Source organism: Cupriavidus basilensis OR16, assembly GCF_000243095.1.
Classification (GTDB): domain Bacteria; phylum Pseudomonadota; class Gammaproteobacteria; order Burkholderiales; family Burkholderiaceae; genus Cupriavidus; species Cupriavidus basilensis_D.
Genome location: NZ_AHJE01000044.1, coordinates 1 through 230686, shown reverse-complemented (window position 1 = coordinate 230686; position 230686 = coordinate 1). Strand labels below are relative to the sequence as shown.

189 protein-coding genes and 20 pseudogenes (1 of these 209 cut by a window edge) are annotated in these 230686 nt (G+C 66.3%); 111 read left to right on the top strand and 98 right to left on the bottom strand.

Features of this window, described 5'->3' with window-relative positions:
• A protein-coding gene (locus OR16_RS17280; protein WP_043420035.1) for a tripartite tricarboxylate transporter substrate binding protein crosses the window boundary here: on the bottom strand, positions 1 to 204 show its start. 798 nt of this gene lie to the left of the window's left edge; only the first 204 of its 1002 coding nucleotides appear in the window; its start codon is at positions 202 to 204; the stop codon falls past the left edge of the window.
• 53 nt (positions 205 to 257) lie between these two features.
• On the bottom strand, positions 258 to 1250 hold the full coding sequence (locus tag OR16_RS17275; RefSeq protein WP_006159231.1) for a Bug family tripartite tricarboxylate transporter substrate binding protein: 993 nt from the start codon (positions 1248 to 1250) through the stop codon (positions 258 to 260).
• A 193-nt stretch (positions 1251 to 1443) separates the two neighbouring features.
• Here OR16_RS17275 and OR16_RS17270 point away from each other — a divergent pair.
• The 3 genes and pseudogenes from OR16_RS17270 (at position 1444) to OR16_RS17260 (ending at position 3045) form a co-directional block, all read left to right on the top strand.
• Positions 1444 to 2347 (top strand): annotated as a pseudogene (locus tag OR16_RS17270) (LysR family transcriptional regulator).
• Between the two features lie 102 nt (positions 2348 to 2449).
• Positions 2450 to 2728 carry a type II toxin-antitoxin system Phd/YefM family antitoxin gene (locus OR16_RS17265; protein WP_043420032.1) on the top strand — a complete coding sequence of 93 codons (279 nt, stop codon included), beginning with the start codon at positions 2450 to 2452 and terminating at the stop codon, positions 2726 to 2728.
• Positions 2725 to 3045 carry a type II toxin-antitoxin system RelE/ParE family toxin gene (locus OR16_RS17260; protein ID WP_006159228.1) on the top strand — a complete coding sequence of 107 codons (321 nt, stop codon included), beginning with the start codon at positions 2725 to 2727 and terminating at the stop codon, positions 3043 to 3045. The genes OR16_RS17265 and OR16_RS17260 overlap by 4 nt, the downstream gene beginning before the upstream one ends.
• 82 nt (positions 3046 to 3127) lie before the next feature.
• Here the strand turns inward: OR16_RS17260 and OR16_RS17255 are convergent, their stop codons facing one another.
• The 3 genes from OR16_RS17255 to OR16_RS17245 all read right to left on the bottom strand — a co-directional run bounded on the left by OR16_RS17255 (position 3128) and on the right by OR16_RS17245 (position 7035).
• Entirely contained in the window at positions 3128 to 4456 is a 1329-nt protein-coding gene (locus OR16_RS17255) for a metallopeptidase TldD-related protein (RefSeq protein ID WP_006159227.1), read from the bottom strand.
• The gene (locus tag OR16_RS17250) at positions 4456 to 5889 is read right to left on the bottom strand and encodes a TldD/PmbA family protein (RefSeq protein ID WP_006159226.1); all 1434 of its coding nucleotides are present in this window, start codon (positions 5887 to 5889) and stop codon (positions 4456 to 4458) included. The genes OR16_RS17255 and OR16_RS17250 overlap by 1 nt, the downstream gene beginning before the upstream one ends.
• Before the next feature lie 144 nt (positions 5890 to 6033).
• Positions 6034 to 7035, bottom strand: a complete 1002-nt coding sequence (locus OR16_RS17245; RefSeq protein ID WP_043420130.1) for a tripartite tricarboxylate transporter substrate-binding protein — start codon at positions 7033 to 7035, stop codon at positions 6034 to 6036.
• Between the two features lie 405 nt (positions 7036 to 7440).
• On the opposite strand from OR16_RS17245, the gene OR16_RS17240 reads away from it, so the two are divergent.
• The 7 genes and pseudogenes from OR16_RS17240 to OR16_RS17210 all read left to right on the top strand — a co-directional run bounded on the left by OR16_RS17240 (position 7441) and on the right by OR16_RS17210 (position 14420).
• Complete coding sequence (locus tag OR16_RS17240; RefSeq protein ID WP_006159224.1) at positions 7441 to 8610, top strand: acyl-CoA dehydrogenase family protein; 1170 nt, start codon at positions 7441 to 7443, stop codon at positions 8608 to 8610.
• 11 nt (positions 8611 to 8621) lie between these two features.
• A complete protein-coding gene (locus OR16_RS17235) occupies positions 8622 to 9821 on the top strand; it encodes a CaiB/BaiF CoA transferase family protein (protein ID WP_006159223.1) in 1200 nt (399 codons plus the stop codon).
• Positions 9822 to 9865: 44 nt separating this feature from the next.
• On the top strand, positions 9866 to 11245 hold the full coding sequence (locus tag OR16_RS17230) for an MmgE/PrpD family protein (RefSeq protein WP_006159222.1): 1380 nt from the start codon (positions 9866 to 9868) through the stop codon (positions 11243 to 11245).
• Positions 11246 to 11276: 31 nt separating this feature from the next.
• Positions 11277 to 11913 (top strand): annotated as a pseudogene (locus OR16_RS17225) (HpcH/HpaI aldolase/citrate lyase family protein).
• A gap of 40 nt (positions 11914 to 11953) precedes the next feature.
• The gene (locus OR16_RS17220; protein ID WP_006159220.1) at positions 11954 to 12820 is read left to right on the top strand and encodes an FAS1-like dehydratase domain-containing protein; all 867 of its coding nucleotides are present in this window, start codon (positions 11954 to 11956) and stop codon (positions 12818 to 12820) included.
• Positions 12821 to 12892: 72 nt separating this feature from the next.
• Entirely contained in the window at positions 12893 to 13867 is a 975-nt protein-coding gene (locus OR16_RS17215; RefSeq protein ID WP_006159219.1) for a tripartite tricarboxylate transporter substrate binding protein, read from the top strand.
• Positions 13868 to 13901: 34 nt separating this feature from the next.
• Positions 13902 to 14420, top strand: a complete 519-nt coding sequence (locus tag OR16_RS17210) for a MaoC family dehydratase (RefSeq protein ID WP_006159218.1) — start codon at positions 13902 to 13904, stop codon at positions 14418 to 14420.
• A 122-nt stretch (positions 14421 to 14542) separates the two neighbouring features.
• Here the strand turns inward: OR16_RS17210 and OR16_RS17205 are convergent, their stop codons facing one another.
• The 3 genes from OR16_RS17205 to OR16_RS17195 all read right to left on the bottom strand — a co-directional run bounded on the left by OR16_RS17205 (position 14543) and on the right by OR16_RS17195 (position 18225).
• The gene (locus tag OR16_RS17205; RefSeq protein WP_006159217.1) at positions 14543 to 15505 is read right to left on the bottom strand and encodes a Bug family tripartite tricarboxylate transporter substrate binding protein; all 963 of its coding nucleotides are present in this window, start codon (positions 15503 to 15505) and stop codon (positions 14543 to 14545) included.
• Between the two features lie 125 nt (positions 15506 to 15630).
• A complete protein-coding gene (locus OR16_RS17200; protein ID WP_006159216.1) occupies positions 15631 to 17178 on the bottom strand; it encodes a class I adenylate-forming enzyme family protein in 1548 nt (515 codons plus the stop codon).
• A 66-nt stretch (positions 17179 to 17244) separates the two neighbouring features.
• Complete coding sequence (locus OR16_RS17195; protein ID WP_006159215.1) at positions 17245 to 18225, bottom strand: tripartite tricarboxylate transporter substrate binding protein; 981 nt, start codon at positions 18223 to 18225, stop codon at positions 17245 to 17247.
• 278 nt (positions 18226 to 18503) lie between these two features.
• Here OR16_RS17195 and OR16_RS17190 point away from each other — a divergent pair, with 278 nt between their 5' ends.
• Both OR16_RS17190 and OR16_RS17185 read left to right on the top strand, forming a co-directional pair.
• The gene (locus OR16_RS17190) at positions 18504 to 19712 is read left to right on the top strand and encodes an acyl-CoA dehydrogenase family protein (RefSeq protein WP_006159214.1); all 1209 of its coding nucleotides are present in this window, start codon (positions 18504 to 18506) and stop codon (positions 19710 to 19712) included.
• Positions 19713 to 19737: 25 nt separating this feature from the next.
• Positions 19738 to 20865, top strand: coding sequence for an acyl-CoA dehydrogenase family protein (locus tag OR16_RS17185; protein WP_006159213.1), 1128 nt, complete (start codon positions 19738 to 19740; stop codon positions 20863 to 20865).
• Between the two features lie 362 nt (positions 20866 to 21227).
• Here OR16_RS17185 and OR16_RS17180 read toward each other — a convergent pair.
• The 5 genes and pseudogenes from OR16_RS17180 to OR16_RS17160 form a co-directional block, all read right to left on the bottom strand.
• Positions 21228 to 22764: pseudogene (locus OR16_RS17180) on the bottom strand (acetolactate synthase large subunit).
• Between the two features lie 121 nt (positions 22765 to 22885).
• A complete protein-coding gene (locus OR16_RS17175) occupies positions 22886 to 23698 on the bottom strand; it encodes a GntR family transcriptional regulator (protein WP_006159211.1) in 813 nt (270 codons plus the stop codon).
• 206 nt (positions 23699 to 23904) lie between these two features.
• A complete protein-coding gene (locus tag OR16_RS17170; RefSeq protein ID WP_081488801.1) occupies positions 23905 to 24918 on the bottom strand; it encodes a VirK/YbjX family protein in 1014 nt (337 codons plus the stop codon).
• Positions 24919 to 25300: 382 nt separating this feature from the next.
• Positions 25301 to 26278: an MFS transporter gene (locus OR16_RS17165; protein ID WP_237717090.1), complete on the bottom strand. Its 978-nt coding sequence runs from the start codon at positions 26276 to 26278 to the stop codon at positions 25301 to 25303.
• Positions 26279 to 26395: 117 nt separating this feature from the next.
• Complete coding sequence (locus OR16_RS17160; RefSeq protein WP_006159208.1) at positions 26396 to 27874, bottom strand: SLC13 family permease; 1479 nt, start codon at positions 27872 to 27874, stop codon at positions 26396 to 26398.
• Positions 27875 to 28019: 145 nt separating this feature from the next.
• Between OR16_RS17160 and OR16_RS45890 the strand changes: the two genes are divergently transcribed.
• The 5 genes from OR16_RS45890 to OR16_RS41385 are packed head-to-tail and all read left to right on the top strand — an operon-like array spanning position 28020 to position 31210.
• Positions 28020 to 28415 (top strand): AraC family ligand binding domain-containing protein, encoded by a 396-nt coding sequence (locus OR16_RS45890; protein WP_237717089.1) that lies wholly within the window; start codon positions 28020 to 28022, stop codon positions 28413 to 28415.
• Positions 28381 to 28818 (top strand): helix-turn-helix domain-containing protein, encoded by a 438-nt coding sequence (locus OR16_RS45885; RefSeq protein WP_237717088.1) that lies wholly within the window; start codon positions 28381 to 28383, stop codon positions 28816 to 28818. The genes OR16_RS45890 and OR16_RS45885 overlap by 35 nt, the downstream gene beginning before the upstream one ends.
• Entirely contained in the window at positions 28815 to 29879 is a 1065-nt protein-coding gene (locus OR16_RS17150) for an FUSC family protein (RefSeq protein WP_006159207.1), read from the top strand. The genes OR16_RS45885 and OR16_RS17150 overlap by 4 nt, the downstream gene beginning before the upstream one ends.
• Positions 29880 to 29906: 27 nt before the next feature.
• Complete coding sequence (locus OR16_RS17145) at positions 29907 to 30422, top strand: MarR family winged helix-turn-helix transcriptional regulator (protein ID WP_006159206.1); 516 nt, start codon at positions 29907 to 29909, stop codon at positions 30420 to 30422.
• Positions 30419 to 31210 (top strand): DNA alkylation repair protein, encoded by a 792-nt coding sequence (locus OR16_RS41385; RefSeq protein ID WP_081488804.1) that lies wholly within the window; start codon positions 30419 to 30421, stop codon positions 31208 to 31210. Before OR16_RS17145 ends, OR16_RS41385 begins: the two co-directional genes overlap by 4 nt.
• A gap of 114 nt (positions 31211 to 31324) precedes the next feature.
• Here the strand turns inward: OR16_RS41385 and OR16_RS17140 are convergent.
• From OR16_RS17140 to OR16_RS17130, 3 genes and pseudogenes are all read right to left on the bottom strand, one after another.
• Positions 31325 to 34339: pseudogene (locus OR16_RS17140) on the bottom strand (efflux RND transporter permease subunit); the annotation flags it as partial.
• A gap of 13 nt (positions 34340 to 34352) precedes the next feature.
• A complete protein-coding gene (locus OR16_RS17135; RefSeq protein ID WP_006159204.1) occupies positions 34353 to 35564 on the bottom strand; it encodes an efflux RND transporter periplasmic adaptor subunit in 1212 nt (403 codons plus the stop codon).
• 49 nt (positions 35565 to 35613) lie between these two features.
• Positions 35614 to 36876, bottom strand: a complete 1263-nt coding sequence (locus OR16_RS17130) for a TolC family protein (RefSeq protein WP_006159203.1) — start codon at positions 36874 to 36876, stop codon at positions 35614 to 35616.
• 516 nt (positions 36877 to 37392) lie between these two features.
• Between OR16_RS17130 and OR16_RS41380 the strand changes: the two are divergent.
• Positions 37393 to 37671 (top strand): annotated as a pseudogene (locus tag OR16_RS41380) (TSUP family transporter); the annotation flags it as partial.
• Here the strand turns inward: OR16_RS41380 and OR16_RS17125 are convergent.
• Positions 37669 to 38082, bottom strand: a pseudogene (locus OR16_RS17125) (GFA family protein); the annotation flags it as partial. The pseudogenes OR16_RS41380 and OR16_RS17125 sit on opposite strands and share 3 nt — an antisense overlap.
• Positions 38083 to 38395: 313 nt before the next feature.
• Between OR16_RS17125 and OR16_RS17120 the strand changes: the two are divergent.
• The 4 genes from OR16_RS17120 to OR16_RS17105 all read left to right on the top strand — a co-directional run bounded on the left by OR16_RS17120 (position 38396) and on the right by OR16_RS17105 (position 41521).
• A complete protein-coding gene (locus OR16_RS17120; protein WP_006159201.1) occupies positions 38396 to 38584 on the top strand; it encodes a hypothetical protein in 189 nt (62 codons plus the stop codon).
• A 258-nt stretch (positions 38585 to 38842) separates the two neighbouring features.
• Positions 38843 to 39715: a hypothetical protein gene (locus OR16_RS17115; RefSeq protein WP_006159200.1), complete on the top strand. Its 873-nt coding sequence runs from the start codon at positions 38843 to 38845 to the stop codon at positions 39713 to 39715.
• Positions 39716 to 39904: 189 nt separating this feature from the next.
• Positions 39905 to 40525, top strand: coding sequence for a hypothetical protein (locus OR16_RS17110; protein ID WP_006159199.1), 621 nt, complete (start codon positions 39905 to 39907; stop codon positions 40523 to 40525).
• Between the two features lie 234 nt (positions 40526 to 40759).
• Entirely contained in the window at positions 40760 to 41521 is a 762-nt protein-coding gene (locus OR16_RS17105) for an HAD domain-containing protein (RefSeq protein WP_006159198.1), read from the top strand.
• Here OR16_RS17105 and OR16_RS17100 read toward each other — a convergent pair.
• From OR16_RS17100 to OR16_RS17080, 6 genes and pseudogenes are all read right to left on the bottom strand, one after another.
• A complete protein-coding gene (locus tag OR16_RS17100) occupies positions 41496 to 42362 on the bottom strand; it encodes a DMT family transporter (protein WP_006159197.1) in 867 nt (288 codons plus the stop codon). The genes OR16_RS17105 and OR16_RS17100 overlap by 26 nt on opposite strands.
• 434 nt (positions 42363 to 42796) lie before the next feature.
• The gene (locus OR16_RS17095; RefSeq protein ID WP_006159196.1) at positions 42797 to 43411 is read right to left on the bottom strand and encodes a hypothetical protein; all 615 of its coding nucleotides are present in this window, start codon (positions 43409 to 43411) and stop codon (positions 42797 to 42799) included.
• Positions 43408 to 44043 (bottom strand): SCO family protein, encoded by a 636-nt coding sequence (locus tag OR16_RS17090; RefSeq protein ID WP_100227903.1) that lies wholly within the window; start codon positions 44041 to 44043, stop codon positions 43408 to 43410. The genes OR16_RS17095 and OR16_RS17090 overlap by 4 nt, the downstream gene beginning before the upstream one ends.
• Positions 44040 to 44645 carry a c-type cytochrome gene (locus tag OR16_RS41375; RefSeq protein WP_081488803.1) on the bottom strand — a complete coding sequence of 202 codons (606 nt, stop codon included), beginning with the start codon at positions 44643 to 44645 and terminating at the stop codon, positions 44040 to 44042. Before OR16_RS41375 ends, OR16_RS17090 begins: the two co-directional genes overlap by 4 nt.
• Positions 44646 to 44819: 174 nt before the next feature.
• Positions 44820 to 45401, bottom strand: a pseudogene (locus tag OR16_RS17085) (cbb3-type cytochrome c oxidase subunit II); the annotation flags it as partial.
• 2 nt (positions 45402 to 45403) lie between these two features.
• Positions 45404 to 47050 (bottom strand): cbb3-type cytochrome c oxidase subunit I, encoded by a 1647-nt coding sequence (locus OR16_RS17080; RefSeq protein ID WP_006159193.1) that lies wholly within the window; start codon positions 47048 to 47050, stop codon positions 45404 to 45406.
• Between the two features lie 251 nt (positions 47051 to 47301).
• Between OR16_RS17080 and OR16_RS17075 the strand changes: the two genes are divergently transcribed.
• Positions 47302 to 48756 (top strand): PLP-dependent aminotransferase family protein, encoded by a 1455-nt coding sequence (locus OR16_RS17075; RefSeq protein ID WP_006159192.1) that lies wholly within the window; start codon positions 47302 to 47304, stop codon positions 48754 to 48756.
• Positions 48757 to 48810: 54 nt separating this feature from the next.
• Here the strand turns inward: OR16_RS17075 and OR16_RS17070 are convergent, their stop codons facing one another.
• Complete coding sequence (locus OR16_RS17070) at positions 48811 to 49791, bottom strand: fimbrial protein (protein ID WP_237717087.1); 981 nt, start codon at positions 49789 to 49791, stop codon at positions 48811 to 48813.
• A 181-nt stretch (positions 49792 to 49972) separates the two neighbouring features.
• Positions 49973 to 50989 (bottom strand): fimbrial protein, encoded by a 1017-nt coding sequence (locus OR16_RS17065; RefSeq protein ID WP_100227901.1) that lies wholly within the window; start codon positions 50987 to 50989, stop codon positions 49973 to 49975.
• 385 nt (positions 50990 to 51374) lie between these two features.
• Between OR16_RS17065 and OR16_RS17060 the strand changes: the two genes are divergently transcribed.
• The 3 genes from OR16_RS17060 to OR16_RS43535 all read left to right on the top strand — a co-directional run bounded on the left by OR16_RS17060 (position 51375) and on the right by OR16_RS43535 (position 52962).
• On the top strand, positions 51375 to 51578 hold the full coding sequence (locus tag OR16_RS17060) for a SlyX family protein (RefSeq protein ID WP_006159189.1): 204 nt from the start codon (positions 51375 to 51377) through the stop codon (positions 51576 to 51578).
• 109 nt (positions 51579 to 51687) lie between these two features.
• Positions 51688 to 52284, top strand: coding sequence for a DUF1439 domain-containing protein (locus OR16_RS17055; RefSeq protein ID WP_006159188.1), 597 nt, complete (start codon positions 51688 to 51690; stop codon positions 52282 to 52284).
• A gap of 264 nt (positions 52285 to 52548) precedes the next feature.
• A complete protein-coding gene (locus OR16_RS43535; protein ID WP_423739662.1) occupies positions 52549 to 52962 on the top strand; it encodes a fumarate hydratase in 414 nt (137 codons plus the stop codon).
• A gap of 381 nt (positions 52963 to 53343) precedes the next feature.
• Here the strand turns inward: OR16_RS43535 and OR16_RS17045 are convergent, their stop codons facing one another.
• Together OR16_RS17045 and OR16_RS17040 are read right to left on the bottom strand one after the other, a co-directional pair.
• Complete coding sequence (locus tag OR16_RS17045) at positions 53344 to 53961, bottom strand: DUF938 domain-containing protein (RefSeq protein ID WP_006159186.1); 618 nt, start codon at positions 53959 to 53961, stop codon at positions 53344 to 53346.
• Between the two features lie 269 nt (positions 53962 to 54230).
• Positions 54231 to 56222, bottom strand: coding sequence for a PhoX family protein (locus tag OR16_RS17040; protein ID WP_006159185.1), 1992 nt, complete (start codon positions 56220 to 56222; stop codon positions 54231 to 54233).
• A gap of 264 nt (positions 56223 to 56486) precedes the next feature.
• Between OR16_RS17040 and OR16_RS17035 the strand changes: the two genes are divergently transcribed.
• Positions 56487 to 57137: an IMPACT family protein gene (locus tag OR16_RS17035; protein ID WP_006159184.1), complete on the top strand. Its 651-nt coding sequence runs from the start codon at positions 56487 to 56489 to the stop codon at positions 57135 to 57137.
• Complete coding sequence (locus tag OR16_RS17030) at positions 57134 to 57439, top strand: 2Fe-2S iron-sulfur cluster-binding protein (protein WP_006159183.1); 306 nt, start codon at positions 57134 to 57136, stop codon at positions 57437 to 57439. The genes OR16_RS17035 and OR16_RS17030 overlap by 4 nt, the downstream gene beginning before the upstream one ends.
• Here the strand turns inward: OR16_RS17030 and OR16_RS17025 are convergent.
• From OR16_RS17025 to OR16_RS17010, 4 genes are all read right to left on the bottom strand, one after another.
• The gene (locus tag OR16_RS17025; RefSeq protein ID WP_006159182.1) at positions 57436 to 58599 is read right to left on the bottom strand and encodes an alpha/beta hydrolase family esterase; all 1164 of its coding nucleotides are present in this window, start codon (positions 58597 to 58599) and stop codon (positions 57436 to 57438) included. The two genes, OR16_RS17030 and OR16_RS17025, sit on opposite strands and share 4 nt — an antisense overlap.
• Positions 58600 to 58774: 175 nt before the next feature.
• Positions 58775 to 59533: a sulfite exporter TauE/SafE family protein gene (locus OR16_RS17020; protein WP_006159181.1), complete on the bottom strand. Its 759-nt coding sequence runs from the start codon at positions 59531 to 59533 to the stop codon at positions 58775 to 58777.
• Positions 59534 to 59540: 7 nt separating this feature from the next.
• Positions 59541 to 59900: an antibiotic biosynthesis monooxygenase family protein gene (locus OR16_RS17015; RefSeq protein ID WP_006159180.1), complete on the bottom strand. Its 360-nt coding sequence runs from the start codon at positions 59898 to 59900 to the stop codon at positions 59541 to 59543.
• A 23-nt stretch (positions 59901 to 59923) separates the two neighbouring features.
• Positions 59924 to 61048 (bottom strand): cytochrome P450, encoded by a 1125-nt coding sequence (locus OR16_RS17010; RefSeq protein ID WP_043420029.1) that lies wholly within the window; start codon positions 61046 to 61048, stop codon positions 59924 to 59926.
• A gap of 174 nt (positions 61049 to 61222) precedes the next feature.
• On the opposite strand from OR16_RS17010, the pseudogene OR16_RS17005 reads away from it, so the two are divergent.
• The 3 genes and pseudogenes from OR16_RS17005 to OR16_RS16995 all read left to right on the top strand — a co-directional run.
• Positions 61223 to 61603: pseudogene (locus OR16_RS17005) on the top strand (DUF692 family multinuclear iron-containing protein); the annotation flags it as partial.
• The gene (locus OR16_RS17000; protein ID WP_006159177.1) at positions 61596 to 62390 is read left to right on the top strand and encodes a DNA-binding domain-containing protein; all 795 of its coding nucleotides are present in this window, start codon (positions 61596 to 61598) and stop codon (positions 62388 to 62390) included. The pseudogene OR16_RS17005 and the gene OR16_RS17000, both read left to right, overlap by 8 nt.
• Complete coding sequence (locus tag OR16_RS16995) at positions 62387 to 62881, top strand: DoxX family protein (RefSeq protein WP_043420026.1); 495 nt, start codon at positions 62387 to 62389, stop codon at positions 62879 to 62881. The genes OR16_RS17000 and OR16_RS16995 overlap by 4 nt, the downstream gene beginning before the upstream one ends.
• A 64-nt stretch (positions 62882 to 62945) precedes the next feature.
• On the opposite strand, the gene OR16_RS16990 is transcribed toward OR16_RS16995, so the two are convergent.
• A complete protein-coding gene (locus OR16_RS16990) occupies positions 62946 to 63350 on the bottom strand; it encodes a MerR family transcriptional regulator (RefSeq protein WP_006159175.1) in 405 nt (134 codons plus the stop codon).
• Positions 63351 to 63413: 63 nt separating this feature from the next.
• Between OR16_RS16990 and OR16_RS16985 the strand changes: the two genes are divergently transcribed.
• The 4 genes from OR16_RS16985 to OR16_RS16975 all read left to right on the top strand — a co-directional run bounded on the left by OR16_RS16985 (position 63414) and on the right by OR16_RS16975 (position 64979).
• Positions 63414 to 63764 (top strand): mercuric transporter MerT family protein, encoded by a 351-nt coding sequence (locus OR16_RS16985; protein ID WP_043420025.1) that lies wholly within the window; start codon positions 63414 to 63416, stop codon positions 63762 to 63764.
• A gap of 17 nt (positions 63765 to 63781) precedes the next feature.
• A complete protein-coding gene (gene merP, locus OR16_RS16980; RefSeq protein ID WP_006159173.1) occupies positions 63782 to 64069 on the top strand; it encodes a mercury resistance system periplasmic binding protein MerP in 288 nt (95 codons plus the stop codon).
• Positions 64069 to 64290 carry a GDCCVxC domain-containing (seleno)protein gene (locus OR16_RS45880; protein WP_006159172.1) on the top strand — a complete coding sequence of 74 codons (222 nt, stop codon included), beginning with the start codon at positions 64069 to 64071 and terminating at the stop codon, positions 64288 to 64290. Before merP ends, OR16_RS45880 begins: the two co-directional genes overlap by 1 nt.
• Positions 64291 to 64385: 95 nt before the next feature.
• On the top strand, positions 64386 to 64979 hold the full coding sequence (locus tag OR16_RS16975) for a hypothetical protein (RefSeq protein ID WP_006159171.1): 594 nt from the start codon (positions 64386 to 64388) through the stop codon (positions 64977 to 64979).
• A 159-nt stretch (positions 64980 to 65138) separates the two neighbouring features.
• Here OR16_RS16975 and OR16_RS16970 read toward each other — a convergent pair whose 3' ends face one another.
• Both OR16_RS16970 and OR16_RS16965 read right to left on the bottom strand, forming a co-directional pair.
• Positions 65139 to 66491 carry an ATP-binding protein gene (locus tag OR16_RS16970; protein WP_043420023.1) on the bottom strand — a complete coding sequence of 451 codons (1353 nt, stop codon included), beginning with the start codon at positions 66489 to 66491 and terminating at the stop codon, positions 65139 to 65141.
• Positions 66467 to 67129: a response regulator transcription factor gene (locus OR16_RS16965; protein ID WP_006159169.1), complete on the bottom strand. Its 663-nt coding sequence runs from the start codon at positions 67127 to 67129 to the stop codon at positions 66467 to 66469. Before OR16_RS16965 ends, OR16_RS16970 begins: the two co-directional genes overlap by 25 nt.
• A gap of 241 nt (positions 67130 to 67370) precedes the next feature.
• Here OR16_RS16965 and OR16_RS41365 point away from each other — a divergent pair, with 241 nt between their 5' ends.
• The 7 genes from OR16_RS41365 (at position 67371) to OR16_RS16925 (ending at position 76211) form a co-directional block, all read left to right on the top strand.
• The gene (locus OR16_RS41365; protein WP_081488799.1) at positions 67371 to 69854 is read left to right on the top strand and encodes a TolC family protein; all 2484 of its coding nucleotides are present in this window, start codon (positions 67371 to 67373) and stop codon (positions 69852 to 69854) included.
• 6 nt (positions 69855 to 69860) lie between these two features.
• The gene (locus OR16_RS16950) at positions 69861 to 72965 is read left to right on the top strand and encodes an efflux RND transporter permease subunit (protein ID WP_006159167.1); all 3105 of its coding nucleotides are present in this window, start codon (positions 69861 to 69863) and stop codon (positions 72963 to 72965) included.
• A gap of 443 nt (positions 72966 to 73408) precedes the next feature.
• Positions 73409 to 73729 carry a hypothetical protein gene (locus tag OR16_RS16945; RefSeq protein ID WP_006159166.1) on the top strand — a complete coding sequence of 107 codons (321 nt, stop codon included), beginning with the start codon at positions 73409 to 73411 and terminating at the stop codon, positions 73727 to 73729.
• Between the two features lie 89 nt (positions 73730 to 73818).
• Positions 73819 to 74085 carry a PepSY domain-containing protein gene (locus OR16_RS16940; protein ID WP_006159165.1) on the top strand — a complete coding sequence of 89 codons (267 nt, stop codon included), beginning with the start codon at positions 73819 to 73821 and terminating at the stop codon, positions 74083 to 74085.
• Between the two features lie 21 nt (positions 74086 to 74106).
• Positions 74107 to 74658, top strand: a complete 552-nt coding sequence (locus OR16_RS16935) for a cytochrome b/b6 domain-containing protein (protein WP_006159164.1) — start codon at positions 74107 to 74109, stop codon at positions 74656 to 74658.
• Between the two features lie 273 nt (positions 74659 to 74931).
• Entirely contained in the window at positions 74932 to 75621 is a 690-nt protein-coding gene (locus tag OR16_RS16930) for an ArsR/SmtB family transcription factor (RefSeq protein WP_006159163.1), read from the top strand.
• An 80-nt stretch (positions 75622 to 75701) separates the two neighbouring features.
• Positions 75702 to 76211 carry a DUF6630 family protein gene (locus OR16_RS16925; RefSeq protein ID WP_006159162.1) on the top strand — a complete coding sequence of 170 codons (510 nt, stop codon included), beginning with the start codon at positions 75702 to 75704 and terminating at the stop codon, positions 76209 to 76211.
• A gap of 15 nt (positions 76212 to 76226) precedes the next feature.
• On the opposite strand, the gene OR16_RS16920 is transcribed toward OR16_RS16925, so the two are convergent.
• Positions 76227 to 77162, bottom strand: a complete 936-nt coding sequence (locus tag OR16_RS16920) for a LysR family transcriptional regulator (RefSeq protein ID WP_006159161.1) — start codon at positions 77160 to 77162, stop codon at positions 76227 to 76229.
• Between the two features lie 227 nt (positions 77163 to 77389).
• On the opposite strand from OR16_RS16920, the gene OR16_RS16915 reads away from it, so the two are divergent.
• On the top strand, positions 77390 to 78103 hold the full coding sequence (locus tag OR16_RS16915) for a TetR/AcrR family transcriptional regulator (protein WP_006159160.1): 714 nt from the start codon (positions 77390 to 77392) through the stop codon (positions 78101 to 78103).
• A gap of 241 nt (positions 78104 to 78344) precedes the next feature.
• Positions 78345 to 78917, top strand: a complete 573-nt coding sequence (locus tag OR16_RS16910; protein WP_043420020.1) for a hypothetical protein — start codon at positions 78345 to 78347, stop codon at positions 78915 to 78917.
• Between the two features lie 131 nt (positions 78918 to 79048).
• Here the strand turns inward: OR16_RS16910 and OR16_RS16905 are convergent, their stop codons facing one another.
• On the bottom strand, positions 79049 to 82015 hold the full coding sequence (locus OR16_RS16905; RefSeq protein WP_006159158.1) for an ATP-binding protein: 2967 nt from the start codon (positions 82013 to 82015) through the stop codon (positions 79049 to 79051).
• Positions 82016 to 82112: 97 nt separating this feature from the next.
• Entirely contained in the window at positions 82113 to 82778 is a 666-nt protein-coding gene (locus OR16_RS16900) for a response regulator (protein WP_006159157.1), read from the bottom strand.
• Positions 82779 to 83423: 645 nt separating this feature from the next.
• On the opposite strand from OR16_RS16900, the gene OR16_RS16895 reads away from it, so the two are divergent.
• The 12 genes and pseudogenes from OR16_RS16895 (at position 83424) to OR16_RS41360 (ending at position 98053) form a co-directional block, all read left to right on the top strand.
• Positions 83424 to 84365: an EAL domain-containing protein gene (locus OR16_RS16895; protein WP_158001365.1), complete on the top strand. Its 942-nt coding sequence runs from the start codon at positions 83424 to 83426 to the stop codon at positions 84363 to 84365.
• Between the two features lie 435 nt (positions 84366 to 84800).
• On the top strand, positions 84801 to 85448 hold the full coding sequence (locus OR16_RS40465; RefSeq protein WP_043420018.1) for a response regulator transcription factor: 648 nt from the start codon (positions 84801 to 84803) through the stop codon (positions 85446 to 85448).
• A gap of 212 nt (positions 85449 to 85660) precedes the next feature.
• Positions 85661 to 86212, top strand: a complete 552-nt coding sequence (locus tag OR16_RS16885) for a fimbrial protein (protein ID WP_006159154.1) — start codon at positions 85661 to 85663, stop codon at positions 86210 to 86212.
• Positions 86213 to 86325: 113 nt separating this feature from the next.
• Positions 86326 to 87087 carry a fimbria/pilus periplasmic chaperone gene (locus tag OR16_RS16880; RefSeq protein ID WP_006159153.1) on the top strand — a complete coding sequence of 254 codons (762 nt, stop codon included), beginning with the start codon at positions 86326 to 86328 and terminating at the stop codon, positions 87085 to 87087.
• 177 nt (positions 87088 to 87264) lie between these two features.
• Positions 87265 to 89619 (top strand): annotated as a pseudogene (locus OR16_RS16875) (fimbria/pilus outer membrane usher protein); the annotation flags it as partial.
• Between the two features lie 30 nt (positions 89620 to 89649).
• Positions 89650 to 90633: a fimbrial protein gene (locus OR16_RS45875; RefSeq protein WP_337459844.1), complete on the top strand. Its 984-nt coding sequence runs from the start codon at positions 89650 to 89652 to the stop codon at positions 90631 to 90633.
• Between the two features lie 64 nt (positions 90634 to 90697).
• Positions 90698 to 91729, top strand: coding sequence for a fimbrial protein (locus tag OR16_RS16870; RefSeq protein ID WP_100227900.1), 1032 nt, complete (start codon positions 90698 to 90700; stop codon positions 91727 to 91729).
• A 101-nt stretch (positions 91730 to 91830) separates the two neighbouring features.
• The gene (locus tag OR16_RS43530; protein ID WP_085961299.1) at positions 91831 to 92154 is read left to right on the top strand and encodes a hypothetical protein; all 324 of its coding nucleotides are present in this window, start codon (positions 91831 to 91833) and stop codon (positions 92152 to 92154) included.
• A 189-nt stretch (positions 92155 to 92343) separates the two neighbouring features.
• A complete protein-coding gene (locus tag OR16_RS16865; protein ID WP_063709594.1) occupies positions 92344 to 93345 on the top strand; it encodes a fimbrial protein in 1002 nt (333 codons plus the stop codon).
• Positions 93346 to 93724: 379 nt separating this feature from the next.
• A complete protein-coding gene (locus tag OR16_RS16860; protein WP_043420086.1) occupies positions 93725 to 95410 on the top strand; it encodes a ShlB/FhaC/HecB family hemolysin secretion/activation protein in 1686 nt (561 codons plus the stop codon).
• Between the two features lie 188 nt (positions 95411 to 95598).
• Complete coding sequence (locus OR16_RS39800) at positions 95599 to 97521, top strand: filamentous hemagglutinin N-terminal domain-containing protein (RefSeq protein ID WP_158001364.1); 1923 nt, start codon at positions 95599 to 95601, stop codon at positions 97519 to 97521.
• Positions 97522 to 97660: 139 nt separating this feature from the next.
• A complete protein-coding gene (locus OR16_RS41360) occupies positions 97661 to 98053 on the top strand; it encodes a DMP19 family protein (RefSeq protein WP_006159147.1) in 393 nt (130 codons plus the stop codon).
• 222 nt (positions 98054 to 98275) lie between these two features.
• Here the strand turns inward: OR16_RS41360 and OR16_RS16845 are convergent, their stop codons facing one another.
• From OR16_RS16845 to OR16_RS45870, 7 genes are all read right to left on the bottom strand, one after another.
• Complete coding sequence (locus OR16_RS16845; protein WP_043420082.1) at positions 98276 to 99040, bottom strand: hypothetical protein; 765 nt, start codon at positions 99038 to 99040, stop codon at positions 98276 to 98278.
• A 32-nt stretch (positions 99041 to 99072) separates the two neighbouring features.
• Positions 99073 to 99903: a hypothetical protein gene (locus tag OR16_RS16840; RefSeq protein ID WP_043420015.1), complete on the bottom strand. Its 831-nt coding sequence runs from the start codon at positions 99901 to 99903 to the stop codon at positions 99073 to 99075.
• A 215-nt stretch (positions 99904 to 100118) separates the two neighbouring features.
• Positions 100119 to 101330, bottom strand: a complete 1212-nt coding sequence (locus OR16_RS16835; protein WP_006159144.1) for a cytochrome-c peroxidase — start codon at positions 101328 to 101330, stop codon at positions 100119 to 100121.
• On the bottom strand, positions 101327 to 102631 hold the full coding sequence (locus OR16_RS16830) for an alkaline phosphatase family protein (RefSeq protein ID WP_006159143.1): 1305 nt from the start codon (positions 102629 to 102631) through the stop codon (positions 101327 to 101329). Before OR16_RS16830 ends, OR16_RS16835 begins: the two co-directional genes overlap by 4 nt.
• A 455-nt stretch (positions 102632 to 103086) precedes the next feature.
• A complete protein-coding gene (locus OR16_RS16820) occupies positions 103087 to 103827 on the bottom strand; it encodes a hypothetical protein (protein WP_006159141.1) in 741 nt (246 codons plus the stop codon).
• A 708-nt stretch (positions 103828 to 104535) separates the two neighbouring features.
• The gene (locus tag OR16_RS16815) at positions 104536 to 105621 is read right to left on the bottom strand and encodes a Zn-dependent alcohol dehydrogenase (protein ID WP_006159140.1); all 1086 of its coding nucleotides are present in this window, start codon (positions 105619 to 105621) and stop codon (positions 104536 to 104538) included.
• Positions 105622 to 105768: 147 nt separating this feature from the next.
• Entirely contained in the window at positions 105769 to 106059 is a 291-nt protein-coding gene (locus OR16_RS45870; protein ID WP_006159139.1) for a hypothetical protein, read from the bottom strand.
• A 7-nt stretch (positions 106060 to 106066) separates the two neighbouring features.
• Between OR16_RS45870 and OR16_RS45865 the strand changes: the two genes are divergently transcribed.
• The 8 genes and pseudogenes from OR16_RS45865 to trhA all read left to right on the top strand — a co-directional run bounded on the left by OR16_RS45865 (position 106067) and on the right by trhA (position 117698).
• Complete coding sequence (locus tag OR16_RS45865; RefSeq protein WP_006159138.1) at positions 106067 to 106417, top strand: hypothetical protein; 351 nt, start codon at positions 106067 to 106069, stop codon at positions 106415 to 106417.
• A gap of 294 nt (positions 106418 to 106711) precedes the next feature.
• Positions 106712 to 108244: an amino acid permease gene (locus OR16_RS16805; protein ID WP_050983002.1), complete on the top strand. Its 1533-nt coding sequence runs from the start codon at positions 106712 to 106714 to the stop codon at positions 108242 to 108244.
• Between the two features lie 82 nt (positions 108245 to 108326).
• Positions 108327 to 109997 (top strand): amidohydrolase, encoded by a 1671-nt coding sequence (locus tag OR16_RS16800; RefSeq protein WP_006159136.1) that lies wholly within the window; start codon positions 108327 to 108329, stop codon positions 109995 to 109997.
• 643 nt (positions 109998 to 110640) lie between these two features.
• Positions 110641 to 111978 (top strand): HlyD family secretion protein, encoded by a 1338-nt coding sequence (locus tag OR16_RS16795; protein WP_006159135.1) that lies wholly within the window; start codon positions 110641 to 110643, stop codon positions 111976 to 111978.
• A gap of 34 nt (positions 111979 to 112012) precedes the next feature.
• Positions 112013 to 113383, top strand: coding sequence for a hypothetical protein (locus OR16_RS16790; protein ID WP_006159134.1), 1371 nt, complete (start codon positions 112013 to 112015; stop codon positions 113381 to 113383).
• 2 nt (positions 113384 to 113385) lie between these two features.
• Positions 113386 to 115371, top strand: a complete 1986-nt coding sequence (locus tag OR16_RS16785; protein WP_006159133.1) for a glycosyltransferase family 2 protein — start codon at positions 113386 to 113388, stop codon at positions 115369 to 115371.
• A 5-nt stretch (positions 115372 to 115376) separates the two neighbouring features.
• The gene (locus tag OR16_RS16780; protein ID WP_006159132.1) at positions 115377 to 116933 is read left to right on the top strand and encodes an efflux transporter outer membrane subunit; all 1557 of its coding nucleotides are present in this window, start codon (positions 115377 to 115379) and stop codon (positions 116931 to 116933) included.
• Positions 116934 to 117127: 194 nt separating this feature from the next.
• Positions 117128 to 117698 (top strand): annotated as a pseudogene (trhA, locus tag OR16_RS16775) (PAQR family membrane homeostasis protein TrhA).
• On the opposite strand, the gene OR16_RS16770 reads toward trhA, so the two are convergent.
• From OR16_RS16770 to OR16_RS16760, 3 genes are all read right to left on the bottom strand, one after another.
• On the bottom strand, positions 117695 to 118174 hold the full coding sequence (locus tag OR16_RS16770) for a GNAT family N-acetyltransferase (RefSeq protein WP_006159130.1): 480 nt from the start codon (positions 118172 to 118174) through the stop codon (positions 117695 to 117697). The pseudogene trhA and the gene OR16_RS16770 overlap by 4 nt on opposite strands.
• Positions 118175 to 118281: 107 nt before the next feature.
• The gene (locus tag OR16_RS16765) at positions 118282 to 118899 is read right to left on the bottom strand and encodes an enoyl-CoA hydratase/isomerase family protein (RefSeq protein ID WP_006159129.1); all 618 of its coding nucleotides are present in this window, start codon (positions 118897 to 118899) and stop codon (positions 118282 to 118284) included.
• Between the two features lie 128 nt (positions 118900 to 119027).
• The gene (locus OR16_RS16760) at positions 119028 to 121478 is read right to left on the bottom strand and encodes a penicillin acylase family protein (RefSeq protein ID WP_006159128.1); all 2451 of its coding nucleotides are present in this window, start codon (positions 121476 to 121478) and stop codon (positions 119028 to 119030) included.
• 311 nt (positions 121479 to 121789) lie between these two features.
• Here OR16_RS16760 and OR16_RS16755 point away from each other — a divergent pair, with 311 nt between their 5' ends.
• The 7 genes and pseudogenes from OR16_RS16755 (at position 121790) to OR16_RS16725 (ending at position 129682) form a co-directional block, all read left to right on the top strand.
• A complete protein-coding gene (locus OR16_RS16755; protein ID WP_006159127.1) occupies positions 121790 to 122659 on the top strand; it encodes an IclR family transcriptional regulator in 870 nt (289 codons plus the stop codon).
• 15 nt (positions 122660 to 122674) lie between these two features.
• A complete protein-coding gene (locus tag OR16_RS16750) occupies positions 122675 to 123730 on the top strand; it encodes a cyclase family protein (RefSeq protein ID WP_006159126.1) in 1056 nt (351 codons plus the stop codon).
• A 49-nt stretch (positions 123731 to 123779) separates the two neighbouring features.
• Positions 123780 to 125030 carry an ABC transporter substrate-binding protein gene (locus OR16_RS16745; protein ID WP_006159125.1) on the top strand — a complete coding sequence of 417 codons (1251 nt, stop codon included), beginning with the start codon at positions 123780 to 123782 and terminating at the stop codon, positions 125028 to 125030.
• A gap of 27 nt (positions 125031 to 125057) precedes the next feature.
• Positions 125058 to 126200, top strand: a complete 1143-nt coding sequence (locus OR16_RS16740) for a thiolase family protein (protein WP_006159124.1) — start codon at positions 125058 to 125060, stop codon at positions 126198 to 126200.
• Positions 126197 to 126556 (top strand): Zn-ribbon domain-containing OB-fold protein, encoded by a 360-nt coding sequence (locus OR16_RS16735; RefSeq protein WP_006159123.1) that lies wholly within the window; start codon positions 126197 to 126199, stop codon positions 126554 to 126556. The genes OR16_RS16740 and OR16_RS16735 overlap by 4 nt, the downstream gene beginning before the upstream one ends.
• A gap of 57 nt (positions 126557 to 126613) precedes the next feature.
• The gene (locus tag OR16_RS16730) at positions 126614 to 127612 is read left to right on the top strand and encodes a tripartite tricarboxylate transporter substrate binding protein (protein ID WP_006159122.1); all 999 of its coding nucleotides are present in this window, start codon (positions 126614 to 126616) and stop codon (positions 127610 to 127612) included.
• A gap of 61 nt (positions 127613 to 127673) precedes the next feature.
• Positions 127674 to 129682 (top strand): annotated as a pseudogene (locus OR16_RS16725) (acetate--CoA ligase family protein).
• Positions 129683 to 129691: 9 nt separating this feature from the next.
• Here the strand turns inward: OR16_RS16725 and OR16_RS16720 are convergent.
• The 5 genes and pseudogenes from OR16_RS16720 to OR16_RS16700 all read right to left on the bottom strand — a co-directional run bounded on the left by OR16_RS16720 (position 129692) and on the right by OR16_RS16700 (position 134518).
• Positions 129692 to 131196 (bottom strand): annotated as a pseudogene (locus OR16_RS16720) (sulfite reductase subunit alpha).
• 119 nt (positions 131197 to 131315) lie between these two features.
• A complete protein-coding gene (locus OR16_RS16715) occupies positions 131316 to 132323 on the bottom strand; it encodes an FAD:protein FMN transferase (protein WP_006159121.1) in 1008 nt (335 codons plus the stop codon).
• Between the two features lie 146 nt (positions 132324 to 132469).
• Positions 132470 to 133234, bottom strand: a complete 765-nt coding sequence (locus OR16_RS16710; RefSeq protein ID WP_006159120.1) for a DUF4198 domain-containing protein — start codon at positions 133232 to 133234, stop codon at positions 132470 to 132472.
• Between the two features lie 80 nt (positions 133235 to 133314).
• On the bottom strand, positions 133315 to 133839 hold the full coding sequence (locus tag OR16_RS16705; protein ID WP_006159119.1) for a DUF2271 domain-containing protein: 525 nt from the start codon (positions 133837 to 133839) through the stop codon (positions 133315 to 133317).
• Between the two features lie 43 nt (positions 133840 to 133882).
• Positions 133883 to 134518: a PepSY-associated TM helix domain-containing protein gene (locus OR16_RS16700; protein WP_006159118.1), complete on the bottom strand. Its 636-nt coding sequence runs from the start codon at positions 134516 to 134518 to the stop codon at positions 133883 to 133885.
• A 389-nt stretch (positions 134519 to 134907) separates the two neighbouring features.
• Here OR16_RS16700 and OR16_RS16695 point away from each other — a divergent pair, with 389 nt between their 5' ends.
• Positions 134908 to 136383: a methyl-accepting chemotaxis protein gene (locus tag OR16_RS16695; protein WP_006159117.1), complete on the top strand. Its 1476-nt coding sequence runs from the start codon at positions 134908 to 134910 to the stop codon at positions 136381 to 136383.
• A 19-nt stretch (positions 136384 to 136402) separates the two neighbouring features.
• On the opposite strand, the gene OR16_RS16690 is transcribed toward OR16_RS16695, so the two are convergent.
• Entirely contained in the window at positions 136403 to 136612 is a 210-nt protein-coding gene (locus tag OR16_RS16690) for a hypothetical protein (protein ID WP_006159116.1), read from the bottom strand.
• 433 nt (positions 136613 to 137045) lie between these two features.
• Here OR16_RS16690 and fur point away from each other — a divergent pair, with 433 nt between their 5' ends.
• A complete protein-coding gene (gene fur, locus OR16_RS16685; RefSeq protein ID WP_006159115.1) occupies positions 137046 to 137492 on the top strand; it encodes a ferric iron uptake transcriptional regulator in 447 nt (148 codons plus the stop codon).
• A gap of 93 nt (positions 137493 to 137585) precedes the next feature.
• Positions 137586 to 137864, top strand: a complete 279-nt coding sequence (locus OR16_RS16680; RefSeq protein WP_006159114.1) for a hypothetical protein — start codon at positions 137586 to 137588, stop codon at positions 137862 to 137864.
• Between the two features lie 90 nt (positions 137865 to 137954).
• Here OR16_RS16680 and OR16_RS47300 read toward each other — a convergent pair whose 3' ends face one another.
• From OR16_RS47300 to OR16_RS16660, 5 genes and pseudogenes are all read right to left on the bottom strand, one after another.
• A complete protein-coding gene (locus OR16_RS47300) occupies positions 137955 to 138326 on the bottom strand; it encodes a LysR substrate-binding domain-containing protein (RefSeq protein WP_050983001.1) in 372 nt (123 codons plus the stop codon).
• Between the two features lie 124 nt (positions 138327 to 138450).
• Positions 138451 to 138981 (bottom strand): annotated as a pseudogene (locus OR16_RS47295) (LysR family transcriptional regulator); the annotation flags it as partial.
• Positions 138982 to 139110: 129 nt separating this feature from the next.
• Entirely contained in the window at positions 139111 to 141018 is a 1908-nt protein-coding gene (locus tag OR16_RS16670; RefSeq protein ID WP_202801084.1) for an amidase, read from the bottom strand.
• Positions 141019 to 141152: 134 nt separating this feature from the next.
• Positions 141153 to 142231: pseudogene (locus tag OR16_RS16665) on the bottom strand (N-acyl-D-amino-acid deacylase family protein).
• Between the two features lie 20 nt (positions 142232 to 142251).
• Complete coding sequence (locus OR16_RS16660) at positions 142252 to 143232, bottom strand: Bug family tripartite tricarboxylate transporter substrate binding protein (protein WP_006159112.1); 981 nt, start codon at positions 143230 to 143232, stop codon at positions 142252 to 142254.
• A gap of 234 nt (positions 143233 to 143466) precedes the next feature.
• Between OR16_RS16660 and OR16_RS42905 the strand changes: the two are divergent.
• Both OR16_RS42905 and OR16_RS41340 read left to right on the top strand, forming a co-directional pair.
• Positions 143467 to 143595, top strand: a pseudogene (locus tag OR16_RS42905) (IS5/IS1182 family transposase); the annotation flags it as partial.
• A 134-nt stretch (positions 143596 to 143729) separates the two neighbouring features.
• Positions 143730 to 144251, top strand: a pseudogene (locus tag OR16_RS41340) (MipA/OmpV family protein); the annotation flags it as partial.
• On the opposite strand, the gene OR16_RS16655 reads toward OR16_RS41340, so the two are convergent.
• A complete protein-coding gene (locus tag OR16_RS16655) occupies positions 144241 to 145164 on the bottom strand; it encodes a DMT family transporter (protein ID WP_006159110.1) in 924 nt (307 codons plus the stop codon). The pseudogene OR16_RS41340 and the gene OR16_RS16655 overlap by 11 nt on opposite strands.
• A 352-nt stretch (positions 145165 to 145516) precedes the next feature.
• Here OR16_RS16655 and OR16_RS16650 point away from each other — a divergent pair, with 352 nt between their 5' ends.
• Positions 145517 to 145834 (top strand): PadR family transcriptional regulator, encoded by a 318-nt coding sequence (locus OR16_RS16650; protein ID WP_006159109.1) that lies wholly within the window; start codon positions 145517 to 145519, stop codon positions 145832 to 145834.
• 298 nt (positions 145835 to 146132) lie between these two features.
• Here the strand turns inward: OR16_RS16650 and OR16_RS16645 are convergent, their stop codons facing one another.
• From OR16_RS16645 to OR16_RS16630, 4 genes are all read right to left on the bottom strand, one after another.
• Positions 146133 to 147152, bottom strand: a complete 1020-nt coding sequence (locus tag OR16_RS16645) for a putative 2-aminoethylphosphonate ABC transporter substrate-binding protein (protein WP_006159108.1) — start codon at positions 147150 to 147152, stop codon at positions 146133 to 146135.
• A gap of 106 nt (positions 147153 to 147258) precedes the next feature.
• Positions 147259 to 149010 carry a putative 2-aminoethylphosphonate ABC transporter permease subunit gene (locus OR16_RS16640; protein WP_006159107.1) on the bottom strand — a complete coding sequence of 584 codons (1752 nt, stop codon included), beginning with the start codon at positions 149008 to 149010 and terminating at the stop codon, positions 147259 to 147261.
• Positions 149007 to 150107, bottom strand: coding sequence for a putative 2-aminoethylphosphonate ABC transporter ATP-binding protein (locus OR16_RS16635; protein ID WP_043420064.1), 1101 nt, complete (start codon positions 150105 to 150107; stop codon positions 149007 to 149009). The genes OR16_RS16640 and OR16_RS16635 overlap by 4 nt, the downstream gene beginning before the upstream one ends.
• Positions 150108 to 150222: 115 nt before the next feature.
• Positions 150223 to 153255 (bottom strand): bifunctional diguanylate cyclase/phosphodiesterase, encoded by a 3033-nt coding sequence (locus tag OR16_RS16630; RefSeq protein WP_100227898.1) that lies wholly within the window; start codon positions 153253 to 153255, stop codon positions 150223 to 150225.
• A 369-nt stretch (positions 153256 to 153624) separates the two neighbouring features.
• On the opposite strand from OR16_RS16630, the gene OR16_RS16625 reads away from it, so the two are divergent.
• Positions 153625 to 155577, top strand: a complete 1953-nt coding sequence (locus tag OR16_RS16625; protein ID WP_006159104.1) for a sensor domain-containing diguanylate cyclase — start codon at positions 153625 to 153627, stop codon at positions 155575 to 155577.
• Between the two features lie 19 nt (positions 155578 to 155596).
• On the opposite strand, the gene OR16_RS16620 is transcribed toward OR16_RS16625, so the two are convergent.
• From OR16_RS16620 to OR16_RS16580, 9 genes and pseudogenes are all read right to left on the bottom strand, one after another.
• The gene (locus tag OR16_RS16620) at positions 155597 to 155929 is read right to left on the bottom strand and encodes a hypothetical protein (protein ID WP_043420061.1); all 333 of its coding nucleotides are present in this window, start codon (positions 155927 to 155929) and stop codon (positions 155597 to 155599) included.
• Between the two features lie 65 nt (positions 155930 to 155994).
• A complete protein-coding gene (locus OR16_RS16615; protein WP_006159102.1) occupies positions 155995 to 160446 on the bottom strand; it encodes a cellulose synthase subunit BcsC-related outer membrane protein in 4452 nt (1483 codons plus the stop codon).
• Positions 160419 to 161659: pseudogene (gene bcsZ / locus OR16_RS16610) on the bottom strand (cellulose synthase complex periplasmic endoglucanase BcsZ). Before bcsZ ends, OR16_RS16615 begins: the two are co-directional and overlap by 28 nt.
• A complete protein-coding gene (bcsB, locus tag OR16_RS16605) occupies positions 161656 to 163920 on the bottom strand; it encodes a cellulose biosynthesis cyclic di-GMP-binding regulatory protein BcsB (RefSeq protein WP_006159101.1) in 2265 nt (754 codons plus the stop codon). Before bcsB ends, bcsZ begins: the two are co-directional and overlap by 4 nt.
• Before the next feature lie 187 nt (positions 163921 to 164107).
• Positions 164108 to 166306, bottom strand: a complete 2199-nt coding sequence (bcsA, locus tag OR16_RS16600) for a UDP-forming cellulose synthase catalytic subunit (protein ID WP_043420059.1) — start codon at positions 166304 to 166306, stop codon at positions 164108 to 164110.
• 59 nt (positions 166307 to 166365) lie between these two features.
• Positions 166366 to 167139 carry a cellulose biosynthesis protein BcsQ gene (gene bcsQ, locus OR16_RS16595; RefSeq protein WP_006159099.1) on the bottom strand — a complete coding sequence of 258 codons (774 nt, stop codon included), beginning with the start codon at positions 167137 to 167139 and terminating at the stop codon, positions 166366 to 166368.
• Positions 167136 to 167798, bottom strand: a complete 663-nt coding sequence (bcsP, locus tag OR16_RS16590; protein ID WP_006159098.1) for a cellulose biosynthesis protein BcsP — start codon at positions 167796 to 167798, stop codon at positions 167136 to 167138. The genes bcsQ and bcsP overlap by 4 nt, the downstream gene beginning before the upstream one ends.
• A 61-nt stretch (positions 167799 to 167859) precedes the next feature.
• Positions 167860 to 168315: a cellulose biosynthesis protein BcsD gene (gene bcsD / locus OR16_RS16585; protein ID WP_006159097.1), complete on the bottom strand. Its 456-nt coding sequence runs from the start codon at positions 168313 to 168315 to the stop codon at positions 167860 to 167862.
• A 510-nt stretch (positions 168316 to 168825) separates the two neighbouring features.
• Positions 168826 to 169631, bottom strand: a pseudogene (locus tag OR16_RS16580) (LysR substrate-binding domain-containing protein).
• Between the two features lie 180 nt (positions 169632 to 169811).
• On the opposite strand from OR16_RS16580, the gene OR16_RS16575 reads away from it, so the two are divergent.
• Positions 169812 to 171218, top strand: coding sequence for a class II fumarate hydratase (locus OR16_RS16575; protein ID WP_006159096.1), 1407 nt, complete (start codon positions 169812 to 169814; stop codon positions 171216 to 171218).
• A gap of 15 nt (positions 171219 to 171233) precedes the next feature.
• On the opposite strand, the gene OR16_RS16570 is transcribed toward OR16_RS16575, so the two are convergent.
• The gene (locus OR16_RS16570; protein WP_006159095.1) at positions 171234 to 171470 is read right to left on the bottom strand and encodes a hypothetical protein; all 237 of its coding nucleotides are present in this window, start codon (positions 171468 to 171470) and stop codon (positions 171234 to 171236) included.
• Between the two features lie 70 nt (positions 171471 to 171540).
• The gene (locus OR16_RS16565) at positions 171541 to 171930 is read right to left on the bottom strand and encodes a DUF5329 domain-containing protein (RefSeq protein WP_043420058.1); all 390 of its coding nucleotides are present in this window, start codon (positions 171928 to 171930) and stop codon (positions 171541 to 171543) included.
• 284 nt (positions 171931 to 172214) lie between these two features.
• Here OR16_RS16565 and OR16_RS16560 point away from each other — a divergent pair, with 284 nt between their 5' ends.
• Positions 172215 to 173162 carry a 2-hydroxyacid dehydrogenase gene (locus tag OR16_RS16560; protein WP_006159093.1) on the top strand — a complete coding sequence of 316 codons (948 nt, stop codon included), beginning with the start codon at positions 172215 to 172217 and terminating at the stop codon, positions 173160 to 173162.
• A gap of 20 nt (positions 173163 to 173182) precedes the next feature.
• On the opposite strand, the gene OR16_RS16555 is transcribed toward OR16_RS16560, so the two are convergent.
• The 6 genes from OR16_RS16555 to OR16_RS16530 form a co-directional block, all read right to left on the bottom strand.
• Positions 173183 to 174556, bottom strand: coding sequence for a sensor histidine kinase (locus OR16_RS16555; RefSeq protein ID WP_006159092.1), 1374 nt, complete (start codon positions 174554 to 174556; stop codon positions 173183 to 173185).
• A complete protein-coding gene (locus OR16_RS16550; protein WP_043420012.1) occupies positions 174556 to 175254 on the bottom strand; it encodes a response regulator transcription factor in 699 nt (232 codons plus the stop codon). The genes OR16_RS16555 and OR16_RS16550 overlap by 1 nt, the downstream gene beginning before the upstream one ends.
• A gap of 13 nt (positions 175255 to 175267) precedes the next feature.
• On the bottom strand, positions 175268 to 176299 hold the full coding sequence (glk, locus tag OR16_RS16545; RefSeq protein ID WP_006159090.1) for a glucokinase: 1032 nt from the start codon (positions 176297 to 176299) through the stop codon (positions 175268 to 175270).
• Between the two features lie 4 nt (positions 176300 to 176303).
• Positions 176304 to 176984, bottom strand: a complete 681-nt coding sequence (gene pgl / locus OR16_RS16540) for a 6-phosphogluconolactonase (protein ID WP_006159089.1) — start codon at positions 176982 to 176984, stop codon at positions 176304 to 176306.
• 74 nt (positions 176985 to 177058) lie between these two features.
• Positions 177059 to 178507 (bottom strand): glucose-6-phosphate dehydrogenase, encoded by a 1449-nt coding sequence (gene zwf / locus OR16_RS16535; RefSeq protein ID WP_043420010.1) that lies wholly within the window; start codon positions 178505 to 178507, stop codon positions 177059 to 177061.
• 215 nt (positions 178508 to 178722) lie between these two features.
• Positions 178723 to 179523 (bottom strand): PaaX family transcriptional regulator C-terminal domain-containing protein, encoded by an 801-nt coding sequence (locus OR16_RS16530; protein WP_006159087.1) that lies wholly within the window; start codon positions 179521 to 179523, stop codon positions 178723 to 178725.
• 210 nt (positions 179524 to 179733) lie between these two features.
• On the opposite strand from OR16_RS16530, the gene OR16_RS16525 reads away from it, so the two are divergent.
• Positions 179734 to 180525: a crotonase/enoyl-CoA hydratase family protein gene (locus OR16_RS16525; protein ID WP_006159086.1), complete on the top strand. Its 792-nt coding sequence runs from the start codon at positions 179734 to 179736 to the stop codon at positions 180523 to 180525.
• 111 nt (positions 180526 to 180636) lie between these two features.
• Positions 180637 to 182196, top strand: coding sequence for a class I adenylate-forming enzyme family protein (locus OR16_RS16520; protein ID WP_006159085.1), 1560 nt, complete (start codon positions 180637 to 180639; stop codon positions 182194 to 182196).
• A gap of 128 nt (positions 182197 to 182324) precedes the next feature.
• Here the strand turns inward: OR16_RS16520 and OR16_RS16515 are convergent, their stop codons facing one another.
• Positions 182325 to 183176: an inositol monophosphatase family protein gene (locus OR16_RS16515; RefSeq protein ID WP_006159084.1), complete on the bottom strand. Its 852-nt coding sequence runs from the start codon at positions 183174 to 183176 to the stop codon at positions 182325 to 182327.
• A gap of 101 nt (positions 183177 to 183277) precedes the next feature.
• On the opposite strand from OR16_RS16515, the gene OR16_RS16510 reads away from it, so the two are divergent.
• Complete coding sequence (locus tag OR16_RS16510) at positions 183278 to 184015, top strand: helix-turn-helix domain-containing protein (RefSeq protein WP_006159083.1); 738 nt, start codon at positions 183278 to 183280, stop codon at positions 184013 to 184015.
• A 112-nt stretch (positions 184016 to 184127) separates the two neighbouring features.
• Here OR16_RS16510 and OR16_RS44095 read toward each other — a convergent pair whose 3' ends face one another.
• Entirely contained in the window at positions 184128 to 184547 is a 420-nt protein-coding gene (locus OR16_RS44095; protein WP_158001363.1) for a hypothetical protein, read from the bottom strand.
• Between OR16_RS44095 and OR16_RS16500 the strand changes: the two genes are divergently transcribed.
• Positions 184546 to 185250, top strand: a complete 705-nt coding sequence (locus OR16_RS16500; RefSeq protein WP_006159081.1) for a glutathione binding-like protein — start codon at positions 184546 to 184548, stop codon at positions 185248 to 185250. The two genes, OR16_RS44095 and OR16_RS16500, sit on opposite strands and share 2 nt — an antisense overlap.
• A gap of 25 nt (positions 185251 to 185275) precedes the next feature.
• A complete protein-coding gene (locus OR16_RS16495; RefSeq protein WP_006159080.1) occupies positions 185276 to 185572 on the top strand; it encodes a cupin domain-containing protein in 297 nt (98 codons plus the stop codon).
• 83 nt (positions 185573 to 185655) lie between these two features.
• Here the strand turns inward: OR16_RS16495 and fusA are convergent, their stop codons facing one another.
• Complete coding sequence (gene fusA, locus OR16_RS16490) at positions 185656 to 187713, bottom strand: elongation factor G (RefSeq protein ID WP_043420008.1); 2058 nt, start codon at positions 187711 to 187713, stop codon at positions 185656 to 185658.
• Between the two features lie 633 nt (positions 187714 to 188346).
• Here fusA and edd point away from each other — a divergent pair.
• Positions 188347 to 190173, top strand: a complete 1827-nt coding sequence (edd, locus tag OR16_RS16485; protein WP_006159078.1) for a phosphogluconate dehydratase — start codon at positions 188347 to 188349, stop codon at positions 190171 to 190173.
• Positions 190174 to 190195: 22 nt separating this feature from the next.
• Here the strand turns inward: edd and OR16_RS16480 are convergent, their stop codons facing one another.
• From OR16_RS16480 to OR16_RS16465, 5 genes are all read right to left on the bottom strand, one after another.
• A complete protein-coding gene (locus OR16_RS16480) occupies positions 190196 to 191335 on the bottom strand; it encodes a porin (protein ID WP_141639880.1) in 1140 nt (379 codons plus the stop codon).
• Between the two features lie 190 nt (positions 191336 to 191525).
• The gene (locus OR16_RS16475) at positions 191526 to 192410 is read right to left on the bottom strand and encodes a mechanosensitive ion channel family protein (RefSeq protein ID WP_043420054.1); all 885 of its coding nucleotides are present in this window, start codon (positions 192408 to 192410) and stop codon (positions 191526 to 191528) included.
• A gap of 46 nt (positions 192411 to 192456) precedes the next feature.
• Positions 192457 to 192834 carry a cellulase M and s gene (locus OR16_RS16470; RefSeq protein ID WP_006159075.1) on the bottom strand — a complete coding sequence of 126 codons (378 nt, stop codon included), beginning with the start codon at positions 192832 to 192834 and terminating at the stop codon, positions 192457 to 192459.
• Between the two features lie 10 nt (positions 192835 to 192844).
• The gene (locus tag OR16_RS42900) at positions 192845 to 193141 is read right to left on the bottom strand and encodes a hypothetical protein (protein ID WP_100227897.1); all 297 of its coding nucleotides are present in this window, start codon (positions 193139 to 193141) and stop codon (positions 192845 to 192847) included.
• A 417-nt stretch (positions 193142 to 193558) separates the two neighbouring features.
• Positions 193559 to 194812, bottom strand: coding sequence for an MFS transporter (locus tag OR16_RS16465; RefSeq protein WP_006159074.1), 1254 nt, complete (start codon positions 194810 to 194812; stop codon positions 193559 to 193561).
• Between the two features lie 243 nt (positions 194813 to 195055).
• Here OR16_RS16465 and OR16_RS16460 point away from each other — a divergent pair, with 243 nt between their 5' ends.
• A complete protein-coding gene (locus OR16_RS16460) occupies positions 195056 to 195376 on the top strand; it encodes a hypothetical protein (RefSeq protein WP_006159073.1) in 321 nt (106 codons plus the stop codon).
• Here the strand turns inward: OR16_RS16460 and OR16_RS16455 are convergent.
• On the bottom strand, positions 195370 to 196281 hold the full coding sequence (locus OR16_RS16455) for a LysR family transcriptional regulator (RefSeq protein WP_006159072.1): 912 nt from the start codon (positions 196279 to 196281) through the stop codon (positions 195370 to 195372). The two genes, OR16_RS16460 and OR16_RS16455, sit on opposite strands and share 7 nt — an antisense overlap.
• Positions 196282 to 196493: 212 nt before the next feature.
• Here OR16_RS16455 and OR16_RS16450 point away from each other — a divergent pair, with 212 nt between their 5' ends.
• A complete protein-coding gene (locus tag OR16_RS16450; RefSeq protein WP_006159071.1) occupies positions 196494 to 197276 on the top strand; it encodes a sulfite exporter TauE/SafE family protein in 783 nt (260 codons plus the stop codon).
• A 54-nt stretch (positions 197277 to 197330) separates the two neighbouring features.
• On the opposite strand, the gene OR16_RS16445 is transcribed toward OR16_RS16450, so the two are convergent.
• The 3 genes from OR16_RS16445 to OR16_RS41335 all read right to left on the bottom strand — a co-directional run bounded on the left by OR16_RS16445 (position 197331) and on the right by OR16_RS41335 (position 200253).
• Positions 197331 to 198905, bottom strand: a complete 1575-nt coding sequence (locus tag OR16_RS16445) for a peptide chain release factor 3 (protein WP_006159070.1) — start codon at positions 198903 to 198905, stop codon at positions 197331 to 197333.
• Between the two features lie 135 nt (positions 198906 to 199040).
• Positions 199041 to 200006: a YihY/virulence factor BrkB family protein gene (locus tag OR16_RS16440; protein ID WP_006159069.1), complete on the bottom strand. Its 966-nt coding sequence runs from the start codon at positions 200004 to 200006 to the stop codon at positions 199041 to 199043.
• 79 nt (positions 200007 to 200085) lie between these two features.
• The gene (locus OR16_RS41335) at positions 200086 to 200253 is read right to left on the bottom strand and encodes a DUF1328 domain-containing protein (protein WP_006159068.1); all 168 of its coding nucleotides are present in this window, start codon (positions 200251 to 200253) and stop codon (positions 200086 to 200088) included.
• A gap of 271 nt (positions 200254 to 200524) precedes the next feature.
• On the opposite strand from OR16_RS41335, the gene OR16_RS16430 reads away from it, so the two are divergent.
• From OR16_RS16430 to OR16_RS16400, 7 genes are all read left to right on the top strand, one after another.
• The gene (locus OR16_RS16430) at positions 200525 to 200710 is read left to right on the top strand and encodes a hypothetical protein (protein WP_006159067.1); all 186 of its coding nucleotides are present in this window, start codon (positions 200525 to 200527) and stop codon (positions 200708 to 200710) included.
• A 480-nt stretch (positions 200711 to 201190) separates the two neighbouring features.
• Positions 201191 to 201739 (top strand): hypothetical protein, encoded by a 549-nt coding sequence (locus OR16_RS39775; protein ID WP_006159066.1) that lies wholly within the window; start codon positions 201191 to 201193, stop codon positions 201737 to 201739.
• Complete coding sequence (locus OR16_RS16420) at positions 201736 to 202347, top strand: hypothetical protein (protein ID WP_006159065.1); 612 nt, start codon at positions 201736 to 201738, stop codon at positions 202345 to 202347. Before OR16_RS39775 ends, OR16_RS16420 begins: the two co-directional genes overlap by 4 nt.
• A gap of 18 nt (positions 202348 to 202365) precedes the next feature.
• Complete coding sequence (locus OR16_RS16415; RefSeq protein ID WP_006159064.1) at positions 202366 to 203157, top strand: hypothetical protein; 792 nt, start codon at positions 202366 to 202368, stop codon at positions 203155 to 203157.
• An 82-nt stretch (positions 203158 to 203239) separates the two neighbouring features.
• Positions 203240 to 203968 carry a C39 family peptidase gene (locus tag OR16_RS16410; protein ID WP_006159063.1) on the top strand — a complete coding sequence of 243 codons (729 nt, stop codon included), beginning with the start codon at positions 203240 to 203242 and terminating at the stop codon, positions 203966 to 203968.
• Positions 203944 to 204648, top strand: a complete 705-nt coding sequence (locus tag OR16_RS16405; RefSeq protein WP_006159062.1) for a hypothetical protein — start codon at positions 203944 to 203946, stop codon at positions 204646 to 204648. Before OR16_RS16410 ends, OR16_RS16405 begins: the two co-directional genes overlap by 25 nt.
• Positions 204649 to 204708: 60 nt before the next feature.
• Positions 204709 to 206052 (top strand): hypothetical protein, encoded by a 1344-nt coding sequence (locus OR16_RS16400; protein WP_050982998.1) that lies wholly within the window; start codon positions 204709 to 204711, stop codon positions 206050 to 206052.
• A gap of 62 nt (positions 206053 to 206114) precedes the next feature.
• On the opposite strand, the gene OR16_RS16395 is transcribed toward OR16_RS16400, so the two are convergent.
• The 3 genes from OR16_RS16395 to OR16_RS16385 all read right to left on the bottom strand — a co-directional run bounded on the left by OR16_RS16395 (position 206115) and on the right by OR16_RS16385 (position 209775).
• A complete protein-coding gene (locus tag OR16_RS16395; RefSeq protein WP_006159060.1) occupies positions 206115 to 207485 on the bottom strand; it encodes a sigma-54 dependent transcriptional regulator in 1371 nt (456 codons plus the stop codon).
• Positions 207486 to 207610: 125 nt separating this feature from the next.
• The gene (locus tag OR16_RS16390) at positions 207611 to 208081 is read right to left on the bottom strand and encodes a hypothetical protein (protein WP_043420005.1); all 471 of its coding nucleotides are present in this window, start codon (positions 208079 to 208081) and stop codon (positions 207611 to 207613) included.
• 335 nt (positions 208082 to 208416) lie between these two features.
• Positions 208417 to 209775 carry an NCS2 family permease gene (locus tag OR16_RS16385; RefSeq protein ID WP_006159058.1) on the bottom strand — a complete coding sequence of 453 codons (1359 nt, stop codon included), beginning with the start codon at positions 209773 to 209775 and terminating at the stop codon, positions 208417 to 208419.
• A gap of 403 nt (positions 209776 to 210178) precedes the next feature.
• Between OR16_RS16385 and OR16_RS16380 the strand changes: the two genes are divergently transcribed.
• Positions 210179 to 210382: a cold-shock protein gene (locus OR16_RS16380; RefSeq protein WP_006159057.1), complete on the top strand. Its 204-nt coding sequence runs from the start codon at positions 210179 to 210181 to the stop codon at positions 210380 to 210382.
• A 1679-nt stretch (positions 210383 to 212061) separates the two neighbouring features.
• Positions 212062 to 212989, top strand: a pseudogene (locus OR16_RS16375) (replication protein RepA).
• Between the two features lie 226 nt (positions 212990 to 213215).
• Here the strand turns inward: OR16_RS16375 and OR16_RS16370 are convergent.
• On the bottom strand, positions 213216 to 213419 hold the full coding sequence (locus OR16_RS16370) for a cold-shock protein (RefSeq protein WP_006159056.1): 204 nt from the start codon (positions 213417 to 213419) through the stop codon (positions 213216 to 213218).
• Between the two features lie 365 nt (positions 213420 to 213784).
• On the opposite strand from OR16_RS16370, the gene OR16_RS16365 reads away from it, so the two are divergent.
• Entirely contained in the window at positions 213785 to 214444 is a 660-nt protein-coding gene (locus tag OR16_RS16365; protein ID WP_006159055.1) for an AAA family ATPase, read from the top strand.
• A 2-nt stretch (positions 214445 to 214446) separates the two neighbouring features.
• A complete protein-coding gene (locus OR16_RS16360; protein ID WP_043420002.1) occupies positions 214447 to 215460 on the top strand; it encodes a ParB/RepB/Spo0J family partition protein in 1014 nt (337 codons plus the stop codon).
• A gap of 48 nt (positions 215461 to 215508) precedes the next feature.
• On the opposite strand, the gene OR16_RS16355 is transcribed toward OR16_RS16360, so the two are convergent.
• Positions 215509 to 217209, bottom strand: a complete 1701-nt coding sequence (locus OR16_RS16355; RefSeq protein ID WP_006159053.1) for a phage integrase family protein — start codon at positions 217207 to 217209, stop codon at positions 215509 to 215511.
• Between the two features lie 499 nt (positions 217210 to 217708).
• Between OR16_RS16355 and OR16_RS16350 the strand changes: the two genes are divergently transcribed.
• From OR16_RS16350 to OR16_RS45845, 7 genes and pseudogenes are all read left to right on the top strand, one after another.
• Complete coding sequence (locus OR16_RS16350; RefSeq protein WP_006159052.1) at positions 217709 to 218569, top strand: helix-turn-helix transcriptional regulator; 861 nt, start codon at positions 217709 to 217711, stop codon at positions 218567 to 218569.
• A 256-nt stretch (positions 218570 to 218825) separates the two neighbouring features.
• Positions 218826 to 219230, top strand: a complete 405-nt coding sequence (locus tag OR16_RS16345; RefSeq protein WP_006159051.1) for a response regulator transcription factor — start codon at positions 218826 to 218828, stop codon at positions 219228 to 219230.
• 99 nt (positions 219231 to 219329) lie between these two features.
• Positions 219330 to 219683, top strand: coding sequence for a hypothetical protein (locus OR16_RS45850; protein ID WP_006159050.1), 354 nt, complete (start codon positions 219330 to 219332; stop codon positions 219681 to 219683).
• A gap of 606 nt (positions 219684 to 220289) precedes the next feature.
• Positions 220290 to 220958 (top strand): phosphatase PAP2 family protein, encoded by a 669-nt coding sequence (locus OR16_RS16335; RefSeq protein ID WP_006159049.1) that lies wholly within the window; start codon positions 220290 to 220292, stop codon positions 220956 to 220958.
• A gap of 125 nt (positions 220959 to 221083) precedes the next feature.
• Entirely contained in the window at positions 221084 to 222493 is a 1410-nt protein-coding gene (locus OR16_RS16330) for an undecaprenyl-phosphate glucose phosphotransferase (RefSeq protein WP_006159048.1), read from the top strand.
• Positions 222494 to 222621: 128 nt separating this feature from the next.
• Positions 222622 to 222873, top strand: coding sequence for an acyl carrier protein (locus OR16_RS41330; RefSeq protein ID WP_006159047.1), 252 nt, complete (start codon positions 222622 to 222624; stop codon positions 222871 to 222873).
• A pseudogene (locus OR16_RS45845) lies at positions 222870 to 223148 on the top strand (acyl-CoA dehydrogenase family protein); the annotation flags it as partial. The gene OR16_RS41330 and the pseudogene OR16_RS45845, both read left to right, overlap by 4 nt.
• 266 nt (positions 223149 to 223414) lie before the next feature.
• Here OR16_RS45845 and OR16_RS45840 read toward each other — a convergent pair.
• Positions 223415 to 223735, bottom strand: coding sequence for a hypothetical protein (locus OR16_RS45840; RefSeq protein WP_237717083.1), 321 nt, complete (start codon positions 223733 to 223735; stop codon positions 223415 to 223417).
• Between the two features lie 47 nt (positions 223736 to 223782).
• On the opposite strand from OR16_RS45840, the gene OR16_RS44590 reads away from it, so the two are divergent.
• The 5 genes from OR16_RS44590 to OR16_RS16295 form a co-directional block, all read left to right on the top strand.
• Positions 223783 to 224676, top strand: a complete 894-nt coding sequence (locus tag OR16_RS44590; RefSeq protein WP_006159045.1) for an amino acid--[acyl-carrier-protein] ligase — start codon at positions 223783 to 223785, stop codon at positions 224674 to 224676.
• The gene (locus OR16_RS16310; RefSeq protein ID WP_006159044.1) at positions 224676 to 225668 is read left to right on the top strand and encodes a DUF1839 family protein; all 993 of its coding nucleotides are present in this window, start codon (positions 224676 to 224678) and stop codon (positions 225666 to 225668) included. Before OR16_RS44590 ends, OR16_RS16310 begins: the two co-directional genes overlap by 1 nt.
• A 10-nt stretch (positions 225669 to 225678) precedes the next feature.
• A complete protein-coding gene (locus tag OR16_RS16305) occupies positions 225679 to 228294 on the top strand; it encodes a glycoside hydrolase family 2 protein (protein WP_006159043.1) in 2616 nt (871 codons plus the stop codon).
• Positions 228295 to 228571: 277 nt separating this feature from the next.
• The gene (locus tag OR16_RS16300) at positions 228572 to 229294 is read left to right on the top strand and encodes a Crp/Fnr family transcriptional regulator (protein ID WP_006159042.1); all 723 of its coding nucleotides are present in this window, start codon (positions 228572 to 228574) and stop codon (positions 229292 to 229294) included.
• A gap of 32 nt (positions 229295 to 229326) precedes the next feature.
• Positions 229327 to 230686, top strand: a 1360-nt coding sequence (locus OR16_RS16295; RefSeq protein WP_043419996.1) for a GNVR domain-containing protein, incomplete at its 3' end; no start/stop codon positions are given.

Genomic DNA, 230686 nt, shown 5'->3' with positions numbered 1-230686 from the left:
CCGCTCCTGCAGCTTGGCCGCCACCGGGCGCGCCAGCAGGTCGGCGCTGCCACCCGGCGGATAGGGAATCAGCAACTGGATCGGCTTGCTGGGCCAGGTGTCGGCAAGCACTGAGGCGCTCGCGCCCAGCAGCCCCACCGCGAGCGGGGCGATCAGCACGACCCGTAGCCATGACCTGCGGTGGTGCGCTCTCGATGCTCCCATGCCTTTTTCCCCCGTTGTGTCGTGGTGTCGCGTGCCGTGCTTCGGGCCCGCCCTCATTGCTGTGGAATGCCGGTGTCCTTCACCACCTTGGCCCAGCGCACGCGTTCCGCGTCGATGAACCTGCCGAAATGCTCGGGCGTGTCGCCACCCGGCACGCCGCCAAGATCGGCCAGGCGGGCTTTCACTTCAGGCTCGGCCAGGATGCCGGCGACCGTCTTTTGCAGGCGCGAGACTATCGCGGGCGGCGTGCCCGCCGGCGCCACCAGGCCAAACCACGCGGTCACCTGGAAGTCGTCGAGGCCGGCTTCCTTCATGGTCGGCACCTCGGGCAGCTCGGCCACGCGCGTGGCGCTGGTCACCGCCAGCGCGCGCAGCTTGCCGGACTGGATATGCGGCAGGGAGCTGGGCAGGTTGTCCACCATCATCGTCACCTGCCCGGCGACCAGGTCGGCCACGGCCGGCGCGGCGCCCTTGTAGGGCACATGGATGATGTCGATGCCCGTACGCTTCTTGAACAGCTCGCCGGATAGGTGCACCGATTGCCCGGTGCCCGACGAGGCGAACGAGAGCTTGCCCGGCTGGGACTTGGCCAGCGCGACCAGTTCCGCCACGTTGCGGGCAGGCACTTTCGCGTTGACCACCAGCACGTTAGGCACCGAAACCACCATGGTGATCGGCGCGAAGTCCTCGGCACGGTAGGGAAGTTGCTTGTACAGGCCGTAGTTGATGGCATTGGGGCCGATATTGCCCATCATCAGCGTGTAGCCGTCTGGCGCTGCCTGGCGCAGCGCCTGCACGCCGACGATGCCGGCGGCGCCGGCGCGGTTGTCCACCACCACCGGCTGGCCCAGCAGCTCTGCGAGCCGCTTGCCGACCAGCCGCGAGGCGATGTCGGTGGTACCGCCCGCCGCCGCGGGCACGATCAGGCGCACCGGCTTGTCGGGATAACCGGCTGCGACAGCGCCGCCCGTCGCCGCCAAGGTAGCCATGCCCAGCAGGGTGGCAACGGCCGCCAGCCTGCTTGCGCTGTAGCGCCGAACTGTCATCTGTCGTCCTCCTGGGTGGCTGCGCGGCGGCACGGGTTTCGCGCCGCCTTTGCGCGAGGCAAGCCGGTAACCGCCCGCGCAATACGGACGATCCGGCCTTTATGGTTCTATTGCCACGCCGAATACGATAAATTGATGGCGGGGACATTGCTATTCACGATTCACAAAAGAGGCCTTTGGCCCAGCGAAACACATGCATTACGACCTGACCGACCTGCGCCTCTTCCTGAACGTCGGCGAAACCGAGAACCTGACCCGCGCCGCCGAGCGCAGTTTCCTCTCCCTGCCTGCCGCCAGCACCCGCATCAAGCAACTGGAAGAGGCCTTCCAGACCCAGTTGCTGATCCGCCAGGTCAAGGGCGTGCGCCTGACCCCGGCCGGCGACGCCCTGCTGCACCACGCGCGCGAGGTGTTCCGCGAGCTGGAATGCCTGCATTCCGACCTGCGCCCCTATGCCAAGGGTGTGAAGGGCCGCGTGCGCCTGCTGGCCAACACTACCGCCACCAACTCCTTCCTCGCCACCGCGCTGTCGCGCTTCCTGGCCGAGAACCCGGATGTGGATATCGAGCTGGAGGAGCAGCTTTCGCAGGCCATCGTCTCAGCCATCGGTGCCGGCGCGGCGGATCTCGGCATCGTCGCCGGCGAAGTCGCCACCAATGACCTGGAGGTGATGCAATTGTGCAGCGACGAGCTGATCGTGATCGCGCCGGTCAACCACCCGCTGCCGCAATTCACCAGCCTGCACTTTGCCGATTTGCTGGATACCTGCCGCTTTGTGGGCCTGAACCAGTTCAGCGCCATCCAGTCCTTCCTCGATCGCATCGCCAGCGGCATGGGCAAGCGCATCAGCCTGCGCATCCAGTTGGGCAGCTTCGATGCCGTGTGCCGGATGGTGGAGGCGGGGGCGGGCATCGCCATCGTGCCAAACAGTTGCGCGCGCCGTTATGCCAGCCGCAAGGTGCTGCGGTTCATTCCGCTGGAAGACGAATGGGCCAAGCGCGACCTGCGCCTGGTACGCCCGGCCGGGGCGGGAGTTGCCGCAGTTTGCGGAGACGTTGATCCAGTACTTGACGGATGCGGCGCGGGAACCGGTTTGAGCGGAACACCGGGCCCGCTTGCAGATAGTCATTCCACGAAGTGGACGGCAGACCGAATTCGGTCTATATTCGGTCATCCGGTAACTCCCGCATGGACCCACCGTGAAACTCTCAAACATCAAGCCGATCAGCTTTCTGAAAAGCGACGCGGCCCGTATCGTCACGGAGCTCAGCGAGACGCGCGAGCCCTTGATCATTACCCAGAATGGCGAGGCTAAACTCGTCGTGCAAGACATTGCCAGCTATGAAGCGCAGCGGCAAACCACCGCGCTATTGAAGATCTTGGCGCTCGGCGAGAAAGAGATCGCGCAGGGCAAGGTGACAACAGCGGCAGACGTCTTTGCTGAACTGGATCGGCTGGACAAGAAAGACGGCGCATGAAGGTAGTCTTTCTCGAATCCGCCAAGCAAGACTTGATCGACCTTAGGCACTACCTGGTCAGATTCAAACCCGAGGGAACCTGGCAGGCCGTCAAGAAACAGCTTCAGGAGAAGCTAGCGTACATTGCCGAATTTCCCGCATCCGGTACCCGCCCCGACGAGCTGGCCGGTTTCGCGAATGGCTTCAGGCAACACCTGACACATCAGCAGCGAATCATTTACAGGGTCACGCCCGAGACCGTCTATATCCACATCATTTGTGGGCAAGTCCAGGACTTCGAAGAATTCCTGAACCGGCGGCTTACGAGGCCGTGGTGATTCAGCCCTTTCAAGTTGGCGGATGTGGTTGGGGCAACACTGAGGAGCCAGTACGCCCGCTCCTCACTCACGCTTCACTCGCTTAGAGCGTCAACGTTAGTTTTCCGGTCAGCGCACCTGGCAACAGCGCCGAATCGGTCTGCCGCTCGCCATAGGTACTGCTCGACACCCGCAACTGCCGCTCGCTGGTCAGCGCCTCAAGATGCTCGCCCAGGAAGCTGTAGATGCTATCGTCAAAGCGCATCGTGCCGAGCGGCGCCTGGATGCGGCCGTCTTCCACCCAGAAGGTGGCGAAGCGCGTCATGCCGGTCATGCGGGCCGCCGGCGCATCGGACCAGTTGAGATACCAGAGGTTACCTATATAGAGGCCCGTGCCGAGCGCCGCGAGCACGTCGTCCTGCGCGAGCCTGCCGGCCGCCAGGGCAAGTGACTGTGGCGCCTCGCCGGCGCTGGCGGCATTGGCGGCGAGACCGTACTCGCGCGCGCTGCGCGGGTAGACCAGGCGGCCAGCCGGCAACCCCGCTTGCACGAGCGTCACGTCGCTGCGTGGAATGCCTTCCGGGCCGAAGGCCGGAGCCAGCGTGCCGCTTGCGCGTTCGTCCAGGTCAAGCAAGTGGCTAAGCCGGGCACCGCCGTCGTACAGCCGCTGCAGCGGGCTTTCCTTCTGCGCCAGTGCGCGGGCCGAAAAGCCGCCCCAGGAGAACATGCCGAGCACTTCATCGAGGGCGGCGGGGGCCAGATAGGCACGGTAGTCGCCGGGCGGCAGCACGCGCTGCGGCTTGCCCAGGTGCTCGAGTTGCCGGCGCGCTTGCGCGAAGCGGCTGGCGAACTCGGCGGCGTCCCAGCGCGAGCCCGCATAGTCGGCCTTGACGGCCTGCCCGTTCTGGTGGAACAGGCTCCAGTCGAAGTGGAAGCCTTGCGCGGCATGCCAGCCGAACGCGCCGAAGCTGCTGGCAAAGCCACGGTAGAGCGGGCCGGCGGCGTAGATGCCAACCAGGTCGAGCCCATGCGCGGCCTCTTCTACCTGGGCGAGCACTTCGGCGGTGTCTGGCGGCGCGGCCGCATCGGCCAGCGTGCGCTGCCAGGGGTCGCGCTCCAGCATCAGGTAGGGGTCTGGCTGCAACTGGCCGATGGCCTCGCGCAACTGCAGCAAGCCGTCGGCGAGGCGCTGCCGGTCGGTCGCGGCGTCGCCCGACAGGGCAACACCGATATTGGCGTGGCGCTCGTTGCGGATCAGCTTGAGCCGGGCCGTGGCCTGCCGCACCTGTCCAGCCTGGCGCACCTTCGCGCGGTTGAAGCGGATGAACTCGGACTCCTCGGCGCTGTACCACAACGTGAAGGCTTCGCCCTCGCCCAGCGCCTTGCGCACATCTTCGGCCAGCGCTGCGAACAACGATTGCACATCCGCCATCACGCGGCACCTCCAAAGACTTCCACTTGCCGGAACACGCAGGCCGGCGAAGCATGGCCGACGCGCACCACCTGGTTAGGCTCGCCCTTGCCGCAGTACGGCGTGCCATGCACCTCGAAGGTACTGGCATCGCCAACGGCGGCCAGGCTGCGCCAGAAGTTCGCGGAAACGCCACGGTAGTTCGGGTTCTTGACCACGCCCTTGAGCTCCCCGTCCTCGATCAGGCGGCCCCATTCGCAGCCGAACTGGAACTTGTTGCGCGCATCGTCGATGGACCACGAGCGATTGGACGACATCAGGATGCCGCGCTCGATGCCGCCAACCAGTTGCGCCATGGTGTGGCCGCCCGGCTCCAGGTTGAGGTTGGCCATGCGATCGATCGGCGGCCGGTTCCAGTTGCAGGCCCGGCTGTTGGCCACACCCGGCAGCCCGCTGCGCCATTGCGACAGCGCGCCGCCCAGCGGGCGCAGCAGCAGGCCATCGCGGATCAGGAATTCCTTTTGCGCGGGCTGGCCCTCATCGTCGTGGCCATAGCTGGCCAGTTCCTCGGGAATGCCCGGGTCGAAGCTGATATTGAGCAGATCCGAGCCGTACTGGTAGCGGCCGAAGTCCTCCAGCCCGATAAAGCTGGTGCCCGCGTAGTTGCGCTCGTCGCCGAGGATGCGATCGAGCTCCAGCGGGTGCCCGATGGATTCGTGGATCTGCAGCATCATCTGGTCCGGCATCAGCAGCAGGTCGGTGGGGCCGCTCGGGGCTTTGGGGGCCGGCAGCAACTGCAAGGCTTCGTCGGCCACTCGTGATGCGGCACCCGCAAAGCCGAGCCGCGCGATGACTTCCGCACCGCCCTGCTGGCCGCTGCCAAAGCCGCCTAAGCTGCGGGTCTGGCTGTCGCTGCCGTCAAAGGCCGTCACGCTGATGCCGGGATAGACGAAGCGCAACGCCTGCCATTGCTCGGCGCCCGCGCTATTGAGGTAGAGCTGCTCGTGGCGCTGGTGATCGAGATAGACCAGCCAGTTCACCAGGCGCGAATCGGCGGGCACGCCGGCGGACACCTCCGCCAGCAGCGCGAAGCGCTCGGCCAGCCCCGGAAACGGGCCGTGCAGGCCAGGGGATTCGTAGCATGCCTGGCCTTGCGGCGGCTCCAGCCCGCGCAGGTCGACGAGGCCATGCACGGCAATCCGCCGGGCGAGCGCTTCGGCGCTGTCGAGCGCGCGCTGCAATCCAGGCACGCTGAGATCGCTGGTGGCGGCGTAAGCCTCCACGCCATCCAGCCGCACGCTGAGCATGGCGCCCATGTCCTGCAGGAAGGACGGCGGCTCGGCAACGCCGCGCCGCAACATGCAGTGCTCGCCGGTCTGGCGGACGAGGCGCAGCGAATGAAACCCTGCGCGGGTGGTAAGCGCGGCGAAATCCTGTCTGGCGCGATCGAACAAGGGCGGCTCCCGGGACCGTTTGGGAAGAGCCGGTGCTGGCGCGATCGGCTTCAGCCGACTGGCCCGCGGTGGCTCAGTGATCCGGAAATCTTACTACCTTTGCAATGCTGCGATCCCGCCCCTGCGCCGAGGGGCGCGTCTCCCTCAATCCGCCTTCACCCCCGCCGCCTTGATGATCGGCGACCATTTCTCGATCTCGGCCTTCAGCCACGTGCGCAGGCCCTCCGGCGTCTGCTTCTCCTGCGGCACGATCTCGGCCCCAAGGTCAGCCAGCCGCGCCGCCACCGCCGGATCCTTCAGGGCGGCGCGCAGGGCACCGTTGAGCCGGTCGATGACCTCCGGCGGCGTGCCGTGCGGGGCGTAGATGCCGTGCCAGACCTTGACCTCGAAGCCCTTGAGCCCGCTCTCGGCCAGTGTGGCGGTGTCAGGCAATGCCTTGATGCGCGTGGTGGTGGTGACGCCGTAGAGCTTGACCTTGTCGGCCTTGATATGCGGCAGGGTCTGGGTGGTCTGGTCGCACAGGATATCGACCTGGCTGCCCAGCAGGGCGGTCATCGCGGGGGCGGTGCCCTGGTAGGGAATGGCGGTGAGCTCCACGCCGATGGCTTTCTGGAACAGCATGCCGCACAGCTGCGAGACCGCGCCCAGCCCGGCATTGGCCAGGTTGACCTTGCCCTGGTTCTGGCGGATGTAGGTAATCAGCTCAGGCAACGTCTGGGCTGGCAAGTCATGACGGCCGAGCAGGGTCATGGGCACGTCGGCCACCTGGCCGACAAAGCTGAAATCCGTCAGCGGCTTGTAAGGGAGCTTGCTGTACAGCGCCGGTGCGGTGGCCATGCCGTTGTGGTGGATCAGGATCGTGTAGCCGTCCGGCGCGGCCTTGGCCACGTAGGCGGCGGAGACGGTGCCGCCGGCGCCGAGCCGGTTTTCCACCACCACGCTCTGCCCCAGGGTCTTGGACATGGCCGCGGCCATGGTGCGCGCCACCACGTCGGTTGGGCCGCCCGCGGCAAAGGGGACCACCATGGTGATCGGCTTGGCGGGGTAGGCATCGGCGGCGCGCGCCGGGGTGGGCATGGTGAGTGCTGCCGCCACGCCCAGCGCGGCGAGCGCCATCCAGCGCCATGGTGCCTGGGCCCGGTTCATCCGCGCTGCGTGTTCGCTGCTGACCCGCCCGTGCCGCTGCTGCTTGCTGCCTGCCATGTGTCTCGTCTCCAAAGTGGTGAATTGGCCGTGCTATGCCGGCTTGGGCTCGCCTGCGTCGGCCTGTGCGGGCGCGCGGCGTCATGGTTTCAGGCAAGCGTGGCGATAAAGCGACGCATATGCAATACGGATTTCCCTAAGGGTGGGCGAAGCAGGCCGGAAGCATGCCGGGCGCCGGCAAGCGCGGGCGGCGCCGCCCGCACGCCTCCCTTGCCGGCCCGGCCTGCTTCCGGGGGCGCTAAGCCGCTCTTTCGCAAATCCGAATTACCGCACGGCAGGCCCTCGGGAATAATGGCCGCAAGCTAAAACCCATAACGTCCATATAACGTCCACACCGGGGCCCCTTTCATGTTCGCAGAACCATCGCACGACCAGCCGTATCCCGACATCCGCGAAGCCGTGCGTGCCCTGTGCAGCGGCTTCGATTCCGCCTACTGGCAACGCGTGGAAGAGCAGAACGCCTTCCCCGAGGAATTCGTGCAAGCCCTGACCAAGGCAGGCTGGCTGTCCGCGCTGATCCCCGAGGAGTACGGCGGCTCGGGCCTGCCGCTGACCGCCGCGTCCGTCATCATGGAGGAGATCAACCGCACCGGCGGCAACTCCGGCGCCTGCCACGGCCAGATGTACGTGATGGGCTGCCTGCTGCGCCACGGCTCCACCGAGCAAAAGCAGCGCTGGCTGCCGGGCATCGCCTCGGGCGAGCTGCGCATGCAGTCGATGGCGGTGACCGAGCCCACCACCGGCACCGATACCACCAAGCTCAAGACCACCGCCGTGAAAAAGGGCGACCGCTACGTCATCAACGGCCAGAAGGTGTGGATCTCGCGCGTGCAGCATTCGGACCTGATGCTGCTGCTGGCGCGCACCACGCCGCTGGACCAGGTCAAGCGCAAGTCCGAGGGGCTGTCGGTGTTCGTGGTGGACCTGCGCGAGGCGATCGGCAAGGGCCTGACGGTGCGGCCGATCCGCAATATGGTTAACCACGAGACCAACGAGCTGTTCTTCGACAACCTGGAGATTCCCGCCGAGAACCTGATCGGCGAGGAAGGCAAGGGCCTCAAGTACATCCTGGACGGCCTGAACGCCGAGCGCATCCTGATCGCCTCCGAATGCGTGGGCGATGGCTACTGGTTTATCGAACGCGCCAGCACCTATGCGCGCGAGCGCATCGTGTTCGACCGCCCGATCGGCCAGAACCAGGGCATCCAGTTCCCCATCGCGCGTGCCTACGTGAACGTGGAAGCGGCCAGCCTGATGCGCTACAAGGCCGCCGCGCTGTTCGACGCCGGCAAGCCCTGCGGCAAGGAAGCCAACATCTCCAAGCTGCTTGCGGCCGATGCATCGTGGGAAGCGGCCAACGTCTGCCTGCAGACGCATGGCGGCTTCGGCTTTGCCGCCGAATACGATATCGAGCGCAAGTTCCGCGAGACGCGCCTGTACCAGGTGGCACCGATCTCCACCAACCTGATCCTGTCGTATGTGGCCGAGCACGTGCTCGAGCTGCCGCGCTCGTTCTGAGGACCGCCCCCATGCTTGCTACGCATCAGGGCATCCGCCCGCTCGATGGCATCCGCGTTGTCTCCCTCGAACACGCCGTGGCCGCGCCATTCGCCACGCGCCAGCTGGCCGATCTCGGCGCCCGCGTGGTCAAGGTAGAGCGCCCCGGTGTGGGCGATTTCGCGCGTGGCTACGACGAGACCGTCAAGGGTCAGGCCTCGCACTTCGTCTGGCTCAACCGCGGCAAGGAGAGCCTGACGCTGGACCTCAAGCAGGACGAGGCGCAAGCCGTGCTGCACCGCCTGCTGGCCGACGCCGACGTGCTGGTGCAGAACCTCGCGCCCGGCGCAGCCGCGCGCATGGGGCTGGATTTCGACACCCTGCACCCGCGCTACGGCAAGCTGATCGTCTGCGATATCTCAGGCTACGGAGACGCCGGCCCCTATCGCGACAAGAAGGCGTACGACCTGCTGATCCAGGCGGCCGCCGGCCTGATCGGCATCACCGGCAGCGCGGATGAACCGTCGCGCGCGGGCATTTCCATCGCCGATATCGCCGCCGGCATGTACGCCTATAGCGGCATCCTGTCCGCGCTGCTGCAGCGCGGGCGCACCGGCCAGGGCCTGCGCGTGGAAGTGACCATGCTGGAGGCGCTGACCGAGTGGATGAACTACGCGTTGTACTTCGGCCACTACGGCGGCAAGGCGCCGGCGCGATTTGGCGCATCGCACCCGGCCATCGCGCCGTATGGCGTGCACCGCACCGGCGACGGCGGCAGCGTGATCTTCGGCCTGCAGAACGAGCGTGAATGGCAGGCCTTCTGCAACAAGGTGCTGGCGCAGCCGGCGCTGCTCAAGGACGAGCGCTTCTCCTCCAACTCGGGGCGCGTCAAGAACCGCACTGAACTCACCGCGCTGATCGAAGCACGCTTTGCGCCGATGACGGTGACGCAGGTCGAAGGGCTGCTCGACGAAGCGCAGATCGCCAACGCGCCCATGAACGATATCGAGGCCGTGTGGAACCACCCGCAACTGGCCGCGCGCGGACGCTGGCGCGAAGTGGCCAGCCCCGGTGGCCCCATCGGGGCGTTGCTGCCGCCGGCCAACTTGTCGGGCGTGGAGCCGGTGATGGGCGACATCCCGGCGCTGGGCGCGCATAGCGCGGCCATCCTGGCGGAGCTGGGTTACGGCGCCGACGAGATTGCCAGGATGACTGACAGCAAGACGATTTGAACAGCAACCACGCAAGACCACCCAGAACACCGTCCGGAGCCGGCATGAGCCAAGCCATTGACCACACCTACCCCACCCGCCAGCTGTGCGATTTCCTGGCCCGATTCACGCTGGCCGATGTGCCTGCCGAGGTGGTGGAGCGCACCAAGGACCTGTTCCTCGACTGGATCGCCTCCGCCATCGCCGGCAAGGACGCCCCCGCGGTGCGCAAGCTGCAGGAGTTTGCCGCCGCCATGGGCCCGCAGCAGGGCCCGGCCGAGATGCTGGTCGACCGCCGCCGCACGTCGCCGTACTTTGCCGCGCTGATCAACGGCGCGTCCTCGCACGTGGTGGAGCAAGATGATGTGCACAACGGCTCGGTGCTGCATCCGGCCGCCGTGGTGTTCCCCGCGGTGATCGCCGCCGCGCAGGCCGAGGGCAAGAGCGGCGCCGAGGTACTGCTGGCGTCCATTGCCGGCTACGAGGCAGGCATCCGCATCGGCGAATTCATGGGGCGCTCGCACTATCGCGTGTTCCACACCACAGGCACCGTCGGCACGCTGGCGGCAGCCGCCGCTGTCGCCAAGCTCTACGGCATGGACGCCGAGGGCATCAACCAGGCGCTCGGCTCAGCCGGCACGCAGGCCGCCGGCCTGTGGGAATTCCTGCGCGACGCCGCCGACTCCAAGCAACTGCACACCGCCAAGGCCGCTGCCGACGGCCTGATGTCCGCCTGGATCGCACGCGCTGGCTTTACCGGCGCGAAGCGCATCCTGGAAGGCCCGCAGGGCATGGCCGCCGGGATGTCCAGCGACGCCAACCCGGCCGCCCTGACCGACGGCCTGGGCGAGCGCTGGGCCACCGCCGAGACCTCGTTCAAGTTCTTCGCCTCGTGCCGCCACACGCACCCGGCTGCCGATGCGCTCAAGGACCTGATGCTGCGCGAGAAGATCAGCGCCGACCAGATCGCCAGCGTGACCGCCCACGTGCACCAGGGCGCCATCGACGTGCTAGGCCCCGTGACCGACCCCAAGACCATCCACCAGGCCAAGTTCTCCATGGGCACGGTGCTGGGCCTGGTAGCGGTGCACGCGCACGCCGGCCTGGGCGAGTTCGAAGACCATGCGCTGCAGGATGCCAAGGTGGCGGCCTTCCGCGACAAGGTGGAGATGGCGCTCGACGACGAGATCAATGCCGCTTATCCGCGCCAGTGGATTGGCCGCGTCACGGTCAAGACCACGGACGGCCGCACACTGCCAGGCCGCGTGGACGTGCCCAAGGGCGATCCGGGCAATACGCTGTCGCGCCCAGAACTCGAAGCCAAGGCGCTGCAACTGGGCGCGTTCCGCCACGGCGCGAGCGAGGCCGAGATGCGCACCATCATCGCCCGCGTGTGGGCGCTGGAAAAACAGGCGAACGTCAACGACTGGCTGCCCGCCGCGTAATAACGCGGCCAATCCTACCGAGACTCGCTTCATGTCCACCGTCACCACTGTCACCACCGTCACCACCGCCATTACCTATCTGTTCGTGCCGGGCGACCGGCCAGAGCGCTTCGACAAGGCCGCGGCCGCCGCGCCGGACGCGCTGATCCTCGATCTCGAGGACGCCGTGCATCCGGACGCCAAATCCACACGGCCGCCTGGTCGCGATCATCGAAAGCGCGCGCGGCCTGCACGGCATCGATGCGCTCGCCGCCGCGCAAGGCGTGTCGCGGCTGGCCTTTGGTTCGCTGGACTTCGCCGTGGACCTGGGCTGCGCGCATACCCGCGAGGCACTGCTGATGGCGCGTTCGCGCATCGTGCTGGCGTCACGCGTGGCTGGCCTGCCACCCCCCGTGGATGGCGTCACCACCGCGCTCAAGGACGAAGCCGTGCTGGCCGGCGACGTGGCGCACTCGCGCGCGCTCGGTTTTGCCGCCAAGCTTTGCATCCATCCCGCCCAGCTCGCCGCGGTGCGCGCGGGCTTCCTGCCCACGGCCGAGCAACTGGACTGGGCGCAGCGCGTACTGGACGCCACCGCCAGCGGCAGCCACGCGGTACAGGTCGACGGCAAGATGGTCGACCGTCCTGTCATCGAACAGGCCCGGCGCATCCTCGCGCTGGCAGGCTAACCCCGCTCCGAACCCGCAATCATCCAGCCATGACCCAGCCATGACCCAACTCGAAACCCTGCGTACCTGGATCGGCCGCAGCGAAAGCCGCACGGAAACGCTTTCCCCGGAACCCGTGATCGGGCTCGCGGCCACGCTCGACCTCGATGGCGATGCGCTGGTGCGCGGCCCGCTGCCGCCGCTGTGGCACTGGCTTTACTTCCTGCCGCGCGCCCCGCAGCGGGAACTTGGCCAGGACGGCCACCCGGCGCTGGGTGGGTTCATGCCGCCGGTGCCGCTGCCGCGCCGCATGTGGGCCGGCGGCGAGCTGGATTTCCGCAAGCCGCTGCGCGTGGGCGATACGGTGACGCGCACATCCACCATCCGCAATGTCGAGCACAAGAGCGGCCGCAGCGGGGAGCTGTGGTTTGTCACCGTGGAACATGTGCTCACCGTAACGGGCGAGGGCGAGGGCGAGGTCGCGCTGACCGAGCGACAGGACCTGGTCTATCGCGCCATGCCGGAGCCGGGGCAGCCACTGGCCGCGCGTCCGCGCCTGGCGCAGCCGGCGCTATGGCAGCGCCAGCTGCGCGCCGATCCGGTCATGCTGTTCCGTTTCTCCGCGCTCACCTTCAACGGCCACCGCATCCACTACGACCACGACTATGTGCGCGACGTGGAAGGCTACCCTGGCCTGGTGGTGCATGGCCCGCTGCAGGCGATGCTCACGCTGGAGCTGCTCGCGCGCGAGCTGCCCGGGGCCACGGTGCGCCGTTTCGGGTTCCGCGGGCTGGCACCGATCTTCGACCACGACATGGTGACGGTAGGCGGCGCAGCCGATGCTGCCACGCCGGGCAAGTTCACCTTGTGGACCGGCGATGACGCCGGGGGCCAGTCGATGGAGGCATGGGCCGTCGTGGAGGACTGATTCACCGCAGTGACAATAACAAAACATCGGGATCGAAGGGATTGAAGGAAATAGCACAATTGGAGACTTCCGATGCATGCAGTCCGCTCACCATGGCGCGTAGCTAGCGCCGCTATCGTTCTAGCCTGCGCCACGCTCGCCCAGGCGCAGTCCGCTCCCACCTATCCCACCCGCCCGGTCACGCTGATCGTGCCCTATGCGCCGGGCGGCACCACCGATGTGGTGGTGCGTCAGTTTGCCGTGGCCTTGCAGAAAGCCCTCGGCCAGACCGTGGTGGTGGAAAACAAGCCGGGCGTGGCCGGCACCATGGGCGCGATCGTCCTGCGGCAAGCCAAGCCGGACGGCTACACGCTGTCGATGATGCCGGTGACCGTGTTCCGCCAGCCCTTCATCCAGAAGACCGCCTTTGACCCGGCACGCGATTTCACCTACCTGTCGCGCATCACCGGCTATACCTTCGGCGTAGTGGTGCCGGCCAATTCCCCGTGGAAGCACTGGAGCGATTTCCTGCGCGATGCGCGCGCCAGGCCGGGCAGCGTGAGCTACGGCTCGCCGGGCCAGTACAGCTCGCCGCACATCACCATGATCGAGCTGGTGACCAAGGAAAACCTCACCGTCAACCACGTGCCCTTCAAGGGCGATGCCGACTGCCTGAACTCCCTGTTGGGCAACCATGTGCAACTGTGCGCGGCCGGCAGCTCCGCCGGCACGCTGGTCGATGCGGGCAAATTGCGCTGGCTCAACCTGTGGACGGCGCAACGCTCCCCGCACTGGCCCGACGCGCCCACGCTGCGCGAGCTCGGCTACGACATCGTCTCGAACTCGCCCTACGGCGTGGCCGGGCCCAAGGGCATGGACCCCAAGGTCGTCGCCATCCTGCAGGACGCGTTGCGGCGCGCCGCGGAAGATCCCCAGCATCTTGCCGCACTCAAGCGGCAGGACCAGGACCTGATGTACCTGGACAGCGCCGGCTACACCCGCTTTGCCATGCAGCAGATCGCGTATGAAAAGGCGCTGGTGGAGCGGCTGGGCATCAAGGCGGACTGACCCTGCGCCCCCCCCAACCCGGAATTGCCAATCGATGACCATCAAGCCCTCCCTGTCCAGCCCCGAAGCCGCCACCACCTTCGACCCCCGTAGCCACCGCATGTGCGAGCAGCGTTATTTCGAGGATTTCGCGCCAGGTGAGCGCTTCGTGCTGCCCTCGCGCACCATGACCGAGGCGCTGTTCGCCGCCTTCCAGCTTGCCAGCGGCGACAACCATCCGGTGCACTACGATGTCGAGTACTGCCGCGCCCACGGCATGCCGCACATGCTGGCGCATGGCTACCAGGTGCTGATCCAGACCGCGGCGGGCGCCGGCCTGTTTCCGCATATGGTGGAGGCGTCGCTGAAGGGCTTTCTTGACCAGAGCAGCCGCTTCCTGCATCCCGTCTACGTGGGCGACACGTTGTACGCTGCGCTGGAGGTCACCGAGCTGGCGCCTAACCGCACAACGGGGGTGCTGACCTTGCGCTCGACGGTGCACAACCAGCACGGCGTGCTGGTGCTCGATGGTGAGCAGCGCTACCTGCTGCGCAAGCGTGTGCCGGCGGGTTGAGCGGCACCGTTTTCAAATGCGCATACCGGCTCGCCCGCCTTTGGCGTCGCCCCATCAAGACAAACGCGCCCCGCATGCGGGGCGCGTTCTTGTTCGAACGATGCTGCGCGCTCGGCGCGGCTTCAATCCACCTGGATATTGGCTGTCTTCACCACGCCGCCCCACAACTTCAGCTCGCGCTGGATGCGGTCGGCCAGCGGCTTCGGGCCGGTGATGTTGAGGTCGTAGCCGCCCTGGGTCATGCGCTGCTGAAAGGCAGGATCGTCGCCGATCGACTTTTGCGCCTTGACCAGCTTGTCCACCACGTCGGCTGGCAGCTTCTGCGGGCCGATCAGTGCGTACCAGCCAGTCAGGTCATAGTTCTTCATGCCGGACTCGATCATGGTCGGCACGGTCGGCAGCGCCGCATTGCGCGTCTTCGACGTCACTGCCAGCGCGCGTACCTTGCCGCCCTGGATATGCCCGATCGCCGTGCCCGTGATGTCGAACATGAAGGTCACCTTGCCGCCGATCACATCGGCCATCGCCGGCGAATTACCCTTGTACGGCACGTGCAGCATCTTCACCCCGCCCATCTGCGCGAGCAGCTCGGCGGACAAATGGTTGGACGCGCCCACACCGGCCGAGCCGAAGCTGACGCCTTCCGGATGCTTGCGCGCATACTCGACCAGCTCGTTGACGTCCTTGGCGGGGAAATCCTTGTTGATCAGCAGCACGTTGGTGTAATCGGTGATCAGGCCGATATAGGAGAAGTCCTTGGTGGGATTGAAGTTCACCGACTTCTGGATCAGCGGCGTCATGGTCATGGTGGGGCTGGCCACGAAGTACAGTGTGTAGCCGTCCGGGGCCGCCTTGGCGGTCAGGTCCGCCGCAATCGCGCCGCTGGCGCCCGCGCGGTTGTCCACCACCACCGGCTGCTTGAGCGTGCGGCCCAGGTAGTCGGCGTAGATGCGCGCGGCCGTGTCGACCGGGCCGCCGGGCGCGTAGCCCACGATCAGTTTCACGGGGCGTGCGGGGTAGTTGTCCGCCATCGCCGTACCCTGCACCAGGGCCAGCAGCATGCCGGCCATCATCCATCGCTTCATCTGTCTCCTCCTTTTTGTATTTCCTGCCAGCGCCCGGGCGTGCCGTGGCGCTGGTTGCGAGAACGCTTCGACCCGCGGCGAAGCGCTGGCGGCGGCACGTTCATGGAATCGGCCGCCGCCGGGGGTTATGCCGCTACGGCGGCGCCGTCCAGCATGGCGCGCAGCGGCTGCTTCAACAGCTTGCCGCTGGCGGTGGTGGGAATGGTCTCGATCACGCGGATCTGCGCGGGCCGCTTGTATGGCGCCAGGCTGTCCCGCAGGTAGGCCTCCAGGGCGGCGCTGTCCAGCGCCGCGCCCGGCTGCGTTTCGATAAAGGCCACGACTTCTTCGTTGCCATCGGCGGCAGCGCGCCCGACCACGGCGGACTGGCGCACGCCGGGGAAGGCGTTGATGACCGATTCCACCTCGATCGGGTAGACATTGAAGCCCGAGCGGATGATCAGGTCCTTGGAGCGGCCCACGATAAACAAGGCGCCGTCTTCACCCAGGAAGCCGAGATCGCCGGTGTTGAGCCAGCCGCCCGGCAACAGCGCCTCGGCCGTCTGCTCGGCGTTGCGGAAGTAGCCGCGCATCACGCCCGGGCCGCGCACACGGATCTGGCCGCGTTCGCCCACGGGCATCGGCTCGCCCGCCTCACTGGTGATACGGATCTCCACGCCCTCGACGATGTAGCCGGCCGAGCAATCGGCGCGGGGCGCATCCATGCGCGTGATGAACAGCGAGCCCGCGTACTCCGTGATGCCGTAGCCATGATGCAGCGGCTGGCCGAACCACGCCTCGGTGTCGCGCTTGAGCGTGGGGTCGAGCGGCGCGCCGCCGGTGTAGAGATAGCGCAGGCGGGGAAACGCCGTGGCGCCGGTGACACCCTGCGCAGACTCCCGCGCCACCGCCATGATGCGCGTGAACATGGTGGGCACGCCTTGCAGCATGGTGACGCCGGGGGATTCCAGCGCGGCAAATACGTCCGCCGCATCGAAGCGCGGCCGCATCACCAGGCTGGCGCCCGCGTACAGCGTGGCCATCAGCACGGTGGCGATGCCGAAGATATGCGACAGCGGCAGCGCGCCGTAGGCGATGTCGGCGGGCCCGAGATTGCGCGAGGCCGCCGAGATCCGCGCGAAGATGGTCAGGCCGGCGTGCGGCACCATCACGCCCTTGGGCGCGCCGGTGGTGCCGGAGGTATAGATCAGCGTGGCCACGTCCCGCGCCTCGGCGGCGCTCACGCGCGGCGGCGCCTCCTGGGCACGCAAGCTGGCGAAGCCGGAATCGAGTGCCACGCAATCGGTGGGCTGCGCGCCGAGCCGTTTCGCGTGCGCCGCGGCTACGTCGGAGACATGGTTGGTGAAGAACGTCAGCAAGGGTTGCGCATGCGCGCGGATGCCGTCGATCTCGCGGGGCGACAGCCGCGCATTGACCTGGATCGGCCAGGCGTGCAGCGCACTGCAGGCGAACAGCATCACCACCATCTCGGCGCAGTTCTCGCCCACCACCATCACGCGGTCGCCCTGCCCTACGCCCTGCGCGGCCAGCCAGTCGCGGGTGGCGGTGATGCGCTGCCACAGCGTGCCGTAGCTGAGCACGCCGCTGGCCTCATACAGGCAAGGCGCCTGGGGCGATTGCTCGGCCCAGTGCCGGGGGATGTCGTGGATGAACTCGGGGCGAAAAGAAGACATGATGCTGGCAGGTGATGAGGTTGGAACCGGACGGGCTTTTCTTTGCAACGCCAGGGAAGGACGAACTCACTGATCCAGATGGATGTTCGCTGACTTGATCAGGCCGTCCCACTTCTGGTACTGGGTGCGCATATAGGTGCCGAACTGCGCCGGGGTCGAAGGAAAGGGCACCGTGCCCTGGCTTGCCAGCCGCGCCGCCAGCTCGGGCTGCGCGAGCGAGGCCACGATCTCGGCGTTGAGGCGTTCGACGATGGCCGGCGGCGTATTGGCCGGCGCCACGACGCCGAACCAGGCCGTCAGCTCATAGCCAGGCACACCGGCGGCGGCCAGCGGCGGCACGCCGGGCAACTGTTCGGATGCCTTGGCGGTGGTCACGGCCAGCGCGCGCACGCGGCCGTCGCGCACGTACGGCAACGCAGTGGAAACGCTGTCGAACATCATGGTCAGGCGCCCCCCGATCAGGTCGGTCATGGCCGGGGCGTTGCCCTTGTTCGGCACGTGGTCGATGCGCACGCCCGCCATGTGGGTGAAGAGCTCGCCGGCCAGGTGCGACGATGAGCCGTTGCCAAAGGAGCCGTAGGTCAACTTGCCGGGCTCGCGCCGTGCGAGCGCCAGCAGCTCGGCCACGTTACGGGCCGGGACGGAAGGATGGACCACCAGCACGTTGGGCAGGTAGGCCACCGAGGCCACCGGCGCGAAATCCTTGAGCGGGTCGTAGCCCGGCTTGTCGTACAGGCTCTTGTTGACGGCCAGCGAGCCAAAGGTGCCGAACAGCAAGGTGTAGCCATCGGCCGGCGCACGCGCCACCGCCACGGCGGCGATGTTGCCGCCCGCGCCGGGCCGGTTCTCGATCACAACCGACTGGCCGAGCCGCACGGATAGTGCATGGCTGACCTCACGCGCAAGCAGGTCGGTGGCGCCACCCGGCGGGAAGGGCACCACCAGCCGGACGGGCTTGTCCGGATAGGCGGCGAAAGCGCTTGCCGTGGCCGCCAGCCAGCCGCACAGGGCGAGCCATCGGGTGCAACGTGTGGTCCAGCGGGACATCGCCTGTCTCCTCGGCGTGAATTGTTTTGTGCTGCGATGCAACTGCGCCAGTGTGGGGCAGGCGGCAACGGCGTGCCATTTGGATTTGGCTAAGGCCGTGTTCTGCCCGGCATGTGCGCTTGCAGGCGGCAGGCTTGCGGTGTCCATCGGTTCGCAAGCGCGAAAGGACGGCTTTGTCATTGCGGAAGAAGCGAATGCCCCGCCACCCATAGAATCCTTGCAACGACTCAAACAGCCGGCCGGCCGCGGCCAGCCTTCCCAACCGAGGGGACAAACAGATGGACCTGCGTTTCAGCGCGGCGGAACAAGCGTTCCGCGAAGAAGTTCGGAGTTTCGTGCAGGCCAGCCTGCCCGCGGATATCCGCGACAAGGTGCTGGCTCACCAGCGCGTGGAGAAGGATGACTACGTGCGCTGGCACCGCATCCTGCACGCGCGCGGCTGGGGCGCGCCTACCTGGCCCACGGAATGGGGCGGCACGGGCTGGAACGCGCTGCAGCGCCTGATCTTCGAGATCGAGGCGTTCCGTGCGGGCGCGCCGCGCATGCTGCCCTTCGGCCTGACCATGATCGGCCCGGTGCTGATGAAGTACGCCAGCCAGGAGCACAAGGAACGCTTCCTGCCGCGCATCCCCACGGTGGAAGATTTTTGGTGCCAAGGCTACTCCGAGCCCGGTTCCGGCTCCGACCTGGCCTCGCTCAAGACACGCGCCGTGCGCCAGGGTGACCGCTATATCGTCAACGGCCAGAAGACCTGGACGACAATGGCGCACTTCGCCGACTGGATCTTCTGCCTGGTGCGCACCGACAGCGAGTCCAAGCCGCAGGAAGGCATCTCGATGCTGCTGATCGACATGAAGACGCCGGGCGTGACGGTGCGCCCGATCGTCACGCTCGACGGCGGCCACGACGTCAACGAGGTGTGGTTCGAGGATGTGGAAGTGCCGGTGGGCAACCTGCTGGGCGAGGAGAACCGCGGCTGGACCTATGCCAAGTACCTGCTTGGCCACGAGCGCACCGGCATCGCCGGCATCGGCCACTGCAACCGCGAGCTGCGCCAGCTCAAGCACTACGCCGCGCAAGCCACCGACGGCGCCGGCCGCCCGCTGATCGACGACGTGCGCATGCGCGACAAGATCGCCCGCATCGAGATGGACATCATGGCGCTGGAAATGCTGCTGCTGCGCGTAGCCACGCAGGACGCCGGCCGTGGCCCGGGCCCGGAAGCCTCTATCGTCAAGATCCGTGGCTCCGAGATCCAGCAGGACCTCGCCATGCTGCAGATGGAAGTGGCCGGCCCCAATGCCTGGCCATACTCCCCGCGCTGGCTCGAAGCCGGCGAAGCGCCGCCAGCCGACGCACCGCTGCACGCCCCGGCCTGGGCCGCGCCCGCCGCGTCCACGTACTTCGACATGCGCAAGACATCGATCTACGGCGGCACCACCGAAGTACAGAAGAACATCATCTCCAAGATGATCCTCGGTTTCTGAGAGCATTGACGGAACAAGCACAGCCATGGACTTCAACTACAGCGAAGAACAGCAGATGCTGGCGGACAGCCTGCGCCGCTTCATCGATACCGAATACACCTTCGAGAAACGCCGCAAGAGCGCCCGCGGCGGCGGCAGCTTCAACCGCGCCACCTGGGCGCAGCTAGCCGAAATGGGCGTGCTCGGCCTGACCGTGCCCGGCGAATTCGGCGGATTCGGCGAAAGCGCCGCCAGCCAGCTGGTGGTGCAGCGCGAACTGGGCCGCGGCCTGGTGCTGGAACCTGTCACGCCCACCGCCGTGATGGCCACCGCCGTGCTGAGCGCCTACGGCAGCGCCACCCAGAAAAACGATTGGCTGCCCGCCATCGCCGCCGGCGAACGCGTGGTCACCCTCGCCTACCTGGAACCCACCACCCGCTACCGCCCCGAGACCGCGCGCGCCAGCGCCGAGCGCAAGGGCGACGGCTACGTCCTCAACGGCAACAAGAGCCTGGCCTGGCACGGCGAAGCCGCCGATGCTTTCCTGCTCAGCGCCCGCGTCAGCGGCAGCAACGAGCTAGCCCTGTTCCTGGTACCCGGCAACGCGGCCGGGCTCACCGTGCGCGGCTATCCCGCCATGGACAGCCTGCGCGCCGCCGACCTCACCCTCCAGGGTGTCACCGTGGACGCCAGCGCCATGATCGGCAACGCAGCCGACGGCCTGCCGGCCCTGCTCCACGGCATCGACCACGGCATCGCCGCGCTATGCGCCGAAGCCGCCGGCGCCATGGAAAAACTGATCGAGATCACCGCCGAATACCTGCGCACGCGACAGCAGTTCAGCAAGCCGCTGGCCGTATTCCAGGCGCTGCAGCACCGGATGGCCGACATGCTCGTGCAAAAGGAACTGGCGCTATCGATGGCCTATGTGGCCGCCCAGGCGCTGGACGAAACCGACCCCGCCCAACGCCGCCGCATGCTCAGCGCCGCCAAGGTCACGGTAGCCAAGGCCGGCCGCTTCGTCGGTCAGCAAGCCGTGCAGCTGCACGGCGGGATGGGCATGACGGACGAACTGGCGGTTGGGGACTACTTCAAGCGGCTGACGATGATCGACCCGTTGCTGGGTGACAGTGATTTTCATGTGCAGCGGTATGGCGAGGTAATGGCGGCGTAAGCCCGGGCCGGGCAAACCAGCGGGAGAATTGGAACATCAACCCCGTGTAGCCGTGTTTCCCGCCCCCAGGCGGGAAACACAACGGAACCAGTGGGATCAAAACACCATTCGGCTTAGCCGTTATTTGCGCCCCCGGGCGCAAATAACCCGAGCGCGATGCGCAGCGAGCCGTCTGCCTTTCCTCTCCCGTTATGGGGCGCCTCGTCGTCGGGCGAAAAGAGCGGAAACGAGGAGGCCATGTTTGAGTATCGCCTTAAGGCGATGCGAGTTTGGCCTCCGGCCGCTCTTTTCGTCCGGCGACGAGGGGTTGCCCTTGACGTTAAGCAGTTGCAGTTGCAGCTGCCATTAACCTACATCCCCCCTCAAATCACCAACTCAATAACAAACGGCCCCCGCCTGACATTAGCCATGCTGAACAACTCAGCAAACCGCTCCATGTCCTCAGCCCGCGCAGCCTCCACCCCCATCCCGTTAGCCAGCTGTACCCAGTCAAGATCGGGATTGCCGATATCCAGCATATCCAGCGCGGTCTTGCCCGGATTGGCCCCGACCCCAGCCAGCTCACCCAGCAAAATCGCATACTTCCGGTTCGCCAGGATCACCACGGTAACGTCAAGCTTCTCCCGCGCCATCGTCCACAGCGATTGCAGCGTGTACATGCCGGAGCCATCGGCCTGCAACGCGACAACACGGCGCCCCGGCGCGGCAACAGCCGCGCCAGTGGCAAGCGGCAACCCATCGCCGATGGCACCGCCGGTGAGTTGCAACCAGTCATGCGGCGCGGCATGCACGGTACCCGGGTAGAAGGCACGGCCAAAGCTCACGCTCTCTTCCACCACGATGGCCTGCTCGGGCAGCAGTGCGGTCAGCGTCTGCGCGACCGCCTCGGAGGTCACCGCGCCCTTGGCGATCCCTCGCGAAGCGACTGAAGCCGGCACCGACACCATGGGTGCGCCCAGCTCGTCGGCCAGGCGCGCCAGCGCTTCGGCCAGGTCTTGTTCCGGACGGGCCAGCACATGGATTTCAGCATCTTCCGGATACGGGCGCGGCGACTTGCCCGGGTAGGCGAAGAATGTCACCGGCGGCGGCGCGCCCACCAGGATGATGTTGCGGATGCCCGCCAGCTTGTCGCGCGCCACGTCGCCGGAATAAGGCACCCGATCCACGTTGAAGCGGCCGCGGCCGCGCGACACGCGCGCGTTGGACATCGGCGTGATCAGGCGCGCATCGGTGGCGGCGGCGATGCGGTGCGCATCGGCCAGCGGCGCTTCGCGCAGCGCGGTGCCGGCCAGCACGATCAGCGTGGGCTGGCCCGAGCGCAGCACGCGCGCGGCCTGCTGGATGGCGTCGGGCGAGACCTTGGGCACGGGCAGCGGCGCCAGCGGCACGCCCACCTTGCCACCTGCGTCCCAGCAGACATCCGAGGGCAGGATCAGGCTGGCGACCCCGCGGGGGCGCGCACGCGGCCTGCACCGCCGTGGCGGCGTCGGCGCCGACCGACGCGGCATCCGTGGCGGTGCGGGTCCAGACCGAGACGGGGCGCGCCCAGCCTTCGGTGTCGGCCGTCAGCGGCGCGTCGAACGGACGGTGGTAAGTGGCCTGGTCGCCCACGATGTTGATCACCGGCGTCTGCGCGCGGCGCGCATTGTGCAGGTTGGCCAGGCCATTGGCCAGGCCCGGGCCGCAATGCAGCAGCGTGGCCGCCGGCTTGTCGGCCATGCGCGCGTAGCCGTCGGCCGCCCCGGTCACCACGCCTTCGAACAGGCCCAGCACGCAACGCATGCCCGGGATACGGTCGAGCGCGGCCACGAAGTGCATCTCGCTGGTGCCGGGGTTGGCAAAGCAGGTGTCCACGCCGCAAGCCAGCAGGGTCTTGACCAGGCTCTCGGCGCCGTTCATCTCGCCCTGCCCGTTGTCTCCATGGCTGGCAGGGGCTCCTGGGTTGCGGTCGGTATTCGGCATCTTGTTCTTTTCCATTTGGCGCGTTGGGGGATGGGTTCGGGGATGGGTTCGGGTTGGGCTAGTCAGGACTGCGTGAGCGGCGTGCCGGGGTGGCGCCCGCGCCGTGCGCGAGCAGGTCGAAATCCAGGCATACGAACTCGCTCGGGAACTCGATGCGCGCGTAATAGACGATCACGCCATCGACACAGGCGTAGCGCCGCAACTCGGCCACCGGCGCGCCAACGGGCAAAGCCAGCCGAGCGGCCGATTCCGCGCCCGCCGCGATGATCGACAAGCGCTGCCTGGCGGCCGTGACTTTCAGTTGGGGGAAACGGTCGAGCACCGGCACCGAGGGCCCGTGGCGGAACGCTTCCGGCTCACGGGCAAACACGCTGGCCTCGATATAGACCTCGCCCAGCGCGAACGGGCGCTGCTCGATCCGGTGCAGGCGCCGCAGGAAGTGATAGCCCGGCGCGCGCGCCGCGGCGCAAGGCATGCCTAGCTCGTCCGGCAGAGTCACGGTGCCGTCGGACTCGGACAGCGCCTCGGTATCGAGTTGCTCGCCGATCGCCACCACCTGGTCCCAGCTCACCGGCAGCATCATGGCGCGGCGCTCGCGGCAGCCTGCCTTGACGAACGTACCGCGCCCGCGCTCGCGGGTCAGCAGGCCTTCTTCGTCGAGCATGGAGAGCGCGTGATGCATGGTCATGCGCGCCACGCCGAATTCGCGGCAAAGCTGCTCGAGCGACGGAATGCGCGCACCCTGGCGCCACTCGCCGCTCTCGATATGGCGGCGGAAGATCGTGGCGAGCTGGAGGTAGACCGGCTGGCGGCTGCGGGACAGGAGATCGCTGGAGGCGGGCAAGGCGGTGAAAGCTGGATTGGGCATCATCGGCGGGAGCCACGCAGCGACTGCGAGAACTGACGGGGTGCCGGCGTGTCATCGCCGGCTGGAAGTGGCTTACTTTAATAAGGTCTATAAACCTAGACTACTAGGGTTTACTGCAATCCCGGCGCGAAAAAAAGCGCGGGCCGAAGCCCGCGCTTTTTTGTGCGCCGCCATGGCGGCCTGCCGCCGCCCTCCCTTCGCCGCCCTCCTTAAGCCGCGAGCGGCTCCGCGCCGGCCGGCGCAATGACTTGCATCAGGGCAGGCGCGGGGGTTGTTGCATGCGGCACGGCGGGCGCCGCGAACCACTCGCGCACGGCCGCATGGATCGCCTCTACCTGGGCCAGCTTGCGGCGGTACGCCGAGCGCTTCTTGGACGGCAGCTCCATCACATCGCGGCGCGGCTGGTTGACCGGCATCTCGACATTGCCGCAAGGCATTGGCTGGCCGGCGGACTCCATCCAGAAGCCCTCGTAGTCGCTGCGGATCTCGCGCGGGGTGTAGCGTTGGCGCCCAACGTGATTTTTCTTGCTGACACCCACGATACGCTGCACCCCAAGCGCGGCGGCAAAGCCGAGCAGGGCCTCCATCACCGCGTCCTTGGGACGCAAGCCTTCGCACGCCTTGGTGGATTCGCGGATCAGGTCGCGGCTGTTCTCACCCATGGGGCCTTGCAGGCCCCCGACGAAAATCTCCGTGCCGCCTTTGCCTTGCGCCAGGTAGAAGCTGAGCTGGCTCAGGCAGACGCCGCTGGCCGTATCCAGCCAATAGAAGGCCAGTTCGCCCTCCTTGGGGTTCGGGCCGGAATCCGCCAGGCGCAGCGTATAGCGGCCGTCGCCCATCGCCCACGCGAGCCCGCCGCCCACGTAGACGCGTTCGCTCAGCGCCAGCGGCACCAGCGTGCTCATGGCCCGGTAGTGCTCCAGCACCGTGCGCATGCGCTCGCGAAAGCTCAGGCCAAATGCGCCCAGCGGACGATACGGACGCTCGAGCAGTGAGGGCTTGGCCATGGCCACGCGCTGCATCAGCGCGCAGGAGTCCACCGCCTGCAGCCAGCTGCGCACCGCGGCAAAGCGGAATGCAGAGCGGCAAATCAACTTGAAACGCTTGAAAATCCATCGTTTGCCGCCCGGCGGGTAGCAAAACGCCGACAACGCCGTGAGCGTCGCCAGATAGCGAAAATAGAAAAATGGCCCGAGATCGTAAAATAATCCCCTGCCACTCATCCCCGACAGCCATTGAAGGCTCGAGATTGGTCCTTGCACCACTTGACGCTCCCCTGTTCCCGATGCAGCAAAGCCGGTACCCGGTCTTGTGGTGCTGCGCTTACGTTCAGAACCTCCGCGCCCACCACGACGGTGGCAGGTTGGCGGCCAGGCTTGGCCTGGATCACACGGCACGCACGGCGGCGTGGGGGGCCGCCGGGCTAGTTGTTTCCACCGCGTAATATTTGGTAACGAATAGTAATACGTCCGGTTGACAGGAAATACAGTCATTTGCCCCGGAACGCAAAAAAAAGTACTGGCTGAAGTACGGGAGCATCGATGGACCAGGTCGCCGCGCGAAAAAAAAGCGCTGGACGCGCTCTTTGCCCCAGGCGATCCGGGATCAGTGCCGCGGCACGCCTGCGAGCCGCCGCTGCGTTGCGAAGTACAGGCCAGCCATTGCCGGCAAGCCGAAGCCGATCCAGCTGGTGAGCGTCCAGCCGCCCAGGGCGAAGGCCCATGCCCCGACGGCCGAAGCCACCGCGCCGCCGGTGAAGAAAATGGCCATGAACAGCCCGTTCAGGCGGCTGCGATAGGCCGCGCCCAGCGCAAAGATGGCGCGCTGGCCCACGACCAGGTTGGCCGCCACGCCAAAATCCAGCGCGATGGCGGCAATCGTCAGCGCCGCCAGGGCCAGGGGCGAGCCGGGCGTGCCGGCCTGGCCCAGCACAAACGAGCCGGCAGCCAGCAACATGGCGAACATCGTCATGCCCTGGCCATGGCCGCGATCGGCCTGGCGCCCGGCGATGGGCGCGGCCACCGCGCCCGCCACGCCGGCCAGCGCGAACAGCGCGATGCCCTTCTGGCTCAGGCCGAACTCAGGGCCGGCCAGCCACAGGGGCACGGTGGTCCAGAACAGGCTGAATGCCCCGAACATGCACGCCTGGTAGGCCGCCCGCCGGCGCAGCACGGGCTGCGCGCACAGCAACCGCCACATGGACGCGAGCAGCGCGCCATAGCGCACCGCGGGCGCCGGGCGGCGATCCGGCAGCAACCGCATGAGCACGGCGGCGAGCAGCGCCATGCCCACGGCCGAGCCCGCGAAGATGGCATGCCAGCCCCACAGGTCGGCAACCAGGCTTGCGACCGGGCGGGCCAGCATGATGCCCAGCATCAGGCCGCTCATGACGTTGCCGACGACACGCCCGCGCGCGTGCTCAGGCGCGAGGTGCGCGGCAAACGGCACCAGGACCTGCGCCGCCACCGAGCTCAGCCCGACGATCAGCCCGCAGGCGGTGGCCAGCAGCAGGGTCATCCAGCTTGCGCCGCCCACCGGGCTCGCTTGCGCTTGCGGCGCGCAGTCCGCTCTTGTCGTCATCATTGCCTTCTACAGTGGCGCTCGGCTTACCCGCATGCCCGTCTGCCTGGGACTGGGGGTTAACCAGAAGTCGAAGGCCGAGATCATGCCTCAGTTGGCGCAAGCTTGCTGGCGGCCAGTTCACGGCAGGTAGCCCAGCAACCGCCACCAGAAGTAGTCCAGCGGCAGCAGCACCAGCAAGGTCAGCGCGGCCAGCGCCAGGCATAGGCGGGTTCCGTCGCGCAGCCCCACGCCGCCGAGCTGCATGGCAATCACGATGGGCGGCGACTGGTAGGGGAAGAACACCGTGGAGAACACGGGGACCTGCAACATCAACACGGCTTCCAGCGACAAACCCGTGGCCTGCGCCAGCTGCTTGGCCAGCGGCGCGAGCACGGCCGGCAATCCGGGCAGCGTCGTCATCAGCCCCAGGCTCGCCCCGACCGCGCCGAGCGCGGCCACATTGGAGGCGGTATGCCCCGGCGAAAGAGGCAGCCAGCGCAGCAGCGCCGTGCTGATGGCGGTCCCCAGCCCGGTGGATTCCACCACCGCGCCCAGGCCGAGAAAGCCGGCCACATAGATCAGGGGCGTGAGGTGCACCTGCTCGGCCAGCATGCGCGAGGAAACCAGGCCCACGCCGGGCAGCAGGCAGACGATGCACGCGGCCAGCGAGATCCAGGCCGGCGAGACGCCGTGCAGCGTGTCCGTGGCAAACCCGGCCACGGCCAGCGCCAGGATGACCGCCAGCCACTTTTCCTGGCGGCTCGGCGCGCTCGCTTGCTCGCGGGCCAGCGCCGCGATCGGCCCATGCTCCGGAAACATGCGGCAGACCAGCCAGACCAGCATCACGGTCTTCAGCAAGCCGAGGATGGGGAAATGCAGCAGGAGATAACTGCCATAGCTCAGGTTGACGCCGTACAGCGAGCTGGCCGCGCCGAGCAGCACGCTGTTCGGGATATTGGCCGGCAGGATGGTGGTGGGCGGCATGTAGCTGGCGGCGGCCACCGTCAGCACCATGCCGATGCGGCCGTTGGAGCCGGGCGCGAAGCCTAGCCGGTCGGCCAGCGCCAGCACGATCGGCATCAGCAGCAGCACGCGTCCGGTGGTCGACGGCATCAGGAACGCCAGCCCCACGGCGCTCACCGCCACGGTGCCGATCACCTGGCGATAGCTGCCCACCCGGCCACGAAAGATGATGGCCGCCAGCCGCTGCGCCAGCCCGGTCTGGCGCAAGGCCACGCCTGTCACCGCGCCGCCGAACATGAGCCACCACGCGGTGGAGGCAAAGCCCGAGAACACCACCGAGGCCGGCGCCACGTGCAGCACGACGGCGCACAGGAAGAACAGCAGCGTCGTAGCCGGCTCGGGCAGCACGCCCAGCGCCCAGCAGCACACGGTGGAAAGCACCAGCGCCGCCGCCAGCAGCAGGCCGCCGGGTGCGCCGGTGGCGCGGCCCGCCAGCCATACCGCCGCCACGCACAGGGCGATGACCGTGGCGGCGCGCACGCTGTCCGATAGCTTGCCCGCGGCGGGGCCAGCGGCCGGGGGCGCCTTGGAGGCGGAGGGACTGACGGGAATACTGGCCGGGGGCGGCAAGCCGGGCTGACTGGTATTGCTCATGCGAGGGAACTCCATGGTGCCATGCGATGAGCGCCATCGTAGGGCGCGGCCATCTGGCCGGGTTACACTTCGCGGGCAATTTCTTACGAATGCCAGCCACACCCGAAACGCGCGCCCGAGCAGCGCCGACACTGCGCCAATACAGATGCCACGCACCACCTACCAGCCCGTTCCGCTGACCCAGCCTACCGCCGAGCAGCCCGTCATCGTGCACCTGCGCCTGCCGCCGCCCAACGCGATCATTCGCCGCCATCGGCATGCCTGGGGGCAGGTGTCCTTCCCCTCGCGGGGCAGCATCCGCGTGACCGCGGCCGGCACCACCTGGGTGGTACCGACCATGCGCGCGGTGTGGATTCCGCCGGATGTGGAGCACGAGGTGGTCACGCTGGGCGACGCGGCGCTACATGCCTGCTACGTGCTGCCCGCGGCGGCGCCCCTGTCGCTCACCACCTGCGCGGTCGTGGAAGTGTCGGCGCTGATGCGCAACCTGATGGTGGCGCTGACCGATGCGCCCGCTTGTCCGCGCGCCGGCGCCAGTTAAGCGCCGCCTTGCTGCTCGAGGAATTGCGGGCGGCCCCACGCTCTGGCCGGGATTGGCCCTGCCCACCGACCGCCGCCTTAAAGCGCTGTGCGATGCCTTGATGGAGCAGCCCGGCTCGGCACTGAGCCTGGCGCAATGGGCCGAACTGACGGGCGCCAGCGAGCGCACCTTGGCGCGGCTGTTCCGCACCGAGCTGCGCACCAGCTTTGCCGCCTGGCGCCAGCAGTTGCGGCTCGCGCACGCCGTGGACCTGATGAGCCGTGGCAAGCCGCTTGCGCACGTGGCGGCCGAAACCGGCTATGCCAATGCCGGCGCCTTCTCCACCATGTTCCGGCGCGCGCTGGGCCGGGCGCCACGAGATTTCCTGGCGACGGAGTCCCGCAATCACGGGGGCGGACATTGAGCGAAAAGACCCATCTTGCCAAGGCCATCCATTGGGCGGCCGGCGCGCAGGTGCATCCGCGCGAGATGCTCGCGGCAGCCCTGGGCATGGGCATGCCGCTGCTGCTGGCCGGCGCTGCCGGGCAGATCGCGCTTGGCCAGGCCGCCGCGCTCGGCAGCCTGGCGATCGGCGCCGGGGCGGTCGCCGGATCCGGCATCGACGCGCGGAACGAACCCCGCATCAAGCCGCTGGCAACCGTGCTTGCGCCGGTTGCCGCTGCCGCGGCCATCGCGGCCGTCGCGGCAGGCCGCGGCGCCCTGACCGATGTCATCGTCCTCTTGCTGGCCGGCGCGGCGGCCAGCATCAGCGGCTACAGCCGCCCGCTGGCGATCGCGGCCACGCGCTTCATCCTGTTCCTGATCATCGCCACAGGCGCGGCAAGCGCCGCGCCGCATCGGGCAGGATTTCTCCTGCTCACGCTGGCCGGCGCGCTCTGGACCTGCCTGCTGTGCCTGCTCATCGCGCCCGGGGCCAAAGCGCCGCCGCAGCCGGGCACGCCCTTGCCGATGCCCACCACGGCGCAACGCCTGCGGCGATGGCGGCGCACCCTATCGCAGTGGGCCGGATGGCAGTACACGTTGCGGCTGACGCTCGGCCTGGGCAGCGCCTGCGTGCTGCGCTGGCTGTTCCCGGGCCATCACTTCGAATGGATCGCGCTGAGCGTGGCGATCCTGCTGCAGCGGCAGCCCGAGGGCATCGCCGTGAAGACCACGCAGCGCGTGGCCGGCACCCTGCTCGGCGTGCTTGGCGCGAGCTTGCTGCTGGGCCACCAGCTCCCTTACTGGGTGCTAGCGTTCAACGCGGGATGGCTGGCGGGCATGCGGCTACTGCTGCGGTTGCGCAACTACCTGGCCTACTCGGCAGTCATGACCCCGCTGATGGTGATGATCATGGGCGCGAGCCAGCCGGCCGACAGCGGCATGCTGATGGACCGCGTGGCAGCCACGGTGATCGGGGCCGCCATTGTGCTGCTGGCCGACCGACTTGCCCTGAAGGCCGCGGGCAGCGCCCTTGCCAACTAGTTAGGCGCCATATAATATGGCGCCACTATGCAAGCACTCGAACAGAAATACGTCGCCCTGCTCAACGAAGCCGAACGACGCCGGTTGCCCGATCTGGACAGCATCCAGCTGTGCTTCCGGGCACTGTCGCTGGCCGCCACGATTGACCGCGACTGCGCTGCGCTGCTGGCTCCGCATGGCCTCACCGAAGGCCGTTTCGTGCTGTTGTTCCTGCTGAACGCGGCCGATGACGGGCTGGCGCCCAATACGCTCGCCAGCCAGGCCGGCGTCACGCGCGCCACCATCACCGGCCTGCTGGACGGGCTGGAGCGCGAGGCGCTGATCGAGCGCCATGCCGACACCACAGACCGGCGTGCCTTGACCATCCGGCTCACCCGCCGGGGCAAGCAAGTCGCCAAGACGGTGTTCGACGCGCATGGCCGCTGGATCGCCAGCCTGTTCTGTGACCTGTCCGCACAGGAGCGCGCCTTGCTAGACGGCCTGCTAGGCAAGGTTTCCGCGGGCATGGCCAAGCGCCATGGCGCGCCGGGAGATCCGGCATGAGCCCGTCAGCAGCCCGGCCGGCAACACGCAAGGGCGCGAGCCGGGCGGCGGACATTGCCGCCGACATCCTGGCCGCGCTGGAGCGTGGTGAGCTGCAAAGCGCCACGCTCACCGAATGCCTGGCGTTGAACCAGGTCACGCTGATGCGCGCGGTGTTTCCCAAGCTCCCGCCCACCGCCATCCGGCAAGCCGAGGCCGCCAGCCAGCTCGGCATTCTCAAGCGCATGGCCAGCATCGGCGCCATCCTCACGGCGCAGCTTGGCGCCGCGGGTATCGCACGTTGCCAGGGGCATCCATCGGATACCGTGCGCGGCTGGGCCTGCTTCATGGCCGGCATGCAGCCGGGCCTGGACCTGAACCTGAACCAGCGCCTCGCGGCCATCCGGGCGCTGGCCGACGACCCGCATTTCGGCGTGCGCGAATGGGCCTGGATGGCGGTGCGGCCGCATCTCGCGGCGGACCTGGACACCAGCATCGCGCTGCTTGCCGGCTGGACCGCATCGCCGTCCGAACGGCTGCGCCGTTTCGCCACCGAGGCGCTGCGCCCGCGCGGGGTGTGGTGCACGCACATCGCCGCGCTGAAGAAGCAGCCGGCGCAAGCCCTGCCGCTGCTGGACGCGTTGAAGGCCGACCCCTCGGCCTATGTACAGGACTCGGTGGCCAACTGGCTCAACGATGCGGCCAAGGACTGTCCCGACTGGGTGCGCAGCCTGTGCGAGCACTGGCTGCGAGGCGACCCGCCCGCCGCCACCCGCCGCATCTGCGCCCGAGCGCTGCGCAGCCTCTGATGAAAAAAAGCCCGCACCAAGGTGACGGGCTTTCGAGGCAGGCAACCACGGGAAGATCAGGCCGGCAGCGAATCCGACAAGCGGTTCTCCTTGCCATTGCCATTGCCATTGCCGCGTCAGCATGGTGGCGGTGATCAGGCCGCCGATGATAACGATGGCGAGCGGGCGCTGCGTCTCCGAGCCGATGGCGCGCGAGATGGCCATCGGGAACAGGCCCAGCATGGCCAGCATCGCGGTCATCAGCACCGTGCGCAAACGATCCATCGAGCCGGTCAGCACGGCCTGGCGTACCGGCATGCCTTCATCGCGCAGCTGGTTGAAGTAGGTCACCATCACCACGCCGTTCAGCACGGCCTGGCCGAACAGCGCGATAAAGCCGATCGCGGCCGACACCGACAGCGGAATGCCGGTGATGAACAGCGCGAACACGCCGCCGATCAGCGCGAACGGAATGTTCGAGATGATCAGGGTCGCGCTCTTGAACGACTTGAAGGCATTGAACAGCAGCAGGAAGATCACCAGCACCGACAGCGGCACCACGATCGACAGCCGCGCCATGGCGCGTTCCTGGTTCTCGAACTCGCCCGACCAGCTGATCTTGACATCGTCGGCCTTGACGTTCTTGGCGACCAGCGCCTGCATGTCCTTCACCACGCTGCCCATGTCGCGGTCATGGATGAAGATGCCGATGGAGGTGGTGCGCTGGCCGTTCTCGCGGCTGATGTTCATCGCGCCGGAAGCCGCGCGGAAGTGCACCAGTTGCGACAGCGGTACCTGCGCGCCGTCCGCCGTCTGCAGGAAGATGTTCGGCAGGTTCGGCAGCTGGCGCTCGTTAGGCTTGAGGCGCACCGCCACGCTGAAGTGCTTCTCGCCCTCCCACAGCTCGGTGGCCGCCTTGCCGGCCAGCGCGGTTTCCATCAGGTCCTGCACGTCGCCCACGTTGATGCCGTAGCGGGCTGCCTGGGCGCGGTCGAAGTCCAGCACGTACTGCGGCAGCTCGCCGTCGCGGTCGATAAAGGCACGCATCACGCCCTGGACCGATTGCACGTTGGCGAGGATCTGGTCGGCCACGCCCTTGTTCAGCTGCAAGCTGTCGCTCTGCACCTTGATCACGATCTGGCCCTTGATCTGGGAGATGCTCTCAAGAATGTTGTCGCGCACCGGCTGCGAGAAGTTAGGCTCGATGCCGGGCAGCTGGCGCAGGTTGGCGTTGATCTCGTTGATGATCTTGCGCTTGTCGTAGCCCGCGCGCCATTGCTTGTCGTTCTTCAGGTCGACCAGGATTTCGACCGTGTTGATCAGCTTGGGATCGGTGCCGTCGTCGGGGCGGCCCACCTTGGAGATGGTGGTATTGACCTCGGGCGTCTTGCGAATCACGCCACGCAGGCGGCGAGCCTGGTCGCGTGCTTCATCGATGGACACCGACGCCGGCAGGTCGAAGCTGACCCACATCGAGCCTTCGTCCAGCTCCGGCAGGAACTCGCTGCCGAGGAACTTGCCCACGCCAACGGTGGCCACCAGCAGGCCAAGGGCAATGCCCACCACGGTGCGCTTGTGGTCCAGCGCCCAGGCCAGCATCGGCTCGTACAGGCGCTTGCTATGGCGCACCACGAAATTGTCCTCATGGGCGATGTTCTTGGTCAGCAGCAGGTGGCACAGCAGCGGCACCAGCGTCAGCGAGATGATCAGCGAGCCAACCAGCGCGCCCGTCACGGTATAGGCCATGGGCGCGAAGATCTTGCCCTCGTGGCGCTGCAGCGTAAAGATCGGGATGTGCGCGGCAATGATGATGATCATCGAGAACACGGTCGGGCGGCCCACTTCGGTGGTGGCCTGCAGGATGGCGTGCATGCGCGCGCGGCTGTCCTTGATCTGGGCTTCCTTCAACTCGCCCAGCCGCTTGAAGATGTTCTCCACCACGATCACCGCGCCGTCCACGATGATGCCGAAGTCCATCGCGCCCAGCGACAGCAGGTTGGCGGGAATGCCCACCCAGGTCAGGCCGATGAACGTGGACAGCAGCGCCAGCGGGATCACCATCGCCACGATGGCCGCGGCGCGCACGTTGGCCAGGAACAGGTACAGCACGGCCATCACCAGCAGCGCGCCCTCGACCAGGTTGCCGAACACCGTGTGCAGGGTCTTGTCGATCAGCGTGGAGCGGTCGTAGTAGGGCACGATCTTCACGCCCTTGGGCAGGATCGAGTTGTCCAGCAGGTCGATCTTCTTCTTGAGCGCTTCGAGCACCAGCGAGGGGTTCTCGCCCTTGCGCATCACCACGATGCCCGAGACGATATCGTCCTCGTCATCCTGGCCCATCAGGCCCTGGGGCGGCGCGGAACCGGTCCTGATCTCGGCGATGTCCTTGACCAGGATCGGCGTGCCGTTGACTTCCGACACCACCACATCGGCGATATCGGCCGAGGTACGGAAGCTGCCCAGCGAGCGCAGCAGGAATTGCTGGCGCCCGTTGGCCACGGCGCCGCCGCCGGCGTTGGAGTTGGCGCGCTGCAGGGCGGTGAAGAGTTGCGCGAGCGAGATCTTGGCGTCGCGCATCTTCGCCAGGTTGGGGTTGACCTCGTACTGCTTGATGGTGCCGCCAATGGTGACAAGGTCGGCCACGCCAGGGACCTGGCGCAGGTTCTTCTCCACCACCCAGTCCTGCAGCGTGCGCAGTTCCTGCGCGCTGTAGCCCTTGCCGGTCAGGCGAAAACGGAAGATCTCGCCGATGGCGGTGGACAACGGCGCCAGCTCCGGCTGCACGCCGTCGGGCAGGTCCACCCCGCGCAGGCGCTCGATCACCTGCTGGCGGGCCACCACGTCGGTGGCCTTGTCATTGAAGGTGACCATCAGGAAGGACAGGCCGAACTGGGTGTGCGAGAACACCCGCACGGAGTTCGGCGTGCCGGCCAGCGCGGTCTCGATCGGGATCGTGACCTGGCGCTCGACTTCCTCGGCGGCACGGCCCGGGTACAGCGTGATGACGTTGACCTGGATGTCGGAGACATCCGGGAAGGCTTCGATCGGCAGGTTCTTGAAGGCCGCGAGGCCACCGCCGATGAAGATGGCAAGGCCGAGCCAGACGAACAGCTTCTGGTGCAGGGCGAAATGGACGATGCGCGAAATCATGGGGCGGTCTTCCTCACTGCTTCGCGCTGGCGCTGCTGGCTTCGCCAGCGCGCGCCGCGTTGACCGCGGTGGCGTCGCGCAGGATGTCCTGCAGGTACAGGTTGCCGTCGGTCACCACCACGTCGCCATCCTTGAGCCCGTCCACCGCCTCGGCCATGCCGGGCAGCGACACGCCAAGCTTGATCTGCTTGCGCTCGAAGCGGTTCTGCGCCGTGCGCACGAACACGAAGTGGTGGTTCTCGGCCAGGAACACGGCCTTGGACGGCACCGCGATCCCCTGGAAGGAGGCAGCCTGCAGCTTGGCGGTGACGAACATCTCCGCCTTCAGGCGACGATCCTGGTTGGGCACGGACAAGCGCACCTTGATGCTGCGCGCGGCGGGATCCACGTAATCGGCCACCTTGACCACCTTGCCGGCGAAGCTCTCGCCAGGATAGGCGGCCGACACCAGTTGCACGGTCACGCCGGGCTTGAACAGGGCGATATCGGCCTCGGCCGCGTCGACCTGCGCCCACAACTCGGTGGGATCGGTCACCAGGAACAGCGGCGCGGTGGGCGGCTGGTCGGGGCGCAGTTCCATGCCATTGTTGATATTGCGCTCCACCACCAGGCCATCGATCGGCGTGCGCAAGGCGAAGCGGTTGCTCGCGCCCTCGCCCTGCGCGCCGGCGCCGTACTGGCGCAAGGCAGCCTGGGTGCGCTGCAGGTCGGCGTTAGCCCGGGCGGCCTCGGCCTGGGTCTGCTCCAGGTCCTTTTGCGCCACGACGCCGGCACCGTACAGCTCGCGCTGGCGGGCCAGCGCCTTGCCGGCGTAAGCGGCGTCGGCTGCGGCCTTGCGGGCATCGGCCTGGGCCACGCCGAAATCGGTCGAGGTCAGCATGGCCAGCGCCTGTCCTGCCTTGACGTTGGTCCCCGGCTGCACCAGCACCTCGGTCACGCGGCCAGCAAACGGCGTCGACACGCGCACGGTGCGGTCTTCATTCCAGACCAGGCGGCCTGGCAGGCTCAGCATGCGCTCGCCGCCACTCTTGACGGCCTCGCCCACGATGCCGGGCAGGGTCCGCACGGAGGCCGGGAATTCAACGGTGTTGCCGCTGACCTTGGGTTCGTCGCTGGGGGGCGGGGCTTCGCTCTTGCCGCAGGCGGCGAGCGCCAGCGCGACCAGCGAAAGCGCGACCAGCCGGGCGGCGACACCATGGCGGGCCGCGGCACGTACGGGGGACATCGAAGCAGGCGTAGCAGTCATCGGGGCGGACATCGGAACAGACACGGAATTAAGGACGCGGTACATCGGGGCGAGCCTGGGAATTGGGTGAGGACTGCAGGGCGGCGCGGTAAGCCGACAGGGATTTGGCGAAATCGCCTTGCGCGTTGACAGCGTCCAGGCGCGTCTGGCGCAAGGCCCGGCGCGCATCGAGCAAGTCCAGCACGCTGCTGGCGCCCTTGGAATAGGCAAACTCGGCGCTGCCGGCGACGCTCTCCGCGGTCGGCACCACGCCTTCGACCATCTGCTTGAGCGACAGGCGTGCGGCTTCGAGCTGGTTGCGCGAGCGCTCCAGTTCGTTCTGTGCCTCGAGCAGCACACGGTTGCGGTCATCCAGCGCGGCGTAGTAATCCACCTCGGCGCGGCGGGCTTCGCCGCCAAAGCTGTGGCGCACGTACAGCGGGATCGACACGAACACGCCGAAGCTGTTGCCGCTGCCGGTCTGGTTGGCGGCCGAGACGGGGTAGTGCTCGGCCTGCGCGCCCACCGTGACATCCGGCACGCGCCCGGCGCGGGCCAGGTCGCGCGCGCTGCCGGCGGCGGCCAGGCGGGCCTCGGCCGCGGCCACGTCCGCACGGCGCTGCACGGTGTCGGCGTCGGGCTCGGGCACCGGCACGTCCAGGGCGGGCCAGTCAGGCGTCAGGCGATTGTCGGCCAGCGTGCCGGGCACGCCGATGGCTTGCGCCAGCGCGGCCTTGTCGCTGGCATGGTCGGCCATGGCGCTGCGCAGGTCGTTTTGGGCGCGCAGCGCATCGAGCTGCAGCTTGGCGACATCGGCGCGCGACACATCGCCAGCCTTCAACCGTGCCTCGTTGGCCTGCTGGGTGCGGCCGTAAAGCGCCAGCGTCTCATTGAGCACGGCAACCCGCTCCTGGCTCACCAGTGCCTCATAGAACGCCTGGTCAACCAGGCTCGCCTGCTGGGTGATCACCGCCTGCAGCACTTCGCCGGCAGCGCGGCTGGAGGCTTGCGCGGTATCCACGCGCAAGCCTCCCTTGTTGGCGGTCTCGATCACCTGGTCCACGCGCACGGTGGAGTCCACCGTCTTGCTGCGCGGGCCGCCCGAGTTGAAGCCGGCATGCGGGTTGATATTGGCCACGCCCAGGCTGAGCACGGGGTTGGGCCGCTGCGAAGCAATCTGGATATCGGCCTGGCTGGCCTCCACGTTGCGGCGCGCCGCGATGATATCGCGGTTGCAGCGCACGGCATCCACGCGCACCTGGGCGAGGGTCAGGGCCGCTTTGGACGGCGGCGCCACGCAAGGGCCGTCCATGGGCAAGGGTGCGCTTTGCGGCACATTTGTACCGGCCACGGCAGCGCCCGCGACGGCACCGAGAAGGCTTAGCAGCAGGAAACGAGGAATGGAAAAAGACACGATCAATCTGGCTCGGTTCGACTTAAGTGTGCGGTAAACGACCATGCCCGCCTATCGGTGCACCGAGTTAGCGAATATTCACGCATCTCCTTGGAACCCGACGTGTTCATGCCGGTATCCGGCATGGCGAACGATCTCACGAGCGCATTCAAACCGAACTGCATTACAAACGCCTTTCACGCAGCTAACAAATTTGGAGAAAACCGCTCGAACATCCTCGTTTCGAGGGAAAACCCTGACAGATACGCCGCATTCATGACAATGCGAAGTAGCCCGAGGGCGGGCGACCAAAGCCACGTATCATTACGCGCTTCGCGCCTTTTGCCTCCTCCGGAACACCGGCCCGAGGCGTTATCACTCACCCCGCACTGCACGCTCCCAGCCTGTCGCCGTTAGAAACGCCTCACGTATTCCATGCCTGACCATTCCCTGCTGCCGTCGATGCTGTCCGCCCTGTTGATCTTTGGCCTGGGAAGCGCGCTGGGCGCCGTGGGCGGGCTGTTCGGCATCGGCGGCGGGCTGATTGCGATTCCCGCGCTGGGCCTGCTCTATGGCATGGACCAGCAACTGGCGCAGGGCACCGCCCTGGTGATGATCGCGCCCAATGTGCTGATCGGCTTCTGGCAGTACCGCCGGCGCGCCGACATCGCGCTGCGCACCGCGGTCGTGCTCGGGCTGTCGGCGGTACTGGCCCCGCCCCTTGGGCACATCGACCCAGGGCGCGGCAAAATACAGCGCGGCCTCCACCACCTCCGACGGCTTGGGCAGCGGCGTATCGATGGCGGACGCCTGCGGATGCACCAGCTCCGGCCAGCGTGGATCCCAGAGCCATAGCGCGCTGCCGCATTTCAGGCAGAAATGCCGCTCGGCCGGCGAGCGGCGCGCGCGCTTGCCCGGCTCGCGCATCACCGCGTGATAGATGCCGATATGCTTTTTGCCGCGAACCTTCAGCGTGGCGGCATCACCGCCAAGGTTGATGGCATAGCCACCACCGCCCGCCGTCTTGCGGCAGATCGAGCAGTGGCAATGCATGAACGGATAAGGCGAGCCGGACTCCAGGCTGAAGCCGACCGCGCCGCAATGGCAGGAGCCTTCGAGATGCATGGGATCTCCGTTGAGGACAGGGCGCCTTCATTCTAGGAGGTGGAGCGCGGCCGGACACTCAAGCGCTAGCCTGCCGGCTCCTCCCAGTCAAGGCGCCAGATCGCCAGCAGCGTGAACAACCGGCCCCATTGGGCCCCAGCAGGCCCGTGATCTCGCCGCCCGCGACGCAGAAGGCAACCTCCTTCACCGCCGCCCGCGAGGGGAGGCTAGCTGGACAAGCCCCATCCAATATGGCATAAGAGTATGTGCTGCCTCAAAAAACGGCAGCACGCTTGCCAGGATTTCCCTCCTCCTCTCCTTCATTCGAGACCACATGCTCCTAGTCCCGCACCGCAACGCAGTCCGCCGCCATGCCATGCATGCGGTGTCGACGCGTGCGTGCGCGGCCAAGGGCGGCGTGCGCTCGCTCCGCGCCACACCGGCCGCGGTCAACACCTATGGTTTCGCCGCCGTGCTTTTCCAGGCCGTGCGGGGAAACCAGGACACACCAGCCAGGTCCTGACTTTCCCCGCACGGCACTTTGCCTGAGGGCGCGCGTCGCGCCCCTTGTCCAATGTGCAACCTGGGAGAAAAGCCATGTCTTCGTCTTCGATCTATCACAAGACCCTCTGTGCGATCGGCACCGTCGCCGTCGTCTACTTTCTCATCAATCTCTGATTGAGCGCGGGGCAGCGGCTTAGCCGTTGCCTCGTCATGGCCTTGCACCCCTTTTTCCTGCCGCGGCGCGTTCGCGGCATTCACTTCGCACGCCTTCATCGCCATGGAGCTCACCAAGAATTTTGTCAAAGCCAAGCGCCCCTGCGCCGATGGCTACCGCTGGTTCGTCCGCAACCGCCAGGGCGGCAGCGACTACCAGCACCTGCTCGACACCCTCGTCAATGACGGCCGCGTTGACGATGCCTGCTGGCTGCTGACGCAGTTCGGCCCTACCGACGCCGTACTCGCCGTGGACAGCATCGACGCCGATGCCGTGGTCTTTGCCGGCTCGCTGGTGGTGCGCGGCTGCATCGACGTCGGCACCACGCTGCGCGCCGGGGGCAGCATCCATGCCGGCGGCGGCATGCGCGCAGGCCGGGCCATCGTGGCCGGTGACAGCCTCGCGGCGGCCGGCGGCATCCACAGCGGCGGCGTGCTCGAAGCGGGCGGCGACATCAAGGCCGCATGGGGCATCGACGTGCAGGACGCGCTCACCGGCGGCGGCAACCTCAAGGCCGGCTGGGATGTGCTGTGCGGCGGCAAGATCGCGCTCGCCGGCAGCGCGGTGGTCGGGCAGGACCTGATCGGGCAAGCGGCCATTCACTGCGGCAAGAGCATCCGCGCCGGCGGCGTCATCGACGCGCGCCACACCGTGCGCGCCGGCCACGGCATCGAGTGTGGCGCCTCCATTCGCTGCGGCATGCACCTGGAGGCCGGCTGGGGCATCAAGGCGCTCGAGGCCATTGTTGCCGAATGCGCCATCAAGGCCGGCGAAGGCTTGCAGGCGCGCGACGAGATCCGCGCGGGCAGTGGCTACGGCGTGTACGCCGGGCTGGATGTGAGGGTCGACGCGTGGCCGGCGAGCGCAAAGGTGCTGGCGGCGCGCAAGCCCGAGGGGCTGGTGAGCGGATGGTGGGAGGAACCTGCCATGCGCTGAGAGGCCGCCCTCCGCCTTGCCCTTGTTTCTTTACCGTCTTCACCATTCTCACCTTCACTTTCACTTGGGAGATAAGCGATGTTCTACAAAATCCTGCTGGTCCTGGTCTTCTTCATGGTCGTGGTGTTCGCCCTGGCACGGGGCTTCCAGCACATGCCGGTGTAAGCGCCGCGCCTCCGGGAGAACGACATGTCCATCATGGCGCCGGCCACGGCGCACCCGTGGCTCGCGCGCAAGCACGAGCTGCGCATCGATGTCAGCCACCGCCCCGCCGAGCTCGACCAGGAGTTCGGCTCCATCTACGGCCGCCTGCACCGGCCGGGCGATCGTCTTCACGGCATCCCGGCCATCGCCACCGGCTCGCCCGGGCTGGTGATCCGCTACCGCGAGGCAGACGGCGAATACTACGTCTATGTGGAGGACGTGGCACGCAAGCGCCTGGCCGGCTACACGGTATTCAACCGCCTGATCGAGGTGGGACGGCGCGCGGACCGTTACGTGCGCGCGCCGCACTCCAAGTACGAGACGGCCTACCAGCGCCGTGGACTGGCCACCGCGATCTACCGCTGGGGGCTGGATGCCGGGCTTTGCCTGATGACCGGCGCGCGCCAGTCCACCGGCGCCAATGCCTTGTGGCATTCGCTGTCGAAGGACTATGAGCTCGGTTATGTGGATCTGCGCTACAAGACGCTGACCTATCTCGGGCAGGCGGTCAGCGGCGACGTGCACGACGACCTGCACACCCGGATGATCCTGCTGGGCAAGGGCTGGAGCATCGCGCGGCTGGCGGCAGCCACCGGCATGTTGTGAGGCCGCGCAGGCGCCGTATGCGGGCCGCCTGAAGATCGGATGGGGCCGGCCTAATTGTTTCCCGCCGAAACAACTAGGCCGGGCGAATCGCTGATTTTTACGAAGCCGCATCTCAAGTTACAGATATGTTGCAACTTAGGCACTTCCCGCCCCTCCAGATTTCCTCGGATGCGTCGTAATCTTCAAACGTGCCAACCGGCGCTGAAACCCGGCGCTGCAACCCAATAGGAAATCATGTCCGAACGCCTCATCATGCTTGACGTCCCCGGTGTCCTCTACTCGAGCCGCTCCGAGGCTCGGCTGGGCGGAATTCCCGATACCGGCACCCTGCGCGACGTCCGCTTCTTCGATCCCGTCGCGCTCGGTTTCGTGCGGCGCCTGTTCGGCCTGGCGGGTGCCCGCGTGGTGGTATCGGAGGGATGGCGCCGCGGCGTTCCCGCCGCCATCCTGCAGCAGCTCGACCTGCAGGTGGAAGGCATGACCCCCGACGTGCCCGGCGGCCATGCCGCGCGCATTGCGGCCTACTTCGCGCACCGTCCGGCACCGCAAGCCTTTGCCATTCTGAGCTGCGACTCGGCATCGATGCAGGATCCACAATATGCGCACCTGCTGCCGCACCTGGTCAGCGTGAATCCGGCCGAGGGCCTGACGCCGGCCAACTTCAAGCAGGCGCTGAACATGCTCGGCGTGGCATGCCCGTCCACCCTGTGCCTCGACACCCAGCCCGATGCGGGCCTCGAGGCCCGTCTGCAGCGGCTGCGCCGCCTGGCGAAGGAGCGCCCGCGCGCTTCGAGGTGGCACCGTTGCCGCGCCGCTGTTGCCATCCGTGCCGGCGCTCGTGTTGCCGGCGCAGCGCGCGGAAACCGTGCTGGCGCACGCCTGATACGCTGCGCTGCATCGCGAGCCGGCTCCGGCCGCGTTCACGCCAAAACGGCGCGAACGCGGCCGGTTCTGCTTCCAGGCTACCGGGCTATCGCGCGAGTGCTTTCTGGCTGAACACCAGCACCAGCCCGAGCACGATCGCCACCATGCCGGCCAGGCTCAGCGCGGCAAGGCGATTGCCCAGGAACAGGTAATCCATGAGCGCGGTCACGGCCGGCACCAGGTAGAACAGGCTGGTGACATTGACCAGGTTGCCTGCCTGGATCAGCCGGTAGAGCAGCAGCGTCGCGCCCACCGAAATCACCAGCGCGAGCCATCCCAGCGACAGCACGAAGCCCGCCGTGGGCGCCACCGCCATCGGCTGGAACGGCACGAACAGCAGGCACAGCGCCAGGCCCGCGCCGTATTGCAACGGCATCACGTCCAGCGGTGCTTGCCGGATGCGTTTTTGCAGGATCGCCCCGATCGTCATGCACGCCAGCGCGCAGAGCGCGAAGCCCATGCCCAGCGGCGAGATCCGCGCCATCCCGATGCCCTGGTAGACCACCAGCGCCAGCCCGCCCAACGCCACCGCCAGGCCTGCCAGCCGGCGCGCGGAAAAGCGCCGCTCCACCAGCAGCAAGGTCAGGATCGGCTGCACGCCAAGCAGCGTGGCCAGCACGCCCGGCGTCATGCCGCGCGCCAGCGCCAGCAGGTAGAAGATCGAGTACGCGCCGGTCAGCAACAGCCCTGCGCAGACCACCTGCCAGCGCGTGCCGGGCTCCGGCAGCCAGCGCCGCCGCCAGGCGGCAAGTACCAGCAGCACGGCCAGCGCCAGCCCGAAGCGCGCGGCCAGCAAGGCAAAAGCAGAAGCGTATTCCAGCCCGAGGCGCGCAAAGATGGCGCCACTGCTCCATAGCAGCACGAAGAGCGTGGTCGAGCCATGCGCGCTCAGTGCGTTCTTGTTCAAATCCATGAGTTTCACCTGTCACGGTAATCCGGAAACTCCGGCGTGCCCCGGGCACACTGACACCGCGCGCACACGAATGCGCCCTGGCATCAGGCGGGAACCAGCCGAAGAAGGAAGACGCCGAAAAAAGACGGGCTGACGATCAGCCCAGCACGGCTGGGGGCGGCGGCGCAAGGCCGGCCCGCGTGCGCGGCGCGGAAGTGACAGGCGGTGCGAGCGATACGAGCGTTACGAGCGTTACGAAGGCGGCGCACGGCCGCGCCGCGCCCGGACGGGTCGCGATGGCGGCAAAGGGGTTGTGCGCAGCGTGATGCATGGGAATCCGTAGGCAGGCTGGGGCGGAGAAACCAATCACCACCCGGGTCCCGGAGGACTGCGTAACGTTACACCACGCCAATTCGCATGGCAATGCTGTCCGGTTCGCCGGCGGCCGTGCGAGCCTAGGCGACCGGCTCGCGATCCACCGCTAGCCGGCTGGCCACGGCAAACAGCCACATCGCCAGCAAGGCCAGCCCCCACAGCACCAGCACCCGGCCCGCCGCCAGCTGCTCATCGACCAGGTAGGTGCTGCACAGCTGCGATTCCGCCTCCTGGTACAGCAGCCCGGCGCTCAGCATCATCCAGGCGCCATTGATGACAAAGAAGCCCTGCAGCACCGGGCCGGCGGCCTGCCACGAGGCGCGCGCCAGCAGCCCCGCGAGCACCATGCTTGCCACCTTGGCCATGCCCATGGGGCCCGCCAGCGTGGCTTCATCCAGCGCCACCGGCAGCATCCAGTAGCTGACGATGCACCACGCCGCCAGCAGGCCCGGCAGCCCCGCCGCGTTCCACGGCGCCAGCCAGGCCGCCAGCCGCGGGCCGGCGCAGCGCGCCGCCCACCAGCCGGCCAGCGCCAGCAGCGGCAGTTCCAGGCCCATATGCCTGACCATGCTCGCCTCCAGCCACGGGCGGAACAGCGCGGCCACGGCCAGCATCAAGCCGGGAAGCCAGGCTTGCCAGTGCGGCGCGAGCGCGAGCCGGCGGCGCGCTGGCGCGCATGCCTGCCGCGCCTTCACAGGCGGCTGCCCAGCACGTCGGCCAGCGCCAGGTCGGGCCGCTCCACATCGTAGGCAGCGGCCAGCAGGCCTTGCGCATCGACCAGGAACAGCGCGGCGTTGTGTGAGTAGCCGCCCAGCCCATCGGGCAGCACGACGACGCCGAAGGCATCGAGCAGGCCGCGCAAGCGCGCGGGCTCGGCCACCGTGGCGAAGGTCCACAGGGCAGGATCGGCGCCCAGCGTGCGCGCGTAGGCCCGCAGCGCGGAGGGCGTATCGCGTGCCGGGTCGAAGGAGATCGTCAGCAGGCGCACGTGGTCCTGCAGGCGGCGCTCGCGCAACTGCGCCTGCAGCCACGCCTGCCCCGACGCGCTGGTGCGGCAAATTGCCATGCATTGCGTATAGACGAAGGCCACCAGCGTGACGGGCCTGTCACTGCCCCGCGCCGTCAAGCCGCCGAACGCGTGCTTACTGCCCGCCTGGTCGACCAGCGCCAGCGCCGGCAGCACGCGCGGCGCGCGCGCCAGGTCCAGGCGCCGGGCACCATCGGCGCTGACCGTGCGCAGCCCGCGCGTAGTGGCGAACACCGCCGCGCCGGCCAACACCAGCACGAGCGCAACCATCGCCAGCGTCCTGCTCCACGCTCGCGTCATGGCTTGGCGGCACCTCCCGCGCTCATGAACGCCTGCAACGCGTCGCCGCCGTGCCAGGGCGCCTGCTGCGCACCGGACGCCGCGCGCGCCGCCGCTATCTGCGCGGCCTCGACCGGCGCGGCGCCATTCCCCCACTGGCTGCGGATATGCGTGGCCAGTGCCGCGATCTCCTGGTCGGAGAACTGCTCGCCAAAGGCCGGCATGGCGCCGTTGTAGGTGGTCCCGAGCACGTCCAGCGGGCCGGTCATGCCGTGCAGCAGGATCTGCGCGAGCCGAGCCGGATCGTCGTTGACCCAGGGCGAGCCGGCCAGCGGCGGGAACACGCCTGGGATGCCTTGTCCGCTGGCCTGGTGGCAGGCCTGGCAATTGGCGGCGAACAACTGCTTGCCGTCGGCCACGCGGCCCTGCCCGGCGGGCGCTGCCAGCGCGGCCAGGTCGCGCCGGTCGCCCAGCGCGGCGCTGCCGTCGGCGCGCTCGATCAGGATGTAGCTGATGGCCCAGACCAGCAGGCCGCACACCAGCGCCAGCACGATCCTGGGCACCGGGTTGTGCTGCTCGACGGGATCGGCGTTCTCGGTCTTATGGGCTGGCGAGGGGGTCATCTTGGCTGGCTTGCGCTCCGGCCGCGGGCGGCGTCGGCGAACTGGAGTTGGGTTGAGAAGAAGCGATCGCACCGAACGGGTCGGACGGCGCAATCGAAACGGATGCCAGCGTGGCGCGCCCTGGCGGGGGCGGGCTGCGTCGGTTGCGTCGGCTGCATCGGCTGCACCCGCCTGCTCCACCACCGGGTAGGTGTGGCGCAGGCCGGTCAGGTAGGCCACCAGGTCCAGCGCCTGGGGCGTGGCCACCACCACCTTGCCGGGCGGCACCGTGCCGCCCGGCAGCGCGACCACCTTGTCGCTCTTGCCAAGCGCGCCTTCCGGCTTCAGGTCGAACAGGAACGGATAGCTGGGCATGATGCTGTCCGCCACATAGGCGCGCGGCTGGTAGAGATGGCCCAGGTGCCAGTCGGCGCTCGGCTGGCGCACGCCGATGTTGAACAGGTCCGGGCCGGTGCGCATGGTGCCGAGCAGGGGCGGGCTGTCGTAGTGGTAGTCCGCCGCCACGGACGGGCGGCCCCAGCCGCGCGCGCCGTCGGCACGGCCAGCGCCGGTGGAACTGGGCTGTTGCGTATGGCAGGCGATGCAGCCGTTGGCGAGATACACCTCGCGCCCGCGCAACTGCTCGCTGGTGTAGGGCGCCAGCGCCGCTGGCGCGGGCACATCCTTGAGTTGCAGGAACGGCACCACGATCATGGCCGAGGTGGCGAGCGAGAGCGTGACCATGGCCCCGCCCACAAGTTTGAGTTCGTTTTCCATGTTCAGGCAGCCGCTTGGGAAACCATGCGATCGGTCTGCGCAAGCGCGGAGGGACGCAAGACCATCAAGGCAAAGTGGAAGGCAAAGACCAGGTGCCCGAGCGTCATCAGCGCGCCGCCAAGCGAGCGCCCCTGCAGCCAGGGCAGCGTGACCGTCACCGATTCCATGAAGGGACGCGCCGGGTCCAGCAGCGCCAGGCCCTGCAGCACGCCGCCGATGCTCAGCGTGACGAGGTAAGTGGAGAAGCCCGCCACCACCAGCCAGAAATGCAGCGAGATCAGTGCGGGCCGGGGCCACGGCGCGTCGACGATGCGCGGCAGGGCAAAGTAGATGCCGCCGAAGATCACCATGGACACGAAGCCGTACATGCCCAGGTGCGCGTGCGCCACGGTGAAGTGCGTGAAGTGCGTCACCGCGTTAAGCGAGCGCAGCGCCTCGAACGAGCCCTGCACCGACGCCAGCGTGTACATGATGGCGCCGAACACGATGAAGCGCAGCGTAGCCGAGTGGCGCAGCGCGCCGAAATGCCCCTTGAGCGTGAGGTGCTGGTTCACCGAGAACGCGGTCACCGGGATGATCATCATCACGCTCTGCACGATCGACAGCGTGATCAGCCACGGCGGAATCGGGCCGCCGATCAGGTGGTGCGCGCCGACCTGGCCGTAGAAGAACGCCAGCGTCCAGAAGCCCAGCAGCGACAGGTTGTACGAACGCACCGGCCGCCCGATCACCTTGGGCAGGAAGTAATAGACCGAGGCGAGCGACAGCGGCGTATAGAACAAGCCCAGCACGTTGTGCCCGAACCACCAGTTCATGGTGGCCTGCTCCACACCGAAATGCACGCCCGGGATCTTGGCCACCACGTACAGCACCGGAAACCAGAACAGCGCCGCGCCGATGTACCAGACCGACACGTACAGATGATGGACGCGGCGCTTTTGCAGCATGAATGCCAGCGGCAAGCCGATCATCATCCCGCCGAGCGCGAACAGCAGGCCCACCTGCCACGGGATCTCCAGCCACTCCAGGCCGGCATTGATGCCGATGGCGATGCTGCCCAGCCCGGCCACCAGCCCCGCGTTCCAGACCAGCGCGCCGATCATGGCGAAGCGCCCGCCCAGCAGCGGCGTGCGCAGCAAGCGCGGCAGCATCCACAGCGTCAGCCCGAGCAGCCCCATCGGCGCCCAGCCATAGGCCACCGCGTTCAGGTGCAGCGTGCGCAGGCGGCCAAAGGAAAGCCAGGCCTGCTCGGTCAGCAGGTCGGGCATATGCAGCTTGAGCGAACTGAGCAGGCCGGCGGCGGATGCCACCACCAGCCAGACCACGGCGCAGCACAGCATCAGCAGCGCCGGCAGGGCGCTGGAGCGATCGGCCTCATGCCGCGCGGCCAGCTCCGCCTCGAGATCGGCGCGCGCGGCGGCGGTGGCGGCAGGCGCCTCCCGGCTGGACGCCGCGCCCGCCCAGAGCGCCTGGCGCTGTGCCGCGTCGCTCGACGGCTCCTCCGGCTGGCCGACCTCGCCGGGCGCGAAGATGGTGCGCGCGCCCGCGGCTTCGAGATCGAACAGGCCCTTGCGCAGCGACCAGATAAAGGCAAACAAGCCACCGACCGACAGCAGGAAGGTAGCCAACAACAGACTCGTGGGATCCATGGATTTCCTTGCACTCCGCACGGCGGCGCCGTGACCGCCATGACTTAGGGACAGCGCTGAATGCTAAGGAGGCAAGGCCGGTCCGAACAGAATCAGAGCCAACCGATTCGACCGGATCAGATGGATACGGGCGTGACATGTTGCCGCAGCAAGTGCGCGGAATCCGCAAAATCTGGTGGCGCCATGCCGCGCCGCGCGCTGATACGATACAGTCGCAGGAACCCAGCCATGCGACAAACAGCAGATCTCCGATGCCGTCCAGCCAACCAGACAAGCCCAGCCAGCCCGGCACGCTCTACGAAATGCTGGCCGACGATATCGCGCACTCGATCCAGGCTGGCACCCTGCGGCCCGGCGACCGCCTGCCCTCCGTGCGCCATGCCAGCGCCAGCCGCGGACTCAGCCCCTCCACGGTGTTCCAGGCTTACTACCTGCTGGAGGCGCGCGGCCTGATCATCGCGCGCCAGCGCTCCGGGTACTTCGTGGCGAGCACCAGCCGCGTGCGGCCGCCCGAGCCCGAGGCCGCGTCGCAACCGGCGGAAGAATCCACCGCGCTGAATGTCAGCGAGCTGGTCTTCGATGTGCTGGCGTCGGCCAAGCAGCGCGAACTGGTGCCTCTGGGCTCGGCGTTTCCCAGCCCGCTGCTGTTTCCGCTGCCACGCCTCGCCAAATCCATGGCGGCCGTGATCCAGCACCTGGACCCGTGGAGCTCGGTGGACGACATGACGCCGGGCAATGCCGGCCTGCGCCGCCAGATCGCGCTGCGCTACCTGATCGACGGGCTTACCGTGCATACGGACGAGATCGTCATCACCAACGGCGCGCTGGAAGCGCTGAATCTGTGCCTGGCGGCCGTCACGCGTCCGGGCGACGCGGTCATCATCGAGTCGCCCACCTTCTACGGCGCGCTGCAGGCGCTGGAGCGCCACGGCCTGCGCGCCATCGAAGTGCCCACGCACCCGCGCGAAGGCATCGAGCTCGATGCCCTCGCCCGCGCGCTGGAGCGCCATCGCCCGAGCGCATGCTGGCTGATGACCAATTTCCAGAATCCGCTAGGCAGCCTGATGCCCGACGACAAGAAGCGCGCACTGGTGCAATTGCTGGCGCGCTTCGCAGTGCCGCTGATCGAGGACGACGTCTACGGCGAGCTGTATTTCGGCGCCAAGCGCCCCACCCCGGCCAAGGCATTCGACACGCAGGGGCTGGTGATGCACTGCGGATCGTTCTCAAAATGCCTGGCGCCGGGCTACCGGATCGGCTGGGCCGCGCCCGGACGCTTCGCGCGCGAGGTGGCACGGGCCAAGCTCACCAGCACGTTGACGGTGGCCGCGCCGACGCAGGCGGCCCTGCTCAACTACCTGGAGAAGGGCGGGTATGACCGCCACCTGCGCCAGTTGCGCCAGGCGCTGGCGCAGCGGCAGGACGCCTTCGCGCAGGCCATCGCGCGGCATTTCCCGGCGGGTACGCGGGCCACGCGGCCGGCTGGCGGGTATTTCCTGTGGATTGAAATGCCGGCGGGCACCGATAGCCTGGCCTTGCACCGCTACGCGCTTTCGCATGGGATCAGTATTGCGCCCGGGCCGATTTTCTCCGCGCACGGCGGGTTTCGGCACTGCCTGCGGATCAATTGCGGGCACGATTTCGATGCGCGCACGGATGCGGCGCTTGCTACGGTGGGGAGACTGGCCAGGCTGACGGTGGAGTAAGCCCTTGGGAGGGAGCCCGGGGAATGGCGCAAAGCCCGCTGCGCCGGTCTCTATTTATTGATAGTCGATCAGGACGCTGACAGCGCCCCTGATGGTGCCGGCCGTGACAACAGGCTTTGTCTGGACGTAGGAGGCGGAGAGGGGGATCGAAAAGGATCCGCCGGTTGACTGAACATAGTCGGTCACCGCCATGGAACGGTCAAAGGCGATGGGGACGTTCTGCTGATCGGCGAGCCGGATGGCCACGCCGGTGGCGGTTGAACCGCTCAGGGGTGCCAATGTGCCGGGGAAATTCGCGACGGTGCCGGAGACCGGCGTGAACGAATAGCCGACCCGATAGAAACCAGCGGGACAGTTGTTCAGGCGAAGCTGGAAAGCCGTCGTGCCGATGGCCGTGCCGACACCCCTGAACCCGGGCGCCAGCGCCGGAGGCAACGTGATGGTCTGGTCAGGTGTGCTGCAGGTACCCTTGATCGGCGTAATCTTACCGCTAAGATCGATACTGGCGAATCCTCCATAATCATTGCTCGACTTGCAAGAATTGCCAGCAGGCACAGATCGTGCGCATAGGTTGAAATATCCCGGATACGCGTTCGACTTCAAAGAGCCTTCGATGAACGTGCGCGCATCGCGCAACAACTGAACCTCGATCGCGCTGACCTCTGTGACGGAGGGAAGGTTGCCACCGGATACGGCTTGCCCGTTGATCAGGAGGCGGGTGGAGATGCCCGAGACGTTGGTTGTGATGATGGGACCCAGCGAAGGAACGCTCCCCCCGTTGTACCACAGGGCGACGCTGCCCAACTTGCATGTCGGCGCTCCGCAAGCTTGCCCGGGCGAAATGAAATGACGACCGACGACGGTGCCCACAGGCGTGGTCGAGGGCAATGCGATCTGCTGCCCGAACGCGCTGATCGCAGTAACGGCAGCAGCGGCGCTGGCCGGCATCAGCAACGCGGCAACGAGGCTGGCAATGCGCCAGCCTCGTTGCCCTCGAAAACACCAGCCGATTGCGTTCCTTCTTCGTTTCGTCATTTTGTCACTTGGTCATTTGCGTTTCTCGGATGCGATTGATGCGATTGATGCAGCCGTTGCGATTATCTATGAATCCTCAACCACCAGATATAGGACAGGTATTAAATACTCGCTCTTTCCTGGTCAAATCCAAAATGGGTTGCATTCGAGAACATCTGGAGATCGCTGCGCCGATCTCTATTTATTGATAGTCGATCAGGACGCTGACAGCGCCCCTGATGGTGCCGACCGTGACAACAGGGCTTGTCTGGACGTAGGAGGCGGAGAGGGGGATCGAAAAGGATCCGCCGGTTGACTGAACATAGTCGGTCACCGCCATGGAACGGTCAAAGGCGATGGGGACGTTCTGCTGATCGGCGAGCCGGATGGCCACGCCGGTGGCGGTTGAACCGCTCAGGGGTGCCAATGTGCCGGGGAAATTCGCGACGGTGCCGGAGACCGGCGTGAACGAATAGCCGACCCGATAGAAACCAGCGGGACAGTTGTTCACGCGAAGCTGGAAAGCCGTTGTGCCGATGGTGGTGCCGACCCCCCTGAACCCGGGCGCCAGCGCCGGAGGCAGCGTGATGGTCTGGTCAGGTGTGCTGCAGGTACCCTTGATCGGCGTAATCGTACCGCGAAGATCGACGGTGGCGAATTGTCCATAATCGCCCGACTTGCAAGGATAGCCGGGCCAGCCGGTATTGGGCACAGGTCGTGAGCATAGGGTGAAATATCCCGGCTGCGCGGTCGACATCAAAGAGCCTTTAATGAAAGTGCGTTCATCGCGCACCAGTTGAATCTCGATCGCGCTGACCTCTGTGACGGAGGGAAGGTTGCCACCGGATACGGCTTGCCCGTTGATCAGGAGGCGGGTGGAGATGCCCGAGACGTTGGTTGTGATGATGGGACCAAGCGCAGGAAAGCTCCCCCCGTTGTACCACAGGGCGACGCTGCCCAACTTGCATGTCGGCGCTCCGCAAGCTTGCCCGGGCGAAATGAAATGACGGGCGAGGATGGTGCCCACGGGCGAGGTCGAGGGCAATGCGATTTGCTGCCCGAATGCGGTGATCGTGGTGGAGGCAGCAGCGGCGCTGACCTGCGTCAGCAACGTGGCAACGAGGCTGGCAATGCGCCAGCCTCGTTGCCCTTGAAAACACCAGCCGATTGCGTTCCTTCGTCGTTTCTTCACGTGGCACTCCCTGGGATTGGATTCCATGCATGATCCACGTGCTTCTAATCATTGGGCCTAGGAAGTTTCCCAAACTTATACAAACCGCTTCATTTTCTTTCCTTTATTTAGCGCAAACCGCTAAAGCGGTTGCATTCTGACAATCTTAATCTCCAGGATGATTCGGACGATCCTCGGGTGCCGCCTTTGGTTCGCCTCGCAACCATGCGCCTCGCCGACGTTGCGCGCGGCCTTGAGCGCCACGGTGCCGCCGTGCCCACGACGAAACCGGTAGCGCTTGCCACCTCGTGGCCAGTCATCCCGCGAGCGGCGGACGGCTTGCCTGGAGCGATATCCGCTACCGGGAGCCCCTCCCGGCCACCCAGCTCACCGGCCCCAAGCCTTACAATTCCCACCCCACCGGAGAATTGCAATGGAATCCCGCCTGACCGAACTCGAAATCAAGGTTGCCTTCCAGGATGACCTTCTCGACACGCTCAACCTCGCCGTGGCCAGGCAACAGCGGCAGATCGACCTGTTGCAAGAGCAGTTGCAGGCGCTCTACCAGCAAATGCGCGCCAGCGGCACCGGCGGCGCCGAAGGCGGCCCGCAGCACGAAATCCCGCCGCACTATTGAGCGTGCGCGGCGGCTGCGCGTCGCCGCGCCATCCGGCACGATTGAACAAAGCCACTGCCGCCACGGTCAGACCGGATAACGCGCAAGACGCCAACCTGGACCCACCCGCATGCCGACATCCCACTCCCGGCGCCAGCCCGCACGGGCCATCCGCGCCAAGACCCTGAAGGCCGTCGCCGTCATCGCCGCGCTTGGCGCCGCCAGCGCCTGGGCCGGCTACAACGTCTGGACCGGCGACTACACCTTCTCCCGCGACGAACTGCAGGCTGCCGTCGACAAACGTTTCCCCGCCACGCTGCGCTACGGCCAGGTGGTCGACGTGCAACTGACGCATCCGCACCTGGTGCTCGACGACGCGAACAATCGCGTGACCACCCGGATGGACGCGCGACTCACCAATACCCTGCTGCCGGCGCCGCCGATCAACGGCACGCTGTCGCTCAGCAGCGGGCTGAAATACGACCCGGCAAAACGCGCCGTGCTGCTCGACAATCCGTCGGTCGAACGGGTTCAGGTAGACGGCATGCCGGCGCAGTACGGCGAGCAATTGAACGCCATCGGCGCCGTGGTGGCCCAGCAGTTGCTGCGCGATTACCCGCTGTACACCTTTACGCCGGACCAATTGCGCGTGGCCGGCAAAGAAGTGGAGCCGGGCGCCATTACCGTGTTGCCCGATGGTATCAAGGTCCAGGTCAATACGCGCTAAACGCAATACGTATTGCATATTCTCATTGAATGCCCGTGCCGTGGACGCACGAGAAACGTTGTATCCGCGCACGCATTCAACCCGAAACCACGCCGCTTAACTTCGCGGCGCGCGAGTAATGCCGCGCTTCCGGTTATACTCCGCGCTCCTACAACTAACGGGTAAATACAAATGGCCGTAGCAAATAAAGTCGCAACCAGCGCAGCAGCAAAGACCAAGCCGGCAGCCGCCAAGAAGGCAGCAGTTCCCGCGAAGAAGGCTAGCGTGCTGGCTCGCGAACTGGCCGCTGCAAAGAAGGGCCTGCTGAAGCTGCGCGCTGAGGCAAAGAAGGCGATCGAAACGGCTAAGCGCGAAATCAAGGTCGCTGCTGAAGCCGCCAAGAAGGCAGTGCTGGCAGAAAAGCAAGCCGCCAAGGAAAAGCTGGCCGCACAAAAGGCCAAGGCCAAGCCGGCTGCGAAGAAGCCGGTGGTGAAGGCCGCAGTGGCAAAGAAGGCCGCAAAGCCGGCCGCCGCCAAGAAGGCAGCACCGAAGGCAGCACCCAAGGCAGCAGCAGCGCCGAAGGCTGCAGCTCCGAAGGCCGCGAAGAAGGCCGTCGTGAAGGCCGCGCGCAAGCCGGCAGCGCCGAAGAAGGCCGTGGCCGTCAAGGTCGAGGCAGAAGCGCCTGTCGCCGCGAAGTAAATCGCGCGAGGGCCAGCGTGGCAGATGGCCCGGACATGCGCGCGGTCATCCGCGCCGTGCTCCGGCCCTCGCCGCGCACCACTCCAGTGCGAACCGGCTGGCGCCCTGCAGGGCCAGCCGGACATCTCCAGCCAGCATTCCCGGTTTTTCAAGCCCCTCTGGCCGATCGGCGTTTCCCGATTAGCGCCGCCTGGCATCACCCGCCATTGCTTCCCGAGACATTCACTAAGACATTGGCTGAGGCTTTCGCCCACTCTTAAGCCAACGCTTAAGCCGGCACGCCGAACGGCCATTCAGCAAGAAACCAAGCCCCCGCTCCGTCATTCCTCAAACCCGCGTTAATCGAATTCCGGCCCGGCATTGCATGCGGCGGGAGACTGCCTATTTGCGGAATACCAGGCTGAAATTGTTGGCCGGCATCGGGATTGGCGCTTCCATGCGAAAACCCTCGGCCTCGCCCAGTGCCACCACGTCTTCCATATTGCGCACGCCCCACTCCGCGTTCGCGCTGCGCAACTGCGCATCAAAGGCGGCATTGCTCGGCGCGGTATGTTCGCCGTTGCGCCGATACGGGCCGTACAGGTAAAGCACGCCACCGGCTGGCAGCAAGCGCCCGGCCCCGGCGAACAGCGCCTCGGCCGCGGACCACGGCGCGATGTGGATCATGTTGATGCAAACGACCGCCTGCGCCGCCTCGATGCCCCAGGGCTGCTGGCGTACGTCCAGCACCAGCGGCGCGAGCACATTGGCCAGCCCGGCATGCTCGGCCCAGCCCGTGATCGACTCGCGCGCAGCGCCGTCCGGGTCGCTCGGCTGCCAGGTCAGTCCCGGCAGCGCGGCGGCGAAATAGGCCGCGTGCTGGCCGGTGCCGCTGGCGATTTCCAGCACCACGCCACGCTGCGGCAAGACCCGCCGCAGCACGGCCAGGATGGCATCGCGGTTGCGGTCGGTGGCCGGCGCCATGCGGCGCGCATCGTGTTGGCCGTCTTGGTTTGGCATGCTATTGCTCCTGTTGGGGTGTGGGTCTGGGCCGCGGGGGCGCATTGGCCCGGCAGCCGCTCATTAGCGCAAGCGTAGCAGGCAAGACGGGGCCCGCGTCTATGTTGCCTCAGCAGGTCCACTCGCCGGTGGGCCGAAACGTTCCCGATACGCGCCAGAGGCGATGCCGATGCGCCTGCCGGTCTCCCTGGCGAACGAAAAAAAAATGGCCCCCGATGACAAGGTCATCGGGGGCCCAACTAAGCGCCGGGGTAACAGCTGTCCCGCGCTTACGCCTTACTGATCTTGACGCTCGTGGTCTCGGCCGTCAGGTAGCCAACCGCGGCGCCAAAGCGATCCTTGTAGTTGGCGCGCACCAGCGGATCCAGCGTGGCCTGGACCTTGGCGTGCAGGCCGCTCCAGTCGCCGGCGTGCTGGAAGTTGTTCATGATGTACGTCCAGCCGTTGAGCTCGTCGACCGCGTGCAGGCCGGTGGATTCCGCGCCGGCCGGGGTCGAGAGCACGCGCGACAGCTTCTTGGTGTCTACGTTGTAGGCCCACAGGAAGTTGTTGACGTGCTGGCCACTGTCCTCGCCGATGAACAGCGTGCGCAGCTTTTCCGAGAACTTGAGGTTGTCCGGGTTGGCGATCCGGTCCGGATCGGCGGTGTTGCCGAGCGCGTCCGCGCCGATGTCCATGCCCACGATCAGCGCCTTGGTGTGCACCGGCACCCATTCGCTGTTGATGGCGGCGCCGCCCAGATCCTTCTGCCCGCCAGCAAGGTTGTGCTGCATCACCCCGCCAGCGTTGAGCGGCGCGGGGATCGTGATGTTGCTCTGTGCGTTCCAGCCCTTGGCGTTGTTGACGACCATCGAGTCGATCATGTTCTGCAGCGCGGAGTAGGCCACCTTGTCCTTGATATTGACGGTGGTGCCTTCCATCTTGGTGAAGCCCATGCTGCCGCCCTTGAGGTAGGCGTAGCGGTGGGTTTCCAGGAAGGCCGCGGCCTTCTCCTTGCCCGGGTAGACCTTGATCCAGTTGACGCTGCCGCCAAGGAAGATCTTGGTGAAGGTGGGGTCCGCGGGGTCGACCGTGCGCACGTCCATGATGTCGGTGGGCAGGTTGGACTTGGCCATGGCCTCGACTTCGGCGCTGGTGGCGTGTCCCAGGTTGACCCACGTCAGCTCGGCGCCGGGGGCGGCCGGGTCGATGGAGAAGCCCGCACCCACCTTGGCCACGTACAGCGTGCCGGCGGACAGGTCCTTTTCCTTGTCGGCCACGAACATGAACAGGCCGCTGTTGGTGGCGTCGTCGCCCATCAGCACGGTGCGGTTGTCCGGCATCACCTGCACCAGCTCGTGCGAGATACGGCCCATGCAGAAGTGCTTCTTGATGCTGGCGGTGCCGTCGGCATTGACCGTGACTTCAGGCATGTGGCCGTAGAAGTACGGGTTGGCCACGACGCTGCCGGTGCCGAGCAGGTTCTTGCTGAACGCCAGGAACTGGGCGTTGGTGCTGGCGGTGAAGGCGTCCGGCTCGTACTCCTCGCTCGACAGGTGGGTGTTCCACGGCGACAGGCTGGCGCCGCAGGTAATCCACAGGCCATTGACCGAGGAAGTATCGACGTTGTGGTACTTGACCAGCGTCAGCTTGCCGGTGGCCGGGTCCTGGTCCAGCGTCAGCACGCCGATCGGGGACGGCAGACGGCCGTAGGCGCTGGCGCCGGCCTGGTCGCGCGTGGTGTACTCGAACTGGACCACGGCGAAGACCGTGTTGCCCTTCACGCCGGCCACCTTGGCGCCGTCGATCTTGAGCAGCGAGGTGCCGTCGGGCGAGTCGGAGTAGAACTGGCGTTCCTTGCCGGCCACCGATTTGTCGATGATCGGCTGGTTGTTGATGTCGAAGTAGCCGCCGGCGAGGATGCTGCCGCCCTTGCCGTCCGGGACCATGTCGCCGGTGACGAAGAAGGGCTGGTAGGCCAGCTTGTAGGTCTGGCTGCTGCCGTCGCTGAACGAGACCTTCAGGCTCGAGCCCACCGTGGTGGTGGCCATCGCGGCCGCGTTGGTCAGCGTGGGCGCGGCCATGCCGGTGAACTCGGCGTTGGTAAACGTAGCGCCGGCGGGCGTGATGGGCGTCGGCGCCGGGCCGGTCGCGGCGACTGCGTCGCCGTCTCCACCGCAACCGACCAGGAAGGCGGTCGCGCCAAGGCCCAGCGGCAGCATGGGGGCGCCGGCCAGGAATTTAAGCGCCTTGCGGCGGGATGCGTCCGGTTTGTCGAGCATTCTTCTTTCCCGTTTCATGATGTGAATGATTGAGCGGCGCGCTGGTGCGCTGCCGTGCCGCGCGCTCGTGGGGACAACCGCGCAGCATTCAGGCCGATACGCATCCTATGAATGATTTGTTACAGCTTGTTGAAACTGACTTACTTTGCAGACATCCAGGAAGCCTCTCGCATATTCCAGGCGGCCGGGGTGGCTGCGGTACACTGGCGCAGGCCCCAATCCGGTGCCCCGATCCCTTTAGCTTTCCGCCCGCCGGTGCCGCCCATGGCGCGCCGTGGCGTGGCCCTACCCGTGCCGACCTACACCCTCGCTGCTCCCGTCCAGTCAGACCTGGAGATCCGCAAGAGCCGCTTCATCGGCTATGCATTGCCCGTGCCCGACCGCGCCGCGGCCATGGCCGAAGTGGCGCGCCTGCGCGCCGACCACACCACCGCCACCCATGTCTGCTGGGCCTTGCTCGCGGGGGGCCAGTCCGGCATGTCGGACGATGGCGAGCCATCCGGCACCGCCGGCCGGCCCATGCTGGAAGTGTTGCGCCACCACGAGCTGGAGGGCGTGCTGGCCGCCGTGGTGCGCTATTACGGCGGCGTGAAGCTGGGCGCCGGCGGGCTGGTGCGTGCCTATACCGACGCGATTGCCGTGGCCCTCAAGGAGGCGCAGCGCATCGAGCGCATCGCCTATGCCGAGCTGGTTGCGCAGGTCGACTACGCCGACGAGGCGCGCGTGCGCCGCTGGATCGAACAGGAAGGCCACGTGCTGGCGCATGCCGAGCACGGCGCGGCCGCCCGGCTGACCATCCGGCTGCCGGCCAGCCTGCTGGCGCCGGCGCGGGCCGCGCTGCGCGACACCACGCACGGCCGCGCCCGCTTTCCCGAAGCGGACGAGGGCGGGGATGAGCGAGAGGCGCAATCATGAGCAACGACACCACCATAGCCCCGGCGGCCTTTGTCGCGCGCCTGGAGCCGCAGGGCAGCACCTTCCCCGCCCTGCCCACGCAAACGCTGCTTGAAGCCGCGTTGCAGGCCGGCGTGGCATTCCCCAGCTCCTGCCGCAACGGCACCTGCCGCACCTGCCTGTGCCGGCTGTCTGCCGGGCGGATCGGCTACCGCATCGAGTGGCCGGGCGTGAGCTATGACGAGCGCGACGAGGGATTCATCCTGCCGTGCGTGGCATATCCCGAGAGCGACGTGGTGATAGAAGCGCCGCAGGTGCGCTAACCCATCATCGCCGTGATGGGCTTCATGGCCTTCATGGCCTTCATGACCATCAGGCAGCCACCTTGCGCCCCCGCCCTGGCGTGGCGCGCTGGTGTGCTTCCAGGCACTGCATGAAAAACCGCCACGCGATACGCAAGGCATCGGGACCGGACGGATCGGCGAAGGCCTGGCTGGACGGGCCGCCGCTCCACGCATGCCCGAGCCCTTCGATGCGCACCAGCTGGATACAAGGTTCGCCCCCGCTCGACCACGCAAAGAGGCTGTAGGGGCGGCGCTGCCCGCGCTGGACCCGGCGCGGCTTGGCCGGCAACGGGGGGCCGTGGCGGCAATTGCTGCCACAGCGCGGCGCAGGCCAACGCGTTGTCGAAGTGCACCACGCGATCGGCGTCGCCGTGCAGCAGCAACAAGTGCGGCGGGCGGCGCCCCGCCAGTTGAAAGCGCGCGGCATCCACATCCGGCAGGCCTTTGCCATGCATGACGCGCGCGGCCTGCGCGGCGTTGGAGGCGCTGAGCGGCACGGCACCGGAATGCGAGCCGACCGCGGCGAAGCGGTCCGGGTAACGCAGCCCCAGGATCACCGCCATGGCCCCGCCCGCCGACAAGCCGAGCGCAAAGACGCGTTCGCGCCGGATGGGATGGTGCTGGCAGACATGGTCGACGATAGCCATCAACAGGCTTGCCTCGGCCACCACGCGCGCCGCGGAGCGGAACCAGTTCCAGCATCGCTGGGCATTGGCTTGCGGCGATTGCTCCGGCATCAGCACCATGCAGCCCACGGCGCGCGCCAGCGTGGCCGCGCGGGTGCACGCCGCGAAGCTGGCGGTATCCTGGCCGCAGCCATGCAGCAACACCAGCAAGGACGCGGGGCGCGATGCGCTCACGCCGGGCGGGATAAACAGCCGGTAGCGGCGCTGCACCAGCGGCCCCAGCCCCCAGTTGCCTTCTTCCCAGCGTCCGCCACCGCGGCTGACCGGCGTTGGCGCCGGTGAGGCAACGCCGGTCAGCACGCGCTGCGCCGCCTTGCTCATCGCCTCGCCCTGCTTGAGCGCCGAGCGGATCGCGGACTTGGTGACCGTGCGCTGCGCGCGACGGACATGACGGGTGGCAATCTGGCTCAACGTGTTCCAGAGCTTGGCGCCACTGCCTTTGCGTCGTGTCATCGGCGATATGCCATGGCCGGCATCTCCAGCACGGGTGCGGGAAAGCGCTGCCTTCGGCGCGCATCGGGCGTGGATGCGTTGTGCTTCGCTACAGCGCAGCGGCCAGTATGCCGCGCGCAAGCATGCTCTGTCAGCCCTATTCCGTGCAAACCACGCCACGTGGGCGCATTCCCGGTCAGAAGAATCCGCGCAGCGCCAATTCGGCCCCGAGCAGCAGCAGCCCGCAAAAGAACAACTTGCGAAAGCGCGCCGCACTGATGCGATGGCGCAACCACTGGCCGATGAACATGCCGGCCAGCGCCGGCACCAGCGCCAGCAGCGATGCCCCCAGCACCGGCGTATGCAGCAACGCGCCATGCATCGCCAGGCTCACGGCGAGCGCCATGGTGGACACCGTGAACGACAAACCCAACGCCTGCACCAGCGTCTCCCGGTCCAGGCCCAGCCCCTGGATATAAGGCACCGCCGGAATCACGAACACCCCCGTGACCGCCGTGATCGCGCCAGTGACCACGCCGACCAGCGGCGCCAGCCACCGCTCGGCCGCCCGCGGCACCTTGGGGTGGAACGCCAGCAGCCCCAGCGCCGAGTACAGCACCAGCGCCACGCCCAGCCATGCGGTGGCGTGCACCATCAGGCTGGGCGGCAGCAGCGCGGCGGCCAGCCACGTGCCCGCGCAGATCGCGGCCAGCAAGGGCCACATCCGCCGCACCAGTTCGCCAAGCCGTGGCCCGGTGTAGAGCTGCACGACATTGGTGACCATCGATGGCGCGACCAGCAGCGCCGCAGCCTGCGCCGGCGGCATCGCCAGCCCCAGCAGCCCCACCGCCACGGTAGGCAACCCAAGCCCCACCACGCCCTTGACCAGGCCGGCAAGCAAGAAGGTAAAGCCGATCAGCGCGGTCTGCCCGTCGTTCAGGAAAGCCGACTCCATGGCCCGCTCACCGCGCCGCGATGGGTGCATGCACCGCGCGGCTGTCCGCCGGCGCCTGGTCGCGCTCCTCAAGGCCGTAGTCGCGCAACACGTGCGCCACGCGCAGCCGATACCCCGCGAACACGCCGCCACGCCCGGCCGTCTGCGCCAGCCTGTGCTCCTCGGTATTGCGCCAAGCCATGACCGCGGCTTCGTCGCGAAAGAACGACAGCGACAGCAGCTTGCCCGGATTGGTCAGGCTCTGGAAGCGCTCCACCGAGATAAAGCCGTCGATGGCCTCCAGCGTGGGCCGCAGTTGCGCGGCGATTTGCAGGTATGTGTCCTTGCGGCCCTCGGCGGGCTCGACTTCGAAGATGACTGCGATCATGGGGATGTCCTGCCTTTATCGTTTCACAGAAAATGGGGAATACGCACGTTGACCGAGGGCCGATAGCGGAACGCGCGCGCCAGCGCCGCCGGATCCGCGCCACGGGCCAGCAGCGCGGCCACCACGCCCTGCGCGACCGCCGATGCCAAGGCATCGCCGGGGCACGCATGATGGCCGCGCCCGAAGGTCCAGTGCGCCGGCATCGCCGCCACGCGCTGTTCGAGCGAAGCGGCCGCCAGCACGACCAGCACCGCATCGCCGGCCCGCAAGTCCGCACCGCACAAGCGCGCGCCGGCGGCCAGGAAGCGCCGGGTGTTCTGCACCGGCGGATCCTCCCGCAGCACGCGCGCGGCCACGCAGTCCAGCGCCGGCAGCTCGCGCTCACGGCGCGTATCCCGCCCGAGGCACAGCAGCATGTTGCCGACCAGCCCGGCGGTAGCCTCGCACGCCTGGATCAGCAGGCCGATCGCATTGGTGACGATGATCTCCTGCGCCACGCCCGCCGCAAGCGCGTCCCGCACCAGCTCGTCCAGCGGCGACGCGGATGACAGGCTCGTGCGCATCCAGGCCTGAAGCCATGTGGCGGCCTCGCTTGCTCCGGCAATCTCCAGCGCTGTCGCCAGCGGCGACATGGCCCGCGCGAAGGCCGCCACCTGGCCCGCTACGCCTGGTTTGCCGGCTACCGCCAATCCAAGCGCATCGGCCACCGCCAGCACCGGCAAGGTGAACATCCAGTGGTTCACGGCGGCACCGGGCCGGGCGGCGTCGAACGGCAGATCGCGCGCCAGCGCCAATACCCGCGCGCCCATGCCGGCAAGCGCCAGGCACGCCATGCGTTTGCGCAGCACGCCCTTGAGCGGCGCATGCCACTCGCCATCATTCATGCGGATCAAGCCGCCGAACAGCGCGCCCGCCGGGCTGCCCGCGAGCGCTGGCGGCACGGCTTGCGCGGGTGGCCGCACGCGGCAAGCGGGATGGCTCAGCACCGCCAGCACTTCGGCAGCGCCGGCGGCAACCCATAACCCGAGCGCTTCGTCGCGATAGAACGGGCGCTGCGCGGCAAGGCTGCGATAGTACGGCGCCGGATCGGGGTGCGTGACGGCGCGAAGCGGATCGGACGGCAGCGGCATGGAGGTCGGCAGGGGCATGGGGAGGAAGATCGGGAGCACACAATCAGTATGCCGCCCGCGCGCCGCTCGACGTTTCATGGCGAGGTGAAATGTGGAATGCGGGTCCAGGCAGCAAAGCCGGAGCATGCCATGCCCGCCACACGCCCGCGCCCGCGCCTAGGGGGCCGGCCTTTTGGCCTCTGAAAACATTGCGAGGTAGCGCGGCGCACAGGGTGCGGCATCTTGTGCGACGTCAACAATGTCTACGTCAGCGCCAGCAATCACGGCTGGGATGCTCTGGCCTATCTGGATGCACTGCCGCCGGCGGCGATTGGCGAGCTCCATCTGGCCGGCCATAGCGTGCGGCAACTCGAGCATGGGCAGGTCCTTCGCATCGACGACCACGGCTCACGCGTCGCACCCCCGGTATGGGCCCTATATGAGCACGCGCTCAAGCGCTTTGGCCCAGTTCCCACGCTCATTGAATGGGACACCGACATTCCGGCGCTGGAAGTCCTGATGGGAGAGGCCGCAATTGCCGAAGCCGCGCTGGAGAAAACGCAAAATGAGAGCATGTGCTCCAACATTGCTTGAGTTGCAATGCGCCGTGCGCCGGGACATGCTTGGGCTCGCGGATGGCGATTCATCCGCATATGTGGTGCCCGATAGCCTACCCCCACGGGCCCGGCTGGGCATCTACCGGAACACGGCAACCGGTGCGCTGCTGACAGCATTGCGCTTGTCGTATCCGGCCATTCGGTCCCTGGTCGGGCCCGAATTCTTCGTAGGGGCAGCAAGACGGTTCATCGAGCATTGTCCGCCGCCGAGCGCGTGGCTAGATGCCTATGGCGCGACGTTTCCGGACTTCTTGGCACGGATGCCGGAATCCGCGTCACTTGCCTACCTACCAGATGCTGCCCGGTTCGAATGGGCTGTCAATGTCGTGCTGCACGCACCAGATGCGAAGCCGCTTGACCTGGGTCGTCTTGCGGAACTGGAGCCGGCCGAACTGGGGCACATACGTTTCGCACCGCACCCTGCAGTGCAGTTGATTCAGTCGGCCTTCCCGGTGGACGCAATCTGGCGCGCGGTGTTGACACGCGACGACAGCGCCCTGGCGGCCATCAATCTGGCCGAGGGACCGGTATGGCTGTGCGTTCGCCGAACCACGTCCGCTGTGGCTATCGACCGGTTAGCCGAGGGTCAATGGCACTTCACGGCGGCATTGCTTGCGGGATGCCCCTTGCATGCGGCTCTTGACCAAGCAACTGACGCCGCGGCTCACGTCTGGCTCGCCACCTTGCTCGCATCGGGGTACTTCACGGAGGCCAACCTAGAGGGCCAAGTGTCCAACCTACCATCCGGGGATCCTGCCACATGAAACGCGAATCTCAATCCATCCTTCCACGCTCGCCCCTGGCCGTCCGCATAATGCGCGCCGTCGGATGGCTGGAACGAGTACCTCACACAGTCCTTGCACTCCCGCTACGGCTCGCGGTCGCCACGGTCTTCTGGAACTCGGCGATGGCAAAGCTGGCCAACTGGGATACCGCGCTTGAACTGTTCAGGGAAGACTACAAGCTGCCGCTGCTGCCGCCGGAGACTGCGGCGTATTTGTCGGTATCAATCGAGCTCATTGCGCCGATTCTGCTTGTACTGGGATTGGCGACCCGGCCTGTGGCGTTGGTCCTGCTCGGTATGACGGCAGTCATTGAGGTGTTCGTCTATCCGCTGGCATGGCCCACCCACATCCAGTGGGCGGCGATGCTATTGGTGTTGCTGTGCCGGGGCGGCGGCAAATGGTCGTTGGATTATTTGTTTTATGGCCGATTCGGCGGCACGCAAGGGGGCGCCTCGCGCGGCGGAGGCTGATCCTTGACCAGAGCGCCTCGAATAGCATCTCCCCATGCCTCACGGGACCTCAGGACGCCACACGTCATCGGCTGGAATTGCACAGGGAGTCAATCAAGGGGCACGAGACCTCGTCACTGTTGGCACGGCACTGCCCTACTAGATTCCTCAGCTCCGCTCGCAGCGCCCGCAAGTCCTTCAATCGCTCTTCCACGGCCTGGAGTTTATGCTCGGCGAGCGTGCGGGCTGTTCCACATGTGCTTCCGTCGTTGAGCTGCAGCAGCGCGCGGACTTCATCCAGGGTGAAGCCGAGCGCCTGCGCCCGGCGAATGAAATGGAGGCGCTGCAGGCTCTGCCGCGAATATTGGCGAACAGCGCCATTTGTGCGTTGCGGCACTGGCAGCAACCCGCACCTGTGGTAGTAGCGCACCGTCTCCACGCCAACGTTTGCCGCCTTGGCCAACTGCCCGATTGTTAGTGTCGACTCCATCACTTGACTCCGTACTTAAGTACGCACCTAGACTACTTGTAAGCAGGTCGAAAAGGAAGTGTGATGGCAACTCGATGGATGACTCCTGGCGCACTGGTGGCCGGCGCAGGAGCTGCAATTGGCGCGTCAGCCTGTTGCGCCGGGCCGCTGCTGCTGGTCATGTCGGGGCTAGGTGGCGCGTGGGGTACTCGACTGGGCGCCCTGGAGCCCTTTCAGCCATTCTTCATGGCCGGCTCGCTCGCGTTCTTCGCGTTCGCCTTCTATCGCCTCTACCGCAAGCCTGAAGCTTGCAACCCAGGGAAGGTCTGCGTGGTTCCAACCGTGCGACGACGCCAACGGGTCTTGTTCTGGACCGTCGCGCTCGGAGCCGCTGCGCTGATGGCGTTCCCGCTGTATGCACCACTGTTCTATTGAGGTATTGAGGTATTCCCATGCGCAGATATCTAATCCTATTGCTCGTGGCGGCCATCGCCTCTGCGGCGGCCTTCGCCGCCGGGTTGCGCACGATAACGCTTGACGTGGAGAAGATGTACTGCGCGGCTTGCCCGCTTACGGTTCGCGTGGCGCTTGAGAAGGTGCCAGGCGTGGACTCCGCCAAGGTCGACTACAAGACCAAGCGTGCCGTGGTGGTGTTCGACCCTGCCAAGACGTCCCCGCAGGCGTTGACAGCAGCCACAGCGAATGCCGGCTATCCATCGGCCGTCAGGCAGGGGCAATGATGGCCACCGTCGAACTGCTGTCGATCATTACCTGCCCCATGTGCGGGCACGCGAAGGCAGAGACTATGCCAACCGACGCTTGCCAGTGGTTCTACGAGTGCGAGCAATGCAATGCGGTGCTCAGGCCCAAGGCCGGAGACTGCTGCGTTTTCTGCTCGTATGGCACCAATAAGTGTCCCCCAATACAACGGCCATCGGGCTCGTGCTGCTTGCGTGGCTAACATCGGAATATAAAAACATACGCGCCACACTGGATGACCGGTCGCCCAAGGTCCTGTCGTCAGTTCACGCCCGGACCCATGGAAGTTTGACGTCCATGGCAGCCCATGCGGCCAGCGAAAGCCGGATGTTGGACTTTGAAACACATGCGGCCTTCTTTTCGAAGGAGACGCAGCAGAAGTCGCCACTAGACCCACAGGTGTTTGTCGCGGCCCAAGGCGCACCAGCGGCCGTTGGCCCCCAAGGTATCAAGCGCAGCGCCGGCTTGCGCAATGCGCTGATTGCTGACGCACCGGCCTTGCCAGTCATGAGCGCATCGGGACAGGCTCTCGATATGTCCCTCGGCGCTTGGCTTAGCGCCAAGGGGCAGGTCATTCTGACGCCGCAGCCCAATGGGCGGGAAAAAGTCACCGTGGTACTGTCTGGTCTGAAGCCACACGGCCGCTACAGCCTGTTCGAGAATCACTTTGACCAAAAGCCAGTTGGTTTCACGCCGCTGGATGGCAATGGCACGGACAACAATGTTGTGGCCAATGCCGAAGGCAAGGCGGTCTTGACGACGGTGTCACCGACGACAATCACCCACAACAACGCCGTTCTTGTCGTCTACCACTCAGATGGCAAGACCCACGGGAAAATGCGGGGTGAGATTGGTATCGACGTGCATCATCAACTGATTGCACGGCCGTAAAACCAACGCTTAAATGTACACCTTGTGTGTCATGTCACTTCGGACGCGGAGGCATGGCACCTTGTGTAGCGACAAGCGCTAACCCGTGTCAAAACGCGGCAAAGAGGACCTTCATTTCCCCAAGTCCGGCGAGCTTGAACGTGCAGGTGGAGGGCCTCGCTATGCGTCCACTACTTCTTGAGCGTAGACAAAACGAAGCCCCGTTTTTCCCCTCGACGCGATGGTATGCAAACTGACCTTGCCTCCAAGTCGCGCCGCAGCGCTTCGCACAATGGTCAGCCCAAGCCCACTCCCCGGCTGCCCCGACCCGACAACCCGATAGAACGCGTCAAACACGCGGGGAAGCTCCTCGTGGGGGATGCCCGGCCCAGAGTCCTCCACTTCAAACACGGCAGCGTTGCCCTCTCGATACAGTCGTACATCAACCTTGCCGCCAGGCGGGGTGTACAGGACCGCATTGTCGATGGCATTGCGAACCAGCGCGCGAAAGTCCTCTTGACCCCCTTGAATCGTCAGGGACTCACCCACATCCAAACCAAGGTCAATATCCTTGGAATCCGCGAATGGAAATATCTCCCCAAGAACGTCGATAACCACAACCTTCGCGTCGATGTCGTGACTGACCGTTGGCGGGCCTGCCTCGCGCTCGGCCAACATCAACAATTGTTCGACTAGGGAGCGCATGCGTGAGATGCTCTTCCCCAGAGGCGCGAGGCGAGCCAGGACCGCATCGCTGGTGCCCTCCACAGTCATCGCGTTCTCGAGCTGCAGCGTCATCGCAGTCACCGGCGAGCGCAGTTCGTGCGCCGCATCGGCGACGAACTGGCGTTGCTGCGAAATTGCCGACTGCAGCCGCCCAAGCAGCCGGTTTGTCGAACTGACAAACGGCAGGATTTCCGACGGCGCCCCCTCCGCGACAAGTGGCGCCAAATCCGTGTCTCCCCTCCTGTCGACCTCGGCAGAGAGCTGCTGCACTTTCCGTAGCAGAATTCGGATAAGAATTCCGGCCAGGATTATCAGGACAGGTATCACGGCCAGCAGCGGAATCAGAGTGCGCAGTGCACTGTCACGCGCAATCTCGTCTCGCGCCGACGTTCGCTGCGCGACGGCCAGGCCGTATTCCGCACTCATCGGCCTGATGTAGATGCGCCACGATTCCCCGTGCGAATCAATAGTGTGCAGACCATCGGATAGTTCGCCCGGCAGGGTCAGCGTCAGGTCTGGTGTGACCAATCGGGTGGCTAGCTTGGATACCTTGAGCACCCAGATGCGCATCCCGGGCTCATCGGCCTGCTTAAACCCTCCTTGTGAAGACAGAACCTTGGCATCGCCCGGTGAGACTAGCCAGGCTATCTCCCTCAGTTCGTCGTCCTGCAGGTCGCGCGCCTCCTCAAAGGCGAACCAGAACGACGCCGCCGCTGCCACGAGTCCAATGACCAGAATCGTGCCGCAGATGGAGACGGACAACATCCATAGAAGTGACCGGTTCACTCCGCCTTTGGCACCATCCATCCCACCCCCCTGATATTCTTGATGACACCCGCGTCAAGTTTCTTCCTGACCCCGTGGAGAAGGAACTCGACGGCATTGCTTTCGACCTCCTCGTTCCAACCGTAGATGCGCTCTTCGAGCTCATTGCGGGAGAGGATGACTCCGGGGCGGAGCAGGAATTCACGCAAGAGCGCAAATTCGCGAGCCGATAGCTGACGTTGGATTCCCTGGTACCAGACCTCGTGACTCGCCTGGTCCAGCGCGAGCGCGCCGTTTCGAAGGACTGAGGAAACCTCTTGGCCTTGCCGCCGCGTGAGTGCGCGGAGTCGGGCCAGCAACTCCCCGACATGAAACGGCTTCACCAGATAGTCGTCCGCGCCGAGGTCCAGGCCAGCAATGCGGTCTTCCACCGCGCTGCGCGCCGTGATAACGAGGACCGGCACGGCATTTCCGTTCCTGCGTGCCTCGCGTAGCACCTCGAGGCCATCCTTTCCGGGAAGCCCCAAGTCCAGCAGAACCACCTCGTAGCGCTGGGTGCGTAGCGCCGTAGCGGCCTGGCGGCCATCCGTTGTCCAGTCCACGGCATAGCCCGCGTCCCGGAGAGTCTGGCAAATGGCCTCCCCGATAAGGGGGTCATCTTCAACCAGTAGCGTTCGCATCCGCTTCCTATTTCAGTTGCTTGTCCCTGCATGCCCGTGCGCAGCGTGTCAGTGAAGACTTAGCGGAGACTTAGCGACGATTGCCGCATAAGTCACTTCGACTTGAATCTGCTAAGTCCCCGCTAATTTTCGCTGCCTATCCTCGCCCCTGTTTGTTGCCAAACACTATCCCCAGACCAACAGCCGTTCACCCCATGTGGGTCTGAACTGGTCTGCGGAAATCGACTAGAGGAGCCGAGGAATGCATGCCGAAAATGCCACGCTGACGGCAAGACCGGGCTTGACGCCCTGGATTCTAGCCTCGTCTCGGGCATGGCTCCTCCCTGTCTGCTGCGCGACCCTGTCAGCCTGCGCGTTCGACCACTATGACGCACGCCCAATCTCTGCCAGCTCGATTGCCGACACGATTAACGAGCGTTCTCTGGCCTCGGCGGACTTGCGCGACTTCATTGCGCGGCATGCCATGCGCGCAAGCTCAGACTGGCCACCACCCCGCTGGAACCTGGATACCCTAACGCTGGCGGCCTTCTACTTCAACGCGGACCTGGACATCGCGCGTGCCAGACTGGCGACCACCGAAGCCAGCATACAGACCGCGGCGCAGCGCCCGAATCCGTCGCTGCAGTTGCCATCTCAACACACCCTGAATCCCCGGGGCGGAGACTCGCCATGGACACTCGGTATTGCGCTGGACATCCCGATTCAGACTGCCGGCAAGCGCGGCTACCGCATCGACCAGGCTACCCATTTCGCCAGTGCGGCGCGCCTGGACGTCGCCAATATTGCCTGGAGCGTGCGAAGCCAGCTACGGACTCAGCTATTGAATCTCTGGTTTGCAAATTCGCGGACGAAGCTCCTTAAACAGCAGTTGGCGCTGGACCAACGTCTGAATGCGATGCTGGAGAAGCGGGTCCGCCTCGGCGACGCCTCCGCATGGGAGCTGAATCAGCAGCGTCTGGCTCTCATCCAGGCTCAGGCGGATTTGCTGAATGCGCAGCGGCAGGCGTCAGCCGCCACAGTCCAAGTGGCCAATGTCCTCGGGCTACGGCCGGGCGTGCTCGATGGCCTGGATATCGACCTTGCGGATTTCGAAAAGCCATACGCATCGGTTCCGGTCCCGGAAATCCGGCTGCAGGCCTTGCTGAACCGGGCCGATGTGCGGTCTGGGCTAGCGCAATATGAAGCCAGTCAAGCCGCGTTGCAGCTGGAAGTAGCCAAGCAATATCCAGACATACATCTTGGCCCGGGCTATACCTTTGACCAGGGCCTGCGCAAGCTTGGCTTCGACTTTACCAATCTCATGCTGCCAATTTTCAATCGCAATGAGGGGCCCATCGCGGAGGCGCGGGCTCGGCGACTGGAGGCAGAGGCCCAGGTAAAACGGCTTGAATCCCAGGCAATGGGTGAAATCGATGGTGCCGTCGCAGCCTATCAAGCCACGCATGGCATCGTGACACGGAATGAAGAGCAGGTCCGTTTGCAAGGCATCCAGCTCCTCGGGGCACAACGTTCCTTCGAAGCAGGCCAGACCGACCGGATGGCGTTGGCAAGACGCCGAACTCCAAATGCAGCAGGCCATCGGTCGGCTGGAAGATGCCATCGAGCGTCCACTCTCCGAGCGCGATGCGAGCGCCAATCCGAACGACTGGGTCCAATGACCATGATCAGAAACACGATACTCAAGGGCATCCTGCTCTTGTCGCCAGCACTTCTGGCCGCGCTTGTGCTGGGCGGCTTCCTGCTGAGCAAGGGCGAGCAGGACAAGGAAGCGCAACGCGAGGCGCCGGTCCCGAGCGCGGTGCGCATCACGATGACGAATGGCTTCACCACGCTGATGGTCGACGCAGCGATGCAAGCGCGCAGCGGCTTCCAGGTTGATGCGCTGGCACCGCCTGCTAGCGCGACGAGCGGCCCGGCCGCCTATGGCATCGTTCTCGACTTGCAACCCCTGGTGGAAATGGCAAGCCGCCATGCCGCCGGCCTTGCAGACCTGAACGCCGCCCAGGCTGCGCTTGACGCGTCGCGCGCTGACTATGATCGGCTCCAGACCCTCAATGCGGATGCAGGCAATGTATCGCTCAAGACTGTGGAGGCAGCGCACGCGGCACTTGCCGCCGCGAGGGCAAGATGCAATGCGGCGCGCGCGGGGATCGCTGCGCTTGCCAGCGCGGCTAGGCAGCAGTTCGGGCCAGCCCTGTCGGCCTGGGCTTCGACGCCCGAGTCCGCGGAGCTGGCCCCGTTGGTGGCGCGCCGCGAAGTGTTGCTGCGCGTCGTCCTGCCGGCCGGACTATCCGCTGCGGCCCCCACGCGCTTGAAAGTGACGACGGATGGGTTCCCCGCATTCGACGCTCGCCTGATTTCGCCTTCGCCCCAGGTCGACCCCGGCATCCTGGGACAAGCCTACTTCTATCGCGCCATGGCCCCCCTTGCTACCGGCACGCGCGTCACCGCCCACGTTGCTATTGCGCCGGGACCAGACAGCGGCCTGCTGGTGCCCGCCGGCGCCATCGTCTGGTACGGCGGTCAACCCTGGGCCTATGTCCAGTCCGATAACACACACTTCCAGCGCCGGCCGGTCGACCCGCGCGCGCCCCAAGATGGAGACTTTGTCGTCACCGAAGGATTCAAGCCCGCCGAACGGGTCGTGGTGCGGGGCGCACAGCTATTGCTTTCCGAAGAATCCCGAGCGCAGCTGGCCAGCCAGCAAGGCAACGACGCACGCTGACCCCAGATGCTTACTTCCATTGCCGACTTCTCGGTCCGCCTTCGCGGTGTCATCTTTGCGCTCGCCTGCTTGCTCCTGGGCTACGGCACCTATGCCTTGTTCCAGAGCAAGCTCGACGTCTTTCCGGAATTCACGCCACCGCTCGTTACCGTCCAGACGGAAGCCCCCGGGCTCTCCGCGGAGCAAGTCGAACTGCTGGTCACACAGCGCGTTGAGAACGCCTTGGGCGGCTCGATTGGGCTCGAATCCATGCGGTCCCAATCGATACAGGGGGTATCGGTCGTTACCCTGACGTTCCATGGCCAGACCGATATCCGCCGCGCCCGGCAGTTGGTGGCGGAGCAGTTGGCGACCCTCACGGGCGAGCTACCGGCGGGAGTACGCGCGCCGAAAATGACCCCGCTGAGCTCGGCGACCAGCATTGTGCTTGGGATAGGACTGACGTCGGACACGCGTTCGCCGATGGAGCTGCGCACGTTCGCCGAATGGACGCTTAAACCCCGGCTGCTGAGCCGTGCCGGGGTCTCGGACGTGAGCATCTATGGCGGCGAAGTCAAGCAATACCAGGTACAGGTCGACCCGCAGAAACTGATTCGGCTTGGCCTATCCCTGCATGACGTGGTCAGCGCGACGCAACGCGCAACAGGCATCCGTGGCGCGGGCGTGCTTGAAACCCCGAACCAGCGCATCGTGCTCAATACCGTTGGCCAGACCACGGCCGCCGAGCAGTTGGGCCAGGTTGTCCTGCTGCAGAGGAACGGGGCCGTGGTCCGGCTCGCGGATGTCGGCGAGGTCGTACTTGGCCAGGAATTGCCGGTCAGCGGCGCCAACGTACAGGGCAAGCCAGGCGTGGTGCTGATGGTCAGCAACCAGTACGGCGCCGATACCATATCGGTGACCCGGAACGTAGAGGCAGCGCTGGAAACCTTGCAGCCGGTGCTGGCGGCCAATGGTATCCAGCTCCACGCTGACATCTTCAGGCCCGCCAATTTCATCGACGCCTCGACCGACCACTTGCGCACGGCGCTCGTGGTGGGGGCGGCGCTGGTGGTCAGCGTCCTATTCCTCTTTCTCTTCAACATACGCACCGCCTTCATCTCCGCCACCGCCATCCCGCTCTCGCTGCTCGCCGCCGTCGTGGTACTGCATCACTTCGGCGTTGCGCTGAACACGATGACGCTGGGAGGACTGGCCATCGCGCTTGGCGAGGTGGTGGACGATGCCATCATCGACGTCGAGAACATTTACCGTCGCCTGCGCGAAAACCGCCACTTGGCGACGCCGCTGCCCGCCATCAGGGTGGTCGTCAATGCATCCACCGAGGTGCGAAGCGCGGTGATATACGCAACATTTACCGTCGCCGCAGTCTTCTTGCCGGTGGTGAGCTTGTCCGGCGTTGCCGGCAGACTGTTCGCGCCACTCGGAATGGCCTATATCCTAGCCATCATGTCGTCGCTGGTGGTCGCACTCACGCTGACCCCGGCGCTGTGCTATGCATTGCTGGCCAACCGTACCAGCGACGCGGAGGAGCCCCGCGTCTACCTTTGGCTCAAGGCCCGTTACGCAGCCATCCTCACCCATGTTGAGCGGCACTGGGTTGCCGTGGTCGTGGCATTCTGCGGCCTGGTGCTGGCGACCCTGGCAACGCTTCCCTTCTTCAGCACGGAGTTTCTGCCGGAGCTGCGCGAAGGGCATTTCATCGCCCACATGCAGGCGGCACCGGGCACGTCATTGCAGGAATCGGTGCGTATCGGGGAACGCGTCAGTCATGCGCTACTGGAAGTGCCGAACATACGAAGCGTGGCACAACGGGTTGGACGAACCGCGCGCGGCATCGATGTCTTCGGCCCGCAATATAGCGAGTTCGAAATCGACCTCAAGCCTGGCTTGGATGCGGAGGCGCAGGAACAGACGCTGGCCGATTTGCGGGACAAGATGGCGGGCTTTCCCGGCTTGACCTTTGCGACCGAGACCTTTCTGACCGAACGCGTCCAGGAAACCATTTCCGGCTACACGGCACCGGTCATCGTCAACGTGTTCGGCAATGACCTCGATATCCTGGACGGCCTGGCGCGGCAGGTGTCGCGCGCGCTCAGTGCCGTCCCGGGGGCGGCTGGGGTGACGCTACAGTCGCCTCCCGAAATCCCCCAACTGACCATCCGTCTGCGGCAGGACCAGCTGACCCGCTGGGGCTTTGCGCCGCTGGACGTGATGGAAACCATCCAGACTGCTTACCAGAGCGCCGAAGTCGCCCAGGTCTATGAAGCAAGTGCCGTCTTCAATGTGGCCGTGGTGCTCGCCAGCGAAGCTCGCCGTACGCCGGCTCAGGTGGGCGAGTTGCCGCTGCGCAATGCCGATGGCGTCATGATGCCGCTAGGCCGCCTTGCGGACATCTCGCAAACGACGGGCCGCTACCTCATCCTGCACGATGGCGGCCAACGGTTGCAGACCGTGACCGCGCATCTCAACGGTCGTTCGCTCGGTCAGTTTGTCAGCGAGGCCCAGCGCCGCATTGCCGCGGACGTGAAGTTTCCGAAGGGCTATTACTTCGCCTTGTCGGGCGAGGCGCAGGCCCAAACGCAAGCACAGCGAGACTTGTTGGTCTATTTCGCCCTCGCGGCCGCCAGCATCGGCCTGCTCGTCTATCTGGCACTGCGCAGCTGGCGCGGCCTGGTCCTCGTCATGGCGAATCTGCCGTTCGCGCTGGTGGGCGGCGCGCTTACGGTATTTGCCACGGGCGGACTGCTGTCACTAGGGTCGATGGTCGGCTTTGTGACCCTGTTCGGTATTACATTGCGCAACTCAATCATGCTCATCTCCCATTACCAACATCTGGTGCGGGTCGAGGGCCACGCGTGGAATTTGGAGACGGCAACGTTGGGAGCGACTGAGCGGCTTGCGCCCATTCTTATGACAGCGCTCGTTACCGGGCTGGGCCTGTTACCACTGGCGCTCCAGTCCGGTGAGCCGGGTAACGAGGTCGAGGGGCCGATGGCGATTGTCATTCTGGGTGGCCTCTTCACCTCGACCGTGCTGAACCTGCTGGTATTGCCGACCCTGGCGCTTCGCTTCGGCAGATTTGAACCTAGCTCAATGAAAGCGACCGGCTGATTTCCCCCGAGATGCTGCGGGGCAATACAATTACGCCAACGAAAAGCTAGATATTTGAAATGAAGCGACTGCAATCATCGGAGCGCTCGGCGGCGCTCTCGCCGCCATCGACGGTGCGGCAGTCTCCTGCAGTATCCCAACGACTTGTCCGAACACCGCCTCGACGGAAGTTGGGCCGTAGCTTCGATGAGCCGCATCCTGACTGATGAAGCCGCTTTCCCCAACTGCTCACCCCCGCCTGCCGTCAATTGCCGTACAAGGAGACACACTGCCGGTGCCGACTCCCTGCGGACAGATTTGGATACAAAGTTCCGGGACGACTCCGTCAACGAGCATACCGCTCCTCTCGTTTCTGTTGACAACTGCCTCGGACTTTTCACGCCGGACCTTCCAAAGTCTCGGGTGCTATTCAAGTAGGCAGTATTCATCGAGGATACGTAACCATGAAAAAGGTTTTGTCGCTGGCCATCCTGGCGGCGGTCGCGGCCACTGCATCTGCCGGGGCACAGGCTCACGTGAATGTTGGTGTCGGCATCGGCGTCCCGCTACCCTTCATCGCTGCGCCCGTGTATGCCCCCGCTCCTGTCTACGCTCCGCCGCCAGTGGTCGTGGAGTCGCAACCTGTCATTGTTGCTCCCGGGTACTACGACGACTGGCGCGAGCGTGCATGGCGAGAACGCCAATGGCGCGAACAGCGCTGGAGAGAGCACGAGTGGAGAGAGCGGCACCGCGAATGGCATCACTGGCACGATGACGAGGACTGACCTAGGGATGCTGGGGGCAAATACGTATTGCGAATCATTATCGCCTCCGATATCCTACGCGGCCGTCCACATTGAACTGGAGACCTTCTATGCTGCGGATTGCCTTACTCGTCCTTGCGGGTGTGTTCTCTACCGGCGCTTTCGCCGGTGCCAAATGCGTCGCCCATCCTAAAGCCGAATGGATGAAAGAAGCCGATGCCAAGGCGAAGATTGAGGCGCAAGGCTACAACATCAAAAAATTCAAAGTGGATGGAAACTGCTTTGAAATCTATGGCACCACGAAAGAAGGCAAGAAGGCCGAGATTTACTACGACACCAAGACGCTGGATGTCGTGAAATCGGAAATCGAGAAATAACGGTAACCGATTGACCTCAACATGGTGACAAACACCGGGTCGGTACGCGTCTGGGATATCGTGGTTCGTCTGACCCATTGGAGCGTAGCGGCGCTTGTGTTGTGGAACCTGTTCGAGGACTCCGGCGGACCGCTGCATCGCGCCGCCGGATATGTTGCCACGGGCCTTGTCCTGTTTCGTATTCTCTGGGGCTTCATCGGCACTGAGCCCGCACGGTTTTCTACTTGGGTCCCTACGCCCTCCCGGGTCATCATAGAGCTCAAAGGAATAATTGCCCGCCGACCAACGCGGCATCTAAGTCATACACCGCTCGGTGCTTTGATGATGCTCACGATGTGGACGCTCATCCTTGCACTCGCGATAACGGGCTGGATGTCGAGGCTAGACGCGTTCTGGGGCGAGGACTGGCCGAGGGACATGCATGGGTTATTGGCGAATATCCTGATGATACTGATAGGGATACATGTCATTGCCGCCATTGCCACGGGCAAGGTTCACAATGAGAACCTCATCGCCGCCATGCTGACTGGTAACAAACGACAGGATGGGGACAGAGATGACGCCGCTCTGTAGGCTCGCGAACAACCCGCGTACCCGCACCGATTTTTGTTTGATACCCTCGTCAGGTAGGGGCAATTGCCTGGCGTGAACAGCAAGGTGTCGAACAGGCGACCGTGTTGGTCTTTCAGCTGCGGATAGCTGCTGCTCGCGACGGCCTTGTTAGGCAGTGGCTGGGCATGTGAAATGGCTTCGGCAATCCGCTGAAAGGACCTTATTCCCCGAGCTCCTCAACCATCGTCCGCCGACCGTCTATACTGCATTCGTTGCTTCACTGCGGAATGAACTATGGAATACGCTCCCAGCATCAGCCAGATGGCCGGCCTGCTTGCCGACCCGGGACGGGCCGCCATGTTGTGGGCACTGATGGACGGCAGCGCCCGCCCGGCGGGCGAGCTTGCGGCCATTGCCGGATTGTCGGCATCGTCCACCAGCGGCCACCTTGCACGCCTCAGTGAGGGCGGCCTGCTCGCCGTGCAAACGCGTGGGCGCAATCGCTACTACCGGCTTGCCACGCCGGAGATCGGCGTGGCCATCGAAGCGCTTGCCAGTGCGTCGCTGGCCAGCCAGCCGCCGCGCGTGCGCGCGGTGCCCGCGTCGCGTACCGCGCCGGCGGCCTTGCGCCAGGCGCGCACCTGCTATGACCACCTGGCGGGCGAGCTTGCGGTTTCCCTGTTCGAGCGGATGTCCCATGCCAGCTGGATCGTCGTGGACGGCACCGCGGTGGACCTCACCGACAGCGGCAGCGCGGGCATGGCGCAGCTTGGCGTGGACCTCGATCTCGCGCGCCGCAAGCGGCGCCAGTTTGCCTGCACCTGTCCCGACTGGAGCGAACGCAAGCCGCACCTTGGCGGCGCGCTCGGCGCGGCGCTGCTTGAGAGCATGATGGCCCACAGCTGGATCGAGCCCACGGCCACATCGCGCGCGCTGCGTGTGACGCCGCACGGGCAGCACGAGATCCTGCGCATTGCCGGCTGAGCGCCCGCTCACACCCGGACAACACCATTTGCCGTATTCAATGCGCCGAGCCGGCGCCGCACCGATGGAGGACTGATGCGATGAGCGATGCACTGAATGACGAGGCACGCGAGGCGCTCTGGCGCCTGATCGAGCTGATCGACCTCAACGATGCCGCCATGGTGGAGAAGCACCAGAAGCTGTTCGACGAAGCCCTCGCTAACTCGGACGATGCGGAGGCGGTCGACGGCCAGGAATTGCTCTGGATCCTGAAGGACGTGATCGACTGGGAAGCGGGCTTCTATGTGGACTGGAAGGATGCCGCGTCCTTCATCAGCTGCATGGACGAGCTTTGCGCCAGGCTAGACATCGAGCTGGACTGGGGTGTGGAAGATCCGCAGGACGAGGAGTTCCTGGAGAAGGCCAGCGTGCCGGAGCTGATGGAGCTGGCCGCCGAGCAGTTGCGGGTGGCCGGCATCACGCTCTGGAACTGGAATACCGACGGCGACGCTTACGCCGGATGGATCGCCCGCGGCGAAGACGACGAGGAGATGACCGGCGTGGCCGAAACGCTGGGCCTGGAGATAAGGACCGGGGACCAGCCGTATTGATCCGGCGCTGGCCGATCAGTCGGCCAGCCCTACCCCAACCGCGCCCTGCCGATCCGCGCTCGCGCTGCCCAGGGTCCGCTCCAGCACATCCAGGAAGGCCCTGACGCTGGCTGGCATCAGTTTGCGCGCGGGCATCAGCACAAACACCTTCAGCGGCGACGACGAATACGCCGGCAGCACCCGCACCAGCCGGCCCTGCTCCAGTTCATCCTGCGCATAGCGCGGCGACAGCCGCGCCACGCCCAGGCCGTCGGTCGCAGCTTTCAGGCGGATCTCCGCGCTCTGCGTGCGCATGCGCGGCTCCACCGCCATGCTGGCCACCTCCACCCCATCGCGCAGGAATTCCCAGCGCCGGTCCTCGGCGTCGCCCAGCATGGGCCAGCCGGCGAGCTCCTGCGGCGTGCGCGGCAAGCCGCGCGCGCGAATCAGCGATGGCGCGGCGAAGAACCCGCGCTCGATCCGCACCACGCGCTTGCTGGCAAAGGAGCTGTCGTGCAGGCCAGTGGTGGTCATCACAAAGGCCAGGTCGTAGCCCTGCTCGACCAGGTCGGGCTGCTCCCAGCTCACGTCGACCTCCACGCGCAACTGGGGGTGCAGGCGCAGCAGCAGCGTGAGGCTGGGCGAGATATGGAGGGAGCCCACCTCGTAGGGCGTGGAAATGCGCAGGGTCCCGCTGACCTCCTCGCTAACCGACACGGCCTCGGCGCTGATCTCGCGCAGCTCGTTAAAGAGGGGCGAGACCCGTTCGTAGAGGTGCTGGCCCCGCTCGGTCACCCGCACGCGGCGCGTGGTGCGCTCGAACAGGCGCACGCCTAGCTGCACCTCCAGCCGGGACACCGCCGCGCTGGCGGATGACTTGGGCACGTCGGCCAGTTCCGCCCCCTTGGTAAAACTGGCGCCCTCCACCACCCGGCAGAAAATCTCCCAGTCCCTCCATTCGATCGTCTTCATGCGCCATTCCCGTTGCCACCTTGCGCGCATCGTAAGCAGCGCGCGTCAGTGCTAGCGATTGTCCCACACAGCGAACAATGACGCGCCTGCGACTGCGACTAGCGGGCGGATTCGCCGCCAAATCTCGCCTTGACTATTTACGCTGTAAATCTACACTGTAAATCATAGTCGCGTAAGCGGATCGCGACATGCACCAACCAGCACACGCACGCATCGCACCACCAGACATGGCAAGAAACCTTACCCCGGAAGAGATCGACGCATTCAAGGCCCGCCTGTGCGCGGTAGCGGAGCGGCGCTTCGCCGAAGGCGGCGTAGCCAGCATGAGCATGCGCCAGCTCGCCGAGGAACTGGGCTGCAGCCCGATGACGCCCTACCGCTACTTCCAGGACAAGGAAGACATCCTGGCGGCGGTACGCGCGGCGGCGTTCGACCGCTTCGCGGCGGCGCTCGAGGCCGCAGGCGCCAGCGTTGCCGAGCCGCGCGAGCGCGCGCGCGCGGTGGGCGATGCATACCTCGCCTTTGCCTTCGCCGAGCCCAATGCCTACCGGCTGATGTTCGACATGACCCAGCCGGACGACGATCGCTATCCCGAACTGGAGCGAGCGGGCTCCCGCGCGCGCCGCACCATGAGCGCGCACCTGGAGACCATGGCCGAGCGCGGCCTGATCCACGGCGACCCGCAGGTGCTGAGCTATGTGATCTGGGCCTCGATCCACGGGCTGGTCATGCTGCACCTGGCCGGCAAGCTGCCCGGCGGCGAGGCGTTGCGCATCATCCACGCCGAGATGCTGCGGCTGCTGGCATCCGGCATGCGCGCGCCCATGCCCGACGCCAGTCACGAAGGCGGTCACGAGGACGGTCACAAGCCCAGCAACGGCCCCGCCCCCCCAGCCACGCCGAAGTCAACCCGGCAGCAGGCAAAAAGGGGCTCCCAATGAGCCAGCCGTTCCTGTCGACACCCTATCTCAGCGGCAACTTCGCCCCCATCCTGATGGAGTGCGACGCGCACTACCACGGGTTCATCGGTGACGGCATGGTGCACGCCTTCCAGGCAACTGCAGCGCCTCGCCGCGGACAGATCCGGCGCCAGGCGCAGCGTTGCCCCCCTATTCGCTCACATTCGTTCACACCAGACGGCACGACACGGATCGTGCCGCATCACGCCCCAAGGAGACCAGCATGGGAATGCTGACCGGATTTGCCCCTTTCCTCGCCTTCTTCATTGCCATGCGACTGGGGTCGCCACTGGCCGGACTCGGCGCGGCCTGCGCGGTCTCGCTGGTCATGTGCCTGCGCAACTGGCGGCGCGGAGAATCGCTAAAGGTGCTGGAGGTCGGCAGCCTTGCACTGTTCGCGGTGCTGGTGCTTTACACCGCGGTCTTCACGCCGCAGTGGACCGTAGCCACGGTGCGCCTCGCGGTGGACGCCGGCCTGTTCGCGATCGTGGCGATCTCGCTGGTCACCGGACGCCCGTTCACGCTGCAATATGCGCGCGAGCGGGTGCCGCAGGAATACTGGAATGCGCCGCGCTTCCTGGCGGTGAACCGCCACATCACGCTGGCGTGGGTCCTGGCGCTGGCTATCATGGTGGCCGCCGACGCGTCGGCGGAATATGTCAGCGCGATCCCGTTGTGGATCGATATCGCGGCCACGGTGGCCGCCTTCGCCGGGGCCGTGATCTTTACCGTGCGCTACCCGGCGGCTGTGCGGCGCGCGGCGCAAGCTGCCACCGCGGGCCAGACGCGGGCATAGGAACACGTGGAAACTTAGGAACAAGCGGTGGCGCCGGATGCCGTCGTGCCGGACAAGAGCTTCGGCTCCGCCTCCAGCGGCGCCCGGCTTCACTCCCCTCTCAGCATGAGGGGAGTGAAGCCGCCTTTGACTCAGGTACTCAAGGCGTCCAGAGCCTCCTCCATCTCCTGCTGCAACGCTGGCCAGAGCACCTGAAAGCTCTCAAGCCCCTCGCTGCGAACCAGGTGCTGCAGGCCGATGCATAGTTCCGCCAGGGTCGCATTTCCCACCAGTGCGAAGCCGCCGCTCAGCGAGTGCAGTGCATTGAGGACCGCGCCGGCGTCGTCCGCCTGCAAGGCATCTGCAATCGCCGCCTGCGAAGCCCGCGTGGCGGCATGCATCGCCTCGCACACCTGCGGGGTAATCTGCAAAGCCGCCGAAGTCGTGGCGCCATCGGGGTCCCCCGGCTCGCTTCTCCCGGCATGTGCCCGCAGAACACGCCCCAGCACCGCCAAGGACAACGGCTTGATCAGCACCGTGGGCATCGACGATTCCAGGTTGCCGGGCGACTTTTCCGGTGCGCTGTGCGCGCTCATTGCCACGACAGGCAAGGCCGGGTACTGCTGCCGGATAGCCGATGCCAGTGCATAGCCATCCATGACCGGCATGCCAATGTCCGTCAGCACGATGTCATGCTGCCGTTGCGCAAGTGCCTCCAGTGCCCTCTCGCCATTTTCGACAATCGTCGCTTCAAAGCCGAGTTGTTCGAGCTGGTCGGCCAGCATGATACGGGTTGCCGGGTGGTCTTCCGCGACGAGCACGCGGATGGGCGGCTCGCCATTGTTGGACACCACCGTCACCGCGCCTGGCACCGCCGAAGCCTTGCCGGACGTCGCGCCGCCATCCCGCGGCCCGCGGGCGGGCTGCTCCGTCCATTGCAATGGCCACCTGACCGTGAAGGTACTGCCCTGCCCCAGCGCGGTGTCGACCGAAAGCTGGCCTTGCACCGCGTCCACAATGCGCCGGCACAGCGGCAGCCCGAGGCCGGTACCACCGTAACGCCGATGGATGGAGCTGTCAGCCTGCGTATAAAGCGCGAACAATGTGGGGACAGCGGCCGGGTCCATGCCGATGCCGGTATCCGCGATCTCGATCTGCACTACGGGGGCGTCGTTGTCTTGCACCATGGTGGCGCGAATTGCCACATGGCCCGATTCGGTAAACTTGATCGCGTTGCCGACCAGGTTGGCGATCACTTGCCGGATCCGCGTCGGGTCGCCGAGGAAGCAGGCGGCGACGCCAGCAGAGGCTTCGCAAGTCAGCGCGAGGCCCTTGGCCTGCGCAAGCGGCGCGAAGGTGTCGCGCACGTCTTGCAGCAGTTGGTCGCAACGGAACGGGATGGACTCGAACGTCAACTGCCCCGCTTCGATCTTGGAAACGTCCAGCACGTCATTGATCAGGCGAAGCAGCGACGCGGACGAAGACTCGACAATCTCCAGCCTTCGCCGCTGGCCGGCAGGCAACGGCGAGTGCCGCATGAGTTCCAGGCTGCCGATCATGGCATTCAGCGGCGTACGGATCTCGTGGCTCATGGTGGCAAGGAACGTGGATTTCGCCTTGTTAGCCTGGTCAGCCGCCTGGCGCGCCTCCCTGAGCTTCTGCTCCGTTTTTTTCTGCGCGCTGATGTCATGCAACGCGCAAAGCACTGCCGCCGCCCCGCGATAGCTGACGTGGGTAAAGTTCACCAGCAGATGCGTCAAGTCCTGCGAGTCCGCGCCAAGGGTCAACTCCTGGCCAATCAATGGCCGGTTCCGGTCAGGAAGCGCTTGCGACGCGCGGCGATAGAGTTCCCACATGCGCTGGTTCAGCGGCGGCGCGCTGACCTGCCCGGCATAGCGGGCCATCACGTTGTTGGCCACGATCACGCGGCCATCTGCCTGCGCAAGCAGGCTAAGGCCCACGGGCGCGATATGGATCAGCGCGCGATTGAGCTTCTGGCTCTCCTTCAAGCGCACCGCGCGCCGATAGGCCGGGATGAGGATCTTGCGGCGATAGATGGCAATGCGAATCCACAGCAACAGCCATCCCACCACGCCAAGGCCGCCGATTGTCAGCAGGCGATACTTGAGGCCCGCCAGGATGGTGTAAGGGCTATAAGCGTAAATGAAGGTCCAGTCCGTCCCCGGAATGCGCTCGCTGATCTTGAAGACGCCATTCCTGAAGGTCTGCTGCACGCCCGGCCGCGCCGCGGCGACATGCGCGGCTGCCACACGCTCGATGAAGGCGCCCCGATCGCCGTCAGGCGTAAACAGTATCTTGCCTTGCCCATCGAGAATGGCGAACTCGCCCCCATCGAGCGGATTCTGCAGGCCATTCAGGAACCGGCCCGGACGCCTGTTGGCGACGATGATGCCAAGCGGCTTGCGATCGTTGTCGAACAGGAACTGTGCGAAGCGGACCATCAGCTCGCCCGAGAGCGGATCAAACCGCGGTGCCATCCAGATCACGTCTGCCGGCGTGGCTTCGGGATGGGCGGCAGCCGCCTGCACGAGGCTGACAACGTCTGGCCAGGCCGCCCTGAACAACCGGAGCGCATCGGGCAGCCGTGACGCCGGCACGGTGGAGCCGCTTCCCGAGCGGAGCAGCGTCGCCAGGAAATCCCCCTGTACTGAATAGAAATAGATGTTCGCGGAAACCTCGGGAGCGCGCGTCAGCACAACGCTGGAGTTGAGCTGTTTCTCGACCATTGCCAGCAGTGGCAGGAAGCTCGATGCGGGCTTGGCGTCGCTGACCTCGGTGGTCACGGCATAGGCCCGGTGGTGCGCATCCAAACTGACCGACAGTTCGCCGTTTTGCGCAAGGTACAGCGCACGCAAGGCTGCCGATGGCTGTGCCTGGCGATCCCACGCGCCTTCTGCATAGCCCATGCCCCGCTTCAGAATGGCGGCGGCCCCTGTCATGCTGACCAGGAGCCTGGATTCCTGCGTCAGGAAATTTGCGCGTTCTGCCGCATTGTAGTCACTGCCCGCCATCCACATGGCCAACGCCGAGCACAGCAGGATGAAAGCCGATAGCGCCGTGCCACCGCCGTACAGCAGGGTAAGCTGATACTGCCGCATCCACTCCGGATTGAATTCACGGCGGCCGCCCGCTTTGCCGGGCCCGACAAGGGGCTTCGGTTTCACGGCGAAACTGGCATCACTTGCCGCGCAAGCATCACGCTTGCTCCTGGCCGTCTTGCGGCGCCTGCTGCGTCTCGGTGCCGCTGTAACGGATCAGATCCGCATCGCGCGTAAGCCCGAGCTTTCGCATTGCCGCCACCTTTTGCGCGCTGATGGTCTGCTTGCTGCGATGCAGCTGGGTGGCAATCTCGCCCACCTTGTAGCCCGCCCGGAACAACCTCACGATCTCCGCCTCCCGCACACTCAGCTTGCGCGTTGTTCCCGAGGCTTCCTGATCGTCGAGCAAGGCCACGACGGTGGGCGACAAGTACTGGCCGCCGGTATGGGCGGCATGCACGGCGGTGACGATATGCGCCATTGCATCGGATTTGCTCAGGATGCAAGTCACGCCAAGCTTCTGGATCGCACCCAGCACCGCAGGATCGTCCACCATGGTGATGGTCACGATGCGGACCTCGGGATACCGCCGCAAGATCATCGAGATGAGTGCCTGCCCGTCGCCGTACTTACCGTCCGGCATGACATAGTCGAGTACCAGGACGTCGCACGGCTCCTGATCCAGGGCGTCAATCAGTTCCGTCGAACTCGAGGCTGTCCCCACTACCTCGATCCCGCTGGCCCCCCGCAGCGAATGGGCAATGCCAAGCAACGTGACAGGGTGGTCGTCCGCGACCATGACGCGCAAATGAAAGTCGTCCATTTACATTTAGCCAACGCTTGTAGAAATTTGCACAAGGCCCCGAGTGCGAATGGCAAATATCGCGAAGTCACCACAAACCGCGATTATCAGGCCACACAACGCCAAGGGTTCCAACCCAACCATCGAAGATGATTATGGAGCATATTTTTCGCGGCGATGCGTGAATCAAATCATGTAAATGGCGTCTGATCCCTGCAGATGGCTATTTTCTTGCCCACCGGGCATGGCTAGCGCGTCGCCATCCACTCGATTCGGACTCGTCCGATTCTTAAATGCCGGCCATCCTCGTATCCTGTCGGTATGAAAGGATTTCTCGATTCCCTCGCGCTTCATCAAGCCCAACCTCATGCCAATGCAATGAACCGTTGTGGTACGCGCGCCCACGCCAAGCCCTCGGGCTCGAGCAGCGCGCGCCGTCATCGCATCCTGGTCGTGGAAGAAAGTCCTCGGCACCTTTGCACCACGATGCAGATGTTCGCATGCCAGGGCCAACATCATGTCGAAGGCTATGTCGACGGAGCCAAAGCCTTGCGGCGCCTGGGCGAGTGCGCCTTCGACCTGGTCGTCACCGGCCTCAATGTAGCCGGCGTTGACGGCATCCAGATCATCCAGAGCCTGCCTGCGTCCGCGTGCGCACCGGCCCTGGTGATCACCAGTGCGGCACCGGGGCCGATACTGGTCGGCGCCCGCAAGGTGGCCGAATCGCTGGGCATCGCGGTGATGGCTACGTTGCCGAAGCCGCTCGCGCAGGACGGCGTGAATGCTGCGCTTGACGCGTATATCGAGAGTGTCAGGCGCGCACGTCCTGTCCGCCCAGGCAAGATCCAGGATTTTGACCGCGACACCCTGATCTGCGCCGTGGAAAACGGCGAACTGCAAGCCTGGTTCCAGCCCAAATACGCACTAGTCCAAGACCTGGGCCATGCGGCGGAGGCGTTGGTGCGTTGGGAACACCCGGAATTCGGCCTGCTGCTGCCCGGTGTTTTCCTGCCCGCCATCGAGCGTGAGGGACTTGAGGACCGCTTGCTGCAAACCATGCTGGCGCAGACACTAGCCGCGCAAAGACAGTGGCGCGAATCCGGCCACGATATTGCCGTCTCCGTGAACCTCACGACAAAGCTGCTCGATGACCCGGATCTTCCCGATCGATTGCAGGCGCAGGTGAAGGCATGCAACGGCGATCCAGGTCTTATCTGTTTCGAGTTGACCGAAGACACCATGGAAGCGCAGGAGAGCAACTACTACGCCGGCGCATGCCGATTGCGCATGCACGGCTTCGGCCTGGCGCAGGATGACTTCAGCAGCGGGTTCAGTTCGTTCTATCGACTGGTGGCGACGCCCTTCACGGAGCTGAAGCTGGATCGGTCCATGGTAAGGGACGCCATCATGATCGATGCCTTTCGCGCCGCCCTTTCGAGCGTGGTGCAGCTGGGGCGCGAAATGGGCCTGACCGTTGTCGCGGAAGGCGTGGAGACGGAAGCGGAACTGCGTATTGTTCAGGAATTCGGCTGCCACAGGGCGCAGGGCTATCTCATCTCGCCCGCGATCCAGCGAGATGCCATAGCACGCTTCTTTTCCGCAGGCTGATGCCCGCCTGTGGCTCTGGCGCTTGCCGCCGCCTTGCACGTTGAAGTAAAGCGGGTCGCCGCGATTCCCGACGACTCGTGGTCTGGGCCTCTCCCTTAGCGCCTTCGCTTTCGCATAGGCAACCGCACTCCCCTTCCTTTCCATGCTGCGTCGAGCCCGCAAGGATGGCACACCGCTCGAAGCTGATGGAACGGCGTGGCCGGCATCGCGGGACATGCCCGGGCGATCAGCGCGAATCGTGATCGCTGAAAGTTGAGCAAGAAAATGTTAACAATTCTAAAAACCTAGGACATGTCCTAGTTGCGAAGAGGAATTTCGTACTCGTCCGATTTTTTTGATAACGAAAATCGTTCATCATACATAGATCGCAAGCCCACATACCGACATCGACACAGGGGAAAACTATTTAATCTGCAAAAAGGCGCCAAGGTTAATATGCGTAAATTCAATATAGGCGTTGTTCTGGCCCACGACACCCCATTAGTTCTGGATGGCCTGAAATGCGCACTCAATTCAATTTCGAAGATAACCATCTTGGCTTCGTGTGAAACGTCGCCAGAACTCTTTAGTACATTATCCGGCACCCAATGTGACGTTGTTGTCACGAATTATTCCATCCGCGGAAACAGCTCTGGCGATGGACTGCACTACCTCTCTCGTCTTCGGCGTCTTCACCCAAAAGTGAAAGTGGTCGTCCTGACGAGCCACAAGCAGCCCGCCATTATCAAGTCGGTATTGTCCCTTGGTGTCTCGGGAATCCTGGCGCGGCATGACGATGCAGGTGAGGTAGTCACCGCGATACACGTCTGCGCTTCTGGCGGCGAATATGTTTCTCCCCAGGTCCGAGCGGCATTAGCCTGTTTTCAGGCCGATACCGAACAATCGCAACCGCTTTCTCCCCGTGAATCGGAGGTTATGCGCCTCTATATATCGGGGATGACCATCGGTGAAATCGCGGCCCTTCTCAAGAAGGGTAAGCAAACAATAAGCTGCCAGAAGATGAGCGCCATGCGAAAGCTCGGCATACGCAGCAATATCGACCTCATCAGATATGGCCTTGATATCAGTCATGGCCGGCATTGATGAATTGCAGTCGCGGCGGCCACCCGTCATCTTCTGGCTGCTTTCCCAAATGCTGGGGCATCCACAGCACCGGCTGTGAGTCCTGCTGTACCGAGATACTCCTCGTAAAGGGTGCGTAGTCTCGACCATGCCTGAATATAAAGCCATTCACTCGCAGGATCTGAGTGACTCTATATAAGGCGTTCTTTCCAACCTCTGAGAGGAAAATTTAAATGAAAACGAAAATCCTGGCAATCGCCCTCGCAACGGCAGGCCTGATGACCGCAGCCGGCTCGGCACAAGCCGCCGATGGCCAGATCGACTTCACCGGCAGCGTGATCGCCTCGACCTGCAAGATCAACGGCGGCACCAACAATCTGGCCGTGCCTATGCCGAGCGTGTCCACCAGCGCACTGTCCAAGGCCGGCGCCACCGGCGGCCGTACGCCTTTCGTCCTCAACTTGACGGGCTGCGCCGTCACCAAAGACGCCCCGACAAAGGTCTCCGTCTCCTTCGAAAACGGCCCGTCCGTCAACGTTGACACCGGCCGCCTGAAGCTGCAAGGCACCGATGCCGCGGAGAACGTGGAAATCGCCCTGCTCAACGATGCGTTCGCGCCGATCAAGGTGGGTGCGGCCACTGGCACCCAGAACTCGCAGGTCGTGACCATCGACGGCACGAGTGGTACTGCGAAGATGAGCTACGCCGCCGAATACATCGCAACCGGTGTGGCAACGGCGGGTAAGGCGAACTCGTTCGTGCAATACACGATGGTCTACCCCTAAGCGCAAAGCCGGATCCCTGGTTTCCGGGGATTGATCGTACCAGCTTTGCAAGCCGCCGGCCGGGAGCCGGCCGGCGGCTTGCGACAGGAGGTATCAACCCAAAGGACATTCATATGACATTCAACGTTCCGAAGTTATTGAAGGTGATGGCAATTGTGTCGGCATCGGTTGCGACCATGGCGAATGCAACGATCGTCATATCGGGCACGCGTCTCGTCTTTCCCGCCGAAGAGCGCGAGATGACCATCAAGCTCAACAACGATGGAAAACTCCCATCCCTGGTTCAGACCTGGATCGATACCGGAAAAGAAGACGAATCGCCGGAAAAGATCGAGGTACCGTTCACGCTCACGCCGACCATGTTCCGCGTCGAGCCGGGCAGAGGCCAGACCCTGCGCGTGATCCATACCAACGAGCCGATGGCGACTGACAAGGAATCGCTGTTCTGGCTCAACGTACTGGACGTCCCCCCGAAGCCCTCCGCCGAAGAAGAGGATCGCAACCGTCTTCAGGTTGCCTTTCGCACACGAATCAAACTGTTGTACCGGCCGGCCGGCTTGCCGGGCAAGGCTGAGGACGCCCCCGCACAGCTCAAATGGCACGTCGCCAGGGGCCCTGAAGATAACCAGTATGTCCTGAAGACCGTCAACCCGAGCCCTTATGTCGTCAGCCTCGGCAGCGTCCAGTTGAAGATGGGCGGAAAGACGTTCGATGCAGGCATGGGCTATGTGCTGCCCGGCGCGTCGCAGACCTTTACGGTCAACGGGCTGGCATCGATGCCCGCCGCGGATGCGACGGTCGAATACAGCAGCATCGACGATTGGGGCGGCGGCAGGAATACGGAACAGCCCGTCGCCATCGACCCACGGAACTAGCCCCCCCGCTTAGCGCGTCGTGACCAGCCTCACCGCTGGGCGAACAGACATCTCGCATGAGCAGGCGTCGCGCGCCCGTGCATCACGTACTTACGTCGGTCGGCAAGGTCGGACCGCAGATCCGATGTCGTGCTCCGCACAATGATCGTCTGATAATCTATTCCCGGAGTGTTTTGTATGCCGCCGATTCAGCGTCCGAATTCCGACATTGGCCAGATGCCGCAGCTGCGGCCACTATGCGCTTTGCTCCTGACCAGCCTGGCCGGCTGGCAAAGCAACGCGAACGCTGATGGTGGAACACGGGAGGCATTGCAAGTCGCGCAACTACAGCTCGCGCAAGTCGAGTTCGAGAGCGGCTTTCTCAACAGCAGCGGCGAAACCGTGGACCTGTCGAGGTTCAAGCGGGGCAATACCGTCCAGCCCGGAACGTACAGTGTCGATATCTACGTCGATCAGAACTGGGTGGGGCGCGCCAGTGTTCCGTTCAAGGCCGTGCCCGGTACGGCGGAAGCCCAGCCCTGCTTCAACGAAGCGCTGCTGAAGCAAGCCGGCGTCGATCTCGGCAAGTTGCCTCACCATGTGAAGGTCTCGCTCGCCGAACCGGACGCATGCGTTCGTCTCGGGCAAGCCATCCCGGACGCGAGCACCAGTTTCGATTTCAGCGAACAGCGGCTCGGCCTCAGTATTCCGCAGATCTCGCTCGCGCGTAACGCGCGCGGGCATGTCGACCCCGGTCAATGGGATGCCGGCGTCGCTGCCGGGATGCTTGGCTACAACCTCAACGTCTACAGTTCCAGGAGCCAGGGCAGCAGCGTGCAAACCCAGGGGTATCTGGGCCTGAACACGGGCTTCAACCTCGGGAGCTGGCACTTCCGGCATGACGGGTCGTACACCTTGGATGACAAGGGGCGCCAGAAGTACCAGAATATCGCAACCTACGCGCAGCGGAGCCTGCCGTCGTTGTCGTCGCAGCTCGTCATCGGCGAATCCTATACCTCGGGAGACCTGTTCGATGCGACCCAGTTCCGCGGCGTGCGCGTCTACACGGACGACCGCATGCTGCCGGATTCGTTGCGCGGCTACGCGCCGGTCGTACGCGGCGTGGCCAGCAGCAACGCGCGGGTCACGGTTTCACAGAACGGCGTCAAGCTCTACGAAACCACCGTCGCGCCGGGTGCGTTTGAAATCGACGATCTTTATCCGACCGGCTACGGCGGTGACCTGATCGTCTCCGTCAAGGAAGCGGACGGCTCCGTGCATTCGTTCTCCGTGCCCTATGCGGCTGTGCCGCTTTCGCTGCGTCCCGGCACCAGCCGCTACAGCTTCGTGGCGGGCGCGGTGCGCAATCAGCAGAGTTCGAAGAATCCGCTTTTCACCCAGGGCACCTGGCAGCACGGCTTCACCAACATGCTGACCGGCTACGGCGGCTTCACCGCTGCCGAAGGCTACCTGTCCGCGATGGGCGGCGGCGTGCTCAATACCTCGTTCGGCGCGCTGGGCGCGGACATCACGCAAGCCCGCACGTCGATCCCGGGCGTGAAGCAGTTCGACGGCTCCAGTGTGCGGCTGAGCTATGCGAAGAACGTGGTGCCGACCGGCACGAACGTGTCGATTGCAGCCTACCGCTATTCGACGGCCGGGTTCTTCGGGCTGAACGATGCCATGCTCGCTCGCGAGCAGGCCGAGCGCGGGCTCTCGATCGACACCGTCCTGCGGCAACGGAATCGGGCCTCGCTGACACTCAACCAGCGACTCGGCGAGCGCGGCGGGAACATCAATGCGACCACGTCCGCGTCGACGTACTGGAACCGCAGCGGCTCTGACGTGAGCTATTCGGTGGGCTACAGCAATGCCTACAAGAATATTTCCTACAGCGTCTCGGCGACACGTCGGAGCAACCCCGACGGCAAGAAGAGCACGCTGTACTACCTCGGCGTGACGATTCCTCTGGGCGGCAAGACCCCGATGACGCTGAGCGGGAACATGATGCGCGATAGCCGCGGGCAAACCCAGCTGCAATCGTCGCTCTCCGGTTCGGCCGGCGTGGACAACAATTTCTCATACGGCCTGAACGCCAATCACGCCTCCGGAGACGGCAGCGCGACGACGAACGGCGGCGGCAACATCATGTACCGCAGCCCGATTGCCGAACTCAGCGCCAGCGCCAGCGCCGGCGCGGATTACCAGCAGGGCTCCGTGACGGCGCGCGGCGCCATGGTCGCGCATCGCGGCGGGATCACGCTGTCGCAGCCGCTTTCGGAGACGTTCGCGATCGTCGAAGCGCCCGGCGCGGCCGGCGCGCGCGTGACGAATGCGTCGGGCGTTCGGGTGGATAGCCGAGGCTACGCGATCGTGCCGTACCTGACGCCGTTCAATATGAACATGATCGAGCTCGATCCGAAGGGCTTGTCGACCGATGTCGAGCTCAAGGAGACGAGCCAGCGCGTGGCGCCGCTGGCGGGATCCGTTCCGCTGCTGAAATTTGCCACGGCGTCCGGGCGCTCCGCGCTGATCCGGTCCCGGCGGCCGGATCAGAAAAGTGCCGCGCAGCGTTGGACGGCAATGCTTGGCTGCACGGCAGCCATCTTTCTATCTTTTGCCCTTCCTGTTTCGCAGGCATGGGCGGGCTGCAAGATAAGCGACGGCCGAGACTATCAGTCCATCAGTATTCCCGCTATGTCGGCCCCTACGTTCGACCCTAACGCTGCGGACGGTACGGTTCTTTTCTCCTCCGCTGGAATGGCAACGGGAATCGAAGCGGTTGTTGCCTGTTTTCCCACTGTTGGCAGGATCGTCTATGCCGGGAAAGGGACGCCAGGGCGCTTTAACACTTATCCAACCTCGGTTCCCGGTGTCGGTGTGCGCATCAGGAGCGGCATCGACGGATGGTGGCCACAAGAGGTGACGGAGTATTTTCTCCTCCCATGGATCAAGTTCCAGGACGGCTGGGAATTCAAGGTGGAACTGGTCAAGACAGGTCCAATCACGGCGGGTGGGGAACTGACGGGCGAAATCGGCACGACTACGCTGATCGACCACGGCAACTGGGTCATCCGACGTATCTTCCTCACCGGCTCGCTCCCCATCAAGCCGCAGGTCCCGGCATGCAAGGTGCTGACGCCTTCCGTCTCGGTGCCGCTCGGCCAGATTCCGCTCAAGTCGCTCAGGGGCGTAGGCACGACCACCGCCGCGCAGCCGTTCGAGATTCGGCTGCAGTGCTCGGGGGGGGCGCAGGGTACGTCCATACGGATGTACATGACGATGACGGACAGCAGCAACTGGGCCAATCGAACCAGCACAATGTCCCTGTCGCGGGACTCCAACGCATCGGGAGTCGGCATTCAGGTACTGCGCGGCGCCGACGATAGCCTGGTCAGCTATGGCCCCGATTCTTCCCAGAGCAACAATCCGAATCAGTGGTTCATTGGGCAGTACGGCAATGTCCCGGTGACGATCCCGTTCAAGGCACGCTACGTGCAGACCTCATCCACCGTAACGCCAGGGGTGGCAAAAGGCATCGCTACGTTCACGATGAGCTACCAATGATCGCCAATGCGCTGGCTCTCCCTGCCAGTGCCGAAAATCGTAAGGAAGGGTAAGGAGTATCAAGATGCCACGAACGATTCCCATTGATCAGAAAAGTGCCGCGCAGCGTTGGACGGCAATGCTTGGCTGCACTGCAGCCGTCTTTCTATCTGTTGCCCTTTTTGTTTCGGAGGCACGGGCGGCCTGCACGTTGAGCACCGGCAAAGACTATATGACCGTCAATATTCCCGCTTGGTCGCCCCCCACGTTTGACCCTACCGTTCCGGACGGCACGGTTCTTTTTTCCTCCAGCCGACAGGCAACGGGGGACTCAGCAGTGGTTACGTGTACGAGCGCTATTGGCAGGGCCGTCTATGCCGGGAAAGGGCCGCCAGGGCGCTTCAACACTTATGCAACTCCGGTTGCCGGTGTAGGAGTGCGCATCATGGGCGGTATCGATGCATGGTGGCCACAAGAGTACTACTATTCCGCCCGTGACAACCAGTTCGTGGGAGGCGGGAGTTTCACGGTGGAACTGGTCAAGACAGGTCCGATCACAGCAGCTGGGGAACTGACGGGCGAAATCGGCACGACTACGCTGGTCGACCACGGCAACAAGGTCATCCGACGTGTCTTCATCACCGGTTCGCTCCCCATCAAGCCGCAGGTCCCGGCATGCAAGGTGCTGACGCCTTCCGTCTCGGTGCCGCTCGGCAAGATTCCGCTCTACGCGCTCAAGGGCGTAGGCACGACCACCGCCGCGCAGCCGTTCGAGATTCGGCTGCAGTGCTCGGGGGGCACGCAGGGTACGTCCACGCGGATGTACATCACGATGACGGACAGCAGCAACTGGGCGAATCGAACCAGCACGATGTCCCTGTCGCGGGACTCCAACGCATCGGGAGTCGGCATTCAGGTACTGCGCGGCGCCGACGATAGCCTGGTCAGCTACGGCCCCGATTCTTCCCGGAGCAACAACCCGAATCAGTGGTTCATTGGGCAGTACGGCAATGTCCCGGTGACGATCCCGTTCAAGGCACGCTATGTGCAGACCTCATCCACTGTAACGCCGGGGGTGGCAAAAGGCATCGCTACGTTCACGATGAGTTACCAGTGATCGCTGCGAGCAGCTGTTGACGACGGCACTGCCAACGGTTTGCCCTAGCGCTCCCCGCCGACAACGACTTAAAGACTTAAAGACTTAAGGACTTTCTGAAGATGAATTCCCCGAAAAAATGGCAGTTATGGTGGCTAGCCTCGAAGGGCAGCGGATACTGCGCGCTTGCTACCGCATCCCTGGCAAGCCTGCCGCCGCAAAAGCAGGACTTGGCTCGGAGCATTGCGGCCGGGCTCTTGCCACGCGACCGCTACTCCGACGTCAAGGCGGCGCTATTGGTCCTTGTCACGCTGGAACTGGGCGATAAAGTCCGCCCGCGAGCCGACGGCACTGCAGTCGGGCGAGCGCTGCACTATGTTTACGCGCCCTGGAGTTTGCAATTTGCCTATCGCCAATTCAATCACACCGGACCGGTGCCTTCCTGAAGATCCATGGCACAGGGAACGGCTGGCCGGCGCGTCCGGTCCATCCGGGTGAAGCAAAACGACTTGCAATCTCCATAGCATCCGAGATCAAGGCCGCGAGTCCCGATAATTCGATAAATGATCCGAAAAATGGGGACGGCACGGGGGAACAACGTATTCCCTCACTTACGGAAGGGAATAATTTCTACTATGCAACGGTTCCATCAAATCCTCCGGGGTCTTGCTGCGCGCCTGATCCCGGCATTCGTTCTTGTCGTTGTCGCGTCGATTTCGCCGAAAGCACTTGCTACACTCGTTCCGGTCACGGCGTTTGGAACGGCGCTTAACCTGCCGAGCACCTTGCCAACAGGCACCGTGGTCAGTCGCTACACGATTCCGTTGAGTCAACTCTGCGACTCATCGCCGTCGTGCAAGGTTTCTTCGATCTCGCTCTGGCCGAACGGCGGGAGCGGATACGTACGCGGACCGGTAATCGAGACCAACGTATCGGGCATCTCGACTCGCCTGCTGGTCAACGGCCAGCCCATCACCATGTTCAACGTGAAAACTGGCAGCGAGCTCACGGTCAATTCGCCACTCGAAGTGCAACTGGTGCGCGACGACCGCCCGCTGTCGGCCGGCAGCCTCGCGGGCCAGACAGGCCAGCTAGGCAACCCGTCCTATTTCTATGTGTGCCGGCCCGATGGTTGGGAATTCAATGGCGATATGTGCTTATTGAGCAAGCGCGGTCTCGCGATCGCTCTGGCGGCGACCGTCAGGCTGGTCAACGGCACCTGCTCGACGCCGGATCAAAGCGTCGTGCTGCCCGCTATGGCCTTGCACAAGCTCACGGGCACGGGATCGACCGGCGGCCAGTCGGGCACGAGGAGGTTCGAGCTTCGCTTCAACAACTGTCCGCCCGGCTACGCGCGCGTCGGTTACACACTCACCCCGATCGGAGGCCCGGCGCCCGCCTTCGCCGGCGCGCTGCCGGTCCCCGGCGGCTCGACGGCGAAGGGCGTGGCGATCCAGATCACCGACTCGAACGGCACGCCCGCGATGTTCAATCAACGATTGCCGCTCAGCGCATATAGCACATCGACCGGCGGCACCTACTCCATCCCGATGACCGCGCGCTACATTCAAACTGAAGCGACGGTCACTCCCGGCACGATTTCCGGCATGATGTCCGTGTTGATGGATTACCAGTAGGAGCGCAGTGGCAGGCCGATGCGATACCGGCAGGACGCGCCGAGCTTTCTCGCACATTCCTCTCTGCAACCCGCCTCAATAGAACCCGAATAGAACCTCAATCGAACGGGAACAATGTTCCCGAGAGCCGCATCGACCTGCCCGCGAGACGTCAGCGATAAAATCGCTCGTAAGCGCTGCATTTCATCGCATCTTCAAACTTGTCCGATTGTCTTCCCTTCCCAAGACACTCAGAATGTCCCTGCCTCGATAGCGACAGCATCGACACCAGACACAGCGACTGCCACCTGGCCCACAAAGCGGCTTCGGTATCGGCGGCTGGCGTTTCCGCAACAAATCCGCGCCTATGTTCCAGACATGGACGCGCAGCATCGGCAGCATGACATCCATCCGTAAGATCGGCGGCGCAGCGGCACTGCTCCTGCTTCAGATCTCTCCCGGCATCGCACAGTCCCTGACACCGCACGCCGCGGCCGAGACCAGCGAAGCGACACGCCGACAGGCGCAACAGGTCGACGAGGCACTCACGCGCGCCGCGGCCGCGGCGCCGGTCCTGTCCGGTGGCGAGACTTCTCCGCACGCGGTACTCGAGTTTCCAGCCGAGTCGCCGTGCTTCGAGATCTCGCACCTTGCATGGAAAAACGCCGAGGCGTTCGCATGGCTCGTGCGCGCCGTGCAGGTGCGGGACGTGTGCGTCGGCTCCGAAGGGATCACCCGGCTGCGCGATCACTTGCGCTACCTGCTCATCGAGCGCGGTTATCTCACCACGCAAGTCCTCATCGGCCAGCAGGATCTGCGCGCCGGCACGCTGGAGATCGAACTCGTGCCCGGGCGCATCGGCAGCATCGCCGAGACCGGCGACGCCCCCGGCCGCCGCCAGGCGGCGATGCCGATGCGCGAAGGCGATGTGCTCAACCTGCGGGATCTGGACCAGACACTGGAGAACATCCGCACCGTGGCGGGCGACGCAGCGGTACAGATGGTGCTGTCGCCGGGCAAGGAATTCGGGCAAACCGATCTTGCCATCCACCATGCGCCGACGGTGCGCCGCTGGCGGGCCATTGTTTCCGCCGACAACGCGGGCCTCGATGCGACCGGGAAGAATCAGCTCGGCGGCGTGCTGGTAGTCGACTCCCCCCTGGGACTGTATGACCATCTCGTGGCCACATACAACAATGACGCGCACTTCGGCAACCACACCGTCGGCTCCCGCTCTATGGGCTTGCAATGGACGGTGCCGTATGGCTATGGCTCCTTCTGGCTGGGCGCTAACCAGTACGATTTCCTGCAGACAGTGGCCACGTATGCCGGCGGCCTGCCCTACACGGGCCGCACGCGGACATTCGAGGCGGGTGCCGCCACCGTGGCTTACCGTACCGGCACGATGAAGGGCACGGTGCGCGCCAAGCTGTCGCGGCGCTCGGACGACGTCTGGCTCGGCGAATGGCCGATCGGCGTGCAGGCGCGCGACATCACCGGCTACACGCTCAGCTATTCCCACTATCAACGCGCGCGCCGCGCCACGTTCACCGGCGGGCTCAGCCTGCGCGGGAGCATTCCCGCGTGGTCGTCCAACACCGGCTACGTGAGCGGGAGAACGCAATGGAACGGCCGCTACAGCATCCTCAGCGCCAACGCGAGCGTTGACGCGCCGTTCTCCCTCGGCGGGCAACGCATGGGCTATCGCACCAGCATGAACGCGCAAGCCGCGCCGAATGCGATTCCGGGGACCGAAATGATGTCGATCGGCAGCCGCTATACGGTGCGCGGCTTCGATGGCTCGCGGACCCTGGTGGGGCAAAGCGGATGGGTGCTGCGCAATGAAGTCGCGCTGGCGATCGGGCGCACCGGGCAGGAAGCCTATATCGCGGCCGACACGGGTTCCGTGGGCGGCAGCGTGACGCGCGAACTCTCCGGGCGAACACTGGTTGGCGCGGCGCTCGGGGTGCGGGGCGCTTACGGGAAGCTCAGCTACGACGTGTCGGTTGGCAAGCCGCTGGCCAAGCCTGCCGGGTTCGAGGCAGCGCGGGCGACCGTGGCCGTGCAGATATCCATCACGCTTTGATTCACGCTTTGATTCACGCTTGGAATCACGCTTGGAATCACGCTTTGAGATTGATCCATGACCTGACGGAGGAAGCCGACCACAGCCATTACTGAAGCCCTGACCCGGCATGCCTGCACCCAACCCGGCACGGATCTCCGTATGCCGGTGGCCTGCCGTCTCTCACCATACTTACCATGGCCCAAACGATGAAAAAGACATCCATGATTGCCCGCCCGCCCCGCTGCAGCGTCCTGCTGCGAGCCATGTTGCTGGCCGCCCCCGCGCTTCACGCCTCGATCGCCTCCGCGCAGCTCAGCGCTGCGCCTGGCGGTCCCGGCATCGGCGCAACCGCCAACGGCGTGCCACTCGTCCAGATCAACGCGCCGAACGCCGCCGGCGTATCGCACAACCCGTTCCAGAACTATAGCGTCGGCGCCAATGGCCTGGTGCTCAACAACAGCGTCAACGGTGCTGCCACGCAGATCGGCGGCAACGTCGCGGGCAACGCCGCACTCGCCAATGGCGCCGCCAGCGTCATCCTGAACGAGGTGGTCGGCAATGCCCGCACCATGTTGAACGGTACGACGGAAATTGCCGGGCAGCGCGCCGCGCTGATCGTCGCCAACCCGAACGGCATTTCGGTCGATGGCGGCAGCGTGCTGAACGCCTCCCGCGTCACGCTGACCACGGGCACGCCGACGCTCGGCAACGGTGGCGCCGTGACGGGCTTCGTGGTGGCTGGCGGCGACATCGCCATCGGCGGCAAGGGGTTCGATGCCAGCACGGTGGACAAGGTCGACCTGCTGTCGCGCTCCATGACGATCGATGGGGCGGTCCGTGCCAAGGAACTGGTCCGCGCCGTGGCAGGCCGCAACGATATCGCCTATGACGGCGAGCGCATCGACGCCAGGCAGACCGATGCGAACGACCTCGTGCCGGTGCGCGCGATCGACGTAGCCGCGCTCGGCGGCATGTACGCGAACGCCATTTCGCTGCGGAGCACCGAAGGGGGCGCCGGCGTGAACATTGCGGGCAAGGTGCAAGCGCTCACGGGCAACCTGAAGGTCGAGAAGACCGGCAATGTCATCGGGTCGGTCCCTCAGGACGCGCAGAGCGTCAGCGGCGGCGACGGCTTGGTGGTTGCCGGGAAGGCCACCGAGAACAAGCTCAGCGTACAGTCCGGCGCGCAGCTGATCGCGGCGGGCGCTGCTGACATCCGCTCGGACAGCATGGAAAACGACGGCAAAATCAGCGGCGCAACCGGTGCCACGATCAACTCGGCGACACTGATCAATCGCGGGACCATCGAGTCGGACCGCGACATCACGCTGGGCACAGCTACATTGCAGAACAAGGACACGATCAAAGCGGGCGGCGCGCTTTCGATACGTTCGGCAACCCTGACCAACGATGGGACTGTGCTTGCCAAGGGCGGCGGCCTCACCGTGGATAGCACAACCATCACCAACACAGGTACGCTCAGCAGCGCAGCCGGAGCCACCAGGTTGAATGGGACGACGGTCTCGAATGCCGGCAATATCACCGCAAGCGGGGATCTTTCGGTCAAATCGACGACCGGTATGAACACGGGATTGCTGTCCAGCGATCATGGCAACGTAAGCGTCTCCAGCCTCACGTTCACCAATACCGACCGGATGTCCGCCAAGGAGGGCAAGGTCAAGGTGCAGTCGATGCTGTATTCCAACTCCGGGACCATCGAGCAGGCCAGGCCTGTGGAGCCGGCCAAGCCGGTGGAGCAAGTGAAGCCGGTGGAGCCGACCAAGCCCGTGGAGCAAGCCAAGCCCGTCGAGCCGACCAAGCCCGTGGAGCAAGCCAAGCCCGTCGAGCCGACGAGCCGACCAGGCCCGTGGAGCAGGCCAAGCCCGTTCAGCAAGCGAAGCCCACGCAGGTTTGGCCTGTGCAGGTCTGGCCGGTGCAGCAGGTCTGGCCGGTGCAGCAAGTCTGGCCCGTGCAGATCTGGCCGGTGCAGCAGATCTGGCCGGTGCAGCAGGGCTGGTCCGCGCAGGTGCCGGTCGTCCGCCCTTGGTGGCAGGCGATGTACGTCGGCTGGAATACGCGCTGGTACTAACGCGCCTAAGACATCCTGCCGCCTAGCGCGGCGTGGATGACCCAAGGCGGGGCGGGCGCCTGACCGGCGCCCGCCTTTGGCGTAGTGGCGATCCCTCCCTTTATCTTTGCGTGCCTCCATGACCGGCTGCCTATTGTCGGGGGGCATACATAGTCGAACCCATTCGGCCTTCCCTTCCCATGAGCGAACGACTGCCTTGCGCACTTTGCGGCGAACTCATTCTTGCGGACACCGCGGCGAAGACCGGCGGCTTGTGCATGCCGTGTAAAGGCGGATACCGACAGCAGATTGACGATGGCAAGAAGCGCCGTGTGCGCGAGCGCCAATGCGGGGAAAGCGCTGAACGGGAATACTGGACCGGCCTGGTCAATCGTGTTCACGGCGAAGGTGGCGGCTTTCTGTCCCTTGGGATCCATGAGAAGACCTATTTTGCAGTGACCTGCCTCATCGGCGAGGTGTACAGCGGGGGCTTCCATCAGTTCTTCTCCAACAGCGCTGGAGAGTGCTACGAATACGCGCTCCACCACAGAACTCGATGCCCTGGAGAGAGCCTTTTGGGCCGACCCGGATAAGCTAGGCGATCGACGCGCACGGTTCGCGCGTCAGCATGGACTGTATTCGTGCGACTGAGGTCGATCATGGGACAGTGCCCGCTTTTCAGATTTATCCCCGTTGGCCCCGGCCTACCGTTTGGTAGACCGGGACCGTTCTTCGGCCGTGGCGGTGGTCCTGCGCCGCGAACAATCAGGTAGAGGTTCCGAACTTGGTGTGGATGGCGGGAAAATTGCGCGGGTTTATCCGTTCGGATATTCCTGACTGATGAGGTTGAGTCGCAGCATGCCTAGACGCGTACTCAGATTGCCCAGCAAATAGAGGTCGCGTCGACGAAGCGCCGGTGGCTGCGCGGACGTGTCATACGCCGCCGGCAGCGACAGGCCCGCAGGCACAGCCGCTTTCATGCCGATCGCATTCGAGACCTGAACGGCGAGCGATGCTTGATCCCGATGCGTGATGACCGCGATCGTCCCCAGCGCGGCAGCAGTGCCGGCCTGCTTGACGATCGCGGCGGCGACGCCCTCGGGCGTCGGCACCGTGACGCCAACACTGCTTGCGCCAGCGGGGGGCGAGATCGAGTTAACGCCGCTGGTCAGCCCATACTTGGCCGCGAGCACACTGGCGATTTCCTGCTGGGCGTAGATCGGTGCCCCGACCGTCTGATGAAGCAGGTAGACGGCATCCGCAATCTGCTCGTTGACGGGACCGGGCACCGGCACGGCGCCGCCAGTCGCGGCCCGATTGCCGAAGCTGTACGCGACAATCGTATTGACCTGGCCCGCATCAACGGTCGGCGGCGTCCACGAAAAGAACGCGTCGAACAGGTAGCCGGTCTCGGTGGAGGCGACGGCCTGATCGTTAAGTTCGGCGGTCAGCTTGCCCTGCATCTGGCGCTGCAGCTCGGCGTCCGAGGCCAGGATATCGCTGGCGAAACTGGCGGTGCTGGCGGCGCACAACGCGGCGAACGCGGGCGCGGAAGTCAGGAAATGGCGGCGAGTGTGCATGGTCGTAGGTATCGTGAAATTGGCGGACATCATCAGCCTTTCGGAAAAGCCTGGCTCGTGGCACCGATGGCCCTGCCGATCATCTGCGCATACATGTCGTGTACGAGATACAGGCTGCGGTTGCGCGTCCACGGCTGGCCCGATTGCGGGTCGTAGACCGTGGGCAGCGGTACTTCGCTCACCGCGTAAGCCTTCATGCCCGCCTGCTGCGAAGTCTGAATGCAGCGCTTCGCATGATCGCGATGGCCGACCACCGCGACATTGCCCATCGCGACGCCGCCGCCAGCCCGCGACACTGCCGCGGCCGCGACGCCGGCGGTGCTCAGGTACACGATCGTGCCGTTGCTAGCGACCACCGGTTCTATCGACGTCAGCACGTCCGTTCCCATGCCGTACTTCGACACGAGGAAGCGGGAAATTTCCCATTGCGCATAGACTTTCACGGGCTTCAGCACGTAGATCTGGTGAACGGCATCGGCCAATGCTTCGTTGACAGGTCCCGGATCGGGCAACGCGAGCTGGTTGCCGCCCGAGCTCGACGTGTTGCCGCTCGCGGCATTCGGGCGATTGCCGAAGCTGTACGCGACGATCGCGCCGACCTGCGCGGCCGGTATCATCGGTAGGTCCCACGTGAAGCCGACGTCTAGCAGTGCCGGTTGGATCGCATTCGCAGTCGCGCTATCGCCGAGCTGAGCATTCAGTTTGGCGGCAATTTGCGCCTGAAGCTCGGCGTCGCTAACCGATGCGGAAGTGGCATCGTCACCGCCGCATGCGCTTAGTACAGACGTTGCCGCCATTGCCGCCATTGCCGATCCGGCGGCAAGGAATTTTCTGCGTTGCGGGATTGGGAGATTTGGATTCATAAGGTTTCCAAAGTGATTCTAATGATCGCGACGCAAGCGTCGAACGCCGACATCGCACATCGCGGGCTGATAGTGAGCGGAAGCCCAGCCTTACGGTTGCTACGCGCGGTCACCGATGTTTCGGCGACGGTTCTCTCTTGTTCGTGGTGATACGAGGATTCTCAATCGTCCCTATGCTTCCTCCTCGGCAACTGGACTAGGCGCTGGTAGCAGCGCTACGGCTGATAGCCGTCGTTCAGCGTCCTGAGAAACGCGATCACGTCACGGATATCTGCCTCGGACCAAACAGGCTTCTCACCCTTGTGATGCGTGAATGGCGCATTGATGTGATCGACGTTGTCCTGCAGCGCTTCGGGAAGGTCGTCGAACTGGCGCTTGCTGCCCGGATGCGGATACCATTTTTGGGGTGCGGTATCGCGCTCCACATAAAAGCGCAGTGCGTCTTCCAGACTGTGGAAACGCCCGTTGTGGAAGAACGCGCCGCGCGTGGCGACGTTGCGAAGCGTAGGTGTCCTGAACATCCCGCAATAGTGCTGCGCTTGCGCCTGGTCGGTCCGTGCTGGACCGCATAACCCCATGTCGTAATAATCCCGATCAGTGTTAGCCGGAATTTCCGGATTGCGCGGCACGCCGATCGCCGCGAAGCTGAAATCGGTAAGCAGCGGGTGCGCGCCGTTGGCGCCCTGCTCGACGATGTGGCAGGCGGCGCAATTGCCGCCATCCCGGTCCCTGAACAGCTTGAGGCCGCGCAGTTCCTGCACGGTCAACTCAACCTTGCGGTCGAGGTAAAGATCAAACTTGCTGTCGTAAGGCTGGAAGCTCGGGTCGTCAAGCTGGAAGCGCTGCAGGGCCTGGCCCAGCGCCTTGAATGCAGCGTCGGGGCGCGAAAAGATGTCATGGCCGAAGACTTCACGGAAGCGCTGGGCGTAGGCGCTCCTGGAAAGACGCTCCACCACGGCCTCGATACCTGGATTGGCCATTTCGTTTGCGGCCAGCAATGGTGCCGCCGCTTGCTCGGCCATGGTGTTGAAGCGGCCATCCCAGGTAAAGCCGCCGACAGGCACGTTGTCGGTATCCGTCAGGCGCTCGCGCAGATTCGACTGGTAAGTCTTGAACCAGACAGGCGTGCGGCGCAGATAGCGCAGCGATGGCACAGCCCTGGTCCCGTGCGCCTGCAGATCCGGCCCGCCCAATTGCGCAGCCAGTGCGTTAGGCGGACCGTAGGCGTGGTCGGGGCTATGGCAGCTCGCACACGACATGCGGCCCGACGCCGACAGCGAAGGGTCGGAAAAGGCCAGCTTGCCGATCGCGGCCACCGCCTTGGCGGAGGGCGCGACGGCAAGGGCCGATTCGCGGCCACACGCACACAGGCAAAGCAGCGCCGCTGCGATGAAGGCGGCTCCCGCCTTGCGCCAGTACTTGCTCACTGCAGGTTGGTGAAGATGTCGGTACCGAAAGGCACCAGGTTCTTGTCATCGGCGTAGCCCAAGTACCCATTGGTCTGGAAGATGTTTTCCAGGCTCTTGAGCATCGAATAGTGGTTATACGGCGTGTTGGTCACCGTGCCTGGCTTGATGAACTTCGAGAGCATGACTGCGCCAACGCGGTCGCCGCCCACACCTTGATAGTGCAGCTTGTATTGCAGCGTTGCGGAAACCGGCAGGATCGCATCGTCCGGGCGCGTCACGTTGGGGCCGGCCTGCTGGCCGCAGCACGAGTCGCCGGGCAAGTTCAGCGTAACCGTCGTCACGCCGTTGGTGATTGTCGAGCCGGCCGGAACGATGTCGGCCGATTCATCGAAGTTGATGATGATGAGGCCGTCCTTCTGGTAAGCGGGCGAGGCCTGAATGATCGCGACCCACTTTTTCAGGAAGGCGTTGATCGAGAACAGGCCGCCCTTGTCGCCGTTGACACAGGGCTTGGCGCCCGTGCCATCACCGTCGTGGCCGTCATCGCACAGGTTCGGGGTGACGAATACAAAGTTGGGGGTGGTATCGACCGACTTCAGGTCCTTTTCCAGGTTCGCATCCAGATTCACGACATGGGTATCGCAATAGCTCTGGTTGTCGATAATCGAATGGAAATAGACAAAGGGATTATGGCGGGTCGCGTACTGGTCGCCCTTCGGCACGTCGGCGGTCGGTGCCCGAGCGGACTGGGTATTGTCGATGGCGCCGATCTTGGGATGGCCGCAGGTGGCCGACTCACGGGTCGGGTCGTTGCCCATGTCCCCCATGTAGCCCTTCCAGGCCAGGCCCAGATCATCGATCTGGTTGACGAAGGTCTTCACTTCCTTGGGATACACGCAGCCCAGGCCGTTGGTCGTCTTCAGCACCTTCGGATTGCCGGCGTCCGAGCCGTCGGCCACCGCATCGTTGAAGCCCCGGACGCAGTCACCCTGCGTTTCCCTGGTGGAGGGCTGGCCGCTCATCATCGCGATGTAATTGTCCAGGCTGACGTGACCGGTACCGAAGTACTGAGTCAGCAGCGCACCCTGCTTGGCCATGGCTTGCAGGTCGGGATCCTGCGTGCTCGAGCCAAAGGTGTCGTTGTAGTTCTTGTTTTCCATGGTCAGCACGAAGACATGCCTGACCGACTGCATGGTCGCCGGCCCACTGTCGCCAGTGCTGTTGCAGGCGCTTAAAGCGCCTGCCAGCGTGACGCAAAAAATCAGTGCGCAGGCCGCACGGCCCAGCGCGCCGAACGGATATCGGCCCTTGAACAACATAACTAGCTCCCTGATCGGCCGGGCTCTTGTGGGGGCGCCCGTGCCATTGTTTTGTCATACCCAAGGCGCGACTGTTGACTAGTCACCTTGGGAGCGGCGCATTGTCTTATCCATTGATGACAAACCAATGAACGGGTTGTTCAAACGCCCGTTCGTCGTTCAGCCGGGGAGATATGCCATGGAGAGAGAACTGAAATTCGAGCTTGCGGAAGGCCGGTCTGCGAGATGCCGAATTCCGTGCGTGCGACCCCTCTGGTGCTAAAGCGTCAGGACACCGTGGAGGATGCCTTTCGCAAGATCGTGCAGATTTGCTCGGCTGCCTTCAGAAGGCCAACGAGAAAGCGGCAAGCGGTGCCATCCATGCGCGGGGATTCCTTGCGGCTTGCGTTGTCGCGGATCGCGACAATCAGCGATGACTCCGGCAGCGTTTTCGCCGCACAAAACGACCCTGACAACTAGCCGGCCCGACACCACCGGCCGGAGTCCGGGCACACGTTGGCCCTTGCATCGTTCAACCAGACTTGCTCTTCATCCGGCTGCGACGAGGCCGAAGGGGCGATGTCGAAGGCGACCTTGAGTGCGTGCGCAACACGGGCATCTTCGATGGGAAGCTCCCAGGTCAGGAAGAGCTGGGTGCAATCCTGGTCGGGCGGGAAATCGCCCGCATGAAATCCGCTGCTGCTGCGTTGAATTACGCCATGAGGCTGGCAGGTATCGAAGATAACGACCGTACCCCGGGTCAAGGGGATGCGATGGCCCGAAGAGGGAAAATGCAAGTCCTGGCCTCTGTCCTCGCTCAGGAAGAGATTGCAAAAGGCCGCACCGCCGTATTGCTCACCGTCATGGTGGTACCTCGCGCCGCGGCAGGCCATGAGGGCTACGTCACCGCAGGCAAGCACCCCAGGCAGCCCAAGCGCGCCCGCCCAGTCGGACACCGCCTGCACGCAGCGCGCGTAGTCCGGCCAGCGCGCCCGCGCCCGTGCCAAAGGCATTGCCTCGACATCCCCGGGTTCCAGGACCAGGCGGGACGATATCTCCCTGGCCCAATCCGCGAGCAGACGTGCGGGGGGCACAGGCATGTCGACCGTGCCTGATAGCACGATGTCACTCACGCGCCGGCTGCGGATGGCGTCGCCACTCCAGAAATAAGAAGTGAGAAGGTCTTGTACTTGATGCTGTTGAGGGCGGTAGCTCATCTGGACCCGTGTAACGCGGCGGCCTCGGTCATATAACGGAACGTAGCGCATCGGCCACTTTTGGCCGCTGACGTGTGCCATGACGTTAGGAAAGCGTAGCGCAATGCGGCGGGACTGCTGGTAGTCAATACATAGCCGCCCGCACACTTTCCGGCCCGCATGATCGCACGAATAATTGTCCTGATTCCATTTCAGAGCTTGCCTCGCGACCGAAAATCCTCCTGACCTGTTTGAACTGCGGAAGGAAACACGCGAGCGTCCCGAGACGGGCTCGCAAACCATCCCAACCTGAACATCCGTTCGGGTCGAATTCCGTGAACAAGCAAAAAAAAACCAGGCTGTCACGGGGCGGACAGCCTGGGGCGCGATTGGGGTAGGAGGGGGTCACCCACTATGCAAAGGTCAATCGGCACACGCGGGCATGCCGAGACACGAAGTCTAGCTAGCTTTCATCGTGCGGGAAATCGGATAAGTCCTAAATTGCAGCGCCAGCTGGCCAGGGCCCGGGCATCTACCTGATTGGAAACGCGCTCTACAAGCGCGCAATCTACGGCCACATCCCGCTGTCACACCTGGGCGGGCTGACCAGCGCGGTGATGTGCGTGGTGGCGGTGTGGGAGAGCGTGTCGCGGCGGCGCGGCCAGCACGCCGGGGCGAACGGGAAGACAGTGGCCTAGGCGGCGCGCGCCCGGGCCACGCCCGCGGCGCTCAGTGCTCGAACATGATCACCGAGCGCGCCAGTTCGCCACGGCGCAGTTCATCGAAGGCCTCGTTGATGTTCTCCAGCGGCATGCGGCGCGAGATCAGCTCGTCCAGCTTGAGCTTGCCCGACATATAGAAATCCACCAGGCGCGGCATGTCCACCGGGAAGCGGTTGGAGCCCATCATCGAGCCCTGGATACGCTTCTCGGCCAGGAAATCCGTGCCCTTGATCTCGATCTTCACCCCCGGGGCGATCATGCCGATCACCGTGGCGGTACCACCGCGGCGCAGCATGGAGAAGGCCTGCTCGGCGGTCTGCTTCAGGCCGATGGCTTCGAACGCATGGTGCACGCCGCCGCGGGTGAGCTCGCGTACGGCTTCCGCCGCATCGACGTCGGCCGCATTGATCACATCGGTCGCGCCGAATTGCCTGGCGAGCTCGAGCTTGCCAGGCACCCGGTCGATGGCGATGATGCGGCCGGCGCCGGCAATGGCCGCGCTGTTGATGGTGGCCAGGCCAATGCCGCCGCAGCCGATCACCGCCACGGTCTCACCCGGGCTCACGCGTGCGGTGTGGATGACCGCACCCATGCCGGTGGTCACGGCGCAGCCGATCAGCGCGGCACGGTCCAGCGGCATATCGCGGCGGATCGCCACCAGCGCGTGCTCGTGGATCAGCATCTGCTCGGCAAACGCCGACAGGTTGAGGAACTGGTTCATCGGCGCGCCCTTGGCCAGCAGGCGCGGCTCCTCGCCCTCGCGGCGCTTGGTGTCCGGCTCCACGCACAGCGACAGGTGGCCGGTCAGGCAGTGCTCGCAATGGCCGCAGTAGGCCGACAGGCAGGTGATCACGTGATCGCCGGGCTTGACCGTGCGCACCTCGGAGCCCACCTGCTCCACCACGCCGGCCGCCTCGTGCCCGAGCACCACCGGCATCGGGAAGGGATAAGCACCATCTAGAAAATGCAGGTCCGAGTGGCAAACGCCCACCGCCGCCGTGCGCAGCAGCACCTCGTGCGGGCCCGGCTTGCCGATGGCGACGTCTTCGATCACAAGCGGGGTCTTCGGTTGATGCAGGACAGCGGCTTTCATGGGTCTCCTCGTTGTTCGATCTGGTTCGATATGGTTCGACGCAATGCGCTACGATTCCCGTCCCCGGCAACGGCGGCGGCACGGCTACCATACAACCGAAACGCCGTTCAGTGAAGCCATAAAACGGTTCCCGCCCCGGCCGGACGCTTAAGGATGCGGCGGCGCCTTGGCCTGCTGCGCGGGCGCGGGCCCCACGTTGGTCGCCACCGCTGCCGCCGCCAGCTCCGCGTTGCGCTGCTGGTGGTACTTGCGCAGGATCTGCTGCGCGATCGACAGGCGCGAGGACACCGGCACCGGGAACCGCACCAGGGCATCGAGCCGGTCCGCCGCCATGGCTTCGAACATCACGCGCGGCTCGAACTGCGAGAGATCGAGAAAGCGCGAGCCGCCGTATTCCTGCAGGCTGTGCCGGGCCTCGGCCAGGAAGCCGGCGCACACCGCCTCCGTGATCGCGATCAGCTCGGCCTCGACGCGGGATATCGCCGAGCTGGAAGGGGCGCGCCATCATGCGCAGGAAAGCGCCCAGGAAACACATCACCAGTTCCTTGCCGCCGATCACCAGGGCCACCGCGAAGGCGGTCAGCGAGATCGCCACGCTCTTGAGCTCGGACACCCAGATCCCCAGCAGCAGCAGGAACACCACCGCGGCAACCGCATTGCGCGAGGCCACGGTCCAGGTGCGATAGCTGCCGCGGTTGTCCTTGTCCCCCTGCTGGCGGGCCTGGAAAAAGCGGTTGATGAACTTCACGGCCAGCATGCCGGCCAGCACAATGCCGACGCTAAGCGCGATGTGTAGAAGATAGCTGTCGTTGAAGGGCAGGTTCATGAGGATCGGTCCGGATACCGCGAGGATGCAAAGCCCAGATTCTAGCCATGCCGCACTGCAACGAGCGCAAAACCTGCAGCAGCCCGGCCCCGGCGCCTTTCCCCGGGCGGCGTTTTCTCTTATGATGCCGCCCAATGTACCAGCCGGTAAATGTATCGCCTTGTATCCCGCTTTTCTGGCTTTACACCCGCCGGGCCCGGCCAGCGTCAGTCAATGCGGGCCACGCCGGCGCCTCCGGCTTCAGCGCTCCAATTCCTCTTATCCATGACCAGCCAGCAACCCGCTTCCCGCCCTGCGCCACCCGCCCTTCGCCGCACCTTGCGCGCGCGCCACCTCACCATGATCGCCATCGGCGGCTCGATCGGCACCGGGCTGTTCGTGGCCTCCGGCGCCACCATCGCGCAGGCTGGCCCTGGCGGGGCGCTGGCCGCCTACATCCTGATCGGCGCCATGGTGTACTTCCTGATGACCAGCCTGGGCGAGCTGGCGGCGTACATGCCGGTGTCGGGCTCGTTCGCCACCTACGGCGCGCTCTACGTCGAGGAAGGCTTCGGCTTCGCGCTGGGCTGGAACTACTGGTACAACTGGGCAGTCACCATCGCCGTGGAGCTGGCGGCGGCGCAACTGGTGATGCAGTACTGGTTCCCCGACACGCCCGGGCTGCTGTGGAGCGCGCTGTTCCTCACGCTGATGTTCCTGCTCAACGCGATCTCCGTGCGCGGCTTTGGCGAGGCCGAGTACTGGTTCGCGCTGGTCAAGGTGGTGACGGTGATCGCGTTTATCGTCATCGGCGTGCTGATGATCTTCGGCATCCTGCACGGCGATACGGGCGGCGTGCCGGCGGGGCTGGTGAACCTGACGGCGGGCGATGCGCCGTTCGTCGGCGGGCTGCCGGCGATGATCGGCGTGGCCATGATCGCCGGCTTCTCCTTCCAGGGCACCGAGCTGATCGGCGTGGCGGCCGGCGAATCGGCCGATCCCGCCAGGAACATCCCGCGCGCCGTGCGCCAGGTGTTCTGGCGCATCCTGCTGTTCTATGTGCTGGCGATCCTGATCATCGGCATCCTGATTCCCTACACCGATCCCAGCCTGCTCAAGAGCGATGTGGAAACGGTGGGCGTGAGCCCGTTTACGCTGGTGTTCCGCCATGCGGGACTGGCATTCGCCGCCGGGGTGATGAACGCGGTGATCCTGACCGCCGTGCTGTCGGCCGGCAACTCCGGCATGTACGCCTCCACCCGCATGCTCTACAACCTGGCCACCGAGGGCCGCGCGCCGCGCATCTTCGCGCGCCTCACGCGCAACGGCGTGCCACTGGCGGCATTGCTGGCCACCACCGCGGTGGGGGCGCTGTGCTTCCTGACCTCCATGTTCGAGAGCAAGTCGGTCTACCTGTGGCTGCTGAACCTGTCGGGCATGACGGGCTTCATTGCCTGGCTCGGCATCGCCGTCAGCCACTACCGCTTCCGCCGCGGCTTTGTCGCGCAGGGGCTGGATCTCTCCCGCCTGCCCTATCGCTCGCCCTTCTTCCCGTACGGCCCCATCTTCGCCTTTGCGCTGTGCCTGATCGTGACGCTCGGCCAGAACTACCAGGCTTTCATGGACGGCAAGATCGACTGGGTAGCGGTCACGGCCACCTATATCGGCATCCCGATCTTTCTCGCCATCTGGCTGGGCTACCGCCTCGTGCGCAAGACGCGCTTCGTGCACTATGCCGACATGCAGTTCCCGCCGCTGCCACCCGCCCGGGGCGAGGCAGCCGACGCTGGCCTGCCCGCCACGGCGGCGGCCGAGTAACGAGCAGTCCGTAGCAAGCAGTCAATCCTGAGAGCACATAAGAAAACCAAAGCGCCGTACCACAACAACAAGGAGAGTTGAGTTGAAACACGCGATCCACAAGAGCTTGCTGGCCCTGGCCGCCGGCCTCGCCCTGTCGGCCCATGCCGCGCCTACCCTGATCGAATCCGTGCAGGGCTACACCCTGAAGAACGACCAGGTCGCCAGCTTCACCGGCCTGGTGTTCGACCAGGGCAAGGTGCTGGCCACCGGCGACGCCGCCGCGCTGCGCGCGCAGTACCCCGAGGCCAAGCGCATCGACGGCCAGGGCAAGACCCTGCTGCCGGGCCTGATGGATGCGCACGGCCACGTGTTCCGCCTGGGCTTCAAGACCACCGAGATCTCGCTGTCGGGCACCAAGGACCTGGCCGAAGCGCAAGGCATGATCCGCGCCTACGGCGACAAGAATCCGCAGCGCAAATGGCTGCTCGGCTACGGCTGGAACCAAGTCAACTGGAAACTGGGCCGCTTCCCCACCGCGGCTGAACTCGACGCTGCCGTATCGGACCGCCCGGTGCGCCTGGTGCGCGTGGACGGCCACGCCGCCTGGCTCAACACCAAGGCCATGCAAGCCGCCGGCATCACGCGCGACACCAAGGACCCGGCAGGCGGGCGCATCGAGCGCGACGCCAACGGCAACCCCACCGGCGTGCTGGTCGACAAGGCCATGGCGCTGGTCAACAACGTGATCCCGCCGTACTCCGACGACGACCGCCGCGCCGCGCTGGCCGCCGCGCTGGCGCACATGAACGCGCTCGGCCTGACCGGCGCGGGCGACGCCGGCGTGACCGCGCAGGAGGACCGCATCTACCGCGAGTTCGCCGACCAGGGCAAGCTGACCACGCGCATCTACGGCATGATCCGCGACACCGGCGACGACTTCAAGGCGCTCTCGGCCAAGGGCCCGCTCTCCGGCTACGGCAACGACCGCTACTACCTGCGCGCGGTCAAGCTGTACGGCGACGGCGCGCTGGGCAGCCGCGGCGCGGCGCTGATGGCGCCGTACTCCGACGACCACGTGCACAGCGGCCTGCTGTTCATGAGCGACGCCGCCATGCAGGCCAGCGTCAAGATGGCCATCAAGGCCGGCTACCAGGTCAACGTGCACGCCATCGGCGACGCCACCAACCACCAGGTGCTGGACGCGATCGAAGTGGCCTACAAGGAAGTCGGCGGCCGCGAACTGCGCAACCGCATCGAGCACGCGCAAGTGGTCGCGCTGCCGGACATCCCGCGCTTCAAGCAGCTCGACCTGATCGCCTCGATGCAGCCGACACATGCCACCAGCGACATGAACATGGCTGAGGACCGCATCGGCAAGGAACGCATCAAGGGCGCCTACGCCTGGCAGACCATGCTCAAGCAAGGCACCGTGATCGCCGGTGGCTCGGACTTCCCGGTGGAGTCCGCCAACCCCTTCTACGGCCTGCACGCGGCAGTCACGCGCACCGACCACGAAGGCCGCCCGATCAAGGGCTGGCATCCGGAAGAAGCCATGACCCTGACCCAGGCCTTCCGCGCCTTCACGCTGGACGCAGCCTACGCGGAGCACCAGGAGAAGACGCTGGGCTCGCTGGAGCCGGGCAAGTGGGCCGACTTCATCCTGGTCGACCAGGACCTGTTCAAGGTGGCACCGGCCGAGATCTGGAAGACCCGCGTGACCCAGACGTGGGTGGCGGGTGAGCGCGTGTACGCGGACGCAAGCGCACGTTGATGCGCTGACTTGCCTGGTGCCCTGGCGTGCATTGTTCGCCAAGGCATGATCGAGAGGCCGGCCCCGCGCCGGCCTTTTTCATGCACGCTGCCTCTTCTCAGCCTGTGTTGCAAACAGGCAGCATCCATTGCTATCCATTGCTGCCGCTGGAAGAAACAATGTCAACTGAGGCTGCAGGAACAACCTCGTCCGCCGAAAATGTGCCCATGCGCATGTGAAAGGAAGGTCTCTGCCCGCACGGTAATTGAGGGCATTGGATGCCATGGATTTCAACGGCGTGACATCCTGCTCTTACACATTCTTACAGCAGTGGCGCCGCTTCTTGGCTAGCCTTGACTCACTCGCCACCGTGCAGCGAACCCGAGTCCTGCACTTCCGCGAGTATCGTCGATGGCCCTCGGGCCATACGCATTCGCCCTGCTCCTGCGGTCAGCCGGAGCGCGGGCAGATCAATGGACCCGGCACGTTCTGGTCCACGCACAGATGCGCAAGCGGTCCGGCTGGGCCGGGAAACAACGCATCGCGGATGAAAAATTGGGGGACATGCTTTACAGGGAACGAGCGTCTTGCCGACACGCCCGGTGTCAACGGCTTGCCGCTTGTTTCGCGAACCCAATCGCGCGAACTTGCCAGAGAGGATGCCATGAGCGACAAAATCGAACAAAGCCGTCCCCCGGCCACGCACCTGCCGGAATTACGCACAGACCAGCTGGCGCCCGCAAGAGGCAGCCGCGAGCTGACCAAACGCCCCCTCTGGCATGTGGTGCCTCGCCTGACCAGTTACGGCGTGGCCGTCTTTATCGTCTGGGTGATCCTGACCGTGATGTTCCCACCCGTGTTCACGCGCTCATCGGAACGCGCCGTGGTTGATGGGCCGGTCAACCTGGTCACCACGCCGGTCGAAGGCGTGGTGGCGGGCCAGCGGATTCCGGTGGGCGCCTCCTTTGCGCCGGGCGACACGCTGATGAGCGTGCAGAACCAGAATGTCGACCGCGCCCTGCTGGTGGAACTGACGGGCAAGAAGCTGGACAACCAGCAACGCTACGATGCGGCCAAGGCCAAGCTCGAAGGCGATCAGGCCCGCCTTGACGCGACCGACCAGGAGACCAGGAAATACCAGGCGGCCGCACAAGCCGAGCACGCCGCCAAGATCCGGGGCATCCAGGCCCGCATGGCAATGGCCAAGGAACAGGTGGACCAGCAGGAAGACGTGGTGAACCGCAACCAGGCCATGCAATGGGCGGGCGCGGTCAGCGAGGCCTACACAAACGCCTCCCGCTACCAGTTGTCGATCCTATCGAACTCCAAGGAAGCGATCCGCGCCGAGCTCGACAACGCGCTCAGCAACAGCCAGGCGGCCAAGGGCAAGGTGTACCTCTCCAGCACCGATGGCGCGGTCTCCACGCTGGCGCAGCGGCACGACGAACTGAGCGCGGAGATCACTCAGCTCAAGGCGGAGCTGACCCAGCTTGCGCAGTATGGCAAGTCGGTTGACTCCCTGATCGCGGATGAAGAGCAGCGCGTCCAACGCATGTCCAACCTGGATATCAAGGCCTACGATTCCGGCATGGTCCAGGACGTGCTGGCGCCGCCCGGCACGCGCGTCGCGGCCGGCGCAACCTTGCTGCGCAGTACCAACTGCGCGCAACCCCGGGTGGTGGCGGTGTTCCCGCGCAGCCTCAGCAATGACATGCTGCCCGGTGCCAGGGTGACGGTGCGCGTGGACGGCGTGGGCGCGCCGTTGGCCGGCAAGGTGGCCGAGATCCTGCCACGCGCGCCCGATGGCGAGCAGGCGCGTTACTTCGTGCCGTTCCCGCCCATCGAGAAGAACGAGATCTACCTGATCGCCAAACTGGACAAGCCCCTGCCGGCGCTGCCCCAGCATAGCGCCGGCGCCTCGGCGGATCGCTGCGCGCTGGGGCGCTGGGCCAAGGTCAGCCTCGACCAGCCCTGGTGGGGCCATATGCGCGCGCTGATCTGATGGCGCCGGACCCGACGCAAGGCAGGAGATCGCCATGAACAGGGCTTCACGCAACCTGCGCCGCCACCTGAGCCGCCACCTGCTGCTGGCCGGCACCGTGGTGCTGGCTACGATCCTCGTACCCCCCGCCGCCGCGCAAGCGCCGCCAGCGCAAGCGCGCGAGCAGTTGCTGGCGGGCGCCTGCCAGGCCATTGCCGCGCGGGTCGCGGCGGTGCCCGGCCAGGGCCCGGTCATGCTCGCCAGCTACGAGCCCGCGCCAGGCCAAGGCCCGCTTGCGCCCGCCTTGCAGCAGGCGGCATTCGTCTACGACAACGCGCTCGCGGGCGTGGCGCTGGTGGCCTGCCACCGCGTTGACGATGCGCGCCGCATAGCGGACGCCATGGTTGCTGCCAGCGCGCGCGATCGCCATTACCACGATGGCCGCCTGCGCAACGCCTACCGCGCCGGCGCGCTGCCGGCGGGCCCAGCCCCGCTGCCCGGCTGGTGGGACGCGCCAAGCCAGCGCTGGTTCGAGGACGCCTACCAGGCCGGCACTGCCACGGGCAATGTGGCATGGGCCGCGCTGATGCTGCTGGCCGTCTACGACAGCACCCACGAACGCCGCTATCTTGACAGTGCCGCGGCGCTGATGGGCTGGGTCGACGCCACGCTCTTCGATGCGGGCCCGCCGGGCGGCTTCATCGGCGGCTACTTCGGCGAGGAACCCAGCCCCACTCGCCAGGCCTGGAAATCCACCGAGCACAACGTGGATGCCTACGCCGCGTTCAGTTGGCTGGCGCGGCTCAGCAACGATCCGCGCTGGCCGGTGGCCGCGCGCCGCGCGCGCGGCTTCGTCGAAGCCATGTGGCAGCCGCGCGAAGGGCGCTTCGTGATCGGCACGCGCGACGATGGCCGCTCGCTCAATAGCGGCCCGTCCGCTCTCGATGCGGTGTTATGGCCGCTGATCGCCGTCCCGGACGCGCCCGCGGACTGGCGCAGGAGCCTGGACTGGACGCGCGAGCGCCATGGCGTCAAGGGCGGCTACGGCTTCAACGGCAACCCCGACGGCGTGTGGACGGAAGGCACGGGCCAGGCCGCGCTGGTGCTGCGCGCCAGCAACCGCGCGCAGGATGCCTCACCGCTCTGGCCACTGCTGCTGTCGCAGCGCGCGCCCTCCGGCCTGCTTTACGCCACGCCGGAACAACGCATCCGCACCGGCCTCTCGATCGGGCCGACCTCCACCACGGAGGATTTCTACTACTACCACCTGCCCCACCTCGGCGCGACCGCCTGGGCGGTGCTGGCTGCCGCGGGCTGGAACCCCTTCCGTCCCGCCGGATGTATCGATGCGGCTTGCGGCAACGGCCATGGTCCTGCCCCTGCCCCTGCCCCTTCCCCTGCCCCTGCCCCTGCCCCCAAGGAGTAACGATGTTCGAATTCTTTCTCGATGGCAGGACGCTGCTGCTCATCAACGCCGCGACCTTGCTGCTCGCCTGGGTCTGCATGCGCGCAGATCGCGCCCGGGACACAGACCGTTGCGTGTTCGGTGCCATCACCGCGACCTTGCTGCTGGTCTACCTGGTCTGGCGCTGGACCCAGACGCTGCCTGAATGGCAAATGACCTTTGCCAGCCTGTGGGCGCACGTCTTCTTCGGGTTCGAGATCATGACGATCACGTACACGCTGATCTCCATCGTCACGCTGACCCGCACGAGCAACCATACGCCCGCGGCCGACGCCGGCGAGGCCGCGCTGCGGCGCAGCCGCTCGGTGCCCCGCGTCGATATCTTCATCGCGACCTACAACGAAGGACTGGAGATACTCGAGAAGACCATTGTTGCCGCGCTGGCGATCGACTATCCGGATTTTCGCGTCTGGGTGCTTGACGATACCCGGCGCGACTGGTTGAAGGCGTTCTGCGCGCAGGTGGGCGCCAACTATGTCACGCGCCCCGACAACACGCATGCCAAGGCGGGCAACCTCAACAACGGCCTGCAGCATAGCGCCCGCGCGGAGCATGGCGGCGGCGCACCCTACATCATGGTGCTCGATGCCGACTTCGCCCCGAACAAGAACATCCTCATGCGTGCCATCGGCCTGTTCGGCGACCCAACGGTCGGCGTAGTGCAGACGCCGCAGTTCTACTACAACGCGGACCCGATCCAGTACAACCTGCGCTCGACCGAATGCTGGGTCGACGAGCAGCGCGCCTTCTTCGATGTGATGCAGCCCGCCAAGGATGCCTGGGGCACGGCCTTTTGCATCGGTACGTCCTTCGTGGTCCGGCGCGAGGCGCTAAGCTTGATCGGCGGCTTCCCAACCGGCACGGTCACCGAGGATATCCACCTGACCTATCGCCTGATGCCCCACGGCTATGTCACGCGCTGGCTCAACGAACGCCTGAGCGTGGGCCTGTCCGCCGAAGGCCTGCCCGAGTACATCAGCCAGCGCAGCCGGTGGGGACTGGGCACGATCCAGGTGGCGCTCACGGCTGACGGGCCGCTGCGCGGACGCGGTTACACGCTGGGCCAGCGCATGCATTACGTGCACGGCCTGCTGCACTGGCTGAGCCGCCCTTTCACGCTCATGTTGCTGGCCGGGCCACTGCTGTACTGGTACTTCGACGTGCCGACGCTGTACGGCGAACCGATGCAGTTCCTCGCCTATGGCGTGCCGGCGCTGCTGCTTTACTGGGCCTACAGCATCTGGGTAACCGGCTCGCGCGCACTGCCTATCTTTACCGAAGTCACGCAGATCGTGTCCGCGCTGGCGGTCAGCGCGACGCTGGTCAGCGCGTTCTTCAAGCCATTCGGCCGTCCGTTCAAGGTCACCAACAAGGGGCTGGATCGCAGCAAGCTGATGATCCACGCGAAGTTCGCCGCGCTCTATGGCTGCCTGATCCTGCTCTCCGGCATGGGCCTGGCGCGCGCGGTGGCCGCCGACGCGGCGGCCTCGGGACTCGTCTTCAACTTCGCCTGGACCGCCGTGTCGATGGTGCTCTACCTTACCTCGCTGCTGGTCTGCGTGGAACTGCCGCGGCCGCGCAAGGAAGAACGCTTCCCCTATCGGGAGCGCGCCCTGCTGCGGATCAACGGCAAGGCAGATTGCGGCGGACACGAGTACACCGCCACGACCGTGAACCTGTCCTGCAATGGCGTCGCCATTACCAGCGCGATGGCCGCGGCGATCCCGGTCGGCGCCGAGGGCACGGTCTGGATGGAGGCGACCGGCTGGGTGCCGTGCCGGATCGCGCGCCGCCAGGGCAAGCTGCTCGGGCTCGCCCTGCATCTGGACATGGCGACGCGCCACCGCTTGATACGGCTGCTCTTCAGCGAACCCGGCCACAACGTCGCCAACCACGGCAATCCCCGGCTGGCCATTTCGCGGCTCGTGTGGCGCGCCTTTTCCGGATGAATTCCATGCACAAGACTCTCGCCCCCACGCTGCGCATGCTCTGCATGGCCCTGCCGCTTGCGCTGGCTGCATGCACCCTCGAGCCCACATACCAGCGCCCCGCGCAGCCAGTGCCAGAGGCCTGGCCCACCGGCCCGGCATACGGTGCCGCCACGCCGGCCGCGGCCGCAACCAGCACGGCGGCGGCCGACCTGGGCTGGCAGGACTTTTTTGTCGATGCGCGCCTGCGGCGCCTGATCGAACTGGCGCTGGCCAACAACCGCGACCTGCGTGTCGCCACGCTCGCCATTGACCAGGCGCGCGCCCAGTACCGTATCCAGCGCGCCGCGCAGTTCCCCGCGATCGGTGCCAGCGCGGGCGTGCTCAGCCAGCGCGTGCCCAGCGAACTGCGCGCGCCCGGGCAGTCGGCGGTCATCACGCAGTACAGCGCGGGCGTGGGCTTCAACGCGTTCGAGCTGGATTTCTTCGGGCGCGTGCGCAGCCTCAAGCACGAGGCACTCGAACAGTATCTGGCCACGGAGGAAGCGCGCCGCAGCGCCCATATCAGCCTGGTCGCCGAAGTCGCCAGCGCCTACCTGACCTGGCGCGCCGACCAGGTGCTGCTGCAAATATCGGAGGACACGCTGAAGAGCCAGCAAGCCGCCGCCGAGATGATCGGGCGCGGCAAGCGCGCCGGCGCCATGGCACAACTGGACCTGCACCGCGCCGAGACCCAGGTGCAGACCGCGCGCGTGGGCGTGGAGCAATACACGCGGCAGGTCGCGCAGGACGAGAACGCCATCAGCCTGCTGATCGGCGGCCCGCTGCCGCAAGACCTGCCTCCGCCCGAGCCCTTCGAGTCGAAAAGCCTCGTTGCCGAGTTGCCCGCCGGCCTGCCCTCGGCATTGCTGCAGCAAAGGCCCGACATCATGGCAGCCGAGCACCGCCTGAAGGCGGCCAATGCAGACATCGGCGCCGCGCGGGCGGCCTTCTTCCCGACCATTTCGCTGACCGGCGCGGTCGGCTCGGCCAGCACCAACCTGGCAGGGCTGTTCGCCGCAGGCATGGGCGCGTGGACCTTCGCGCCGCAGATCACGCTGCCGATCTTCAATGCCGGCAGCAACCAGGCCAGGCTTGATGCCTCCAAGGTGCAGAAGGACATCAATATCGCCGCCTACGAAAAGACGATCCAGACCGCTTTTCGCGAGGTGGCCGACGGCCTGGCCGCGCGCGGCACCTATGACCGGGAGGCCGCCGCGCAGGAAACCCTGGTCAACGAGGCCAGCGAAACCCAGCGCCTGTCGGAGATGCGGTTCAAGAACGGCGTGGACGACTATTTTTCGGTGTTCGATGCCCAGCGCCAGCTCTATACCGCGCAGCAGACCCTGGCCACCATCCGGCTGGCCCGCCTGACCAGCCGTGTCGCGCTGTACAAGGCGCTTGGAGGCGGATGGTCGGAGCACACGGCCGCCGTGGCGCCAGCAGCGCCCGCGAGCGCGCAAGCGAGGGTGCCGGCTACTCCGGCTGCTCCGTCGCCTGCACCCGCCGTGGCGCAAGGCGCGGGCGCGGCAGCAGCACGATGAAGCGCACCGCAGTGGCGGCGGCCTGCCGCCGCATCACACGGCATGCCAACGCAGCCACGCTCTCGAGAAGCCCCCCAGGGGGCCACTTTCCATGCCCCCTCGAAATCCATGCAAAAATACGTCCGATAACGCACTGCGACAAAGCCCCCTGCAATCGCCCCAACCAGCGACCACTACAGGAGAACGAACAACACATCAACGGCTATAGCCACCTCGCGGGCGCGGTCCTTGCCGCCGCCGGCGCGGCGGTGCTCGTCACCAGCTCTGCCCTCTACCATGACGCGTGGAAGGTCGTCAGCTCCGTGGTCTACGGCACCACGCTATCACAGCCTGCGCGGGCGCCCGAAGGACATCCTGCGGCGGCTTGACTACTGCGCCATCTACCTGCTGATCGCGGGCAGCTATACGCCCTTCGCGCTGGTCACGCTGCGCGGCCCCTGGGGTTGGACGCTGTTCGGGGTTAACTGGGGACTGGCGGTGATCGGCATCGCGCAGGAGCTGCTGATTGGCCACCGCACGCGCGTGTTCTCGCTGCTGATCTATGTGCTGATGGGCTGGCTGGTGCTGTTCGCCTTCGGCCCGCTGGTGGCGGCGCTACCGGCGGCCGGCCTGTACTGGCTGGTGGCGGGCGGCGCGCTCTATACGGCCGGCATCGGGTTCTTCCTGTTCGACGAAAAGGTGCGCCACTTCCACGGCATCTGGCACCTGTTCGTGCTGGCTGGCAGCGCCTGCCAGTTCGTCAGCATTCTCTGGTACGTGGGCTAGACCCCGGCATCCTCAAGCACCAGGCGCATCGGCACATAGGCGATGCCCCTGGTCTGCGCGCGGGGCCCGACCGGCCGGAAGCCGAAACGCTCGTACACCACGGTTGCGAACGGGCTCGAATTGACGGTGAATTCACGCACCTCGGCGCCAGCGATCGCGGCCTGGCTGGCGGCTTGCCAGAGGGATCCGGCAATGCCGGTCCGATGCATCTGCGGCGCGACGAACAGGTGGAAGAGATGGCTGGCATCACGCATCGCGATGATGCCGGCCAGCCGCTCGCCGCGGCAGGCAACCAGATAGTGGAATCGCGGACTTGCAACATATCCGGCGATCGCATCCGCCGAGAGGCTGGCGAGAAAATCCTCCGCGCCGGCCCCGGATGCCTCGATGGTGAAGTAATGCGCAACGCTCATGGCAAGCGCGCTGATGGCGGCAGCGTCCTGGATGCCGGCTCGGCGAATGACCAACGTATCCATGGTGACTCAGGCTGGTGACGGCCGGCTAGTTTGTCATGGCGCGGGCCAGCGCGCCATACACCCGTGGCAGGGCGCGGCCACGATATGCGCGGAGCCGCTCGACCGCTTCAACGGCCGCTAAAGCGCGGCGTCTCCTTGGCAAGGAAAGACTGGAAGCCTTGGCGGAAGTCATCGGTATCGAAGCAATCGAAGGCCTCGTCGATCTCCGCGGCGCAGAGCGGCTTGCCCGCGGCGATCTGGCGCGCGAACTTCTTGTGCCACCTTGCCACCAGCGGCGCGCCACTGGCGATGCGCTCAGCCGTGGCGCGCGCCTCGGCGGCTACCTGCGCATCGGGCACCACGCGAGAGACCAGGCCCATGCCATGGGCTTCGGCCGCGCCGATGATGCGGCCCTCAAACAGCAGTTCCAGCGTGCGCGCCTCGCCCACCAGCCGGATCAGCGGCGCCATCTCGGCGTGCGCCATCACCAGTCCGAGGTTCTTGATGGGCGCGCCAAAGCGGCTGGACTCGCCGCAGATGCGGATATCCGCCACGATCACGCAGCGCACCGAGACATCGGCGGACAGCGCGCGGAAGGTGTCGCCAAGCTGTTGCCACATCGACAGCGTGAAGGCGTTGAGCTTGGCGGGGCGGTTGAGCACCACCGTGGCGATGGCACCGTCGCGCTCCAGCAGCAGCGGCGCGCTGCCGGCGGCAGCATCCAGGGGAGCAGGGCTTGCGGTCATGATCGGGTTCTCCAGTTCTACGTCTGTCGGAAATGCATGCCGGCCCGCGCGCCTCAGGCCATCGCGCGGCGCTGTTGATGGCCAACGGAATCCGCGGAATGGCGGTGCACCCATGCACCTGCGCAGGTTTACTGCGGCACCAGCTCCACCCTCTCCCGCGTCTCCTTTTCCACTGCCTTGCGCGTGTAGAGCAGCGGGAAGTAATCGCCCCTCGCCCACATCTGCGCCAGGTCGCGATAGTGCGGGCTGCCGGGATTGCCGGATTGCCCGGGCGCGTTGACCACGCGCGAGGCATCCCAGTTGCCCACGTCCAGCACCATGCGGAACGACGCGCCCGCGGTGAGCTGGTAGTCGCTGTTGCGGTAGCTCGTGTTCATCGGCGTGAAGGAGGACCCGCCGATCGGCCCGGCGTTGACGTCGTAGCGCTGGCGCGCCGCGTTGTCCAGCAACGGGTCAAGCGGATGATTGAACACCGCGGTATGCAGCTTGCCCCATTGCCAGGCCTTGGGATCGGGGCCGAGCTTGCGCTCCACTTCCGCCATGGCGCTCTTGAGCGAGGCCACGATGACTTCGTTGCGGCGCTCCACCGGCATCCACGGCTCGGGCTTTTCCAGCACGGCCAGCACGCGGCTGGCGTCGCCGTAGCCAGCCAGCCTGGCGCCTTCCGGCGAGAGCGCCGCGCGCACCACCGCCGGGCGCAGGTACTTGCTGAACCAGACTTCGAACAACGCTGCCGGCGCGCTGTCGGCGCGCTCGTTGCCGTCCCAGCCGCGCAGCAGGTCGAGTCCCCGCCGCGCCTGGGCGTCCTCGGTGCGCACACTGGCGAGCAACGCCACCGCGCGCAGCGCTGGCAGCGAGGTGGTGTCGTTCTGCCACGCCATGCTGTCGGCCACCGAGGAGTGCGGGTTCGCCGCCACCAGGCTCTTGAGCCGCCGCGCGCGCGCCGTGTCGCTCCATTCATAGCCCACGCCCATCTTGGCCGCTGGGTGGTTGGGCGGGATATTGTTCTCGTTGGCAGTCACCACAAAGCCGGCGGCCGGGTTGTAGGCCCACGGCAACTCGTCCATGTTGCGATAGCCCGCCCACTCGTAGCGGCCGTCGCCAGGCACCGGCGTGAGGCCATCCCAGTTGGGGCGGATGACGGTCAGGCCGCCGGGAATCCAGCCGATGTTGCCTTCGCGGTCGGCGTAGACCTGGTTCTCGCCAGGGGCGCCCCAGCGGTTCATCGCCGCGCGGAACTGGTCCCAGTTCTGGGAGCGCATATAGTCCATGGAACCGAAATACGGCGCCATGCCCAGATCCAGCCATGCCGCGCGCAGCGCGTAAGCGCGATTGCCCTTGGCATCGGCAACCAGCACCGGGCCGTGGCGGGTGAATTCCAGGCTGATCTTGCGCGGCGTGGCTTCGCCCTTGACGGCGATCTCCTCGGTCACGGTTTCCATCGGTTCCCAGCGGCCACGGTACTTGTATTCGTGCGGCTGCGCCGGGTTGGTCTCATAGATATAGAGATCCTCCTGATCCATATAGAAGCGGGTCAGGCCGAAACCGATGTTGTCGTTGTGCCCGATCGAGATGCCCGGCAGGAATGGCTCACCGGCACCGATCACCGACATCCCCGGCGCATTCAGGTGGCTAATGTAGCGCAGGCTGGGCGCGCCATGCGCGCGGTGCGGGTCGTTGGCCAGGATGGGGCGGCCGGTGCTGGTGCGCGAGCCCGAGATGACCCAGTTGTTGGAGCCGAGGCTGCGCGCGGTGTCGCTGTTGGTATCGAGCACGGCATAGAGCGCTTCATGCGGGATGGCGTCCGCCTTGGCCGAGGCCCACCACTCCTTTGGAAAGCGCGGCGCGGCGGTGGCCAGCTCGTAGGCGCGGCGCAGCTCGACGGTGGGCAGCGCGCAGGGGTCCAGGCCTTCCGGCAGCTTGGGCTGGATCGGCGGATCCAGCTCACGCTGCACCCAGTCGGTGCGCGCGGCATCGGGCTTGACCTGGCAGTAGACCTGCGCGCGATTGACCTCGCCCATGAAATTGAGCGTGAGCCCGTGATGGCGGATGCGCACAATGTCTTCCGCGCGCCAGTGCGCGGGCTTGTAGTTCAGCATGCGAAACTCCGGCGGCAGCAAGTCAGGCTTGCTCTCCGTCTGCGCCACGTAGGCGTTCACGCCGGCCACGAAGGCCTCGGCCACGCGCTTGGCGTCCGAGCCGTAAGCCAGCCACTCGCGGTACATATCGCCGCGAAACAGCACGGCGCGCGCCATGCGGTCCCCTTCCACGTAAGCCGGCCCGAAGTCCTTGGCCATCTCGCCCAGGCCTCGCTTGCGCCACAGGTCGATCTGCCACAGGCGGTCGCGCGCGGCCATGAAGCCTTGTACATAAAAGGCGTCGTACAGCGTATTGGCGTAGATGTGCGGCACACCCCAGCGGTCGATCAGGATGCTGGCGGGCTTTTCCAGGCCCGCCACCTGGAAGCGTTCGTTAGCGGGGGCCGCCGCGGTTGCGGCAGCCGCAGGCACGGCCTGGGCGGCGGTCGCCGCGGTGCTCAGGATGAGCAGGGCGGCAAGGCGGCGGGCTCGGCAAACCATGGTGTTTCCTTGGGGACGTAGGGATCGCATTGGGCAAGAATCGGGGATCGCGAGCCGTGCTGGCGCGGCGAATCGCCGCCAAGGATAGCGGAAGTCGCACGGGCGAGGCTAATCGGGGAGCCCGTTTTTTGCCGAATTGCCACCATGCCCGCGCCCTGGCGCGAGGCGCCAACGCACGGCTGGCGCTGCTTTCGTGCAATTTCATCCGGCGAAACTTTGATGCAGTGCAGAATGACGGGGCACGCGTAGAGGCCTATAACTCCATAACTGGTTTCATTCTCCGAAACCAGCCGACTCCGGAGTGCGCACGCGTGACGGTACCGACCACCTCCCTCCAGAAAGCCTGCAGGCTGCTGCGCGTGCTGTCGGATGCGCGCAATACGCGCCTGACCGACCTGGCCGTGGCGGCCGGCGTCGACAAGGCCTCGGCGCTGCGCCTGCTGGACACGCTGGCAGCCGAAGGCTTTATCGAGCGCGACCCCGACACCAAGGCATTCACACTGGGCCCCGAATGGCTGGCGCTGCGCGCTGCCAGCGTGCGCCGCATCGATCCGCGCGCCAGCGTGCGGCCCGCGCTGATCCGCCTTGCCCATGCCTTCGAAGACACCGCCATCCTGTCGGTGCCAAGCGGCTGGGAATCCGTCTGCCTGGAACTGCGTCCCGGCACCTTCCCGATCCGCGCCAACTATCTCGACGTTGGCAGCCGGCGCCCGCTTGGCGTCGGCGCGGGCAGCCTGGCGCTGCTGGCGGCACTGCCGGATGCCGAGGTGGAGGCCACCTTGCAGTGCATCGCGCCCGCGCTCAAACGCTATCCGCGCATCAACGCGGCGATGCTGCTGCGCGAGGTGGAGGCCACCCGAGCGCGCGGCTACGCTGTGCTGCTGGATGTGGTGGTGGAGCGCATGGGCGGCATCGCCATCGCCCTGCCGGACCCGGATGGCTTCCCGCTTGGCGCCATCAGCATCGCCGCGCTCAACGAGCGCATCACCGAACGCGAGCCGGCGCTCGCTCGCGCGCTGCGGCGCGAGGCCGAGACCGTTTGCGCGGCCTGGACACCGCCTGCGCCGAACTCGGCGGCGGCACGCCGGCGCACCGCCACCCTGGCGGGCGCCGCTGCAAAGGCAAAGCCACCAATTGCGCGCACGACGCAGCAAGCGTGCGCCACCAGTACCGACCTGTAACCGGAGACATTGAGCATGCGCTGGAAGCAACGACCGCAAGGTTCCAACTGGGGCGATTTCGGCCCCGACGACCAGCTTGGCCGCGTCAACCTGATCGGCGCCGAACAGGTGCGCAAGGGCGCGCGCGAGATACAGGCCGGGCTGTCATTCTGCCTGTCGCTGCCGCTGGATTATCCCGGCGGCAACAAGCTCAACCCGCGCCGCCATCCGCCGGTGCTGCGCCCCACCTTCCGCGACGACATACCCTATGTGAACTTTCCGCTGGCCAAGGTGAACCCAACCGCCACCGACGTGATCAGCGACGACCAGGTGCTGCTCTCGCTGCAATACTCCACGCAATGGGACTCGCTCGCCCATGTGGGCGCGCTGTTCGACGCCGATGGCGATGGCCGCCCGGAACGCGTCTACTACAACGGCTACCGGGCCAACGAGCACATCGTGGGCCCGGTCGACTACGCCGAGGACGATCACTTTGCCGCGCACGCCTGCGGCCACGACCACAGCGAGGCGCGCGCGCTCGGCATCGAGAACTTCGCCGTCAAGGGCATGCAGGGGCGCGGCGTGCTGGTGGACCTGGCCAACGCCTTCGGCCAGGATTTCCGCAACGTGGGCTACGACGACCTGATGCACGTGCTGGAGGCCGACCGGGTGGAGGTGGAACCCGGCGACATGCTGTTGTTGCGCACAGGCTTTGCCGAAGTGGTGCTGTCGATGCAGCGCGAGCCGGACGAAGCCGTGCTGCACCACAGCTGCTGCGCGCTGGACGGGCGCGACGACCGCCTGCTTAACTGGATCACCGACGCCGGCATCGCCGCGCTGATCGCCGACAACTACGCGGTGGAGCGATATCCCGCGCGCCCCGCGCCGGCCGACCAGCCGAATCACCCGCTGCTGCCGCTGCACCATCACTGCCTGTTCAAGCTCGGGCTGCCGCTGGGCGAGCTGTGGTACCTGAAGGAGCTTGCGCAGTGGCTGCGCGCCAACCAGCGCTCACGCTTCATGCTGACGGCGCCGCCGCTGCGTCTGCCGGGCGCGGTGGGCTCGCCCACCACGCCGATCGCCACTGTCTAGGCGCTACCAAGAACACAAGTCAACAAGACCAAGGCTGGAGGAGACCACCATGAACCGAATTGACTCGCGGCTGCGCCGCCCGCTGGGCGCGCTCGCCATCGCCGCCGCGCTGCTGTGCGGCGCAGGACTGGCTAATGCGCAGCCGGCCAAGGCCGGCATTTCCGATGATGAGGTCAAGATCGGCCTGATCCTCGACATGAGCGGCCTGTATGCCGACGTGACCGGGCGCGGCAGCGCCACCGCCGCGCAGATGGCCATCGACGACTTTGGCGGCAAGGTGCTGGGCAAGAAGATCGAACTGGTGGTGGCCGACCACCAGAACAAGGCCGACATCGCGGCCAGCAAGGCGCGCGAGTGGTTCGATACGGGCCACGTCGACGCCATCCTGGACGTGGCCGCTTCGGCACCGGCGCTGGCGGTGCTGGAAGTCGCCAAGCAGAAGAACAAGATCGTGGTGTTCTCCGGCCCCGGCACCGAGCGCATTACCAACGACCTGTGCACGCCGGTCTCGGTGCACTATGCGTATGACACCTACGCGCTGGCCAATTCCACCGCGCGCGCGGTGGTGCAGCGCGGCGGCAAGACCTGGTTCTTCCTGACCGCCGACTACGCCTTCGGCCACACCCTGCAGGACTCCGCCACCACCGTGATCAACGAGACCGGCGGCAAGGTGCTCGGCGCGGCGCGCCATCCCATCGGCGCCAGCGATTTCGCCTCCTACCTGCTGCAGGCACAGGCCAGCAAGGCGCAGGTGGTGGGCCTGGCCAACGCCGGCAGCGATGCCGTCAATGCCATCAAGGCGGCCAGCGAGTTCGGCCTGACCAAGGGCGGCGCCCAGCGCATGGCCGGGCTGCTGCTGTACATCAACGACATCCATGCCATCGGCCTGAAGACGGCGTCCGGGCTGCTGCTGACCGAAGGCTTCTACTGGGACATGAACGACGCCACGCGCGCGTGGTCGCGCCGGTACTTCGAGAAGCTCAAGAAGATGCCGAACATGAGCCAGGCCGGCACCTATTCGTCAGTGACGCATTACCTCAAGGCGATCCAGGCCGCGGGCACCGACGAAACCGCTGCCGTCATGAAGCAGATGAAGTCGATGCCGATCAACGACTTCTTCGCCAAGAACGGCCGCATCCGCGAAGACGGCCGCATGATCCACGACATGTACCTGTTCGAGGTCAAGACGCCGGCGGAATCGAAGTACCCGTGGGACTACTACAAGCTGCTGGCCACGGTGCCCGGCGACCAGGCCTTCATGCCGGTGGCCAAGTCGCAGTGCCCGCTGCTCAAGCGTTGAAGCATTTAAAGTATTGAGAGAGGCACCATGCAACACGCAGCTTACCTGCGCGGCGCGGGCAATACGCGCTTTGGCCGCGTCGAGGGCAGCACGCCGCTGACGCTGATGGCGCAGGCCACCGACGCCGCGCTGGCCGACGCGGGCCTGGCCCGCGCCGACATCGACGGCGTGCTGTGCGGCTACGCCACCACCCTGGCGCACCTGATGCTGGCCACGCGCTTTTGCGAGTACGCCTCGCTCGATCCCGCCTATGCGCATGGCGTGGCGTCGGGCGGTGCCACCGGCGGCGTCATGGCCATGCTGGCGCGCGAGCTGGTGGGTGCCGGGCGCTGCCGCAACGTGCTGGTGGTGGCCGGCGAGAACCGCCTCTCCGGCCAGAGCCGCGACCAGTCCATCCAGACGCTGGCCCAGGTCGGCGAGCCGGACATGGAAGTGCCCAACGGCGCCTCCGTGCCGGCTTACTACGCGCTGCTGGCTTCGCGTTATCTCGCCGAGACCGGCATGCACGCCGATGCGCTCAGCGGCTTTGCGGTGCTGATGCGCGAGCATGCGGCGGGACATCCCGATGCGCACCTGCGCGAGGCGCTGACGCTGGATGCGGCACGTGCCGCCAAGCCCATCGCCACGCCGCTGCGCTTGTCGGACTGCTGCCCGATCTCCGATGGCGCGGTGGCGCTGGTGGTGTCCGCCGAGCCGGGCGGCGGCACACCCGTGCGCATCACGGGCGCGGGGCAGGCGCATCGCCACCAGCACCTGTGCGCGCTCGACAGCGTGCTGGCCACCGGCGCCGCCGATGCCGCGCGGCGCGCGCTCGCGCAAGCAGGCAACACGATCGGGCAGATCGATTACCTGGCGATCTACGACTCGTTCACCATCACGCTGGCGATGTTGCTCGAGGAGCTTGGCGTGGCGCCGCGCGGCGCTTCGCCGCAGCGGCTGGCGGCGGGCGATTTCGGGCGCGCTGGCGCACTGCCGCTCAACACGCACGGCGGCCTGCTTGCCTTCGGGCACTCGGGCGTGGCCGGCGGCCTGATGCATCTGGCGGAAGCCACGCGGCAGCTTGCGGGCAAGGCCGGCACGCGTCAGCTGCCGCCGCGCAAGCGCGCGCTGTTTCACGCGGATGGCGGCGTGCTGTCTTCGCACGTCAGTTTGGTACTGGAGGCGGCATGAGCACGGACCATCCCTATCAGGCTGGCCTCGATGCGGGCGTCGTGCGCTATCAGGCATGCGAGGACTGCGCTGCGTGGCAACCGCTGCAGCGCCATGCATGCCGCGCTTGCGGCAGCACGCGGCTGGCATGGCGCGACGCCGCGGGCAGCGCTACCGTGCACAGCGTCACCGAAGTCTCGCGCGCGCCCACCGAGGATTTCCGCGCGCTGGTGCCATACACGCTGGTGCTGGCCACGCTTGACGAAGGCCCGCGCGTGATGGCGCATGCCGAGCCCGGCGTGACGATCGGCGAGCGCGTGCGCGCGGGCTTCATGCGCCACGGCGAGCGCACGCTGCTGCGTTTCCAGCGCGAGTAGCCGCATGGCGCGGCGTAGTGCGGCGTAGCAATACACACCGACACCCAGGAGACCGACATGAACCGAACCTTGCCGCTTCGGCGGCCCGCGTGCGCCCTGCTGACGGGCGCCATGGCAATGGCCGCCGTGCTGCTGGCCGCGCCCGGCGCCCACGCGCAGGACTGGCCTGCGCGGCCGGTACGGCTGGTTGTGCCTTACCCGCCCGGCGGCCCCACCGACATCGTGGCGCGCGTGGTCGGGCAGAAGTTGTCGGAGCAGCTCAAGCAACCCGTGGTGATCGAGAACCGGCCCGGCGCGGGCGGCAATATCGGTGCCGAGGCCACCGCCAAGGCCGCGCCGGATGGCTACACACTGCTGGTGGCCACCACCGCGCACGCCATCAACATGACGCTGTTCACCAAGCCCGGCTACAGCACGCAGAAAGACTTCACCCCGGTGTCGCTGCTGACGCTCGGGCCGCTCGTGCTGGTGACCGCGCCCGCGACGCCCGCCGCCAACGTGGCCGAGCTGATTGCGCTGGCGAAAGCCAAGCCGGGCCAGGTCAGCTTTGCCAGCTCGGGCAACGGCCAGTCGACGCACCTCGCCGCGGAACTGTTCAACAGCATGGCGGGCACGCACATGACCCACGTGCCGTACAAAGGCAGCGCGCCCGCGCTCACCGATGTGATGGGCGGGCAAGCCACGGTGATGTTCGACACCATGCTCTCCGCCATGCCCTTCGTGCGCGAGGGCCGGCTGCGCGCGCTGGCGATCACCGGCGCGGCGCGCTCACCCGCCGCGCCCGATGTGCCCACCATGGCACAGGCCGGGCTGCCCGGCTACGAGGCCACCGCATGGAATGCCCTGCTCGCGCCATCAGGCACGCCGCCAGCGGTGGTCGCCACCTTGAGCAGCGCGTTGAAGACCGTGCTCGAACAGGAAGACGTACGCGCCAGGTTCGCCACGCAGGGCTTTGCCGCGCAATGGACCGCGCCCGCGGCCACCGCGCAGTTCCTCACTCGCGAGATCGACAAATGGGGCAAGGTGGTCAAGGCCTCGGGCGCCACCATCGATTGAGCATCTCATACCTTCTACCGAAGCCGGCCGGGCCGGCGCTTGATTGCGGACCGCATCCATCATGAACCAGACCTTGCAAGCCTTGCTGGCGCCGCGCTCGATCGCGGTGATCGGCGCCTCCGACCATATCCACAAGATCGGTGGCCGGCCCATCTACTACATGCGCGAGCATGGCTACGCCGGCAAGCTCTTCCCGGTGAACCCGCAGCGCGACACCATCCAGGGCCTGCCCGCCTTTGCCTCGCTCGATGCGCTGCCCGAGGTGCCGGAGTTGGCCATCATCGTGGTGGGCGACGACCCGGCGGTGTCGGCAGTGCGCGATTGCGCGCGGCTTGGCGTGGCGGCCGCCATCGTGATCGCCTCGGGCTTCGGCGAAGCCGGCGAGCAAGGCCGGCGCCAGCAGGACGAGATGGTGCGGGTGGCAGCCGGCGCGGGGCTGCGCCTGGTTGGCCCTAACAGCCAGGGCCTGGCCAACTTCGGCACCGGCACCATTGCCAGCTTCTCCACCATGTTTATCGAAGTGCCGCCCCAGGATGGCCCGGTGGCGGTGGTGAGCCAGAGCGGCGGCGTCAGCGCCATGGTCTACGGCCTGCTGCGCGGCCAAGGCATCGGCGTGCGCCATATGCACGCCACCGGCAACGAGGCTGACATCACGGTAAGCGAGCTGGCGCTGGCGGTGGCGCACGATCCCGATGTGCGATTGATCCTGCTGTACATGGAAAGCCTGACCGATCCTGCCGTGCTGGCGCAAGCCGCCGCGGTGGCGCGCCGGCGTGGCGTGCCCATCGTTGCCGTCAAGGCGGGCCGCTCCAGCGCCGGGCAGCGCGCGGCGGCGTCGCATACGGGCGCCATCGCCAATGAAGACCGGGCGGTGGGTGCCTTCCTGGCGCGGCATGGCATCTGCCGCGTGGATGATGCGCACGCACTGGCGCGCTCTGCGCCGCTTTACCTGCGCGGCTGGCAGGCAAGCGGGCGGCAGCTGGTGGTGGTGAGCAATTCCGGCGCGAGCTGCGTGATGGCCGCCGATGCGGTAGAGCCGCTCGGGCTTGCGCTGGCGCCGCTGTCGCAAGCCACGCAGGCTGCGCTGGCCGAGCGCCTGCCCGGATTCGCCACAACGGCAAACCCGATCGACGTCACCGCCGCGCTGCTGACCAACAGCGCGCTGTTTGGCGACGTGCTGCCGGTGGTGGCCGCCGACCCGGCCGCCGACCTGTTGCTGCTCGATATCCCGGTGGCGGGCATGGGCTACGACCTGCCGCGCTTTGCGCGCGATGCCGCCAGCTTTGCCGACGGCGCCGGCAAGCCAATTGCCGTGGCGGCCTGGCAGGCGACTGTGGCCGCTGCGTTCCGCGCGGCCAACGTGCCCACCTATGACAGCGGCGCCGAGGCGCTGGCCGCCTTCGCGCAGCTGGTCACGCATCAGCAGCAACTGCGCGATGTGGCCGCGGAAGATACGGCTGTCGCCGCGCACCGGCCTGCGGCGCACGATGTGGCGCGCGATGTGGCGGGCGATGTGGCGCGCGCGACCGGCAACACGCTGAGCGAGGCGGCGAGCCTCACGCGCCTGGCGTTGGCCGGCGTCCCGGTGGTAGCGTACAAGCTGTGCCAGAACGTGGATGAAGCGGTCGCGGCCTGGCGCGAGTTGAATGGACCCGTAGCAGTCAAGGCCAGCTCCCCGCAGGTGCCGCACAAGAGCGAGCACGGCCTTGTCGCGTTGAACTGCAACGATGAGCACGCCGTGGCGCAGGCCTTCCTCGCTCAGACCGCCATCCTCGAGAGACTCGGCGCTGCCTGCGAAGGCGTGGTCGTTGCGTGGCGCCGTGCAGCGAGGCGGCGGTGGCGCGCGCCATTGCCGGCCTGCGCATCGCGCCGCTGCTGGCGGGCGTACGCGGCGAGCCGGCGGTCGATGTGGCGGCGCTGTGCCGGATCGCCGTGCGCGTGGGCCAGCTGATGCTTGAGGCCAACGGCGCGATCCGCTCGATCGACCTCAACCCGGTGATGGTGAGCGCAGGCGGGGCGGTGGTGGTGGATGCGCTGATGGAAGTGGCAGCGGGCGCACCGCCGGCCTGACGGGCAGTCTCAGTAGACGTCGCGCCGATAGCGGCCCTGCTCGCCCAGGCGCAGCAGGGCCTCCTCGCCCAGCACGTCTGACAACGCCGCGTTGACACCACCGGCCATGCCTTTCAGGCTGCCGCAGACGTAGATGGCCGCGCCGGCTTCGATCCATTCTCGCAATGCGTCGGCCGATGCGCGCACGGCGTCCTGCACGTAATGCAGCGCACCGCCATCGCGCGAGTAGACCAGGTCCAGCCGCTGCAGCACGCCATCGGCCTGCCATGCGGCGAGCTCGAGGTGATGGAATGCATCGTGCTCGGCGGTACGCTCGCCGAACAGCAGCCAGTTGCGATGATGCCCGGCGACGGCGCGCGCCTTCAAGTGCGCGCGCAGGCCGGCCAGGCCGGTGCCGTTGCCGATCAGGATCAGCGGGCGATCGTCCGCGGGCGGATGAAAGCCGCGGTTGGTGCGGATGCGCAGGGCGATGCCCGCGCCCGGCTCCGCATGCGCGGTGAGCCAGCCGGATGCCAGGCCGAGCCGGCCATCGTCATGGCGCGTCTGGCGCACCAGCAATTCCAGTTGCCCGTCGCCCGGCAGCGAGGCAATCGAATACTCGCGGTGCGGCAGCAACGGCAGCGTATCCACCAGCCGCTGCGGCGTGACCCCGGCCAGCGCGGCCAGATGCGGATCGGGCAGGACGATGCGCGTGGCGAGCGCGTGCGACAGCGTGGTGGAAGTGCCATCGCAACGCACCGGGGTGTTGCCATCCAGCGAGAGTCTTGCCAGCACGCGCGCGACTTCGGACGGCGCGAGACGTGGACCGATTTCGGCAATATCGCCGGCCTGCCACGACAGCGCGCCTTCGGCCAATGAGGCCGGAGAGGCAGGCACCAGCGCAAGGTGGAAGGCCGGCGAGCCCGGGCTGCCTGGATTGAGCAGCCTGCGCTCATGCAGGCGCCAGTCGGCGTAGCGGGGCTTTTCCCAGTCGGCGATTTCCGCGCCTCCGGCGAGCGCGCTGAGATGGTTCTGCCAGTGGCGCAGGGCCCCGGCGTCGCCGTTGTCCACTTCCACCATGTCGAAGAGGGCCTGCGCATGCTGGCGCTGCATCCATGCCGACAGCGCGTGGCCGAAGGCGCAGTAGTGCGCGTAGCTGCGATCGCCAAGCGCAGCTCGCGCAGGCCACCAGCACCTGCGGCGGCGCTCAGGCGGCGCGCGAAGCCCGAGGCGCTGTCCGGGGCATCGCCCTCGCCCGTGGTACTGACCACGAACAACGCCTGGCGGCAATGGGCAAGACGCCCGGCCTCCAGCTGGTCAAACGATAGCAACTGCGTGGGCACGCCAGCATCCTGCAGCGCCTGCGCGCTCTGCAGCGCAAGCTGTTCGGCAAACCCGCTCTGGCTCGCGTAGGCGACGATCGTGGCGCCGTCCTTGGCCTCGGCCAGCTGGCCGGCGGGCGCATGCCGCCGGCGGTGGCGGCCGATCACGGCAGCACAGAATCCGGCATAGGCAATCACCACGCCAGCGGCCATGCCGGTGCGGCTCGGTGCGAGAAAGCCGAGCGCGATGCCGGCCAGGCCGGCAAGCGCACCCAGCAGGACGGCGGTGCTAAGGACAAGGACGCGGACGGAGGAAGCGGTATCAGGCGGGGTCATGACAGCATGGCCTCGAAGGCCGGTGACAATCGTTCGTCGAAGCCGTCGCTGCGGCGGATCAGGAAGCGCGCGGCCAGCGCATGGCGGCGGGCGAACACCATGCCGGCCTCGGGGCCCAGCACGGTCAGCGCGGTGGACAGCGCATCGGCCATCATGCATTGCGGGTGCAGCACCGTGACCGAGGCCAGCGCGTGGCTGGCCGGATAGCCCGTGCGCGGGTCCAATGTGTGGGCATAGCGGCGAGCGCCGCTATCGAAGTAACGACGGTAATCCCCCGAGGTGGCAACGGACAAGCCATGCAGCGCGACCAGCGCTTCGTGCCCCGCCGCGCCACCGCCCGGCGGCGTTTCCAGCGCGACCCACCATGGCATGCCATCGGGCTTGACGCCATGGCCGCGCAGCTCGCCGCCGATCTCCACCAGGTGGCTGTCGATGCCCTGCCCGCTCAGGTAGCGCGATACCGCATCGACGCCGAAGCCCTTGGCGATGGCGCAGAAATCCAGCTGGACGCCGCCGGGCTGCCGCACCCGGCTGCCCGCCGGGTCGATCACGATGCGCTGCCACCCGCACAGCGCGCGCGCCTGCTCCAGCGCCATCAGCGCCGGCGCCTGCGCACGCCGTGGCGCCGGGCCGAAGCCCCACAGGTCGACCAACGGCCCGGCGCTGGGGTCAAAGGCCCCGCCACTGTCGCGCGCCACTTGCAGCGCGGCCTGCAACACGGTGAAGCAGTCAGCCGGCAACACCTGCCAGCTGCCGGGCGCGGCGCGGTTGAAGCGGCTCACGTCCGAGGCTTCGTCCCAATTGCTCATCTGCGCGACGACCTCGGCCAGCACGGCGCGGATGCCGGCGTCGAGCGTGTCCTGATCGACTGCCGAGGGCGATGCCGCCCATGCCACCGACCACGTGGTGCCCATGGTCTCGCCATGCAGCCAGCACAGGCTTGCCAGCGCGGCGGGCGCGGGCGGCGCGCTGCCAAGCGCGAGGGGAACGAGAACACGCTGCATGCGGCTTGACCTGAAAAACGACCTAGAAGACGACCTGAGACGATGACGGGACGGAAACTGCGAAAACACAAAAAGCCCGCTGGGGGCTTAGGACGGATGCCGGCAACCGGACTAGCGCCCGGCCGCCGGCCGGTGTTACGTTGCGCTTACTGCGGCAGCACTTCCACCGTGGCCGCGTAGCTGGCGCGGCGCGTCTTGGCTTCCTTGACGGCAACCTTGTCATCGCGTACCTCGGCTTCCATCCAGTACATGCCCGGGGCCGGCCACTTGACGCTGAACTTGCCGTCGGCGTCGGTAGTGAATGCCATTTCCTGCAGCTGGTCGCGATAGCGGATGCCGCCCGGCACCACGGCTACCTTGACGTTGGCCGCGGGCTTGCCGTCCAGCAGCAGGCGGAAGCTGGCGGCGTCGCCGGCGACCAGGTCGTTCGGGTGCGTGACCGGCGCCAGTTCCAGGCCGCGGCCGGTGGTCTGCAGCACCTTGGCGGTGGGCTTGCCCGCCGTCACGAAGGCTTCCAGGCGGCTGTCGGCCTGCGTGACCTGCAGGTCCTGCGCACCGGCCGGCACCTCCTTGGCGAAGGCTTCGGGCGAACCGCGCCAGCGCTTGGCCTGGCCGTCCACCTTGTAGCTGGCGAACAGGCCGTGGTTGACCACGGCCACCTTGTAGGTGCCCGGCTGGGTCAGGTGCACGTCGAAGGTGCTGCGATAGCGGCCGGTGCTGGCGTTCTCGACCTTTGCCGTGGCGCCGTCCGGCGCGGTCACGGCAAGGTTGTCGAGGCGCAGCGGCATGTGCTCGAAGTAGAACAGGTCGTTCGACACGGCGGCGTCGACGGTCACCCACGGGTCGCTGCCCGACAGCACGGTGGCCGACGGCAGCAGCCACTGGCGGTGTGCGTGGGCGGCTAGCGGCATCAGCGCGGCCAGGGCCAGCGCGGCGGCCTGGATGGACAGTTTGGTGGCGAAGGTCTTGAACGCAGGGCTGGTTCAGCGGCTCAGGGCTTCAGGTCGACCGAGACGCCGCCAAGCTCATGCTCGCCCTTGGCCTTGGCCGAGGCGGCTGCCTTGGGCGGCCAGGCAAAGGGCACGCGCAACAGTTCGCGGCCACCGACCTCGCGGGCGGCTTCCACCACGAGCTGATACTCGCCGGCGGGCAGCTTGCCCAGCGGCGCCTTGGCGTCGGTGAAAGTAAGCGTGTGCTCTCCGGCCGCGCGCGTGGCGCCCGAGATGCCATCGGCGGGCATCTGCATGTCGCGCCCGGCCTTGCGCCACCACTGGCGCATGTCCTTGAGCCACTTGGTGCCTTCGCCGTCCTTGTGCTTGACGTCATACCAGACGGCCAGCGTGGCGGCCGGGCTCTGGTCTGCGCGCTCGATCCACATCGAGACGTAGGGCCGGTGATACTCCGCGACGTTCAGGCGCGGGATCTCTACCTTGACGTTCATTTCGGCCGCGACGGCCGGGCTGGCGAACGGAGCCGCGGCCATGCCGGTAAGGGTGACGGTAAGCAATCGGCGCATAACGGGACCTCGCGTATGAACGGTAAGAGTGATCAGATGATCGTTAGTGGATGAACAGCAGCGCCAGCAGCAGCGGCACCACCAGACCCAGCCCAACCAACGGCCAGGTCGCCATGCGGCCGCCGGCGTGCAGCTTGAGCAGGAACAGCCCGGTCGCACTGAAAATCAGGCAGGCCGCGGCGAACACGTCGAGGAACAGGCTCCAGGCGCGGCCGGTATTGCGGCCCTTGTGCAGGTCGTTCAAGTAGGAGATCCAGCCGCGCGTGGTTTTTTCGTACTGCACCTCACCGCTGTCCAGCGCCACGGTGACCCAGGCGTCGCCCCCCGGGCGGGGCAGCGCGACGTAAATCTCGTCGAATGACCACTCGGCCTCACGGCCGCTGGCGCTGATGTCGAGTTCCCGCGACAGCCAGTTGCTCAACGCGGCGGGCACCGGACCCTTGTCGCCGTGCGTGGTCTCGCGCAAGGCTGCCGTGAGGCTGGCTGGCGCGGTCGCCGTGCGCGTGACCACTTGCGCACGGGCCTCGATCTGGCCAGCGTGGTTGAGCGTGAAGCCGGTCACGGCAAACAGCAGCATGCCGATCAGGCACATTGCCGAGCTGATCCAGTGCCACTGATGCAGGTGTTTGAGCCAGAAGGCCCGGCGCTGCTGGCCGGCCCCTAGCGATGTTTCGGTCATGTTGATTTTCCGGCACCCGGCAACCTGCCGCTCCGGTGCCTCACTGGTCAGCTTGCCGCGTCCATGTGAACGTACCGTGCCCCACGCCGGGTGACGGTTCAGGCAAATAAGGCGAAAGGATAATGGTTCTCATTTGAAATCGCAATGTTTGCGCGGGAGGGCAGGCGTTACGTTGCATTACACAATCGGACAACCTCCAAAAGTGCGGCGGCGTCCCCAGGGAGAACACCGTTTGTGCCGCCACCTGCACGCCACCTCGAAATCTCCCTGTAACCCTCGTGGCACCTAAGGAAACCCCCTATGGAGCGGTCGTCAAGTTTGCCGACCGGGCCGCCGTTATCGCATCAGGAGTACCGAGAGTCCATACCTAGAATGCAGGGGGAGAGAGAATGCTGGAGCGCCTGAGCCTGAGGAAGAAATTGCTGTTGCCGTTGTTGTTGAGCTGGGTCTGCCTGCTCGGGCTGACGCTGTGGGACGCCTGGCAGATGCGCGAGTTGCGCCTGGCGGAGAGAAAGCTCGACCTGGCCCACGTTACCGAGACCGCGATGTCCATGGTGCAGTCGTATGAGGCACTGGGGCGCAGCGGCAAGATACCGATGGAGGAGGCGAAACAGCAGGCCCTGGAGCGCGTGCGTGGCATCCGCTTTGGCGAGGACGGCTACTTCACCCTGATGCACTCCAACGCGGTAGTGGTGATGCACCCGTTCAAGCCGGAGATGAACGGCAAGAACATGGAAGACACCAAGGACCCGAAGGGCACCTACCTGTTCCGCGATATCGCCGCGATCGGCAAGGGCGCGGGCCAAGGCTACGTGCAGTACCTGTGGGCCAAGCCCGGCGCCGAAGCGCCGCAGCCCAAGCTGAGCTACGTGGCGAACTTCAAGCCGTGGGACTGGAATTTCATCGCCGGGGTCTACCTGGACGACATCGACGCGGCATTCCGCCAGGCGCTGCTCAAGTCGCTCGCCTTGCTGCTGGGCATCGGCACGGTCATGACCTTCGTGGTGCTGCGCATTGCCAACGGCCTGCAGAAACAGCTTGGCGGAGAGCCGGCGCTGACTTCGCGCATCGCCTCGCGCATCGCTGAAGGCGACCTGGCCAGCGAAGTGCACACGGCTCCCGGTGACAACCATAGCGTGCTGTTCGCCATGCAGCAGATGCAAACCCGCCTGACCGGCGCCATCGGCAGCATCCGCGGCTCGGCGGATTCGATAACCGCGGCCAGCATGGAGCAGCTCACCGGCACCGTGCGCCAGAGTGCCGACAACGCGCGCCAGGCCAGCCGCCTGGCCGAGGGTGCATCGGAGATCGCGGTGCGCGGCGGCGTCATCGTGGGCAAGGTGGTCAACACCATGGGCGAGATCAAGGCCGCGTCCGGCAAGGTGGTCGACATCATCGGCGTGATCGAAGGCATCGCCTTCCAGACCAATATCCTGGCGCTCAACGCAGCGGTGGAAGCCGCCCGTGCCGGCGACCAGGGCCGTGGCTTCGCGGTTGTGGCCGGCGAGGTACGCAGCCTGGCGCAGCGCAGCGCTACCGCCGCCAAGGAGATCAAGGCCTTGATCGGCAACTCCGCGCAGCGGGTCGATGATGGCTCGGCGCTGGTGGAAACGGCGGGACAGGCAATGGACGAGATCGTGGAAGCCGTCAAGCGCGTGACCGACCTGATGGGCGAGATGCGCGCCGCCACCGAGGAGCAGACCGGCGGCATCGAGCAGGTCAACCAGGCCGTGACGCAGATGGACCAGATGGCGCAGCAAAATGCCGCGCTGGTGGAGCAGGCCGCCGCCGCGGCCGCCTCGCTCGAAGACCAGGCGGATGCGCTGCACCGGGCCGTCGGCACGTTCCGGCTGGCGGGTGCCTGAGGGCGGCACAGGGCAACAACTAGCGGCGCCCCGAGCTCGGCATGCCGGGCGCCGCCATCTCGCGCTGCATTGCGCGCTTCTCGTGCGCCGGGGACTTTCCCATTGCCCGGCGCACGATTTTCTTCCTCGGCGTTTCTTCCTGCGCGTCCGCGCGACCGGTGGCCACCTGGCCGCCAAAGCCCGCTCGAAATAAGTTGAAAATTTCCCTTGTAATGAGATTAATTCCCATTTACCATGGCTTCACTGACTGACGCAGGCAAGCAAGACAAGCTCTGGCGCCAGGCACCAGAACACAGCAAGGCCAGCGGCAAGTCCGCGGCAACCAGAATTTTGCGGTGTCGCAACGCGGCATCCATCACCGTCTTTTGTGGGGACCGCTCCGTACCGCGGAGCGTTTGGCAGTAGCCAGTCACCGGAGGATCGGGAAAGCAACCAGACCCCGCTTTCCCGATCGGCACTTCGACCGACAAGCCAAGCCATCTTTTTATTCCGCGAGCCGTGCACCACGGCTTGCAGCATCGGGCGGCCTTTCTTCCAGGAAGCCGCCCGCTGCACTCCTACGGTTGGAGACGCGAACGTCCGCCCAATGCGCGCGACGGCGCGGCCGGCCCGAGCACCTTCATTTCCGATTGATGCGCCCCGTGCGGGCGCGAAGCCGCAGCATGCTGATGCCTCCCGACAGTACCGAACCCATCGACCTCAAGCGCGCCGGACTCAAGGCAACGTCACCACGCGTTCGCGTGCTGGAAGTCTTCCGCGCCAGCCCGCGGCGCCACCTCAGCGCCGAAGACGTCTACCGCATCCTGCTGGCGCAGGAAGTCGATGCCGGCTTGTCCACCATCTACCGCGTGCTCAACCAGCTGGTGCAGGCCAATATCCTGCTGCGCCACAGCTTCGAAGCCGATCACGCAGTGTTCGAGCTCAACGAAGGCGGCCACCACGACCATTTGATCTGCGTAGCCTGCGGCCGCGTCGAGGAATTTCGCGACGAAGCCATCGAAATCCGCCAACGCGAAGTGGCAAGCGCCAATGCCTTCGTGCTGCGCGAGCACATGCTGGTGCTGTACGGCCTTTGCCCTGAATGCCGGGCCGACAAATCCATCAACTGACACGGCCCTCGTTCCACCACCGCCCGTTCCCGGAACCTCGGCCTCGCCCGGCGCCCGCCTGCAGCGGGCGCCGGCGCGCAACCGGAGTCCATCATGGATCGCCAGACCAAACCCCTGACCGAGCTCAAGCGCCTGCTCAACGATTGCCTGCGGGAACAACCCGGATGCCAGGACTGCCAGTTGCATGCGGTGTGCGTGCACCGGCCGGATCACACCGGGTGCAATTGGAGCGCGGAGGTGGACTTTCCCGGGAGGAGCGAGGAAGAAGCGGTCAGGGGCTTGCCACTGGCTCGCGGGGTGGTGGTGATGGTGCGGGAGCGGTTCAACGTCGAGCGGATGAACATGGTCGAATCCGGCCTGGGCCTGGCATGAACGCCGCCAGTCCGAAACCGGAAGGCGGCCCGGATGCTTTTTGCGACGCGGCTTCGGCGCTGGAAGCAGCGGTTCATTGTCCCCGGGGCTTCAGACCCGATGGTTACCCATTGCGCCTGTCCAGGTTGGCAACTGCTGGTCGGACAGCAGTGACGTCGGCAGGTCACCAAGGCTGTGCGCACCGGATGCCTGGTCTTGCGCGCTTCCTCCGGTTTCCTGTAGCAGCCACGAAATGAACATTTGGACGGCGGGGCTGTTGCACTTCTCCTGCGGGCAGACGAAGTAATAGGCTTTGGGCGAGATATAAGTGGCTGGCGACAGCCGCACGAGCCGCCCGGCGGCCAGGTCTTCGCCGGTCACGTATTCTGGCAGCAGGGCCACGCCCATCCCGCCCAGCGCGGCCTGCAGGCCCATGGTCAGCAGCGCGTAGCGAGGGCCGCGCAGCACGCGCGGGGGCGTCATGTCGATGATCCGGAAGTAGGCGGTCCAGGCTTCCAGTGCGGCGGTCGGCTTCCAGTGCGGCGGTCTGGTGCAGCAGCGGCAGGCGCTGCAGCGCGGCCTCGCCGCTCTCGCCGCTCTGGAGGAGTTCGGGTACGCATACGGGGAACAGGGCTAGCGGCATCAGCTTGACACCGAAGTGGCCTTCGGCAGGACCACGGCAGTACATGATGGCGGCGTCGAGGCGGGAGGCGCGCAAGTCGACGGGGCCGACCTTGGTGGTGACGTTGACCTGGATCTGGGGATGCTGCTTGGCAAAGCGCAGCAGGCGAGGCAGTAGCCAGATATTACCCAACGACACCGGCACCGAGATATCGAGCCGCCCTCCGCGGCCGCGACCCGTCATCACTTCCAGTGTCGCCTCCTCCAGATCGGCGATGACCCGCCGAACCGCGTGCAGGTATTGCTCTCCAGCCTGGGTGGGTGTCACTGCGCCCTTACGGCGTTGCAGCATCGGCACGCCAAGGTAGTCCTCCAGTTCCGTGAGTTGCTTGCTGACAGCACTCTGGGTCAGGCACAACTCCTCGGCGGCCTCGGTCACGCTGGCGAGGCGTAGCGTGGCTTCGAACGCTACCAGATGGGTGAGGGCAGGCAGGTGCCTGCCGCTGGTGCTTCTCATTTGATGGTCCCCGGACGGCAATCGGCCATGGCCGCCAATGGCGATGCGAATGATGCGACATCATAGTACAGGGCGCGCGCGGCACATGCCGCACGCGCCCTGTCGGAAGCGCGTTGACTTCCGACGTCTTCAGCGCATCAAGCGAACTTGTGCGCGCCCGGCTCCGAGCGGCGAGGCGCGCGTGTAAAGATGCACGTAGAGCTTGCCAGCCAGCAGGTCCTCGCGGTCCTGGCCACGCAGGGTCAGCGTGCTGTCACCATTCAACTGGCCGCTGCGCGCCAGAACTGCCAGCACCGGGCCCGCTCGCTCGCCGTCTCCCCGCTGCAGGGTAATGGCGATCACGTCGGACGGGACCGCCCGCTGTGTGCGGGCGGCCACATGCAACTCGCCGCTGAGTAAGTTGTAGCGCAGGCGCACGTCGGCGGTGGCACCATGCCCTTGGGCGATGCGCGCGTCGCCGTGCAACGGGTGCGGTGCGCGGCCGTCCACCAGCGGCGGCGTGCTGAACGGCGCGCGACGTGGCTGTGCGACCTGCTCCCAACCATAGGCCAGCGCAAGCAGGCGCGGCTCGGCAAAGGCGCCGCCCAGCATTTCCATGCCGACTGGCACGCCATCGCTCGTGAAGCCAGCGGGCAAGGCGATGGCAGGCAGACCGGTGCTCGCGCTCAGTTGGCAGTTGGCGCCGGTCTGGGCCTCTCCGATGCGCACAGGCTTGCGGCGCAGCGAGGGGTAGACCAGCGCATCCACATTCTGCGCAGCCAGCGCGGCGAGCACGGACGCGCGTAGCGTGGCGCGCCTCGCAAGCGCTTGGCGATAGGCCTCGCTGTCGCGTACGGTGGGCTGGTTGCGCAGACGCAGTGGTGCGTCCAGTTGAACGTGCTGTAGCCCGCGATCGAGAATATCGCCGAGTGAATGCACCGGTGCGTTAGGCTCTTGCGCCAGGTAGTCGGCCAGGTCGAACTTGAACTCGTAGGCAATCACGCTGCTGTCTGCAAGCAGTGCGTCCAGGTCGGGCACCGTCACGTCCACCACCTCGGCGCCCTGCGCACGCATTGCGTCCACCGCCTTGCGCACAATCCCGCCAATCTCCTCATCCTCCGGAGCACTTCCGAATAGGCTGCGCAGCACGCCAATGCGGGCACCCTTGAGTGCGTCGACACGCAGGGAGTCGCGGTAGCTGGTGGGAATATGGCCGGCTGAGTCGGCACTGACCGGGTCGGCTGGATCGGCGCCGACGGTAGCGTCCAGCATTACCGCCAAGTCGGTCACAGTGCGCGCCAGCGGGCCGGCCACGTCCTGCGTCGATGATAGCGGCATCACGCCAGCGCGGCTGGACAGCCCGGTGGTTACGCGCAGGCCAACTAGGTTCTGGTTTGCGGCCGGGATACGAATCGAGCCGCAGGTGTCCGAGCCCATGCCGGCCGCGGCGAAGCTGGCGGCCACAGCCGCTGCTGTTCCGCCGCTAGAGCCGCCGGGCACTCGGTTGGTGTCATATGGATTGCGAGTGGCGCCGGTCAACGACGACACCGTGGTGATACCAGCCGCCAGTTCGTGCATGGCGGTCTTGCCGAGGATCACCGCTCCGGCTTCGCGCAAGCGGCGCACCTGGTAGGCGTCGGCGGCGGGTTGCAGGGTGGCCAACGCCAGCGCGCCGCCGGAGGTCGGCATGTCGGCGGTGTCGAAGTTGTCCTTTATCAGCACCGGAATGCCGTGCAGTGGGCCGCGCGGGCCCTTGGTGCGGCGTTCGCGGTCGAGCGCGTCGGCCTGCGCCAGCGCGGCAGGGTTGAGGCGTAGGACGGCGTTCAAGCCAGGGCCAGCCTGGTCGTAAGCGGCAATGCGCGCCAGGTAGGCCTGCACCAGGCGGCGCGAGTCTGTCTTGCCGGAGGCCTGCGCCGCCTGGAGTTCGTCGATGGTGCGCTCGAAAACGTCGTCGCGCGTGCTGGCAGCCGGGGCGGGCACTTTCGCTATGGCGGCTAGCGATACCAGCAGGGAAAGGGAGGTCGCGGCAAGGAACAGACGGCTCAAATGGTTCTTCATTGGCAGGTCCATTGGGAACTCTTGTGTGTGTGTGTGTGTGTGTTGACGGCCAGCATGCAGGACGCCGGAAGACACGGGCATTCCGGCGTCGATGCGTTTGATGTGTTGCGCGTGGGCGCGGCGCGCAAGAAGTGCTAGCCCTGTGGCGTGGCCGACACCAGCGTCGAGGTCACAAAGCGCCCGGGACGCTGCGCGGTCGGCGTACCCTCGGCGAGCGTCGGCCGCCCCGCTACCAGTACATGGCGCACGCCCACGCAGGGCGCCTGCGGTGTCTCGAAGGTGGCACGGTCCTCGATGCGTGCGGCATCGAAGACGGTGATGTCCGCGACCTTGCCCGCGGCCAGCACGCCGCGCCCCTCGAGCCCGAAGCGCTGCGCCGGCAGGCCGGTCAGCTTGTGGACCGCACGCTCTAGCGGGAACAGGCCGAGGTCGCGCGAATACAGCCCGAGCACGCGCGGAAATGTACCCCACAGGCGAGGGTGCGGCGTTTCGTCGTAGGGAATGCCGTCGGAGCCGACCATGGTGTCAGCGTAGCTGAGGATGTCGCGGACATCGTCCTCGTGCATGATGAAGTAGACCGCACCGCCTGGCACCATGGCATCGGCAGCCTCGCGCCGCGAGCAACCCCATTCGGATAGAAGGTGCCGGTGGACACGCCGATGGCGCCCTCGCGCATGGCACGCGCCACGTCGTCGCGCATGGCAGCGATTTCTTCGTCATTGGCCGCGCGCTGCAGGTCGGCAACATGCCGGGCTCGCAGTGTTGATTGGCCAATCAGCACCGAGACATTGACTGCCGCCGGCTGCTGTGCGAAGGCTTCGCGATAGGCGCCTACCGAATCGAAGCGGTAACCGCCCCGCATCATGTTCAGCGGGGCCGGTGGGGTCTCCTCGGTGACCAGCGGGAACAGGCTGATGCCGCAATTGCCGGTGATGACCGTGGTCACGCCCTGCGTGACCTTGGCCGCCATCGCGGGCGAACTGAACACCATCCAGTCGTCGTGGGAGTGGCTATCGATGAAGCCTGGCGCCACGACCAGGCCGGTGGCGTCGATGGTTTCGCGCGCGCCGGTGCCCGACAGGTCGCCAATGGCAGCGATGAGGCCGTCGCGAATGCCGATGTCTGCCGCGCGGCGCGGCGCGCCAGTGCCGTCGATCAGGTCGCCGCCGCGGATCAGCAGGTCAAAGGTTGGCAAGTCGGAGGATTCGGTCATGACGGTCATGGCAAGTGCACTCAATCGATCCGGGCGCCGCTCTTGCGGACCACCTCGGCAAACTTCCTGGTCTCGGATGAGATCAGGGCCTGGAACTGCTGCGGCGTGCCGCCAAGCGGCTCGAACGAGAGCTTGTCGAGCTGGGCGCGGAAGGCCGGCTCCTTGAGGATCTCGTTGACCTCGCGGTTCAGCCGTGCAATCACCTCGGCGGGCGTCCCGGGCGCCGCCACCAGGCCGCTCCAGGCGGTCATTTCGTAGCCCCTCACGCCAGCCTCATCGAGCGTGGGCACCTGCGGGAAATGCCGCGAGCGCTTGAGCGAGGTCACCGCGAGCGCGCGCACCTTGTCAGCCTGCACGCTGGGCCCGATCGAGGGGATGTTGTCGAACATCAATTGCACATTGTTGCCAAGCAGATCCTGGATGGCGGGCGCGCTGCCCTTGTATGGCACGTGCACGATCTGCACGCCGGTCAGGGTCTTGAACAGTTCGCCGCTCAGATGGCCTGTGGTGCCGTTGCCCGCCGAACCCATCGACAGCTCGCCGGGATGCTTGCGCGCATAGTCAATCAGCTCCGGCACCGATTTCACCGGAAGTGCCGGCGTCACCACCAGCAGGTTGACGGTGGTCACCAGCCCGATCACGGGCACCAGCCTGTCGGGGTCGTAGGGCAACTTGCCGTAGAGCGCGCGGTTGGTGGCGAGCGTGGCGTTGTTGCCGTAGGCGATGGTATAGCCGTCGGGCGTGGCGGCGAAGAGCGCTTGCATGCCGATATTGCCGCTGGCGCCCGGCCGGTTATCGATAACGACGGGCTGGCCCAGCCGCTTGGACAGTTCGTTGCCAAGCAGGCGGGACAGCAAGTCGGGCGATCCGCCCGGCGCGGTGGGTACGATCAGCCGGACGGGCCGCTCGGGCCAGGCGGCATGAGCGCAAGGCATCCACGCCGCTACGGCGAGGATGGCACCCGCAAGGGTGGCGACAGGGTGGCGCGCGAACGAAGTCATCGGGGTATTCCTCCTGGGGATGGGTAGTGCTGGAGCGGCATTCTGTCCGGGCCGGCAAGGCGCCCCTTTTGGCGCCGTGTCTCGCGGTGTGCCATCTTGTGCCCGCAGTATGGCCGCCGCCGGGCCCGCGCCAAAATGAAATATCGGTGGCGATTTATTCCGTGGCGGAATGTATTACCGGGCGACGATGACGTCCCGGTGCGGGTACCGCCGGCCTGGGGCGCCCGGCCCGGCCTGCTGCCGCTCGGCGTCGCGATTCCACCGCTTCAGAAGCCCAAATTCATCTACGCCGATCGCGGCTACGATGCCGAACTGCATCGTCAGAAGCTACGCGAACGCGGCATCAAGCCCGTTCTGGGCCGGCCAGTTTTTTTTTTGCGCAGTTGCGGTTTCAGCCACTCCCCGCACCAAAGTCCCCCTGCCCCAACCCCTCCAGTTAAAATCCCCCGCTAAGCCCGCGCGCGCAGCGCGGCCCCCCAAATCCGCCTCGCGTCCAAATGCCCATCCCCTTCGCGCCCCGCGGCGCACTCCTGGCTTTAGCCCTCACGCTGGGTACCACAGCCACCTGGGCGGCGCCTGACGTCCCAGCCAACACCGCTCCCGTCAGTAACTGGAAGATCTCCGCCGGCCCCGGCATCTACGTTTCGCCGGATTTTCCCGGCTCCCGCAGCTCGCTCGTCTATCCCATCGTCTACCAGGACATCGACTACGGCGGCCGCTTCTTCTCGCGCGGCTTCGACCTGCTCGGGGTCTACGCGGTGAACAACGATATCTGGCAGATCGGCGCCGATTTCCAGTTCGATCCAACCTGGCGCAAGAGCAAGAATGACAGCCGGCTCAACGGCCTGGGTGACGTCAACATGACCATGCGGGCGCGTGCGTTTGCGCAGGCGCAGGTGTCGTTCGTGACGTTCTCGGCGGATGTGGCGCAGGATATCGCGGGCCAGGGTCAGGGCCTGATTGCGAATGGAGATGTACTGTTCAGCCTGCCAGCGGGTAAGTGGCTATTCACTTTGGGGCCTGGACTGACCTGGACCAACAGCAAGTACATGCAGACGTTTTTTGCAGTACCAGCCAGACCGCCATCCCGATCAACGCCCCGCCGCCGGCGTGCGCCCACGACAACTGCTCGCCAAGGAAGATGGCGCCCCAGAGGATGCCGAACGGCGGGATCAGGAAGGTCACGGTCAGCGAGCGGACCGGGCCCAGGTCGGCAATCAGGCGGTAGTACAGGATGTACGCAATCGCCGTGCAGAGCATCCCCACCCCCAGCATCGCCATCCACACGCCTGGGCCGGCGGCCGGCAGCGTGTTTTCGCGCATCAGCGCAACCGCGCTGAACGGCAGCAGGAACAGCGTGGCGCCAACCATGCTGCCCACTGCCACCAGGCGGGCGTCCAGCCCGCCCTGCGCGGTGATCCAGCGCCGCGCGAGGAAGCCCGCTAGACCGTAGCATGCTGTCGCCACCAGGCAGGCGGCGGCACCGAGCATCACCTGTGGCGAAAACGCCACCGGGCCGGTGCGGGTCAGCACCGCCACGCCGGCAACGCCGAGCACAACCCCGCCGGCCTTGGCCAGCGTCAGGCGCTCGCTAAAGCATAATGCGCCGATCAGCACGCCCATCAGCGGCGTCATGGCGTTGAACACCGCGGAGTAGCCTGCCGGCAGCCACAGCGCCGCGAAAGCGTACATGGTGAACGGGATGCCAGAGTTGATCACGCCCAGGGCCATGACCTGGCGCCACTTGCCGCGCATGTCCCAGCGCACGCGCATCATCGCCAGGCAGGCGGCAAGCGTTAGCGCGCCGATCAGTACACGAAGAAATGCGGTGGTCAGGGGCCCAAGCACAGGCGCGCTGATCCGCAGGAACAGGAAACTGGCGCCCCAGATGGCGGCAAGGCTGAGCAGGCGAATCAGGTCGGCGAGTTTCATGGTGGGGAGGGAAGGCGAGGATGGCGTGCCCGGATTAAACCCCTGTGCCAGTGTGGCCGCAAGCTGGTTTCGGACATCTCCTTGTCCGCTGCACAGGCCATTAAGCAGCGCACTGCGCACTTTCTTGCATATTCACAACGACGACCCCCCTCTAAAGTGGGGGCAGCTATGTTAGGTGCGTGACAAGTTGTATTAAGTTATTTTAAAATCTGATCTGCGCCAGAGTTAATTGACCCCTCCGACGCATTCCCGACAAGCCGCCACTCACGTGGCGGCTTCTTTTTTTGCGGCGCACGGTTCACAACTATAAAACAACGTCAACCGCAATGGGAGATGACGCGTTTGCTGCGTCATGAAACGACAGTTCCTTGGCTTGTTAGCCCGCATTTACGTCCTCCAATTTGCCGTCGAGGTGCCGGCCACCGTGGCCATGCTCGCCGAGATGCTGATGGAGTACGGCTTCCAGGTGGACATTGGCACCGTCCGCCCCTTGCTGCGTGCCTTGCAGATGGAAGGCTACATGGAGAGTGTCCTGCGTGACGGCATCGGGCGCGTCTACCTGATCACGGAACGTGGGCGGGAAGAGCTGCGCAGCAGCCGCAGCCATGTGGACGACCTGTATCGCCGCCTGCACTCGCGTAACGATCCCTCGGAAGTGTCCCACAGCTGATTGCCAGCACGGCGGCCAGGCTCGGCCGCTTTTGCGCAGCGCCCGGCGCTCGCATCGGGGCGGCGTGAGTCCGCGCTCACGCCCTCGCCTCGCCTCTCTTCGCATTTCCCCCGCACGCTGCCCCACCCAAAATGCCCAAACGGAGTCGCTTTGCCGCAACTCCTCATGCGACGAATAACGTACCCGTTTCTGCGTGGACCACCATGCTTTGCATCAATGAAACAGCCCAGGCAATCGATACGCGCCGGGTTGCGCACCGCTTGCCCGGGCTTGCCGGCCTGACGCTAGCCGCCTGCTTTTACTTCTTCTCGGCCTTGCCTTCGTAGCGCTTGCTCCACTCGGCGAGGATGCGGTCGCGGTTGGCGCTGGCCCACGTGAAGTCGTTCTTGATCAGGCGCTTCTCGTAGTCGGCCGGCAGCAGCGGATCCGGCTTGGCGATGCCCGGGATGGCCAGCACCGCGAAATTCTTTTCGTACAGCGCCATGGCTTCGGTGGATGCGGAGAAGTCGGCCAGCTTGCGCGCCGCATCCAGGTTCTTGGTGCCCTTGATGATCGCGGTGGCCTCGATGTCCCAGCCCAGACCTTCGGACGGCAGCACGATGTCGATCGGCGCGCCTTCCTTCTTGGACTTCATCGCACGGTATTCAAACGCGATGCCGATCGGGAACTCGCCCTGCGCCGCCATCTTGCAGGGCTTGGAGCCGGAGTGCGTATACAGGCCGATGTTCTTGTGCAGGGCATCCATGTAGGACCAGCCCTTTTGCTCGCCCATCATCTGCAGCCAGGCGCTCACGTCCAGGTAGCCGGTGCCCGAGGACGCCGGATGGGGCATGACGATCTTGCCGGCGTATACCGGCTTGGTCAGGTCGGCCCACGACGTGGGCTTGGGCAAGCCCTGCTTTTGCGCCTCGATGGTGTTGAAGCAGATTGCCGCGCCCCATACGTCCATGCCAACCCACGCCGGCGGGTTGGCGGCGCTGCGGTATTGCGCGTCCACCGCGGCCAGGTTCTTCGGCGCGTACGGCTGCAGCATGCCCTCCTTGTCGAGGATGGCGAGGCTCGAGCCGGCCAGGCCCCACACCGCGTCGGCGCGCGGCGCGGCCTTCTCGGCCAGCAGCTTGGCGGTCACGATGCCGGTGGAGTCGCGCACCCACTTGATCTCGATGTCCGGGTTGGCCTTCTCGAACGCGGCCTTGTAGGCGGCGATCTGGTCGGCTTCCAGCGCGGTGTAGACCGTCAGCACGGTATTGGCATGGGCGGCGCCGGCCAGCAGCGCGAAGGCGGCCACGGCGGTGGCAGTGCGGAACAGGTGAGGCATGGTTTCTCCTTGGATGGCGTGTCGTGAAATGCGTGTCATGGAACGGGTGTCGTGGGCGTGTCATGGAACGGGTGTCGTGGAACCGGGGCTTGCGAGCGGCGGCGAATCAATGCGCCGGCGCGCGCCAGGCTTGCGTGCGGCGCAGCCAGCCGTGCGCGGCGCCCATCAGCAGCAGGCAGGCCAGGGCCGAGGTCAGCAGGATCAGTGTGGACATGGCCGCGGCGGGAGCGGTGTCGCCGGCGTCGTCCATGTTCAGCACCGAGATCGCGGCCAGCACGGTATCGGGGCTGTAGAGGAAGATCACCGCGGATACCGTCGTCATTGCCGAGACGAACAGGTAGCGGAAGATATCGATCAGCGCGGGCAGGCAGATCGGCACCGTCACCCGCCAGCAGGTGACCAGCGGCGCCACGCCGAGCGACAGCGCGGCGGCCTCGAACTCGGTGTCGAGCTGGCGCAGCGCGGCGGCGGCGGTGAGATGGCCGGTGGTGTAGAAGTGGGCCACGTTGCAGATCACCAGCAATGTCATGGTGCCGTAGAGCGTGTGCAGCGGATTGGACGGCGCGTTGAAGAAGAACACATAGCCCAGCCCGAGCACCAGGCCGGGCACCGCCATCGGCAACACGAAGCCGGCGCGCAGCACGCCATGCAACCACGCCGGCCCGCGCGTGCGCTCGGTCAGCCACGCACCGAAGAAGATCGCCAGCGTGCCGGCCAGCGCGGTCAGCGCGGCCAGGCGCAGGCTGTTGCGGTAGGCCAGCCAGCCGCCACCATCCATATTGTCGAAGTCGTAATGCGCCAGTGTCAGCTGCAGGTTGTACGGCCACAGCTTGACCAGCGAAGCGCCCACCGCCGCCGCCAGCATGGTCAGCAAGGCTGCGCCGATCGCCATCACCACCAGCGTGCAACACGTGTCGCGCAGCGGGTCGCGGCCAGGCACATAGACCTGGGCCCGGCTCGACATCTGCGCGCGTTGCCGGCGCTGCATGGCGATGTCCACGCCGAAAGTCAGCAGCGCCGGCAACAGCAACAGCATGCCGATCAGGGCACCGCGCGCGAACTGCTGCTGCCCCACCACGGCCTTGTAGGCTTCCAGCGCCAGCACCGGATAGCCGCCGCCCACCACCTTGGGCACGCCGAAATCCGTCACCACCAGCGTAAACACCAGGCACGCCGCGCCAAACAGGCCGTGCCGCGCGCCCGGCAGGGTCACCGTGAGGAAGGTGCGCCAGGCGGAGGCCCCCATGGCGCGCGCAGCCTCGTACAGGCGTGCGTCGGCCAGCGAGAGCGCGGCCATCAGCACCATCAGCGCGTGCGGAAACGTGTAGAAGGCCTCGCCCAACACGATGCCCCAGAAACCATAGATGCCGCTCGCGCCGAATGCGCCCTTGAAGACACCCTGGTTGCCGAACAGGTAGACCAGTGCGATGCCCGGCAGCAGCGAGGGGGCAAACAGCGGCAGCAGTGCAATGCCCCGCCAGAGCGGCTTGAAGGCGATGCGGGAGCGCTGCAGCGCGTAGGCGAACCCGAAGGCCAGCGGCACCACCAGCGCGGCCACGGTCAGCGAGACGGCCACGCTGCGGCCCAGCAGCGGCAGGAAATTTGGATTGGCGACCAGCTCGGCCGCGCGCGCCGGCAAGGCCCAACGCCCGGCGTCATCGAACCACGCCTGGCCAAACAGCGTCAGCAGCGGCAATACCAGCGCCACGGCCAGCCCGGCAAGCCAGAGCCACTTCATCGCGGCGGGGGCGCCGTGGGCAAGACGGTCCGCCGCGCTGCCGGCGCTACGCGCGCGACTGGCAATGGCGGCAGCATCGGTCTCGGCCTTCGTGCCGGCCGCTGGCAATGCGGGCGTCATGCGAACACCTGCAGCGCCTGGCTAGGCAGGGACACCCAGAACTTGTGGCTGCCCGGTGCCGGCAGCAGGTGGCGCTCCTCGCGCAGCACGTCGGCAAACAGCGTCTGGCCTGGCAAGCGGTCGGCCTCCAGCATCAGGCGGTAACGACTGCCCAGATAGGTCTGGTCGACAATGCGCGCCAGCAGGCGGTTGGGCTCGCCTTCCATGGGGTGCAGGCGGATGGCTTCCGGGCGGCAGCACAGCCGGGCGGCGCCATCGGCCACCTCGCCGGCGCGGGCCGGGGATACGGCCAGATCGAGCTCGCCCACGGTGAAGGTATCGCGCCCGCTGAGCCGGCCCGCCAGCCAGTTGGCCTGGCCGATGAACTCGGCCACGAAGGCCGAGGCCGGGCGCTCGTAGATCTCGCCGGGGGTGCCAACCTGGGCGATGCGCCCGCCCTCCATCACGGCGATGCGGTCCGCCATGGCCATGGCCTCATCCTGGTCGTGCGTGACCATGACGGTGGTGACGTTCAGGCGCCGCTGCAACTGGCGCAGCTCCAGCCGCAGGTGCTCGCGCACCCGCGCATCGAGTGCCGACATCGGCTCATCGAGCAGCAACAGCGACGGTGCCGGCGCCAGCGCGCGCGCCAGTGCCACGCGCTGCTGCTGCCCGCCCGAGAGCTGCCCGGGAAACTTGCGCTCGCTGCCGGCCAGGCCAACCAGCGACAGCATTTCCTCGACGCGGGCCTCGCGATGCGCGCGGCCCATGCCCCGGCCCTGCAACCCGTAGGCCACATTCTGGGCGACTGACAGATTGGGAAACAGGGCATAGGACTGGAACAGGATGCCGTAGTCGCGCGCCTGCGGCGGCAAGCCCGTCAGCTCGCGCCCGCCGGCGCGGATACGTCCCGTGTCCTCGCGCTCCAGCCCCGCGATAATGCGCAGCAAAGTGGTCTTGCCGCAGCCCGACGGGCCCAGCAGGCACAGCAGCTCCCCCTGCGCCACCGACAGCGAAACACCGTCCAGCGCCTGGAACCCTCCCGCCCCTCCGAAACGCTTGCCTACCTGCTCGACCGCCAGGAACGCGCGGCCTGGCGCGGACTCACCTGCTTGCATGAACAACCCTCTGCGCTTTGATAACAGCGGGCAGCATAGGGGAGGCGCATGCCAGCCGTGTGGCAGTTGGGCAAAGAATCCCGATGCAGGTATTGGCGGATTTTGGGGATGCGCCTCAGTGTGCGGCCGGCACCCGTCGCGCGTAGGCCTGCATGGTAGCTTCCCCGCCCGCCGCGCAGATCTCCATCAGGCCGGCGAGCGGCACCGCCTGGCAGAACAGGTAGCCCTGCACGGCATCGCAGCCGTGCTCGCGCAGGAAGGCGAACTGCTCGGGAGACTCCACGCCTTCGGCCACCACCTGCAAGTGCAACTGGTGGCCAAGGGTGATGATGGCGGCCGCCCCCACGCCGAGCGCGCGCACACGCTCGAAGGTGTCGATGGTCTTGCTGCCGCCCTCGATCAGGATGCCCTCCGTCACCTCGATGGTGAGGCTCGAAGCTGGCAGCCCGGCGGCCGCCAGGCACTGCGTGACCATGGCGGGAAACCCTTCCTGGCGCAGTTGCAGCGGCGAGATATTCACCGCCACATGCAGCTCCATGCCAAGCTCGCCGCGCAGTTGCTGGATCTCGCGGCAGGCGGTGGCCAGGATCCACTCGCCCAGCGGCATGATCAGGCCGCTCTGCTCGGCGATCGGGATGAACTCTGTCGGCGGGATCACACCGCGCTCGGGCGTCTCCCATTGAATGAGCGCTTCCACACCGGTAATGCGCAGCGTGGCCGTGTCGACGATGGGCTGGTAGCGCAGCTTGAACGCCTGCGTGGCCAGCGCGCGCCGCAACAGCCCCTCGATGGTGAAACGTGCCATCGATGCCTCGGCCATCTCGCTGGAGAAGCGGCTTAGCTGCGCGCCGCCGCGGCGCTTGGCCGCGTACATGGCGGCATCGGCGTTCTTGAGCAGGTCCGCCAGGTTATCGCCGTCGTCAGGGCACAGCGCCATGCCGATCGAGGGCGTGACGCGCAGGCGCTGGTTGCCCAGCTGCAGGTCTTCGGACAAGCGGGCCAGGATCTTGGCCGCGACCAGCTCCGCCTCGCTGTCCTGGCTCAACGGGTCAAGCACCACCACGAACTCATCGCCACCCATGCGGGCGACCAGGTCAGCGTGGCGCACCGCGGCCTTGAGACGATCGGCCACGATGCGCAGGACCTCATCGCCGATGTGGTGGCCGAGCGATTCGTTGATGCGCTTGAACTGGTCGAGATCGAGCAATAGCAGCGCGATGCGCTCGCCCTTGCGCAGCGCGCGCTGCAGCACCAGTTCCGTGCGCGCATGGAGCTGGGCACGGTTGGGCAGGCCCGTGAGTGCGTCGTGATGCGCAAGGTGCCGGATGTATTCGTCGGCGCGCTTGCGCTCGGTGAGGTCATGCGCGATGGCGAGATAGCCGCCGCCGTCCAGGCCACCGATGCCGGCCTCGCCGGCGAAGGCCGGCTCCGCCGCGCCCCCCCTGCCGCCGGACACGCGTGCTTCAGGCAGCGCGGTCAGTGTCAGTTGCACCGGCAGGCGTGAGCCGCCCTTGCGCACATAGGTCCACTCCTGCTCGTCGGCCAGCCCGAGGCGGGCCTTGCCGACCACTGCGGCCAAGCCGGGCGTCACCGGCTCGCCTAGCTCGTTGGTGAGCGCCGCAGCGCGCGCCACCACTTCCTTGGGGTCGAGGAAGTCCAGATAACGCATGCGCCCGGCCACCTCGCTGGCCTGGTACCACAGCATGCGCTGGCCGGCGCGGTTGATGTCGGTCACCGTGCCGTTGCGGTCGAAGGTGATGACGCACAGCGCGGTGTGATCGAGCACGCGCGCGCTGCGCTCCGCCGCGTCGGCGGCCGCCAGTTCGGCGCGGCGAACGGCGCTCAGGTCGGTCACCACCCACAACACCCGGCCGGGCCCGGCGGCGGGCACCGGCGCCACCGCCACGCGCACGGGAATGAGGGTGCCGTCGGACCGGCGGGCGCGGCTCTCCAGCCGCCCCTCCAGCGCCGTCGCGGCCAGCGTGGCGGCATCGGGCAGCAAGGTGGCGATCACGGTGCCGGGGAGCTGGTCCGCGGTCTTGCCGAACAGCGCAGTGGCCGCCGCGCTGGCGATCTGGACACGGCCACCGGCATCGCATACCAGGAAGGCATCGCTGGCGCTGGCCAGGCCCGCGCGCTGCAAGGCGCCATCCGCCTGCCGGCCCTGGCGCGCACGCGCCGCGAGCTGCCACGCCTTGCGGCGCTGGCGCGCCAGGCCAAACACGATCCAGGCCAGTAGCAGCGTGCCTGCCGTGCCGCCAGCCAGTATCAGCCTCGAGCGCCGCGGACGATGCGCCGATTCGAAGGCCGGCGTGGTGGCGCCGCGCAAGGTCCAGACCCTGCCGCCATAGGTCAGCTCGCGTTCGACCTGCAACAGCGGCGCCGGGACCGGCGCGTCAGGCGGCACGGGCTCGGCGTCACCGGCCAGGAGCGCGCTGGGCGCGGTGTCGCGTCCTTCATAGAGTTGCAGCGACAGGGTGCCGGCCGCGGGCAGGCTGACCCCGCGCAGCAAGTCTTCCAGGCGCAGGGACGTGTAGACATAGCCGGTCACGGCCTGCTGCCGCTGGGTGGGGGTATTCAGGGGCAGGCCGCTGCCGTACACCGGCAGGTACAGCACCGCGCCACGCTGCGGTGCCTGTGCTTCGTTCTCGCGCGTGAGTTCCACGCCGCCGCTCAGGCGCGCCTCGCCGCTATCGCGGGCAGCCTCGGCGGCAGCTCGCCGCACGGGATCGGACATGATGTCAAAGCCAAGCGCCCGCGTGATGCGCCCGGCAAAGGGCTCGACGTACACAACGGGCGCATACACGTCGCGCGGGCCCAGCGGGTAGACCTCGAAGCCGGTCTGGCCCTCGCGGCGTATCGTCTCGACCAGCCAGTCGAGCTCCCTGGGCGGGGTAAGGCGCGCATAGCCGATCGAATTCGTGCCGGGCGGCAGGTCATCCAGCTGGGTGGTGTACAGGTAGCTGCGCCACTGCGCGCGGGTGAGGGCGGGATCGGCGGCGAACAGCCCGGTGGTGCCGCGCAGCAGTTGCTCGTTGTCCTGCAGGCGCCGTTGCAAGGCGGAGAAGACCGGCGAGAACACCGCCTCGAAATCGTCGCGCACCACCGTCGTCGCGCACCACCTCGCGTTCGAGCGTATGCATGCCACGCCAGGCGCCGCCAGTCGCCAGGGCGCCTGCCGCGGCGACCAGCAGGGACAGCAAAACTGGCGAAATTGAGGGCAGTTTCATGAATTGGGGGTGCGCATGGGAGCCCTCGGTGGCCTCGCCCTGCCGCCGCAGGGGCAACGGTCCACTATACCGTGGCGGCAATGGCTCGCCCACCCCCGGCGCCCCGCTGTAACGTGCGGCGCCACACGCTGGCGGGCGGGGCCCGCGCACGCCCCTGCCGGACTCGCGCGGGGCTAGCGCTTGTGGTAGGGTTGGCGGGCCTGCAGCCTGCCGAAGCCCGACTTCCGGCAACCCTGCGGGCCGGCCGTCCAGAAGGCGCGTGCCGTCCTCCGACACCGCCGGCTCGCATGCCCCAAGTTTCGCTTTCCCTGAAGACGCGTCTCGCGCTGATTACCACGGCGCTCGCCGCCGTGCTTGGCACCGGCATCGTGCTGGCATCCCTTTATTACGCGCACGACGACCTACGCGCCGCGCTGCAAGACCAGCAGGATTCCATCGTCAAGCTCGCCGCGGACCAGCTCGACACCGCCATGGAAGACCGCATCACCCTGCTGTCCCACGTGGCGCCGCAGCTTGCAGGCGAGCTCTCCCGCCCCGCCGCCGAGCTGCGCCTGCTGCTGGAGCGGCGGATTCCCGTGCCCGGCACCTTCAATGCGTTCATGCTGGCCGATGCCCAGGGCCGCGTGTTGGCCCAGGATGGCGTGCCGGTCAACATTGCCGACCGCGACTATTTCCGCGAAGCCGCGCGCACCCTTGAACCCGTGATCACACCGCCCATCCGCGCTCGCATCAGTGGCGCAACCGGCGTGCTGGTGGCCGCGCCCATCGTCTCGAAAGAAGGCGAGTTCCTCGGCCTGCTGGGTGGCTGGCTTGATCTGTCGAGCGCCAATTTCCTGGTGGAGATCACCCACAACCGGCTCGGCACCACCGGCTTCTATTGCCTGGTATCGGGCGGGCGGATGCCAGTCTATGTGCGGCACCCCGATCCGGCCAGGGCCACGCGGCCAGCCCGCGCGCTGGGAGACACCTGCGGCGTCGACGACAACAGCAGCCGTGTCGAGTTTCTCTCGCCCGCCAGGCCGCTGATCTCGCGCTACTTGATGGAGAGTACCGGATGGGAACTGGTGGCGGTGCTGCCCGCGCAGGAGGCATTCGCGCCGCTGCACGCCATGCAGGTGCGCTTCCTCGCGCTGGCGCTGCTGTCGCTGGCGGTGGTGGCCCTGCTGATCTGGCTGACGCTGCGCCACCTGCTGGCGCCGCTCACGCAGCTGCATCAGGTGGTAAGCGACAGCGCGCACGACCTCGCGGCCTACGAGAAACTGCCGGCGCAGCAGCGTGACGAGATCGGCGATCTGGCGCGCGCCTTCGGGCAGCTGATGCATGACGTGCGCGAGCGCCGCGAGCAGCTTGACCTGAGCGAGCGCCAGTTGCGCGCAGTCACCGATACGCTGCCCGCGCTGCTGGCCTTTATCGGGCCCGACGAGCGCTATGTCTTCAACAACCTCGCCTACGAACGGACCTTTGGCATCACGGTGAAGGCGCTGCGCGGCATGACTGTGCGCGAGGTGATTGGCGACGCCCGCTATGCGCGCTCCCGGCCATTCCTGCAAAAAGCGCTGGCCGGCACCGCGGTGACCTTCGAGACCGAAGAATGCGATCCGGAGTACCACTGCGTGGAGACCAGCCTGCGCCCCGAATGGAGCGCGGATGGCAGCCACGTGGTGGGCGTGCACGTGCATGTGCAGGACGTGACGCAGCGCAAGCTGGAAACCCTGCGGCTATCGCGCATCTCCCGGCTCGACCACCTGACCCAGCTGCTCAACCGCAGCGCCTTCGAGGCATTGCTGCAGGCCGCCATGGGGCGCAGCCGCGAAGACGGCCGGCTTATGGCGCTGCTCTACCTGGACATGGATCGCTTCAAGGCCGTCAACGACTTCCACGGCCACATCACCGGCGACCTGCTGCTGCAGGCCTTCGGCCGGCGCCTGCAGCGCTGCGTGCGCGAGCGCGACACGGTGGCGCGCCTGGGCGGCGACGAATTTGCGGTGGTACTGGAGGATATCGGCGGCGCGGCCAATGCACAGCGCATTGCGCAGGCCATCGTGCATTCGGTGAGCCGGCGCTTTTTCATCGACGGCGTGTTTGCCGATGTGGATGTGAGCATTGGCGTGGCGCTCTACAAGGGCACGCCAATGCCGGACCAGGATTTGATGCGCCAGGCCGACGCCCTGCTCTACCGCGCCAAGGCGGCAGGCCGGGGCCGCTTCGAGATGGGGCCGCCGGAACTGCTGGATAGCTGACTTAGCTCACTCGGCTGACTTACTTGCCTTCTTCGAACGGCACGTGCTTGCCATCGCGCGACTGATAGCCCAGCTTGGTGTCCGCGCCCATCATCCGCTCCCATGCCACCATGGCATCCGCTACGGCCTGAGGCTCGCCCTTGAACACCAGCACATCGTTGCCGCAGCTCGGGCACTGCCCGCCAAACACGGCATCGATGCCGCGCAGGTTGGGGGCATCGATGGCATCGAAGGTACTGAACGCCGTCTTGCACGCGCCGCACACCAGTTGCGCGGGCCGCATGCCTTCGAGCCGCGCGCGGGCCTGGCCGGCACGCTCTGCCTGGCTGCCCCGTTGTTTTGCTTCACCCATGATGGACTTCCTTTGCGCAGCCGCCTGGCTGCGCTTCACTTGATAGATTCATCGTTGCGCGCCCCTCAGAATGGCGCAGGGCCAACTGCGGACTGCGGTGCCACCGGCGGGAACGCGATCTGCCCGGTCTGGCGTTGCAACGCGTAGCGCACATAAACGCCGGCATACCACTGCCGATAGTCGCGCGCGTTGTCGATGCCGAGCATGCTGCCCACAAACAGTTGCTGGGCCGCCTGGTATTCCACCGAGCCAACCAGATTGTAGGCCAGGCCGGTCTTGGACTGGCCCGGATAGACGGCATTGCCAGCCGCCGACTGGGCCGCTCGATCGGTCGGGAAATAGTCCGACGCATCCTCGCGGAACGCCTGCATGCCTAACGCGCCGCGCACATTGTAGGCCAGCCGGCCGCTGCGCCCCGCCAGCGAGAGCGGCACGGTCACGGCGAAGTAGGTCTGCGGGCTGAAGTAACCGCCCTGGCCGAAGGTGAAGTAGCGCAAGTTATCCGCGTACCCCATCGAGGTGAAGTTCACGCCGCTCATCAGGCGTTGCTCGGCGTTGTCGATCAGGCGCAGGTAGAACCCGCCACCGCCTTCCCAGCGCGTGTTGCGTTTCACGTCGTGCCCGGTCAGCAAGCCGTAGCCGCCGTAGCCGTAGATGCCGAAGTAGCCATCGTCCCAACCCAGGTCGACGCGTCCGCTGCTGTTCATCACGCCACCCCACTGCAGGCCGACGCGGTCATCGCGCACGCCCGCGTACGACAGCAAGCTGTCCGTCACGGGGCGGCGCGAGGCGCCAAGCGACAGCGTGGTGCGTTGCGTCAGCGGCAGGTTGAAGCGCACGCCGGTATTGACGTCGGTGTAGCGAAAACCCAGCGGCGTGCTGCCAATGTCAGCCTTGATGCGGTCTGATTCATAGGCCACGCCCAGCGCCACACCAAAGGCATTCTGCTGCCCGGCGGAAGTGGACTGCAGCGGCGTGCCGGCCGAGTTGACGGGCGCGCCGCCCACCGGGACAGCCAGCGGGCCGCCGCCAAAGCGCGAGGCGCTGTTGAAGTCGCTGCCGACCGAGCCGGCGTCCAGCGCGACCGGGGTCACGCGCGCCACCAGCTTGCCGTTGCCGACGGCCATCTTGGCCTCGGCCACCACCTGCATCTCGGTGAGCTGGCTCATGCCGGAGTCGCCATTGCGCCCACGCAGCACGGGGCCGCCGGCGAGCGTGCTGGTGCGCTGCGATTCGATCTCGTTGAGTTCCTGCTGCGCGGTCTTGGGGCCGCTCGGGTTGGCCTGCGAATCGGCTTCAGCCAGCCAGGGCGCGCGCGACTGCGCGCCGATCGGCTGGCGCGCCGGCGTGGCGGGCGCGGGTGCCGCCGCGTAGCCAACGGCTGCCGGAGCGGCGTATTGCGCAACGGGATACTGAGGTGCCGCGGCCTGCTGCCCAACAGGATACGGCGCGCCCGGCTGCTGGGCGGCCTGCGCGTTGGCTGGGTAGGCGGGATAAGCCTGACCTGCAGCCTGACCTGCCTGATAAGCCTGGTTGGCCGGGTAAGCCTGGCTGGCCGGATAGGCCTGCGCGGGCGCCTTGGCCGCGCGCGTATTCTTGCCGCGCGTGCCGGCGGGCGCCTGCATTGGCACGGGCGCCTGCGCCGGCTGTGGATAGTAGGCCTGCGGCGGCTGGATGGCCGGCGCCATGCCCTGCCCCGCAGCGAATACCGGTGCCGGGATGTAGGGCTGCGAGACCTGCCCGCCGGTGTTCATCATCACCGGCGCGGGCGCCATCGCGGGCTGGGGCGCCGCCGCGGCCCGCGTGGGGCCGGGCACGATCGGGTACGGCGCCTGCGACCCGGGCGGCGGCAACTGCGAGTTGCCGCGCTGACCGGGCAGGCCGACAAACGGGTTGGACGGCACGCGGTCGAATCCTGCGCCGTCCGCACGCGCGCCGCCCGGGGACATGCCCGCGGCGTTCTCTGCTGCCACGGCTGCGCGGAAGTACTCGGCGGCGCGCGAGGTCTTGCCTTGGGCGCGGTAGAGCCGCCCGGCGGCAGTCAGCACCTTGGGCGATTTGGGCGCCTGCGCCAGCGCCATCTGCAGCGTGCCTTCGGCCCAGCTGTATTCCTTGGCGGCGGTGGCGGTGCCGATCGCCGCCAGCATCAGGTCGAGGTTGCGCGGATCCTTCTCCAGCACGCTCTCATACAGTGTCAGGGCCTTCTTGTTCTCGCCCGCCTGCGCGTACATGCGCGCCAGGCTGGCGCGCACGGCGCTGTTGCCGGGGCGCTCGGAGAGCGCCGGCGCCAGCATGTCGTAGGCAGCCACGAGGTCGCCGCTCTCGGTCAGCGCATCGGCCTGGCGCACGATGTAGGCGACCCGCAGGTCGTCATAGTCGCGGCGCTGCGCGCTGCTCAGGCTCGCGTTGGCAAGCTGGCGCAGCACGCCGGCCAGCTCCACGTCCTGCTTGGTCTTGAGCAGGATGGCGGCGTACTGCAACTGCATGCCCACATCCGGGCGCACGGTGCGGCCCATCACATTGCGCATCAGCGAGAGCGCGCGCGCCTCGTCGCCCGCATCGGCGTAGGCCAGCGCCAGCGCGCCGAGCTGGTCCGGGTCTTGCTGGGCGTAGCGTTCGGCTTGCTGCAGCACGCCCAGTGCGGCGGCCTGCTGGCCAGCGGCGGCGAGCCCGCTGGCGCGGTCGGCTTCAGCGTGCACCCACAGGCGGCGCTGCAGGGTGCCCATGTCGCGGGTGCGGTTCTGCGGGGGGATGCGCTCCAGCGCGTCAAGCCCGCTTTGCCAGTCACCGGTTTCGGCGGACAGCAGCGCGCTGGCGTACAGCGCGTCCGGCATATTGGGATTGGACAACAGCAGGCCATCCATGACGCTGCGTGCCTGCTCCTTCAAGCCCATCGACGCATAGGCGCGCGCCACATCCAGGCGCACCCATGGGTTGGTGGGGTCGGCCGCCATGGCGTCCTCAAGCGCGCGGCGCGCGCCGGCGGTATCCCCGCGCTGCAAGGCGGCGCGGGCCTGGCCACGGGCCTCCTCGGCGCGCAGCTTGCCCAGCGAGCCAACCTTGTCCTGCTGGGCGGGCGTGAGATTCTGCACGATGGCGAGCGCTTCCGCGCTCTTGTTCTGCGCCGCCAGCACGCCAACCAGGCCGCGCGTGGCGTCGGGGTTGTCGGACTGCTGCTTGAGCACGCGGCGATACGCGGCTTCGGCCGGGGCGTACTGGCCTTCCTCGGCCATCACGTCGGCCAGCGCCACCTGGGCGGAAGGCTCGCGCGGGTCGAGCTTGACCGCGCGCTCCAGCAGGCTGCGCGCCTCGGCGCGGTTGCCAGCGCCGCGCGCGGCGCTGGCCTGCTCGGACAGCAGCCAGTATGTGGCACTGTTCTGCGCGCTGCGGTAGCGCCCGCCGGCACCGCGCTTGGCGGCCTGGTCGAGGAAGTCCAGCGCCTCGGCAAATTTCTCCTGCTTGAGGCGCAGCACGCCCATGCCGCCGAGCGCGTCGGCGTCGCCGGGGCGCTCCTGCAACGCTGTCTGGAACCGGTCGCCGGCGCGCTCCAGGTCGCCGGCATCCATCGCATCGAAGCCTTGCTGCACGATCTGGCGCACCGGGTTGCCGGCGGCGCCGGCCGCTTGCGAGGCTTGCTGTTGCTGCTGCTGGGCCTTGACCGCTTCCAGCTTGGCGCGGATGGTTGCGTCGTCGGGGTGGCTTGCCAGCCATGCCTGGTACAGGGGCGCATCCGCCGGCCGGCCGCCCAGCCAGGTCAGCGCCCGGCGCCAGCTCTCGCTGGCCTGGCCGGCTACGTCACTGCTTTTAGACAGCGTCTCCAGCTGGCGGATGCCGTCGCGGCGCGTGGACTCGCGATAGGTCAGGTGCTGCGCCAGCGCGAGCTGCGCGCGGCTGTCAGACGGATTGGCGCGGGCCAGCTGCTCCAGGCCTTTGCGGGCTTCTTCCCAGCCCTGTGCCGTGCCGCCCAGCGTCTGGTAGTACTCCAGCGCCAGCTTGCCTTGCGGCGCCGCGCCGCCCGCGGCTTGCTGATAGCGCTTGACCGCTTCCTCGCTCTGGCCGCTGCGCGCCAGCTGGCGTGCCTGCTCGACCTGCTGGGTTGCGCCGCCGGCGCTGATCACCTGCGTGAGGCGCGCCACCAGCGGGGAGTTGGGCTGAGCCTTCTTCAGGCGCTCCAGATAGGTGCGCGCACCATCGGGGCGGCCCGCTTCGGCTTCGGCCACGCCCATGCCGTAAAGGGCTTCGGGCTGGGCCGGATTCAGGCGCAGGATCTTCTGCCACGCCTCGGCGGCGCGGTCGCTGCGGCCGCGTTCCTGCCAGTACTTGCCCTGGTCCACCAGCAGCTTGACCGGGTCTTCCTGCGCCGTGGCGGCGGCGGCGAACGCCGTCAGCAGGCCCAGCACCAGCGTCTTTGCGCGCAGGCCCTTGCCGCGCACGGCGTGGGCAACAATGCGCTGCCCGCTCGCCGAGCGGGGGGTGTTCGCGCGTCCGTTCATGGCCGGGCGCTTGCGGTTCGACATGTCTTCTCCCACTCCAGCTCCAGTTGCCCCGAAGGCGCGAACCGGTAGCGGCCTTCGGCAAAGCCGAGGCCGAATAATCCCAATACGGTGTCGTAATACGTAGCGGCAGACTTGCCCGTGGCGGAGTCGATCATCGTCTCGGCCCGGGTGCGCTGCACCGCGGCTGCAGGCGATCCGGCCGCCTGCAGGAACGGCACCAGCGCGGCGGAGAAGCCCGTTGGACCGTCGCCATCCACGGCGCCGCTGTCCGCGTGCATGCGCTCGGGCGGTGCGGCGCGTCCCGCCATGCGCTGCGCCTGCGGCGCCAGCGCCTTCATCAGCATGCGGCCAGCGGTGTCGCTGCGCGGCGTCACGCCGGCCGCGGCGTCACGCCGGCCCACAGGTAGACGCGGATCGCGTCGTAGCTGCTGACATCGCCCTTGTCCGGGTCGGTGAGAAAGCCGGTGCCGGCTGCGTCGCTGCGGTAGGCCGACCAGTCGGGCACGATGCCCTGCCTGGCCACCGCGTCAACCAGCTTGCCGGCCTGCGTGGCAAGCGTGCCCCACGGGCCGGACGGCTCGGCTGCGGCCAGGCGGCGCAGCAACGGCACCGGTAGGTAGCTGGCATTGAGGCGCCACTGGCGCGGGCCATCGGCGTTGCCTTGGGCAAGCCCTGCGGCCGGCAGCAGCATGGTGCCAAAGCCAGGCAGCGACACCACCTCTTGCTTGGCCACCAGCTTGAGCAGCGCGCGCGCCTGCTCGCCATAGCGCGGCTGCTTCCACAAGCGCGCGGCTTCAAGCAGCGCGAAGGCAAACCACAAGTCGGCATCCGACGCGGGGTTCGCATCGATCACGCCCCACGAGCCGTCGGCCCGATGGCCCCACTGCCAGGCGGGCAGCTTGTCCAGCAGGTTGCCCGCGCCGAGGTTGGCAACGCTCCATTGCCACAAGCGGTCGAAGGTCGCGCGGTCGTTGGCCATGAGGGCAAACACCATGCCGTAGGACTGGCCCTCGGAGGTGCTTTGCTGCTCCTTGGTGGACGGGTCGAGCACGCGACCGTCGGCCTGCACGAAACGCGACAGGAACTGCCGGTACAGCGGCCACACGCAGGCGGCCGGCGCCGGCATCTTCGGCGCGCCGGCATGGGCCAGTGCAGGCCAGCCGCCCAGCGCCGCGAGCGCGCCCAGGCCGGGCACGCGCGTGAGCCATAGGCGGCGAATGCGGTTCACGCTCACGGGCGCTCTCCCTGCTTGCGGCGCGCGGCGCGTGCCCGCAGCGACAGATACATCAATGCCGCCAGCAGCAGCGCCGCGCCGCCGATCATCAGCACCATGGCGAGCGGCCGCTGCGAAAGCCACCACTGCACATAGGTCCAGGGCCGCAGCGTGCCCACGTAGTAGTTCTGCTGCGCCGCCAGGCTGTCGATCTGCTTGCCGCGCACCAGTGCCAGGCTGCCTTGCACGTGGGTGACCTGGTCGGGATCGAGCAGCACCTCGGTCATGGCCAGCAGGCCTTGCGGCGCGTTGCTGGTAACGGCCACCACGCTGCGCCCGGAGGCCAGCGGCGACTCGAACGCGCTGAGCGCGGCATCGGTGCTGGCGCTGCTGATCGACAGGCGCGCCTCTACCGGGCGGTTGCGTGTGCCGTCCGCGCCGTTCCACCAGCCCGTCACGCTCGATACCAGGTCGGTCAGCGCAAAGCGTTTTTCATTGCCGGCCAGCGTCGCCGGCATGCGCTCGGCCCACTGCGAAAACAACGGCTGGTTCTGCGTGGTGCCGATCACCAGCAGGTCGCGTGCAGCCTGCTTGTCGACCTGCGCGGCGCCGCTCACGGCCACGCCGGTAGCGGGGTATCCGGTGGATTCGCCCATGCGCCCCATCAGCGTAAGGTAGGTCGAGTAGTCCTCGGCGGCGGGCTTGTCCGGCAGGATGACCGCGGTCTCGGAGAGATCGGCCATGCGCGTGAACGGGAAGCCGCTATTGCCGAACACGGCCAGGTCCGGCAGCGCGATGAAGTGCGCAAGGCCGGTGATGTTGATGGTCGAGTCAGGGTCGATCGCGCCCTTGACGTTGTCCAGCATCACGTCCTTGCACGCGCCCTGCTTGAGGTAATCGTAATAGAAGTGGAACTGCAGCTGCGACTGCGCGGGCAGCATGAACAGCGGCAGGTCGATGCGCTCATCGACCGGCACCGAGCCATCGGGCATTACCTTGGCCAGCAGCTGGCTCGCTCGGCCATCCTGGTTCTTGACCGAGCGCAGCGCGTACGCGCGCAGGAACTGGTTGCTGACGCTGATGTTGAGGGTGGACTTGTCCACCACCGGGCGCGGCGTATAGCGGTACTTCAGGTCGATCGGGATACCCTTGCTGCGCCAGCCGAACAGGTCCGGCGGCAGGCGGAAATTCACCCGCACGAGGTCCGGGTTGTAGCCCGAGACATTGAGGTCGCGCACTTCGGCGAGCTCGCCGAAGCGCACCGGGCGGTCGCTGCGGATCCAGTTGGGCGCGTCGTAGGGCACGCGCGGCGCCACGTCTTCGAGCTTGTTGATGGTGGCGCTCTGCCCGGACAGCGCACGCGCGCCAAGCGTGAGCGCTTGCGCCGCGGTCTTCAGCTCGGCACTGTCGCGGCCCATCACCAGCAGCAGCTTGCCGTTCGCATCGCCCGGATTGGGCACCACCGCGATCGACGGCCCGCCGATGGCAGGCACCTGCACGCCGGCAGGCTTTGCTTCGTTGGTGACGAACACCACCGCGTTGCCGGTGGCGGGCACCTGGTTGAGCGAGGCGGCAAACGATGCGCCCCGATAGCCGGCCAGTGCGCCGAACCACGACGAGACCGTGCCCGCGGCTTCCAGCGTGGCCATGGACGGCGCGCCGGCGAACACAAAGGGCAGCCTCAGGCGGCCGATGTCGCGGCGATCGAAGAAAGGCAGCGGCAGCAGCGCCAGGTCGTTGGCCAGCGCCACCGGCGTGAGCGTCAGTTCCAGCGCGCTGCTATTGCCAACGGTGGCCCACAGGCTGGAGTGGAAGGGATCTTCGCAATCGGTGGTGTAGTGCCCGATCAGTTGCAGGTTGAGGCGGTTGAACTCGGTGATCAGCCGCGGCTCGATCGGTACATCGCGCTCAAGGCTGGTGCCCGCGGTGTCCTTGGGCACCGCCACGGTGCCGGCGACCTCGCCATTGACCATCACGTTGATATGCGACAGCGCCGGTATCAGCGCGGGCGAATAGGTATAGCGCAGCTTCAGGCGCGCCGCGGTCACGACCTCGTCGGCGCGGATCGAGAACGGCACGCCGTTGATGGCGTCCACGCCGCGCAGCTGGAACGGCGCGGTGGCGCCGAGCTGCTTGAGCGTGATCTGGACGGTGCGCGCGCCGCCGCGGGGCGCGGCGGCGGCCTGCGGCGCCACCGCGGCGCTCGACTGCGCGGCAACCGCGTCGCGCGTGGCATCGGGCACGCCGGCGCGCTGGGCGCCGGCCGGTGCCGCCGTCAGCATGGCGAGCGCGAAGAACGCTCAGGCGGGTCGCGGCGGGCACACGCGCGGTTGCGGTTGCGGGCGAGCGATCGGTCAGGCGTGGTGTCTTGGTCAAGCGCATTCTCTGTATTTTTTGCCAGTGGTCCGGTGCGTGGTCAAGCCCCGTCCCGAACCATTGCGGGACGCGGCGCATAGCCGACGAGGCCGATCAACGGGTAGACGCGCCAGGTTCTGGGCGGCGCAGCAGGTGGCGCATCTCGCGCCCCAGGTGGAACATCACGTTATGGAAGCCAAGCAGGCCGATGCGCAGGATCTGGCCGGCGGCCAGGCCCGGCGCATCCGGCCGCTTGCGGCCCCAGGAATCGATCCACGCGTCGGCGCGCGCAAAGGTGCATTGCACGAAAGCCATCTCCTCGCGCGGGCTCATTTCCGCCAGCTCCAGGCCAGTGTGCGTGTCGCCCTGGAACACCACCTTGGCGGGGAACATGTGCTCGTCGTTCTGCAGGTAGAGCGAAATCTGCACTTGCTCGCCCACGGACGCCTTCATGCCCGGCGGCAGCCGCATGCCGATGCCGCCCTCGGCGAAGTCGATGGTCTCGCACACCAGCGTGCGGCCATCGGCGAAGTGCAGCGTGGCCGGCAGCTTCATCGCCACCCGGTGTGCCACGCGGATCTGGCGCGTCTCGCTGGCCACCGCAATGGAGGCGCCGAGAATGATCAGGTTGTAGAACGTCCAGATCAGGTTGAGCACCACCGTGGTGGCCTCGAACTGGTTCCACAGGAACAGCCGCAGGAAACCCACCACCACGCCCAGCACGTTGAATAGCAGTAGTACCAGGTAAGGCCGCGAGATCACCCAGTCGAAGTAGGCTTCCTCGATCACGCCGCCCTTGGGCGTCACGTTGAACTTGCCGGCCGCGGGGTTGACGAACGCCACCAGCACCGGCCGCATGATGTACCACGCCAGCACGGATTCGTAGACCTCGTTCCAGAACGAATGCCGGAACTTGCCCTGGATGCGCGAGTTGGTCATGTTCGCGTGCAGCAGGTGCGGCAGGGCGAACGTGGCGATGGTCAGCGCCGAGGCCTGGATCACGTGGGCGCCAAACAGCAGGTAGGCCAGCGGCGCGGTCAGGAACACCAACCGCGGCAGCCCATAGAAGAAGTGCAGCATGGCATTGAGGTAGCACAGCCGCTGCGGGATCGACAGGCCCGGCCCGAACAGCGGGTTGTCCACCCGGCAGATCTGCGCCATGCCCCGGGCCCAGCGAATGCGCTGCCCGACGTGGCCGGAGAGGCTTTCCGTTGCCAGCCCCGCGGCTTGTGGAATCGCCAGGTAGGCGGTGCCATAGCCCTTGCGGTGCAGCTTGAGCGCGGTGTGCGCATCCTCGGTCACGGTTTCCACCGCAATGCCGCCCACTTCCAGCAGCGGCGCGCGGCGGATCACGGCGCACGAGCCGCAGAAGAAGGTAGCGTCCCACAGGTCGTTGCCGTCCTGCACCAGGCCGTAGAACAGCTCGCCCTCGTTGGGGACTTCCTGGAAGGTACGCAGGTTTTTCTCGAACGGATCGGGAGAGAAGAAATAGTGCGGCGTCTGCAGCATGGCCAGCTTGGGATCCTTGAGGAACCAGCCCATGCTGATCTGCAGGAAGGAGCGCGTGGGAATGTGGTCGCAATCGAAGATCGCCACGTACTCGCCGTGCGTGCCCTTGAGCGCCTCGTTGATATTGCCGGCCTTGGCGTGGCGATTGTGGTTACGCGTGACGTGGGTCACGCCGACCTTCTCGCAGAACTCGCGGAATTCCTCGCGCCGGCCGTCGTCCAGCACGTAGACGTTGATCTTGTCGCGCGGCCAGTCCAGCGACATCGCCGCGAACACCGTCGGCTTGACCACCGACAGCGGCTCGTTGTAGGTCGGGATGAAGATGTCGACGGTGGGCCAGCTTGCGCTATCCGCGGGCATCCCCACCGGGCGGCGCTTGAGCGGCCACGCGGTCTGGAAGTAGCCCAGCATCAGCACCACGAACGCGTAGATCTCGGCCAGCACCAGGCCGATGCCGAAGGCGGTGTCGAACCAGCCGCCCAGGCCCACCGTTTCCGTCAGGCGCCAGTACATATAGCGGCTGGACGCCGCGATCGACAGGATCACCATCATCAGCGTGGCGAGGTGGCCCTTGACCCGGTTCAGCCAGATCGCCAGCCCGAAGCACACCGCGGCAAACCCGACCTGCTGCCAGAAATCCAGCGGCACCGTGATGACCAGCGCAAACATGAACAGCCCGACCAGCAACGCCAGCACCCGCGCCGCAGCGCTATCCCAGAGGGGAAGCTCGACGAAGGCGCTGCCCAAACGCTGCAACGCGGCCGAGAGCGCGTTGGGCTTGTCGTTGCCCTTGCTTTTGACCATGTCCTTGCCCTTGGCCCGCGCGCCCCTGGGCGCGGCGGCGGCTTTTGCCTTGGCTGGCTTCACGCGGCTTCTCCGTGGGCGGCCAGGGCCTGGCGCACCCATGCAGCGCAGCGCTGCAGGTCGTGCGTGGCCTGGCTGTGAGGGTTGTACTCGAGCACGCTGCGGTCGTAGGCCAGCGCCTCCGCCACGGCCTGGTCCTGGTGGATCACGCCCAGCACGCGCTCGCCCAGCTGGGCGCGCAGCACCTGCACCACGTCCTTGCCGAGCTGGCGGCTCACGTCGACCTGGTTGATCACCAGCACGTGGCCCAGGTAGTCGGGCCGGCCTTCGCAATAGGTGCGGATCAGGTCTTCCATCAGGGGCATCGTGGCATAGGAGGCGGCATCCGGCAGCGACACCATCACGCACAGCTGCGCGCAGGACAGCGCCTGACGCATGTAAGGCGACGGACCCGGCGGCGTGTCGATCACGACGATATCGTCGCGGCCCAGGCCAAGTCCGGCAAGCTGGGCGCGCAGCCATCCCGGATGGGTGGAAAGATGCGCTTCAAACGCGGAGCGGTCCACCTCGTTGAGCGAGCCGAACGGCATGACCAGCACGCGGGAACGGCCCTTGTACGTGCTCTGCTGCCACGCTTCTTCGGCCAGCGTGGCGCGCGCATGCCCCGCGACTTCCTGCGGCGGCATGCCGAAATGCAAGCGCAGCGCGTTCTGCGGATCAAGGTCCACGGCAAGCACATGCTCGCCGGCAAGGGCCAGCGCTTCGGCCAGGTTGGCCGACAGCGTGGTCTTGCCCACGCCGCCCTTGGCCGAAACAACAGCAATAATCTTCACGAGCGATTCAGCCGATCTAGAAAAGAGCGGCGCGCGGGTGCGCGCTCGCTGGTGCTGGCCGGTTCCGGGCGGCCTTCCAGCCGGGCGAACACCTTGGACAACTCGGTGTCGGCGGCGCGAGCCGGCTCGGCCGCAGGAGCCGCAGGGGCCCAAATGCTGGCTGGCTGAGGCGTAGGGACAACGGCCGGGTTGGCTACGGCTGCCGCCGCGGGCGGCGCGGCGGGAATTTCCTGCGTTAAATGCGGCATCGAGGCCGACGCCGCCGGCGCCATGCCTTCCGGCGTGCGAAAGCGCGGCATCATCGCGGAGGCGGGCGTGCCAGTGGCCGCCGGGGTAGCCGGGATTTTCTGGGCGGCCGGAGCCTCGGCGGCACGAGCCGGCTCCGCCGCAGGCGGCAGCTCGCCGGCAGGCGGAGCAGCACGCCACAGCGGCGCAGGCGAAGCGGCCTGTGCCGTTGCCGGGCCGGCAACCTCACGCGCATGCGGCGTGGCGGGCTGGACGGGCGGCACTACGGCTGCGCGGTCGACCCGCACGGACGTCAGCAGCGGCCAACGCTCGCGCGCCTGATCCGCCGCGTCTTCGCGCACGATCTCTTTGTATGACTCCGCCTTGCCACCAAAGCGCTGGAACAGCTTGGACAAATCGTCGGATTGGCTCATGGGATCTCACTCACGCAGGGTGTACGCCGGCGCGAAAACTGCCACAGACCGCGGCAGCACTTCAACGCCCAAACCGGAATTCCACGCATCCGGTGGCATCGATCGGCGTACTTTGGCTGACCCGCAAGGCCTCGGACGAGCCGAGCATGCGGAACCAGTACTGGTACGCCCCCTCCAGGAATGCCGGCGACCAGGCGTCGGCTCCGTCCCCAAGCGCCGCGTTCAGCGGCGCGCAGTAATGCCGGACCACCAGTGCACCGCCCACATCCTCGATGCTGGTCCAGCCCCAGTCCACGTCCAGCCAGATCTGGGCGACGGCCCGTTCCAGCTCGGCGAGCGTAGCGCAGGCGCCGGGATCGAAACGTCCGGCAAAACGCGCGCCAACGCGCCACATGACGGCGCGCAGGCCAGCCACGTCCATGGTCTCGGATAGCTCTTCGGCGAGCGCCGACAGTACATCGCGCCATTGCGACGAGCAATGCCGCTCCGCGAGATATTGCAGAATTGCTTGATTCACCCCGACATCCTGTTTTTATTGCTTACAGTCAATTTTCTTCTTATTGTTGGAGCGCCATTTTCTTACCAACCCGGTTGTCTGGGCAAATGCTTTGCGAGCAACAATACTCATGTCCCATCCCAGCAACATCCAGGATAGCGGCCCCCGTGCCCCGATCCGGCCGATTTCCTGCGCAAGCAGGCGACACCGCCTTTCTCGGGCAACGCAAGCCTGACAGTTTCCGCGTCACGCGGGAACCCACCCCCTTCCAAAGCGGGGAACCGTTTACGCCGCCAGTCAAATGTCTCTACATTAGCCAGCGATGGGCTTGCGCCGGTCAGCGATCAAGCTGGACGCTGTGCCATTCCGCGCTCGATAAATCGCTGGCCAGTGCGTGCATTTTTTCCCGGCGGGGGGAATAACGCAGGGAAAAACGTGAAACGATGGACGAGGGACCCGGGGCTATAAAACCGCGCTTCGGACTAGTCAGGCATGATCTGCGCGCCAGGGCGCGCGGCCGCGACGAATGCATCAATCAGGCGCGCGCCCCGCCGCTCGCGCAAAAAATAAAAAATAGAGATACTCACTCATTTCGGCGCTACTGTCCTCAAAATCAAGCATTTTCAGGTTCGGATGGCTGGGCATCTCGTGGCGGGCGATGATGGATACCCCAAGCCCGCGGATCACTGCCTCGCGGATCGATTCCCGGCTGCCGATCTCCATCGGCGTGGCAGGCACCACGCCCGCCCGGGCCAGCATCTGTTCGGTAACAATGCGCGTGGTCGACCCTGCCTCGCGCATCAGCAGGCGGCAACCAGCCAGCGCGGCTACCGGCACCCGTGCGTGCGCGGCCAGTGCATGGCTGCGATGCACCACCAGTACGAGCGGATCCTCGCCCAGTAGCAACCGCTCCAAGCGGGGTCGTCCACCTTCTGGGAGGACGAGGCCACGTCCACGCGATATTCCTGCAAGGCATCGAGCACTTCCTGCGAGTTGCCGGTCTCGACCGTCACGTCGATGGCCGGATAGCGCGCGCTAAAGCGGCCGATGATGTCGAGCACGTAGTACGGCGCGGTGGCGCCAATGCGCAGGCTGCCCGTGCGCAGGTCGCCCGAGTGGCGCAGGAAGAAGTCGATCTCCGTTTCCTGCTGGACCAGCGCTTCGACCTTGGGCAGCAACGCCAGGCCTGCATCCGACAGCGCCAGCCGCCGCCCGCCGCGATGAAACAATTCGACGCCGTAGGCCTCCTCCAGCGCACGGATCTGGGCGGTGATGGTCGGCTGCGACAGGCCGAGCCGCTTGGCGGCCTGGGTCACACTGCCAATGCGCGCGACCATGAAGAAGGACTTGAGCTGGGCAATGAGCATGCTGGAGATGCGTGGTGATAGCGGCGTTGATTCGGGTGATGGGGCAGGGTGCCCCCGCCCGGCGGCACGGATGACGCCGTGACCACCGGGGGCGTATTCTAAAGCCCGGGATCCGTTTCCAAGCCGCCTTCGACCGAACAGGAGAATGCCATGCCCGAGCGCAAGCAGGACGCCACCCGGATCGAGACAGACAGCCTTGGCGACGTGCCGGTGCCTGCCCGGCACCTGTGGGGCGCGCAGACCGAGCGTTCGCGCCAGAATTTCCGCATCGGCAGCGAGACGATGCCGCCCGCGCTGATTGAGGCCTTCGCCATTCTCAAGCTCTGCGCCGCCCGTGCCAACCGCGAACTGCGCGTGCTCAAGCCGGAGCCGGCGCATGCCATCGAGGCCGCGGCGCAGGAGATCATCGCCGGCAAGTGGCCCGGGGAGTTCCCGCTCTCGGTCTGGCAGACCGGCTCCGGCACGCAAACCAACATGAACCTGAACGAGGTCATCGCCAACCGTGCGAACCAGTTGCTCGGCGGCGAGCCGGGCACGAAGCAACCGGTGCATCCCAACGATCACGTGAACGCCAGCCAGTCTTCCAACGACAGCTTCCCCACCGCGATGCATATCGCCGCCAACCGGGCGATCCAGTTGCAGCTGCTGCCCGCGCTGGAGACCTTGCAGCAGGCGTTAGGGCGCAAGGTAGACGCGTTCGCCGACATCGTAAAGGTGGGCCGCACGCACCTGCAGGACGCCGTGCCGCTGACGCTGGGGCAGGAGTTCTCCGGCTACGAAGCCCAGGTCGGCGATGCCCAATCGCGCTTGCTCCAGGCCATGCTGCGCGCCATGCCGGTACCCCAGGGCGGCACCGCGGTGGGCACCGGGCTGAATGCGCCCCACGGCTTTGCCGCGGCCTTCGCGCGCGCGCTGTCGGACTACACGGGCCTGCCGTTCGAGCCAGCGCCGAACCGCTACGCGCTGCAAGCCTCGCACGACGCGCTAGCCGACCTGTCGGGCGCGCTCAACACCACGGCATCGTCCTTCCTGAAAATAGCGCGCGATTTCATGCTGCTCGGCTCCGGCCCGCGCGCAGGTTTCGCCGAACTGATCCTGCCGGCCAACGAACCCGGCTCCTCGATCATGCCGGGCAAGGTCAATCCCACCCAGGCCGAGGCGCTTGCCATGGTGTGCTGCCGGGTGATCGGCAACCACACCACCGTCACGCTGGCCAATGGCCTCGGCACGCTCGAGCTCAACGCCTACAAGCCCGTGATCATCTACAGCCTGCTGCAATCGGTCACGCTGCTTGCCGATGCTGCGGTGAGCTTTGCCGAACGCCTGGTCGAAGGGTTGCAGGCGGATCGCGAACGCATCGCCGAGATGCTGGCGCGCTCGCTGATGCCCGTGACGGCGCTCAACCCGCACATCGGCTACGACCGCGCCGCCGCAATCGCCAAGCTGGCGCTCGAGCGCAACCTGTCGCTGCGCGAGGCGGCACTGGCCTCGGGACATGTCACGGCAGCCCAGTTCGATGCCTGGATCGACCTGCAGGGGATGACCAGGGAAGTATGAGGTCCGCGCGGGCGCTCAGCGCTGGCCCATCTCGCACACGGCGCAGACCGTAACGGCCGCACCGCAGGTGAAGACCAGCATCACCAGCACCATCAGGGCATCGATAAAGCGCATGCTGGCGGGCGCCGTCACGCTCACCGGCAGCCAGCAGATCCAGGCGATCCAGCCCAGCGCCGCGCGTGCGCTGCAGACCGCCAGGGTTGCGCATGGGTGGCCGCCTGACAGTGTGCACGGGCCAGCCTGCGTTGCCAAAAAACAAAAGCGTACCCGTTTCTGCGTGCCGTCAAACCCACCTGCAAGAAGGCGAGGAAGCGCGCCGCGCCTACTTGCCGGCGCCCTTCTGCCGATAGCGCGCCAGCTCGGCGCCTAGCCACGGCGCGCTCTGCTCCGGCTGGGCCTGGCCGCACTTGACCAGGTAAGGCTTGCCGCTGACGCTGCTCTTGCTCGCGCCGAGTTCGATAAAGCTCTCGCTGGTGCCGATGGCACCCTTGTCGGCAAGGTAGTCGTACTTCTTTTTCAGGTGGGCAGCCGCATCTGGCGCGGAATACCAGCTGCCGTTGCGGTTGAACTGGCAATTCGACCCCGCCAGATAGGCAAAGAGATGGGTGACCTCGGCTTGCGTGGCGGCGGGCGGCGGCGCCGCTGCCGCGGGGGCCATGGGGATCGCCAACGCGGTGGCTAGCAGCAGGACGGACAGCAAGGCAGGTTTCATGTTCACGGAATCGATAAGTCGCATCCGCTGCATTAGAACGGTATTCCTGCTCCGCTTCAAGGCTTGGCGCGCGGACGCAAGCCACTGCCCGAACGGCAAAGCGTACCCGTTTCTGCGTAGCGATCCAACGCATGCACTCTTGGCAGGCGTTTGATAATCGACGGAGCCCGCCAGCAAGCCCGGCACGCCGCCGCTACAATGCTGCGGTGCAACTCGGGCCCCGTCCCGGGACCGCTCGCTCTCCTCCCAGCCGTCGCCGACAGCGCCAAGACAACCTGCCCATCATGAAGCCGCTCCTGCTCGTCCTCAGCCACGTCAGCGCCCAACATCTGTCCTGGATTGCCGAGCAATACGAGGTGCTTTACGCGCCTGACAGCGCGGGGCGTGCCGCGCAGGTCCGGCACGCCGGCGCACGCGTGCGCGCAGTGCTGACGATCGGCTCGGTCGGCCTCAGCGCCGCCGAGATCGACGCCATGCCCTTGCTCGAACTGGTGTGCGCGCTGGGCGCGGGGTACGAGAATATCGCCGTGGCCCATGCCCGCGCGCGCGGCATCATCGTGGCCAACGGCGCCGGCACCAACGACAGTTGCGTGGCGGACCACGCCATGGCGCTGCTACTGGCCACCGTGCGCGGCATCCCGCTGCTGGACCAGGCCACGCGCGCCGGCAAGTGGCGCACCGCGCTGCCGCTGCGGCCCAATCTGTCGGGCAAGCGCATGGGGATTCTCGGCTTGGGCACCATCGGCCGGCGCATCGCGCAGCGCGGCCTGGGGTTCGACCTGGAAGTCGGCTATCACAACCGCACGCCACGCGATGACGCACCGTACCGTTACTTCGACAGTCTCGGCGCGCTGGCCGAGTGGGCCGATTACCTGGTGATTGCCACGCCCGGCGGCGCGGGCACCCGCCACCTGGTCGACGCCAAGGTGCTGGCCCAGCTAGGCGCGGGCGGCTTCGTGGTCAATATCGCGCGCGGCAGCGTGCTCGACACCGCGGCGCTGGCGGATGCCCTGCGCGCCGGCAAGCTTGGCGGCGCCGGACTGGATGTGTACGAGACCGAGCCCGAGCCGCCCGCCGAGCTGTTCGACTGCCCCAATGTGGTCCTGACCCCGCACATGGCAGCCTGGTCGCCGGAAGCCATCGACGCTTCGGTGCGGCAGTTCCAGGAAAACAGCCGCCTGCATTTTGCCGGCGAGCCAGTGCTTACGCCGGTAGTCACGCCGGCAGGCTGAGGCGCGGCGCCGCCGCGCGTTCACGCGGCGGGAAACGCCACCCGCACGCGCAGCCCGGGCGCCGCGTCCTCCAGCAAGACACGCGCGCCGTGCGATTGGGCGATCTCCGCCACGATGGCCAAGCCCAGCCCGCTGCCGCCGGTGGGGGCTTCCGGCACCCGGTAGAAACGGTCGAACACGCGCGCGCGCTCGGCCGCGGGAATCCCCGGGCCGTCGTCCTGCACGATCAGTTCCACGCTTTCCGTACCCGATTCTCTTCCGCCTGCCAGGGCCCGTCCCCGGCCAACCTGCACATCGACCTTGCCGCCGGCCGGCACATAGCGCAGCGCGTTGTCGACCAGGTTGGTCAACAGGATGCGCAGCGCATCCACGTCGCCACGCACCATGACGGGGCCGGTCCCGGCATCCAGCCCCAGGTCGATGTGGCGATCGAGCGCGGCCTGGGTCATCTCCGCCACCACGTTTTGCGCCAGCGCGCGCAGCTCCACCGGCTCATGCGGGGGTACCACCGCGCCGGGCTCCTGGCGCGCCAGCGTGAGCAGCTGGGCCACCATGTGCGTGAGCCGCTCCAGCCCCTGGCGCAGCTTGCCCACGGCCTCCTGCCGCTCGTCGGCCGTATCGGCGCGCTCCACCAGCTGTGCCTGCAACTGCAGCGCGGCCAGCGGCGTGCGCAGCGCGTGCGCGGCGTCAGCCACGAAGGCGCGCTGGGTATCGATGGCGTGCGACAACCGCGCCAGCAGCTGGTTGAGCGCCTCGGTCAACGGCGCGATCTCGTCCGGCATGCGGCTGAGCGCCAGCGGAGCCAGCGCATTGGCGTCACGCTGGCGCACCCCGGCGGCAATCTCGCGCAAGGGCCGCAGGCCGCGTCCCACGGCCACCCACACCAGCCAGCCGATCAGCGGCAGCAACAACAACAAGGGCGCCACGGTACGCAGCGCCATGCGCGCGGCCACCTCGCTGCGCGCCGACATGGGCTGGGCAATCTGCACCACGCCGAGCCCGAGCTGCACGCTGTAGATCCGCCATTCGCCCTGCGCGGTCTTGACATTGGAGAATCCCAGCTCGGCGCGCGGCGGCAACGCGGGGTGCGCGTGCGACAGATACAGGCTGCGGCCCGAACCGTCCCAGATGTGGATCACCACGTCTTCGTCGGCATGGAACAGGCTGTCGCTAGGCGAGCCCGGCGCCCCGGGCGATTGCTGCGGCACGAACGGCGGCATCACCGGATCGGCAAACTGGCTGGGCAGCGCGGCGGCCACCTGCTTCATCTGGTAGTCGAACAGTGCGTTGGCTTCCTGCCGGGCCTGCCCGTAGATCAACGCGGTGGCAATGGCGATGCCAGCCAGCAGGCCCAGGGCGAGCCACCACAGCAGGGTTCTCTGGATGGATCGCATCAGCCCGCGCTCCCGGCTTCGAGCTTGGGCACCACATAGCCCACGCCGCGGATATTGCGGATCAGCGCCGCGCCGAATTTCTTGCGCAGCGCGTGGATGTAGACCTCCACCGTGTTGCTGCCGACTTCATCGCCCCAGCCGTACAAGCGCTCCTCCAGCTGCGCCACCGACCACACCTTGCCGGGCCGCGCCAGGAGCGCCGAGAGCAAGCCGAATTCGCGCGCCGACAGGCGCACCGGCTCGCCGTCAAGGGTGGCCTCGCGGGTCACGGGATTGATCACGATGCCGCCGTAGCGCAACAGCGGCTCCGCCCGGCCTTCGGCGCGGCGCACCAGGGCGTGCATGCGCGCGGCCAGTTCCTGCAGGTCGAAGGGCTTGACGAGGTAATCGTCGGCGCCGGTGTTCAGCCCCGCCACGCGATCGGCCACGGCATCGCGCGCGGTCAGGATCAGCACCGGCGTATTCACGCCGCGCGCGCGCAGCGCGGCCAGTACCTCCAGCCCGGAGCGGCGCGGCAGGCCCAGGTCGAGCAGGATCAGCGCGTAGCAAGCCTCGCCATCCGGGCCGCCCGACTGGGTGGCCGCGGCAAGGCCGGCCTCGCCGTCCTGCACCCAGTCCACCGCGAAGCCTTCCTGGCGCAGCGCCAGCCTCACGCTATCGCCGATCATGGCGTCGTCTTCCACCAGCAACACTCGCATCGTCAGGTCCGGATCAGGCAGGTTTAGGTTGGTTGGCCGGATTGGCCCGGCCGGCGCCATCGCCATCGACGCCATGCGTGATCGCTTCCTCCAGCGCCTGCGCCAGTCCGGGCAGCGCCGGGTACGCCGCGTTGATCACGTAGACCGGCAGGCTTTCCAGGTACGCGCTCAGCCGCCCCTTGGCGGTAAAGCGCGCGTTGAATGCGGAGTCGCGCAGCGCGGGCACGAAGCGCGGCACGATGCCACCACCCAGGTAGACGCCGCCACGCGCGCCCAGTACCAGCGCAATGTCGGCCGCCACGGAACCCAGCAAGCCGCAAAACACGGCAAGCGCGCGCTGGCAGAGCGGGTCGTGCCGCTGGATCGCGCCCTCGGTGACCTCGGCCGGCTGGAGCTGGCGCACCAGGGGCGTACCCGTTTCTGCGTGCAGCGCGGCATGCGTCAACGACAGCCCCATGCCCGACAAAAGACGCTCGGCGGAGACACGGCCGAAGGCCTGGCGGGCCGCGCGCCACGCGGTCCACTCGTCCTCGGTTTCCGGCATCAGTTCGATATGGCCGCCCTCGCCCGCCAGCGCCACGGCTGGCCCGGAGCGCGCGGGCACCAGCCCGGACACGCCCAGGCCGGTACCCGGCCCGACCAGCGCGAGCGGCGCGCCGGCCACGGCCGTGCCCTGGCGCAGCGGCGTCAGGTCCTGCGCGCCGAGATGGGGCAAACCCAGTGCCAGCGCGGTGAAATCGTTGATGGCCAGCAGCAGGTCCAGGCCGAGCGAGCGCTGCACCTGCGCGATGGAAAACGCCCAGGCGTGATTGGTCAGCTTGACGCGGTCTCCGGTCACCGGGTTGGCCAGGCCGACGGCCGCGTGGCGCGGCCTGGCGCTGCCGGCCGGCAAGCCGCCGAGGTAATGCTGCATGGCGGCCTCCAGCGAGGGGAAGTCGGCCACCTTGAGCGCGGTCACCGGGCCGATGTGCTGGGGCGCGGTCTCCAGCGCGAAGCGCACGTTGGTGCCGCCGACATCGCCCAGCAGGCGCGGGAAATTTTGCATGGCGTCAGGCCGAGAAGACGTCGGTGCCGTGCCGGTGACGGCTCAGCACCAGGCTGATGGGCAACGCCGGGGTTGGCCCCTTGCACGCGCGCGCGAACACCGCCGTCTTGACCGGCCCCGCGAACGACAGGAAAACGCGCTCGGCCGCCAGCAGCGCCGCCAGGTTCAGCGTGACGCGCGCATGCGGCGCCTCGCGCGGATGCGCGACCAGGTAGCCCGGCTGCGGCTCGGCAAGCGCCTGCTGCAACTCGGGCGCCTCGGGAAACAGCGAGGCGGTGTGGCCATCCTCGCCCATGCCCAGCACGATCACGTCGGGCTGGCGCCAGGCCGCGTTGAGCCGCGCCACCGCGCGGGCCGGGTCGGCCGCTTCGGCGGCATCGGCCACCAGCGGCACGAAGGCGGCCTTGCCTGCCGCCTCGCGCAGCAGGTGGCGGCGCACCAGCGCGCCGTTGCTGTCGTCATGGTCCGGCGGCACCGCGCGCTCGTCGACCAGCGTGATGGTGACCGCGTCCCAGCGGATGGTGCGATGGCGCAGGCGCTCGAACATCGCCACCGGCGAGCGGCCGCCGGACACCGCCAGCACCGCCCAGCCGTTCACGCCAATGGCGACCTCCAGCGCGTGCGCTACCGAGATCGCCATCGCTTCGGCCAGGTCCGCCTCGGAGGTATGTTCGTAGCGTCGCATGGGCTGGGTCTCCTGTTCGAATGATGATCAATGGATAAATGGATCAATGGATCAATGGATCAATGGATGCTGGCCTACACCTCTTCGTGCCAGAGCGAGCCGTCGCGCGACATCAGCGCGGACGAGGAAGCCGGACCCCATGTGCCGGCGGTATACGCCTTGGGCGGCACGGTGCTGCCCGCCCATGTATCGATGATAGGCTCGACCCAGCGCCAGGCCTGTGCCTGCTCGTCGCGCCGCACGAACAATCCGAGGCGGCCGCGGATGACATCGAGCAGCAGGCGCTCGTAGGCACCCGCGCGGCGCACCTTGAAGGAGTTGGCGAAGTCCAGGTCGAGCGAGGTCCCCGTGAGCGCCACCGTGTCGCCGGGCTGCTTGACCAGGAAATACAGGCGGATGCTCTCCTCGGGCTGCAGCCGGATCACCAGCCGGTTCTGTGGCGACAAGGTCAGCGGGCGCGGGAAGATGGCATGCGGGACATCGCGGAAGTGGATGACAATCTCCGCCACGCGCGACTGCATGCGCTTGCCGGTGCGCAGGTAGAACGGCACGCCGGACCAGCGCCAGTTGGCGATCTCGGCCTTGATGGCGACAAAGGTCTCGGTATGGCTGTCGGGCGCGATGCCCTTCTCGTCCAGGTAGCCCACCACCGGCTTGCCGCCGACGGCGCCGGCGCGGTACTGGCCGCGCACGGTCTTCTCGGCCACGTCCTGCGGCGTGATGGGCTTGAGCGCCTTGAGAATCTTGATCTTCTCGTCGCGGATCGCGTCCTCGGACAGGCTGGTGGGCGGCTCCATCGCCACCATGCACAGCAGTTGCAGCAGGTGGTTCTGCACCATGTCGCGCAGCGCGCCGGTATCGTCGTAGAACTCGCCGCGCGTCTCCACGCCAAGCTCCTCGGCGATGGTGATCTGCACATCCTGCACCCATTCTCGGCGCCACAGCGGCTCGAACAGCGCGTTGCCGAAGCGGATCGCCATCAGGTTCTGCACCGACTCCTTGCCCAGATAGTGGTCAATCCGGTAGATCTGGTCTTCGGCGAAGTACCGCGCCACGGCCGAATTGATGGCGTCGGAGGAATGCAGGTCGTGCCCGAGCGGTTTCTCCAGGACGATGCGGACATTGGGATGATTGAGCCCCGTGCGCGCGAGCTGCTCGCAGATGGGGACAAAGATATGCGGCCCGGTGGCGAGATAGCACACCACCACCTCGGGCGAGCGCTGCAGCACCTTGGCCGCCAGCGCGTCGAAGTGTTCGGGCACGCGGGCGTCTGCCTGCACGTAGCTGATGCGCGCAAGGAAGGTGGCCCAGGCTTCGGGCGGGGCATGCTCGAGGCTCGGCCGCACGCTCCGCTCCAGCGAGCCGGCGTAGTCTTCGGTGGAGAGGGGATGGCTGCCGGTGGCAAGAATACGGGCGTTGGGATGCAGCAGGCCCGCGCAGTGCGCATCGAACAGCGCCGGCAGCAGCTTGCGCCGCGCCAGGTCCCCGGTGCCGCCGAACAACACCATGTCGAAATCGGGCATGCTCACCCTGTGCTCCTTGTCTTGGCCAACGTGGGTGCGGCGCAAGAGCCCGGCGGGGCCTGCGGGGTTCCGGGAACACCAGCGCGCGTCACTTTACTGAGTGCCGCGGTGCGCCGCATAAGTTCCGGCCAGTTTAGTTGAGTCGCTGCCGCTTGGCGAGGCATGGGACGCTTGCGCCGCCCGGTGCGGCGCCGGAGGTGTTCCGGCTTCGCGCGCTAGCCAACCAGCAGTTCCACCCACAGGCCGCGGGCCTGGAGCTGGTAGGCACGCGTGGCCTCGATCAGGGCGCGGCGCGGCGCGGGGTCCATGATGGCCTCTGGCAGCAGCGGATCGCGCACGATGGCGCGGATGATGGCACGGCCCACCAGCATGGTCTCGCGCGCGGCGGCGTCGGGCGCCATGCGCGCGAGCTTGGCCCGACTGCGCTCCAGCTGCGCCAGCGCGCGGCGGTAGGCCAATTGCAGCGCCGGCACGTCCCACAGCTGTGCCATGCGCGCTTGGGCATCGGCATCGAACTCGCGGCCGACAAAGAGCAGGCTGGCACCGGCCATGCCCAGCCGGGACAGCGCCGTGCGCATTGCGGCGGCGCCGCCGGCGAGATTGTCGGGGCGCACACATTGATGCCGGCCGCCAGTGTGCGAAAGCCGCACAGCGCCAGCGCGCGCGCATGATGCCGCCACGCGGTCTTCTCGGCTGCGCGCGACCGCGGCGTCCTGCACCACCAGCCAGTCGCCGGCCCAGTGTTCCAGCCGGCTTTCCTTTTCAAACCAGTGCTCGACCTCGTCGTAGACCGGATTGCCCTCCGGCAGCACCGCGTAGCAGCCGCGCTCCGTCTTGACGATGCGGCCCTGGCGCTGCAGGCGCGTCAGCGCCACACGCACGCTGGGCGTGCCGATGCCCATCACCTCGGCACCGCGCGCCAGCGCCTGCACCGGCAGGGTGCGCTCCGGGTGGCCGAAGAGCAGGTCCAGCACCAGGTCGGTGGCAGAGGGATCGCGGATCTCTATTTCATGCATGAGCAGCAGCGGGGGGCAATAAAGGCCGCAATAAGTGCAGTGCCGGCGGCGTGAACGGCGAAGGGTAAACCACAAATATTTCTTTCAGTGTCAAATATATATCATTTGATGAAATATTTGGGAGTTTGGAGAAACACTTGGCCAAGACCCCACCACCACCTCCTCCACCAGATAAACACGTTAGCAATCCCAGGCACCGAGGACGCGAGCATGGATAGTAAGCCCAACCCCTATGTCAGGACCGAAACCGACGGCGCGGTCTTCACCATCATTCTGGACCGCGCCGACAAGCGCAACGCCGTGGACGGCCCCATGGCGCTGGCGCTGCGCGCCGCCTTCGCGCATTTCGAATCCGACCCGGCGCTGAGCGTGGCGGTGCTGTGGGGCGCGGGCGGCCATTTTTGCGGCGGCGCCGACCTGTCGGCGGTGGGCGACCCCGCACGGCGCCACGAACTCGATCCGCAAGGCGGCGGCGCGGGGCCGATGGGCCCGAGCCGCATGGCCCTGTCCAAGCCGCTGATCGCGGCGGTCAGCGGCTATGCGGTGGCGGGCGGGCTGGAACTGGCGCTGCTGGCAGACCTGCGTGTGGCCGAGCGCGGCGCCGTCTTCGGCGTGTTCTGCCGGCGCTGGGGCGTGCCGCTGATCGACGGCGGCACCGTACGTCTGCCGCGGATTGTCGGCATGGGCCGCGCGCTCGACATGATCCTCACCGGCCGCGCCGTGCCCGCCGAGGAAGCGCTGGCCATGGGACTGGCCAACCGCCTGGTCGAGCCGGGCGAAGCCCGCGCCGCCGCCGAAGCGCTGGCGCACGAACTGGCGGCCTTTCCCCAGCGCTGCATGCTGACGGACCGTGCCTCCGCCTACGGGCAATGGGACCTGCCGCTGCCCGACGCCCTGCGCGCCGAAGGCGCCAATGGCGCGCCGATCGTCTTCGAGGAAGGCATCCGAGGGCGCCGCCCGTCTTGCGGCGGCGCCGGGCGGCACGGCAATTTCTCCGGCTGACACACACACCAATACACGCGCGAATCCGGGAAAAACGCAGCCCGGACAACCAAAGCGTACCCGTTTCTGCGTGAGCAAACCTGCGTACAAAAACAAAGAGGAGACAGCCAGATGGCCCCGACCACGCTTGAATTGATCCGCCGCGGCGCGGCCCAGCACGGCCCCCGCACCGCCATCGCCTTCGGCGGGCAAAGCCTGACGTTTGCCGAAGTCGACGCACTCAGCGCGCGCCTTGCCCACGCGCTGCAGGCGGCTGGCGCCGCCCCCGGCGAGCGCGTCGCGCTGCTGCTCAACAACGGCCTGCACAGCGTCCCGCTGGACTTCGCCTGCGTCAAGGCCGCGCTCAACCGCGTGCCGCTGAACGCGCGCCTGGCGCTGGCCGAGCACCAGCGCATGCTGCAAGACACCGGCTGCCGGATGCTGGTGTTCGGCCCCGATCTCGCCGAGCGCGCGCAAGCGCTGCACGAGGCGTTGCCGGAACTTGCCTGTCTTGGCCTGGGCACAAGCCTGGAAGGCGGCGCCGACCTGCTCGCGGCGGCACAGTCGCAGCCCGCCACCGATCCTCAGGTGCAGGTCGCCGAAGACGACGTCATCCTGACCTTGTTTACCTCCGGCACCACAGGCACGCTCAAGGCCGCCCGGCATACGCAAGCGTCCTACGCGGCGATCTGCCGCAACGTACTGCTCAACCTGCTGCCCGCCACGCCCGACGACGTGATGCTGCATGCCGCTTCGCTGATCCATGCCAGTGGCGTGTTCGTGCTGCCGTTCTGGCTGCGCGGCGGCAAGACCGTCATCCTCCCGGGCTTCGAGCCCGCGAGCTTCCTCGCTGCCATCGAGCGCGAACGCGTGACCGCCATCAACCTGGTGCCGACCATGCTGCAGATGCTGGTGAGCCTGCCGGCCATGGCTGCCTGCAAGGCCGACGCGCTGCGCTACGTCATCTACGGCGCCTCGCCCATGCCGCGCACGGTGATCGAGCGCGCCATGGCGATCTGGGGCCAGCACCGCTTCTGGCAGTACTATGGCCAGACCGAAGCGCCGCTGTGCCTCGCCGTCCTGCGCCCGGAGGACCATCACGGCGAACGGCTCGGCGCCTGCGGCCAGGTGGCACTGGAAGTGGAAATGCGCCTGCTGGACGAAGCCGGCCGCGACGTGCCGCCCGGCCAGCCCGGCGAAATCGCGATCCGCGCGCCGTTTGGCGTGGCCGGCTATCACAACGCCCCCGAACTCACCGCGCAGACCTTCCTGCCCGGCGGCTGGGTACGCACGCGTGACATCGGCGTATTCGACGCCGACGGCTTCCTGCACCTGAAGGACCGCACCTCCGACATGATCGTCAGCGGCGGCTACAACGTGTACCCCGGCGAAGTCGAGAACGCGCTGCTGACACACCCCGCGGTACACGAATGCGCCGTGATCGGCCTGCCCGACGAAAAGTGGGTGGAGGCCGTCACCGCCGTGGTCGTGTTGCACGCCGGGCAAGCGGCAAGCGATGCGCTGGCAGCGGAACTGGTCCAGCACGTCGCGGCGCAGTTTGCCGCATACAAGAAGCCGCGCCGCGTACTGTTCGCCAGCGAACTGCCCAAGACCGCCGTGGGCAAGATGAACCGGCGAGCGCTGCGCGAACGCTATCGCGATGCAGCGCAAGCTGGGCAGGCACCGCAATGAGGGCCACGCCCACGCGGTAGTAGTCATAGCGCGGCCGCCAGATCAGAGACGCCGGTGTAACCGTGTCTACCGCCCGAGGGGGCAGCAAAAACATCAGACACCCCCATCGGGCGGCAAGGCTCCCGGCTTCATGCGCACTCTCCCGACAGCGCCGCGCTCAGCACGCCATGCATGGCCGCCCCGGCCGCCACGATCCCCTGGCAACCCCAGGTCAGTGGCTTGCCATCGAGCGCCGTCACCGTGCCGCCCGCCTCCCTCACCAGCAGGACACCGGGCAACCAGTCGTAATAGTCCTGTCCGCACTCCCAGTAGCCGTCGAGCGCGCCGCGCGCCACCAGTGCCAGCAACAAGGACGTAGGCCCATGCACACGCTGGCCGAACACCTGCGGCAATATCCGGCCAAAGCGCTCAAGGAAATCCGCGGTGTCGCCGCGCACCTGCCCCGGCCAGTTCGGATGCGCCGTGGCAATCAACGCTGTTGTCAGCGCCGCGCGCGCGTTGGCCCGCAACGGCTGGCCATCGCAGTCGGCGCCCTGCCCTGCCACCGCGCGATAAGTGCGGCCGGTGGCCGGATCGTGCACCAGCGAGAGGACCGGATCGCCCCGCACCACCAGGCATAGTGCGATGGTCCAGCCCGGCAAGCCGCTCAGGTAGTGCAAGGCCCCGTCGATGGGATCGCAGACCCAGTAGGCGTCGGCAAATTCCGGCGCCTGTTGCGCGCCGCTCTCCAGCTCCTTGTCGGAGAACGGGATCTCCGGCCAGCGCTCCAGCAGGGCTTTTTTCAGCACCGAACCCACAGTGCCGCTGTGGTGATCGAACGCCACGCGCAACGCGTCGAAATCGGCCGGCGCGCTCAGCGGTTGCCCGGCACGCAGCCACCGGCCCTGCCCGGCGAGCAGGGCGGTCAGCCTATCGAGCACGCCGGGCACCGCTTGGCCAAGGCGTTCGGGGAGGGTTGGCGTTTTGACATCGGCGTTCATGATGGATCGCTCCTGGGGTGGTTGGTGCAGCCAGTCTAGGCACTTGCCGCAATGCGAACTAACGATAGAATGCCAACTTATGTTCGAAACGGGCCAAAGCGATGTCGCTACGGGAAATCCGCGAGCTCGCGCACGGCGCCTCGCGCGAGCAAGTGCCGCATCAGCATGCGCAGGGGCAGTTGTTTACGGTGAAATCCGGCGTGGTCGTGATCGAAGCCGGCGGCGGCCGCTGGCTGATGCCGACCGGCTGCATCGGCTGGGTGCCGCCGTACGAATCGCACGGCGCGAGCATTCACGGGGCCATGACCGGCATGAGCCTGTACTTCGACGAGGCCTGGAGCCGTGCCGCGATGCCTGCGGCGCTCAAGGTGGTGCGGTTGTCGCCGCTTCTGGCGGCCTTGCTCGACACGCTGGTGCAGGCCGGCCCGCCAGCCGGGCCGGTGCGCGAGCATTACCTCGCGGTGTTTGCCGATGACTTCACCCGCCAGCCAGCGCAAACGCTGTTCCTGCCCATGCCGCAGGAGCCGCGCCTGCTGCGCATGGCCACGGCCTTGCTGGCAAACCCCGACGACAACACCGGGCTGGATGGCTGGGCGGCGCGCATCGGCATGGCCCGCCGCACGCTGACGCGCCACTTCCAGGCCGACACCGGCTGGAGCCTGGCGCAATGGCGCCAGCAATTGCGCATGCTCGCGGCCATGGAGCGGCTGGTTGCCGGTGAGAGCGTCACCGCCGTGGCGCTCGGGCTGGGCTACACGAGCGTCAGCAGCTTTATCGCCTTGTTCCGGCGCTACACGGGCACCACGCCGCGCGCCTACCTGGCGATGGGCAAGGATTGAATGGCGCCGCGCGCAAACCTTGCGCAACGCACATGCAAGCAGCAACGCACCCTCTCTTGTATGCTACGGCTATTGCCGCCGACGATGCCTGACCCGCGCCATGAGCCACAAATCACGCAGCCTCCTGCAGTCCATCTTCAGCCACCCGCTGAGCAACAATATTCATTGGCGCGAAGTCGAGTCCCTGCTGCAGCAACTCGGGGCGAGCGTGGAACCGATCCAGGGCGCGCGTTTCCGGGTTGTGCTCAACCAGTACGAGTTTTACCTGCACCACCCGCATCACGGCAATGTGTGCGCCAAGCAGGAAATCAAGCACCTGCGCGATTGCCTCGTGGCCGCCGGCATCACGTCGCCGGACAACGGCGACAAGCCGAAGTGACCCTGCGCCTGCGCGAACAGGCGTCGCGCCGGCAATCTTTCGTCCTGCCCGCGCGATGATGATCAGCGGCACCGGGCCGTCACGGCTCGAGCCAATCGATTGTCCCCACCGCATCAGCCAAACCAGCCCACCCCAGCCAGAACGGATCTCCATGAGCAATCTTTCCGCGTTCCTCGTCACCAACAAATGGCCCGCCCTGCGTCCCGAGCGGATCCAGCTCTATTCGCTGCCCACGCCGAACGGCGTCAAGATCTCGATCATGCTGGAGGAGACCGGGCTGCCCTACGAGCCGCACCTGGTGCGCTTCGACGCCAATGACCAGTACACGCCGGAATTCCTGTCAATCAGCCCGAACAACAAGATTCCCGCGCTCCTGGATCCCAACGGCCCTGGCGACAAGCCCCTTGCCCTGTTCGAGTCCGGCGCGATCCTGATCTACCTGGCCGACAAGAGCGGCCAGTTCATCCCGCAGGATGCAGCCGGCCGCTACGAGACCATCCAGTGGCTCATGTTCCAGATGGGCGGCATCGGGCCGATGTTCGGGCAGGTTGGGTTCTTCAACAAGTTCGCGGGCAAGGAGTACGAGGACAAGCGCCCGCGCGACCGCTATGTCGCGGAGGCGAAGCGCCTGCTTGCGGTGCTGGATGGCCGCCTCGCGGACCGGACCTGGATCATGGGCGATGCCTACACCATCGCCGATATCGCCACCTTCCCCTGGGTGCGCAACCTGATCGGCTTCTACGAAGCCGGCGAGCTGGTTGGCATCAAGGATTTCCCCCACGTCACACGCGCGCTCGATGCCTTCCTTGCGCGTCCCGCGGTGGCCAGGGGGCTGGATATCCCCAAGCGCGGCTAAGCCCGCTGCACCTGGAGACACGCTTGTGCCGCTGATTCGGTTTGACGCCCTTGCCGCTGGTCTGCCGACCGCCTGGAAGTCCGTCGTCGTGGGGCAGGTCGGGCCTGCCCGCATCAAAGTCCTCAGGATGGATGAGCAGGCGTATGAAGCCGAGATGCACGACTACAACGAAGGCCTGTTTGTCGTGAGCGGACAGCTCATTTTGCAAACGGAGGACGAAACCGTCGTTGTCCGGCCGGGAGAGATGTACCTCGCCCTGGCCGGCATCGCGCATGCCGTGCTGCCGGGCAGCCACGGGACGCTGGTGATCGTCGACGTCTGAGCGGGCATCACCAGCCCCACGAGCCGGCGCTGAACAAAAAAGGGCGGACACCAAGCCGGTGCCCGCCCATTCAACGCCTGCCGTCAGTTGGGGACCTCAGCCACCGCCCGCGCTGGCGCCACCGCATAGTGATCGAATTGCATCGCAAAGCTTGCGCGCCCTGAGGTCAGCGCGCGCAAGCTGCCGATATAGCCGAACATGCCGGCCAACGGCACATGCGCTTCAACCACCACCGTATTGCCGCCGCCATCGCCGCCGCGCTGCGACTGCCCCCGCACCAGGCCCCGGCGCCGCTGCATGTCGCCGATCACGTCGCCCACATGATCCGCGGGCGTCACCACCTCCACGGCCATCACCGGCTCCAGCACCGCGGGCCGCGCATCGCGCGCGGCCTCGCGAAACGCCGCCGCCGCGGCGGCCTCGAAGGCCAGCGCCGAGGAATCGCGCTCGTGGTAGCTGCCGTCCAGCAAGGTGGCCTTGAAATCGACCACCGGGTAGCCCGCGAGCACGCCTTGCGCTGCCACGCGGCGGATGCCGGCTTCCACCGCCGGCACGAACTCGCGCGGTACCGCGCCGCCGGTGATGCGGCTCTCGAACTGCAGGCCCTCTCCGCGCGCCAGCGGCTCGAAACGCAGTTGCACTTCCGCGAACTGGCCCGGCCCGCCGCTTTGCTTGCGATGCAGATAGCGGGCATCGGCAGCGCGTGTCAGCGTTTCGCGATAAGCCACTTGCGGGCGGCCTACCGTCACCTCGACGTTGAACCGCGTGCGCAGTTTTTCCAGCGTGACCTCCAGTTGCAGTTCGCCCATGCCGGACAGCAGCGTCTGGCCGCTCTCCGGGTCCTGCCGCAGCCGCAGGCTCGGGTCTTCCTGCACCAGCACCTGCAAGCCGCGTGACAAGCCGGCTTGGTCCGCTTGCGATTTCGGCTCGATGGCCACGTCGATCACCGGTTCGGGCGACTCGATGCTCTCCAGCACCACGGGATGCGCCGGATCGGTCAGCGTATCGCCGGTGATGGTGGCCTTGAGGCCGACGATCGCCACGATATCGCCCGCCACGGCAACATCGCGCTCCTGCTTGCGGTCGGCGTGCATCTCGTACAGCCGGGCCACGCGTTCGCGCTTGCCGCTGCCGGCGTTGAGCACGGTGTCCCCGGCGGCAAGCCTGCCGCGATACAGGCGAACGAAGGTCAGCGTGCCATGCGAGTCGTGCACCACCTTGAAGGCAAGCGCCACCAGCGGCTGGTCCGCATCCGCGCTGACTTCGTGGCGCTCCACCTCGCCGGGCGCCGGCAAGTAGGCCGTGACCGCGTCTAGCAGCGGCTCCACGCCCTTGTTCTTGAAGGCCGATCCCGCCAGCACCGGCACCACGGCGCCAGAGATCGTCGCGCGCCGGATGGCCGCGCGCAACGCGTCCCCGGCCGGCACGCGGCCAGCGAGATAATCCTCGAGCAAGGCATCGTCATGCTCGGCCAGGGTTTCCAGCAAGCGTTCGCGCCATACGGCCGCCTGCTCCCCCTGCGCGGCCGGCACGGCCCGCGTCACGTATCCGGTCGTGCCCGCGCCGCCCTGCCATAGCAGGGCCTGCATGGTGACGAGATCGATCACGCCGGTGAAATCGCCTTCGCTGCCGATCGGCAACTGCAGTACGAGCGGCACCACGCCGAGGCGGTCCTCGATCATGCCGACCACGCGCAGGAAATCCGCGCCGGTGCGATCCAGCTTGTTGACGAAGGCGAGGCGCGGCACGCGATAGCGGTCCGCCAGGCGCCAGTTGGTCTCCGTCTGCGGCTCCACGCCAGCCACGCCGTCGAACACCACCACGGCGCCGTCGAGCACGCGCAGCGAGCGATTCACCTCGATGTTGAAATCGATGTGGCCCGGAGTATCGATCAGGTTGATCTGGTGCCCGCGCCAGAACACGGTGGTGGCCGCGCTGTTGATGGTGATGCCGCGCGCCTGCTCCTGTGGATCGAAATCCATGGTGGCGGCGCCGTCATGCACCTCGCCCAGCCGGTGGCTGGCACCGGTGTAGAACAGGATGCGTTCCGAGGTGGTGGTCTTGCCTGCGTCCACGTGGGCAATGATGCCGATGTTCCTGAGTTTCCTGCTTTCTTTCCTGCTTTCGTTTCTGCTTTCCATGATGGGCTGCCTGAATGCAAACACCCTGGCGGGTGCGTGCCTGCCAGGGTGTTGTGGTCCCTGGGAGGCGATCTGCGAGGCCTCCCGGACTGCACGTGCAGCCAGGAGGCTATGGGATCGCTTGCGAGGCGGCGCCGGCATGCCGCATGCGGCACGCAATGGTCTCGGTGACTACGCCAGACGACGCCGTTACCGCACCAAGGGACGAGCGCAAGCTCCCGTTCCCTTGGCCGGTTTGAATCGTGGCAATCAACTTGTCGTAGGTACGCATGGCGTGTCAGATGGTGGCGAAACAAAAAAAACCCCGGCGGGCCTGCGGGCCGTCCGGGGTTGGCGATGATCGGTTTCGTCGTTCCCGGAACTGGCCTTGCAGCCTTCCGGGCGGGACGCTCGGAAGACTAGGCGTGAATAGCCAGCAGCACGCGTTCACCGTAAGGTGCCGCGGCAAACGCTGCGATGGCGGGGCGTTGCGCTGCTTGCTTCATGTCGTTTGAACTCCAGAGAATGGAGCGGAGTCTAGCACTTGTGGAGAAAACGTGCAGCGCCCCATACTTGCGCCAACCGCGCGCCAACCGTGCACCCCTCCCCAAAGTGCACTAGGCTGAAAAAAAGCATCCCACGCAGGAGATCCCCATGCCAAGTCATCCAGTACTGGAGCGGGTCACCGCCCGCATCAAGGCGCGCAGCGCCGCCACGCGCCAGTCCTACATGGATCGCACCCGTGCCATGGCGGGGCAGAAGGTGGAGCGCGCGCAGCTCTCGTGTACCAACCTGGCGCACGCCGTGGCGGCCATGCCCGAGCAAGCCAAGATCCGCCTGAAAGCGCAGGAGCGCCCCAACCTGGCGATCGTCTCCTCGTACAACGACATGCTGTCGGCCCACCAGCCCCTGGCGGAATATCCGCAATGGCTCAAGGAGGCTGCGCTGGAGGCCGGCGGCACCGCGCAGTTCGCCGGCGGCACACCCGCCATGTGCGATGGCGTGACGCAGGGGCAGGACGGCATGGATCTCTCGCTGTTCTCGCGCGATGTGATCGCGCTGTCAACCGCGGTAGCGCTGTCGCACCAGATGTTCGATGGCGCGCTGTACCTCGGCGTGTGCGACAAGATCGTGCCGGGGCTGGTGATGGGCGCGCTGTCGTTCGGCCACCTGCCTGCCATCTTCGTGCCGGGCGGCCCCATGACCACCGGCATCGGCAATGAAGAAAAGGCGCGCGTGCGCCAGCGCTATGCCGAGGGCAAGCTCAGCCGCGCCGAGTTGCTGGAGGCGGAGAGCCAGTCGTATCACGGTCCCGGCACCTGTACGTTCTACGGCACCGCCAACTCCAACCAGATGCTGATGGAGATCATGGGCCTGCACTTGCCCGGCACCGCCTTCGTCAATCCCAACACGCCGCTGCGCGAAGCCCTCACGCGCGAATCCGCGCGCCAGGCGCTGCGCCTGGTGCACGGCGGCGATCGCTATACGCCGGTGGCGGACGTGCTCGACGAGCGCGCCTTCGTCAACGGCATCGTCGGCCTGCTGGCCACCGGCGGCTCCACCAACCATACGTTGCACCTGGTGGCGATGGCGCGCACCGCGGGCATTGTGCTGAGCTGGGACGATTTCGCGGAGCTATCTGAAGTCGTGCCGCTGCTGGCACGCGTGTATCCAAACGGTAGCGCGGATGTGAACCAGTTCCAGGCCGCTGGCGGGCTGGGGCTGGTGATTCGCGGCTTGCTGCAGCTCGGCCTGCTGCACGACGATGTCACCACCGTGGTCGGCCAGGGCCTGGCCGACTACACGCGCGAGCCGGTGCTGCGCGACGGCCAGCTCACCTGGATCGACGGGCCCGAAGCGACGCTGGACGACAGTATCGTGCGCCCCGCCAGCCAGCCTTTCGCGCCGGAAGGCGGCATCAAGCTGCTCGACGGCAAACTCGGCCGTGCCGTGCTGAAGATTTCGGCGGTCAAGCCCGAGCACCACGTCGTGCAGGCCCCGGCAATGGTGTTCCATACGCAAGACGCGCTGATCGAAGCGTTCAAGCGCGGCGAGCTGGAGCGGGACTTTATCGCGGTGCTGCCATGGCAAGGGCCGGCCGCCTGCGGCATGCCAGAGCTGCACAAGCTCACCCCTACGCTGACCGTGCTGCAGGATCGTGGCTTCCACGTGGCGCTGGTGACGGACGGGCGCATGTCCGGCGCGTCGGGCAAGGTGCCGGCCGCCATCCACGTGTGCCCGGAGGCGTTGAGCGGCGGCGGCATCGCCCGCGTGCGCGATGGCGACCCGATGCGCGTGGACGCGCATGCGGGCGTGCTCACGGTGCTGGTGCCGGACGCGGAATGGGCCGCGCGCGCGGTGACGCCGCCCGATCTGTCCGCCAACCGGCATGGCGTGGGACGCGACCTGTTTGCCAATTTCCGCCGCCACGTCAGCACGGCGGAAGCCGGGGCGTGCTCGCTGTTTGCCGAGGAAGGCTGACGGGGGATGGCTTGTGCGCGGCCTAGAAGCTGTGGCTGACGCCGGCACCGAACCCGGCGCCGCCACCTGCGTCGCGGCTGTGGCGATACGACACCGCGCCATACAGCGTGGTGCGCTTCGATAGCGCGTAATCCACCCCGCTGGTGACGTAGCCGGTGGCGCCCGCCGTGCCATAGCCCTGGAAATCGCGCGCGCCCGAGAGCTTGAGCGTATAGGCGCCCACGCGCCAGTTGACGCCAAGCGTGGCGGCGCTGCGCCTGGCGCTGGCGTCGCCAAGGAAGGCCTGGCTCGCGGCGCTCAGACGCGTCTGGCTGTACGAGGCCATCAGCCGCACCTTGGCGAACGCGTAGGCCAGTCCGGCGAACCACGTGTTGTCGAACGCCGCATTGCGCTCCGCCGTCAGCATCGCCGACCAGGGCCCGGCATCGTAGTTGAGCGAGGCCGCCAGCGGCCGCGTGCGGTCCCGGTTGCCGGCGGCGTCCGGCGTTTCGTTCTTCTCCACGCCGGCGGAAACATGCACGTGCATGCCGCCCCATTTCGGCGAGTCGTAGAACACGCCGTTGTTCAGTCGCGAGTATTCGCCCGCGGGGCCGTTGTGATACGGATCGGTGCGATAGGACGGATGGTACACGTACCACGCCACGGAGCTCACGCGGTTGAAATTGTCCCCGCTGTCGTACTGCCAGTCGTATTGCCACATCGGCGTCAGCGCGCGGCCGAGGCGCAGGGCGCCGTAGGGCGACCTGATGCCAACGGTGGATTCGCCCTGGAAATACGGCGTGGCGCCGCTGGCTTCAAGCCCGCCATTGCCCATGTCGAAACGCGTTTGCAGGTTCAGGGTGGCGGCCCAGCCGGGGGCCAGCGTTTCGCTGCCGCGCAGGCCGATGAAGCTGCGCTGCATGGTGCCGACCTGAGTGGGCTGGCCGGGCGCGGGACGGAAGATGCCGACGTCGGCGAACCCGTACAGCTGGAGGCTGCCCTGCGCGTGCGCCACCGGCGCGGCGGGCCCCAGCACGGCGGCGCAAGCCAGCGCCGGCAGGCAGCGCGCAAGCATTCTGCGTGGTGCGTCAGGCGAGAAGCCATCGTTGGCGGGAGGGACTGTGCGCAAGCTTGGTGGCTTGCGTGCGGCGGGGTTCAGTTCGAGCTTGTGTGCAGGCAGCAAATCCAATTCCAGAGGTTGAAGACATGCCGTGTTCCGCCACGCGCAGCGGCGGGACGCGGATACCGGTGAAAGACCCAATGGGGCGAAGAGAAGGAAACAGGCGATGGCGCGCAAACGCGGGCGCCACAAAAGAGGATCGCCGCCGGGGTGCTTTCGCGCCGCGGCGGCGCAAGCAACGCGGGCAGATGGGTCAGCTCAAGCGATGCGCGGGATTGGGTGCCACGGGCGCGGCCACTTGCGCGTCCTCGGGCACGCGCCATTCCCGCACCGGCACGGCAAGCGCGCAACCGGCGGCTTCGAGCACCTGCTTGATACGGTGGTAGAAGGCGAAGCGCACGTTCCAGTAATCCCCGGCGGCAACCCAGCAGCGCACGTTGAGCGTAACGCCCTGCGCAGCATAGTTGATCACCATGACCTCGGAGGCCGGGTCCGCCAGGATGCGGCCCTCAGCCGCGAGCATGGCACGCAGCGCATCGAGGGCGGCCTGGATGTCGGCGCCAAAGGTGACGGTGACTTCGATGTCGAGCCGGCGGGTGGGATTCTCGCTGTAGTTGGTAATGGCGCTGCCCCAGATCTTGCCATTGGGCACGCGCAGGCAAACCCCGTCGGAGGTGGTCAGCTCGGTCATGAACAAGCCGGTCTCGCGAACGGTGCCGGCCACGCCCTGCGCATCGATGTACTGGCCCACGCGAAACGGCCGCAGCAGCACCAGCATGATGCCCGCGGCAATGTTCTGCAGCGTGCCTTGCAGCGCCAGGCCGATGGCCAGGCCGGCCGCGCCGAGCATGGCGATGATGCTGGCGGTCTGCACGCCGAATTGCGACAGCACCAGCACCACCGTGATCACGCGCACGATCCATTGCGTCACGCTGGCCAGCATGGGGCGCAGCGTGGCATCCACTGCCGGCCGGTCGAACGCGCGCAGCACCGCCGCGCGGGCGCGCCCGGAGAGCCACCAGCCCAGGATCAGGATCAGCACGGCAGCGATGCAGTTCAGGCCTTGCTGCACCACCAGTTGCAGCAGGTAGGCCCAGGCTGCCTCCAGCTTCTGGGGTTCGATGAAGTTCAGGTTCATGGATTCGGCTCCGGCGATCAGTGTGGAAAGGTTGCTCATGCGCGGCTCACGATGCCGCGGCGGCGCGACTGCGATGCACCGGTTCCCCGGCGTCGGGCAGCGGTGTTTCGCTGCACGAGCCGGCCCGGATCGGGCTGGTGAGCGATTGCGCAAGGTGCACCGGCACGGACAAGCGTGTGCGCCCATGGCCATGCGAGACGTCGGCGCCAAAGCAAAGCAATGTGGTACGCACATCGTGCCCGGCACTCTGCGCCGCACCCACATCGGAATGATAGAAGCGGAACACGTCCCGATGGCCGGGAATACCGAGCGTGCCGAGGTGGGCCACGATGGCGCGGTCGGGGTCGGGGTCGGGGGCGGGGGCGGGGCGCTGCTCCGACAGCGTGGTCTTGAGGTAAAGCGGATCGATCTTCAGTGTCTGCATGCGGGCGGGTTCATGGTTCGCTTCGAATGGATTCAGGAAGAGGTTGGTACGCTCTTGATCGTGAAGTGGTGGATACGCACGAGCGTGGCATCAGGCCGCGAACGAGAACGGCAGGCCGGCAAGGCGCTCGGCTGCGCTTCGTGGCCTCGCTGCCTGCGGTTTCTAAGCCGATGGCATGGGTGCGCAGGTCGGGCGTACCCGTTTCTGCGGGCATGCCGGCGATCAGGCTGTAGATCGCGCCGTTGGCGAGGGCATGCCGGGCGCCCACGACCTGATCGAGGTGTTGTTCTCCTGCAATGCCACACATGATTGCTCACTCTCCTGTCACTGGTGGTGTGCGGGCTACCAAAACCGGCGCACCGCGCCCTGCATTGTTTTCGCATGGCGCAGTACGCTGGCATGCCCGCTGGGTCTGACTTGATGCGGGATAATTACCTGTATTTGATTGAAATTGACGATACTTTCAGGACAAATGCCGGGGCGATTGGTTTCCCCGGGATGCGCGGCGGCAGGTTGGCGAATCCGCGCCAGCCCTGCGTGGGCAAGGGCTAGCCCCGATTGGAAAAAATTTCGCCGGGGTGGTCTTTGAATTGCTTTTTTTTGGCAGGGAGAGTCGCGCGGCACCGCTGCGTTGGGGCACGCAGAATTGGGTACGCTTTGGGTGCGGAGGAAGAACGGGCGCTGCACCCGGCCGGTGCTCGGACCGGCCGGGTCAGACCTTGTTTCAGGCCGTGACGGGGTGGTCGTGCAAGCGGTCGCGCGAGGCTAGCGAGGGGAACAGGCGCATCCACACCACCACTACCAGCAGCGTACCGATGCCGCCAAGCAGCACCGCGCCAACCGGCCCGAACAGCGCGGCCGTCACGCCGGACTCGAACTCGCCAAGCTGGTTGGACGCGCCGATAAAGACCGAGTTGACCGCGCCCACGCGCCCGCGCATATCGTCTGGCGTATCGAGCTGGACCAGCGTGGAGCGCACCACCACGCTGATCATGTCTGAGGCGCCAAGCACGACCAGGGCCGCCATCGACAGCGGCAGCCAGTGCGAGATGCCGAACACCATCGTCGCCACGCCGAAGACGGCCACGGCGCCGAACATCACGCTTCCCACGCGGCGATTCATCGGATGGTGGGCGAGCCACAGCGCGGTCGCCAATGCACCGATGGCGGGCGACGAGCGCAGCAGGCCCAGGCCCCAGGGGCCGGTATGCAGGATGTCGCGCGCGTAGATGGGCAGCAGCGCGGTAGCGCCGCCCAGCAGCACGGCAAAGAGATCCAGCGAAATCGCGCCGAGCAGCACCGGCCGGCTGCGGATATACGAAACCCCCGCGAACAGCGTGGCGATGCTGACCGGCGTGCTCAGCCGCTGCGCGGCCTGGCGCAGCTTGAGCGCGGTGACCAGGCAGGCGGCCACGGCGAACAGCGTGGCACTGATGGCGTAGACCACGCCCGGGCCGGCCACGTAGGCGAAACCGCCCAGCGCGGGGCCGATGATGATGGCGGTCTGCGTGGCGGAGCTGGACAACGCCACCGCGCGCGGAAACAGGCGCGGCGTGACCACGCTAGGCAGCAGCGCTTGCAGGGTCGGCGTTTCAAAGGCACGGGTGGCGCCGATCAGGGCCACGAACACGAAGATGTGATCGCGCGTGATCCAGCCCGACCAGCTCGCCACCGCCATCGACACTGCGATCAGCGCTTCCAGCGTCTGGCAGGTGCGCACGATCAGGCGCCGGTCGAAGCGGTCGGCCACATGGCCGGACATCAGCAGCAGCATCACCGAAGGCAGGAACTGCACCAGCCCCACCATGCCAAGCATGAACGGGTCGCGGGTGAGATCGTAGATCTGCCAGCCCACCGCCACCGTAAAGATCTGGTAGCCGATGGTGGTGCACAGGCGGGCAAACCAGAACAGCCGAAATGAGGGGTCGCGGAAGACTGAGTCCGGCTCGGGGGCCGGAACGGAAGCAGGGATCGACATGGATGGCGGTGATGACGGGACGGGACGGGCGGCGGGGCAAAGCTGGCACGAATTCTATCCGAGCCACAGCGTGCATGCAGGCGCATGCATCACGTCCCGCCCGCCTTTCATGTATCAACAATGATGCAATGTCGCCACAGGGAAAACACAAGCCGCACAAACGATAATGATTCGCATTTATAATACGAGCCCTCGATGCGGCGGATGCACGGATCCACACTGGCGCTTCCCAGGAATTCCATTTTGCAGCCCACCTTCAAGCTCTCCAGCGCCGCCATCGGCGCTGCCGTGCTTTGCCTGACCCTGTCCGCGCGCGCGGCCACACCGGCAACCACGCCTGACCCGGCAGCCCAAGGGGCTTTCAGCGCCGAAAGCACCCTCAATGCCGGTACCCGCGGCAGCGATATCTCGCTGAACGTGGGCGTGCGCGGCGCGGGCTCGGTACGCTATGGCCCGCAGAACCTGTTCGACCGCCGCCACTTCACCCGCTCCACAGACAACAACGCGGGCAAGTACGTGGGCATGCCACGCACGTTCTACGTCCAGGCCTCGCTGGCTTACTGAGGCGACGACCGGGGCGATAGCGCCGCACGCAGGCTCTGCGCCAGCGCCGCGGCGGCTGGCGCGGCGTCGCGGCGCGACAGCAGCAGCACGCGCGTATCACAGCCAGCATCGGCCAGCGGTACGCAGCGCACGCCCGGCGGTGCCAAGCGTGCGAGCGAAGCCGGCATCAAGGCCACGCCAAACCCGGCCTCCACCAGCGCAAGCTGCGACTGCTTGCGCGAGATCGCCGCCGCCGCGCGCGGATAGAAGCCGCGCTCCAGGCAGCACTGCGCCACACGATGGCTCAGGCCACCCCGGTCCGGGTGCGGCAGCGACACAAAGGGCTCCTCCCGCAAGCTCTCCAACGCAACGCGGTGCGCGTGCGCAAGCGGATGCGCGGTGCTCACCACCAGTTGCAGGTGTTCTTCATAGAGCGCAGCGGCCTCGACGCCGGGCAGCCGGCGCAGCAGCGGCTCGCGCGCCAGGCCCAGATCGGCGCGGCCCTCTTCGATCTCCATCGCCTGCTGTTCGCTGGACGCCTGCGAGATCTCGAAGCGTATCCCAGGATGCTTGGCCTGGTATTCGCGCAACACCGCCGTGCAGGCCGGCGTCAGCGGTACCGAGCTGGAATGCAGCAGGCGCACCGTGCCTTGCTCGCCACGCTCGACCTGGCGCGCTTGCGCCGAGGCTTCGGCCAGCTCGGCGAGTATGCGGCGCGCTGCTTGCAGAAAGGCGCGGCCGGCCGGCGTGGTCTCCACATGGCGCGGCTTACGCACCAGCAGCACCACCTGCAGCATGCCCTCCATCTCCTTGATCTGCCGGCTCAGCGCCGACTGCGCGATGAAAAGCCGCTCGGCGGCCAGGCTGAAGCTGCCGGCATCGACGATTTCAACGAAGTAGCGTAGCTGCTTGAGGGACGGGCTCATTGATGGGGCAGGCTCATTGATGGGGCAGGCTCATTGATGGGGCAGGTTCATTGATGGGGCGGGCTCGCGGCGGCCTGGATCGTGCGCGCAGTGTGCCATGGCGCGCGCGCAGCGCCCAGCGCGCTGCCATGCCGCCTTGCGATAGATCGCGGGGCGCTTTGATATTGGTCCGCGCACGCACGCGTCCCTATGCTGTGAGGCACGCAACCCTGATGCTGATGCCAATGCCCGTGGACCTGACCGCCCTGCTGCCCGGTGTTTCCTTGCCCGCCTACCTCGCCATGTGCATGGCGATTGCCGGCGCCTATGTGATCTTCGGCATGGCGGGCTTCGGCACCGCGCTGGTGGCCGGGCCGCTGCTGGCCTACCTGATGCCGGTGAGCCAGATCGTGCCGCTGTTGGCGCTGATGGACTGCACGGCCGCCGCCTTTGCCCTGCTGCGCGATGGCCGCGCGGCCGACCGCGCCGAGCTTGTACGGCTGCTGCCCTGCATGCTGGCCGGCAGCCTGGCAGGCGCCGCGCTGCTGCTCAAGCTGCAATCTGACCTGCTGCCGCTGCTGCTTGGCGCGTTCGCGATAGGGTATGCGATCTGGTCGCTCGCCGGCAGGCGGCCCACCGGTTTTACGCCACGCGCCGCGCTGCCCTTTGGCCTGGGCGGCGGCGTGTGCTCGGCCATGTTCGGCAGCGGCGGCTTTCTCTACGCGATCTACCTGTCGGGCCGGCTGGGCAAGGACGCCATGCGCATGACGCAGTCCACGCTGATCGGCGTGAGTACGCTGACGCGGCTGGTCCTGTTTGCCTTGGCGGGAGTGTATGCGGGCGCGGCCATCATCAAGCTGGCGCTGCTGCTCGCGCCGGCGATGGCGCTGGGCCTGTGGGCCGGGCGCAGGATCACGCTGCGCTTGTCGCGCGAGCAGTTCCTGCGCATGGTCAATGCCGTGGTGCTGTGCTCCGGCGGCGCGCTGGTCCTGCACTACCTGCTGCGCCAGGATTAAACGCGTCGCCCGGGCGGGCGGCGCTTGCGCCGGATCGCGCCAGCGGCGCGAAAATCAGACGATTTCGCGCGTCTCCATGAACTGCAGCTTGGGGAAGCGCTCCTGCGTCAGGCGCAGGTTGACCATGCTGGGCGCCAGGTAGACGTGATCGCCTGCGCCGTCGAGCGCCACATTGTGGCCTGCCTTCTCGATCAGCTTGTCGATCTCCGCGGGGTCACCCTTGAGCCAGCGCGCGGTGGCGCAGTCGTGCGACTCGAAGATCGCGTCGACACCGTACTCGTGCTCCAGGCGGTGCGCCACCACATCGAACTGCAGGATACCGACGGCGCCCAGCACCAGGTCGTTGGAGGCGATCGGGCGGAACATCTGCGTCGCGCCCTCTTCCGCCAGCTGCTGCAGGCCCTTTTGCAACTGCTTGACCTTGAGCGGGTTGTTCAGCCGCGCGCGGCGGAAGAACTCGGGCGCAAACGACGGGATGCCGGTGAACTTGAGCGCCTCGCCCTCGCTGAACGCATCGCCCAGGCGGATGGTGCCGTGGTTGGGCACGCCGATGATGTCGCCGGCGTACGCCTCTTCGGTCGTATTGCGGTCCTGCGACATGAAGGTGATGGCGTTATTGATGGCCATGGTCTTGCCGGTGGACACGTGCTGCACCTTCATGCCGCGCTCGAAGCGGCCCGAGCAGACGCGCACGAACGCGATGCGGTCGCGATGGCGCGGGTCCATGTTGGCCTGGATCTTGAACACGAAGCCGGTAAACCTGGGCTCCTGCGGCTCCACCGCGCGCGACTCGGCATTGCGGCCCTGCGGCGGCGGCGCCAGCTCGCACAATGCGTCGAGCAGCGATTGCACGCCAAAGTTGTTGACGGCGGAGCCGAAGTACACCGGCGTCTGCTTGCCGCTGAGGAACGCGTCCTTGTCGAACGCGTGGGAGGCGCCGCGCACGAGTTCGATCTCAATGCGCAGCTCTTCGGCCTGCGTGCCCAGCACGCGGTCCAGCTCCGGGTTGTCCAGGCCCTGGACCATGGCCGAGGTGCCCTTCTCGCCGTGCGGGTCGAACAGCTGCACGCGGTCGTCGATCAGGTGGTACACGCCGCGGAAGGCCTTGCCCATGCCGATCGGCCAGGTCATCGGCGCGCACTGCATCTTCAACACGTCCTCGATTTCATCGAGCAGCTCGATGGGCGAGCGGCCTTCGCGGTCGAGCTTGTTGATGAAGGTGATGATCGGCGTGTCGCGCAGGCGGCAGACGTTGAGCAGCTTGATGGTCTGCGCTTCCACGCCGTTGACCGAGTCGATCACCATCACCGCGGAGTCCACTGCGGTCAGCGTGCGGTAGGTGTCCTCGGAGAAGTCCTCGTGGCCCGGGGTGTCGAGCAGGTTGATGATGTTCTCGCGGTACGGGAACTGCATCACGGAGGAAGTCACCGAGATGCCGCGCTGCTTTTCCAGCTCCATCCAGTCGGAGGTGGCATGGCGGTCGGCCTTGCGCGCGCGCACTTCGCCCGCGACCTGAATGGCGCCACCGAACCACAACAGTTTTTCGGTCAGGGTCGTCTTACCCGCGTCAGGGTGCGAAATGATGGCAAAGGTGCGACGACGCGCAATTTCGGATACGAGCGAGCTCACGGCAGTGGATTCGGCAAACAGAAGATGAATAAGGGCCCGGGGCGCAGCGGACCGGCGCCAGGGGCCGGCGCGACCATCAGCTTGCGGTCGGGGGCCGGGCACTGCGGGCATGCACGAAGGGAATCGGGCCGTATTTTACCGGTTCGCGGGACCGGCCGCGCGCGGATCGGGCGGCGGACAGGCGCTTTGCCCCCGCAAGCTGCCGAATTGCAGCGCGTATTGGCGGGTGAGCTCGGCGCCGAAGAAGAAAATTTGTGCCGAATAATACACCCACAACATCAGCGCGACCACCGAACCCGCGGCCCCATAGGACGAAGCCACGGCGCTATTGCCCAGGTAAAGGCCGATCAGCCGCTTGCCCACCGAGAACAGCAAGGCGGTGATGACGGCGCCCATGACCACGTCGCGCCAGGCAATGCGGGCATTCGGCAGCATCTTGAAGATCACGGCGAACAGCAGGGTCACCACGCCAAATGAAAATGCCGTGGAGATCGCGTCGGCCACCGGCGCAAACCACGATTGTGTCCACATCTGCCCCCAAAACCGGTCGACCACCGCCAGCGCGGCATTGACGATCAGCGACACCAGCAGCATGAAGGCCAGCACCAGCACCAGGCTGAACGACAGCAAGCGGGCGCGCAGCAATTGCTGCCAGCCGGCGCCCTGCGGCGCTGGGGTCTCCCAGATCTCGTCGAGGCTGCCTTTGAGCTCCGCGAAGGCGCTGGTGGCGCCGACAAACAGGATGCCGGTGGCGATGGCGGCGGCCAGCCCGCCGCCGCCCGAACGGTGCGTGGCGGCAAGGATTTCCTGAATGGCGGCCGCGCCCTGGGAGCCGACAAGATCGTCGATCTGGGCGAAGATCTCGCCCCGTGCCGCTTCCGCGCCAAAGAAAATACCGGCAATGGAAATCACCAGCACCAGGACCGGCGCCAGCGAGAAGAGCATGTAGAAGGACAGCGCCGCGCCCTTGCTGGCGGCCCGGTGCGCCAGCCACGCGCTGACTGCGGCCAGCAATACCCTGACCGTGCGCGCGGCGGTGTGACGATCGGGCAGCCAGTGGCCGATGCCGCGAGCGCGTCGCTTGGGAGGCGTGCGGTCCACGGACTGCTCGGGAGAATCTGCTGGATTCAAGCGTGGATCCCGTTATTGGCCGGGCGGCTAAAGGGTCCGGCAGACTGCCCTAGCTCCGGTCTTTGCTCAGGCCCCATATCAGCGACACCGCGCACAGCACGAGGAAGATGATGAAGAGGATCTTGGCGAACTCGGCCGCCGCGGCGGAGATGCCGCCGAAGCCAAACACCGCCGCGATCAGGGCGATGACGAAAAAAACCACGGCGTAGCGCAGCATGATGGGACTCCAACGAGGCCTTCTCCCGTTTTGTTATCCGTTCCAAGGTTCATGATACAGCCCATCCCGCGCTTTGCCCAAGCCGCCGGGGCACGGCTCGCGCCCCGGTTCCGGCCCGGTCCGGGCGGCGAGCGGCTAGACTGAAAAAAGACGGGCTACGCGCCCTCTCGCCGGGGGTGAACGGCGCCACCGGAGCGGTTGACTGCAAACACCGACCGTCCGGGTGCCGTCCTCCCGCACGCAACCTTTTCGACAACCAGAAGGAGGCACCATGAACCGGAAAACCCTCCGCCGCCTTGGCACCGCCATCTTCCTGGCGCTTGGCCTGCTCGCCGCTGCTGGCTGCGAGCGCAGCCAGCCGGGACCCAAGCCGATCTCCGGTGCACTGGCCAGGCACATGGCCGGCACCGCGCCGGCGCCCCTCGCGCCACCAGCCTTGTTCGTACTGTCGGCCTGAGCATCGACAGCTTCGCAACGGCGCGCCCAGGCCAATGCCGCCGGCCCGCGCATCACGCTCCTGCAAGCCCGGAGCGTACCCGTTTCTGCGTACAGGGCCGCGCGCCCCCAACCGTGCGTAAAGCGGCGCAGGCGAGGCGAAAACGACCGGGGCCGCCCGCCTTGCCGCCAGCACCACAGGCGGGCAGGCACGCTCGCCGGCCGCTGCCCTGTTTCAGCGATGCAACCAGCGCCGGCCTGCCCCTGCGGGCGCGCATGGCCCGTCGTCGTGCCTGACTCAGCATGGTCGTGCGCCCAATCGGCAATCGCTTTGCACCGGCATCGTCGGCAATGCCGCGTTACAGCGCTGCAACCAAAATGTTCGTCCTCTATGCGGGAACTTCCGCGCGCTCTTGCGCACCACCCGCAAACCGTTGCCAGCGCTCGATTGCAGGGTATTGGCACGCTTGTCGCTCTGTTCGCTACAGGGAGACATAAAAAAATGACGCGACGAGTCGTACAACGCGGGAGTGAGTTCAGCCATGCGTCAGCCGCCAGCGCGAATGACAGCACGGAGGCGTTCGTATCGGCTGGCGCGGCCTGCGCCATCGGTCTTGCAGCTTTTGTCGCCGCCCTTGCTTCCTTCTCCGCGATTGCAGAACCAGGCGATATCGTCGTTCTGCGCAGCGTCGAGCCGCGTATTGCCTATCGCGGCATACCGCAGGGGGACATGCCGATAGCCGCCGCCGTCGAGCCGTTTCCGTCCGCACGTTTCCAGCAATCCACCGCCGCCGTGGCCAGCGACCTGACCGACAGCGATCTCGCTGCCGCGGTAGGCCGCAACGCGGCCGGCACCACCGTGTCCGGTGCCAGCCAGTCGGCCACCGGGCGGCTGGCCCTGGTGCCCAGCCAGATCGAGGGCCTGGCCAATGGCAGCGGCGCTGGAGGCGTTTCGGGCGGCATCGCCGGCCAGGTCGCGCAGGCTACCGGCAACATGACTGGCGCCCTGCTGCACGGATTGGCGCCGCTTGCGGTGGGAGGCCGGCCATGACCCGCGTCCACACCGCGCATGGCAACCATGCGGCCTTGCTTGCCGGCCTGATGCTTGCCTGCCTGCCGCTCCACGCGCAGGTCCAGGGCCCCGCCACCGACAGCACACGCATCGATGCGGGCGCGCTCGCCGGCGTTGCCGGGCGCGCCGCCGTGAACCTGGCCGCAGGCAGCGGCAATGCGCAAAGCAACCAGGCCGCCATCGCGGGTGGCGGCGCGGACGTGCAATCGCAGCAGCGTGCCGGCGCGACCATGCCTGCGACCGGCGCCGTCAGCCAGATCGGTGGCGGTGCCTTCGCCAACGGCAGCGGGCTGCTCTCGGCAAACGTGGCCAGCGGCAACGGCAACGTGCAGCTCAATGCGGCAGTGCTGGCGCCGGCCGCCAGCGTAAAGATGGAGGCCATCTCCGACGGCTTGCTAGCCGCGGAATCGGCCGGAGGAAGTCGCCCGGGTTCAGCGGGCCGCGCAACGGGTCCGCGCGAGGCAGTCATCCTGCCAGATGGCTACCGCAACGCAACGGGCCTGGTGCAGCTGAACCAGACGGCAGGATCGGGGAATGTCTCGTCCAACGTTTTTGTGCTCCGTCCCCCGGCGGGCACTTTTTTCTAAGCAGGGAAGGAGAAAATCATGAGAACGAAAATCCTCGCCATCGCAGCAGGAGTTGTGCTTTCAACCAGCGCCTTCGCAGGCGGCTTCAGTTACTTCGACCGGCCGGACGACGCCGATATCTATAGCCAGACAGCCATCAGCAACGACATCTATGTCCGTGGCTTCGGTTTTGCCTGGGGCGATATCCACTTCAGGTCCGAGTCAGGCGCGGTGGTCAACAGCCAGCAAAGCGCGCGTGACAATCACGTGCGCATCGGCCCGTCCACCAACAGCGCATTCGGCGGCGGCAACGCGCTGTTCAATGCGCAAGGCAATATCGGCGTGAACATCTCCGCGGGCGCAGGCAACGGGCAATCCAACCAGGCCGCGCTGGCCAGCATCGATGCGTCGGATGTCTTCGCCTCGGCGCAGGTGTTCTCCAGCCAGAAGACCGGGGATAACAGCATGCACATGGTCGGTGCCGCAAACAGCGCCAGCATGGGCGACAACATGCTCGCCGGTGCCAAGGGCAACGTCGGCGTGAACATCGCGGCAGGCGCCGGCAACCTGCAGAGCAACGCGCTGGCGGCATCGGTCAATATGGGCAGCGGCAGCCGGCAGCCCGTCGGCGCGCTGGCCAAGGCAACCGCTTCCAATGACCAGACCACCTACGGCAATGACCTGTCGATGTGCGGCTGCAGGCCGAACAACGCGGCTACGCTCAACGGCGGCGCCCTGGCCAACGCGGTGGGCAACATCGGCGTGAACATCGCCGCCGGGGCCGGCAACGCACAGAGCAACGGGCTCGCCATTTCCACGGCGACCCACTAAGCACGGCGGCAAGAGCACAAACGCGGCAGGAGAGCCAGGACCCCGGGGGGCCCGGCTCAACCCGCCCAAGGGGAGAAGTGTCATGCGCGCGCTATTCCGCGTGATCGGGGCATTCGTGCTGCTGGCAGCGGCATGCAGTGCTTTCGGTCAAAGCACGATGACTATCGACATCGACGGACAGCCGATGCTCAGGAAGCCCGTCAAGAGCATGCTCGAGATGCGCTACCAGAACATGATGCGCCAGCAGCTCGACTTCAGTTGCGGCGCCGCCGCGGTGGGCACGCTGTTGCGCTACGGCTATGGCTATGACCTGGCGGAGCCCAGGATAGTCGAGGACATGCTGCGCATCTCCGACGCCGACACCGTGGTCAAGAATGGCTTCTCCATGCTCGACATGCGTAACTACGTCGAGACGCTGGGCTTGCGCGGACGGGGGTTCCGCGTGGATTACAGCGCCCTGCGGCAACTCAAGATCCCGGTCATCACCTTGCTTGACGTCAACGGCTACCTGCATTTCGTGGTGGTGCGCAAGGCCATCGACGGACGCGTGTTCGTGGCCGATCCGGCACTGGGCAACCGCATCATCAAGGAGGAGGATTTCGCCGCCAACTGGAATGGACTGGTGTTCGCCATCGTGGGCCGCCCGTTCGATCCGAACTCGCCGCTGCTCGACTTCGCCGCGCCCGCCCTCACTACTTCTGACATGGACACCGCGCTGCGCCTCCTTTGCCTGAGCTACTCCGCCGGCATGGCGCTGGCCACGCAGCGTTTGCGCTGGCATCCACCGTGGCCGACGATGCCCGCGACGTGATGGCCTCGCCGGAGATGGCGGAGGTCGTCAGCGACGCGGAAATGGCCGGCGCGCGTGGCAAGTACTTGGGTGCGAGCCTGGTCAGCGGCTTTGTGGTCGAGATGGTCTCGCGCTGGCAGAACGACACGGCGATCGCCACGGCAAGCGCGCGCGTGGCAGCCGCCAACCTGTCCGCCAGCAACGCGGTGGCGCAGGCCACGGCGAGCCTGTCGGCGCACGTCCAGAGTCTTGGCCCGGGCAATGTGCAAGGCAATGGCGGCATTGCCAGCTCCGCGGTGCAGGTGGCGGGCGTGGGCCAGATCACGCAGATCGCCGGCGACGGCAATGCCGTCAGCAACGTCAGCACCATCACCACCCAGACCGCGCCCATCGCGGCACCGGCGGCGAGCGTGGCAACTGGCACCCCGGCAACGCAAGTGGCACAGGGCAACGGCATCACCGCCAGCGCCACGGTCGCGCCAGGCGGCGGCGTGTCGCTTGCCATCCAGTCGGCCGCGGGCAGCGCCACGCAGAATGCGCAAGGCGGCAGCCTGATGCAGGCGGCGCGCATCACGGGCGACGCGCAGCAAGTGCTCAACCTCACCAACATCACGCTGCAGGTGCAGCAATCAACGATCCGGCAACTGACGCAGGCCAGCATGCGGGACGCACTAGCGGCAATCGCAACTATGCGACGATAATCCAGCATGCGCAGGGCCGGCGTACCCGCTTCGCGCCCATTCAGATTTCCGGGGGGAAAGATGAAGACCAAATCCGCTCTGATGGGTACCCTTGCGGGTACGCTGATCTCGGCTGGCGCGTGGGCGCAGGTCAGTGCCCAGCCCAGCGCCGACGAGCGGATCGAACGGCTGACGCATCTGGTCGAGCAACAAGACAAGACCATCAAGGCTCTCGAACAGCGCCTGAACGACCTCGAAATGGTCGGGGCGCGCGGACGGGGGGTAGTAGCAGGAACGGGGAGCAGTGCCAACGGGAACACCAGCGGCGGAATGACCGCTGCCGGTGTTCCCTCCTTGGCACAAAGCGCAAGCCCTGCCGCAAGCCCTGGCGCAAGCGGCGCCACCACCGCAACGCCCGCCGCGGACACGCCGGTAGTGGGCTCGGATGCGCGCGAGACACAGCAACAGGCGCGCGTGCAGAGCAAGGACCTGGTCTACCAGAGCGAACATGCGCCGCTGTTCGAGCGGCGCCTGACCATCGACACCGGCTTCATCTACAGCTATTACGACCGGCGCGCGCTGTCGCTGTCCGGCTTCCTCGCGCTGGACGCCATCTTCCTCGGCACCATCAACCTCAACCAGACCAAGTCGCACACGCTCACCTACGACACCATCGCGCGCTACGGCCTGTCCGACCGCCTGTCGATGGACTTCGATTTGCCGGTGATGTACCGCAACACCAACTTCATCTCCGGCGGCGCGGGCGGTTCCGCCTCGAGCCTGTCCGATGCCACGCTGAGCACGACGGCGCCTGGCGATATCAGCATGGGCTTGTACTACCAGTTCCTGCGCGAAAGCGGTGCCTCGCCCGACGTGGTCGGCAGCATCCGCGTGCGCGCGCCCACCGGGCGCTCGCCGTTCGGCATCAAGCTGGTGTCGGCGGATCCCAATAACAACAACCTGAATATCGCCGACCAGTTGCCCACCGGCAATGGCGTGTGGGCCGTGACGGCCGGGTTGTCGCTGCTCAAGACCTATGACCCCGTGGTGTTGTTCGTCAATGCCAGCTACACCTACAACATCAAGCGCTCGGTGAGCGATATCTCCTCGGTGCGGGGGCAAGTCACGCCGGCCGATGTGAAACTGGGCGACACCATCGGGTTCGGCGGCGGCCTCGCGCTGGCGCTCAACGACCGCACGTCGATGTCGATGGCCTTCAACGCCGCCATCTCATCGAGCACGCAGGTCACCACCGCGGGTGTCACGCAGACCGTGATTGGCAGCCGGGCCAACGTGGCGACCATGACCTTCGGCTTCAATCACGTGATCACCAAAGGCTTGTCGGTGAGCACCGCGATCGGCCTCGGGCTGACCCCGGATGCGCCGAACTACACGGTGACGCTGCGTTTTCCCTATACGTTCTGAGCACCCCAAGGCCATACGGAAAAAGCGGGCCGCGGCCCGCCTCTGCTCTGATTGCCGGCCGGCTATTCGCCAACGCCGGGATGCGCTTCGATCCGGATATTGTGCTTGTGCATCAGCCGGTACAACGTGACACGCGATACATTGAGTTCGCGCGCGGCGGGTACCACGTGGAAGCCGTGGCTCGCCATCACGGTGCGGATCGCCTCGCGTTCCGCCTCCTCGCGGATTGCATCCAGGGTCTTGCGTGGCGAGTCGCTGCCGCCGTGCAATTGCAGGTCCTCCGCGGTGATCTTGCGGTTATCTGTCATCACGATCGCGCGCCGCACCCGGTTGATCAGTTCGCGCACATTGCCAGGCCACTCGTATTGCATCATGGCCTGGGTGGAACATGGCGAGAATCCGCGAATGCGCCGATGGGCCTCGTGGCCATGCTCGGCAAGCACCGAGTTGGCCAGCAACAGGATGTCCTCGCCGCGCTCGCGCAATGGCGGGATCGACAAGGTCAGCACGCATAGCCGGTGGAACAGGTCGGCACGAAAGCGTCCGTCGGATTGCGCCGCCACCAGGTCCACGTGCGTCGCCGAGATGATGCGCAGATCCAGCGGGATCGACTGGTGCCCACCAAGCCGGGTGATGGTGCCTTGCTGCAGGAAGCGCAACAGGGCCACCTGGCTTTCCAGCGGCAGGTCGCCGATTTCATCGAGAAACAAAGTGCCGCCCTGCGCCTGCTCGATCCAGCCGATCTTGCGCTGGTTGGCGCCGGTGAACGCCCCTTTCTCATAGCCGAACAATTCGGACTGCACCAGGTGCGGGGGAATGGCGCCGCAGTTGATCGCCACAAACGGTCCCTTGCGCCGGCTCGACGCTTCATGGACGGCTTGCGCCGCCAGCTCCTTGCCCGTGCCGGACTCGCCTGAGATAAAGACGGGCGCCTCGTTGTGCGCGACCTTGGCGAGCGAGCGGAACATGCTGCGCATAGCCGCGCACTCGCCGATCATGGGGCCGTGGCCGATCAGTTCGTGGCTGCGCGCGCCATGCAGGCAGGCCATGCCATGGGCATGCTTGAGTGTGTAGAGCAGTTCGCTGAACGAAAATGGCGTGCGCACGTAGTCCACGCAGTAGTCGCGTATCAGCCGCCGCACGCGTTCGTCCTCCAGCATGCGCGACGACGTGATCGCCACCCACATCACGTGCAGGTATTGCAGGCTCTGCTCGAGCTGGGTCAGCTCGGCATCGCTGTACTCCGTCTCTAGATCCAGCACGCCGGCCATTGGCGCACTGCCCCGCACCACCCGGCTCAGGTCGCGGATCTGCTGAATGTGGCGAATCTCCCAGCCAGAGCCGAACTGGGCCGGATCAAATCCATAGGGTTCGTGGCGCGATACGACCAACACCTGTGCGGTGCGCGTCGCCACCTTGCACAGTCGGTCCATAACGTTCTCCCTGACATCGAGCACCTTGACTATTCCGGCCTGCACCGCGGTCCCGCTCTGGTGCGGGCGCTGGTTGCGGTCAAGCTGAGTCGGTTGGGGAGGATCCCCCACGCGCAATGTCGGCATTACGGCTTGGACGGACTGCGGGACTGCTCGCCAAGAATGGCGGTGTGGTCGCTACCGGCATGGAGCTGGTCGCGGATACGTCGGCGCACCTGGTCTTTCTCGCGCATCAGTTCGGTACGCGGCGCTTCCGGCGATTGGCCGGAGTAGCGGTAATAGAGCGCCTTGTAGGTCAGCTGGCTGAGAATCCACTCCTGCAGCAGCGCGCGCTGGCGGGACAATTCGCCATCCAGCGATCGTTGCCGCTGCAGCAATTGCTCGATTGCGGCACGCGCGTAGGCGGGCAACGTCTGGTCCTCGCTCAGGAATGCTTCGACGGTACTGGCGGCAGGGTCGCCGCGCTCGCTGACGTGGTTTTGGCGCGGTGCCTCGGCTGCGGCTTCTCCCAAAGCCGCCCAGGCACGGTGAACGGAAAGACTGGCGGACTCGCTGATGGGCCCTATGGCGGGTCGCCGGATTTCTCCTGCAGTCATGATTGATCCCCGTTGAACAACACCCCCGGCACTACACGTTCGCGATTACCACTTTTGTTTAGTCTTATTGGTTGTTCTAGTCGGGCGGGCGTGTCTCCGCGCGCTCCTTTCGTGGTGGCGAAGCCATCTTGACGATGGTCTGCTCATTTAGTCCTTGACCTCTCCATTGAGGTGGACTTGTTGTGTTTGCTATAGCAAGCCTGACGATGCGGAGCCAGCCGGCGCGACCCCGGAGTGCCGGAGTCAAGAAGGGGCGCCCCGAAAGCGCCCCGCAATCTGCCACGCCTCTAGTTCAGTGCATTTAGGCCAGTTTGTCCAGTCCTCAGTATGGGAACTCAGCCGAATATCGGTAATTGGTCACTTACATTCCGCGCAGAAATGGGTACGCAATTTCTAGCCCCGGATGTCCGCCTGGCACGACGTCCGGTCAGCAGCTTGAGCCCGGCGTAGGTGATGAAGCCAAAGGCCACGCCGTTGGCCACCGAATAGGTGAAAGGCATGCCAAGCGCCGTCAGGACGGCAGGTACCACCTCGGTCGCGTCGCTCCAGTCGAGGTCAACTAGTTCGCGCAGCATCAGGCAGGACACGTAAAGCAGGGCCGGCGCAGTTGCGTAGCCCGGAACGGTGCCCGCGAGGGGCGAAATGAACAGGCAGGCGAGGAAAAGCACGGCAACGGTGACGGCGGTCAACCCGGTGCGGCCGCCCGCCTGCACGCCGGAGGCGCTCTCGATGTAGGCGGTGGTGGATGACGTGCCCATGAACGAGCCGGCCATGATCGCCGTGCTATCGGCCATCAGCGCCTTGTTCAGCCGGTCCATCTTGCCCGCCTTGAGCAGCCCGGCGCGATTGGCCACGCCCATCAGGGTACCTGTGGCATCGAACAGCTCGACCAGGAAGAACACCAGCACAACGTTAATGATGCCGATCGACAGCGCGGCGGAGATATCCAGCTTGAACAGGGTCGGCGCAATGGACGGTGGGGCGGAAAGCACGCCGTGGAAGGTGTTGTCACCCACCGCGAAGCTGAGCAGGGTGGTCAGCAGGATGCCGATCAGGATAGCGCCTTTGACCTTGAGGTGGTCAAGCGCGACGATCACGAAGAAGCCGATGATCGCAAGAATGGCAGGGGTCTGGTGCAAGTCCCCGATGGTAACCAGGGTGGCCGGGCTCGCGGCGACGATGCCAGCGTTCTTGAGCGCGACGATAGCCAGGAAGAGCCCGATGCCTGCGGTAATCGCCACCCGGATCGAGTGCGGGATGCCGTTGACAATCATCTCGCGCACGCGGAACAAGGTCACCAGCAGGAACAAGCAGCCGGAGATGAAAACGGCGCCCAGCGCGGCTTCCCAGGGAAATCCCATGCCCTTGACGACCGTGTAGGCAAAATAGGCGTTCAGCCCCATGCCCGGTGCCATCGCGATCGGGTAGTTGGCGTACAGGCCCATGATCAGCGTGCCGATCGCGGCCGCCACGCAAGTCGCCACAAAGACGGCATCCTTCGGCATGCCGGCATCGCCCAGGATGCTTGGGTTGACGAAGATGATGTAGGCCATGGTCAGGAACGTGGTCAACCCGGCCAGCAGCTCGGTGCGCGCGTCGGTCTGGTGCTCGCTCAATTTGAACCAGCGTTCCACCAGCGAAATGCCGGCGGCGGCGGGCGGCGTGGGTTGGCTGATAGGTTCCTGTATCGGCATGGCGTCTCCTGTTATTGTGGTCACGGCAGGTTGTCCGGCCTGTGCTTCCGGCCTGTGCTTCCGGCTCGGGTTGCGTGCGCGGCACGCAGGCCCTGCCAAGCATACTGTCGGGCAAATTCCGCCTCGATGCGGCGCTAGCGGCGAATAAGCTCCATCTGGAAAACGTGATGATCCGACGATGGCTTGCAGTGGATCCCGGCAGACATCCAGAATGACCCTACCTTGACGCTGGCGCTAATCCGCCGTATAAACCCCGCTAGATTCAAGCGACGAGGCAACAGCACATTCGTTAGCCACCGTCATGGTACTTCCGTTGTCCATGGTGTCCTTTCCTTGAGTTGCTTTGCTCGGATATGCGTGAGCTATCCGTTTCTTTTTAATTTTTCCCAGGAAAAGCAATACCATGCAAACCGGTATCGTTAAATGGTTCAACGACGCCAAGGGCTTCGGTTTCATCAAGCCGGACGCTGGCGGTGACGATCTCTTCGCGCACTTCTCTGAAATCCGCTCCGACGGTTTCAAGTCGCTGCAGGAAAACCAACGCGTGTCGTTCGAAGTCAAGAACGGCCCGAAGGGCCTGCAAGCTGCGAACATCACGCCGCTGTAAGCAGTAGACTGGCACCCCACTAGGGGTGCGCCTAGTCAGGAAGACCCCGCCTCTCGAGGCGGGGTTTTTTTTGCCCCGCCATCCCCCTTGGCCTCGCTGTGGTCCCGCATCGCAGCGCTCGCCTGGCAACGCCGTCAAGCCCCCCCGCAAGGCGCGCAGAAACGGGTACGCCCCATCCGCCGAGGCCAGATCGATTCCGCAATGCCTGCGAGTTCCAACGCAGAAACGGGTACGCCGGACGCGTTTGAGCCGGCCCATCGGGCCCAGGCAGGTTCCTACGCTGGCCAGCGCGCCGCAGAAACGGGTACGCGCCATGCCGTGAACCTTGATTTCGCCACCCGCGGGCATCCCGGCTGAAGCTGGGCTGCTACCAAGTACGCAGAAACGGGTACGCAGGACGCGAAATCCCGTGCCGCGCAGCCATCTGAGCGTGGCGAGCATCTTCGAGCGCATCTTGCAAGGGGGCGACTGACGCAAGATCACAACGCAGAAACGGGTACGCCCCGGTTTTTTCTGCTCATCGTCCCAGCAGCTCGAACGCCTGAGATCACGCAGAAACAGGTACGCCCCAAGGCCTCGATCGCGCTTTCCCGCACCCAACGGGTCCCTTCATGCGGCCCCTCGACCGCACTCCGCATCTCTTCTTCTCCAAAAATACTTGTCCAGGCAAGGAAATCGCGGTTTTGCCGCAGAAACGGGTACGCGCAAGGCCTGCCCCGGCGCAATCCCGCTCGCAGAAACGGGTACGCACGTCAAACCGGCGTTCGCCGAGCATCCCCCAGGCAATACCAACGGCCCCCACGGCGTGCGCAGAAACAGGTACGCCTGGAAAAACCCTTTTACTTATTTGCTGATTTTGAGTGCAAGCACTCGCTTTTGCTATATACCTTGTGTATAATAGAAAGAAGAATTTTTTCACGCAATATGACCTGCTTGGCGGCCGCAGAAACGGGTACGCTTCGCAAGAAATGAGGTCCTGGCGGGTGCGCAGAAACGGGTACGCTTTTGGTGGGTCGGGATCCGGAATCGAGAGTTCGCAGAATTGGGTACGCCGCAGAAAGCAGAATTGGGTACGCAAATGGAACGACGGGGGCCTTTGCTACGCAGAATTGGGTACGCAAGGAGGCGGAAGGGGCTTTGGTAAACCTTGGGGTGTACCAAATTCTGCGGGGATAACTTCTCTGCAGGCTCGGTTTACGCGGTATACGTGACGAAAAGCGCGCAGCATGCGCAGAAACGGGTACGCTTTCGATGCCCGCAACTGTGGAAAAGCCTGTGGGAACAGGGAGTTATCCCCGCAGAAACCGGTTCGGGCTTTGCGCTGAAACGGGTTCGGTATACCGCAGAATCTGGTACAGCGCTTCGCAGAATCGAGTACGGTTTCACGCAGAATCGGGTTCGCGGGGGGTGTTTTTCCCCTTATGAATCAAGGCGCTGGCTCTCCCGTATACGGTTTACAAGTAGTTAACCCATACTCTTAACGTTTACCGGTAGCTGATGGCTGGCCTTCCGTGGACAACCCTTCGGGATTGCCCACCGCAGCCCACCATGCAATCAGCCATGAGACCCGGCACACCCAAAACACGCGGCATTGCAGGAAATTCGTCTACCGAACCCGTTTCTGCGTGACAAGGCGGATCGCTTCGCGTAAAAAGTCGTGTATTCCGAAGCACGCCAATATGCCCATCAAACGCAACCAGACCATCCTTGGGTCCCGCGGTCCAGCCGATATGGACAGTGAACCCTCCCGCATCATCGTTCCCGGCGACGAGAACAGTCTGGTTCCGTCCGAGAAGTTCCAGCGCCTGTTCGACGAAGCCCAGGCCATGGAGCGCGAAGATGCCTGGCAAAGTGGCGAAGTCGGGTTTTTGAGCCGGGCCAGCGTGCAAGTCACCTTGCCTTACAGGGCGCCAAAGGGTGCCCCGCCTGTATGGACTCGGACCAGCGGAAATATCTCGCTGATGATCCAGCCCGGATACTTCACGCAGCAGCGTTCAGAAAAAGCCAGCAACGGCCGCCAGAAACTGGTGTCCGAGACGGTTTCGCTCGGCTATCCCTATGGCTCCTATCCGCGCTTGATGCTTGCCTGGATCGGCAAGGAGATCATGGCCAAGAAGAAGCGCGGCGAGTTTACCGGGACGGTGGAAGACCGCCGCATTTCGCTGGGCAATTCGTTGTCCGAGTTTATGTACAACCTGGGCATTCCGATGGCCACGGGTGGCAAGCGCGGCACCATGACCCTGGTGCGCCAGCAGATGATCCGCCTGTTTTCCGCCACGATTGCGATCGTCCCCGCTCTCGATCGATCGCGTCGGCTATCTGGATATGCGTGCGCTGAAGGCGCTCAAGCAGTCGCCGTTCGCGCTGGACGTATACTCTTGGCTGACCTATCGCTTCTTCACAATCCAGCGGCGTACCGAGATTCCGTGGGAAGCCCTGCAGATGCAGTTCGGCACCGAAACTGAAAGTGAGCGCAAGTTCCGCGCACTGTTCCGCAAAGCGCTCAAGGATGTGCTGGTTGTCTATCCCGGTGCCAAGGTGGATGCGGATTCGTCCAAGGCCCTGATCCTGCAGCCTTCCCGGACGAGCGTTCGCAAGCTCGCCTGACCCTGGCCGCATGCAGCGCTGAACCCGCCCGCTGAAACAGCGGGCGGGTTTTTCGTTAGGTGCCCTGAAAAGGAACAGAGCGGCCTCTGCAAGGAACCGGGCAGGGGAGCGGTTTCGTACAGCAAGAAGCACAAAAGGCAAGCGTGGAACGCTTGCCTTTTGCTTTGCCTACCGCGTCAGGCTCAAGAGCCCGGCGTAGTCTGCGATTTCGGCGTGATTCGTGAGATCAGGCCGGCTTGATGGCGGATGCCTGCAAGCCTTTCGGGCCCTGCTTTACTTCAAACGTGACGCGCTGACCATCCTTGAGCGTCTTGAAGCCCGAACCCTGGATTTCGGAGAAGTGCGCGAACAGATCCGCACCGCCGTCGTCCGGGGTAATGAAGCCAAAGCCCTTGGTCTCATTGAACCATTTGACCGTACCGGTTGCCATGTGAATTTCCTTTCGAAGCAAGTTCTTGTACACAACGCAAACAACGCTAACAACCGTTCAAGCACGCTAAGTTCTCGTAGTTACCGAACGGACGCCGACGAGGTGACACGACTTGACTCGACTGTTGCGGGCATCATAACCAGTTTGTCTAGTTGTGTCATGTGCGTCGAAAGACGCACTCCCGCTACTTTAGGCGTATTCCATGCCGCATTTCAAGTGGAAAACTTTCATTTCCATAACGCGAAATATTTCCGCTAATTTTATATTTAAATTATAAATTAAAAAAACAGTTGAGCCGGCACGTCACTTTGACTAAAGTTGCGGCTAGAGATAATCGCGCTTTCAGCGCTGAAAGAGAGGTCGTAGTGCCAGCTAAAATCATCACGGTCTTTAACCAGAAGGGCGGGTGCGGAAAGACCACGGTCAGCATGCATCTCGCCGGTACGCTTGGATTGCGCGGCGCGCGATCGATGCTTGTGGATATGGACGAGCAGGGGACGGCAACGCGTTGGGCCGCACAGGCAAGCGATGAGCGGCCTTTCCCCGCATCCGTGATCGGCCTGGCTCCGTCCGGCGGTGCGATGCACCGCGAAGTCAGGAAGTTCATCCAGGACTACGACTACATTGTGGTCGATTGCCCGCCGGCGGTGCATTCGGCAGCGCCCTCGAGTGCCCTGCTGATCTCCGATCTGGCCATTATCCCAGTCGTTCCGTCGCCTCCAGACCTGTGGGCGGCCGTGGCCGCCAAGACCCTGGCCCAACACGCTCAGGTTCAGAATGAGACGCTGCGTATCCGCGTCATGGCAAACATGGTGCAGCGGCGCGTCTCCATTGCCCGCCAGGCGATTGAAATTCTGGGGGATGACCTGGAGATACCACTGATGCAATCGATGATCGGTTCGCGTTCACCGTTCCGCGAATGCCAGGCGATTGGATGCACCGTGCACGGCGTGGCCGGTGCGCGTGAGTCCGTGCAGGAAGTCGACATGATGGTCGACGAAGTATTGTCTTTGATTGAGCACTAGGTATGGCGACAAAATTGAAAAGCCTCAAGGCAGGCATGTTGGCGGGAATGGCGGCGGAAAAAACGCGAGGGGACTCGCTTGATCGCTTTGCCCGTGCCGAAGCGGCAATTTCGCAGCACCCGAACGGCTTGCTCCAGGTACGCGGCAGAGAGCTGAGCCCAATTTTCAGCGCTGAAAGTGAGTCCGAGGAGGAGGGTGGACGAATCCTGATGAAGGTGCCGCTAGCCCAGCTGCACGACAATCCGTTCAATGCCCGTCGCATCTATGATCCCGTGGTGGTGCAGGAACGCGCGGCCTCCATTGCCACCCACGGCCAAAAGACGCCGGGCTTGGCGACACCGGATCCGGCTCGGCCAGGGCACTACATCCTGGTCGATGGCCACTATCGCAAGCGTGCACTGGCCTCCGCCGGCAAGCTCGAGATGGAATGCTTCATCGAAAGCAATCTGAGCGACCTGGATTTCTATCGCCTGTCCTTCTTGCTCAATGAGCAGCGTTCCGATCAGTCGGCGCTGGACAACGCGATTGCATGGCGGCAACTGCTGGACGAAGGCAAGGTCCAGAAAGAGGAAGACATTTGCGAGTTGACAGGCATGTCGGCCGGCACGGTAAACAAGACACTGGCGCTACTGAGATTGCCCGAGACGGTCCTTGGCGTCATGCGTGAGCGTCCCAGCGCGATCGGCATTGCCACCGGCTACGAACTGACGCTCTACTGCAAGATCGTTGGGGAGGACCGTACGCGGGACCTGGCCACGCGCATCATGGCAGAGGGCCTGTCCAGCCGTGAGGTCGAGGCGATTCGCAAACACGCGCAAGAAGGCAAGGCGCGCAAGATCAAGGAGATCAGCCGCCAGTACAAGATCCGCAGCGATGCTGGGCAGTTGCTGGGCACGATCAAGGAGTGGGATTCCGGGCGCGTGGTGCTGGACGTGCAAGTGGGCGACCGCGGCGCACGAGAAGCGTTGGTCGAGACCCTCAAGGCACGCTTTGGCCTGGAAAAGACAGCTAGCTGACAGTTTATGCAGAAGAGGGGGAGGGCCGCGATAACCTACCTCCGCCGCTCATCCGAGGGCTGGATCCACATGCCCCTCCACGTCTGCCCCGGAATCCTCCGGGGCTTTGCCGACGGTCCCAGCGCTTTTCACACGGGTTCTTCGCCCCGCCAGGTCGCGCGGCGAGCGGGCAGCAAACTCGGCATCTTCGGCCTCCCGATACCGATCAATTGCCTGGCTCAGCAATGCGTGCAAGCCCCTTACCGAGTAGCCTGAGCCAGGCGACCTGTCGGCCTTGCGCCTGGCACGGCCGGTAGGCGGGAGCCGAGGGGGGCCGACGAGAACGATCGGCTGGCGAGCCAGGCTGTCCCAATCCAGCCCGCGGTCCTGCCAGTGATTCGCCAGCGCACCGCGGGCGGCAGCACTAAGCCCTTCCTCGCCGCAGCGCGCCTTTGCGGCACCGAGCGTACCAACTTCTTCACGCGTACCAACTTCTTCGTGCGTTCCAAGCTTGTCGCGCGTCAATGTCGCGAGGCTCGCGAATCCGATCGGCTGCTCCTGCAACAAACGGACTGCCGCTTCAGCGGCGCGATAGCGGATGCCTTCCGGATCCCGGCCCTGGGCAGCCAGCCAGTCCAGGAATCCAGCCAACGATTCGGGCTCAAGCGTGGTCCCGGCGGCAACCGGCACCGCCACGCGCGACGCCATCCGCTTCGCCTGGCTCTCGGGTTGCCAGACGTGCTCCGCAACATGCCCCTGGTTTTGCAGCCATTCAAACAGCGCGCCCAAGATGCGCGAAGCATGCAGCACGCTGCTCTCCGACAGCGGGCCGGTGAACGGCCGCCATGCGGCGGACTCCCTTGGCGCACGCGGCCCAACCCACAAGCGGGCCGGCGCGGGATGGCGAAGGAAAGCAAAATAGTCCTGGCGATCCTGCTGATCCAGCATCGCCAGTGCTTTGCCTCGCTCCATGGCCGTCCAGAGCAAGAGCCGCTCGGCCTCCTTGCGGTAGGCCAGCCAAGTACTTTGCTGCGCGTGATTTGCTGCCAGCCAAGCCCTGACGGCCGTCAGATCGCTATCAAAAGCGCCTTTAACATCACAAATAGGTGTGGTGCCTGCCACCGTACCTGATTCTTCCACGCGCATCAGCTCGAACGGCACCAGCTGGCGCAATTGCGGCCCAAGCGTGGCCTCAGCCAGGCGGCCCCGCGCGAAAACGTGGTCGCGCAACAAGGGCTCACCCCGCTCATCCCGGACGACATCCCGATGATCGGCCAGCCAGCGGTTGATCGCCGCTCCGGCAAGGGCGCCGATGCGCGGCACCGAGCGCCACCACGCATTGCCATGGCAGTTGGCAAGATCCACCAGAATATGTAGATTTGTTATCTTTTGGGCCCGCAGCCGGCGCGCCAGCGCCGGGGAAAACCAGAGCTCAATGCCATGATCGGCACGGGGCTGGGCGGTACCAAGCCGTTCCAGCTCGGCAAGGGCTTCGACCCGGCGGTCCATGCCCCGGTTGGAACGCCCGGGGCCGCCTTCCAGCAGTTCGGCCAGGTCCTGCCGGCTATGCAGGTGCGCAAGCTGCACCATGCGGTCGCGCAGCCCGAGCAATAGCCGCAAGGCAGATTCGCCGCCGGCATCGTCGTCGTCGCTGTCATCACTGAGGTAGCGCCCGGCTACCATGGCGGCCGGCATGCCCTGTACATAGGCCCGGACAGCGGCAAATTCGCTGCGGGTGAGGCTCAGGTTAGGGACCTTACCGGGCTGCATGACAACACCCAATTCGGTCGCTAAGATCTTGATTCATAAGGCACTTAATCAATCGCTAAATGCATCCGGGTATAAATGCATAGTGAAATTCAATGCCGATAATTATAACGGCAAAACCCCCGGATTTCCCCGGTTAGCGGCCTGGGCACAGCCCGATCCGGCCACGCCGCCCAACATCGTTGGCTTCGCACGACACGCTCGCAGGGTGTAACCCTGACTTGCAATCACCCCCGCCAGTGCATATCCTGAATCCCAGAGTTAGATTCCTTTAACTCTGAGTTAAGAAACGTCTACAGCGTGAAAGAACGCAAACGGGGCGATTCGAAAACGACTCCACGGGATGGTCAGTCGGGCAGCGGGACCTGGACGGGTACGCTGTCACGGCCTGGAGACGAAACGGATCGTATGGAAATGCAACCGCAACATAGTGGGCATTTCCGTTAGCATGCGCGGGTTGTCGCGGGGCTCGCCATGCCGTAACAAAAAAAAGAGAGCGGCCATGGCCACAATCCTCTTGATCGAGCCTCATCCCCTCCTGCGCCTGGGTCTGCGCCATTTGTTGACCCAGGCCGGCCTCCACGGCGACCTCGTCGATATCGATCCAGGCGCCCTGCCCTATCCAGCCGAGTGGCTCTGCCATGCCGACCTGATGATCTACGGATTGTCAGCGGATCCGGCGTTGAGCTGGCAGGAACTGGATCAGGCCTGCCAGACGCTGATGCCGAAGCGGGTCCTGGTGCTATCCGAGCAGATCCTGTCGCCGTCAAACGGCGCCGCGATGCCTGACAGCGTGCGCGGCCTGTTGTCCAAGGCATGCAGCGCCGACATGCTGGACGCGGCGATCCGCCTTGTCCTTGCCGACGGCGAGTGCTTTCCCGCACGGGCCCAGGCAGCGTGCGCAAATGCGAGCCCTGTGCCGTGGCCCTTGATCCAGGCAAGGCCGTCGCCTGCCACGCTACATATGCACGCCGGTCCGATCCAGGCCGATGCCGAACATCACGCGGCGGCCCATCCGGTGCAGCACCTGCCGGGCGCAGGCGCACCGGAACCGGAGACGCCTTCGGCCGGATCGCACCTGCTCAATATTACCGAGCGCCAGTACGAGGTGCTGGCTCTGCTGGCGCGCGGCTATCCGATCAAGACGGTCAGCCGCCTGCTGAATATCTCGGTGGCTACCGCCAAGACGCACGCGTGCACCCTTTACCAGCGGCTGCACGTGCGCAACAAGGGCGAGGCGGTTTACGTGGCGCTGCAGCGTGGCGCGAAGCTGAGCTGGCCGGGTCCGGCAACGGCTGCCGTGCCGGTTCGCGGCGCCGGGCTGTCGCCGGTCGAGTTGGCCAGCGTCTGCCAGGCGGCCTGATTGATCGTCCCGCCAGGCGCGCGCAGCGGCGCCTGGCGGCCCAGAGCACCAGCGACTCCATCCCTGCGCAACACGCCGCCTCATCCGAATGCACGAGGCGGCGTAGTGCCGTAATTGCTACCCTGATCCACAAGTGCCTCTCGCGGGAAGCCTACCCTGGCGCTCGCTGGCTTCGTGCAACCAACGTAACCCGCTGTCACCCACAGCCGATGACAACGCTCCTGCTTGCCCACAACATGATGCTGCGACGGGGGGAGTGCTGCGGCACCTCCGCGAGTTCTCAGCGCTCGCCCCCGTGCTATCGCAGACCCCCGAATGGCTGCTGGAGGCGACCCCGGCCGAATTACCCCAGGGTCCCATCGATTTCGCGCTGCTCGACTGCAGCGGCACCGATACCGATCCATTCCGGCTGCTCGACGCGCTTCAGTCCCGCCTGGCGCCACAGCGCTGGCTGGTCATGTGCGAAGCTCCCGATCCCGCGTTCACCAGCTACGCCGCCGGCCTTGGTGCCAGCGGCTGCCTGCCGGTGCCCGCCTCGCCCGAGCAAACGCGGGCCGCCGTGGCGCTGGTGCGCGCCGGTGGCCAGTGTTTTCCGCGCCGGGCTTTCGCCATGCCAGTGCCTTCCCCCATCGGTCCAGGTCGGTCTACGGCAAGGGGATGATGCGCGCGCCGATGCGGCCACCTATGCTGAAAGCACGCGGGTAACGAAGCCGGGACGCTCGATGTCAAGCCGGCCGCCGCGCGTTGCACAGGGGGTCGTATGGAAAACGGGCTGGATATCCTGGTCGTGCGCGGCTTTGCCGTGCCGGAGGGCCGGGGCAAGTGGGCGTGCTGCTACGAAATCAGGTTGACCACAGGGCGCGACGAACCGCTGCTCTATCGCGGAGAGTTGCATGGCAGGCGCTACGCCTGCGAGGCCGCTGCGATCGCGGCAGCCACTTTTGCCGGTGAGCAGGAAGCGCGAAGGCAAGTGGCTTCCGTGCGGGCCGGATTGCTCGCTCGCCACGAGTACTGCGTGGTGGTGGCGAGCAGTCTACGCGTGAGCGCGTGCATGTGCGCGTGCCTGAGCCGGCGGCCGGCTAGGCCGGGGCCCCTAACCGGGGCCTCCCGGTAGCAGCGCGGGAGGCAAGCGGCTGGCCATCCGGGGCAAGGCAGCAAGGGCAAGTCAAGAAGAGGGAGCGGCGACGAGCGCGTGCTCGGGGGACCGGAAATTTTCCGGTGCGCATGCCGGTACGGATGCGCGCACGCGTGTTTCGGTCGCAGCGCATGCTGCGCCGGATCTTGATGGCCACGTCGAGCCGGCCGGCAGGCGGCAAACCGTGGCCTGTTTCTTTGCCTGGCGGCGGCTGCCCGCAGCATGGTCAACACCCGAACGTGCGGCGCCAAAAAAAGAGCCCGCCGACCGGGGGACCATGCGGACTCTAAAGTGGCCGGCGCGATTCCGCTCGGCGGGCCACTCTTCGACGATAGCTAAACACCGGCGGTAGCTGTATCGACCAGAAGACGCATTTGCCACATGGTTGAAGGGCTGGCCCGCCGGCTCCCTGGGGAAACCCGCCAGCCCAGCGCGTGCTTCGCACCATCGCCTGGCCCCGCGGGTGGCACCCTGGCCGCCTCATGCTTCTGGCTGGGTTTAGGCCGGCCAGGAAGCCCGCGCGGCGGGCAAGCCCGTCGCGCAACTGTGTTACTTTGCTCGCGTGCCTGACCCTCAACTGCCATCATGATTCCCTGGTATTTCATCTCCCGCTTTGGCGAAACCTCCCTGCTGCTGCCCTGCGCCGTGTTGATCGCCGCTTGGCTGTTCCATGCCGGGGCTGTGGCCAGCGCACGGCGCTGGATGCTGAGCTTTGGCGTGACCGCCGCGGTGGTGCTGGCCTCCAAGCTGGCCTTCATGGGCTGGGGCATTGGTTGCGCGGCGCTGAACTTCACGGGGTTTTCCGGGCATAGCATGATGGCGGCGTCGGTATTGCCGGTGTTGTTCTACCTGGTCGTGTCGGCGCGCCATCCTCGTCTTGCTGTCGCCGCTGGCTGGGTCGGCCTGCTGCTGGCGTTGCTGGTTGGCCTGTCGCGGCTGAAGCTGCAAGCGCATTCCGGCTCCGAAGTGCTGAGCGGGCTTGCGCTCGGATTTGCCGTCAGCCTGAGCTTCATCTTCTGGGGCCGGCGGCCGGCTCGCTCCGCACCGGCTCTGGCAGGCGCGCTGGTGGTCGTCTTGATGCTGGGCGTGCCGGCGATTGGCGTCGCCGCGCCCACGCATCACTGGCTCGAAATGCTCGCGGCCCGGATGGCCGGGCGCGACAAGCCATTCCAGCGCGGGCAATGGCGCGAATGGGCGGGCCAGCGCGAGGGCTCCGCGGTGCTGGCCTGCATGCCCACCTCCACACCTCCCTGAGCCTGGCGGCCCGGCCCGCCAACACGCGTCCTGAGCGCGTGTGTGCGCCAGCAAACAGACTGAGCGCTGCTGCGGCACAACCATGATCTGCATCACCAGTCCGGCTTGCCGGATGGAGGCAAATCATGTCGACGGTCCGCGCATTCGTTGCCGAGAGGCAGGCCGCGCTGCAAATCCTGTATCGCTTTGCCGATGCGGCCATCGTCGCCGCCTGCGGCGCGGCGGTCGGCGCACTGCTGTTCCCGCAAGGCCTGCGCGGCGCCGCCCCGGTCCACGGCTTCATCACCGTGCTGTGTTCGGTAAGCACCCTGCTGGTGTTTCCCGCCTGTGGCCTGTACAACTCCTGGCGCGGCCGCAGCAGGACCGCGTTGGCGGTGCGCACGCTCGCGGCTTGGGGCGCGGTCTGCTTGCTGGGCCTGGTCACCGCGTACCTGATGCACCAGTCGGCCGCGCTGTCCCGGCTTTGGTCGATGGGCTGGGTGCTGAGCGTGGCCGTCATGCTGCTGGCCTCGCGGGTGGTGCTCTACGGCATGCTGGGCAGCGTGCGTGAGCACGGCATCAACGCCAAGCGCGTGGTGATCCTGGGCTATGGCTCGCTCGGCCACGAGATGTACCAACGGGTACGGAACAATCGCGGCGCGGGCTACGACGTGGCCGGTATCTACGACGAAGGCACGGCGCAGCCGGTGCCCGCGGGCGTAACGCGGCTGGATTCGCTGCAGCAGGTCTGCACGTTCGTGCGCAACAACGGCGTGCGCGAAATCTGGCTGACGCTGCCGATGGCTGCATGCCGCGATCTCTATGACGTGGTGTCCCACTTCCGCAACGACCTGATCGACATCCGCTGGGTGCCCGACATCATGTCGGTCGAACTGCTCGGCCATCGCTTCAGCGACTTCCTCGGCCTGCCGGTCATCGACCTGAACAGCCCGCCGCAGTCGGGCATCACGGGTTTGCTCAAGGGCAGCTTCGACCGTGCTTTCGCGCTAGCGGCGCTGGTCGGGCTGTCGCCGCTGCTGCTGCTGATCGCCGTGCTGGTCAAGCGCTCCTCTCCCGGCCCGGTCCTGTTCCGTCAGGCCCGCCTGGGCATGGATGGCCGGCCGTTCCACGTCTACAAGTTCCGCACCATGGTGCAGCACCAGGATGTGGGCTGCGTGACCCAGGCCGTGCGCGGCGATGCGCGCGTCACCCGCATTGGTGCCTTCCTGCGCCGTACCAGCCTGGACGAGCTGCCGCAGTTCGTCAACGTGCTGCGTGGCGATATGTCAGTGGTGGGCCCGCGCCCGCACGCCATCGAGCACAACGAGATCTACAAGGAAGTCATCGATCGCTACATGCTGCGCCACCGGGTCAAGCCCGGCATCACAGGCTGGGCGCAGATCAACGGCTTTCGCGGCCAGACCGACACGGTAGAGAAGATGCGCAAGCGCATCGAGTTCGACATCTTCTACATCCGCAACTGGTCCTTCCGCCTGGACCTGCACATCATCTTGCGCACCGCGCTGCATGGCTGGACAGCGCGCGAGGCATTCTGAGCCCTTCGCGCCCCCGAACACCAAGGCCGCCAGCCGGCATGCGAAGTTGGTGGGCCAGCGCACCGAAGCCGGCTGCCAGCTGCGGCCCAATGATGAAACCCGACCATCCTCACCGAGGAGAAACAGAGATGAAGGCAACCATTCGACAAATCCTTGCCGATGTGGCGCGGCTCGACGTGTCGGTCGACGTGCTCGACGACCACGCCGATCTTTACGAAGCCGGATTGTCATCGCTTGCCACCGTCCATGTGATGCTGGCCATCGAGAATGCACTCAGTATCGAGATCCCGGACGCCATGTTGACGCGGCAGCTCTTTCGCAGCGTCAACTCGCTGGCTGCGGCGGCCGAGCAGCTAAGACAGCAACAGGAGGCAGCATGAGCCCCCCCCTTGCCAGCGTGGACCTGGCTCGCCCGATGGCCGCGCACACCACCGCCGCCGAGCTGGTGGCAGCGGCGCAGCTTGCCGCGCTCGAAGCGGCCAAACATGCCGATCAGGTCGACCGCGACGCAGCATTCCCGCACGACGCGTTTGCTGCTATCCGGCAGCATCAGCTGCTCAGCGCCATGGTGCCTGCGGCGCATGGCGGCGCTGGCGCCTCGCTCGACACGGTCGCGGCCATCTGCCGCGTGCTGGGCGCAGCCTGCTCTTCTGCCGGCATGGTCTACGCCATGCACCAGATCCAGGTGGCCTGCATCGTCGAGCACGGCACCGGCAGCCCCTGGCATGAGCAGTTGCTTGAACGCATCGCCGCCGAGCAATTGCTGCTTGCCTCGGCCACCTCCGAGGAAGCGATTGGTGGCGCCCTGCGCAACAGCGGCTGCGCCGTCAATGTCGAGAGCGACCGCTTTCACCTGCTCAAGATGGCACCCACGATTTCCTACGGCGCACAATCCGACGCCATCCTGGCCACCGCGCGCCGTCATGCCGACGCCTCGCCCTCGGACCAGGTCATGGTGTGCCTGCTGAAGGACGATTTCACGCTGCAGAGCCTCAACACGTGGGACACCCTTGGCATGCGCGGCACCTGCAGCAACGGCTTTCGCCTGGAAGCGCGCGGCGCCTGCGAGCAGATCCTGCCGGTGGCGTTCGGCGAGATCGCGGACGGCACCATGACGCCGGTGTCGCACATCCTGTGGGCCGCCTTGTGGACCGGCATCGCCAGCGACGCCGTGCAGCGCGCCAAGGCCTTCTTCCAGGGCCAGGCGCGTGCGCGCCCGGGCTCGCTACCGCCCTCGGCCACGCGTGTGGCCGATGCGGTGGCGATGGTGCAGATGATGGAAGGGCGGCTTGAGCTCGCCCTGGCGCATCAGCGCCAGCGTCACGCCGAGCGGGGTCGATGGCGTCTATGGCCGCAGCGCGGTGTTCGAGGCCATCGCAGACGGCCTGAACGTGGCGGTCACTGCGCTCGGCGCCGACCAGCGCGCGGAAGTGATGCGTTTTCCGCCCGCCATGTCGCGCGAGGATTTCGAGGCGAGCGACTACCTGAGGAGCTTTCCGCAGCTCGCTGGCACCGTGCACAGCTTCTGCGGCAGCGATCGCGACCATCATCGCCTGCTGGCGCGGATGGAGGCGGGCGAAGAGTGGGCCGACGAGCAGCGGCCGACCCGCGTGGTGCTCACGCCGGCCGCTTGCTACCCGATCTATCCGGCGTTGGCGCGGCGCGGCCCGATGCCGCCGCAGGGGCTGGTGGTGGATGTGTCGTCGTATTGCTTCCGCCACGAGCCCTCGATCGATCCAGCGCGCATGCAGATGTTCCGACAGCGCGAGTACGTGCGGCTGGGCAATGCCGGGCAGATCATCTCCTTTCGCCAGGAGTGGATGGCGCGCGGCCAGCAGCTGGCCACCCTGCTCGAGCTCCCGCATGAGGTGGAGGTGGCCAATGACCCGTTCTTCGGGCGCGGCGGCAAGATCGTGGCGGACAGCCAGCGCGAACTGAAGCTCAAGTTCGAATTGCTGATACCGATCAACGAAGGCGCCCCGCCCACGGCGTGCATGAGCTTCAACTACCACATGGACCATTTTGGCCAGGTGTGGACGCTGCGCACCGCCGACGGCGAGCCGGCGCACACCGGCTGCGTGGGCTTTGGCATCGAGCGCCTGACGCTGGCGCTGCTGCGCCACCACGGCTTCGAGCTGTCGCGGTGGCCCAAGGACGTACGCGCCACGCTGGGAGGGCTGTAATGCTCGTCGACCCGCGAACCCTGGCGCGCGGCGCGCACGTGTCGCACGCCTTGCACAATGGCAATCCCGTCTGGCCGCAGACCAACTGCTATGTGGACTTGTGGATCGAATTGCTGCACGGCTGGGAGCTGGATCCGGTGGCGGCGCTTGGCTTCACCGTGTCGCAGGATTTCGAGGGCGACCAGTTCACCTTCTTCAAGTACCCGCCCGACGATCTCGAGCGTCTCTACGGCGTGGTGGTGCAGGAGCTGTCGCTGTATGAATCGATGGAAGACCGCGTCGCCGGGCAGACCTGCCGTGGCCACGTGGTGCTGCTCGAGGTGGATGGCTTTTACCTGCCGGACAACCGGGCTACGTCGTATCGCCGCGAACATACCAAGACCACCATCGGCATCGACGTCATGATGCCCGAGGCGCAGTCTGTGGGCTATTACCACAACGAGGGCTATCACGTGGCCACCGGCGAGGACTATGCCGGGCTGTTCCGCCGCCTGCCCGCGCTGGCGGACGATGTGAACCTGCTGTACCCGTACGCCGAGGTGGTGCGCCGCCGCTTTCCCGCACTGGAAGGGACGATGCTGGTGCGCGCCTCGCTGGCGCTGCTGCGCAAGCACCTGGCGCGGCGTCCGCGGCAGAATCCCATCGCAGCCTTCCGCACGGCGTTTCCCGCGCACCAGGAAGCACTGATGGCGGGTGGCGAGCAGACCTTCCATCCCTACGCCTTTAGCGTGCTGCGCCAGCTCGGCGCCAACTTCGAGCTGCTCGGGCAGTACCTGCGCTGGCTGGCGCAACATGGCCAGCCGATGCCCGAGAGCATTGCGGGCGCGTGCCAGAAGCTCGCGTCCGAGGCCATGGTGATGCAGTTCCGCCTGGTGCGCTCCATCATCAGCCGCCGCGTAGATCGCTGCCAGGATTGCCTGGACCAGCTCGAGGCCTCCTACGAGGCGGCGGTGCCGGCGCTGGCGAGCTACGTGGGCGAAACCGAGTACTGAGGCGCCCGCCATGCGCGCGCCGCTCGTCTTGACGCCCGTCCCCGGGCGACCCGTGCACCGGCAGCCGCTCGCCGGTGGCTGGACCTTGCTTGAGACGCCCGCCGGCGCCGTGGCAGCGCCCGCGGCGCTGGCCGGGCGCGGCCCGTGGCTGCCGGCCCAGGTGCCCGGGACGGTGGCGCAGGCGCTCCAGGCTGCGGGGCAATGGCAGGCGCAGGCACCGCGGCCGCTGCACGATCACGACTACTGGTACCGCGCGACGGTGTCCGGCGCGGGCGCGTACCGCCTGCGCCTGCACGGCCTGGCCACCGTGGCCGAGGTCTGGCTGGACGAGGTGCGCGTGCTTGAGGCGCAGAACATGTTTACGGCGTTCGAGGCCGAGCTTCATCTCGACGGCGAGCACGTGCTGTGCTTGTGCTTTCGCTCGCTGCACCGCTGGCTGCGCACGCAGCGCGGCCCGGTGCGCTGGAAGCCGCGCATGATCACGCCGTCCACCATGCGCCTGGTCCGCACCACGCTGCTCGGCCACATGCCCGGCTGGTGCCCCAGCGTGCATACGATCGGGCCCTGGCGCGGCATCGACCTGCTACCGCTTGCTACCGACGCGAGCCCGCTGCTGACGGCGCGCCTGGTTCTGCAGGCAAGCCTGGCCGCGGATGCGGCGCAGGGCGGCGTCATCCGGCTGCGCCTGTGCGACGTGGCAACGCTGCCGCCAGCGATGACGATGATGCTGTGCGCTGATGGCCGTGAGGTACCCATGAAGGCGGTGGACGCCGGCGCTGGCGGCATCGTCTACGAGGGCGAGCTGCCCGTGCCAGAGCCGCGTTTGTGGTGGCCGCACACGCATGGCACGCCCGAGCGCTATGCGGTGCACCTGCGGCTCGGCGAAGAGCGCATCGCGTGCGGGCAGGTTGGCTTTCGCCGCATCGAGATCGACCATGGCAGCACCGACTGCCTGGCGGACGGCGAAGAGGACGCCCAGGGCTTCGCGCTGCGTGTCAATGGCGAGCGCATCTTTTGCCGCGGGGCTTGCTGGACCAGCCACGACCTTGCCGGCCACGCCGATGCGCCCGCCGAAGTGGAACAGTGGCTTGCGCTGGCGCACGGAGCGGGCATGAACATGGTGCGCGTGAGTGGCGTCACCTGCTACCAGGGCGAGGCCTTCTTCGACGCATGCGACGCGCTCGGCTTGCTGGTCTGGCAGGATTTCATGTTTGCCAATTTCGACTACTCGGGCAATGCCGAGGCCGCACGGCCGCTGATGGCGCAGGCGGCGCGCGAGGTCAGCGAATGGCTGGCGGCGCATCGCCATCATCCCAGCGTGGCCGTACTGTGCGGCGGCAGCGAGGCCGAGCAGCAGGCCGCGATGATGGGCACGCCCGCAGCCACCTGGCGCCAGCCCTTGTTCGACGAAATCATTCCGGCGTGCGTGGCGGCCTGGCATCCCGACGCGGTTTACGTGCGCAACTCGCCGTCCGGCGGTGCATGGCCCTTCCAGGCCGACAGTGGCGTGACGCACTACTACGGCGTGGGCGCCTACCAGCGCCGGCTTGACGACGCGCGCCGCGCCAATGTGCGGTTCACCTCGGAGTGCCTGGCGTTTTCCAATGTGCCATGCGCGCGCACCATGTCCGATGCGCTCGCGGTGCCGCCCGTGCATGACCCGCGCTGGAAGGCCCGCGTGCCGCGCGATGCCGGCAGCGGCTGGGACTTCGAGGACGTGCGCGACTTCTATCTGCGCGAATTGTTCAGGGTGGACCCGCCGCGCCTGCGCTACGAGGACACGGCGCGTTACCTGGCGTTGTCCCGCGCCGTGGTGGCGGAGCTGATGACCGACGTCTTCAGCGAATGGCGGCGGGCTGGCTCGACCTGCTCGGGCGGCCTGGTGTGGCAGTTTCAGGACCTGCTGCCCGGCGCGGGCTGGGGCATCGTCGATGCGCTGGCCCGGCCCAAGTCGGCCTGGCATGCGCTGCGCCAGGTGTGGCAGCCGTTGCAGGTACTGATCACCGATGAAGGCCTCAATGGCATTCACCTGCACCTGATCAATGAGAGCGCCACGCCGCGCAATGTGCGCCTGCAACTGCAATGCTGGCGCAACGGCGAGAACACGTTGCTCGATGTCGCGCGCGATGTTTGCCTGGCTCCGCGTTCCACGCAGCGCATCAGCGGCGCCGCGCTGGCGGGGGTCTTTTTTGATTTCACCTACGCTTATCGTTTCGGGCCGCGCGTGCATGACGTGGTGCGCGCCGCGCTGGTCGATCCCGGCGACGGGGCCTTGCTGAGCCAGGCCTGCTACCTGCCCGACCGTAGCGCGGCCGCGCTCGAGCCGCCAGAGCTGACGGTCGACGTGGCGCGCGAGGATGGCGAATGGTGGCTCACGGTGTCGACGCGGCGTTTTGCGCGCTGGGTGCATATCGACGATATGGCCTTTCGCGCCGAGCATGACTGGTTCCATCTCGCGCCCGGCTGCCGGCAGCGCGTGCGACTCTTACCCGATGACGGCACGAAAGGCGGAGACCGTGCAGGAGCGCAGGGTGTAGGCCTTGCACAGGCAGATCCCATCCCGATGGGGGAGGTCCACGCACTCAATGCGCAGCGCGCGCTTGCCTATAGCGCGCCAGGCGCCTGAAGAGGCGGAAATGCGCCGGGCGATGGTAGCGCGAAGCGCCGCCTGACTGTCATTGCCGCGCGCTGGCGACGCAGCCCGGCCGCGCTCTCCAACCTACCGAAGGATGATCAGGTTTCAACCGTGCGGCTACTGTTGGCAGGGCCACATATAGCACTTAATACAAGCACAAATGCCGTGCGAACCAGGGTCAAGGAAAAGGTGGTCGGCGCGGGTCCCCGGATCACGGCGGGCCAGCTTCGATCGAGGTGTTCGTACGGCTGGTCACGGGGAGCGGGAAATGATCAGTCAGCGTTCGGATCTGCACGTCAATCATGTCCTTGGGGTCTTGCCGCGCAAGGATTGGGAATCACTGTCGTCGCATCTTGAGCTGGTGCGCATGCGCGCAGGGCAGTTGCTGACCGATTCCGGCCAGCGCATTCACCATGTCTATTTCCCCACGACGGCCATCGTTTCGATGCTGTCGTTGCTGGAGGACGGCGCCACCGTGGAGATCGCCGCCATCGGCAATGAAGGCCTTGTCGGCATCCCTGTGCTGACCGGTGGCGATACCATGCCCTGCCGCGTCGAGGTACGCACGCCAGGCTTTGCCTACCGCCTCTCGGCCGCCACGCTCAAGCAGGAATTCATGCACTCCCCGGCGATCCAGCGCGTCACCTTGCTCTATGTGCAGGCCGTGCTCACCCAGATTGCACAGACCGCCGTGTGCAATCGTCACCACTCGCTCAACAAGCAGCTTTGCCGCTGGCTGCTGCTGGCCCTCGATCGCATGGCGTCCAACGAGCTGGTGATCACCCAGCAGGTCATCGCCAACATGCTTGGCGTGCGTCGCGAAGGCGTGACGGAAGCCGCGGGCAAGCTGGAGGACCTGGGCTTGATCCAGCATAGCCGCGGGCACATCACGGTGCTCGACCGCCATGGGCTGGAGGCGCATTCCTGCGAGTGCTACAAGCTCGTCAAGCGCGAGTTCGATCGTTTGCTGCCGGCGCTTGCCAGTGCTTGAGGCGGGAGTGGGGTTGGGTCAGGGAGATTGCCGTGAACAGGTTGTTCTTTGCCGGCGCGTCACCGGCTGCAAATGAGCCGGCGCCGCCGCGCGCGCGCGGCTCGCGCGTGCTTGTCGATCACCTCGGCTGGATCGTTGCGCTGACGTTTGCCGGTGGCGCCATCGGTGCGCTGATTGCGCTGTCCATGCCGCAGCGCTATCGCGTCGAGGCGCTGGTGCAGGTGGAGCCACGCGATGGCGGGCAGAATGCCGCCGCGCGCGGCGGGGCGCAGGGTGGCCCCATGGTGCCGTTCGATACCGGCATGCTGACCAGCCGCGCGGTGGTGGGGCCCGTGGTGGAACGGCTGCACCTGGATGTCTCGGCGGTGCCGTTGCGCGCACCGCTGGTGGGTGCGCTGGTGGCGCGTTTTGCCGAGCCCGGGCAGGCCATGGCGCCTTGGCCGGAGAGCCTGGGCTACGCCTGGGGCGGCGAGCGCATCCAGATCGACAGCCTGGCGGTGCCCGAGCGCCTGCTCAACGTGCCGTTGATGCTGGAAGTCCAGCCGCAGGGCCACTATCGCCTGTATGTCGGCAATGCGCTGCTGTTCGAGGGCGTGGCGGGCGAGCCGGCCGCGGGCAACGATGTGGAGTTGCAGGTGGCCAAGCTCGATGCGCAGCCCGGCACGCGCTTTGAACTGATCCGCCATGATTCGCTTTCCACCGTGGATGCCATCTCGCGCGAGCTGGTAGTGGACGAGCACACGCGCGACGCCGGCACGGTGCGCATCTCCTGGCGCTACCCGGATCGCAAGCTGGCCGCCGCGCTGGTCAATGGCGTGGCGCAAGCGTATATCGACAGCCAGACCACCCAGCGCCGCGACGATGCGGCCGGCAGCCTTGCCTTTGTCACCGGCGAGCTGCCGCGCGTGCAGGGCGAGCTGGAGCGCGTGCAGGGCGAGCTGGAGCGTGCGGAGGCCGCGCTCACCCGCTACCGCACCCGCAGCGGCACCATGGCGCCAACCCAGGACGCGCAGTCGTACCTGAACGGCAGCATGGACTACCAGCGCCAGATCGCCGCGCTGCGGCTGGAGCGCACCCGCCTGCTGCAACGCTTCACCACGGACAGCAATGAGGTGCGCACGGTCGACACCCAGATCCAGGAGCTCAGCAAGGTGCGCCGCGATATGGATTCGCGCATGCAGAACCTGTCGGAGACAGAGCGCGAGTCTGTGGCGCTCACGCGCGACGTGAAGGTGGCCGAGGACATGTACATGACGTTGCGCAACCGGATGCAGCAGCTTTCGCTGGTGCGCTCGGATCGCTCCAACAACATGCGTATTGTCGATGCGGCGCTTGCGCCGGCCCGGCCCGACGGAGTCGGCCCGTGGCCGCTGACCGGCGGCGGCGCGCTGC

Excerpts from the sequence above, each read along its gene's own strand:
- OR16_RS17275 (WP_006159231.1), bottom strand. The coding sequence starts at position 1,250 with ATGACAGTTCGGCGCTACAGCGCAAGCAGGCTGGCGGCCGTTGCCACC.
- OR16_RS17260 (WP_006159228.1), top strand. The coding sequence starts at position 2,725 with ATGAAGGTAGTCTTTCTCGAATCCGCCAAGCAAGACTTGATCGACCTT.
- OR16_RS17255 (WP_006159227.1), bottom strand. The coding sequence starts at position 4,456 with ATGGCGGATGTGCAATCGTTGTTCGCAGCGCTGGCCGAAGATGTGCGC.
- OR16_RS17245 (WP_043420130.1), bottom strand. The coding sequence starts at position 7,035 with ATGAACCGGGCCCAGGCACCATGGCGCTGGATGGCGCTCGCCGCGCTG.
- OR16_RS17240 (WP_006159224.1), top strand. The coding sequence starts at position 7,441 with ATGTTCGCAGAACCATCGCACGACCAGCCGTATCCCGACATCCGCGAA.
- OR16_RS17235 (WP_006159223.1), top strand. The coding sequence starts at position 8,622 with ATGCTTGCTACGCATCAGGGCATCCGCCCGCTCGATGGCATCCGCGTT.
- OR16_RS17230 (WP_006159222.1), top strand. The coding sequence starts at position 9,866 with ATGAGCCAAGCCATTGACCACACCTACCCCACCCGCCAGCTGTGCGAT.
- OR16_RS17220 (WP_006159220.1), top strand. The coding sequence starts at position 11,954 with ATGACCCAACTCGAAACCCTGCGTACCTGGATCGGCCGCAGCGAAAGC.
- OR16_RS17215 (WP_006159219.1), top strand. The coding sequence starts at position 12,893 with ATGCATGCAGTCCGCTCACCATGGCGCGTAGCTAGCGCCGCTATCGTT.
- OR16_RS17210 (WP_006159218.1), top strand. The coding sequence starts at position 13,902 with ATGACCATCAAGCCCTCCCTGTCCAGCCCCGAAGCCGCCACCACCTTC.
- OR16_RS17205 (WP_006159217.1), bottom strand. The coding sequence starts at position 15,505 with ATGAAGCGATGGATGATGGCCGGCATGCTGCTGGCCCTGGTGCAGGGT.
- OR16_RS17200 (WP_006159216.1), bottom strand. The coding sequence starts at position 17,178 with ATGTCTTCTTTTCGCCCCGAGTTCATCCACGACATCCCCCGGCACTGG.
- OR16_RS17195 (WP_006159215.1), bottom strand. The coding sequence starts at position 18,225 with ATGTCCCGCTGGACCACACGTTGCACCCGATGGCTCGCCCTGTGCGGC.
- OR16_RS17190 (WP_006159214.1), top strand. The coding sequence starts at position 18,504 with ATGGACCTGCGTTTCAGCGCGGCGGAACAAGCGTTCCGCGAAGAAGTT.
- OR16_RS17185 (WP_006159213.1), top strand. The coding sequence starts at position 19,738 with ATGGACTTCAACTACAGCGAAGAACAGCAGATGCTGGCGGACAGCCTG.
- OR16_RS17175 (WP_006159211.1), bottom strand. The coding sequence starts at position 23,698 with ATGATGCCCAATCCAGCTTTCACCGCCTTGCCCGCCTCCAGCGATCTC.
- OR16_RS17170 (WP_081488801.1), bottom strand. The coding sequence starts at position 24,918 with ATGAGTGGCAGGGGATTATTTTACGATCTCGGGCCATTTTTCTATTTT.
- OR16_RS17165 (WP_237717090.1), bottom strand. The coding sequence starts at position 26,278 with ATGATGACGACAAGAGCGGACTGCGCGCCGCAAGCGCAAGCGAGCCCG.
- OR16_RS17160 (WP_006159208.1), bottom strand. The coding sequence starts at position 27,874 with ATGAGCAATACCAGTCAGCCCGGCTTGCCGCCCCCGGCCAGTATTCCC.
- OR16_RS45890 (WP_237717089.1), top strand. The coding sequence starts at position 28,020 with ATGCCACGCACCACCTACCAGCCCGTTCCGCTGACCCAGCCTACCGCC.
- OR16_RS45885 (WP_237717088.1), top strand. The coding sequence starts at position 28,381 with ATGCGCCCGCTTGTCCGCGCGCCGGCGCCAGTTAAGCGCCGCCTTGCT.
- OR16_RS17145 (WP_006159206.1), top strand. The coding sequence starts at position 29,907 with ATGCAAGCACTCGAACAGAAATACGTCGCCCTGCTCAACGAAGCCGAA.
- OR16_RS41385 (WP_081488804.1), top strand. The coding sequence starts at position 30,419 with ATGAGCCCGTCAGCAGCCCGGCCGGCAACACGCAAGGGCGCGAGCCGG.
- OR16_RS17135 (WP_006159204.1), bottom strand. The coding sequence starts at position 35,564 with ATGTCCCCCGTACGTGCCGCGGCCCGCCATGGTGTCGCCGCCCGGCTG.
- OR16_RS17130 (WP_006159203.1), bottom strand. The coding sequence starts at position 36,876 with ATGGACGGCCCTTGCGTGGCGCCGCCGTCCAAAGCGGCCCTGACCCTC.
- OR16_RS17120 (WP_006159201.1), top strand. The coding sequence starts at position 38,396 with ATGCTCCTAGTCCCGCACCGCAACGCAGTCCGCCGCCATGCCATGCAT.
- OR16_RS17115 (WP_006159200.1), top strand. The coding sequence starts at position 38,843 with ATGGAGCTCACCAAGAATTTTGTCAAAGCCAAGCGCCCCTGCGCCGAT.
- OR16_RS17110 (WP_006159199.1), top strand. The coding sequence starts at position 39,905 with ATGTCCATCATGGCGCCGGCCACGGCGCACCCGTGGCTCGCGCGCAAG.
- OR16_RS17105 (WP_006159198.1), top strand. The coding sequence starts at position 40,760 with ATGTCCGAACGCCTCATCATGCTTGACGTCCCCGGTGTCCTCTACTCG.
- OR16_RS17100 (WP_006159197.1), bottom strand. The coding sequence starts at position 42,362 with ATGGATTTGAACAAGAACGCACTGAGCGCGCATGGCTCGACCACGCTC.
- OR16_RS17090 (WP_100227903.1), bottom strand. The coding sequence starts at position 44,043 with ATGACGCGAGCGTGGAGCAGGACGCTGGCGATGGTTGCGCTCGTGCTG.
- OR16_RS41375 (WP_081488803.1), bottom strand. The coding sequence starts at position 44,645 with ATGACCCCCTCGCCAGCCCATAAGACCGAGAACGCCGATCCCGTCGAG.
- OR16_RS17080 (WP_006159193.1), bottom strand. The coding sequence starts at position 47,050 with ATGGATCCCACGAGTCTGTTGTTGGCTACCTTCCTGCTGTCGGTCGGT.
- OR16_RS17075 (WP_006159192.1), top strand. The coding sequence starts at position 47,302 with ATGCCGTCCAGCCAACCAGACAAGCCCAGCCAGCCCGGCACGCTCTAC.
- OR16_RS17070 (WP_237717087.1), bottom strand. The coding sequence starts at position 49,791 with ATGACGAAACGAAGAAGGAACGCAATCGGCTGGTGTTTTCGAGGGCAA.
- OR16_RS17065 (WP_100227901.1), bottom strand. The coding sequence starts at position 50,989 with ATGGAATCCAATCCCAGGGAGTGCCACGTGAAGAAACGACGAAGGAAC.
- OR16_RS17060 (WP_006159189.1), top strand. The coding sequence starts at position 51,375 with ATGGAATCCCGCCTGACCGAACTCGAAATCAAGGTTGCCTTCCAGGAT.
- OR16_RS17055 (WP_006159188.1), top strand. The coding sequence starts at position 51,688 with ATGCCGACATCCCACTCCCGGCGCCAGCCCGCACGGGCCATCCGCGCC.
- OR16_RS17045 (WP_006159186.1), bottom strand. The coding sequence starts at position 53,961 with ATGCCAAACCAAGACGGCCAACACGATGCGCGCCGCATGGCGCCGGCC.
- OR16_RS17040 (WP_006159185.1), bottom strand. The coding sequence starts at position 56,222 with ATGCTCGACAAACCGGACGCATCCCGCCGCAAGGCGCTTAAATTCCTG.
- OR16_RS17035 (WP_006159184.1), top strand. The coding sequence starts at position 56,487 with ATGGCGCGCCGTGGCGTGGCCCTACCCGTGCCGACCTACACCCTCGCT.
- OR16_RS17030 (WP_006159183.1), top strand. The coding sequence starts at position 57,134 with ATGAGCAACGACACCACCATAGCCCCGGCGGCCTTTGTCGCGCGCCTG.
- OR16_RS17025 (WP_006159182.1), bottom strand. The coding sequence starts at position 58,599 with ATGACACGACGCAAAGGCAGTGGCGCCAAGCTCTGGAACACGTTGAGC.
- OR16_RS17020 (WP_006159181.1), bottom strand. The coding sequence starts at position 59,533 with ATGGAGTCGGCTTTCCTGAACGACGGGCAGACCGCGCTGATCGGCTTT.
- OR16_RS17015 (WP_006159180.1), bottom strand. The coding sequence starts at position 59,900 with ATGATCGCAGTCATCTTCGAAGTCGAGCCCGCCGAGGGCCGCAAGGAC.
- OR16_RS17010 (WP_043420029.1), bottom strand. The coding sequence starts at position 61,048 with ATGCCCCTGCCGACCTCCATGCCGCTGCCGTCCGATCCGCTTCGCGCC.
- OR16_RS16995 (WP_043420026.1), top strand. The coding sequence starts at position 62,387 with ATGAAACGCGAATCTCAATCCATCCTTCCACGCTCGCCCCTGGCCGTC.
- OR16_RS16990 (WP_006159175.1), bottom strand. The coding sequence starts at position 63,350 with ATGGAGTCGACACTAACAATCGGGCAGTTGGCCAAGGCGGCAAACGTT.
- OR16_RS16985 (WP_043420025.1), top strand. The coding sequence starts at position 63,414 with ATGGCAACTCGATGGATGACTCCTGGCGCACTGGTGGCCGGCGCAGGA.
- merP (WP_006159173.1), top strand. The coding sequence starts at position 63,782 with ATGCGCAGATATCTAATCCTATTGCTCGTGGCGGCCATCGCCTCTGCG.
- OR16_RS45880 (WP_006159172.1), top strand. The coding sequence starts at position 64,069 with ATGGCCACCGTCGAACTGCTGTCGATCATTACCTGCCCCATGTGCGGG.
- OR16_RS16975 (WP_006159171.1), top strand. The coding sequence starts at position 64,386 with ATGGCAGCCCATGCGGCCAGCGAAAGCCGGATGTTGGACTTTGAAACA.
- OR16_RS16970 (WP_043420023.1), bottom strand. The coding sequence starts at position 66,491 with ATGGATGGTGCCAAAGGCGGAGTGAACCGGTCACTTCTATGGATGTTG.
- OR16_RS16965 (WP_006159169.1), bottom strand. The coding sequence starts at position 67,129 with ATGCGAACGCTACTGGTTGAAGATGACCCCCTTATCGGGGAGGCCATT.
- OR16_RS41365 (WP_081488799.1), top strand. The coding sequence starts at position 67,371 with ATGCATGCCGAAAATGCCACGCTGACGGCAAGACCGGGCTTGACGCCC.
- OR16_RS16950 (WP_006159167.1), top strand. The coding sequence starts at position 69,861 with ATGCTTACTTCCATTGCCGACTTCTCGGTCCGCCTTCGCGGTGTCATC.
- OR16_RS16945 (WP_006159166.1), top strand. The coding sequence starts at position 73,409 with ATGAAAAAGGTTTTGTCGCTGGCCATCCTGGCGGCGGTCGCGGCCACT.
- OR16_RS16940 (WP_006159165.1), top strand. The coding sequence starts at position 73,819 with ATGCTGCGGATTGCCTTACTCGTCCTTGCGGGTGTGTTCTCTACCGGC.
- OR16_RS16935 (WP_006159164.1), top strand. The coding sequence starts at position 74,107 with ATGGTGACAAACACCGGGTCGGTACGCGTCTGGGATATCGTGGTTCGT.
- OR16_RS16930 (WP_006159163.1), top strand. The coding sequence starts at position 74,932 with ATGGAATACGCTCCCAGCATCAGCCAGATGGCCGGCCTGCTTGCCGAC.
- OR16_RS16925 (WP_006159162.1), top strand. The coding sequence starts at position 75,702 with ATGAGCGATGCACTGAATGACGAGGCACGCGAGGCGCTCTGGCGCCTG.
- OR16_RS16920 (WP_006159161.1), bottom strand. The coding sequence starts at position 77,162 with ATGAAGACGATCGAATGGAGGGACTGGGAGATTTTCTGCCGGGTGGTG.
- OR16_RS16915 (WP_006159160.1), top strand. The coding sequence starts at position 77,390 with ATGGCAAGAAACCTTACCCCGGAAGAGATCGACGCATTCAAGGCCCGC.
- OR16_RS16910 (WP_043420020.1), top strand. The coding sequence starts at position 78,345 with ATGGGAATGCTGACCGGATTTGCCCCTTTCCTCGCCTTCTTCATTGCC.
- OR16_RS16905 (WP_006159158.1), bottom strand. The coding sequence starts at position 82,015 with ATGCGGCAGTATCAGCTTACCCTGCTGTACGGCGGTGGCACGGCGCTA.
- OR16_RS16900 (WP_006159157.1), bottom strand. The coding sequence starts at position 82,778 with ATGGACGACTTTCATTTGCGCGTCATGGTCGCGGACGACCACCCTGTC.
- OR16_RS40465 (WP_043420018.1), top strand. The coding sequence starts at position 84,801 with ATGCGTAAATTCAATATAGGCGTTGTTCTGGCCCACGACACCCCATTA.
- OR16_RS16885 (WP_006159154.1), top strand. The coding sequence starts at position 85,661 with ATGAAAACGAAAATCCTGGCAATCGCCCTCGCAACGGCAGGCCTGATG.
- OR16_RS16880 (WP_006159153.1), top strand. The coding sequence starts at position 86,326 with ATGACATTCAACGTTCCGAAGTTATTGAAGGTGATGGCAATTGTGTCG.
- OR16_RS45875 (WP_337459844.1), top strand. The coding sequence starts at position 89,650 with ATGCTTGGCTGCACGGCAGCCATCTTTCTATCTTTTGCCCTTCCTGTT.
- OR16_RS16870 (WP_100227900.1), top strand. The coding sequence starts at position 90,698 with ATGCCACGAACGATTCCCATTGATCAGAAAAGTGCCGCGCAGCGTTGG.
- OR16_RS43530 (WP_085961299.1), top strand. The coding sequence starts at position 91,831 with ATGAATTCCCCGAAAAAATGGCAGTTATGGTGGCTAGCCTCGAAGGGC.
- OR16_RS16865 (WP_063709594.1), top strand. The coding sequence starts at position 92,344 with ATGCAACGGTTCCATCAAATCCTCCGGGGTCTTGCTGCGCGCCTGATC.
- OR16_RS16860 (WP_043420086.1), top strand. The coding sequence starts at position 93,725 with ATGACATCCATCCGTAAGATCGGCGGCGCAGCGGCACTGCTCCTGCTT.
- OR16_RS39800 (WP_158001364.1), top strand. The coding sequence starts at position 95,599 with ATGAAAAAGACATCCATGATTGCCCGCCCGCCCCGCTGCAGCGTCCTG.
- OR16_RS41360 (WP_006159147.1), top strand. The coding sequence starts at position 97,661 with ATGAGCGAACGACTGCCTTGCGCACTTTGCGGCGAACTCATTCTTGCG.
- OR16_RS16845 (WP_043420082.1), bottom strand. The coding sequence starts at position 99,040 with ATGCACACTCGCCGCCATTTCCTGACTTCCGCGCCCGCGTTCGCCGCG.
- OR16_RS16840 (WP_043420015.1), bottom strand. The coding sequence starts at position 99,903 with ATGAATCCAAATCTCCCAATCCCGCAACGCAGAAAATTCCTTGCCGCC.
- OR16_RS16830 (WP_006159143.1), bottom strand. The coding sequence starts at position 102,631 with ATGTTGTTCAAGGGCCGATATCCGTTCGGCGCGCTGGGCCGTGCGGCC.
- OR16_RS16820 (WP_006159141.1), bottom strand. The coding sequence starts at position 103,827 with ATGAGCTACCGCCCTCAACAGCATCAAGTACAAGACCTTCTCACTTCT.
- OR16_RS16815 (WP_006159140.1), bottom strand. The coding sequence starts at position 105,621 with ATGAAAGCCGCTGTCCTGCATCAACCGAAGACCCCGCTTGTGATCGAA.
- OR16_RS16805 (WP_050983002.1), top strand. The coding sequence starts at position 106,712 with ATGACCAGCCAGCAACCCGCTTCCCGCCCTGCGCCACCCGCCCTTCGC.
- OR16_RS16795 (WP_006159135.1), top strand. The coding sequence starts at position 110,641 with ATGAGCGACAAAATCGAACAAAGCCGTCCCCCGGCCACGCACCTGCCG.
- OR16_RS16790 (WP_006159134.1), top strand. The coding sequence starts at position 112,013 with ATGAACAGGGCTTCACGCAACCTGCGCCGCCACCTGAGCCGCCACCTG.
- OR16_RS16785 (WP_006159133.1), top strand. The coding sequence starts at position 113,386 with ATGTTCGAATTCTTTCTCGATGGCAGGACGCTGCTGCTCATCAACGCC.
- OR16_RS16780 (WP_006159132.1), top strand. The coding sequence starts at position 115,377 with ATGCACAAGACTCTCGCCCCCACGCTGCGCATGCTCTGCATGGCCCTG.
- OR16_RS16770 (WP_006159130.1), bottom strand. The coding sequence starts at position 118,174 with ATGGATACGTTGGTCATTCGCCGAGCCGGCATCCAGGACGCTGCCGCC.
- OR16_RS16765 (WP_006159129.1), bottom strand. The coding sequence starts at position 118,899 with ATGACCGCAAGCCCTGCTCCCCTGGATGCTGCCGCCGGCAGCGCGCCG.
- OR16_RS16760 (WP_006159128.1), bottom strand. The coding sequence starts at position 121,478 with ATGGTTTGCCGAGCCCGCCGCCTTGCCGCCCTGCTCATCCTGAGCACC.
- OR16_RS16750 (WP_006159126.1), top strand. The coding sequence starts at position 122,675 with ATGCGCTGGAAGCAACGACCGCAAGGTTCCAACTGGGGCGATTTCGGC.
- OR16_RS16745 (WP_006159125.1), top strand. The coding sequence starts at position 123,780 with ATGAACCGAATTGACTCGCGGCTGCGCCGCCCGCTGGGCGCGCTCGCC.
- OR16_RS16740 (WP_006159124.1), top strand. The coding sequence starts at position 125,058 with ATGCAACACGCAGCTTACCTGCGCGGCGCGGGCAATACGCGCTTTGGC.
- OR16_RS16735 (WP_006159123.1), top strand. The coding sequence starts at position 126,197 with ATGAGCACGGACCATCCCTATCAGGCTGGCCTCGATGCGGGCGTCGTG.
- OR16_RS16730 (WP_006159122.1), top strand. The coding sequence starts at position 126,614 with ATGAACCGAACCTTGCCGCTTCGGCGGCCCGCGTGCGCCCTGCTGACG.
- OR16_RS16715 (WP_006159121.1), bottom strand. The coding sequence starts at position 132,323 with ATGCAGCGTGTTCTCGTTCCCCTCGCGCTTGGCAGCGCGCCGCCCGCG.
- OR16_RS16710 (WP_006159120.1), bottom strand. The coding sequence starts at position 133,234 with ATGCCGCTAGCCGCCCACGCACACCGCCAGTGGCTGCTGCCGTCGGCC.
- OR16_RS16705 (WP_006159119.1), bottom strand. The coding sequence starts at position 133,839 with ATGCGCCGATTGCTTACCGTCACCCTTACCGGCATGGCCGCGGCTCCG.
- OR16_RS16700 (WP_006159118.1), bottom strand. The coding sequence starts at position 134,518 with ATGACCGAAACATCGCTAGGGGCCGGCCAGCAGCGCCGGGCCTTCTGG.
- OR16_RS16695 (WP_006159117.1), top strand. The coding sequence starts at position 134,908 with ATGCTGGAGCGCCTGAGCCTGAGGAAGAAATTGCTGTTGCCGTTGTTG.
- OR16_RS16690 (WP_006159116.1), bottom strand. The coding sequence starts at position 136,612 with ATGGGAATTAATCTCATTACAAGGGAAATTTTCAACTTATTTCGAGCG.
- fur (WP_006159115.1), top strand. The coding sequence starts at position 137,046 with ATGCTGATGCCTCCCGACAGTACCGAACCCATCGACCTCAAGCGCGCC.
- OR16_RS16680 (WP_006159114.1), top strand. The coding sequence starts at position 137,586 with ATGGATCGCCAGACCAAACCCCTGACCGAGCTCAAGCGCCTGCTCAAC.
- OR16_RS47300 (WP_050983001.1), bottom strand. The coding sequence starts at position 138,326 with ATGACGCCCCCGCGCGTGCTGCGCGGCCCTCGCTACGCGCTGCTGACC.
- OR16_RS16670 (WP_202801084.1), bottom strand. The coding sequence starts at position 141,018 with ATGAAGAACCATTTGAGCCGTCTGTTCCTTGCCGCGACCTCCCTTTCC.
- OR16_RS16660 (WP_006159112.1), bottom strand. The coding sequence starts at position 143,232 with ATGACTTCGTTCGCGCGCCACCCTGTCGCCACCCTTGCGGGTGCCATC.
- OR16_RS16655 (WP_006159110.1), bottom strand. The coding sequence starts at position 145,164 with ATGAAACTCGCCGACCTGATTCGCCTGCTCAGCCTTGCCGCCATCTGG.
- OR16_RS16650 (WP_006159109.1), top strand. The coding sequence starts at position 145,517 with ATGAAACGACAGTTCCTTGGCTTGTTAGCCCGCATTTACGTCCTCCAA.
- OR16_RS16645 (WP_006159108.1), bottom strand. The coding sequence starts at position 147,152 with ATGCCTCACCTGTTCCGCACTGCCACCGCCGTGGCCGCCTTCGCGCTG.
- OR16_RS16640 (WP_006159107.1), bottom strand. The coding sequence starts at position 149,010 with ATGACGCCCGCATTGCCAGCGGCCGGCACGAAGGCCGAGACCGATGCT.
- OR16_RS16635 (WP_043420064.1), bottom strand. The coding sequence starts at position 150,107 with ATGCAAGCAGGTGAGTCCGCGCCAGGCCGCGCGTTCCTGGCGGTCGAG.
- OR16_RS16625 (WP_006159104.1), top strand. The coding sequence starts at position 153,625 with ATGCCCCAAGTTTCGCTTTCCCTGAAGACGCGTCTCGCGCTGATTACC.
- OR16_RS16620 (WP_043420061.1), bottom strand. The coding sequence starts at position 155,929 with ATGGGTGAAGCAAAACAACGGGGCAGCCAGGCAGAGCGTGCCGGCCAG.
- OR16_RS16615 (WP_006159102.1), bottom strand. The coding sequence starts at position 160,446 with ATGTCGAACCGCAAGCGCCCGGCCATGAACGGACGCGCGAACACCCCC.
- bcsB (WP_006159101.1), bottom strand. The coding sequence starts at position 163,920 with ATGCTGACGGCGGCACCGGCCGGCGCCCAGCGCGCCGGCGTGCCCGAT.
- bcsA (WP_043420059.1), bottom strand. The coding sequence starts at position 166,306 with ATGGTCAAAAGCAAGGGCAACGACAAGCCCAACGCGCTCTCGGCCGCG.
- bcsP (WP_006159098.1), bottom strand. The coding sequence starts at position 167,798 with ATGAGCCAATCCGACGATTTGTCCAAGCTGTTCCAGCGCTTTGGTGGC.
- OR16_RS16575 (WP_006159096.1), top strand. The coding sequence starts at position 169,812 with ATGCCCGAGCGCAAGCAGGACGCCACCCGGATCGAGACAGACAGCCTT.
- OR16_RS16565 (WP_043420058.1), bottom strand. The coding sequence starts at position 171,930 with ATGAAACCTGCCTTGCTGTCCGTCCTGCTGCTAGCCACCGCGTTGGCG.
- OR16_RS16560 (WP_006159093.1), top strand. The coding sequence starts at position 172,215 with ATGAAGCCGCTCCTGCTCGTCCTCAGCCACGTCAGCGCCCAACATCTG.
- OR16_RS16555 (WP_006159092.1), bottom strand. The coding sequence starts at position 174,556 with ATGCGATCCATCCAGAGAACCCTGCTGTGGTGGCTCGCCCTGGGCCTG.
- OR16_RS16550 (WP_043420012.1), bottom strand. The coding sequence starts at position 175,254 with ATGCGAGTGTTGCTGGTGGAAGACGACGCCATGATCGGCGATAGCGTG.
- glk (WP_006159090.1), bottom strand. The coding sequence starts at position 176,299 with ATGCAAAATTTCCCGCGCCTGCTGGGCGATGTCGGCGGCACCAACGTG.
- pgl (WP_006159089.1), bottom strand. The coding sequence starts at position 176,984 with ATGCGACGCTACGAACATACCTCCGAGGCGGACCTGGCCGAAGCGATG.
- zwf (WP_043420010.1), bottom strand. The coding sequence starts at position 178,507 with ATGCCCGATTTCGACATGGTGTTGTTCGGCGGCACCGGGGACCTGGCG.
- OR16_RS16530 (WP_006159087.1), bottom strand. The coding sequence starts at position 179,523 with ATGCATGAAATAGAGATCCGCGATCCCTCTGCCACCGACCTGGTGCTG.
- OR16_RS16525 (WP_006159086.1), top strand. The coding sequence starts at position 179,734 with ATGGATAGTAAGCCCAACCCCTATGTCAGGACCGAAACCGACGGCGCG.
- OR16_RS16520 (WP_006159085.1), top strand. The coding sequence starts at position 180,637 with ATGGCCCCGACCACGCTTGAATTGATCCGCCGCGGCGCGGCCCAGCAC.
- OR16_RS16515 (WP_006159084.1), bottom strand. The coding sequence starts at position 183,176 with ATGAACGCCGATGTCAAAACGCCAACCCTCCCCGAACGCCTTGGCCAA.
- OR16_RS16510 (WP_006159083.1), top strand. The coding sequence starts at position 183,278 with ATGTCGCTACGGGAAATCCGCGAGCTCGCGCACGGCGCCTCGCGCGAG.
- OR16_RS16500 (WP_006159081.1), top strand. The coding sequence starts at position 184,546 with ATGAGCAATCTTTCCGCGTTCCTCGTCACCAACAAATGGCCCGCCCTG.
- OR16_RS44095 (WP_158001363.1), bottom strand. The coding sequence starts at position 184,547 with ATGGAGATCCGTTCTGGCTGGGGTGGGCTGGTTTGGCTGATGCGGTGG.
- fusA (WP_043420008.1), bottom strand. The coding sequence starts at position 187,713 with ATGGAAAGCAGAAACGAAAGCAGGAAAGAAAGCAGGAAACTCAGGAAC.
- edd (WP_006159078.1), top strand. The coding sequence starts at position 188,347 with ATGCCAAGTCATCCAGTACTGGAGCGGGTCACCGCCCGCATCAAGGCG.
- OR16_RS16475 (WP_043420054.1), bottom strand. The coding sequence starts at position 192,410 with ATGAACCTGAACTTCATCGAACCCCAGAAGCTGGAGGCAGCCTGGGCC.
- OR16_RS16470 (WP_006159075.1), bottom strand. The coding sequence starts at position 192,834 with ATGCAGACACTGAAGATCGATCCGCTTTACCTCAAGACCACGCTGTCG.
- OR16_RS42900 (WP_100227897.1), bottom strand. The coding sequence starts at position 193,141 with ATGTGTGGCATTGCAGGAGAACAACACCTCGATCAGGTCGTGGGCGCC.
- OR16_RS16465 (WP_006159074.1), bottom strand. The coding sequence starts at position 194,812 with ATGTCGATCCCTGCTTCCGTTCCGGCCCCCGAGCCGGACTCAGTCTTC.
- OR16_RS16455 (WP_006159072.1), bottom strand. The coding sequence starts at position 196,281 with ATGAGCCCGTCCCTCAAGCAGCTACGCTACTTCGTTGAAATCGTCGAT.
- OR16_RS16450 (WP_006159071.1), top strand. The coding sequence starts at position 196,494 with ATGCTGATGCCAATGCCCGTGGACCTGACCGCCCTGCTGCCCGGTGTT.
- OR16_RS41335 (WP_006159068.1), bottom strand. The coding sequence starts at position 200,253 with ATGCTGCGCTACGCCGTGGTTTTTTTCGTCATCGCCCTGATCGCGGCG.
- OR16_RS16430 (WP_006159067.1), top strand. The coding sequence starts at position 200,525 with ATGAACCGGAAAACCCTCCGCCGCCTTGGCACCGCCATCTTCCTGGCG.
- OR16_RS39775 (WP_006159066.1), top strand. The coding sequence starts at position 201,191 with ATGACGCGACGAGTCGTACAACGCGGGAGTGAGTTCAGCCATGCGTCA.
- OR16_RS16420 (WP_006159065.1), top strand. The coding sequence starts at position 201,736 with ATGACCCGCGTCCACACCGCGCATGGCAACCATGCGGCCTTGCTTGCC.
- OR16_RS16415 (WP_006159064.1), top strand. The coding sequence starts at position 202,366 with ATGAGAACGAAAATCCTCGCCATCGCAGCAGGAGTTGTGCTTTCAACC.
- OR16_RS16410 (WP_006159063.1), top strand. The coding sequence starts at position 203,240 with ATGCGCGCGCTATTCCGCGTGATCGGGGCATTCGTGCTGCTGGCAGCG.
- OR16_RS16400 (WP_050982998.1), top strand. The coding sequence starts at position 204,709 with ATGAAGACCAAATCCGCTCTGATGGGTACCCTTGCGGGTACGCTGATC.
- OR16_RS16395 (WP_006159060.1), bottom strand. The coding sequence starts at position 207,485 with ATGGACCGACTGTGCAAGGTGGCGACGCGCACCGCACAGGTGTTGGTC.
- OR16_RS16390 (WP_043420005.1), bottom strand. The coding sequence starts at position 208,081 with ATGACTGCAGGAGAAATCCGGCGACCCGCCATAGGGCCCATCAGCGAG.
- OR16_RS16385 (WP_006159058.1), bottom strand. The coding sequence starts at position 209,775 with ATGCCGATACAGGAACCTATCAGCCAACCCACGCCGCCCGCCGCCGCC.
- OR16_RS16380 (WP_006159057.1), top strand. The coding sequence starts at position 210,179 with ATGCAAACCGGTATCGTTAAATGGTTCAACGACGCCAAGGGCTTCGGT.
- OR16_RS16370 (WP_006159056.1), bottom strand. The coding sequence starts at position 213,419 with ATGGCAACCGGTACGGTCAAATGGTTCAATGAGACCAAGGGCTTTGGC.
- OR16_RS16360 (WP_043420002.1), top strand. The coding sequence starts at position 214,447 with ATGGCGACAAAATTGAAAAGCCTCAAGGCAGGCATGTTGGCGGGAATG.
- OR16_RS16355 (WP_006159053.1), bottom strand. The coding sequence starts at position 217,209 with ATGCAGCCCGGTAAGGTCCCTAACCTGAGCCTCACCCGCAGCGAATTT.
- OR16_RS16350 (WP_006159052.1), top strand. The coding sequence starts at position 217,709 with ATGGCCACAATCCTCTTGATCGAGCCTCATCCCCTCCTGCGCCTGGGT.
- OR16_RS45850 (WP_006159050.1), top strand. The coding sequence starts at position 219,330 with ATGGAAAACGGGCTGGATATCCTGGTCGTGCGCGGCTTTGCCGTGCCG.
- OR16_RS16335 (WP_006159049.1), top strand. The coding sequence starts at position 220,290 with ATGATTCCCTGGTATTTCATCTCCCGCTTTGGCGAAACCTCCCTGCTG.
- OR16_RS16330 (WP_006159048.1), top strand. The coding sequence starts at position 221,084 with ATGTCGACGGTCCGCGCATTCGTTGCCGAGAGGCAGGCCGCGCTGCAA.
- OR16_RS41330 (WP_006159047.1), top strand. The coding sequence starts at position 222,622 with ATGAAGGCAACCATTCGACAAATCCTTGCCGATGTGGCGCGGCTCGAC.
- OR16_RS16310 (WP_006159044.1), top strand. The coding sequence starts at position 224,676 with ATGCTCGTCGACCCGCGAACCCTGGCGCGCGGCGCGCACGTGTCGCAC.
- OR16_RS16305 (WP_006159043.1), top strand. The coding sequence starts at position 225,679 with ATGCGCGCGCCGCTCGTCTTGACGCCCGTCCCCGGGCGACCCGTGCAC.
- OR16_RS16300 (WP_006159042.1), top strand. The coding sequence starts at position 228,572 with ATGATCAGTCAGCGTTCGGATCTGCACGTCAATCATGTCCTTGGGGTC.